At 53.0% G+C, this 230686-nt stretch carries 222 protein-coding genes and 7 pseudogenes (1 of these 229 running past the window's edge); 131 read left to right on the forward strand and 98 right to left on the reverse strand.

Annotated features, from left to right (window positions below):
• Positions 1 to 31 precede the first annotated feature (31 nt).
• Positions 32 to 997, forward strand: coding sequence for a helix-turn-helix transcriptional regulator (locus IMCC3135_RS15750; RefSeq protein WP_088918497.1), 966 nt, complete (start codon positions 32 to 34; stop codon positions 995 to 997).
• Between the two features lie 21 nt (positions 998 to 1018).
• Here IMCC3135_RS15750 and IMCC3135_RS15755 read toward each other — a convergent pair whose 3' ends face one another.
• Entirely contained in the window at positions 1019 to 2431 is a 1413-nt protein-coding gene (locus IMCC3135_RS15755; RefSeq protein WP_088918498.1) for an aldehyde dehydrogenase family protein, read from the reverse strand.
• A gap of 386 nt (positions 2432 to 2817) precedes the next feature.
• Between IMCC3135_RS15755 and IMCC3135_RS15760 the strand changes: the two genes are divergently transcribed.
• Positions 2818 to 3705 (forward strand): MipA/OmpV family protein, encoded by an 888-nt coding sequence (locus IMCC3135_RS15760; RefSeq protein ID WP_088918499.1) that lies wholly within the window; start codon positions 2818 to 2820, stop codon positions 3703 to 3705.
• Between the two features lie 109 nt (positions 3706 to 3814).
• Here IMCC3135_RS15760 and IMCC3135_RS15765 read toward each other — a convergent pair whose 3' ends face one another.
• Positions 3815 to 4306, reverse strand: a complete 492-nt coding sequence (locus IMCC3135_RS15765; protein ID WP_157736018.1) for a hypothetical protein — start codon at positions 4304 to 4306, stop codon at positions 3815 to 3817.
• Between the two features lie 213 nt (positions 4307 to 4519).
• Between IMCC3135_RS15765 and IMCC3135_RS34095 the strand changes: the two genes are divergently transcribed.
• The 6 genes from IMCC3135_RS34095 (at position 4520) to IMCC3135_RS35500 (ending at position 10378) form a co-directional block, all read left to right on the forward strand.
• Entirely contained in the window at positions 4520 to 4684 is a 165-nt protein-coding gene (locus tag IMCC3135_RS34095) for a hypothetical protein (RefSeq protein WP_157736019.1), read from the forward strand.
• A gap of 84 nt (positions 4685 to 4768) precedes the next feature.
• Positions 4769 to 5476, forward strand: a complete 708-nt coding sequence (locus tag IMCC3135_RS15770) for an ABC transporter ATP-binding protein (protein ID WP_088918501.1) — start codon at positions 4769 to 4771, stop codon at positions 5474 to 5476.
• 3 nt (positions 5477 to 5479) lie between these two features.
• Positions 5480 to 8059, forward strand: a complete 2580-nt coding sequence (locus tag IMCC3135_RS15775) for an FtsX-like permease family protein (RefSeq protein WP_088918502.1) — start codon at positions 5480 to 5482, stop codon at positions 8057 to 8059.
• Positions 8060 to 8073: 14 nt separating this feature from the next.
• Positions 8074 to 9240 carry a lipocalin-like domain-containing protein gene (locus tag IMCC3135_RS15780; RefSeq protein ID WP_157736020.1) on the forward strand — a complete coding sequence of 389 codons (1167 nt, stop codon included), beginning with the start codon at positions 8074 to 8076 and terminating at the stop codon, positions 9238 to 9240.
• Positions 9241 to 9632: 392 nt separating this feature from the next.
• The gene (locus IMCC3135_RS15785; protein WP_088918504.1) at positions 9633 to 10022 is read left to right on the forward strand and encodes a hypothetical protein; all 390 of its coding nucleotides are present in this window, start codon (positions 9633 to 9635) and stop codon (positions 10020 to 10022) included.
• Positions 10023 to 10057: 35 nt separating this feature from the next.
• Positions 10058 to 10378, forward strand: coding sequence for a KTSC domain-containing protein (locus IMCC3135_RS35500; RefSeq protein WP_418251442.1), 321 nt, complete (start codon positions 10058 to 10060; stop codon positions 10376 to 10378).
• An 85-nt stretch (positions 10379 to 10463) separates the two neighbouring features.
• Here IMCC3135_RS35500 and IMCC3135_RS15795 read toward each other — a convergent pair whose 3' ends face one another.
• Both IMCC3135_RS15795 and IMCC3135_RS15800 read right to left on the reverse strand, forming a co-directional pair.
• Positions 10464 to 11348, reverse strand: a complete 885-nt coding sequence (locus tag IMCC3135_RS15795; protein ID WP_157736022.1) for a hypothetical protein — start codon at positions 11346 to 11348, stop codon at positions 10464 to 10466.
• A 100-nt stretch (positions 11349 to 11448) separates the two neighbouring features.
• Positions 11449 to 12219, reverse strand: coding sequence for an IclR family transcriptional regulator (locus tag IMCC3135_RS15800; protein WP_205738068.1), 771 nt, complete (start codon positions 12217 to 12219; stop codon positions 11449 to 11451).
• A gap of 234 nt (positions 12220 to 12453) precedes the next feature.
• Here IMCC3135_RS15800 and IMCC3135_RS15805 point away from each other — a divergent pair, with 234 nt between their 5' ends.
• The 4 genes from IMCC3135_RS15805 (at position 12454) to IMCC3135_RS15820 (ending at position 17376) form a co-directional block, all read left to right on the forward strand.
• Positions 12454 to 13980, forward strand: a complete 1527-nt coding sequence (locus tag IMCC3135_RS15805; RefSeq protein ID WP_088918507.1) for a sugar ABC transporter ATP-binding protein — start codon at positions 12454 to 12456, stop codon at positions 13978 to 13980.
• Positions 13977 to 14984, forward strand: a complete 1008-nt coding sequence (locus IMCC3135_RS15810; protein WP_088918508.1) for an ABC transporter permease — start codon at positions 13977 to 13979, stop codon at positions 14982 to 14984. The genes IMCC3135_RS15805 and IMCC3135_RS15810 overlap by 4 nt, the downstream gene beginning before the upstream one ends.
• 107 nt (positions 14985 to 15091) lie before the next feature.
• The gene (locus tag IMCC3135_RS15815) at positions 15092 to 16036 is read left to right on the forward strand and encodes an ABC transporter substrate-binding protein (protein WP_088918509.1); all 945 of its coding nucleotides are present in this window, start codon (positions 15092 to 15094) and stop codon (positions 16034 to 16036) included.
• Between the two features lie 65 nt (positions 16037 to 16101).
• Positions 16102 to 17376 carry an L-fuconate dehydratase gene (locus IMCC3135_RS15820; RefSeq protein WP_088918510.1) on the forward strand — a complete coding sequence of 425 codons (1275 nt, stop codon included), beginning with the start codon at positions 16102 to 16104 and terminating at the stop codon, positions 17374 to 17376.
• A 24-nt stretch (positions 17377 to 17400) separates the two neighbouring features.
• Here the strand turns inward: IMCC3135_RS15820 and IMCC3135_RS15825 are convergent, their stop codons facing one another.
• The gene (locus tag IMCC3135_RS15825; RefSeq protein WP_088918511.1) at positions 17401 to 20652 is read right to left on the reverse strand and encodes a PAS domain S-box protein; all 3252 of its coding nucleotides are present in this window, start codon (positions 20650 to 20652) and stop codon (positions 17401 to 17403) included.
• A 146-nt stretch (positions 20653 to 20798) separates the two neighbouring features.
• A complete protein-coding gene (locus IMCC3135_RS15830; RefSeq protein ID WP_088918512.1) occupies positions 20799 to 21680 on the reverse strand; it encodes a LysR family transcriptional regulator in 882 nt (293 codons plus the stop codon).
• Between the two features lie 192 nt (positions 21681 to 21872).
• Here IMCC3135_RS15830 and IMCC3135_RS15835 point away from each other — a divergent pair, with 192 nt between their 5' ends.
• The 3 genes from IMCC3135_RS15835 (at position 21873) to IMCC3135_RS15845 (ending at position 25375) form a co-directional block, all read left to right on the forward strand.
• Positions 21873 to 24182, forward strand: coding sequence for a phage tail family protein (locus IMCC3135_RS15835; RefSeq protein WP_088918513.1), 2310 nt, complete (start codon positions 21873 to 21875; stop codon positions 24180 to 24182).
• 123 nt (positions 24183 to 24305) lie between these two features.
• Positions 24306 to 24977, forward strand: a complete 672-nt coding sequence (locus IMCC3135_RS15840; protein WP_157736023.1) for a hypothetical protein — start codon at positions 24306 to 24308, stop codon at positions 24975 to 24977.
• On the forward strand, positions 24974 to 25375 hold the full coding sequence (locus IMCC3135_RS15845; RefSeq protein WP_088918515.1) for a hypothetical protein: 402 nt from the start codon (positions 24974 to 24976) through the stop codon (positions 25373 to 25375). The genes IMCC3135_RS15840 and IMCC3135_RS15845 overlap by 4 nt, the downstream gene beginning before the upstream one ends.
• A 23-nt stretch (positions 25376 to 25398) precedes the next feature.
• Here the strand turns inward: IMCC3135_RS15845 and IMCC3135_RS15850 are convergent, their stop codons facing one another.
• Complete coding sequence (locus tag IMCC3135_RS15850; RefSeq protein WP_157736024.1) at positions 25399 to 26790, reverse strand: amidase family protein; 1392 nt, start codon at positions 26788 to 26790, stop codon at positions 25399 to 25401.
• Between the two features lie 34 nt (positions 26791 to 26824).
• Here IMCC3135_RS15850 and IMCC3135_RS15855 point away from each other — a divergent pair, with 34 nt between their 5' ends.
• Both IMCC3135_RS15855 and IMCC3135_RS15860 read left to right on the forward strand, forming a co-directional pair.
• Positions 26825 to 27175 (forward strand): hypothetical protein, encoded by a 351-nt coding sequence (locus tag IMCC3135_RS15855; protein WP_088918517.1) that lies wholly within the window; start codon positions 26825 to 26827, stop codon positions 27173 to 27175.
• Positions 27176 to 27340: 165 nt separating this feature from the next.
• The gene (locus IMCC3135_RS15860; protein WP_205738069.1) at positions 27341 to 28126 is read left to right on the forward strand and encodes a class I SAM-dependent methyltransferase; all 786 of its coding nucleotides are present in this window, start codon (positions 27341 to 27343) and stop codon (positions 28124 to 28126) included.
• Here the strand turns inward: IMCC3135_RS15860 and IMCC3135_RS35505 are convergent.
• A pseudogene (locus IMCC3135_RS35505) lies at positions 28007 to 28564 on the reverse strand (LysE family translocator); the annotation flags it as partial. The gene IMCC3135_RS15860 and the pseudogene IMCC3135_RS35505 sit on opposite strands and share 120 nt — an antisense overlap.
• Before the next feature lie 387 nt (positions 28565 to 28951).
• Entirely contained in the window at positions 28952 to 29314 is a 363-nt protein-coding gene (locus tag IMCC3135_RS15870) for a GNAT family N-acetyltransferase (RefSeq protein ID WP_205738070.1), read from the reverse strand.
• 35 nt (positions 29315 to 29349) lie between these two features.
• On the opposite strand from IMCC3135_RS15870, the gene IMCC3135_RS15875 reads away from it, so the two are divergent.
• A complete protein-coding gene (locus IMCC3135_RS15875; RefSeq protein ID WP_088918519.1) occupies positions 29350 to 30414 on the forward strand; it encodes an alpha/beta fold hydrolase in 1065 nt (354 codons plus the stop codon).
• Positions 30415 to 30459: 45 nt separating this feature from the next.
• On the opposite strand, the gene IMCC3135_RS15880 is transcribed toward IMCC3135_RS15875, so the two are convergent.
• Positions 30460 to 30921, reverse strand: coding sequence for a hypothetical protein (locus IMCC3135_RS15880; RefSeq protein WP_088918520.1), 462 nt, complete (start codon positions 30919 to 30921; stop codon positions 30460 to 30462).
• A gap of 162 nt (positions 30922 to 31083) precedes the next feature.
• Between IMCC3135_RS15880 and IMCC3135_RS15885 the strand changes: the two genes are divergently transcribed.
• Both IMCC3135_RS15885 and IMCC3135_RS15890 read left to right on the forward strand, forming a co-directional pair.
• Positions 31084 to 32154: an RNA-guided endonuclease InsQ/TnpB family protein gene (locus IMCC3135_RS15885; RefSeq protein WP_088918521.1), complete on the forward strand. Its 1071-nt coding sequence runs from the start codon at positions 31084 to 31086 to the stop codon at positions 32152 to 32154.
• Positions 32151 to 32414 carry an FKBP-type peptidyl-prolyl cis-trans isomerase gene (locus IMCC3135_RS15890; protein ID WP_205738071.1) on the forward strand — a complete coding sequence of 88 codons (264 nt, stop codon included), beginning with the start codon at positions 32151 to 32153 and terminating at the stop codon, positions 32412 to 32414. The genes IMCC3135_RS15885 and IMCC3135_RS15890 overlap by 4 nt, the downstream gene beginning before the upstream one ends.
• A gap of 29 nt (positions 32415 to 32443) precedes the next feature.
• Here the strand turns inward: IMCC3135_RS15890 and IMCC3135_RS15895 are convergent, their stop codons facing one another.
• Genes IMCC3135_RS15895 through IMCC3135_RS15905 form a run of 3 tightly spaced genes read right to left on the reverse strand, consistent with a single transcriptional unit; the run spans position 32444 to position 46916 of the window.
• Positions 32444 to 35800: a phospholipase D-like domain-containing protein gene (locus IMCC3135_RS15895; protein WP_088918523.1), complete on the reverse strand. Its 3357-nt coding sequence runs from the start codon at positions 35798 to 35800 to the stop codon at positions 32444 to 32446.
• Positions 35801 to 35812: 12 nt separating this feature from the next.
• Positions 35813 to 39022 (reverse strand): hypothetical protein, encoded by a 3210-nt coding sequence (locus tag IMCC3135_RS15900; RefSeq protein ID WP_088918524.1) that lies wholly within the window; start codon positions 39020 to 39022, stop codon positions 35813 to 35815.
• Position 39023: 1 nt separating this feature from the next.
• Positions 39024 to 46916: an OmpA family protein gene (locus IMCC3135_RS15905; protein WP_157736025.1), complete on the reverse strand. Its 7893-nt coding sequence runs from the start codon at positions 46914 to 46916 to the stop codon at positions 39024 to 39026.
• An 84-nt stretch (positions 46917 to 47000) separates the two neighbouring features.
• Between IMCC3135_RS15905 and IMCC3135_RS34100 the strand changes: the two genes are divergently transcribed.
• The 5 genes from IMCC3135_RS34100 to IMCC3135_RS15925 all read left to right on the forward strand — a co-directional run bounded on the left by IMCC3135_RS34100 (position 47001) and on the right by IMCC3135_RS15925 (position 49768).
• Entirely contained in the window at positions 47001 to 47306 is a 306-nt protein-coding gene (locus IMCC3135_RS34100; RefSeq protein WP_157736026.1) for a hypothetical protein, read from the forward strand.
• A 325-nt stretch (positions 47307 to 47631) separates the two neighbouring features.
• Entirely contained in the window at positions 47632 to 48063 is a 432-nt protein-coding gene (locus IMCC3135_RS15910; protein WP_088918526.1) for a GFA family protein, read from the forward strand.
• Positions 48064 to 48307: 244 nt separating this feature from the next.
• Positions 48308 to 48733 carry a DUF3010 family protein gene (locus IMCC3135_RS15915; protein ID WP_088918527.1) on the forward strand — a complete coding sequence of 142 codons (426 nt, stop codon included), beginning with the start codon at positions 48308 to 48310 and terminating at the stop codon, positions 48731 to 48733.
• A gap of 72 nt (positions 48734 to 48805) precedes the next feature.
• Positions 48806 to 49030, forward strand: a complete 225-nt coding sequence (locus IMCC3135_RS15920) for a hypothetical protein (RefSeq protein WP_088918528.1) — start codon at positions 48806 to 48808, stop codon at positions 49028 to 49030.
• 375 nt (positions 49031 to 49405) lie between these two features.
• Positions 49406 to 49768, forward strand: a complete 363-nt coding sequence (locus IMCC3135_RS15925; RefSeq protein WP_088918529.1) for a GFA family protein — start codon at positions 49406 to 49408, stop codon at positions 49766 to 49768.
• Between the two features lie 215 nt (positions 49769 to 49983).
• Here the strand turns inward: IMCC3135_RS15925 and IMCC3135_RS35510 are convergent, their stop codons facing one another.
• Together IMCC3135_RS35510 and IMCC3135_RS15935 are read right to left on the reverse strand one after the other, a co-directional pair.
• Positions 49984 to 50193, reverse strand: a complete 210-nt coding sequence (locus IMCC3135_RS35510; protein ID WP_418251426.1) for a DUF6552 family protein — start codon at positions 50191 to 50193, stop codon at positions 49984 to 49986.
• Complete coding sequence (locus IMCC3135_RS15935) at positions 50193 to 50894, reverse strand: SDR family oxidoreductase (RefSeq protein ID WP_088918530.1); 702 nt, start codon at positions 50892 to 50894, stop codon at positions 50193 to 50195. The genes IMCC3135_RS35510 and IMCC3135_RS15935 overlap by 1 nt, the downstream gene beginning before the upstream one ends.
• A gap of 104 nt (positions 50895 to 50998) precedes the next feature.
• Between IMCC3135_RS15935 and IMCC3135_RS15940 the strand changes: the two genes are divergently transcribed.
• Positions 50999 to 51940, forward strand: a complete 942-nt coding sequence (locus IMCC3135_RS15940; RefSeq protein WP_205738072.1) for a LysR substrate-binding domain-containing protein — start codon at positions 50999 to 51001, stop codon at positions 51938 to 51940.
• Here IMCC3135_RS15940 and IMCC3135_RS35705 read toward each other — a convergent pair.
• The 14 genes and pseudogenes from IMCC3135_RS35705 to IMCC3135_RS16010 form a co-directional block, all read right to left on the reverse strand.
• Positions 51941 to 52024, reverse strand: a pseudogene (locus tag IMCC3135_RS35705) (L-serine ammonia-lyase, iron-sulfur-dependent, subunit alpha); the annotation flags it as partial. It abuts the gene before it with no gap.
• Positions 52025 to 52383: 359 nt separating this feature from the next.
• The gene (gene tdh / locus IMCC3135_RS15950) at positions 52384 to 53433 is read right to left on the reverse strand and encodes an L-threonine 3-dehydrogenase (protein WP_236994791.1); all 1050 of its coding nucleotides are present in this window, start codon (positions 53431 to 53433) and stop codon (positions 52384 to 52386) included.
• On the reverse strand, positions 53430 to 54620 hold the full coding sequence (locus IMCC3135_RS15955) for a glycine C-acetyltransferase (RefSeq protein WP_088918532.1): 1191 nt from the start codon (positions 54618 to 54620) through the stop codon (positions 53430 to 53432). Before IMCC3135_RS15955 ends, tdh begins: the two co-directional genes overlap by 4 nt.
• Complete coding sequence (locus IMCC3135_RS15960) at positions 54617 to 54916, reverse strand: hypothetical protein (RefSeq protein ID WP_088918533.1); 300 nt, start codon at positions 54914 to 54916, stop codon at positions 54617 to 54619. Before IMCC3135_RS15960 ends, IMCC3135_RS15955 begins: the two co-directional genes overlap by 4 nt.
• 9 nt (positions 54917 to 54925) lie before the next feature.
• On the reverse strand, positions 54926 to 55744 hold the full coding sequence (locus IMCC3135_RS15965; RefSeq protein WP_205738073.1) for a sugar phosphate isomerase/epimerase family protein: 819 nt from the start codon (positions 55742 to 55744) through the stop codon (positions 54926 to 54928).
• Positions 55741 to 56910 carry a dihydrodipicolinate synthase family protein gene (locus tag IMCC3135_RS15970; RefSeq protein WP_088918534.1) on the reverse strand — a complete coding sequence of 390 codons (1170 nt, stop codon included), beginning with the start codon at positions 56908 to 56910 and terminating at the stop codon, positions 55741 to 55743. Before IMCC3135_RS15970 ends, IMCC3135_RS15965 begins: the two co-directional genes overlap by 4 nt.
• Before the next feature lie 3 nt (positions 56911 to 56913).
• Entirely contained in the window at positions 56914 to 58065 is a 1152-nt protein-coding gene (locus IMCC3135_RS15975; RefSeq protein WP_088918535.1) for a Gfo/Idh/MocA family protein, read from the reverse strand.
• A 127-nt stretch (positions 58066 to 58192) separates the two neighbouring features.
• Positions 58193 to 58882 carry a TetR/AcrR family transcriptional regulator gene (locus tag IMCC3135_RS15980; protein WP_088918536.1) on the reverse strand — a complete coding sequence of 230 codons (690 nt, stop codon included), beginning with the start codon at positions 58880 to 58882 and terminating at the stop codon, positions 58193 to 58195.
• Positions 58879 to 60423 carry a tripartite tricarboxylate transporter permease gene (locus tag IMCC3135_RS15985; protein WP_088918537.1) on the reverse strand — a complete coding sequence of 515 codons (1545 nt, stop codon included), beginning with the start codon at positions 60421 to 60423 and terminating at the stop codon, positions 58879 to 58881. Before IMCC3135_RS15985 ends, IMCC3135_RS15980 begins: the two co-directional genes overlap by 4 nt.
• Positions 60423 to 60944 (reverse strand): tripartite tricarboxylate transporter TctB family protein, encoded by a 522-nt coding sequence (locus tag IMCC3135_RS15990; RefSeq protein WP_088918538.1) that lies wholly within the window; start codon positions 60942 to 60944, stop codon positions 60423 to 60425. Before IMCC3135_RS15990 ends, IMCC3135_RS15985 begins: the two co-directional genes overlap by 1 nt.
• Before the next feature lie 112 nt (positions 60945 to 61056).
• Positions 61057 to 62067: a Bug family tripartite tricarboxylate transporter substrate binding protein gene (locus tag IMCC3135_RS15995; protein ID WP_205738074.1), complete on the reverse strand. Its 1011-nt coding sequence runs from the start codon at positions 62065 to 62067 to the stop codon at positions 61057 to 61059.
• Between the two features lie 167 nt (positions 62068 to 62234).
• Positions 62235 to 62882 (reverse strand): PEBP family protein, encoded by a 648-nt coding sequence (locus IMCC3135_RS16000; protein WP_088918539.1) that lies wholly within the window; start codon positions 62880 to 62882, stop codon positions 62235 to 62237.
• A gap of 56 nt (positions 62883 to 62938) precedes the next feature.
• The gene (locus IMCC3135_RS16005) at positions 62939 to 63508 is read right to left on the reverse strand and encodes a YbhB/YbcL family Raf kinase inhibitor-like protein (protein ID WP_157736029.1); all 570 of its coding nucleotides are present in this window, start codon (positions 63506 to 63508) and stop codon (positions 62939 to 62941) included.
• Entirely contained in the window at positions 63505 to 64506 is a 1002-nt protein-coding gene (locus IMCC3135_RS16010; RefSeq protein ID WP_205738075.1) for a YHYH protein, read from the reverse strand. Before IMCC3135_RS16010 ends, IMCC3135_RS16005 begins: the two co-directional genes overlap by 4 nt.
• Positions 64507 to 64999: 493 nt before the next feature.
• On the opposite strand from IMCC3135_RS16010, the gene IMCC3135_RS16020 reads away from it, so the two are divergent.
• Positions 65000 to 65326 (forward strand): YfaZ family outer membrane protein, encoded by a 327-nt coding sequence (locus tag IMCC3135_RS16020; RefSeq protein ID WP_157736030.1) that lies wholly within the window; start codon positions 65000 to 65002, stop codon positions 65324 to 65326.
• 464 nt (positions 65327 to 65790) lie between these two features.
• On the opposite strand, the gene IMCC3135_RS35240 is transcribed toward IMCC3135_RS16020, so the two are convergent.
• A complete protein-coding gene (locus IMCC3135_RS35240; RefSeq protein ID WP_418251427.1) occupies positions 65791 to 65967 on the reverse strand; it encodes a PLD nuclease N-terminal domain-containing protein in 177 nt (58 codons plus the stop codon).
• Positions 65968 to 66399: 432 nt separating this feature from the next.
• Here IMCC3135_RS35240 and IMCC3135_RS16035 point away from each other — a divergent pair, with 432 nt between their 5' ends.
• The 4 genes from IMCC3135_RS16035 (at position 66400) to IMCC3135_RS16050 (ending at position 68297) form a co-directional block, all read left to right on the forward strand.
• Positions 66400 to 67185, forward strand: a complete 786-nt coding sequence (locus tag IMCC3135_RS16035) for an aldolase (protein ID WP_088918545.1) — start codon at positions 66400 to 66402, stop codon at positions 67183 to 67185.
• 115 nt (positions 67186 to 67300) lie between these two features.
• Positions 67301 to 67786 carry a GNAT family N-acetyltransferase gene (locus IMCC3135_RS16040; protein ID WP_088918546.1) on the forward strand — a complete coding sequence of 162 codons (486 nt, stop codon included), beginning with the start codon at positions 67301 to 67303 and terminating at the stop codon, positions 67784 to 67786.
• Entirely contained in the window at positions 67783 to 68109 is a 327-nt protein-coding gene (locus IMCC3135_RS16045; protein ID WP_088918547.1) for a YrhK family protein, read from the forward strand. The genes IMCC3135_RS16040 and IMCC3135_RS16045 overlap by 4 nt, the downstream gene beginning before the upstream one ends.
• Positions 68106 to 68297, forward strand: a complete 192-nt coding sequence (locus IMCC3135_RS16050) for a metallophosphoesterase family protein (RefSeq protein WP_088918548.1) — start codon at positions 68106 to 68108, stop codon at positions 68295 to 68297. The genes IMCC3135_RS16045 and IMCC3135_RS16050 overlap by 4 nt, the downstream gene beginning before the upstream one ends.
• 341 nt (positions 68298 to 68638) lie before the next feature.
• Here IMCC3135_RS16050 and IMCC3135_RS34995 read toward each other — a convergent pair whose 3' ends face one another.
• Complete coding sequence (locus IMCC3135_RS34995; RefSeq protein ID WP_418251443.1) at positions 68639 to 69205, reverse strand: polysaccharide deacetylase family protein; 567 nt, start codon at positions 69203 to 69205, stop codon at positions 68639 to 68641.
• Here IMCC3135_RS34995 and IMCC3135_RS35520 point away from each other — a divergent pair.
• Both IMCC3135_RS35520 and speB read left to right on the forward strand, forming a co-directional pair.
• Complete coding sequence (locus IMCC3135_RS35520) at positions 69089 to 69364, forward strand: hypothetical protein (protein ID WP_418251428.1); 276 nt, start codon at positions 69089 to 69091, stop codon at positions 69362 to 69364. The genes IMCC3135_RS34995 and IMCC3135_RS35520 overlap by 117 nt on opposite strands.
• Positions 69365 to 69469: 105 nt before the next feature.
• Entirely contained in the window at positions 69470 to 70444 is a 975-nt protein-coding gene (speB, locus tag IMCC3135_RS16065) for an agmatinase (RefSeq protein ID WP_088921883.1), read from the forward strand.
• 131 nt (positions 70445 to 70575) lie between these two features.
• Here speB and IMCC3135_RS16070 read toward each other — a convergent pair whose 3' ends face one another.
• Positions 70576 to 71121 (reverse strand): DUF421 domain-containing protein, encoded by a 546-nt coding sequence (locus IMCC3135_RS16070; RefSeq protein WP_088921884.1) that lies wholly within the window; start codon positions 71119 to 71121, stop codon positions 70576 to 70578.
• 252 nt (positions 71122 to 71373) lie between these two features.
• Here IMCC3135_RS16070 and IMCC3135_RS16075 point away from each other — a divergent pair, with 252 nt between their 5' ends.
• From IMCC3135_RS16075 to IMCC3135_RS16090, 4 genes are all read left to right on the forward strand, one after another.
• The gene (locus tag IMCC3135_RS16075) at positions 71374 to 72273 is read left to right on the forward strand and encodes an ADP-ribosylglycohydrolase family protein (protein ID WP_088918549.1); all 900 of its coding nucleotides are present in this window, start codon (positions 71374 to 71376) and stop codon (positions 72271 to 72273) included.
• Between the two features lie 16 nt (positions 72274 to 72289).
• Positions 72290 to 73573, forward strand: a complete 1284-nt coding sequence (locus IMCC3135_RS16080) for an MFS transporter (protein WP_088918550.1) — start codon at positions 72290 to 72292, stop codon at positions 73571 to 73573.
• Positions 73574 to 73772: 199 nt separating this feature from the next.
• Complete coding sequence (locus tag IMCC3135_RS16085; RefSeq protein WP_157736031.1) at positions 73773 to 74555, forward strand: substrate-binding periplasmic protein; 783 nt, start codon at positions 73773 to 73775, stop codon at positions 74553 to 74555.
• A gap of 26 nt (positions 74556 to 74581) precedes the next feature.
• Entirely contained in the window at positions 74582 to 76807 is a 2226-nt protein-coding gene (locus IMCC3135_RS16090) for an ATP-binding protein (RefSeq protein ID WP_088918552.1), read from the forward strand.
• Positions 76808 to 76818: 11 nt separating this feature from the next.
• On the opposite strand, the gene IMCC3135_RS16095 is transcribed toward IMCC3135_RS16090, so the two are convergent.
• Complete coding sequence (locus IMCC3135_RS16095) at positions 76819 to 79173, reverse strand: methyl-accepting chemotaxis protein (protein WP_088918553.1); 2355 nt, start codon at positions 79171 to 79173, stop codon at positions 76819 to 76821.
• 403 nt (positions 79174 to 79576) lie between these two features.
• Here IMCC3135_RS16095 and IMCC3135_RS16100 point away from each other — a divergent pair, with 403 nt between their 5' ends.
• From IMCC3135_RS16100 to IMCC3135_RS35245, 3 genes are all read left to right on the forward strand, one after another.
• Positions 79577 to 80032, forward strand: coding sequence for a type 1 periplasmic-binding domain-containing protein (locus IMCC3135_RS16100; protein WP_088918554.1), 456 nt, complete (start codon positions 79577 to 79579; stop codon positions 80030 to 80032).
• Positions 80013 to 80495, forward strand: coding sequence for a methyl-accepting chemotaxis protein (locus IMCC3135_RS16105; protein WP_157736032.1), 483 nt, complete (start codon positions 80013 to 80015; stop codon positions 80493 to 80495). The genes IMCC3135_RS16100 and IMCC3135_RS16105 overlap by 20 nt, the downstream gene beginning before the upstream one ends.
• Positions 80496 to 80617: 122 nt before the next feature.
• Entirely contained in the window at positions 80618 to 80743 is a 126-nt protein-coding gene (locus IMCC3135_RS35245; protein WP_257790412.1) for a hypothetical protein, read from the forward strand.
• Positions 80744 to 80752: 9 nt separating this feature from the next.
• On the opposite strand, the gene IMCC3135_RS16110 is transcribed toward IMCC3135_RS35245, so the two are convergent.
• From IMCC3135_RS16110 to hpaR, 5 genes are all read right to left on the reverse strand, one after another.
• Complete coding sequence (locus IMCC3135_RS16110) at positions 80753 to 82159, reverse strand: HTTM domain-containing protein (RefSeq protein ID WP_205738078.1); 1407 nt, start codon at positions 82157 to 82159, stop codon at positions 80753 to 80755.
• A 64-nt stretch (positions 82160 to 82223) separates the two neighbouring features.
• Positions 82224 to 83474, reverse strand: coding sequence for an imelysin family protein (locus IMCC3135_RS16115; RefSeq protein ID WP_088918556.1), 1251 nt, complete (start codon positions 83472 to 83474; stop codon positions 82224 to 82226).
• A 102-nt stretch (positions 83475 to 83576) separates the two neighbouring features.
• Positions 83577 to 85097, reverse strand: coding sequence for a delta-60 repeat domain-containing protein (locus IMCC3135_RS16120; RefSeq protein WP_088918557.1), 1521 nt, complete (start codon positions 85095 to 85097; stop codon positions 83577 to 83579).
• Between the two features lie 158 nt (positions 85098 to 85255).
• Positions 85256 to 85630: an aminotransferase class III-fold pyridoxal phosphate-dependent enzyme gene (locus tag IMCC3135_RS34725; RefSeq protein ID WP_088918558.1), complete on the reverse strand. Its 375-nt coding sequence runs from the start codon at positions 85628 to 85630 to the stop codon at positions 85256 to 85258.
• Between the two features lie 186 nt (positions 85631 to 85816).
• Entirely contained in the window at positions 85817 to 86254 is a 438-nt protein-coding gene (gene hpaR, locus IMCC3135_RS16130) for a homoprotocatechuate degradation operon regulator HpaR (RefSeq protein ID WP_088918559.1), read from the reverse strand.
• Between the two features lie 120 nt (positions 86255 to 86374).
• Between hpaR and IMCC3135_RS16135 the strand changes: the two genes are divergently transcribed.
• The 10 genes from IMCC3135_RS16135 (at position 86375) to IMCC3135_RS16180 (ending at position 95048) form a co-directional block, all read left to right on the forward strand.
• Positions 86375 to 86758, forward strand: coding sequence for a 5-carboxymethyl-2-hydroxymuconate Delta-isomerase (locus tag IMCC3135_RS16135; RefSeq protein WP_088918560.1), 384 nt, complete (start codon positions 86375 to 86377; stop codon positions 86756 to 86758).
• Positions 86759 to 86761: 3 nt separating this feature from the next.
• Entirely contained in the window at positions 86762 to 88270 is a 1509-nt protein-coding gene (hpaE, locus tag IMCC3135_RS16140; protein ID WP_088918561.1) for a 5-carboxymethyl-2-hydroxymuconate semialdehyde dehydrogenase, read from the forward strand.
• A gap of 34 nt (positions 88271 to 88304) precedes the next feature.
• On the forward strand, positions 88305 to 89159 hold the full coding sequence (gene hpaD, locus IMCC3135_RS16145) for a 3,4-dihydroxyphenylacetate 2,3-dioxygenase (RefSeq protein ID WP_088918562.1): 855 nt from the start codon (positions 88305 to 88307) through the stop codon (positions 89157 to 89159).
• Between the two features lie 69 nt (positions 89160 to 89228).
• Positions 89229 to 90083: a fumarylacetoacetate hydrolase family protein gene (locus IMCC3135_RS16150; protein WP_088921886.1), complete on the forward strand. Its 855-nt coding sequence runs from the start codon at positions 89229 to 89231 to the stop codon at positions 90081 to 90083.
• Positions 90080 to 90880 (forward strand): 2-oxo-hept-4-ene-1,7-dioate hydratase, encoded by an 801-nt coding sequence (gene hpaH, locus IMCC3135_RS16155; RefSeq protein ID WP_088918563.1) that lies wholly within the window; start codon positions 90080 to 90082, stop codon positions 90878 to 90880. Before IMCC3135_RS16150 ends, hpaH begins: the two co-directional genes overlap by 4 nt.
• A 50-nt stretch (positions 90881 to 90930) precedes the next feature.
• A complete protein-coding gene (locus tag IMCC3135_RS16160; RefSeq protein ID WP_088918564.1) occupies positions 90931 to 91713 on the forward strand; it encodes an aldolase/citrate lyase family protein in 783 nt (260 codons plus the stop codon).
• Between the two features lie 398 nt (positions 91714 to 92111).
• Positions 92112 to 93365, forward strand: a complete 1254-nt coding sequence (locus IMCC3135_RS16170) for an alpha/beta hydrolase (protein ID WP_088918566.1) — start codon at positions 92112 to 92114, stop codon at positions 93363 to 93365.
• A gap of 238 nt (positions 93366 to 93603) precedes the next feature.
• Positions 93604 to 93759: a hypothetical protein gene (locus tag IMCC3135_RS34730; RefSeq protein WP_205738079.1), complete on the forward strand. Its 156-nt coding sequence runs from the start codon at positions 93604 to 93606 to the stop codon at positions 93757 to 93759.
• Positions 93760 to 93764: 5 nt separating this feature from the next.
• Positions 93765 to 94283 (forward strand): tetratricopeptide repeat protein, encoded by a 519-nt coding sequence (locus tag IMCC3135_RS34735; RefSeq protein WP_205738080.1) that lies wholly within the window; start codon positions 93765 to 93767, stop codon positions 94281 to 94283.
• A 15-nt stretch (positions 94284 to 94298) separates the two neighbouring features.
• Complete coding sequence (locus IMCC3135_RS16180; protein WP_088918567.1) at positions 94299 to 95048, forward strand: phosphate/phosphite/phosphonate ABC transporter substrate-binding protein; 750 nt, start codon at positions 94299 to 94301, stop codon at positions 95046 to 95048.
• Positions 95049 to 95094: 46 nt separating this feature from the next.
• Here IMCC3135_RS16180 and IMCC3135_RS16185 read toward each other — a convergent pair whose 3' ends face one another.
• The 15 genes from IMCC3135_RS16185 to IMCC3135_RS16265 all read right to left on the reverse strand — a co-directional run bounded on the left by IMCC3135_RS16185 (position 95095) and on the right by IMCC3135_RS16265 (position 111747).
• Positions 95095 to 95565, reverse strand: a complete 471-nt coding sequence (locus tag IMCC3135_RS16185; RefSeq protein WP_088918568.1) for a hypothetical protein — start codon at positions 95563 to 95565, stop codon at positions 95095 to 95097.
• 140 nt (positions 95566 to 95705) lie between these two features.
• Positions 95706 to 98108, reverse strand: a complete 2403-nt coding sequence (locus tag IMCC3135_RS16190; RefSeq protein WP_236994793.1) for a copper-transporting P-type ATPase — start codon at positions 98106 to 98108, stop codon at positions 95706 to 95708.
• Between the two features lie 492 nt (positions 98109 to 98600).
• Entirely contained in the window at positions 98601 to 101822 is a 3222-nt protein-coding gene (locus IMCC3135_RS16195) for an efflux RND transporter permease subunit (RefSeq protein WP_088918569.1), read from the reverse strand.
• Complete coding sequence (locus IMCC3135_RS16200) at positions 101819 to 103366, reverse strand: efflux RND transporter periplasmic adaptor subunit (RefSeq protein WP_088918570.1); 1548 nt, start codon at positions 103364 to 103366, stop codon at positions 101819 to 101821. Before IMCC3135_RS16200 ends, IMCC3135_RS16195 begins: the two co-directional genes overlap by 4 nt.
• Positions 103363 to 104574: a TolC family protein gene (locus tag IMCC3135_RS16205; RefSeq protein WP_157736033.1), complete on the reverse strand. Its 1212-nt coding sequence runs from the start codon at positions 104572 to 104574 to the stop codon at positions 103363 to 103365. The genes IMCC3135_RS16200 and IMCC3135_RS16205 overlap by 4 nt, the downstream gene beginning before the upstream one ends.
• A 168-nt stretch (positions 104575 to 104742) precedes the next feature.
• Positions 104743 to 104877, reverse strand: coding sequence for a twin-arginine translocation signal domain-containing protein (locus IMCC3135_RS35525; RefSeq protein ID WP_088918572.1), 135 nt, complete (start codon positions 104875 to 104877; stop codon positions 104743 to 104745).
• Positions 104878 to 105021: 144 nt separating this feature from the next.
• Entirely contained in the window at positions 105022 to 105447 is a 426-nt protein-coding gene (locus IMCC3135_RS16215; protein ID WP_157736035.1) for a hypothetical protein, read from the reverse strand.
• 497 nt (positions 105448 to 105944) lie between these two features.
• Positions 105945 to 106337 (reverse strand): cytochrome c biogenesis CcdA family protein, encoded by a 393-nt coding sequence (locus IMCC3135_RS16225; protein WP_088918574.1) that lies wholly within the window; start codon positions 106335 to 106337, stop codon positions 105945 to 105947.
• 1 nt (position 106338) lies between these two features.
• Positions 106339 to 106857: a hypothetical protein gene (locus IMCC3135_RS16230; protein WP_236994794.1), complete on the reverse strand. Its 519-nt coding sequence runs from the start codon at positions 106855 to 106857 to the stop codon at positions 106339 to 106341.
• Between the two features lie 314 nt (positions 106858 to 107171).
• Complete coding sequence (locus IMCC3135_RS16240) at positions 107172 to 107354, reverse strand: hypothetical protein (protein ID WP_157736037.1); 183 nt, start codon at positions 107352 to 107354, stop codon at positions 107172 to 107174.
• Between the two features lie 117 nt (positions 107355 to 107471).
• On the reverse strand, positions 107472 to 107918 hold the full coding sequence (locus IMCC3135_RS16245) for a DUF411 domain-containing protein (RefSeq protein WP_088918577.1): 447 nt from the start codon (positions 107916 to 107918) through the stop codon (positions 107472 to 107474).
• 55 nt (positions 107919 to 107973) lie between these two features.
• On the reverse strand, positions 107974 to 109386 hold the full coding sequence (locus IMCC3135_RS16250) for a multicopper oxidase family protein (protein WP_088918578.1): 1413 nt from the start codon (positions 109384 to 109386) through the stop codon (positions 107974 to 107976).
• Positions 109387 to 109570: 184 nt separating this feature from the next.
• Positions 109571 to 109996, reverse strand: a complete 426-nt coding sequence (locus IMCC3135_RS16255) for a hypothetical protein (protein ID WP_157736038.1) — start codon at positions 109994 to 109996, stop codon at positions 109571 to 109573.
• A gap of 374 nt (positions 109997 to 110370) precedes the next feature.
• The gene (locus IMCC3135_RS16260) at positions 110371 to 110997 is read right to left on the reverse strand and encodes a transmembrane anchor protein (RefSeq protein ID WP_088918580.1); all 627 of its coding nucleotides are present in this window, start codon (positions 110995 to 110997) and stop codon (positions 110371 to 110373) included.
• Between the two features lie 18 nt (positions 110998 to 111015).
• Positions 111016 to 111747, reverse strand: coding sequence for a HupE/UreJ family protein (locus IMCC3135_RS16265; protein ID WP_088918581.1), 732 nt, complete (start codon positions 111745 to 111747; stop codon positions 111016 to 111018).
• 255 nt (positions 111748 to 112002) lie between these two features.
• Between IMCC3135_RS16265 and IMCC3135_RS16270 the strand changes: the two genes are divergently transcribed.
• The gene (locus tag IMCC3135_RS16270; RefSeq protein ID WP_088918582.1) at positions 112003 to 112269 is read left to right on the forward strand and encodes a metal-sensing transcriptional repressor; all 267 of its coding nucleotides are present in this window, start codon (positions 112003 to 112005) and stop codon (positions 112267 to 112269) included.
• On the forward strand, positions 112253 to 113596 hold the full coding sequence (locus IMCC3135_RS16275) for an MFS transporter (protein ID WP_472343590.1): 1344 nt from the start codon (positions 112253 to 112255) through the stop codon (positions 113594 to 113596). Before IMCC3135_RS16270 ends, IMCC3135_RS16275 begins: the two co-directional genes overlap by 17 nt.
• A gap of 172 nt (positions 113597 to 113768) precedes the next feature.
• Here the strand turns inward: IMCC3135_RS16275 and IMCC3135_RS16280 are convergent, their stop codons facing one another.
• A complete protein-coding gene (locus IMCC3135_RS16280) occupies positions 113769 to 114041 on the reverse strand; it encodes a hypothetical protein (RefSeq protein WP_088918583.1) in 273 nt (90 codons plus the stop codon).
• A gap of 226 nt (positions 114042 to 114267) precedes the next feature.
• Here IMCC3135_RS16280 and IMCC3135_RS16285 point away from each other — a divergent pair, with 226 nt between their 5' ends.
• A complete protein-coding gene (locus tag IMCC3135_RS16285) occupies positions 114268 to 114852 on the forward strand; it encodes a tetratricopeptide repeat protein (protein WP_088918584.1) in 585 nt (194 codons plus the stop codon).
• Positions 114853 to 114963: 111 nt separating this feature from the next.
• Here IMCC3135_RS16285 and iolB read toward each other — a convergent pair whose 3' ends face one another.
• The 4 genes from iolB to iolG form a co-directional block, all read right to left on the reverse strand.
• Positions 114964 to 115770 carry a 5-deoxy-glucuronate isomerase gene (gene iolB, locus IMCC3135_RS16290; protein ID WP_088918585.1) on the reverse strand — a complete coding sequence of 269 codons (807 nt, stop codon included), beginning with the start codon at positions 115768 to 115770 and terminating at the stop codon, positions 114964 to 114966.
• Entirely contained in the window at positions 115770 to 116699 is a 930-nt protein-coding gene (gene iolE / locus IMCC3135_RS16295) for a myo-inosose-2 dehydratase (RefSeq protein WP_088918586.1), read from the reverse strand. Before iolE ends, iolB begins: the two co-directional genes overlap by 1 nt.
• Positions 116696 to 118588 carry a bifunctional 5-dehydro-2-deoxygluconokinase/5-dehydro-2-deoxyphosphogluconate aldolase gene (locus IMCC3135_RS16300; RefSeq protein ID WP_088918587.1) on the reverse strand — a complete coding sequence of 631 codons (1893 nt, stop codon included), beginning with the start codon at positions 118586 to 118588 and terminating at the stop codon, positions 116696 to 116698. The genes iolE and IMCC3135_RS16300 overlap by 4 nt, the downstream gene beginning before the upstream one ends.
• A gap of 124 nt (positions 118589 to 118712) precedes the next feature.
• Positions 118713 to 119723: an inositol 2-dehydrogenase gene (iolG, locus tag IMCC3135_RS16305; RefSeq protein WP_205738081.1), complete on the reverse strand. Its 1011-nt coding sequence runs from the start codon at positions 119721 to 119723 to the stop codon at positions 118713 to 118715.
• A gap of 94 nt (positions 119724 to 119817) precedes the next feature.
• On the opposite strand from iolG, the gene IMCC3135_RS16310 reads away from it, so the two are divergent.
• Positions 119818 to 120867: a LacI family DNA-binding transcriptional regulator gene (locus IMCC3135_RS16310; RefSeq protein WP_205738082.1), complete on the forward strand. Its 1050-nt coding sequence runs from the start codon at positions 119818 to 119820 to the stop codon at positions 120865 to 120867.
• Here the strand turns inward: IMCC3135_RS16310 and IMCC3135_RS34115 are convergent.
• The gene (locus tag IMCC3135_RS34115; RefSeq protein WP_157736039.1) at positions 120824 to 121297 is read right to left on the reverse strand and encodes a hypothetical protein; all 474 of its coding nucleotides are present in this window, start codon (positions 121295 to 121297) and stop codon (positions 120824 to 120826) included. The genes IMCC3135_RS16310 and IMCC3135_RS34115 overlap by 44 nt on opposite strands.
• A 24-nt stretch (positions 121298 to 121321) precedes the next feature.
• Between IMCC3135_RS34115 and IMCC3135_RS34120 the strand changes: the two genes are divergently transcribed.
• From IMCC3135_RS34120 to IMCC3135_RS16370, 11 genes are all read left to right on the forward strand, one after another.
• Positions 121322 to 121609 carry a hypothetical protein gene (locus IMCC3135_RS34120; protein WP_157736040.1) on the forward strand — a complete coding sequence of 96 codons (288 nt, stop codon included), beginning with the start codon at positions 121322 to 121324 and terminating at the stop codon, positions 121607 to 121609.
• A 170-nt stretch (positions 121610 to 121779) separates the two neighbouring features.
• Positions 121780 to 122103: a hypothetical protein gene (locus tag IMCC3135_RS34740; protein WP_236994795.1), complete on the forward strand. Its 324-nt coding sequence runs from the start codon at positions 121780 to 121782 to the stop codon at positions 122101 to 122103.
• A 284-nt stretch (positions 122104 to 122387) separates the two neighbouring features.
• Positions 122388 to 124514, forward strand: coding sequence for a clostripain-related cysteine peptidase (locus tag IMCC3135_RS16330; protein ID WP_157736041.1), 2127 nt, complete (start codon positions 122388 to 122390; stop codon positions 124512 to 124514).
• A 789-nt stretch (positions 124515 to 125303) separates the two neighbouring features.
• Complete coding sequence (locus tag IMCC3135_RS16335; protein ID WP_088918593.1) at positions 125304 to 126656, forward strand: ABC transporter substrate-binding protein; 1353 nt, start codon at positions 125304 to 125306, stop codon at positions 126654 to 126656.
• Positions 126657 to 126714: 58 nt separating this feature from the next.
• Positions 126715 to 128016 (forward strand): carbohydrate ABC transporter permease, encoded by a 1302-nt coding sequence (locus tag IMCC3135_RS16340; RefSeq protein ID WP_088918594.1) that lies wholly within the window; start codon positions 126715 to 126717, stop codon positions 128014 to 128016.
• 11 nt (positions 128017 to 128027) lie between these two features.
• A complete protein-coding gene (locus tag IMCC3135_RS16345) occupies positions 128028 to 128855 on the forward strand; it encodes a carbohydrate ABC transporter permease (protein ID WP_088918595.1) in 828 nt (275 codons plus the stop codon).
• A complete protein-coding gene (locus tag IMCC3135_RS16350) occupies positions 128855 to 129904 on the forward strand; it encodes an ABC transporter ATP-binding protein (RefSeq protein WP_088918596.1) in 1050 nt (349 codons plus the stop codon). The genes IMCC3135_RS16345 and IMCC3135_RS16350 overlap by 1 nt, the downstream gene beginning before the upstream one ends.
• A complete protein-coding gene (locus IMCC3135_RS16355) occupies positions 129901 to 131319 on the forward strand; it encodes a glycerophosphodiester phosphodiesterase family protein (RefSeq protein WP_088918597.1) in 1419 nt (472 codons plus the stop codon). Before IMCC3135_RS16350 ends, IMCC3135_RS16355 begins: the two co-directional genes overlap by 4 nt.
• Position 131320: 1 nt before the next feature.
• On the forward strand, positions 131321 to 132337 hold the full coding sequence (locus tag IMCC3135_RS16360; RefSeq protein WP_088918598.1) for a LacI family DNA-binding transcriptional regulator: 1017 nt from the start codon (positions 131321 to 131323) through the stop codon (positions 132335 to 132337).
• Positions 132334 to 133143 carry an inositol monophosphatase family protein gene (locus IMCC3135_RS16365; protein ID WP_088918599.1) on the forward strand — a complete coding sequence of 270 codons (810 nt, stop codon included), beginning with the start codon at positions 132334 to 132336 and terminating at the stop codon, positions 133141 to 133143. The genes IMCC3135_RS16360 and IMCC3135_RS16365 overlap by 4 nt, the downstream gene beginning before the upstream one ends.
• A 119-nt stretch (positions 133144 to 133262) precedes the next feature.
• Positions 133263 to 134918 (forward strand): Na/Pi cotransporter family protein, encoded by a 1656-nt coding sequence (locus IMCC3135_RS16370; RefSeq protein WP_205738083.1) that lies wholly within the window; start codon positions 133263 to 133265, stop codon positions 134916 to 134918.
• Between the two features lie 56 nt (positions 134919 to 134974).
• On the opposite strand, the gene iaaH is transcribed toward IMCC3135_RS16370, so the two are convergent.
• From iaaH to IMCC3135_RS16385, 3 genes are all read right to left on the reverse strand, one after another.
• Positions 134975 to 136363 (reverse strand): indoleacetamide hydrolase, encoded by a 1389-nt coding sequence (gene iaaH, locus IMCC3135_RS16375; RefSeq protein WP_088918601.1) that lies wholly within the window; start codon positions 136361 to 136363, stop codon positions 134975 to 134977.
• A 139-nt stretch (positions 136364 to 136502) separates the two neighbouring features.
• Positions 136503 to 137264: a helix-turn-helix transcriptional regulator gene (locus tag IMCC3135_RS16380; RefSeq protein ID WP_088918602.1), complete on the reverse strand. Its 762-nt coding sequence runs from the start codon at positions 137262 to 137264 to the stop codon at positions 136503 to 136505.
• 113 nt (positions 137265 to 137377) lie between these two features.
• Entirely contained in the window at positions 137378 to 137899 is a 522-nt protein-coding gene (locus IMCC3135_RS16385) for a LysR substrate-binding domain-containing protein (protein ID WP_088918603.1), read from the reverse strand.
• Between the two features lie 48 nt (positions 137900 to 137947).
• On the opposite strand from IMCC3135_RS16385, the gene IMCC3135_RS16390 reads away from it, so the two are divergent.
• Entirely contained in the window at positions 137948 to 138709 is a 762-nt protein-coding gene (locus IMCC3135_RS16390) for a M20/M25/M40 family metallo-hydrolase (protein WP_088918604.1), read from the forward strand.
• A 173-nt stretch (positions 138710 to 138882) separates the two neighbouring features.
• Here the strand turns inward: IMCC3135_RS16390 and tnpC are convergent, their stop codons facing one another.
• The 3 genes and pseudogenes from tnpC to IMCC3135_RS16400 form a co-directional block, all read right to left on the reverse strand.
• Positions 138883 to 140061: an IS66 family transposase gene (gene tnpC, locus IMCC3135_RS16395; protein WP_157736532.1), complete on the reverse strand. Its 1179-nt coding sequence runs from the start codon at positions 140059 to 140061 to the stop codon at positions 138883 to 138885.
• 11 nt (positions 140062 to 140072) lie between these two features.
• Positions 140073 to 140354 (reverse strand): annotated as a pseudogene (locus tag IMCC3135_RS35530) (DUF6444 domain-containing protein); the annotation flags it as partial.
• Positions 140355 to 140362: 8 nt separating this feature from the next.
• The gene (locus IMCC3135_RS16400; RefSeq protein WP_157736042.1) at positions 140363 to 140890 is read right to left on the reverse strand and encodes an NAD-binding protein; all 528 of its coding nucleotides are present in this window, start codon (positions 140888 to 140890) and stop codon (positions 140363 to 140365) included.
• 221 nt (positions 140891 to 141111) lie between these two features.
• On the opposite strand from IMCC3135_RS16400, the gene IMCC3135_RS16405 reads away from it, so the two are divergent.
• Positions 141112 to 141648, forward strand: coding sequence for a hypothetical protein (locus IMCC3135_RS16405; protein WP_157736043.1), 537 nt, complete (start codon positions 141112 to 141114; stop codon positions 141646 to 141648).
• On the opposite strand, the gene IMCC3135_RS16410 is transcribed toward IMCC3135_RS16405, so the two are convergent.
• The gene (locus IMCC3135_RS16410) at positions 141602 to 142483 is read right to left on the reverse strand and encodes an NAD(P)H-binding protein (RefSeq protein ID WP_205738084.1); all 882 of its coding nucleotides are present in this window, start codon (positions 142481 to 142483) and stop codon (positions 141602 to 141604) included. The two genes, IMCC3135_RS16405 and IMCC3135_RS16410, sit on opposite strands and share 47 nt — an antisense overlap.
• On the opposite strand from IMCC3135_RS16410, the gene IMCC3135_RS16415 reads away from it, so the two are divergent.
• Positions 142442 to 143653 carry a hypothetical protein gene (locus tag IMCC3135_RS16415; protein ID WP_169727382.1) on the forward strand — a complete coding sequence of 404 codons (1212 nt, stop codon included), beginning with the start codon at positions 142442 to 142444 and terminating at the stop codon, positions 143651 to 143653. The two genes, IMCC3135_RS16410 and IMCC3135_RS16415, sit on opposite strands and share 42 nt — an antisense overlap.
• A 93-nt stretch (positions 143654 to 143746) precedes the next feature.
• Here the strand turns inward: IMCC3135_RS16415 and IMCC3135_RS16420 are convergent, their stop codons facing one another.
• Entirely contained in the window at positions 143747 to 144985 is a 1239-nt protein-coding gene (locus IMCC3135_RS16420) for an RNA-guided endonuclease InsQ/TnpB family protein (RefSeq protein ID WP_088918609.1), read from the reverse strand.
• Between the two features lie 22 nt (positions 144986 to 145007).
• Between IMCC3135_RS16420 and tnpA (IMCC3135_RS16425) the strand changes: the two genes are divergently transcribed.
• From tnpA (IMCC3135_RS16425) to IMCC3135_RS16430, 3 genes are all read left to right on the forward strand, one after another.
• Complete coding sequence (gene tnpA / locus IMCC3135_RS16425) at positions 145008 to 145424, forward strand: IS200/IS605 family transposase (protein ID WP_088918610.1); 417 nt, start codon at positions 145008 to 145010, stop codon at positions 145422 to 145424.
• Between the two features lie 230 nt (positions 145425 to 145654).
• Positions 145655 to 145813, forward strand: coding sequence for a hypothetical protein (locus tag IMCC3135_RS34520; RefSeq protein WP_169727472.1), 159 nt, complete (start codon positions 145655 to 145657; stop codon positions 145811 to 145813).
• A gap of 1 nt (position 145814) precedes the next feature.
• Entirely contained in the window at positions 145815 to 147431 is a 1617-nt protein-coding gene (locus tag IMCC3135_RS16430) for an SNIPE associated domain-containing protein (protein WP_169727473.1), read from the forward strand.
• 816 nt (positions 147432 to 148247) lie between these two features.
• Here IMCC3135_RS16430 and IMCC3135_RS16435 read toward each other — a convergent pair.
• The 3 genes from IMCC3135_RS16435 to IMCC3135_RS16445 form a co-directional block, all read right to left on the reverse strand.
• Positions 148248 to 149000, reverse strand: a complete 753-nt coding sequence (locus IMCC3135_RS16435; RefSeq protein ID WP_088918612.1) for an SDR family NAD(P)-dependent oxidoreductase — start codon at positions 148998 to 149000, stop codon at positions 148248 to 148250.
• Positions 149001 to 149098: 98 nt separating this feature from the next.
• Complete coding sequence (eno, locus tag IMCC3135_RS16440) at positions 149099 to 150415, reverse strand: phosphopyruvate hydratase (protein WP_088918613.1); 1317 nt, start codon at positions 150413 to 150415, stop codon at positions 149099 to 149101.
• Positions 150412 to 151425 carry a phosphotransferase family protein gene (locus IMCC3135_RS16445; protein WP_088918614.1) on the reverse strand — a complete coding sequence of 338 codons (1014 nt, stop codon included), beginning with the start codon at positions 151423 to 151425 and terminating at the stop codon, positions 150412 to 150414. Before IMCC3135_RS16445 ends, eno begins: the two co-directional genes overlap by 4 nt.
• Before the next feature lie 108 nt (positions 151426 to 151533).
• On the opposite strand from IMCC3135_RS16445, the gene IMCC3135_RS16450 reads away from it, so the two are divergent.
• The 7 genes and pseudogenes from IMCC3135_RS16450 (at position 151534) to IMCC3135_RS35535 (ending at position 158671) form a co-directional block, all read left to right on the forward strand.
• On the forward strand, positions 151534 to 152538 hold the full coding sequence (locus IMCC3135_RS16450; protein ID WP_257790413.1) for a LacI family DNA-binding transcriptional regulator: 1005 nt from the start codon (positions 151534 to 151536) through the stop codon (positions 152536 to 152538).
• 426 nt (positions 152539 to 152964) lie between these two features.
• The gene (locus tag IMCC3135_RS16455) at positions 152965 to 154242 is read left to right on the forward strand and encodes an ABC transporter substrate-binding protein (protein ID WP_088918615.1); all 1278 of its coding nucleotides are present in this window, start codon (positions 152965 to 152967) and stop codon (positions 154240 to 154242) included.
• A gap of 64 nt (positions 154243 to 154306) precedes the next feature.
• Positions 154307 to 155227 (forward strand): carbohydrate ABC transporter permease, encoded by a 921-nt coding sequence (locus tag IMCC3135_RS16460; protein WP_088918616.1) that lies wholly within the window; start codon positions 154307 to 154309, stop codon positions 155225 to 155227.
• A complete protein-coding gene (locus IMCC3135_RS16465) occupies positions 155220 to 156122 on the forward strand; it encodes a carbohydrate ABC transporter permease (RefSeq protein WP_088918617.1) in 903 nt (300 codons plus the stop codon). Before IMCC3135_RS16460 ends, IMCC3135_RS16465 begins: the two co-directional genes overlap by 8 nt.
• Positions 156123 to 156132: 10 nt before the next feature.
• Positions 156133 to 157236 (forward strand): ABC transporter ATP-binding protein, encoded by a 1104-nt coding sequence (locus IMCC3135_RS16470; protein WP_088918618.1) that lies wholly within the window; start codon positions 156133 to 156135, stop codon positions 157234 to 157236.
• Positions 157233 to 157991 (forward strand): SDR family NAD(P)-dependent oxidoreductase, encoded by a 759-nt coding sequence (locus IMCC3135_RS16475; RefSeq protein WP_205738085.1) that lies wholly within the window; start codon positions 157233 to 157235, stop codon positions 157989 to 157991. Before IMCC3135_RS16470 ends, IMCC3135_RS16475 begins: the two co-directional genes overlap by 4 nt.
• An 82-nt stretch (positions 157992 to 158073) precedes the next feature.
• Positions 158074 to 158671 (forward strand): annotated as a pseudogene (locus IMCC3135_RS35535) (SDR family oxidoreductase).
• A 52-nt stretch (positions 158672 to 158723) separates the two neighbouring features.
• On the opposite strand, the gene IMCC3135_RS34130 reads toward IMCC3135_RS35535, so the two are convergent.
• The 4 genes from IMCC3135_RS34130 to IMCC3135_RS16495 form a co-directional block, all read right to left on the reverse strand.
• Positions 158724 to 158861, reverse strand: coding sequence for a hypothetical protein (locus IMCC3135_RS34130; RefSeq protein ID WP_157736045.1), 138 nt, complete (start codon positions 158859 to 158861; stop codon positions 158724 to 158726).
• A gap of 166 nt (positions 158862 to 159027) precedes the next feature.
• Positions 159028 to 159552 (reverse strand): adenylate/guanylate cyclase domain-containing protein, encoded by a 525-nt coding sequence (locus IMCC3135_RS16485; RefSeq protein ID WP_088918620.1) that lies wholly within the window; start codon positions 159550 to 159552, stop codon positions 159028 to 159030.
• 205 nt (positions 159553 to 159757) lie between these two features.
• Positions 159758 to 159994 (reverse strand): hypothetical protein, encoded by a 237-nt coding sequence (locus IMCC3135_RS16490; protein WP_088918621.1) that lies wholly within the window; start codon positions 159992 to 159994, stop codon positions 159758 to 159760.
• Between the two features lie 79 nt (positions 159995 to 160073).
• Positions 160074 to 160697 (reverse strand): YitT family protein, encoded by a 624-nt coding sequence (locus IMCC3135_RS16495; RefSeq protein WP_088918622.1) that lies wholly within the window; start codon positions 160695 to 160697, stop codon positions 160074 to 160076.
• Between the two features lie 412 nt (positions 160698 to 161109).
• Between IMCC3135_RS16495 and IMCC3135_RS16500 the strand changes: the two genes are divergently transcribed.
• Positions 161110 to 161418: a hypothetical protein gene (locus IMCC3135_RS16500; RefSeq protein ID WP_088918623.1), complete on the forward strand. Its 309-nt coding sequence runs from the start codon at positions 161110 to 161112 to the stop codon at positions 161416 to 161418.
• A 461-nt stretch (positions 161419 to 161879) separates the two neighbouring features.
• Here the strand turns inward: IMCC3135_RS16500 and IMCC3135_RS16505 are convergent, their stop codons facing one another.
• Positions 161880 to 162902 carry a site-specific integrase gene (locus IMCC3135_RS16505; RefSeq protein WP_088918624.1) on the reverse strand — a complete coding sequence of 341 codons (1023 nt, stop codon included), beginning with the start codon at positions 162900 to 162902 and terminating at the stop codon, positions 161880 to 161882.
• 411 nt (positions 162903 to 163313) lie between these two features.
• Between IMCC3135_RS16505 and IMCC3135_RS16510 the strand changes: the two genes are divergently transcribed.
• Together IMCC3135_RS16510 and IMCC3135_RS16515 are read left to right on the forward strand one after the other, a co-directional pair.
• Positions 163314 to 164282, forward strand: coding sequence for a DNA-binding protein (locus IMCC3135_RS16510; RefSeq protein WP_157736046.1), 969 nt, complete (start codon positions 163314 to 163316; stop codon positions 164280 to 164282).
• A 291-nt stretch (positions 164283 to 164573) separates the two neighbouring features.
• Entirely contained in the window at positions 164574 to 165710 is a 1137-nt protein-coding gene (locus tag IMCC3135_RS16515) for a PDDEXK nuclease domain-containing protein (protein ID WP_169727474.1), read from the forward strand.
• A 75-nt stretch (positions 165711 to 165785) separates the two neighbouring features.
• Here IMCC3135_RS16515 and IMCC3135_RS16520 read toward each other — a convergent pair whose 3' ends face one another.
• Together IMCC3135_RS16520 and IMCC3135_RS34135 are read right to left on the reverse strand one after the other, a co-directional pair.
• Positions 165786 to 166457: a hypothetical protein gene (locus IMCC3135_RS16520; RefSeq protein WP_088918626.1), complete on the reverse strand. Its 672-nt coding sequence runs from the start codon at positions 166455 to 166457 to the stop codon at positions 165786 to 165788.
• Positions 166454 to 166810 carry a hypothetical protein gene (locus IMCC3135_RS34135; protein WP_157736047.1) on the reverse strand — a complete coding sequence of 119 codons (357 nt, stop codon included), beginning with the start codon at positions 166808 to 166810 and terminating at the stop codon, positions 166454 to 166456. Before IMCC3135_RS34135 ends, IMCC3135_RS16520 begins: the two co-directional genes overlap by 4 nt.
• Before the next feature lie 602 nt (positions 166811 to 167412).
• Between IMCC3135_RS34135 and IMCC3135_RS16530 the strand changes: the two genes are divergently transcribed.
• From IMCC3135_RS16530 to IMCC3135_RS16540, 4 genes and pseudogenes are all read left to right on the forward strand, one after another.
• A complete protein-coding gene (locus IMCC3135_RS16530) occupies positions 167413 to 167637 on the forward strand; it encodes a hypothetical protein (protein WP_088918628.1) in 225 nt (74 codons plus the stop codon).
• Positions 167638 to 167791: 154 nt separating this feature from the next.
• Positions 167792 to 167962, forward strand: coding sequence for a hypothetical protein (locus IMCC3135_RS34140; protein ID WP_157736048.1), 171 nt, complete (start codon positions 167792 to 167794; stop codon positions 167960 to 167962).
• Entirely contained in the window at positions 167959 to 168162 is a 204-nt protein-coding gene (locus IMCC3135_RS35540) for a DUF1016 N-terminal domain-containing protein (protein WP_418251445.1), read from the forward strand. The genes IMCC3135_RS34140 and IMCC3135_RS35540 overlap by 4 nt, the downstream gene beginning before the upstream one ends.
• A gap of 34 nt (positions 168163 to 168196) precedes the next feature.
• Positions 168197 to 168700: pseudogene (locus tag IMCC3135_RS16540) on the forward strand (ISAzo13 family transposase); the annotation flags it as partial.
• Positions 168701 to 168982: 282 nt separating this feature from the next.
• Here the strand turns inward: IMCC3135_RS16540 and IMCC3135_RS16545 are convergent.
• On the reverse strand, positions 168983 to 169399 hold the full coding sequence (locus tag IMCC3135_RS16545; protein WP_157736049.1) for a GFA family protein: 417 nt from the start codon (positions 169397 to 169399) through the stop codon (positions 168983 to 168985).
• Between the two features lie 169 nt (positions 169400 to 169568).
• Entirely contained in the window at positions 169569 to 170393 is an 825-nt protein-coding gene (locus IMCC3135_RS16550) for an IclR family transcriptional regulator (RefSeq protein WP_088918631.1), read from the reverse strand.
• 180 nt (positions 170394 to 170573) lie between these two features.
• Here IMCC3135_RS16550 and IMCC3135_RS16555 point away from each other — a divergent pair, with 180 nt between their 5' ends.
• The 7 genes from IMCC3135_RS16555 to IMCC3135_RS16585 are packed head-to-tail and all read left to right on the forward strand — an operon-like array spanning position 170574 to position 178155.
• Positions 170574 to 171569, forward strand: coding sequence for an NAD(P)H-dependent flavin oxidoreductase (locus IMCC3135_RS16555; RefSeq protein ID WP_205738089.1), 996 nt, complete (start codon positions 170574 to 170576; stop codon positions 171567 to 171569).
• A complete protein-coding gene (locus tag IMCC3135_RS16560; RefSeq protein WP_205738090.1) occupies positions 171505 to 172749 on the forward strand; it encodes an acyl-CoA dehydrogenase family protein in 1245 nt (414 codons plus the stop codon). Before IMCC3135_RS16555 ends, IMCC3135_RS16560 begins: the two co-directional genes overlap by 65 nt.
• Positions 172750 to 172753: 4 nt before the next feature.
• Positions 172754 to 173602, forward strand: a complete 849-nt coding sequence (locus tag IMCC3135_RS16565; RefSeq protein ID WP_088918634.1) for an SDR family oxidoreductase — start codon at positions 172754 to 172756, stop codon at positions 173600 to 173602.
• Positions 173603 to 173619: 17 nt separating this feature from the next.
• Positions 173620 to 174003 carry a PaaI family thioesterase gene (locus IMCC3135_RS16570; RefSeq protein WP_157736050.1) on the forward strand — a complete coding sequence of 128 codons (384 nt, stop codon included), beginning with the start codon at positions 173620 to 173622 and terminating at the stop codon, positions 174001 to 174003.
• Positions 174000 to 175130 carry an NAD(P)-dependent alcohol dehydrogenase gene (locus tag IMCC3135_RS16575; protein ID WP_088918636.1) on the forward strand — a complete coding sequence of 377 codons (1131 nt, stop codon included), beginning with the start codon at positions 174000 to 174002 and terminating at the stop codon, positions 175128 to 175130. The genes IMCC3135_RS16570 and IMCC3135_RS16575 overlap by 4 nt, the downstream gene beginning before the upstream one ends.
• Positions 175131 to 175148: 18 nt before the next feature.
• A complete protein-coding gene (locus IMCC3135_RS16580; RefSeq protein WP_088918637.1) occupies positions 175149 to 176564 on the forward strand; it encodes an aldehyde dehydrogenase family protein in 1416 nt (471 codons plus the stop codon).
• 52 nt (positions 176565 to 176616) lie between these two features.
• A complete protein-coding gene (locus tag IMCC3135_RS16585; RefSeq protein WP_088918638.1) occupies positions 176617 to 178155 on the forward strand; it encodes a class I adenylate-forming enzyme family protein in 1539 nt (512 codons plus the stop codon).
• 10 nt (positions 178156 to 178165) lie between these two features.
• On the opposite strand, the gene IMCC3135_RS16590 is transcribed toward IMCC3135_RS16585, so the two are convergent.
• From IMCC3135_RS16590 to IMCC3135_RS16600, 3 genes are all read right to left on the reverse strand, one after another.
• Positions 178166 to 179044, reverse strand: coding sequence for a haloalkane dehalogenase (locus IMCC3135_RS16590; protein ID WP_088918639.1), 879 nt, complete (start codon positions 179042 to 179044; stop codon positions 178166 to 178168).
• Between the two features lie 72 nt (positions 179045 to 179116).
• Entirely contained in the window at positions 179117 to 180361 is a 1245-nt protein-coding gene (locus IMCC3135_RS16595) for an acetyl-CoA C-acetyltransferase (protein ID WP_236994799.1), read from the reverse strand.
• Entirely contained in the window at positions 180339 to 181856 is a 1518-nt protein-coding gene (locus IMCC3135_RS16600) for a 3-hydroxyacyl-CoA dehydrogenase (protein WP_088918641.1), read from the reverse strand. The genes IMCC3135_RS16595 and IMCC3135_RS16600 overlap by 23 nt, the downstream gene beginning before the upstream one ends.
• Positions 181857 to 181982: 126 nt before the next feature.
• Here IMCC3135_RS16600 and IMCC3135_RS16605 point away from each other — a divergent pair, with 126 nt between their 5' ends.
• The 4 genes from IMCC3135_RS16605 to IMCC3135_RS16620 are packed head-to-tail and all read left to right on the forward strand — an operon-like array spanning position 181983 to position 187260.
• Entirely contained in the window at positions 181983 to 184106 is a 2124-nt protein-coding gene (locus tag IMCC3135_RS16605) for a 3-hydroxyacyl-CoA dehydrogenase NAD-binding domain-containing protein (RefSeq protein ID WP_088918642.1), read from the forward strand.
• Positions 184107 to 184149: 43 nt separating this feature from the next.
• A complete protein-coding gene (locus IMCC3135_RS16610) occupies positions 184150 to 184830 on the forward strand; it encodes a nitroreductase (RefSeq protein WP_088918643.1) in 681 nt (226 codons plus the stop codon).
• Positions 184766 to 185617 (forward strand): enoyl-CoA hydratase-related protein, encoded by an 852-nt coding sequence (locus IMCC3135_RS16615; protein ID WP_236994800.1) that lies wholly within the window; start codon positions 184766 to 184768, stop codon positions 185615 to 185617. The genes IMCC3135_RS16610 and IMCC3135_RS16615 overlap by 65 nt, the downstream gene beginning before the upstream one ends.
• A gap of 35 nt (positions 185618 to 185652) precedes the next feature.
• A complete protein-coding gene (locus tag IMCC3135_RS16620) occupies positions 185653 to 187260 on the forward strand; it encodes a GMC family oxidoreductase (protein WP_088918645.1) in 1608 nt (535 codons plus the stop codon).
• A gap of 44 nt (positions 187261 to 187304) precedes the next feature.
• Here IMCC3135_RS16620 and IMCC3135_RS16625 read toward each other — a convergent pair whose 3' ends face one another.
• Positions 187305 to 188105: an enoyl-CoA hydratase/isomerase family protein gene (locus tag IMCC3135_RS16625; RefSeq protein ID WP_088918646.1), complete on the reverse strand. Its 801-nt coding sequence runs from the start codon at positions 188103 to 188105 to the stop codon at positions 187305 to 187307.
• A 12-nt stretch (positions 188106 to 188117) separates the two neighbouring features.
• Positions 188118 to 188849, reverse strand: coding sequence for an enoyl-CoA hydratase/isomerase family protein (locus IMCC3135_RS16630; RefSeq protein WP_088918647.1), 732 nt, complete (start codon positions 188847 to 188849; stop codon positions 188118 to 188120).
• Between the two features lie 113 nt (positions 188850 to 188962).
• Between IMCC3135_RS16630 and tnpA (IMCC3135_RS16635) the strand changes: the two genes are divergently transcribed.
• A complete protein-coding gene (tnpA, locus tag IMCC3135_RS16635; protein WP_088915928.1) occupies positions 188963 to 189397 on the forward strand; it encodes an IS200/IS605 family transposase in 435 nt (144 codons plus the stop codon).
• Between the two features lie 179 nt (positions 189398 to 189576).
• On the opposite strand, the gene IMCC3135_RS16640 is transcribed toward tnpA (IMCC3135_RS16635), so the two are convergent.
• Together IMCC3135_RS16640 and IMCC3135_RS16645 are read right to left on the reverse strand one after the other, a co-directional pair.
• A complete protein-coding gene (locus IMCC3135_RS16640; protein ID WP_088918648.1) occupies positions 189577 to 190782 on the reverse strand; it encodes an acetyl-CoA C-acetyltransferase in 1206 nt (401 codons plus the stop codon).
• A 64-nt stretch (positions 190783 to 190846) separates the two neighbouring features.
• The gene (locus IMCC3135_RS16645) at positions 190847 to 191737 is read right to left on the reverse strand and encodes an IclR family transcriptional regulator (RefSeq protein ID WP_088918649.1); all 891 of its coding nucleotides are present in this window, start codon (positions 191735 to 191737) and stop codon (positions 190847 to 190849) included.
• A gap of 320 nt (positions 191738 to 192057) precedes the next feature.
• Between IMCC3135_RS16645 and IMCC3135_RS34145 the strand changes: the two genes are divergently transcribed.
• The 9 genes from IMCC3135_RS34145 to IMCC3135_RS16685 all read left to right on the forward strand — a co-directional run bounded on the left by IMCC3135_RS34145 (position 192058) and on the right by IMCC3135_RS16685 (position 201486).
• On the forward strand, positions 192058 to 192213 hold the full coding sequence (locus tag IMCC3135_RS34145; protein WP_205738091.1) for a hypothetical protein: 156 nt from the start codon (positions 192058 to 192060) through the stop codon (positions 192211 to 192213).
• Entirely contained in the window at positions 192214 to 193077 is an 864-nt protein-coding gene (locus tag IMCC3135_RS16650) for an HTD2 family dehydratase (RefSeq protein ID WP_088918650.1), read from the forward strand.
• Positions 193077 to 193916, forward strand: coding sequence for an HpcH/HpaI aldolase/citrate lyase family protein (locus IMCC3135_RS16655; RefSeq protein WP_088918651.1), 840 nt, complete (start codon positions 193077 to 193079; stop codon positions 193914 to 193916). The genes IMCC3135_RS16650 and IMCC3135_RS16655 overlap by 1 nt, the downstream gene beginning before the upstream one ends.
• Entirely contained in the window at positions 193909 to 195135 is a 1227-nt protein-coding gene (locus IMCC3135_RS16660; RefSeq protein WP_088918652.1) for a CoA transferase, read from the forward strand. The genes IMCC3135_RS16655 and IMCC3135_RS16660 overlap by 8 nt, the downstream gene beginning before the upstream one ends.
• Before the next feature lie 11 nt (positions 195136 to 195146).
• Positions 195147 to 196805 (forward strand): acyl-CoA dehydrogenase family protein, encoded by a 1659-nt coding sequence (locus IMCC3135_RS16665; protein WP_205738093.1) that lies wholly within the window; start codon positions 195147 to 195149, stop codon positions 196803 to 196805.
• Positions 196798 to 198183, forward strand: coding sequence for a hypothetical protein (locus IMCC3135_RS16670; RefSeq protein ID WP_088918653.1), 1386 nt, complete (start codon positions 196798 to 196800; stop codon positions 198181 to 198183). Before IMCC3135_RS16665 ends, IMCC3135_RS16670 begins: the two co-directional genes overlap by 8 nt.
• Before the next feature lie 275 nt (positions 198184 to 198458).
• Positions 198459 to 199001, forward strand: a complete 543-nt coding sequence (locus IMCC3135_RS16675; protein ID WP_088918654.1) for a TRAP transporter small permease subunit — start codon at positions 198459 to 198461, stop codon at positions 198999 to 199001.
• A complete protein-coding gene (locus IMCC3135_RS16680; RefSeq protein WP_088918655.1) occupies positions 199001 to 200308 on the forward strand; it encodes a TRAP transporter large permease in 1308 nt (435 codons plus the stop codon). The genes IMCC3135_RS16675 and IMCC3135_RS16680 overlap by 1 nt, the downstream gene beginning before the upstream one ends.
• Before the next feature lie 53 nt (positions 200309 to 200361).
• Positions 200362 to 201486, forward strand: coding sequence for a C4-dicarboxylate TRAP transporter substrate-binding protein (locus IMCC3135_RS16685; protein WP_088918656.1), 1125 nt, complete (start codon positions 200362 to 200364; stop codon positions 201484 to 201486).
• A gap of 163 nt (positions 201487 to 201649) precedes the next feature.
• On the opposite strand, the gene IMCC3135_RS35545 is transcribed toward IMCC3135_RS16685, so the two are convergent.
• Positions 201650 to 201889, reverse strand: a complete 240-nt coding sequence (locus tag IMCC3135_RS35545) for a GFA family protein (RefSeq protein ID WP_472343592.1) — start codon at positions 201887 to 201889, stop codon at positions 201650 to 201652.
• Positions 201870 to 202061 carry a hypothetical protein gene (locus tag IMCC3135_RS35710; protein ID WP_205738142.1) on the reverse strand — a complete coding sequence of 64 codons (192 nt, stop codon included), beginning with the start codon at positions 202059 to 202061 and terminating at the stop codon, positions 201870 to 201872. The genes IMCC3135_RS35545 and IMCC3135_RS35710 overlap by 20 nt, the downstream gene beginning before the upstream one ends.
• A 46-nt stretch (positions 202062 to 202107) precedes the next feature.
• Here IMCC3135_RS35710 and IMCC3135_RS34150 point away from each other — a divergent pair.
• Positions 202108 to 202257, forward strand: a pseudogene (locus tag IMCC3135_RS34150) (IS4 family transposase); the annotation flags it as partial.
• Between the two features lie 292 nt (positions 202258 to 202549).
• Here the strand turns inward: IMCC3135_RS34150 and IMCC3135_RS16700 are convergent.
• The gene (locus tag IMCC3135_RS16700) at positions 202550 to 202885 is read right to left on the reverse strand and encodes a hypothetical protein (RefSeq protein WP_157736051.1); all 336 of its coding nucleotides are present in this window, start codon (positions 202883 to 202885) and stop codon (positions 202550 to 202552) included.
• A 207-nt stretch (positions 202886 to 203092) separates the two neighbouring features.
• Between IMCC3135_RS16700 and IMCC3135_RS16705 the strand changes: the two genes are divergently transcribed.
• The 3 genes from IMCC3135_RS16705 to IMCC3135_RS16715 all read left to right on the forward strand — a co-directional run bounded on the left by IMCC3135_RS16705 (position 203093) and on the right by IMCC3135_RS16715 (position 205081).
• A protein-coding gene (locus IMCC3135_RS16705; RefSeq protein WP_418251408.1) for an IS5 family transposase occupies positions 203093 to 203853 on the forward strand; the annotation gives its coding sequence in 2 pieces (ribosomal slippage) (positions 203093 to 203420 and positions 203420 to 203853; 762 coding nt in all).
• Positions 203854 to 203943: 90 nt separating this feature from the next.
• Positions 203944 to 204426, forward strand: coding sequence for a helix-turn-helix domain-containing protein (locus tag IMCC3135_RS16710; protein ID WP_088916797.1), 483 nt, complete (start codon positions 203944 to 203946; stop codon positions 204424 to 204426).
• A complete protein-coding gene (locus IMCC3135_RS16715) occupies positions 204407 to 205081 on the forward strand; it encodes an IS630 family transposase (RefSeq protein ID WP_088916798.1) in 675 nt (224 codons plus the stop codon). Before IMCC3135_RS16710 ends, IMCC3135_RS16715 begins: the two co-directional genes overlap by 20 nt.
• A 127-nt stretch (positions 205082 to 205208) precedes the next feature.
• Here IMCC3135_RS16715 and IMCC3135_RS16720 read toward each other — a convergent pair whose 3' ends face one another.
• Positions 205209 to 206132, reverse strand: coding sequence for a haloalkane dehalogenase (locus IMCC3135_RS16720; RefSeq protein ID WP_205738094.1), 924 nt, complete (start codon positions 206130 to 206132; stop codon positions 205209 to 205211).
• 18 nt (positions 206133 to 206150) lie between these two features.
• On the opposite strand from IMCC3135_RS16720, the gene IMCC3135_RS16725 reads away from it, so the two are divergent.
• Positions 206151 to 206759 (forward strand): TetR/AcrR family transcriptional regulator, encoded by a 609-nt coding sequence (locus IMCC3135_RS16725; protein WP_088921896.1) that lies wholly within the window; start codon positions 206151 to 206153, stop codon positions 206757 to 206759.
• A gap of 2 nt (positions 206760 to 206761) precedes the next feature.
• On the opposite strand, the gene IMCC3135_RS34155 is transcribed toward IMCC3135_RS16725, so the two are convergent.
• The gene (locus IMCC3135_RS34155; protein WP_157736052.1) at positions 206762 to 206941 is read right to left on the reverse strand and encodes a hypothetical protein; all 180 of its coding nucleotides are present in this window, start codon (positions 206939 to 206941) and stop codon (positions 206762 to 206764) included.
• Between the two features lie 241 nt (positions 206942 to 207182).
• Positions 207183 to 207791 (reverse strand): TetR/AcrR family transcriptional regulator, encoded by a 609-nt coding sequence (locus IMCC3135_RS16735; RefSeq protein ID WP_088918659.1) that lies wholly within the window; start codon positions 207789 to 207791, stop codon positions 207183 to 207185.
• Between the two features lie 139 nt (positions 207792 to 207930).
• Between IMCC3135_RS16735 and IMCC3135_RS16740 the strand changes: the two genes are divergently transcribed.
• From IMCC3135_RS16740 to IMCC3135_RS16750, 3 genes are all read left to right on the forward strand, one after another.
• On the forward strand, positions 207931 to 209064 hold the full coding sequence (locus IMCC3135_RS16740; protein WP_157736053.1) for an alpha/beta fold hydrolase: 1134 nt from the start codon (positions 207931 to 207933) through the stop codon (positions 209062 to 209064).
• Positions 209065 to 209240: 176 nt separating this feature from the next.
• The gene (locus tag IMCC3135_RS16745; protein WP_088918661.1) at positions 209241 to 209978 is read left to right on the forward strand and encodes an SDR family oxidoreductase; all 738 of its coding nucleotides are present in this window, start codon (positions 209241 to 209243) and stop codon (positions 209976 to 209978) included.
• 80 nt (positions 209979 to 210058) lie between these two features.
• The gene (locus tag IMCC3135_RS16750) at positions 210059 to 210328 is read left to right on the forward strand and encodes an NAD(P)H-binding protein (protein ID WP_088918662.1); all 270 of its coding nucleotides are present in this window, start codon (positions 210059 to 210061) and stop codon (positions 210326 to 210328) included.
• 22 nt (positions 210329 to 210350) lie between these two features.
• Here IMCC3135_RS16750 and IMCC3135_RS16755 read toward each other — a convergent pair whose 3' ends face one another.
• Positions 210351 to 211562, reverse strand: coding sequence for an ISAzo13 family transposase (locus tag IMCC3135_RS16755; RefSeq protein WP_088918663.1), 1212 nt, complete (start codon positions 211560 to 211562; stop codon positions 210351 to 210353).
• Between the two features lie 60 nt (positions 211563 to 211622).
• On the opposite strand from IMCC3135_RS16755, the gene IMCC3135_RS35555 reads away from it, so the two are divergent.
• The 8 genes from IMCC3135_RS35555 (at position 211623) to IMCC3135_RS16795 (ending at position 217804) form a co-directional block, all read left to right on the forward strand.
• On the forward strand, positions 211623 to 211862 hold the full coding sequence (locus IMCC3135_RS35555; protein WP_418251446.1) for an NAD(P)H-binding protein: 240 nt from the start codon (positions 211623 to 211625) through the stop codon (positions 211860 to 211862).
• A 108-nt stretch (positions 211863 to 211970) separates the two neighbouring features.
• Entirely contained in the window at positions 211971 to 212405 is a 435-nt protein-coding gene (gene tnpA, locus IMCC3135_RS16765; protein WP_088915928.1) for an IS200/IS605 family transposase, read from the forward strand.
• 325 nt (positions 212406 to 212730) lie between these two features.
• A complete protein-coding gene (locus tag IMCC3135_RS16770) occupies positions 212731 to 213174 on the forward strand; it encodes a nuclear transport factor 2 family protein (protein WP_157736054.1) in 444 nt (147 codons plus the stop codon).
• 124 nt (positions 213175 to 213298) lie between these two features.
• Positions 213299 to 214273 carry an SDR family NAD(P)-dependent oxidoreductase gene (locus IMCC3135_RS16775; protein WP_205738095.1) on the forward strand — a complete coding sequence of 325 codons (975 nt, stop codon included), beginning with the start codon at positions 213299 to 213301 and terminating at the stop codon, positions 214271 to 214273.
• Between the two features lie 52 nt (positions 214274 to 214325).
• Complete coding sequence (locus IMCC3135_RS16780; protein ID WP_088918667.1) at positions 214326 to 215024, forward strand: DNA alkylation repair protein; 699 nt, start codon at positions 214326 to 214328, stop codon at positions 215022 to 215024.
• Between the two features lie 20 nt (positions 215025 to 215044).
• The gene (locus tag IMCC3135_RS16785) at positions 215045 to 215944 is read left to right on the forward strand and encodes a haloalkane dehalogenase (protein ID WP_088918668.1); all 900 of its coding nucleotides are present in this window, start codon (positions 215045 to 215047) and stop codon (positions 215942 to 215944) included.
• Positions 215945 to 216031: 87 nt separating this feature from the next.
• Complete coding sequence (locus tag IMCC3135_RS16790) at positions 216032 to 217114, forward strand: IS630 family transposase (RefSeq protein ID WP_088918669.1); 1083 nt, start codon at positions 216032 to 216034, stop codon at positions 217112 to 217114.
• A gap of 294 nt (positions 217115 to 217408) precedes the next feature.
• The gene (locus tag IMCC3135_RS16795; protein ID WP_088918670.1) at positions 217409 to 217804 is read left to right on the forward strand and encodes a transposase family protein; all 396 of its coding nucleotides are present in this window, start codon (positions 217409 to 217411) and stop codon (positions 217802 to 217804) included.
• A 112-nt stretch (positions 217805 to 217916) separates the two neighbouring features.
• On the opposite strand, the gene IMCC3135_RS16800 is transcribed toward IMCC3135_RS16795, so the two are convergent.
• A complete protein-coding gene (locus tag IMCC3135_RS16800; protein WP_088918671.1) occupies positions 217917 to 219005 on the reverse strand; it encodes an integrase core domain-containing protein in 1089 nt (362 codons plus the stop codon).
• A 543-nt stretch (positions 219006 to 219548) separates the two neighbouring features.
• Here IMCC3135_RS16800 and IMCC3135_RS16805 point away from each other — a divergent pair.
• Positions 219549 to 220580 (forward strand): annotated as a pseudogene (locus tag IMCC3135_RS16805) (PDDEXK nuclease domain-containing protein).
• A gap of 469 nt (positions 220581 to 221049) precedes the next feature.
• On the opposite strand, the gene IMCC3135_RS35255 reads toward IMCC3135_RS16805, so the two are convergent.
• Positions 221050 to 221181 carry a hypothetical protein gene (locus IMCC3135_RS35255; RefSeq protein ID WP_257790415.1) on the reverse strand — a complete coding sequence of 44 codons (132 nt, stop codon included), beginning with the start codon at positions 221179 to 221181 and terminating at the stop codon, positions 221050 to 221052.
• A 31-nt stretch (positions 221182 to 221212) separates the two neighbouring features.
• Between IMCC3135_RS35255 and IMCC3135_RS16810 the strand changes: the two genes are divergently transcribed.
• Positions 221213 to 221650, forward strand: a complete 438-nt coding sequence (locus tag IMCC3135_RS16810; protein WP_088917056.1) for a hypothetical protein — start codon at positions 221213 to 221215, stop codon at positions 221648 to 221650.
• A gap of 58 nt (positions 221651 to 221708) precedes the next feature.
• Here IMCC3135_RS16810 and IMCC3135_RS16815 read toward each other — a convergent pair whose 3' ends face one another.
• The 3 genes from IMCC3135_RS16815 to IMCC3135_RS16825 are packed head-to-tail and all read right to left on the reverse strand — an operon-like array spanning position 221709 to position 224505.
• Complete coding sequence (locus IMCC3135_RS16815) at positions 221709 to 222707, reverse strand: tyrosine-type recombinase/integrase (protein WP_088917055.1); 999 nt, start codon at positions 222705 to 222707, stop codon at positions 221709 to 221711.
• Complete coding sequence (locus tag IMCC3135_RS16820; RefSeq protein ID WP_088917054.1) at positions 222704 to 223630, reverse strand: tyrosine-type recombinase/integrase; 927 nt, start codon at positions 223628 to 223630, stop codon at positions 222704 to 222706. The genes IMCC3135_RS16815 and IMCC3135_RS16820 overlap by 4 nt, the downstream gene beginning before the upstream one ends.
• The gene (locus IMCC3135_RS16825) at positions 223627 to 224505 is read right to left on the reverse strand and encodes a site-specific integrase (RefSeq protein ID WP_157735833.1); all 879 of its coding nucleotides are present in this window, start codon (positions 224503 to 224505) and stop codon (positions 223627 to 223629) included. Before IMCC3135_RS16825 ends, IMCC3135_RS16820 begins: the two co-directional genes overlap by 4 nt.
• A gap of 102 nt (positions 224506 to 224607) precedes the next feature.
• Between IMCC3135_RS16825 and IMCC3135_RS34160 the strand changes: the two genes are divergently transcribed.
• From IMCC3135_RS34160 to IMCC3135_RS16860, 7 genes are all read left to right on the forward strand, one after another.
• Positions 224608 to 224793 carry a hypothetical protein gene (locus IMCC3135_RS34160; RefSeq protein ID WP_157735832.1) on the forward strand — a complete coding sequence of 62 codons (186 nt, stop codon included), beginning with the start codon at positions 224608 to 224610 and terminating at the stop codon, positions 224791 to 224793.
• A 310-nt stretch (positions 224794 to 225103) separates the two neighbouring features.
• Positions 225104 to 226135 carry a Mu transposase domain-containing protein gene (locus tag IMCC3135_RS16830; RefSeq protein ID WP_236994613.1) on the forward strand — a complete coding sequence of 344 codons (1032 nt, stop codon included), beginning with the start codon at positions 225104 to 225106 and terminating at the stop codon, positions 226133 to 226135.
• Positions 226122 to 226931 (forward strand): IS21-like element helper ATPase IstB, encoded by an 810-nt coding sequence (istB, locus tag IMCC3135_RS16835; protein WP_088917052.1) that lies wholly within the window; start codon positions 226122 to 226124, stop codon positions 226929 to 226931. Before IMCC3135_RS16830 ends, istB begins: the two co-directional genes overlap by 14 nt.
• A complete protein-coding gene (locus tag IMCC3135_RS16840) occupies positions 226928 to 227152 on the forward strand; it encodes a hypothetical protein (RefSeq protein WP_088917051.1) in 225 nt (74 codons plus the stop codon). The genes istB and IMCC3135_RS16840 overlap by 4 nt, the downstream gene beginning before the upstream one ends.
• Before the next feature lie 991 nt (positions 227153 to 228143).
• Positions 228144 to 229223 carry a TRAP transporter substrate-binding protein gene (locus IMCC3135_RS16850; protein WP_157736055.1) on the forward strand — a complete coding sequence of 360 codons (1080 nt, stop codon included), beginning with the start codon at positions 228144 to 228146 and terminating at the stop codon, positions 229221 to 229223.
• A complete protein-coding gene (locus tag IMCC3135_RS16855; RefSeq protein ID WP_088918674.1) occupies positions 229220 to 229849 on the forward strand; it encodes a TRAP transporter small permease subunit in 630 nt (209 codons plus the stop codon). The genes IMCC3135_RS16850 and IMCC3135_RS16855 overlap by 4 nt, the downstream gene beginning before the upstream one ends.
• Before the next feature lie 36 nt (positions 229850 to 229885).
• Positions 229886 to 230686, forward strand: partial view of an ISAzo13 family transposase gene (locus tag IMCC3135_RS16860; protein ID WP_088917300.1) — the 5' portion only. The gene runs 432 nt beyond the window's last position; 801 of the gene's 1233 nt are visible here — the first part of the coding sequence; it begins with the start codon at positions 229886 to 229888; the stop codon falls past the right edge of the window.

A 230686-nucleotide genomic window follows, 5' to 3' on the forward strand; every position in this document is an offset into this window, starting at 1 on the left:
TGTCAGGTATGAAACCGATACCGGAATTACCATGCGTGCTGACCGTTTGATCAACATTCTGACGACGCTACAGGCGTGTGGACGGGCGACTGCTTCGGGCCTGGCTGCGGAAAATAACGTCTCCTTGCGCACTATCTATCGCGATATAGATGCGCTGACGAGCTCCGGAATACCGGTCTATGCAGAGCGTGGTTCGCAAGGTGGTTATCGCTTGCTCAACGGTTATAAAGTTCAACTCAACGGCATGAGTAGCGTGGAGGCGAGCGCGCTGTTTCTGAGTGGGCTGGGGGATACGGCGACGGGGCTGGGGCTGGATGCGGCTATACTCAGTGCCGAGAGAAAATTTGCCGCCGCTTTGCCGCAAGCCATGCGCAACGACATGAGTCAGCTGCGTAAACGCTTTCATCTGGATGCGCCGGGCTGGTTCAACGAAACTGAACAGCCCGTTTTCCTGCAGGCAACCTTTGAAGCTGTTTGGCACAAGCAACGGTTGCGTATACGTTATCGTAGTTGGCGCAGGGAGCAAACCATCGATCTTGCGCCGCTAGGCATTGTTCTCAAAGGGGGTGCCTGGTATCTGGTTGCCCAATCAGACAAGAACCCACGTACTTACAAGATCTCACGGATATTGTCATTGGAGGTGCCTGATGGCAGCTTCTCGGCATTGGCAGATTTCGATCTTGCCAAGTACTGGGAAGAGAACACCGAGCGCCTGGATGCTGATATGCACGCCGAAATCGCTCACGTACGAGTCTCGCCACTGGGCTTGCAGATACTGCCAGAGCTTTGCAGCAGCTATGCGCGGCGCAAGCTGACTTTGGTCGGGGAGCTCGATGCAGATGGCTGGCAGGAAATAACCATGCCAGTTGGCTCAACTCACTTGGCTGTCAGTGAGTTTTTGCGACTTGGCAATGAACTGGAAGTATTGTCACCAGAGAGTCTGCGCAAGGCTATGCGTACGACGGTTCAAGAGCTTGTCACACGGTATGCGAAGTGACTGCTTTTCTGGCAAATAGGCTTACCCCAGAGCCCGTTTGATGAACCCGATCAGGCTTTTTATCCTGTCCGTATAAGGCGGGAAAATCAGCGGTAGAGCTGAGAATCTATTCACCAGGATGGCGCGCTCGTGACTGAAAGCCCGAAACCCGTGATGCCCGTGTGATGCGCCTATGCCAGAGCTGTTCACGCCGCCAAATGGCAGGCCGGTGTGGCTGTATTGGATCACCGTCAAATTGACACCCACACTGCCTGAACTGGTGGCGGCGACGATACGATCGAGCTCAGCGCGCCGCTTGTCGAATACATACAGCGCTAGCGGTTTGGGTCGTGCATTGATCCGGTTGATGACCTCCTCAATATCACTGTAGACCATGATGGGCAGAATCGGCCCAAAGATCTCCTCCTTGTCGATGTCCATTTCCGGGGTGATGGCTTCGATCAGCGTCGGTGCCATGCGATTGCCCTCAGCTTCACCCCCCAGGATCACTTTGGCACCCTTGGTAACCGCATCGCCTAGCAGTCGTGACAGGCGCCTGGCGTGCTGCTCGTTGACGATGCCTGCCAGGTGCGCACTGTTGTGGCCGTCACCGTAGGCGTTGGCAATCTTGTCGCGTAGCGCGCTCAGAAAAGCCTGCTTGACTGAGTGGTGAACAAAAATGTGATCAGGTGCAATGCAAGTCTGGCCTGCGTTGGCGAACTTGCCGAAAGCGATCCATGCCGCTGCACGGTTCAGATCTGCATCCGGTCCGACAATGGTGGGCGATTTCCCGCCGAGTTCCAGTGTGACCGATGTGAGGTGTTTTGCGGCTGCTGCCATGACGATCTTGCCGACGGCAGGACTGCCGGTAAAGAAGATATGATCAAACGGCAGGGCTAACAGAGCCTGGGATGTCTCCACACCGCCTTCGATGGCCGTGACAAGAGTCGGTGAGAAAGTCTGCTCAATCAATCGTGTAAGCAACGCTGATGTGGCCGGTGTCATCTCTGAAGGTTTGATGATGACACTGTTGCCTGCTGCAAGTGCGCTCACCAGAGGCCCGAGAGCCAGACTGAACGGATAGTTCCAGGGGGCGATGATCAGGCAGACCCCGCGGGCTTCAGACCGAATACGTGCCGAGGTGCCAAGAACGGCGACTGTGGGTGCAATTCGTTGCGGGCGCATCCAGCGACGCAGATGGCGTAAGGTATGGCGGATTTCCTGCAGCACCGGCATGAGTTCGGTAAGAATCACCTCGGCCTCGGGCTTGCCAAAATCCTTGGCCAATGCGGTGACAAGAGCCTGTTCGTTCTCTTTGATGGCGGCGGCCAGCCTGACCAGTGCATCACGACGTTCGGCCAGTCCGAAGTCCTGCCGGCGAGCAACGATGCCTGCCCTCTGGTGAGCAAAGGCTGCGGCGATAGGCTCTGGGATGGATGAGGCCGGTTCAGTCATTGAGTCGTATTGCCTGTTCGAGTTGTCTGGTCTGACTGGCAAATAGTACACGTCAAACAATCGCTGAACTTTTTTGGTCCGTTCTAGCTGTGGCTTCTGGTACTCCTTATGGGAGATAAAAAGTTCAAGCTGTGTCACGATACGCCAGCGAGCGCAGAGGTCGGATGACGTTTTCCAACTAAAGCGCATGTACGGACCGTTCAGGTTCGGTTTCTTCGCGAAGGACTAGCGGAAGGCTGATGAAGTGGTGGTAATGGCTCGCCTCATTGAACAGGCGAAGAAGAATAGCCGAATGGAGGCCGCTTCTTGCCATCAGATCCAGCTTCTTGTCAGCACCCTCCAATAGATCTTCGGGGTTTCTATCGTAACGACTCTCTCGATACTCGATGACTACATTTGCCCGCTCAAAGCTTGCAGTGCTCTTTGCATTAGCGATAGCGTTTGGAATTCAATCTCACACTGTCTTGGCAGAAGAGGCGCCGAAGAACGAGCCCCTGGATGAGGCATCGCAGAGCAGACCCCTTTGGGAGGCGGGTCTGGCCGGGCTGGTAATCAAGCAGCTAGCCTATCCAGGCTCTAGTGTACAAACTGACAACCTGTTGTTGTTACCTTACGGAATCTACCGGGGGCCAGTTGTTCGGGCTGAGCGGGAAGGTTTTAGTGTGCGTACGATCAGGAATCCACGCTACGAAATAAACCTGGGTGTGGCCGCAGCCTTCGGGACCGACACTGCCGATATTTCAGTTCGCGAAGGAATGCCTGACTTGGGTTTTCTTGCCGAGGTTGGGCCGATGCTGATAGTCCGGTTAGGTCGCATTGACTCACTACCGTCGACTAGTAAACACAATTGGTCTTTGCAGCTGCCGGTTCGCACAGTCTGGGATTTCACCCATCTGCGTTACCGTGGCATCTCATTTGAACCGCGAGTCGTGTATCGCTCGAACCTGGCTGGCAAGCTCGATTTTCTGGCCACGGCGGGTGTGCTTTTGGGAACGCGCAGACTCAGCGAGCATTTCTACAGTGTTGATGATAAATTTGCCAATGATGATCGAGCGGCCTATGAGGCGTCATCAGGGCTGATTTCTTCGCGTATCAATCTGACACTTGGCTATCGGGTGCGGCCTGATTTGCGCCTGGTGACGTTCTGGAGGGGCGAATCAATCTCGGGAGCACAAAATGAGGATAGCCCATTGGCTGATGCCACAAACGGCTGGACGGCAGGCGTCGGTTTCTCATGGCAGGTGTTCAAATCCCTGGATGCCGGTAGCGAGTAAGTACCGGTAGCGGGCAAGTACAAGGGATGACAAAAAAAACGGCTGATCAAAGTGACCAGCCGAAAAGGGGTAATACTTTAGGGACTAAATTCTTGGGTAAGGGTGAGTTCTAGCGAATCTGCAGCTTGTACTGGAAGAACAGGACGGCGTTGTTCTTCTGATCACCGTAGTCAATGGCAGGTGAGCCACTGATGTTCAGTACAGCGAATTTGCTCATTTTGACTTCAAGAGCCGGGAAGGGCAGCACTTTGGTTTCTGGGTCGCCGTTCTTCTTGAACTGCTTGTGCACCACGTTCAGGCCTACCAGCAGGCGTACTCGATTGTAGAGAACAGCGCGTGTGGCGTAATTGATGCCGCCGTAGTAGGACTGGTAGCCAAAGCTGTCGGACAAGGTGCCTACGTTCCAACCGAGTTTGCGGCTGGGTGAGTACTCCCAACCGACGCCTGGAGTGAAGGCGTTGCGCTCGTCGAAGTTTTCGAAATGTAGAGCCAGTGTGCTCAATACAAAGAAGCCGTTATCGGCTTTGGCGGAGGCGCTGCCTGTCAACGATCCAAAGGCCAGAAGTACGACTGTAACGATTTTGAAAATCTGCGTTTTCATTGTTCTAATCCCGAGTTCTTCGCTGATCTGCGCCAGCTCTAAAGAGATGCTGTTGAGCTGTGTCAACAACATGCCGCGAACTTTACTGGGGAGCTAAGTGATTAGCAACTGAGTGGGGATGAGGTGGAAAAAGTAATTAAAACAATATGTTATGGTTTTATTGTCGGTGTCATGAAAATGACATGATACTGTAATCGCTTGTAAGTCGTTGTAATGAATAAAGTTTGCCTGATACCCGGGCTCATCGGCTCCTATACTCAAAGCGAGAACCTGCACAGGTTTTCAGTGGCAGGCTGGAAGGAGTTGTGGGGCGACTCTCAGAACCTGTTCGAGGAAGTCTTCACCGGGGGCGGCATTGGACGCTTGATGGAGGTGTGAACTTCATTGCGCTTGATTGCGTAAGCGACAATACTGTTCCGATTCATTTTGTTTTTGCCCAATCTGTGTGAGCGCGTTCTATCTATGAATGATCCTGTTTCAAATTCGCAGCCTGTGGTCAGTGGTCGCGATCTGGGCAAGTGCTTTGGTGAACGCTGGCTCGTCCGGCACAGCGCCATTGACATCATGCCGGGTGAATCAGTGGCATTGCTGGGAGAGTCGGGTGCGGGCAAGTCCACCTTGCTGAACCTGATTGCCGGGCTTGAGCCCTTTGATGAGGGGGAGCTGCAAGTGGCCGGCTACAAGCTGGCATCGGGAGAGGTTGATCCGGATGCAAGTGCTGAATTGCGTCGCACACAAATCGGCTTTGTCTTTCAGGCGTTTCATCTGCTGCCGCACCTGTCTGTCGAGCAAAACGTGGCATTGCCATTATTGCTGATGGGTACAAAACCGGAGGCCGCCTTGCCAGAAGCCTTGTCGTTTCTGGATCGCCTGGGTCTTGCGAACCTGGCGGCAAAACGACCCTCCACCTTATCCGGTGGTGAGCAACAGCGAGTCGCGCTTGCCCGCTCTTTGGTGCATCGTCCGGCACTGCTGCTGGCCGATGAGCCCACGGGGAACCTGGACCCTGAATCTGCCGAACGGGCATTGAGCCTGATGAAATCAGTGGTCGATGAATCGCGCTGTGCACTCATTCTTGTGACCCACTCGGATCATGCAGCGAGCATCTGCGATCGTCGATTGCGACTGGCTGATGGTCGACTGTCGATTGATAAGGCGGGAAGTTCATAGCTGATGAATGTTCCGCTGATTCGATGGCTGGCAATTTCGTGCTGGCGCCAACAGCCTGGCCCATTATTGGCCGCCGTCTTCGCCATTGCCATGGGCGTCTCGCTGGGGCTGGGTATCAACCTGGTCAATGCCTCTGCATTGAGTGAGTTCGATGACGCTATCAGCCTCATCAATGGTGATGCCCAGTATCAGCTGACAGGGGCACTGGATTCGATCGACGACGAGATTCTATCGGTGGTTGAGCAGGATCCGGATGTGGTGGCTGCCAGTCCCATCATTTCAATGAACCTGCCGTTGTCGCAGGCGCAGGGCGCTGAGAACTTGCCTGAGAGCATACCGTTAATCGCTCTGGATATTTTCAGGGCGGCCAAGGTTGCCCCCTCCTTGTTGCCTCGGGCTGATGAGTCACTCGAAGGTGGGGCAGGCAGTGCTGTGTTCAGTGACGAGGCAATATTTCTGTCAGCCGCGGCGCAGCGTGAATTTCAACGCAAGGTCGGGGAGAGTTTGCCAGTACTGGTAAACGGTCAGGTTGTTCAGCTCATTGTCAGTGGCGATGTTCCGGGTGTGGATGATCAGACATCGATTGCCATCATGGATATCGGTGCAGCGCAGTGGCGTCTAGGCTGGCTGGGGAAATTGTCGCGCATTGATCTGCGTCTGGCAGAGGGGGTGGATCCGCAGGCCTGGCTTGCGCGAGTGCAGGAGGACCCACTGCTTGCTACTGCCAATGTGCGTCTGGATCGTCCCGATAGCGGCAAGCAGCGTATGTCGAATCTGTCTCGCGCCTATCGGGTGAACCTGAACGTGCTGGCATTGGTGGCACTGCTGACAGGCGGGTTCATTGTGTTTGCGACGCTGGATCTGGCGGTGACGCGACTGATACCCACTCTGTCACTGGTCTCGGTGATGGGGGCAACGTCAGCCTTTCGTTTGCGCCTGGTGCTGATCTTGTCTGTGGTGCTGGGTGTGCTGGGAGCCCTTCTGGGCATCGGCTTGGGTATTGCGTTGGCCTGGGCGTTATTGGGGCTTGTTGGCGGTGATCTGGGTGGTGGCTTCTTTGCTGCCTCCAGGCCCTCGCTGTCACTACCTGTGAGCTCATTGACTCTGTTTTTCATGTTGGGTGTCATTGCCGCTGTGGCCGGAGGATTATCACCAGCGCTCAAGCTACGCCATCTATCGCCAGCGCAGGCACTCAAAGGCGGGCAATCATTGATACTGAGCGCTCGACTTTCACCGCTGTGGATCAGTTTGAGCCTGTTCGTTGTGGGGACGGGACTGTTGTTTCTGCCTGCGATCAATGGCCTGCCTATTGCAGCCTATCTGGCGATTGCCTGCTGGTTGTTTGCCGGTGTGCTGGTTGTCTCGCCATTGCTGGGTGTGGTGGCGAAGGCTTTGTCACAGTGGCGTCTGACGCAAAGGCGGCCCATGTTGATGATGGCTGTCATGCGTTTGAATAGTGCTCATCAGCGTGCGTTTCCGGCATTGGCAGGTGTGGTGGCAAGCTTTGCTCTGGTGTGCGCCATGGCAATGATGGTGTTCAGCTTTCGTGTCTCGGTAGATGAATGGCTGGAGGGTGTGCTGCCTGCCTCCTTGTATGTGCGTGTACCGACCACCGGGGCAAATGCGGCGTTCAGTGCCACGGACCGTGATTCCTTGTCGGCCATTGAGGGGATTTCAAAAATACAGTTCGCCCGCAATCTGGATCTGGTTATTGACCCGGAGAGACCCTCGGTGGAGCTGGTTGCCCGAACGATCAATACGAGTAATCCGGATGCTGATTTACCGATTACCGGCACCGTATTAGCACTTGCTGATAAAGACCCGGAATGCACTCTGATCTACGTTAGTGAGCCGGCCTCAGTTTTGTATCAGTGGGGTGTAGGTGATCATGTATCGTTGCCATTGTCATCAAATTCTGTGGGTGAGACTTGTTTTCAGGTAGGGGGCATCTGGCGTGACTACGCCAGCCAGAGTGGCGCTATCGCCATCAGTCGTGAAGACTATGTGCAATTGAGCGGTGATGAGAGCGTCAGTGGCGCATCAATCTGGTTGGATGACGGGGTGAACGCCTCGCAGGTGGTGAGTGCGATCAGAACACAGCTGGGCACCTTGTCCGAGCTACAGATTCGTAGTGCCGAGGATATCCGGGCCTTGTCGTTACACATTTTTGATCGTAGCTTCGCGGTGACCTACGTGCTGGAGGCCGTCGCTCTGTTAGTGAGCTTGTTTGGCGTGGCGACTACCTACTCGGGCGAAGCTCTGTCACGCACTCGAGAGTTCGGCATGCTGCGGCATCTGGGTGTTACGCGCAGACAGATATCGGCACTGTTCGTCTATGAGTCACTTTTCTGTATCTCATTGGGTGTACTTTGGGGTGCTTTGCTGGGCGCGGCTATTTCTCAGGTATTGATCCAGCGTGTGAACCCGCAATCATTCAACTGGACCATGCAGACGCATTGGCCGCTTGATCAGTTGTCAGGTGCGGCCATGATATTGGTGGTGCTGGGTGCGTTTACCGCCACGATCGCTGCCCGAAAAGCGGCAGGGCGCGGTCCCATTGAAGCGGTTCGCACAGACTGGTAATCACGGTGAAGCTGATGACAAATCGAATGAATTCGCGCCGGGTGTTTTTGAGAACATCCTCAAAGATACTGGGACTTGCCGCCGTGCCGGGAATGAGCCGCTGGGGAGATGCTGCCAGCGAACCTGTGGCCTATCCGAGCGTGTACCCGGGGGCGGAATTGTTGTTCCCGCAAGATCACGGTGCGCATCCGGACTATCGGACCGAGTGGTGGTATCTGACCGCCTCGCTGGACAGCCCGCAAGGGCCGATGGGTTTGCAGATCACCTTCTTTCGCTCACGCACACCATTTGGCCGAGAGAACCCGAGTCGCTTTGCTCCGGAGCAACTGGTATTGGCCCATGCAGCCCTGGCACTGCCTGAGAAGGGATCACTCTTGCATGACCAGCAGGCTTGGCGTCAGGATGATGCGGTTGCACAGTTCAGTGTCGATGATACGGATGTTGCCATTGGTCTGCCCAGCCGACGCTGGAGTATTGTGCGCACAGCGTCGGATCACTACCAGATCAGCGTCCGGGCTGAACAGTTTCAGTTTGATATTACGGCAGTACCACCATCGACTATTGAGACTCCGGTGCTGCAAGGCCGGCAAGGGTTTTCGCAAAAGGGACCCGACGAGCTGCAGGCCAGTTATTACTACAGCCGACCGCAGTTGCAGATAGAAGGTGAATATAAGACCGACGCTGCGCCCGTACCTGTCACTGGAACGGCCTGGCTTGATCATGAATGGTCCAGTGAGCTATTGGATAGCCAGGCCTCTGGCTGGGACTGGGTCGGTCTGAATTTTGATGATGGCTCTGCACTGATGGCCTTTCAGATGCGGGCCAAATCCGGCGAGCCACTGTACACGACAGCCCGGCATGTGACGGTTGAGGCGGGTGTGCGAAAGGAGACTGATCACAAGGCGACGTTCACAGCGCTGCGGTATTGGGAGTCGTCACGTACGGATGGTAGATATCCGGTGTCACTGAGGTTGCAGGCAGGCGGTCTGGATTTGACCATCGTGGCCTTGTTTGACGATCAGGAGCTGGATTCGAGAGGCAGTACGGGTGTCATTTACTGGGAAGGAATAGTGCAAGTATGGCAAAGTGAGGATGTCGATTCGGATGGCGTCAGTACAGGCGAGCCCGTAGCCAGTGGGTATCTTGAATTGACAGGTTATGCGGGGGAGGTGGTGATTTAGTCTTAATCCCTGTTGCAACTGAAGGGGCAATGGTTTTCCCCAAGCTTTGTGAGCCGACATTAGAGAGCAAGTGAGAGTCTATGATAAAATCTTTGTAAACCGGAGTGAATGAATTATGTTAAAGCAACGGATTTGCGCTGCACGGAAAGTAATCTGAGCATGTGTAAAGAGCCGCGACTCTTTGAGGTAAACAGCAATGAAGCAACTCGCCTGTTTCCGGCTTATCCTGCTTAGGGATCGTGAAACAATTAACTATCATTTTCAGTCGTCCCTGCATCCTGCCCTGCTGCGTTGTTCGGCGGTTGAATAGCCAGCTATTCGCCCTTCTCACGCCTTGCCGGACAGGCGCAGGACCAACTGAAAATTGATACTTAATTATTTCACGATCCCTTATGCCGATTCTACTGCTCTTGCCCGCATTGTTCATACCAGGAACGATGAATATCTTCCTGTTCCAACTTGCTGCATTGGCCATGATGGAGGCAGTGATCCCTTATGGGATATTCGTTATTGCAGCGCTGATATGGTCAAGAAATCGTCAGAATACTGAAATCGGAAAAGCTATCTGGCTTACCCCGCCTGTATTTTCATTACTCTACTTCGTGTTTTCGTTAATAAGACCAAATGAGTTGATGAGCAGTGCCGGTTCAGAGATCCTGTCGATTGTGTTCCTGTCATTGATCGCAATAGCTTATGGATATTTTTGCGTATTATTCTGCTTGGCAGTATCGTTGGTAATCAAAACTCCTGCTCTGATACGTAAATGGCCTGGTCATAAGTAATGGAAAATAGTGGCAATTCGATCTGTAGAAAAATCATGCGCTCAATAACAACCTTATGTTCAACACTATTGCTTGTGAGCATTCTGTTGACTTCCATTGGTGCTCATGCAAGAACGGTATCCGTCAAGTACGTCGGGCTCGTTGATTTGCAGGCGTATCAGTGTGAAAAAATAACGCAAAGCAGTTTCATTCGAGAGCTTTGCTTTGACAGTGGTCAGAATGATGTTTTTGTTCAATTGAATAACATCTGGTACCGCTACTGCGATATGAATGACACTATGGTCAATACATGGTTATCAGCTCATTCGATGGGTCGATATTATAATCGCCATGTGAAGGGGAAAAAGACTTGCTGACAACGTACAACCCCTTAACCAGTGGCTGGCTTTTTTGAGAAAGAGCTGGCATTGGCCAGCTCTTTTTAATACTTGGCTTTTCAAACTACTGAGGAGGTCCGCCACCGCCGCCACCGGCTTCATCACCGTTATCGTCATAGCCTTTTGCACCCATAAAGCAACCAATGATCTGGTTTGCCCCTGGGACGCTGGCATGGTAGTGATAGCCCTCATGAGGGTTTGCATGACCACCACAGTCGTCGAACACGCCCAGTGTCAGGCTGCTGACAATCAACTCCAGTGGGGCTGGTGGTCCAAGCAGGACACCGTTAAGAGCGATGCCGATATTGTCATTGCCGAAGTTGGCATCTGCTCCGCCTTCGAAAACGGGGGTAACGGGTATCAGCATGGTGCGTTCCACGCCACCGTCGATGAACTCAAGGTTGCATTCGAGGCAAAAGTTGTCTGTGCCGGTGTTGTTCTCCGGGTCGCCTGCTACTTCACAGCCATAGGCTCCGTCGATAACGGTGACAGCCCTGGTTTCATCGTCGTACATTTTCCAGCTATCGTCATTGAAGAAGGTTGACAGACCGACGATGAAATCGCCATCCACGTCATAGATCTCATTGTCTTTAATCCAAGTGCCGCCTTCCTCTGCTGTTGAATCGATTGTTGGCGGACAATAGGGACCAACTGCTGAACCATCGGCGGGATTACCGGCGATGGTTATGCGGTAACAAGTGGTCTGCGTGCCATTGCTTAGAGTGCAATCCTCAGTGGTAATATCTTCTGCCAAGGCACCATCGACAAACAGGCTGGGATCAACGCTAACGACAGATTCTGTAGTGTCGGGGGTGTCTGTTGCGTCGGTGGTATCAGTAACGTCAGTGGTGTCTGTAGGGTCAGTGCTGCCGCTATCTGAATTATCGTCTGAACATCCAGACAACGCTGTACAGACGAGGATCGCTGCCAGCGATAATTTTATAGGCATGGGTAAGGCCATGATATTGAGAACTGAAAATCGAGGGTAACAGTCAACATTGCAAATAATGTGTAGGTGAATAGCTTGTACTGTTGAGCCAGACTCTGGCTTAGATAGTAGAGGCCTGCTTTGCCGTTTCGCGTAGTAGTTGCAAGGTGTCCTCCATTTTCATGGGGTCTGCCTCATCCGGTGCTGTGCCGACGAGAGGCAAAAACGGGCAGGTAAGCACCGCAACAGTTACTCCGTAGGCTGATTGTACGGGTACCGAGATATCTGTGACACCGACAAGCTGCCGGCTGGCACCGAGGCGATAACCAGTTTTCCTGATGATCGCAAGCTCTTTGGCGATATCGGGCGGAATGTCACTGCCTGTTTCGGGTGCAGCACGCAGCATATATGCAGCTTGTTCCTCATCCTGAAAAGCAAGCAAGGTCTGACCAGAGCTGGTGTCCAGCAATCCGAGTAAGGCACCGATTCTGAGTCGGAACTCCCAGGCCGCGCGGCTCGACGAGCGAGCAACAATGAGCCCCTGACCCATATCGGCAACGACCAGATGGACCGCCTGCATGGATTGGCTCGTAAATTCATCCATTAGTGGTTGCACGTGTCCCACCAGTCGACGCATGGGAGGGTACAAGGCGCCCAGGTGGAACAACTTCATGGTCAGCGCATAACGGTCGCCTTCGATTGACCGACTGAGGTAGTTGCGCGCAACGAGTCGTTCGATCATCCGGTAAATTTCGCTGTGACTCTTGCCGAGTGCACTGACGATCTCAGCACGTGTCATGCCTCTGGGCTGGAGTGCTAAAAGTTCAATAATATCAAGGCCTTTGTCTAGGGCTGGTGCACGATAGCGCTTGTCTTCTGAGTCTGTTGTCACGTTTTTTCCATAAGAAATGCACACGAAATATTGATTGATGAAAGGTTCAGAGTCAATGGTTTTTAACTTTTGTTTGACTATATATGGACAATCTGTTTGTATATGAACACACAAATGCACAAAGCATGTTCAGTCAATGACGGGAAAAACAAACTTTTTAACTGCTGCCGGACAAGGTTCCGTCCGCGCCAGGGTGGTTGCTGACATGACGCCCTTCAACAAGGAGATTGTTGAATGAAAGAGCTGGTACGCATGGAGGGAATCGAGAAACGTTTTCCAGGCGTTCATGCACTCAAGAATGCAAGGTTCGATCTGCAATCTGGAGAAGTGCATGCGCTGATGGGAGAGAACGGGGCTGGTAAATCAACCATGATGAAGATCCTCTCAGGCGTCTATACGCGTGATGGTGGGACGATTGAGGTTGATGGGAGACCTGTGGGGTTTGACGGGCCAGGAGCGGCGCAGGATGCTGGTGTGGGCATCATCCATCAGGAGCTGAGTCTGATGAACGATCTGACTGCCGCGCAGAACATTTTTATCGGCCGCGAACCACGACGTCGCTTTGGGCGGCTGGATGAAGCTGCGTTGAATAGCCAGGCTGCCGACATATTTTCACAAATGAATCTGGATCTGGACCCGCGTACGCCGGTTCATCAGATGACCATCGCCAAGCAGCAAATGGTCGAGATCGCCAAGGCTTTGAGTTATCGCAGTCACATTCTGGTTATGGATGAGCCAACCGCTGCATTGAACGATGCCGAGATTGCTGACCTTTTCACGATCATTCGCACACTGCGTAGTGAAGGCGCCGGCATCATCTACATCAGCCACAAGATGGACGAGTTAAAGCAGATCGCTGATCGGGTGACGATCATGCGCGATGGTGAAACAGTCGGTACCGTGCCAGCTGCGGACACGCCGATTAACGAAATCATCCAGATGATGGTCGGTCGTTCATTGAGTGACAGCGCGCTTGAGCTGGCGGATTTTGAGCATGACAACGTCGCTCTGGAAGTGAACGGCTTGACGCGCGGTCACGAAATCAGGGATGTTTCCTTCAAAGTGCACAAAGGGGAGATTCTGGGATTTGCAGGTTTGATGGGAGCTGGTCGAACTGAGGTTGCCCGCGCCATTTTTGGTGCTGATCCGCGTGATAGCGGTACGCTCATGATTCACGGCAAACAGGTTGATATCAAAAGCCCGAGAGATGCCGTGGCGGCGGGTATTGGTTACCTTTCGGAGGATCGCAAACATTTTGGCCTGGCCACGGGGATGGATGTACGTGCCAATATAGTCATGACCAATCTCAAGCAATTCTCATCGTCTCTGGGCGTTCTTGACGAAGCTGCGATGCAGGCCACCGCACAGGATTATATCGAGCGTCTGGGGATTCGTACCCCCTCTGATCGGCAGGAAGTACGCCTGCTATCAGGTGGTAATCAGCAGAAGGTAGTCATCGCCAAGTGGTTGTTGAGAGATTGTGAAGTTCTGATTTTTGATGAGCCCACTCGAGGAATCGATGTGGGGGCAAAGGCTGAGATCTACAAACTGTTGATTGAACTGGCCGCGCAAGGTCGCGCGATCATCGTCATATCCTCCGAGCTTCCCGAAGTATTGCGGATAAGCCATCGAGTGGCTGTCATGTGTGAAGGCCGCTTGACCGGAATACTCGATCGCCAGGATGCCACCCAGGAAAGCATCATGAAACTTGCGACACTAACCATGCGCGAACCATCCACAAACAAGAGAGCCGCGCAATGACATCGGTAAATACAGAAGCTCGACCGGGGCTTTTCAGCAAGTTGGTAGCAAGTGGGGCACACCAGAAATTACTGGCTTTTGCCAGTCTGGTTATCCTGCTGGTGGGGTTTACTCTCGCCTCGCCAAACTTCATGCAGGTCTCGAACATCATCGCGATATTGCAGGCAACCTCTGTCAACGGCGTACTTGCCGTGGCTGCGACACTCGTGATTATCACGGGGGGGATTGACCTGTCTGTCGGTACGCTCATGACTTTTACTGCTGTCATGGCCGGAGTGGTGCTTACCAACCTGGGTTTGCCACTGCCGCTGGGTGTTATTGCCGCGATTGGGGCCGGTGCATTCTGCGGATTCTGTTCCGGTAGCTTTGTGGCCAAGATGAAGATTCCACCGTTTATTGCAACGCTGGGAATGATGCTGATACTCAAAGGCCTCAGCCTTGTCATCTCGGGAACACGCCCGATCTATTTTAACGACACTCCCGGTTTTGATCTGATCTCAAACGGCTCTCTGATCGGCATGCTCATTCCATCACTGCCAATTCCGAACGGTGTATTGATACTGTTCCTGGTTGCAGGGGCCACCGCCTATATTCTCAGTCGCACTGTACTGGGTCGTTACTGCTTTGCGTTGGGTAGCAACGAGGAATCTGTCCGACTCTCTGGTGTCAATACAGACTGGTGGAAGATTGCGATATACAGCCTGGCAGGTGCCATTGTCGGAATTGGTGGTCTGTTGATCGCATCGCGTCTCAACTCTGCTCAGCCAGCACTTGGGTTGGGGTACGAGCTTGAAGCGATTGCGGCTGTTGTCATTGGCGGGACTTCGCTCTCAGGTGGTCGCGGCACCATCCTGGGTACGCTGATTGGAGCGCTGATCATGGCGGTTCTCATCAATGGCTTGCGCATTCTGTCTGTTGCTCAGGAATGGCAGACGGTGGTGACAGGTGCAATCATTATTCTGGCTGTCTACGCCGACATGGTACGGCGTAAGAAATCGGCCTGATAGTTAATCCGAATCACTCAAGAGAAGCCCATATCAAGGGCTCGATAATCAGACAGAAGCGGTTGGTGTTTCTGTTCACACTAAAAAAACATAGAGGAATTAAAACCATGAAGAGACGTAATTTGTTGGGCGCACTTGTTGCCACCGCGCTATTGTCCGGTACAACACTGGCCCAGGCTCAGGATAAGCTCTACATTCCGATGATCTCCAAGGGCTTTCAGCACCAGTTCTGGCAAGCGGTGAAAGCAGGAGCTGATCAGGCTGCAGAAGAGTTTGGTGTTGAAGTGACCTTTGAAGGTCCGGATAGCGAAGCTCAGGTCGATCGTCAGATTGACATGTTGGCAGCTGCTTTGGCCAAATCACCTGATGCCATAGGATTTGCAGCACTCGATAGTCAGGCGGCAATTCCACTGCTGAGAAAGGCAAACGAGGCCGGTATCCCGATTGTGGCATTTGACAGTGGTGTTGCCAGTGATATTCCCGTATCCACGGCGACCACGGACAACAGTGCAGCTGCGGCACTGGCAGCTGACAAGATGGCTGAATTCATTGGCGGAGCAGGGCAAGTCGCTGTTATTGCGCACGACCAGACCAGCAGCACCGGTGTTGATCGTCGCGATGGTTTCGTTAACCGGATCGCTGATACTTACCCTGATATCGAAGTGGTCACCATTCAATACGGTGCTGGCGATCAGTTGCAATCGACTGAAATTGCCAAGTCCATCCTGACTGCCAATCCTGAGCTCAAGGGTATCTTCGGTACCAATGAAGGCTCTGCTATTGGTGTGGTCAATGGCGTACGTGAAAGCGGTGCGAAGGATATCGTGATCATCGGTTTTGACAGTGGAGCTGCTCAGAAAGAGGCCATTCGTTCCGGCTTGATGGTAGGTGCCATCACTCAGAACCCTGTTGGCATTGGCTATGAAACGGTCAAGGCAGCTGTCCTGACGATCAAGGGTGAGTCTGTCCCCGAGGTTATCGATACTGGCTTTTACTACTACGATGCCAACAATATCGACGACCCTGAGATAGCGGCTGTCCTTTACGATTGATTTTATCAGACAGGGTCCGGCTGTACGACTGGCCGGGCCCGCCCTAACTTCCTGGATACGGTTCGATGACTAAAATTACCACCCTGCGTACTGTCGATGTACGCTTTCCTACGTCGCAGTCGCTGGATGGCTCAGATGCGATGAATCCTGATCCAGACTACTCTGCGGCGTATGTCATTCTGGAGACCGATGGCGGACATGAGGGGCACGGTCTGACCTTCACTATCGGCCGCGGAAATGAAATTTGCACAGCAGCAATCGATGCGCTGCGTCCGCTGGTGGTTGGTCTTGACATGGACTGGGTCGAGGCTGATATGGGGCGATTCTGGCGGCACATCACATCGGATAGTCAATTACGCTGGATCGGACCCGATAAGGGTGCCATCCACCTGGCAACCGGTGCCGTAGTCAATGCCGTCTGGGATCTATGGGCCAAGCAGGAGGGCAAGCCGGTCTGGCAATTGGTAGCCGAGATGAGTCCTGAAGAGTTGGTGCGCTGCATTGATTTTCGATACCTGACTGACTGTATAACACCGGAATGGGCGATCGATTTTCTGACCAGACAGGCCGAAGGCAAGTCTGAGCGTATTGCTACGCTCAAGAACGAAGGCTATCCGTGCTACACAACATCTGCCGGATGGCTCGGCTATGACGATGAGAAGTTACGTCGACTCTGCCGTGATGCTATTGATGCCGGATTCAAGCACATCAAGATGAAAGTGGGCCATGACCTACAGGACGATATACGTCGTCTGACCATTGCTCGTGACGAGTGTGGTCCGGATGCCATCCTGATGATCGACGCCAATCAGGTGTGGGAAGTGGATCAGGCAATCGAATGGATTCAGGCACTATCCTTTGCAAAGCCGTGGTTTATCGAGGAGCCGACCAGTCCGGATGATATTGAAGGTCACCGCAAAATCCGCGAAGCTGTGGCTCCGGTTCAGGTTGCCACTGGTGAAATGTGTCAGAACCGGATCATATTCAAGCAGTTGATCATGCGTGGTGCTATTGATGTCGTACAGATCGATAGTTGTCGGATGGGTGGGCTTAACGAGGTATTGGCAGTCATGCTGATGGCAGCCAAATACGATCTCAAGGTCTGTCCGCATGCAGGCGGTGTGGGTCTGTGCGAGTATGTTCAGCACATGTCCATGATCGATTATCTGTGTATCGCAGGAACCCGAGAGGGTCGCGTCATCGAGTTTGTTGACCATCTGCACGAGCACTTTGTTGACCCGTGTGTAATTCGTGATGCGGCTTATATGCCACCGGAGCTGCCCGGGTTTTCTATCGAAATGAAACCTGATTCGATTGCTCAGTATACGTTCAAGGGCTGATGTTACATGGGCATGATGGCTGGACTATTTCGATAAGTTGTCTATGGCAATGACAATGTCTTGTATGCCAATGGGTTTTTTCAGGAAGCTATCGATACCAAACTCTGCGGCATTGTCTGCGTTGATCTGTTCGCTATGACCGGTGCATAGAATTACTTTCAAGTCGCCCAGGTGATTTTTCGCCTGGGTGGCTAACTCTGTACCCAGCATTCCGGGCATTGTCTGGTCGGTAATCAGAAGATCGAATTGTTGCTCTGGTTCGAGCAGAAGATCCAGTGCCTCTCGGCTGTCGTTCAGGGCTATGACTTGCAAGCCTTGTAATTCGAGTGTCTCTTTCAGAAATTCAGTCAGTGCCGGCTCATCATCCACCACCAGAACCCTGCCAGCTTTGAGAGAAGGCGTTTCTACCGGGGTGTGCATCGGTATGGATTTGAGTGCTTCATCGTCCAGAGGGCGGAATAACAGGCAAAATCGAGTGCCTTCTCCTGGCCGGCTGTCCAGCAGAATATGACCGCCGTTGTGCTCCATGATGCTGTGCACCAGCGACAGTCCCAGACCCGTACCTTTTCCCACCGCTTTAGTGGTATAGAACGGTTCAAAGATGCGTGAGAGTTGCTCTGGGAAAATGCCGGGGCCGTCGTCTGCAATACACAGCTCTACCCAATAACCTTCAATCAAGGTATGGCAGAGCTGACATTCCTGTTCGGTATGTCGCGTGTGTTGAAGAGTCACTTCAATTCGACCTTTCCCATCCATGGCATCACGGGCATTCACCAGCACGTTAGTCAGCATCTGCTGCAACTCACCGATATCAAGCTGTACGTCGGGCAGTTCAGGGTCCGGTCGGTAGTCGATTTCGATGCTGCTGGGCAGGCTACTTTGGCTCAGAGCTATGGCTTTGCGAACTCCGATTTCCAGGTTAATGCGTTTGGGTTGTTTCTCGTTGGGGCGGCTGAAGCTGAGTAGCTGTCGGACCAGTTCTTTTGCCCTGACCCCGGCTACGTCGATATGATCGAGCCAGATGTTAATGGAGGAATCGGTTGAGGGGTCCAGCTTGGCTTGCAATAAATCCTTATACCCCAAAATGATGGCCAACATATTGTTGAACTCGTGGGCTACGCCACCTGTGAGCTGGCCCAGAGCCTCCATTTTGCGCGATTGGTGCAATTCGCGCTCCATGCGTCGGCGCTCCTGTTCAGCATGTCGTGCGTGGGTAATTTCCCTGGCAACACCCAGCACCCCCAGCAGTTTTTGCTGGCCATTGAATATAGGTGTTTTGGTGGTTTCAAAAAGTCCCTGGTATCCGTTGGAGGCAAAGGTTAGTGTCTCCTCGTTAATGCGGGGTTTGCCCGCCTTGATGGCCAGGTGGTCGTTTTTTCGGAAGAACTCCGCCCACTCCTGATTGACAAATTCAATATCGGTCCTGCCCAGAATCTCGGATTCAGTGTGGCCATAGAGTGATTCAAACCGAGAGTTACAGGCCAGATAGGCGCCCTCAGGATCCTTGAGCCAGACCAGGTTCAGCTGTGAATTTATCAAGGTTCGCAGTAGCAGCCGCTCGTTGACCAGCGCTTCCTCCGCCGTTTTGCGAGCCGTGATATCCAGCAACTGGGAGATCATCACCTGACGGCCTTGAAGCTCGAGAAGAGCGGCGCTGAGCAGGCCGTAAACAATATCTCCTTGTTTGGTTCGCAACGGGAATTCGATATTATTCACCTGGCCCTGTTGCTGCAATTGCTCGATGATATGACCCCACAACTTCAGATCGCCGAACAGGTTCATGGCGGCCACATTTTTTCCAACAACCTCATGGGTGTCGTAACCTGTGACATGAAAGAAGGCTTCATTGACTTCCAGAAACGTTCCGTTCTGTACATCCGAAATAGCCATCGGCATTGGGCTGAGATGAAAGGCTTTGGAGAATTTTTCCTCCGAAGAGGTGATGTCAGACAGATCCCGGCAAACCATGAACAGGGCGGGAATGCCGTTCCATTGCCCAGCAACGACACGGGTTTCCATTGGAACCTGCTGCCCGAATCGGGTCTGCATCGGAATGGCGTGACAGTCAGTCTTGCCCTTGGCCATGTCCGCAACAATCTGGGCAGCCTCGGTATGGTTCTCGTCTGGATGTAGCTGCAACACAGGTTTTCCGTACAACTCCTCCATGGAAAAGCCCAGCCGCTGGGTTGCTTGCGTGTTGCACTGAACAATATCGCCCTGCTGGGAGAGAACGAAGAGCAGGTCCTGGGTTTGATCAAAAAAGGCGTGAAAGTTGGCCTCGTTGTTGGCCAGTTTTTGTTCGGCTATCAAACGTTCGCGATAGTTGGCTAGCGTTCTTGCAAACAGTTCCAGGACCTCCAGATCCTCTGGGGCATATTGACGTTTTGATCGCACCGAGTCGAAGCCAAGAAAGCCGATACAGCCCTCATTGCCCAGGATTGGCAGGCAAACCATGCTCTTTATGTCCTGCTGTTCCATAACCTCGCGCATCATGCCTGGCGGCAATAAATTGAAATCGTCAACGACCACGTTTTCAGAACGCTTGTGTTTGCAGACCCAGTCTGAAAGCTCTTGAATGGGAAGGACTTGCAAGTTATGGATCTGCGGGCTGATGCCCGATGCGCACCATTCATGGGTGTTGCAGGCGGTGTCAGTGTCGAAGTCATAGTGAAAGATGTAGGCCCGGTCGACCTGTACCAGTTCACCCATCTCCATCAGGGCATGGTTGACCACAGGATCGATATCATCCGCCGGCAAGTTGATCAAGGCGGCGGCGAACCGGCTTAACAGATCAGTCTGCCGCTTGAGAGTGTGAAGCTGCTTGTCTGCCTCCATGCGCTTAGAGGCGTGTTGTAACACCCAGTCCTTGTTTGCCTGCGTATCGTTTGTCAGGAAAGGGGTTATATATTGCAGTAATTCACTTTCGCCTATCAGGCCCAGTGGCATTCCCAGCTCATTGGTAATGACTAGCTCGGAGGCTGCATGCTGAAGCAAGTGGCTGCATGCGTCTGTGATAAACGTGTTCTGCTTGAGCGAACAATGAGCCGAATTCATCAGCTCACGCACAGGTGTGTTTGGAGGAGTCTGTTGATGAAAAGCCCTGAGCCGGTCTCTGGAGCCCAGTATGCCTAACAGGTTTTGGCCTTGCATGACCAGGGCCGTATCCAAGCCGTCGTTGTCCATCTGGCGGGCTGCCTCACTCAATAGGGTGTCTGGCGCGACCTGTAGGAATTTTCGAAGCGGTAGCTCTTTAAGAGAGACGGTGAGTTGGGTCATTGCTCGGACTTGTTTGTGGAATCCATAGACTCAGGAATATCGCATCAATACCCCAATTTAACATGTATACGCGCCCTGTCTCTATCCAGAGAGCTACACAGCTGGTAAGCAGCAGGAGAGGGAAGTCCAGGTTGTGTCCAGCTGCTTTAAAACTGATCAGCGGACTCTTTGACGGCCTGAGTCAGAAATTCCACAACGACCTGAACACGGCGACTGTTCTTCAGGCTCTCATGCCAGACCATCCAGTAGCTTCTGGAAAGTGTCGATTCATCTGGCAGGACGGGAATGAGGGAGCGTTGCCCACCTGCCATGAAGTCATGCAAGACGCCGATTCCGGCGCCCCCGCGTACGGCTTCGAACTGACCGATGACACCTGAGATTTCAATAGCCGATCGCCAGTTGCTGAAGATCTGTTTGTTGTATTCGAGCTCGGAGGAGAAAATCAAGTCCTCGACATAACCAACGAGGCGGTGGTCGCTCAGATCGCTGAGTTGCTGTGGCGTGCCCCACTGTTTGAGATAGTTTCGCGAGGCATACAATCTCAACGAGTAGTCTGTAAGTTTCCTGACACGCAATCGTCCTTTCTTTGGTCGCCCTATGGTAATGGCAATATCAGCTTCACGTTGAGACAGGGAAAAGACGCGTGGCATGGGGACCAGCTGTATCTGAAGTTGAGGGTGTTGTTCTGCGAGCCGATGCAGTTGTGGGGCGAGGAAGCTGATACCGAAACCATCGGGAGCCCCAATGCGCACTGTGCCAGAAAGTGTCTGCACATCATCCTTTAAATCGGCCGTAGTCTGAATCATCTCGTTCTCGATCCGTTCAGCATGTGCCAGCAGCACCTGGCCGGGCGGCAAAAGCATGCAGCCGGTGGTCGAGCGATCAAACAGCTTCTTGCCCAGATCCTGTTCCAGGTTACTGATCCGTCGGTTGAGAGTGGCTTGCGAGACATCGAGTTTTCTCGAAGCTCTCAGTATTTGCCCTTCGCGTGCAACTGCCAGAAAGTATTTCAGATCGTCCCAGTTCATTATCAGTTTATGGAGAATGGTGAATAATTTTCAAGTATATATCTGGATGACAAATATGGATAGTCATGCTTAATATCTATCGCACTAGACGTAGGTCTATTTGCCTATAATTCGTCTAGTTTGCTTTCACATCGGGCTGATCATATGAAGTGGGGTGCTAGTATTTTATTAACTCGTTAATGGAGTAGTACCATGCCAACGCTCATTTCCTCCAAGCAGTTTCAGGCAGTACTCGGAACAAAACCCAAGCTCAGTCTGTCCGCGGCATTAATAAAAAAGGCCGACAAGATTGATTACTCTTCCAAAGCCAAGGTGCGTGCCTCACTGGTGAAACAGCGTTTCAGCGCACAGTCGATGTCTGGTGTGATTACGCATGCATTCGATGAGTCGAGCAAGAAAGGTGAAACGCTCACTCAGGCGTTTATTGATACCTGGGACGATGATGCAAAGATTTTTCAGAATGCCAGCTTGCTCATGAATGTGGCGAGAGTGAGTGCCGCACCGCGTCGTCGTTCGGTTATGAAGTCCATGATCGCGAAGCGTCGATCCGAGTTTGTTGTGCATAACATTGGTGGCATGTCTCCCACTGATGCACGTGCTGTCATGCTCGACTTTTTCAAGGCTGGCGGTAAAGCAAGTGATGTTGCCAGCTGGATCGCTGAGGCATCGAAATTTCTGGATGAAAACGACACAGCCGTAGCAGGCCAGGATGGAATATTTGGCAAAATCGGAAAAGGCTTGAAGAAGGTTGGGAACTGGGTAAAAGGTGCGATCAAGACCGTTGGCGATGCGCTGGATGCCGCAGTGACAAAACTGGGTGATGCGATCAAGGAAGTAGCAAACTGGTCTTCCAGCAAGATACGCGATTTCGTCAATGGACTCATTCGAGCCGGTGTCTCCTTATCTCGTATTCTGGCTGAAGCCGCCAAGTTGGCACAGGCTTCATTAAATAAATACATACGCGCCCTTCTGGAGGTCGGTCGTCGAATAAAATCAATTGTTAGTTGGGCGGCCGGGCAAGCGAGCGCAGTGCTTCGTCGTACTTTAGCGGCGTTGGTAGCCGCTGGCAAAAGTGTACTGAATATTGTCGGGGACATTGCCGATCTGGCAGTCGCATCGCTGGCAAAAGCGCTAAATGCACTCATCGCTATCGGGCGACGGCTTGGTGAAATAATCAAAGCCGTTGCTGGCCTGGCTGACGCTAGTGTAAGGCGCCTGCTAGAGGCGCTCATGCAACTGGGCAAGTCGGTGGGGGCTATCCTGGCAGAAGCAGTCAAGGCTGCGACATCCGTTATTCGAAAGGTTGTTGGAGCACTTGTGGCACTGGGGAGGCGTCTCTCAGAAATTGTGGCCATCGTAGCTGGTATGGCACATGCCGCTGCGCTAAAGGTTGTGAATGAATTGTTGCGATTGGGCAAGCAGGTTGCAGATATTCTGGCGGCAGCCGTGCGGCTCTCTGCAGCAGCGGTTCGTCGGCTGACGCGAGCGATCGTTGCCGCCGGCCAGGCAATCAGTGCTGTGCTTGAATTTATCGGCAAAAAGGCGGCGAATATGATCCAGGCAGCAATGCGCGGCCTCATTGACGCTGGAAAAAAGGTATTGGCGATAGCCCGGCGTATTGCGGCATTCAAGACCGCCAAAATCAGGAAATTGATTGACGCCTTGTATAAGGTGACCAAAAAAATGGGTCAGATCATAAAGGGATTCGTTGTGCGAACGGTGTCGGCGGCAAGAACTTTGTTGGAAGCCTTATGGGCGGCCGGTGCGAATTTCACCAAATCAGTCATCGCCATCTTGAAAAACGTGGCAACGGGGAAGTACCGAAACTTTTTCGAGGCAATCAAGGCTCTGGGAAAAAGCCTGAAGAAGATAGCTGTCGAAGCGCTAAAGCTGGGTGGTGCGATTCTGGTTGCGGCATTCAGTGCAATATTGGAAGTCTTTGGTGGACATCGCAAGCTGACCAAGGCCGAGAGGCGAGAAGCGACCAAGGTGTTTGGTGTTTCGATCGATTTAAAACGTGTTCGTATCGCAGTGGCATCAATTCCGGCTGATATTATTCTGACATTCAATGGGGGGCGACCATTCACCACCATGTATATCATCAACTTCAAGAGTGGTGCGACCATTTCAACGAAGGTGCTCATTCACGAGTTGACACATGTCTGGCAGGCTCAGATGCGCGGGCCGATTTATGCGGTTGATGCATTGCATGCGCAGTTTACGCTCGGTAAGAATGCGTATCGGGTAACTGATCAGGAACTGATGTTGAAAAACGGTCAATTCTCCGCGTTTAATCCCGAGCAGCAAGCAACGATCGTCGATCGTTACTGGTCAGGTAAATTTGGTCCGGGAGTTGATACCAATCCAGTCAAACTGTTAGAGCCCTATGCGCGTCAGGTCTTCAAGCGTGGTCAACGCCTTAACCGGATAAGTCCGTTGATTCCCGTGGAACTTGCACGGGTCGATCCGGATTTGCTGGTAGTGGGTCCCATCGGAGGCTAAATGCTTGTGTTGGCTAATGTCGCGATAGTATCGAATGAGGAATGTGGGTCCCGGTCCAGGGGTAAGGCTGACGATTGCACAAGGGTGATCGTCGGCCGAAATCAGGCAGAGGTCAGGCGCCAAGTGAAGCGACCGGTTGAGCGGGGTGTGGCAGTGGCATTCTACATTCCGCGACAAACGCAGACCAGGACAGCTACGTTAGCGCTGCCAGTGCATGGCAATGTGGACCGACAGCGCATTTGCATTCTTGCGCAATGGGATGAGCCCTACACTGGCATAGCGCGTCGCTGGAAGCGTCGTGTAAAACCGATCGGCACAGTACATGATGTGTGTGCTGATCGTTGCATTCGAGATGAAGCTTTGGCAGTAGTCTCAGGCGCGGGGCTGGTTGCCTATTTCGGTCATGCCAGCGATATCGGTTTCGACGGGTATCATGGAATTGCGCTTGAGGACATGCGCCTGAATGAGCCGATAGGAGTTTTGGTCAGCTGGTCGTGCAATGCAATATTTGGCCAGAGTGCATTTGGGATCAGGCTCGTGCAGAGCGGTCTGGTGCGAGCGTTTATAGGCACAACAGACAGTGCCGCCAGAACGCGTGACAATACAGCGCTGGCTCAGATAGCAGCTGAATCCTTGGTCGTTGATCGACCGTCGTCGGTTGGGAACTGGATGCTTGCAATCGATAAGGTCGTCGCTAAACAGGATGATCGGAGTGTGAGCTTAGCCTGGCAGAAGTTTCGTGTGGTCGGTAATATTGACGAACCCTTACCATCGCTATCGAAAGAATTCCGGTGAGCCAATTTCATGTCAAAAAAGTATTGCGATATGTTGGATGGATCATCCTGCCAGGTGCAGCTGTTGTGCTTTCGGCATGTTCGTTCGCCTACCAGCTGCGAGTAACGGTAGTTCCGGGTGATCAGATTGGTATTGAGGCGATCGCTGACGTTAATATAATCATTGCGAAAACGCCGGTTCAGCAAAGCCAGTCAAGCAGCATGATGACGTTGCCGGTTGACGAGGAGGGTACCTTGGTCACCGAGATCTGCTGCTCACCGGATCCTGACATCTGGATTTATGCATTTGTTGATGCCAACAGGTCTGGCCGTTGGGACTCTGATGAGACTTTGGTGGCAGATAGCAATAACCCGCATCGCCTGAGCGATGATTACACCACGACATTGGTATTGCCGTAGTTGCTTGTTCAGGTCCGTGTCGGTCATGATTCCAGGTTTGCCAGCGGCGGCCAGCGTGCTGGCCAGTCAAGCTCGTCCTCGAGTTGCGCTGCGAGTGAGATCAGCAGCTCCTCCCGATTGGGTGGTACGACGAGCTGTACCGCCACAGGCAAACCCTCTGCTGTGTGGCCCGCCGGGATTGATGCTGCGGGCTGACCAAGGTAGTTCCAGGCAATCGTGTGTGGATAGGCCCGGCTCATGCCGGCTACGGTGCGAAGCGCTCCCTGGTTTGCCCAATGCCCGACTTTAACCGCTGGTATCGCAGTGACTGGGGTGAGCAGGACATCGCAGTGCTTGAAGATTGCGTTGATTCGCTCGGCATGTCCAGACTCTCGGGCTTGCGAGCGGCGCAGTAGTGGTGCGGGTATCAGGCGGGCAAGACGTTTGAAACCCCGGGTCCGTGGTTCGAGGCGTTCGGGGTGAGGTACCTGATCGTACTCGCTCTCAATGGCCTTCAGGTAGACGTTCATGCAGTCGTAACCGATCATTCCCCAGTCGGGGTCGCGTTGGCTGGTCCGGTGGCCCAGCCGGCCGAATGCTCGGACAACCCGTTCGAGGGCTGCCTCAATTAATGGATAGCGGAGCGGTGGTACAACTGCCCTGGGTGTGCTCAGGCTCCAGCAGATTCTCAGTTTGCCCGGATCGCGAGTGGCGGCCTCTGAGTAGGTGCCAGCAGGCGGGGGTGGTGAACAGGTGTACTCTGGTTCGGGGCCGTGGGCGATGTCCATCCACAGCGCTGTGTCGCGCACGCGACGGGTCAGACATCCGTTGACCGACAGACCAAGCCATTGTGAGCGATGCGGCGCAAGACTGATCCGATCACGCTGTGGTTTCAGACCGAAAAGAGCGTTGCAAGCGGCAGGTATTCGGATTGAGCCTGCACCGTCGGAGGCGGATGCCGCACCGATCAGGCCGGCGGCGACCGCAGCCCCTGAGCCGCCGCTTGAGCCACCTGGCGTGTAAGCTGTGTTCCAGGGATTACGGGTCGCACCCCAGGTCTGCGACTCGGTGAATCCGCATATTGCCAGCTCGGGCAGGGTTGTCTTGCCAAGCAGAATTGCGCCAGCTTCTCGCAGTCGACGCCAATGTGTTGCGTCAGCGCAAGCGTTTTCCGAGTAAGCGCAGGTTCCGTGCTGGGCGGTCAGTCCGCTGACTTCCATCTCATCCTTCAAGGCGATCGGAACACCGAGTAGCGGCATCCGCAAAGCGATGCTCTCAGGCGTTTCAGTGGCCAGTAGATGATCGGCATGGACAGCCGCTGTGCGGGCCTGCTCATCGAAGATGTTCGTGAAAGCGTTGAGCTGTGGATTGATCCGTTCGATTCTGGCCAGATAGAGTTCGACAAGCTGTTTTGAAGAGATCTGCCGTGCACGCAATAGCACCGCTCAGGAAAAACGTGCAATCAAGAGCTTGTCGCCCGAGAATATTGCCGAGCTGGAACGCGGTGGTCAGTGGGGTTTGGCCAAGGTGGCCGAGCTCAACGGATTGCCAGGCCCAGCGCATCTCCTGGAGCTTGAAAATGAAATCGAACTAACTGGCGATCAATTGAATGAAATTCAAATATTGCATGACGAGATGAGGGAACAGGCAATTGAGAATGGGAAGCGATTAATCATGCTTGAGGGAGAGCTTGAAGCACGTTTTCAGCATGATCTTCCGACCGAGACAGACTTGAAAACAATGCTGATAGCTATTGAAAAAAACGCTCTCAGTTGCGTTTCATTCATTTGTCTACACATCTCAAAACCCCTCACATATTGACCAGGCAACAAATTCAGATTTACAACAAAGTGCGGGGATACTCTTCAATAGATCCTTGTACTAATATACCCAAGGGTCACGATGTATCGATGTGGCGAAAGCACAATCAGTGTGAGTTTACATCCCCGCCCTGAAGGACCGGGCTTTTCACTCAATCTGGTAAAGATGAATTCAAAGGTAGTGAGTGGCACCGAGGGCTACGCAGAAGAGGCTGCTATATTGCTCGATCGCTATGAGAGGAATAGCTTCGAGGATGTTTATGCCGCTGTGCGGAGCTATTTTCCGGAAGTCTCCTCAACGATCGTCGATATCGGCTCTGGCACCGGTCGAGACGCCGCTTACCTGGCGCAAATTGGCCATCAGGTTGTTGCTGTCGAACCAACGGCTGAGCTCAGGGAACCTGCCAAGGAGTTGCATCCGTCTGAAAATATAGAGTGGATCGACGATAGCCTTCCTGAGCTTTCGCAGCTCTTGAGCTTGCAGTCCACTTTTGATGTCGTCATTCTCAATGCGGTATGGATGCATCTTGACAAAGGCCAACGCGAGATTGCCATGGAAAGCATCTCCAAGCTGACTCATGTCGGATCGAAGCTTTTCATCAGCTTGCGACATGGGCCGATCCCGAATTATCGACGAATGTTCGATGTGTCGTGTAATGAGACGATACAACTTGCAAGCAAGTACTCGATTGAACTGCTGTTTCAAACCCAGGGTGAGTCTGTTGCTGAACCCTACCTGGTCGAAACTGGTACTACAGCGGATCTAACGTTCTTGCAAAGCTACTCGGAATCCGAGTGCGCAGTAAATACTACCTACGAATTTACCCTGCCATTTTGCAATTGTCGGATTTCTGCGCAAATAGACTCCTATACGCCCGGCGCTTACAGCGACTACCATCGTAGTCAACAATCCTATTACAACGAAAAGAACACCAAGCTGAATCAGCTGTAGCCACACAGCACCATTCTGAGGTTTTACGAATTGAGGAAGAAACGCGAGGAAGAACATTGCTGACTTGGGGTTGAGTATTTCTGCGAATACCGCTTGACGAAATGCAAGCGTTGCACTCAACGTACGACTGCCACCGGAGTAGTCAGGTTCAACTCTGTCGAGAATTGCCCGTATTCCCAAGTAGACAAGATAGGCTGCCCCTAGATACTTCAGAACGGTGAAAAGGATTGCTGAAGCCATCACAACAGCAGATATTCCAACAACCGCTAGCACCGTGTGTGTCAGATCTCCCGCGGCGATGCCTAAACCAGTAGCAACGCCGACGCGAGTTCCAGAGGATGACGCCCGCGCAAGCGTCAGAAGCACCGCTGGTCCCGGGATGATCACGAATCCGAGCAAGATTGCCAGGTAGGTTATTAAAGTTGTTTGATCAATCATGGGTCAACTGTAAACCAGAACGAATGGTTTGTGGGCAACGGTTGTTTGTGGACTGATTGCGTCTTGCAGATGAAGCTGTGTGCAATCGTATTATCGCGTGCATTCTTCAGAGGACACCAGTATTCAACAGATTTTCAAGGTAATGGGCCACGCCATGGTCGGTATTGGACATGGTTACTGCATTTTCCACTGCCTGTTTCCCAGCCGAAGGCGACATCGACTACTCGCTGTATCACCTCACAGCTTCGTTGCGATACAGCTTCGTTGCGATGGGTAGCCATCGGCATCGAATAGCGTGCCGTCGCAATCCACAGCGATTAGCTTATGTCTTTGAGTTTCGGTCATTGTGTGTTCTATGCTCTGAAGGAGCTGCATCCTTGCAGTTGGCTAAGCCGTATCGTTGAGTGCTGGAGGCACTATGGGCTCACCATGACAGAAGAAATGGTCTATCAGTCCATCGCTTTGCAAGTCAGTGTAGCCAACGATCACACCCTCAATTTCTGCGACGAATGGCGATAGGCCATTCATGCGCTTTTGCCAATATTCTGAATCGAAGGAATCGACCGCCCAGGCCTCAACCTGTGATTGAGAATAGTCACGGCGGTTGATGTTACGAATTGTATTGAAAAATAGTTTCCACAATTCTTCGGCGTCACTTTCAATGTAGTCGCGAATTATTATCAATTTCAGCCACTTTGAATTCTTCATGCCCCGGCGAATTTTGACCCACTGTACCTGAACCATATTCATGGTAACTTCAATCCCCCTGGAAGGAGAAGTAATCGATGTTGAGAAAAACCAGTTCGATCGTCGCAGTAGCGGGATTGGCCCTGAGTACCTTTTGTGTGGCAGTTCAGGCTCAGGAACCGCAAGCTGGAAGCTACGTTCTTGATAGTCTGACACTCGAGAATGGTGAAGTGCTGGAGGAGGTCAAACTGGCCTACACAACTTACGGTAATCCAGAGGGAGAGCCGGTGCTGCTCATGCATGGTACCCATGGGAATGGGGGCAAAATGCTGCCGGACCAGTTCAAGGAAGTGTTGTTCGCCGCCGGCCGGGCATTAGATGCCGAGAAGTACTTCTTCATCGCTCCCGATGCGCTGGGTACTGGGGAGTCGAGCAAACCGTCAGACGGCCTGAAAGCTGATTTTCCGACATACAACTACCACGACATGGTCAATGCACAATATGAGCTGCTGACCAAGCATTTCGAAATTGATCATCTGCGCCTGGTTTTCGGTTATTCCATGGGCGGTATGATGGCGCTTGATTGGGCAATCATGTATCCCGATTTCATGGATGCCGTTGTGCCAATGGCCGCCTTCCCCGGACCGATGTCGGGCCGCAACTGGGCATTGCGCAAGCTGCTCGTTGATAGTATCCAGCGCGATCCGAGCTACAACGATGGTAATTACACAGAGCCACCGCGCAGCTTCGTCGAAGGGCGGATCTGGTTCAGCACGGCCAACTACCTGGGAGAGCGCAAGTTTTCGGCAATTGGTGATACCCGCGAAGCGGTCGATGCCATGATTGATAAACGCTATGAAGATACCAACGTACCCGACGCTAATGATGCGCTGTATCAGTGGGGAGCCAGTCGCGATTTTGATCCGGTTCCAGGGCTTGAAAGTATCGAGGCCCATGTTCTGATCATCAACTCTGATGATGATCCTCGCAATCCGCCAGTCCTCGATACCCTGACTTCAGGGCTTGCCAAAATCGCCCACGGTGAAAGTTTCATGATCAAAGGGACTGATGAGACTACCGGCCATGGCACAGTCATGAACTTCCCTGAGCTCTACGAAGGCAAGTTGGCCAAGTGGTTATCAGCTGTTCCGCATAGGGATTGAACCGAACAGCGTAGCCCTTTGCAAGTGTCTGTTTGATCAGTCTGGTTATTGACCTCGATATAGGCAAAAACTCTCTGCATCTTTTCCATCTATAGTTGGATCGTTCGCAAAGAAATTCTCAATACCGCTCTTTATGGTGTTGTTGAGTTCGCGTGTGTTGAGAATTTTTATTGTCTCTATAACCGGGTTGGCAGCAGAGTTTTCATACAAGAACATTTCACCTGAACTGCCGCTGCGATTGAACTTCTGCGATACATTCAGAATAGTTCTATCAAGATAGAAAATCGCTATTTTCCGATCGAACGAAGACTGATAAGATTCATATTTTCTAAACTCAGAACGCATATCCCCAAGCTCTGGTCTGTCCGGGTCTGACGAACATATGTTTTCAGAGACATTCCATTTTCCGTCAAGGTAACGCTTGGAGGGTCCTGCCGAACAAGCTGTTAGAAAAATGACTATTAGCAATACAGCCTTTGCGAAGTGGTTTTTGTATGTTGTGGCCATAATTTGATCAGACTGAGCGGCAAACCCCGTCGTTTAGCCGGGCCTGCGCTCAGGGCGGGGTCCTAGCGAATGTGAGAGCTGAAAACGATAATACTGTATATATTTATAGCTTTCTGGTGCAATAAACGGAATTAGCCTGTGTAACGCGGTTAAGATAGAGGCATGGATCAGGCATCTTCCAATCAGAAACAACTGCGCACGCTGAGACTGCGTGTCAAGGACAAACATGCCGCTGAGCTTTCCCGTCAGGCACGAGCCGTCAATTACGTCTGGAATTACATCAACGAGCTGTCAGAGCGCAGTATTCGCGAACTGGGCTGTTTTCTTTCGGTCTTCGATCTTCACTCATACACCACTGGCGCCAGTAAAGAGCTGGGTTTGCATAGCCATACGGTGCAGAAAGTAGCAGGCTCCTACGTTCAGGCAAGAATCCAGTTCAGGAAGCGCAAACTGGCGTGGCGCAGGTCCGGGGGAGTACGGCGCTCGTTGGGTTGGGTGCCATTCAATACCGGTCACGCCCGCTGGCGTAACGGTCAGGTGCATTTCAATGGTACAGCTTACGGTGTCTGGGATAGCTACGGACTGGCAGGTTACACGCTTCGCTCTGGATCATTCAGTGAGGATAGTCGGGGTCGGTGGTATTTCAACGTCGCTGTTGAGGTACCGATCAGGAAGTCAACGGGCAAGATCGCCATGGGTATTGACTTGGGGTGCAAGGATGCTGCGACCACCAGTGAGGCAGATGTATTGCATGGGCGCTGGTATCGAGCGGATGAGAAAGCGTTGGCCACGGCCCAGCGGGCAAGAAAGAAGCGTCAGACAAAGAAGATACACGCCAGAATAAAAAACCGTCGCAGTAACGGAATCCATCAGTTTTCTACAAGGATTGTAGAAAAGAGTGCGGCGGTGTTTGTCGGAAACGTCTCATCCAAAGCGATGGTAAAGACTACGATGGCCAAGTCAGCACTGGATGCTGGTTGGTCTAGCCTCAAGAGAGCCCTGGAATATAAATGCGCTAGCGCAGGGGTTATCTACCAAGAAGTGAACGAGGCATACTCCACCCGAACCTGTTCTGAGTGCGGTGCACTCAGCGGTCCGAAAGGACTGAAAGAGCTCGGAATAAGGCAATGGAGCTGTGTCGAGTGTGGAAGCTCGCACGATCGCGATATAAACGCGGCCCGCAACATTGCCGCTCTGGGAATTCAGAGCCTTGCAGAAGGAGCCTACGAATGAGCGAAGAGGAAAAGAATCCTCTTCTCTTCAGGGAGAGGAGAATTCAAAGCAGCTATTCGCGTGGTGAACCTAATACGTTCCCTCTGTCCGGCACCATATTGGGGTTTGCAGAGGGCGTTCAACTTATGAGCGTCGGGAGTCGGTATAGATTTGTGATGCCACCTGAGCTTGCATATGGGGATGGTGGCAATGGAACGCAGATTGGATCAGGCGCTGTATTGATTTTTGTTATTGAGTTGTTGGAAATCAATACGGCCTGAAGTTTGGCCTTTGAGGATCACAATCCTCGTTAACGGGGACGAGTGCCATTCTGGAATTGGGTTGCGATGTCGCCGCTAAGCAGCGCTATGAAGGCAGTCCAGTTCGTAGCGCTGCTTACGCTTGGGTTCCAGAGATCCTTGTCGGCGGTGGATGTCGGATCGGGGCCGGGAACGTAGGCGCTCGGATCGCTGCGTCCGAACCCGCCGCCGCTGGCCTGTGCTTTGAGTGCGGCGACAAGGTCAGGGCCGGTCAGGGGAACATAGGATGACTGGACGCCAAGCACGGCGCCGGCAGCATTGCGACGCGCATTGACTACCGCTTGAGGGCGGCCGAAGCTCAGACGCTCGTCGAAGAGCGCAGCGGTAAGCGCTGCATCAAATACCAATCCACGTCGACCAGTATGGGCAGCACCGGTGAAAAGGACCGCATCATCCACGATCATTGTTGTCGCCGCGCTATGAAAATCACGCCCCAAACCGCCGGTGGGTGAGACCCAGGCAACACGCTCCGCCGCCGCCGCTGCAAGGTCAGCCAATGCCTTTTGCAGACCGGATCGCCGCACTGCGTCCACTTTCAGATTGCGATCGGGCAGATGCATCTTGGGCAGGACCAGCACCAGGTGCAGGGCTGCGTTTGCAGTGAGTCGATCGGTCAACGCCTGCAGAATGCGAATGTCACCACTGGCATCGGTCCAGGCATCGGCGTCGAGTGCCGGAGTCTGTAGCCAGATCAGATCCTCGGCCCGGGCGATGGCGGCTAGCGCGGCGCGGGCAAAGCCCTGTGCCCCTTTTCTGTGTTTATCCAAGAGTCGATCGAATGCAGCCGAGGCGATATCATCATCGAAGCTGGTGCTGTCGATGATGCCATCGACAGTCTGTCCCCCCGAAAGGCTGGCCAGAACCGAATCAATTCGTTGTTTGATGCCTGGGTTGGCGGCATCGGCGCTATCCCAGACGGTGCCCGGATCGACCGTGTCCGGTATAAGCGACATCAGCAGATCGCCATGCGTGCCCTTTGCCGCCGTCTCCAGAACCGCACTCCAGGGGCCAGCGGTGGTTGGAGCCTCTGCGGCGGTGAAGGTTCGGCCCATGAGTGATACGAATTCTACGATGTCGCTCGGGCGTCTTTCTCGCATCAGAAGCCTTAATCGATCTGCCGCTGGACCTGCAAGGCCCAGGCCTTCTCCGTGTATTTCCGGTGCGGCGTTCACGCCTGGATGAGCTTGCGCGGCAGGAGGTGCCTCGTGCCATCTGCGCCGGCCTGCAACCGCAGCAATTACCCCGCGATTACCGGTGGAGTCGTAGGCGGCGAATTCGTAGATTTCCTGCCCTTGTGCGCCTGTATGAAAGCCTGTCTCGTGCAAGCGTTCGGGGCCTCCGGCAACTTGTGAATCAGGCAGGTCGCCCGGCGTTGTCTGAGTGAAGGCGGGTGCGTTGGTCATGATACGGTCGCTCCCATCGGCACTGTTGGGCAGGCTTGTGCTCAGATCGGTGGCACGCAGCGTGGTCATGTCGACGGCAGTGAAATCCTCTGCCGTGATAGCACCAGCCATGGCGATAAGACTGTGCCCCGGTGCGATAGTGCTCGCCGCAGCAAGAGGCGCGCCTGCCGTTTCCGGACTGTAGAGTGTCAGAGCGCCAAGGTTTCCCATATCAGCCGCTCCAGCGCTGGAATCGATTGCCGGACGGTCAGCGCGACGGTCGGTATAGAGGCGACTGCCCTCTGTTGTCGTTTGCAGAAGATCGTAGCTGAAAGGGGGCGAGTCCGTACCTCCACCCGCTTCGCCGTCGGGCAGTGGCAAGAGTATAAGTGCACTGCCTGCTGCGTCGGCCAGGGCTGCGCCGCCAGTCATTCGGAACCGACGTCCTGTCGTCGTATCGCGGCCTACAGGCCAGGCGCGCACCCACGCCCCTGGTACCAGGGTGGTATCGAAGCGAAGCACGATGCTCTGCCCCTGGGCTGTCGAGTCGCTCTGCTCTCCGGAGCCTTTGAGGCTGTGTGCCGTTGCGACCGGTTCATCGAAAGCGTTGTCGAAAACATCGCCGGCGGCCAGCACCGCGGATGGCTGTGGTCCATAATCACGATCCAGCTCAGGCGCTGTGAAATCAACGGTCGCACCGGAGTCGGCGAACCGTGCCATGACTTCGGTGGCGACAGAGTCGGCGGTGGGTAAGAACAGAGGATCGGCACTGTTCTGTCCGGGTGTTACGCGTCGGCGTGGATCGGCTTGCGCCGAGTCAGCGACGCGGCTGAGTCCAACCAGGTGACGCTCAACATCCATGATGGCGATACGCTGGAAATCACGCGCAAGAGCCGTCGTGGCGGCCCATCCTGCAAAAGGTGTGGCGGATTCGGGCGCGGCATAGGGACCGGCGGGCAAGGGGGCAATGCGCGGGATCGGGACGGTGTCGGTGTCGACAGATGCGGCGCTCGATAGTGCGATGGCAGGGGTCGCCGTGGTGTCGACTGTGAACAGAACGTCTGAGCCTTCGATCGGCAACAATCCGGTCATATTGCCGGTTATGCGGTTTTTCACAGCCTCTTCCAGCGGCCCTTGATGAGCGTTGACTAACAGGACGCTGCGCGTGTCCGTCACACGGGCTGTACGTTGCCGGGTGGTGTCCGATGCGGCCCAGAGATTGTCCCAGTCGTTCTCGGCAAGCCGAGCCCAGATCGCGGCCAGCGTGCCCGGGTCAAAGGCTCGGCCACCGCGGGTGAAGGTCCAGAGCTTGGCGTCAATCGGAGCTGTCGAGTTGTTCTCCAGCAAGCGCCGCTCGTCTGTCTCGGGACGACGGAGAATGGCCGCGGGTTTGTTCGCGTTGGCTAGTCCTCCTGACGTTGTGAGACCGACATAGGCTGCGCGTTCAGCATCGTCCGCCAGTGCGGCGGCCACGCTACGCAAGTCAGCGGCATCGAAAGCGGGCAAAATGTTCTGCAGGTTCGCCACACTCGCTACCGTGCCGGGAGACAGTTCAAGCGCAAGCTGCGTAATGACTGGTCGCGTACGTTGATCGTCGATCGGTGCCGTCGTTGCATCCGGACGTGGTACCGCCTGCGACAAAGCGCCCAACCGCTCTGCCACTTCGGGTAAAAGACGAAAGAGCAGGATCAGCGCATTGTCGGCAAATGCCGGGCTACCGTTTGCCTGTCGTAAACGCGCCAGAGCAGGAGGACGACTGGCCGTTGCAACCAGATACGACAGCGTCCCATTGGCCGGTGCATTCCAGATCGCGCCAGGTGTAAACCGGCGCGCAACTGACAAATCGGGAGACGGCACCGGGAGTTCGGGCAGATCACCAGGGTCGGCGGCCGAGGTCTCGAACATGGGGCCCAGGGCAGGCGAGAAGAGACCGAGACTGGATGGTGCAGGGACGAGAGATGGCATGTCGGTCCTCCTTCAGATGATGTGCTCGATGGCAGGACTTTCACGCCCTACAGGATCAATCAGACGTAAGCGGTAGCGGGTACCCGATGGCAGAACCTCACCTGCTGCACTCTCAACGACGAAGAGCGTGCCTGCCGATGCTGATTCCTCGCTGATGAGGGTGAGCCCCTGATCGGGCAAGGCGCGTTCGATGCGAATAAGCCAGGGGCCGGATGATCCGGGTGTCAAGTCGATCGGGTAGCTGAAGTTGATTCTGATATTACGCCGTCCGCCGATAGCGGGTGTGCTGCTGCCGCCCAGCAAGGTCGGTGCAACCGGTCCGTTTCTGGGTACGATGGTCAGCGTTGTGGGTGCGCTCGGCGGACCCCAGAGGCCCGGTACGGTGCCGGAGGCTGCGGCCATCGAACCCGGTTCTGGAGCGCCCTGTACCTCAGCGAGCCAGGCGTAGTTCACGAAGGCTGCCAATCGGGCTGCGGGGGCGACAAGTGCTGTGCCCACATCACGAAAGATTGCAGTCTGTAGTCCCGTCGCTGGATCCACGGCTTGCATTGAAATCGTGGCGATGATCGGATTGCGAATCGGATCGACCACTCCGGAGCGGGTACGTCGGATGCGGGCAACCGAACCTTCGCTCATGCCAGGACGCAGCGTAACGGTGACTTCGGCAACAAGCTCGGATTCGCCCGAGGTGGCTGGCACGAGACGGACTGTGATGCTCGGTCTGGCCGGTGGATCGCTGTTCGGTACGCCATAGAAGACCGTGTCGAGCGTCGTAAGATCGGGCCCGGCAGCGTTTGCAGCGGACTCAACGGCGATTTTGTAGGCACTCAGGATGCGCAAGGTGCCCGGCAGGCCGTGACGGAACCGCAGCGTCGGGCTAGTCTCGATCGCCTCTTCCAGCCGTTCAAACAGGCTCGCCGGAAAACGCTCCTGCGCTGTGCGCAATGCGCCCGCTCGTACCGCCGGATCAGGTTCGGCGACCAGGGTTGCCAGCAAGGCGGTGTCCGCGCTGTCAGCGGAATTGCGCAGATGATCTCGCAGCCGATTTTCGTCTGCATAGTAGATCGCATAGCGCTGCGCCGTGCTACCGGGAATGTCACGCTCCACCCACGCTGTGCCGGTTGCATCGGGTCGGGCGGCGTAATCCAGAACATCCGGGATCGGGATCTGTGTCGGCGGGTAAGGATCGACCATTGACAGACGTAGCGGCTCGGAAGGGGTCGAGATCTGCGCTGCGGTATCTACCCAGACGGCGATTATCTCGAGTTTGCGCGTCTGCGTGCGCGAGATTGCCGGACCGTCGAAGGTGATCCTCACACCTCGTTGATCTTCACCTGCCGGGACGTTTTGGCCAGGAATATTGGTGTTCGGGTGGATCGAGATAGCGCCAGCAACCGGCAGCAGCTGGACAGGCCCGAAAGCAGCCCCGTCGACGCGTACCGTCAGTTGGGCGCGCAGGAGAGAGAAAGCTCCCGGCGCCAGGGCCGCCTCTTCAGGCAGCGGCACGGTTGCCGTGATTCGCCCGAATGACAGATTTGTGGAGATGTCAGGTTGGCGATAGCTACCGAGCAATACAGGGCGCGGTGGTTTGGGTCTTGGTCCGGCCTTGCCGGTTGCAACATCGAAGTCGGAATAGCGACCGAAGCGATCCATATTGGCCGCATGGAGCGTGAAATCATCCGGCCCGGTGCGATTGTCGGTGATCAGCGCCTGGGCAGGCGTTGTAACAATCGGTGCTGGGGCCGATGGATTTTCGCTGGGTGGGGAAGGCAGGATCAGTGTCCGCCAGATGCCTTGACCAATATTCTTGTCCTTGTTGAGCGCACGCCACATACCGCTTGCGGGAGGCTGGCGCATCTGCAGTGTCAAGGCTCCGGCGACAGGTACGTCGTTTACGCCGGTCTCTGTCACTCGAATGGGTGTGCCGATCCGGGCCGGAAGCCAGTTGACATGCCGTGGTACGTCAAGGGAAGGTGGTGTCAGCGGATCGAGTGGGGCAAGGTAATCGGCAACGGCAAGTGCGCCCATGTCGAAGCCCGAGAAGGGCGAGAGAGCCGAGGTTGCTTCGATTCCACGTTCGCCCAGCCAGCCTTTGACAAGGTTGGTGAAATGGTTGAAAAGTTCGGTATGTGACGACAGTCCATGTGTTGCACGCGCCGCCGAGATCAGTAACGTGGTAAGCACTCCACCTTCGATCATGATCTGATCGGTCGGGTTCGGAAAGTAGGCGGTCAGACGATAGAGGCTCAGGCGATACTCCGAGTCGCCTGTATTGTCCTGATCCAGTGTCTTGTAGCCCATCCAGCTGCCGCTGCCCGGGTCAACCTGTCCTTGCAGAACCAGTCCCAGAGTCGGCACCCGGGCCTCGGCAGTGCCATCGGGCAAGACTGTCCCACCTGTCGCGTTCGTCAGCGTATGGCGTGTGACATGTTCATGTTGCGGCACCGGGCCGGTGATCAGCTCATCCAGTGGTTTGTTGAGACCGTCAAAGAGGGTCTGGACGCGTTTGAACTCTTGTGCGCTATTGTGCCCCGGTGCGCTGAAGCGTGGCAGGGCGCTGGATAGATCCTGCATCGGGCGACGCTGAGGGGTCTGGCTCTGCAGCCTGCTGGCGCAAAGTTGCTCCCAATTCGACAGGCTCACGTAACGAGAACCACCGGGATGCGGCAGGTTCAGGACGTCTATCACGCGCCACCCGAGCTTCTGCGGGCGCTCGGCATCGATCCAGCGAATTCCGACGACAGTGCCGTTGCCACGGATCACGAAACTGACCAGACCGGGGGCCGAGAAAGCGAAAGGGGGTTCCGAGCGGCTGCCCAGCGCGCTGAGGCCATCATTGGCGGAGCGGACGAAGGCTTTGACCTGCATGGCGGTGCGGAACGTGAGCGGCGATCCCGGGTCAGCAATGATTTCAGCCCAGAGCGCTGTGACTGTCGGCACGCTGGGCAGCGTTACTACAACCTCGTCACCCTGTGACATCGAGAACGGCGGCTGCAGGATATTCCCAGCCTTGCTACGCCATACGGCATCAGTGCGATGATTCAGTTGCTTGAAATCCCTGTCCCGCACATCCGCACGTTCCAACACGAAGGGAGCTGCGGGCAGGCCGAGTAAGGGGTGATGCGCAACGCGGACATGCACGCCTTCCCGGGCGTGGCTGTCACTCTTGTCGACATATAACGCCTGCAGATTCAGAAGGCCAGGGTTCGCAAATTCGGTCATCTCAGAAGCCCTCCAGATCGAGCATCAGCGGACGTGTGCGCATCTGGCGGCGTCCGGTCAGTGTGCCATCGCTGGTATCCAGTATCAGCTCGAAGCTGGCTGGATCGACGTTCGCCCGAATTGGCGTGACCGGCAGCAGAAGTACACGGGTGCTGTTGCGGTTGATCCGCGCGACCCGCAGCTCTACGCCACCGTAGCGGCCCTCGCGCAGGCGGCAGCGATCAACAATGACGACCTCGGAGCCACTGAGCACATGAGCCTTACGGTTCAAGGGCTCCAGCGCATCGATAAGGAAGCCAGCCGGGGTGATGGCACCGCTACTGCCTTGTTCCCAAAGCTGGAACAGGCGTGCTTGGCCATCGGGAAGACCCAGTGTGCCCAGACCCATCGCATTCATCGCCTCGTCGAACAGGCGATCTGACGGCGGCTCGGACCCGATTGGCGTGGCAGCTGCGGGCACTGAGGGCAGTACGGCACTTGTATCAAGGATCAGCTCAGCAGCCGGACTGGGCGCCACGTTGCCGTCGGTGTCGCAGCCCAGTGCCATGATCATCTCCTCGGGATCAACGTAACGTGAGGTACGGAAGTTGGCGGCGCTGATCATTATTCGATCGCCACTGTCCCCGGACTTCACGGCCCAAAGATTGGCGTCGTAGAAGACATCTGGCTCCAGAGGGTAGACACCGGCAAGCGAGGTGCCGCCGACCGGTCGTTCGCTGTCGATGCAAGGTGCTTCGCGTGCTGCATCGGTGATGCGCTGATCGGCCATCGTCATCAGTTCGAACGGGATATTGAAGAGGCCGATCAAGCCTGTCAGTGGTGTCGCGGCAGCATTCAAGAGCGTACCGCCCGATTGGGGCTCGGGGTCGGTGCGGCGTACCTCGATTTCCATACCGCGTCCATAGCGTTCAACCAGGTTGAAGACGTGGTTATGCAAGAAGTGGAAAACGACCGGATCGCCGGTGAAGTGGGCGATAGCACCGTTCGCAGGCGCACTTTCAGCAAGGTAGCGATCAAGATCGCGCGGATCGAAGAGATGCTCGTTCGGGCCATCCTGTCGGGTCGGGATCGTGGTTGTTTCGGAGGCGGTCCGGAAGCGGAAGAGCTGCATCGGACCGGGTTGCCAGTTTGCAGCAGGCGGCGTTGCCGGCGGTTGCTCATCTTCCTGTTCGCTTATCCAGCTCTGGAAAGCCCAGTCGATCTCGACTCGATAGGTCGTGTCGGGATCGAGCACAATGGGCCGTCCAGTGTCTGTCGGACTGGAGCCATCGCCGCCGCCCGTTGTTTCGCCGATCTGGGTACGGATGAGCTCGTCACGGGCGTGCCATTGGGCGGCTCGCTCGTCGATTGCGCAAAGGCCGATGAAGGTGACGCTCTGCCCGGGACTACGAGTCAGAACGCGTATTTCGTCGATGGATTGCGGGATGCCCGGCATCTGATAGCGCACAACGCGGCACAGGCTGCCATCTTTCTGCGGATGAGTAGAGATAACTTGTGGCGACCAGGCACGTCCGTCTCCGCCTTCGGCCCGTGTGCGACCGCGCACCTCGGGCAGCGTGCTCGCAACTGCAGTATTCTCCATATCTGCAATGCTGACCCCAAGACGGATCGGAATAGGGAGACGGTCGATTACACCGGTTTCCTTGATGCAGATCTCGGCCAAGGCGCCACCGCCCTTGCTGCGTATCTCAATCAGCGTGATGGCCTTATCCCTTAGTTTCATTGTCAGTTTCAGTCGAAGCTCATTGCCAGGCGCCTCGCCCCCTTCGCCGCCGACTTTGCGGCCCTCGGCATCGAAGGCGTCGAGTTGGTAGGAGCTACCCTTTGCGACGAGCAGATGCAGACTTAGTTCGGTGGCACTGCGAGGCAGTGCAATCTCCAGCCCCTCCTTGTCGTAAGCCAAGGCCCCGGGGTGCTGGTCGTTCGCGGGTACAGATTTGAGCACAGCCTCGGCGCGCGGATCGCGGAACACGAGGCCTTCGTGGCGTACCTCCGAGACGGTATCGCGTAACTTCAGTTTGCCAAGTGCAATGCAGCGGTTCGCCGGGCCCGTGGGCGTATCCAACTGGCAGCAAATGCGATAGAGGAAGGCCTCACCTGATCCTCCCTCGATCACAATCGACAGGATCGGCTCCTTGGCACTGAGCGTGAGCATCTGGCCTACACCCTGAACGGTGGTGGATTTTACGCTTGCCACCGCGTTACCGGCCGCGTTGAACCCGGTCACCTTGACGGCGCTGGCGCCGAGCATGACGGAGACTTCCAGCTGGCGACAGCCTTTTGCGAGTGTTACGCGCGCCCCGCTGGGTGGTAGCTGAATATCACCGATGCCGTCTTGTCCCCGCCGATCCGGATCGGGACGCATGTCCACCGCGTCACTGAGTGAGAATTTCTGAGAGGCATCGAGTGTCTGGAAGATCACGCCGCCATGTTCGAACTTCGATCGATTGACGATGTCCTTGGGCAGTTTGCGAAAATCGATGCAATCGCGTGAATTGTCCGGAGGCACTTGACCGGGCTTCTTGCAGCAAACGCGATAGAGGTGGAACTGTTTGAGCCCGTCGGTCAGCATCTCGACGCTGACGATGCCACTGGCCGATTGCAGCATGGCTTGTGCCGGACGTGCGGCGGGAGTGTCCATCACGACTTGAGTTGTACTGCCATCGGCATGATGGATGCGCAGTATCAACTTGCCGATACTGGGTTTGAAATAATGCAACTCAAGTGCATGGCAAGGTTGTTTAAGCTTGATCGTAGCCCCGGGATCGCTGATCAGAACGTCGGTCTTGTTGTCGGTTCCAAAAACCGGATTCAGCGCGTTCGACAGATCGATCCGGTCCGTTGCCTGCAGAGAGTTTCGTCGCTGTGCATTGGGACGTTGTATGGCCGAGATAGTGAAGGGGGGGAGATCGAAGGACTCGCCCTGCTTGCCGATGGCAAGGTCCTTGAACTCATAACAACCCTCGTTATCGGTACCGTCGTCAGTCTCGGCGCTGTCGCAGACCAGCAAAGTCAGCGTGCCGGTCTGAACGGCACGGTTCAGTTCGATTCTCCAGGGTAGACTTAAAGGTACAAGGGCGCTTTCGCTGGCGCGCAGAAGCCTGGGCAACTGATACCCTTCGCTGACGACTCCAGTCTCCAGACCGGTGGTGGGCACTGCACGATGCACGCCCGGTTCGAAGATTGCACCAAAGGAGCTGACAAGTGACACCAGCTCGCTGCCGATTGCCTCCTCGTCACCCACCGCGACAAAGGATCGGGACAGGCCCTGGAAGTTGCTGGGGTAGGGGCCCGGTGGTGATCCGACCCGGCGAAGCCGTGCGACACTGGGTGCAAGAATGCGCGCCGCGGCGCCTGTGAGGCAGCCCCTTCGCGGTGGCGGTACAGGGTCGCAGACACGGCGAATGATCTCTGCCGGGTCGCCCGGTTGGCCTTCTCCGCCGCCCGCTGTGCTCTGTGCCCAGGCGGAAGGTTCAAGGTTTAACAGCTGCAGGTGGGTGACTTCGGCTCCGGATGGTGGAGCGCCGCTGTTACCCGAGGTGTCGTCGGCGGCGCGCGATGGTGAATGGGTCCAGACTGATAACAGTGGAGCACCTGTCGGATCCGCAACCGGGGTATCGTCATCGTCTCTGACAAGTCGCACGTTGAGTAGCCGGTAGGCATAGCGCAGACGGTTGGAGCCGAACCAGGGTTCACCGCTCGGCTGGGTTCCGGGATCGAACTGTGCACCGTCCGGAATGGCATCTTGCGCAAAGTGGCGAAAATTAAGCACCAGCACCGTGTCGGGCCAGACCGTGTGGTTGTCCTCGGGCGGAACGCCCTGGTTCTGGGACTGTCCATCGATTTCAATGAAGTCGTAGATCGGCGCGCCCTGTGGTGTGCCGGTCGTCGCCTCTCCAGAGATGACATTCAGCCGGTCGGTCAGGCTAATCGAGGCGACGGGCGGCTCGGGGTCAGGCGCCTCGAAAGAGGCTGCGCTACCGAAGTCGAGCGTGATGCAACCCCTGACTGAGAAAAAGAAAAAATCGACCTCGGCGCAAAAACGTGCTTCTTCAAGGGCGACAATGGGGGCCGCGGGCCCAGGCGGGTCGTAGTAGCTGACCACGATGGCCGCATCAACCGAAGCCGAGATGATCACCAGATCGAGAGATCCTCTGAGATACAGACCGCCCTTGATGAACAAGGGATCGGTACCCATGCCGACGTAAATTGCACCGGACACCGACAGCTCAAATGGTCCGGCTTCCCATTCGAAGCCCGCGCCCGCACCGAAGCCGATGGAGAAGCCGTCGAAGTTCCAATCCTGGTTAGGTCCGAAGGCGGGTAGGCCACCACCTTCGACCATCAGGTAGGACCAAACGCTGATATCCAGAACGCCCGGCAAGAAGGTGATCGTCACCGGCTCTCCGGCTCGGCCCGGTCCGTTGTCGGAGCCGATCCGGACATAGGTGCCGGCACCGGAGCCCGGAAAATGGGCGCTGAACGGCACCTGGAGGCTGAGCAGGCCGGGAATGGTGTAGGAGGCTGACACGGCAACTGTCACCGCCTCTTCGTTAATGACAACAAGACCTGTGATCGAGGCGCTTTGGCCTTCCTTTTTGTCCTTTGCGCTCTTGTCGGGCACTGAAAGAATGTTGACCTCGACGCCGAATATCACCTCGATATCGGGAAAAGCGACAACGACCATACCGGTTACCGAGAACGAGAAGGAGGCGTCGGGCAGGGTGCCCACGACAACGCCCAGGCCGAAGGCATACTGACCCTTCTTCGGCTTGTACTTGTCTTCGGGGTCTTTGCGCCACCAGCCAATTTCGCGCGCAACCACATCCTCGGTTTCAGCGACATCGCGGGTACCGTTGATAACCACCTGGCCGATAAAGCCGTGGATCGCCAATGGCAGGGTTCCAAGCGGGATGCCACCCGGGAACTGGATGCGGGCATAGAGGCTGAGGAACAGTGATGGAGCAAAATCCGGTGGATCGTCGGGAATGCCGACTGCAAGGGCCACGGCACCACGGATCTGTAGCGGGATCAACGTGGCGTCTACACCGGCCTTCAAAATACCGTTGTCTTCGATCTTGATCCGGCCCTCGCCCTTGATGGTCCCGGGGATGTCCACTGCCGCCTTTAGCCCCCGAAGCGAAAATTCGGGACCACCGTCCAGATTACCGTTGGCATCAGTGTTGAAGGTGATACGGAACGAGGCCTCGCTTATCTCGACCACGCCGATATCGATGGCGACAGCCAGCGTCGGCTCGAACCACAGCGATCCGGTACCCATCTTGAATTCTGTGATCCTGAGAAGCCGTCCGAGCGGACCCGTAATTTTCCAGAGCCCGGAGTCCTCGATTGACATTGACGTCGAGCTTTGTGCCAGTCCGATCTTTTCGATAAACGGGGCATCGGGATCAGTATTGTCAAACTCGATTCCGACATCCGTGTACTTGATCTTCATCGGCTGATCGGGATCGGTTCGCAAGCCCAGAGCACCGGTGTTGACATGCACGGTGTTGGAATAGTCGGTGAGGATCTGGACCTTGTAGGATTGCAGCGGGTCTGCGATCGTTCGTGTCTGCGCCTTTGCCTGTAGTTTGGTAAAGGCAGATTTCGAGTCTGTCCCGATCAAGGGCCCACCACCTCCAAAATCGACACCGGCAAATCCGGTGATGGCCGCAATGGCGGCCAGCCTGACACCCGATTCCACTGCCGCTGTATCAAAATCAACGCCCGAGGCCAGCATGGGGCCGAAGGTCAGTGCCGCGACAATATTGCTTTGCTGGATATCGAAAAGCCCGTCAGGGTCGCCTTCGGATTCGATTCCGACAAGAAATTCGGTGAAGCCCGTCAGGTCGTCGTAAATCCACTTGCCGAAGACCGACAGAACCTCGCTCGTCGTGCTGACACCATCCGCGGACGAGGGCGTCCAGGCGTATTCGAATTCAGCAAGATTAGGGACGATGTCTTCCCAGCCAGAGAAGCGCGGCCGGTCCCAGCCAAGCTTCAAAAGTACTCGGTAATCGGCGTTGGCGTCATCGTTGTCAGCGGGCAGGACATCGCGGCCCGCGGCAGGAACCAATACTTGCCTGCGTGTCGGGGCAAGCGCACCGGTGGTTTCGACAATGGCGTCAGGTGTGGGGGTGCCGCCGACGGCGTAAATATCCACCCGGCGGTAATTGATTCGAATGTTTTCAAGTGACGGGTCTGGAGCTGCATTGTTGCGCAGACCGTTGCCGTCAGCATCTTTCGACCAGGTGCTGCGATCGACCACGTCCGGATCCTTGATCAGGCGTGCCGAGGCTTCCGCATCCACAGGCTCCACGAGGGCCTTCGTCGCCGCGTCGAGTCCGCCAAGGTTCTGCTCCTGGTGTCCCTCAACCGTTCCTGTTACAGCGACTTGCGAGCCTGCTGCGGTGCGCAGAAGATGGATTCCTGCATCTCGTCGCCGTCCGGCCAGCCTGACATTGTAGCCGTCCGAGCCGACATCGTCGCAGCGTCCGATCACGACGAACTTAGCGCCGGGGTAGTTTGCGGCCCAGACCAACAGGCTTTCATGAAGAACACTATTGATTTCATTCAGGGGCTTCGCAGGCCCCCAGTGTTGGGGGTCGCTCTCGTCGAAGTGGAAGAGCACCTGAACATGGCGATCATCATTGATGACACTTGCCGGCGTATCTCCTTCGACCGGCGTACCTCCTTCGATAAGCGCAACCTCGGCAATGGTGCCGGGCGGGATGTTCACCGTTGTTCCGGTGATGAATCCCATCGCATTGGCTCCATCGAGCCGTCCGTGTTCGTGGAAGGCTGCCAGATCGTAGACCCCGAGAACCAGCGTCGGAGCAAGTGGCACTACCGGGTTTGTCGCATCGAAGATGCCGTTTTCGCAACCAATCAGCAGGGCGCCGTCGTCCGGCTCGCGCAGGCGAAGTCGAATGCGGGTTTGCGACGTTTGTGCGCCGCCTGTCTGCTTCAGAAGTATATGGTGCACGCCCCGCGCCTCAGCCGGAACGCTGATCGGCAGGCTCGCTCCTGAGCGCTGAAATCCCAGCGTGGATGAGCTCCATTCGAAGGTTGCGGCAACATCGGGTGGTTGTGCGGCGGCCTCAAGTGTCAGGGTCGTGATCTGATCGATGGGCCCGGTCAGATCGACAACATCGCTCAGCGTTGATCCCATGATTTGCACAGACACACGTGGTGCCGTCCCGCTGGTGACCATTCGCACCGTGAAGGCAGGTTTACGCAGTCGCCGGGGGCTGGCTGCCGTGCCGAGTACCTCGATGGGCGTGATTCTGATGACATCGCCGTGCACAACCGATCCAGTGGCGCTGTCGCCGGTTTGTGGCGTGGATCCGGGAAAGTCAAACTCGGCCTCGTAGTCCAAGATGTCGCTGTCCGCGGGTGGTGCGGGGACTGCCAGATTGACCGTCAGCTCCACCGCCTCATCGGCAGCAGCCTGCAATTCCAGCGTGCCGTTATCAAAGTCAAAACCCGAGGTGATATTGCTGCCATTTTGCGTGAAGACAAAGGTGGCCGGATTAAGGGGTGATGAGCCAAACTGAACCTCGATCTGTGCCTGCAGTCCGGCTGGATCTCCGATCAAAAGATCGCGCACCGAGAGTGAGAATCCGCCTTTACCGACCGCGTTAGAAGGGCAATAGATCGCCACCTCCTCAATCGCCAGTCCGACCCAATCTGCCGATTGACCGTGCTCCAGAACGAAGGCGGGTGAAAACTCGGTTGAATAGTCGAAGAGCACGTTCTTGACCGTCAGGCCGAACTGAGACGAGCCGATCAGGACATGCGGCGGTGCGAGCGAGACGCTGGTGACAGCCCCCATCGGGGCGTCTGGCACAAAAGGATCACCACCACCGGTCGCATCAATAAAGCGTGTAACCACCGGAAGGTCGGAGCCTGCGCGTTCGAAGCGAAGCGCCGCGGCGCCGGTGATCGCGGCAGGCGGGTTGCCGGGCTTGGGCGCCAGATGGCGCGGCGTAGTGCCGCTCTCTGCGACAAAGTCAGCGCCGACCAGTTGCTCCAGTTCCAACTCGAACTCGCCCAACATGAGATCGAACTGCCAGGCTTGCGCACCGGGTTCCTGATCGTCACTCACCGCCGAGCGGCGGAACGCCAGACGGAACGGCACGCCGCTAGTGATCATCGGGATCTTCAACTTGCCGAACGGCAGATCAAAGGACTCGACATCTTGTCCGGCAATGGCGACATCAAGGGACTGGATGCGCCCGGTATGGATAAAGGCGCCATCGCTGGTACGACTCTCCAGCTCTAACGCAACAAAACGTTCGACAAAGCGCGACATGGGTGCAGGCAAGGCTTGGTTGACGCTATCAATTGCGTCGAAAAGCGATACCAACGGGACTCCGGCCACTTTCGGCATGGATCCACTCCTGATCGGGATTCGAAAATAAAGTTACGAATAAAAATCCAATCCTGAAAGTACACTCCACGCTGTTGAGCTGACAACTAGTCAATGGTCTATGAGCAGTGCGCATCAAGGCGTATGAAAATGACCAGCAGCCCTGATATGGCAACGATATCGCAACAGTTTGTGTATACACTGTCACGACACTATGAACACTTGAGGTAAATCAATCATGTCATCCAACCAACACACAGGCCAGTGTTTTTGCGGCGCAGTTGAAGTCACTGTAAGCGGTGCACCGTTTGCCATGGGCTACTGCCATTGTAAGGATTGTCGAGCGTGGAGCGCTGGTCCTGTCAATGCCTTTACGCTGTGGAAGCAGGATGAAGTCAAGGTTACAAAAGGCGCTGAGCAGTTGGCCAATTTTGCGTTAACCGACGCCAGTCAACGCAAGTATTGCAAGCAATGCGGCGGCCATGTGATGTCAGTACATCCGGGTGGAGATTTCACCGATGTCTATGCCGCCATATTGCCAACCCTGGAATTTGAACCCGGCATTCATGTCAATTACGAGTCTGCTGTTTTGCGAATAAAGGATGGCTTGCCCAAAATGAAGGACTTTCCAGCCGAGATGGGTGGTTCTGGAGAGACTTTGCCAGAGTAGATAGCTTATCTGGATAGGGCTGTCCATGTGGCTTTCTCGTAATTTCAATGAGTTAGTGGGAGTGAGGACGCCAAAAATCCCATTGTGACTATCCAGAATCAAAATGGGCTTCAGGTGGTCTCGGACCTTGGTAGTGCTTTTAAGTCTGGTGTCAGGTGTTATCGCGTCTCGACCTTCTAGTTGAACAACGTTATCCTTGTCGGGTCTATGAAGATGTATTGAAGGCTCCAAACAAAAGGTGAGTATGAGAATTTGTGGTGTTGATTTAACGGGTAGCGAAGCGGTTATCTGTTTGCTTGTAAAGGGCAATGGTGATTTTAATTTGCCCGAATGTCGGGTACGGAAACTGGTGCTGAAAAAGGGGCATACGCGTGAAGACTTACGCCAGTTCCAGTTGGATTTTGCGGGCCTCATGAGCGAGTACAGCGTCGATAAAGTCGTGATAAGAGAGCGCATGCCCAAGGGCAAATTTGCTGGTGGTGCTATCAGTTTCAAACTAGAGGCTGCTCTGCAACTCATACCAGATCTGGACGTCACACTGATGCAACCATCGCAGATCAATTCAGTTCTGGCAGAGAATCCTGCTGGGATCAAATTCTCTGAAACCGAACTAAAGATATTTCAGGAGGTTGCATTCAAAACAGCCTATGCGGCCTGTTTGACCATCTAATCTGTTTCTACAGTCAGATGCTTTCGACATGCCTCTCTGGCATGCCAATTCCACGACTTGAAGGGTAAACCAATGAACGATGATCGACTGCATGACTTACTCATCGAAGTGCTTACCGGCATCGTAAATATCAGCGACAACCAGTCTGACTATGATGACTGGAAATTTCTTATCGATAACGGATTGGTTGAACACAGTAAGCCTCGTGGTTCCGCAGGAAGCCGCATCAAGACCATTAATCTTAGTGGTCTGACTGACAGCGGCAAGCAACAACTTGAAAAGTTGCAGGCAACCTAGGTTGAATATTCGGCTGCCTACAGGTGCTTAAGGCCTGTAGCTTCTGAAAAGCAGCAGCTGATGGAGCTTCGCCGCATGTGTATCGGGCGTGGATCTGAGAAGCTGGGGTAGCCTTGAAGAAATGGGGTCATGTGGTGTTCAGCATGACTCCGTCTATCTTGAGTTCCGAATCATGTTGGGCTGCCAGTTGAAGCTTAGTCCTGGCGGCGATCCTCGATAGAGTTACTTGAGATGAGTCGCTGGCTACAAAGTGACTACACTTCTTTCACCACCGACGTTCTTGACCCGCTGGAATCTGGTCAATACCCGTCGCTCGGAATGTTGAAAAAAGCAGGTTATCTGGCTCCAAGCTCACTCATGAAAAATTGACGCACAATGAACAATCGATCAAGTAAGAAGTGCTCTGGTAGTTGCCACTGCGGCGCGGTTCAGTTTGAAATAACCAGTGATTTCGAGGAGCTTACGACTTGTGATTGTTCCATTTGTCGCCTCAAGAATGCGGTGATGGTCAAAGTACATGAAAGTGATTTCAAGCTTTTGACTGGTGAAGAGCAGCTTACCGAATATCAATTTCACACGATGACTGCTCGCCATTTTTTCTGCAATGTTTGTGGCATTTATACATTCCACAACAAGCGCGTTGCCCCTGACAGCTACGGAGTCAATATCTTCTGTTTGAAGGAATTTGATTATGAAGGCATCCCGGTTCGCCAGACGGTTGGGGCTGGGATGGAGTGAAACTAAAGACAGGCAATTCTATCGATGTGCTCAGAGAACAGAATATTTTTACAAGCTTGAAAAGAACGACGTTTCAAGGGTCGGCTAGTGAGATCTGCAGAGCTGGAGGGTCGTTAATATGCAAGTGTGATATGCCGCAATGATGCTATCAAGATACCACTCCATCTGGGCCCGCGACACTCGTCTCAATAAATTGCAGAAAGAGCGTGGTTTGATCATCGATTCAATAATCCTGCGAGCATGGCAATAAGGGCAATCGCGTGAATCAGCATCAGCGCTCGATCATTCCAAAGTACGCCGACAACGAACGACCTTGCAACACCTGCAAGAAACAGACAGGCGTTCCGCGGCGTCCAGTCAAACCGAAGCAACCCACTTGATGATGAACGCTGTGCGCCCTGATCGAGCCGCTGGTATCGCCACATCAGACTGCACGTGTCAGGCCTCCGTCGATACGCAGGTTTTGCCCGGTCATGTAGGCACCGTCATCAGAGGCAAGCCAGGAGATCAAGGATGACACTTCTTCAGTACGCCCGTAGCGTTTCATGGGTATCCGAGCACGTCGTTCTTCGGTTTCTGGCAGACTGTCAATGAAGCCTGGCAGGACATTGTTCATTCGCACACCCTCGGCTGCGTATTGATCGGCATAGAGCTTGGTGAAGCCTGCGAGACCGGCTCGGAAGATGCCTGATGTGGGGAAGAGTGGGTCAGGTTCGAATGCTGCGAATGTGGAGATATTAATGATCGAGCCGCCCTGGCTCTGCATATAGGGTGTAACCAACCTCGACGCTCGGATAACATTGAGCAGGTAGACTTCAAGCCCTTCGTGCCAGTCTTCGTCGCTCATCTGGAGCACAGTTCCGTTTGGACCGTGACCGGCAGAATTGACCAGTACATCAATCCGACCCCACCTTTCTATAGCGCCGTCGACTAGTCGTTTAAGCGACTCTACGGAACGATTGGAACCGGTGACGCCAAAACCACCCAACGACTCGCCCAGAGCCTCGCCTTTGCCCGAAGATGAAAGAATGCCGACGCGAAACCCGTCCGCACTCAGGCGGCGGGCCGCTGCCGCCCCCAAACCTGATCCACCTGCTGTCACTAGAGCTACTTTTTCTACAGTCATGATAATTACTCAAAAATAAATATTGTTGTTGTTGAGTGATAATTTACGATCTATTCTGATTGTTTACAATGAAGAAACTTTGCAAGCTGACAGGAGAAAAACTATTGTCTGGTTCAGATGATCTTCCACCAATGAATGCTTTGCGGGCTTTTGAAGCTGCCGGGCGGCACTTGAATTTTCGAGCGGCAGCAGATGAGTTGAATGTAACTCAGGGGGCTATTGCACAACAGGTGAGGGGGCTTGAGGCAGCACTGGGCGTGCGTTTATTTGAGCGAGGCGCCAGAGGGGTCTCGTTCACCTCGATGGGGCACGGTTATCATCAGGAGGTGAGTGAGGCGTTTGCCCGCCTGCGAGCAGCTACCCTGCTACTCAGGCCAGAAGAGGCGAGAGTCACTATCAGCGTCACGCCCACATTTGCCTCGCGCTGGTTGATTCCCAATTTATCGCAGTTTACCGCCTTGCATCCAGAGATCGATTTTCGGATTCTGTCGACCGAGCGGGTGCTCAGTTTTCATAGTGACGGTATCGATCTGGCTGTACGCCAAGGCAGAGCACCGTTTGGCGCACAACTGGATGTGGATCTGTTGTTCCGACAATCGATCGTTGCCGTTGCTTCCCCCGAGCTGGTTGCCAGCACATCACTACCCATTACCAAGAGCAATCTCGATCAACTATCGTTACTACACGACACACATAATCTCTGGCCGGATTTTTTGAAAAAAATGGGTGTCAAATCCAACGCCAAAATACGTCGTAACCTTCACTTCAGTCAAACCAGCTTGAGCGTGGAAGCAGCTCTAGCCGGGCAGGGTGTCGCCCTGGTGAGCCAGTTTCTGATTGCGCGTGATCTCAAGTCTGGACAACTGGTTCAAGTGGTTGATGGCGTGTACACAGGTGTGGAAGATTTCTACCTTCTGGCACGAAAAGCCGAGTCCCGACCACCAGCGGTAGATCTGGTTCGAAAATGGTTGATGTCGCTGGGAGATGCTTGTCTGGAGCTGTCTGGCAGTGCTCGAATGACTGCCGTCGCCTCTAAGGGTCAGTGAGGCTGCGGACACCTTGATGGCGCCAAGCGCGTTGCGTTCTATACACGGTATCTGAACGAGTCCACCGGCTGGATCACAGGTCATGCCCAGGTGGTGTTTCAGTGCAATCTCTGAGGCGTTCTCAATCTGTTCGTTAGATGGCTAGCCAGTCATTCTCGGAATGCGGTTGTACCAGGTTATATGACCACGCTCCACCAGCAACTGTTGGTGAATCGAATGTGCTCTGCGTTTGATGCCTAATCCACCGGGCAATACGCCTTCCATTGATTGGAAGGAAAGACTTTGGCAGACAGTCCGAGATCTGCCGCACCGATGGCATCAGCGACACCTTTCACGGCGGCAGCAGCGATTGTCAAGCAGGCGCCGACGACTGTCGCCAAACGCAAACTGCCGGCTATAGAGGCCGGCAGTCGTACAATTTACTACTGGTGTTGAGTGTGGAATCAGTCCCAGTCCATGACAACCTTACCAGCTTCACCCGAGAGCATGGCAGCGAAGCCTTTCTCGTAATCATCAATCGAAATGCGATGCGTGATCAGGCCTGTGAGATCAAGTCCCGATTGTACGAGTGCAATCATCTTGTACCAGGTCTCAAACATCTCACGACCATAGATGCCCTTGACGTTGAGCATCTTGAAGATGATCTTGTTCCAGTCGACTGCAAATTCAGTGGGAGCGATGCCAAGCAGTGCGATCTTTCCACCATTGTTCATCTTGTCAATCATATCGCGCATTGCAGGCGCAGCTCCCGACATTTCAAGGCCAACGTCAAAGCCTTCGGTCATGCCGAGTTCAATCATGACCTCTGCAAGGTTCTGCTCTGCGGCATTGACGACGTGCTGAACACCCAGGCGCTTTGCCAGTTCGATGCGGTAAGGACTGATGTCGGTAATGACAGTTTTGCGTGCACCGACCTTCTGCGCCACCAAGGCACCCATGATGCCGATGGGACCTGCTCCGGTGACCAGCACGTCTTCGCCCACCAGATCAAAACTCAGAGCTGTGTGCACGGCATTGCCGAAAGGGTCGAAAATGGCGGCGATTTCATCAGAGATATCATCCGGAATGGGTACCACGTTGCTTTCTGGAATACAGACGTATTCTGCGAATGAACCAGGCCGGTTTACACCGACGCCCTGTGTGTTGCGGCAAAGATGTCCACGACCTGCACGGCAGTTGCGACAGGCGCCACAGACGATATGACCTTCGCCTGAGACTCGCTGACCGACCTGGTATTTGAAAGCCGCTGCGCCGCAATCGACGATTTCGCCGCAGAATTCATGCCCCACCACCATGGGAACAGGCACAACCTTGGCCGACCATTCATCCCATTTCCAGATATGCACATCGGTGCCGCAGATCGCGGATTTCTTTACTTTGATCAGGACATCACGGGGGCCTACTTCCGGAATTGGTACCTGTTCCATCCAGATGCCTGCCTCCGGCTTGGATTTGACCAGTGCCTTCATCTGATTACTGGATCTACTGCTCATTCGATGATCTCCATTTGACGGCCTGTTTCGATGAATGCATCGATGGCACGATCAAGCTCTTCGCGGCTGTGTGCCGCAGACATTTGTGTACGGATCCGATCCTGGCCACGGGGCACAACAGGAAAGCTGAAAGGGGCAACATAAACGCCTTTTTCATCCAGCAGTGCGGCCATCTCCTGTGCCAGTTTGGGATCACGCAGCATCACCGGTATGATCGGATGCTCACCTGGCAGCAGATCGAATCCGGCCTCTGACATGCGAGTACGAAAGTGCGTGGCGTTCTCCATCAGCCGGTCACGACGGGCGGTACTGCTTTCCAGCATATCGAGCACTTTGATGGACGTTTGCGCGATCACGGGAGCCAGCGTATTCGAGAAAAGATACGGGCGTGAACGTTGACGCAACCAGTCAATGACTTCCTTTTTGCCACTGGTGTAGCCGCCTGATGCCCCACCGAGCGCTTTGCCCAGTGTGCCGGTGACAATGTCGACCCGACCCATGACGTTGCAATGTTCGATACTGCCGCGTCCGGTCTTGCCCATAAAGCCCACTGCGTGACTTTCATCGACCATCACCATCGCACCGTATTGTTCTGCCAGATCACAGATTTCACCCAGCTTCGCGATATAGCCATCCATCGAGAATACGCCGTCTGTGGCAATCAGTTTGAACCGGCAGTCTTTGGCCGCTTGTAATTGCGTTTCCAGATCGCTCATGTCAGAGTTGGCATAGCGAAGGCGCTTGGCCTTGCACAAGCGCACGCCATCGATGATCGAGGCATGGTTCAGTGCATCTGAAATGATCGCATCTTCAGGGCCCAGAATGGTTTCAAAGAGCCCGGTATTGGCATCGAAACAACTGGAATAGAGAATGGTGTCCTCGAAGCCCAGGAAAGATGACAGGCGCGATTCGAGCACCGTGTGCTCTTCCTGAGTACCGCAGATGAAGCGCACCGATGACATGCCATAGCCGTAACGAGCCAGTGCTTCGCGACCCGCCTCGATCAGCTCCGGATTATCGGAAAGCCCCAGGTAATTGTTGGCACACAGGTTGATAACCTGGCGTCCCGATTGCAGCGATACGGTCCCGGCTTGTTTACTGCTGATGATGCGCTCGGTCTTGTAAAGACCATCTTCCTTCAAGCCAGCCAGTTCGCCAGCAAGGTGTGCGATGAAATCATGGGTCATGGGTTCTCTCCGACAGATTGGGTAAGACCACTCAGCCACTCAACCAGAAAACGGGTACGACTGCGTTCAACACCGAGGATCCAGAGTGTGGAGGATTCACGCAAAATGATAGCGGGAATGCCTGCAAGCAGTGTACGCTTTGCCTGTTCCGGCGTCAGTTCGATCTGATCGAAGCTGACCTGATGAAGCAGGTTTTCTACCGCCCTGGTGATGTAGTAAGCGCCTATATTAACCTTGATGAGACAAAACGTAGCTGCCTTATGGCCCGACAAACAGTCGGGCCATGCCGTTGACATGAGGAACAATCAGCACTGCCGGGCGCGATTGATGATCTCTTGCAACACTTCATCAGGATCGCGTTTCCACCAGTTCTCTGCGGAAAAGATTTCAACCTCGTTGAGCCCGTCGAAACCCTGCGCCTCCACCAGACTGCGGTAGTGTGGAATATCGATGACGCCATCGCCCATCATACCTCTGTCACTCAGCATGTCAGTCGTTGGAACCAGCCAGTCACACAGATGAAAGGCCAGCAGGCGCTCTTTGCCCGCCCGTGCTATCTGCGTCTGGATATCAGGGTCCCACCAGATGTGATAGACATCCAGCGCGACACCGATGCCTGTACCCAGCTGGTCGCAGATGTCCAGAGCCTGGGCTGTCGTATTGACGCAGGCCCGGTCTGCTGCATACATGGGATGTAGTGGCTCGATGGCGATGGGCATGTTGACAGTTCGAGCATAATCAAGCGTCTTGCTCAGACCTTGCGTGACAATGTCGCGCGCAGAAACCAGGTCTTTGGAGTCAGGCCCCAGTCCACCGACCACCATGACCAGGCAGGCGGCACCGATGGCAACGGCTTCATCAACTGCGCGCTCGTTGTCTTCGATGACAGAAGGGGTCAGTGCCCCTTCCGCCGTATACCAGCCGCCCCGGCACAGACCGGATACCTGCAAACCAGAATCGCGGATCATGCGAGCTGCTGCATTGACACCTGCTTCATGCAATTTGTCACGCCACGGCGCAATGCCACCAATGCCGTGGCGCAGACAACCCTCCACTGCCTGTTCAAGGTTCCACTGCCGGCTGACGGTAGCCGTATTCAGCGATAATCTGTCAGGGGTGATCATGAGTTGATCTCCACGCCCCGAGCGGCGAACACGGCATGGGCGCGACGCGCGGTTGCTTCCGGGTCGGTAAACAGTTGCGCCTCATTGGCCAGACGCATCAGTTCAGCCAGATGTACGGTGGAGCGCGTACTTTCCTGTCCGCCAACCATGGTGAAATGGTCCTGGTGGCCGTTCAGATAGGCCATGAAGACCACACCAGTCTTGTAGAATCGGGTAGGGGCCTTGAAGATATGCCGTGACAGCGGCACTGTCGGTTCGAAGGCTGCCCGAAAGGCTGCGTTGTCGCCGGCACCCAGCGCCGATAGTGCCCGTGCAGCGGCACCGGCAATGGGGTCGAAGATACCCAGCAAGGCATGTGAAAAGCCTTGTTCATCCCCCTCTATCAGATCCGGATAGTTGAAGTCATCACCGGTATACATCTTGACGCCATCTGGCAGGTGGTTGCGCATATGGATTTCCTTCTCTGCCGATAACAGAGAGATCTTGATGCCATCGATGTTGGCGGCGTTGTCTTGCAGTACCTCCAGGCAAGTGGACATGGCGATCATATGATCGTCAGAGCCCCAATAGCCTTGCAGAGCCGGGTCGAACATTTCTCCCAGCCAGTGCAAAATGGCTGGCTGTTTCAAGCCTGCGAGCACCCGGGAATAGACCCTGGCATAGTCCTCGGGGCCTGATGCCACCGCGGCCAGTGCACGCGATGCCATCAGGATCACGCGACTGCCCGTGGCTTCGATTGCCTCGCACTGAAACTCGTAGGCAGCAATGACATCATCGATGGTGGTAGCCGGTGTGATCACGAGATGATCGGTGCCGGCACCGCTGGCAATCAGGTGCCCACCGGCTTTGGCAATCTCCATGCTGCGTTGTACCAGCTCCAGTGAAGTGTCCCAACTCAGACCCATGCCGCGCTGAGCGGTGTCCATGGCCTCGGCGACACCCAGGCCGATACTCCACAGGTATTCACGATAAGCCAACGTCCGATCCCAGTCCACGGCGGTATCGATCCAGGGGTCGATATCCGCCAATGGGTCGCAGACAACATGGGCAGCTGCGTAGCCGATTCGATTCCATTGACCGCTGGCAGCAACAGGCGCCGGGCCTGCTACCAGAGAGAGGGCCTGCAGACCACCCCCGGCAGTTGGAAGATTTATAGTGACAGACATGTATTAATCCTCCAGTGACGGGATATCGATCCAGCGACGCTCTTTCCAGCTCTGATGTCCCAGCTCTGCCAGCTGTACACCTTTGGCGCCTTCCATCAGCGTGTAGTTCCAGGGGCCATCTTCAACCACGTGACGCAGGAATTGCTCCCACTGCACCTTGAAGCCGTTGTCGAATTCATGGTTGTCTGGTACTTCTTCCCAGTCGTCGAAAAAATTCATGGTCTGTGGCTGATCAGGATTCCAGACTGGTTTGGGTGTATTGACGCGGTGCTGACTGCGGCAGCTGTGCAAACCGGCCACCGCTGATCCGAGGGTGCCATCGACCTGGAAGGTCACCAGATCATCGCGCCGTACCCGTACACACCAGCTGGAATTGATGTGGGCAATGATGCCGCCTTCCAGTTCGAACGTGGCGTAGGCAGCATCATCGGCGTCAGCCTTGTAGTGTTCGCCGTTTTCATCCCAGCGATCGGGAATGTGCACGGCTCCGATGCAGGAGACAGCCTTGACCGGTGCAAAGACGTTGTCCAGCACATAGCGCCAGTGGCACAGCATGTCAGAGATGATACCGCCGCCATCGGCAGCGCGATAATTCCAGCTGGGTCGTTGAGCCGGCATCCAGTCGCCTTCGAAGACCCAATAACCGAACTCGCCCCGCACCGAAAGAATCTTGCCAAAAAAACCACTGTCGCGCAGCCGCTTGAGCTTCATCAAGCCAGGCAGGTCGAGCTTGTCATGCACAATGCCGTTCTTGACGCCCTTGGACTTTGCGTAGTTGGCAATATCCAGAGCCTGATCCAGCTTTTCGGAAATGGGTTTCTCGCAATAGATATGTTTGCCGGCATCGATGGCCTGGCGCAGTAGTTCAGGACGCAACTGCGTGGAGGCTGCATCAAAGAAAATGGTGTCATCGGGGTTGGCAAGGGCGGCTGCCAGGTCGGTGGTGTAACGCTCGATGCCGTGCTTTTTGGCCAGCTCGGCAATGCGGTTTTCATTGCGTCCGACTATGATGGGGTCGGGCATCAGGCGGCTGCCATCGCGCAGCAGTAAGCCACCCTGGTCTCGAATGGCGAGTACCGATCGAATGAGGTGCTGGTTCATGCCCATGCGACCGGTTACTCCGTGCATGATGATACCGATGCGTTGCTGCGTCATAGTGTGATCCTCTAGTGGTAGTGCCAGTGCGCTGGCACCGCTTGTGTCAATACGCGTCGTTGTCGGGGAGAACGCGTTTATTATTAATAGGGTCAAGCTTTGATTAATGTTCGAGTCATCGACGGTGCTACTCGCTGGTATCTGGTCGCAGGAAACGGATGATCATTTCCTCGGCATCGAGGCGTCGTTGATTCAGCCAACCGTCTTCGTCGACAGGTTTTTTGAAAACCACGCGCAAGGTATGTGCATTGGATATCGGGAAATAGCAAAGCGAGGCAATCGTGATATAGAGATCGACCGGATCGATACCGCGGCGAAAGACACCTTCGATTTGTCCTCGCTCCAGGATTTTCTTGAGCTCCTGTAGCAGCATGGACTGGATTTCACTGACATCATGAATTTTGCGGATGGTGGAGCCGCCTCGCAAATTTTCGGTGTTCAGCATGGAAATGAACCATGGCTTTGACTTGAAATGACTGAGGGTGAAGCTCACCAGTGTGCGGATCGCCTCTTCAGGTGTCATGTCCTCCAGGTGCAGCTCGCGCTCACCGGCCCGAATCTGTATGTAGGCCTCTCGCAGAGCGGCGGCATACAGGTCATCCTTGTCGCCGTAGTAGTTGTAAATCATGGGCTTGGAGACACCCGCCTGAGTCGCAATGGTATCCACGCGGGCACCGGCAAATCCCTTCTCGGAGAACTCGACCAGCGCGGCATCGAGAATGAGTCGACGTGAGCGTTCGGCATCTCGCCTGGGAGCGGTAGCCTTGGTCTTGACAGCCTTGCGCAAGCTCGGATCTTTTTTTTCGGGCACGCTCATGATTGTTCTTCTGTGACTGAAGGCTTCACCGGACCGGGCAGGCCGGGGATGATACGAAAGAGGGCGCGGCGCACAGCAGGAATGCTTAATACGATGCTCAGGAATATGATCGCGGCGAATGAGGCGGAAATAGGTCGTGTGAAAAAGGGCGACAAGTCACCGTTGCTCAGTGTCAGACCACGGCGCAGACTCTTGTCGAGCAAAGTTCCCAGAATGATGCCCAGAACCAGCGGTGCCATGGGGTAGTCCATGCGTCGCAAGACGAACCCGATCAGACCGAAAAACAGCATGACCCAGATATCGAATACGCGTTGAGTCAGTGCGTAGGGGCCAATCACGCAGAGCGTGAAAACCACTGGCATCAAAAGCTCGCGAGGTACTTTCAGAATCTTTATGAACAGGCGCGTCAGTGACAGGCCGAAAACGGCGATGGCCAGGGTGGCCAGAACCAGCATGGCTGCGATCGAGTAGATGAAATCAGGTTGTTCGATCATGATCATGGGGCCGGGCCGGATGCCATGAATGAAAAGGGCTGCTATCAAGACAGCTGCGGGGGCGGAGCCGGGTACCGCCAGCGTCAAGGCGGGGATCAGAGCACCGGGAACCACCGCACTATTGCCGGTTTCTGCAGCCGTCAGCCCTTCGGTAGAACCCTTGCCATACAGTTCGGGGTGTTTGCTCAACTTTTTGGCCACCGCGTAGGAAGACCAGGCACCGATGTCCTCGCCCACGCCCGGGATGATGCCTACGATCGTGCCGATGATGCCCGAGCGTACGATAGTGAATTTGTATCGCCACAGGTCCAGCATTCGAGGCAGGGCACTTGTTGCGCTCTTTTTGGTATCCAGCAGCTCGCCTTTAGGGCGCCACATGACCGTCAGCACTTCTGCAAAGCCGAAAGCTCCGACCATGGCAGGAATCAGGGCAACTCCGCCGTTGAGATCGCGTAGACCCAGATTGAAACGGACATGGGCATGGATGCCTTCACTGCCAATCATGGCGACCATCAAACCCAGCAGGCCAGCTATATAGCCTTTGAGTGGCGAGCCACCACCGGTTAGCTGCCCGGAGATGACAATGCCGAACAGAGCGAGCCAGAAAAATTCGAATGAACCAAAATTCAAGGCCACTTCTGCCAGTGGTGGCGCTAACAGGACCAGCATAACGATGCCGACCAGGGTGCCCAGTGCCGAGCCTGCGGTGGCCAGAGCCATGGCATTGGCAGCCTCGCCCCGTTGAGCCAGTGGAAAGCCATCCAGGGCGGTTGCCGCGCTGGCAGGGGTGCCTGGAATATTGAGCAATATGGCGCTGCGGGAGCCCCCGTAGATGGCACCAACGTACATGCAGATAAGTACCAGTATTGCAGTATCTTTATCCAGAGTGTAGGTCAGGGTCGTGAGCAGGGCCACCCCCATGGTCGCAGTCAGCCCAGGTAGACTGCCGACGAATATTCCCAGTAAGGTTGCCCAGGCAACATGCAGCAGGGACATGGGTGTGCACAGGCTGATCAGGGCCTCCGCCAGGGATTGCAAAGCATGCATCAGGGCAACCTCACCAGAAAGCCGTACTGAAAGAGTGTGGAAATGCCGACGGCAAAGACCACGGCAAATAGCGCGATTAGCAAGAGTGGTTTGATTCGGGCGCGCACTGGAACAGACTTTTCAGGCCAGCTGAACACAGCGCTGAACATGAAAATGAATATGCCTGTGGCCACGGCGAATGGCATCTTGCCGAGCAAGCCACCAGCATAGGCAAGACACAGGACGATGGTGAGTGCAAGATTTTTGAAGGAGCCGGGCTGTGTTTTTTCAGAATCTTCAGAGACCGCGGAATCTTCAGGTAGTGATGTGTCTGTGGTGGATGCTGTCGAGACCAATAGCAAGACAGAACAGATGATCATCGCGAGCCCCAGGCCCATGGGAACCAGTCCGGGAATGCTGGCAGGGTGGATCTGCCGAATCTCCAGTCGATCCATGGTGTAGCCACCAGCGAGCATGGCGATGCCCAGCATGAGCAATACCATTCCGGTTAGTCGGTCTGCGGTGCGGGAGTCTACAAGCATGATCAAGTACGTGCCTCATTGATGAAAAACAGGCTGGAAAACAGGCGAGGAGGACGCCGGCTGTACAGGCAAATGCGGCTGCCTGCACAGCTGACGCTGCTTCTGTCGTGAATTACTCGGCCGGGCAGTCTATGCCGATGGTTGATGGATCAACGACGGCTTCGCCGCGAGTCACACGGGCACAGGCCTCTGCGATGACAACCGGCATGGCAACTTCCATCGCCTGTTCGCCAAAGCTGGGCGCGAATACGGCACCGCGCTCTGATGCGTAGCTCATCATTTCTTCGGAGTTCATGATGTTGTCCTGCCAGACCTGGGCAACCGTGTCGTAGACCTCTTGAGGAGCTCCCTTGGGGATGAAGACGCCAAAGTAATCAGCGGCGATCGGCATGTCGGGAAGCCAGTTTGTCACTGGTGGAATCGGGTCGATTCCCTCTACAACAAGGGGCTTGTCCGAGAGAACGGCCAGGGCTCGAAGTTTGCCGGCACGAATCATTTCTGTCTGTTCGGTTGCCAACTGGGTGGTGACTGCAACCTCGCCACTGGCAGCAGCCATGACCGCCGGGTTGCCTCCGTCATAGGTAACCATACGAGCCCCTACATCGCCTTCGACCTGTTCTTTGATGGCGGCCAGAGCCATGCCACCAGAGGAGTTGACGCCCGCTGTTCCCACTGTCACGTCGGAGCCTTTCATGGCTTCGAGTAGCTCGCCAAAATCCTTGTAGGGCGCATCAGCGTTGACACTGACAACCGGCACATTGGCGACATGCAGGTAGATTTCATAATCGTTGATGGAGGTATTTTCAACCAGCCCTGTGATGGCATAGGTGGCATTATTGGCAATGGCATTGGCTGTCCATGTATAGCCGTCGCGCGGTGCGTCCAGTGCGGCCTGAGTGCCCTGTGAACCTGAGGCTCCGGGCTGGTTGACTATGACGATCTTGGTGCCCAGGCCTTGTTCCAGCAAGGGTGCCACCACACGAGTGACCTGATCAGTCGAGCCGCCTGCAGACCAGGGAACTATGATGTTGATGGGGCGATCCGGCTTCCATTCAGCCAGTGCCGGTGTTGTTGAAGCCAGCAATGTCATGGTGGTGACCGAGGCTGCGATTAGGTGTTTCACGTACATCTCCTTCTCCTTCCTGTGGTTTATGTTACCAACTGGTAGGTAATATAAGGAGGCGTTTCAAAGCTGTCAAGAATTTAGTGAGTGCCCGGTGCCCCATTTCAGCATGCCGGGCTCCGTCACCTTGACAGCAGATCAAGGTATCAGGCAAGTGCTGTCCGTCATCAGCTTCCTGTTTGTACGCGGCACAATAGCGTGTTGTCCTGAACAAGGTCGTCGCTCCAGGTCAGCTTCGCACTATCATCCCACTGGATGCGGTCGTAGCCATCCTTTGGGCTGACATCACGTTCGGAATGTTCAACAGCATTTGGCCAGGCGCTATCGTCAAACTCAGGGGCTGTCCAGTCAGAGGGCACATCCGTTACGATGGAGGCGCAGGCGCCTTGTCCTTCCACAGGATTGCTTTCGTCAGCGCATGATGTATCAACGGGTGCACGGTGAACCACCAGGCACTTCATATCTTCATTGCTTACCGCAACAATTTCTCCAGACTCGGCATCCTTGATCTGGAAGATCATGCCACCATCCCCCATCTGTTGTCTGCGCGATCCGATGTACTCAAGTCCGGTGTCATTTTCCTTGAAGTCCTTGGCTTGTATTGCGATTACCGCCGGTAGCTCTGCCGTAAACGTTGCAGTTTCCGCGTTGAAAGATCTTTCTGTCGTGATGGATACGCTGTCCTCGATGACCTGTTCGCCATTGGCGTACATTTCGAACCAGTTATCGACCCAGACCTCTGCGGTGAGCTCGCGTGAATCGGCAAGAACCATATTGGAGGAGAATATCAACAGGAGTGGTAGGAATATCTTCATGTTAGTGCCTCGTGCAGGGAGTAGTGGTTGGGTGTTTGCCAGGGTAAGTGGCCGCGTCAATTCAGAAAGCTCAATGTCGAAGTTGCCAGGACTTTGCCTTCGATGGCATTCATCACGGCAGACCAGTCAGCATCAGGGGAGTCTTTGCTACCCAGCGCAACAGGGGCTGCATTCAGTGCATAGAGCGTAATCGTGTAGGAATGTGTGGCGGTGCCCGGGGAGCAAGGAGGTGTAAAGCCCACTCCTCGGTTGTCCTTATCGGCACCTTCATCACCTGTTGATTCCGGATTGCCTGATGGCAGGGAATGCACATCAGCAGGAATGTTCCATAGTGACCAGTAGTGGCTCGGAGCATCCCGACCTTCCACGCTACCTTTCGGGTAGTGTTGCATCATTACGACGAAGCTCTGTGTACCTTCGGGTGCGGTAGTCCAGTCAAGTGCGGGGGACAGGCCTTGACCGCCATCACGATGGCATTTGCTACTGAGAGACAAACGCCCCTGGTCCTGGAAATCGGGACTGGACAAGGTGAGCGATTCGTCTGCCAGCGAGAGCGAAATAGTGCCGTTGAACAGGCAAGCGCATAGTAGGGTTTGTTTCCATATCGATTGCATGGGGTTACTCACCGGCAGTACTCTCCGGATTTCACGACGCCGTTATTGGTAACGGTCTTGGTTTCCATGTCGTAGCAATTGGGCGTTTCGGTCGGTGTATACCGAATGTAATAGGCTACGCCCTTGTAGGAGTAATCCAGACTGCGGGTGCCCGAGTCGTTCTGGGCAAATACCATGTCGTCCACACCGCCGGCGGGTGGGCGACCGGGCTCCATGGGGCTGCTTCCTGCTGCTGGCCTCAGAGGCGCAATACGTGGCAAGCTGTCGAAGTCAGCAACTTCTCCCATCAGGCATTGAATGATATAGGGTGCCTCTTTTGAGGTGTGGTAGCGGTAACCATAGGTTTCGTCAGTCAGCCCATTACAGACATCCAATTCTTCACCCGAAATAGGCGTGCCATCGGGATTGTTATCTCCGAAGAGTGGAAAGCCGTCAAATGCCCAACCGAGGATTGCATCGTCGCCAGCATTTTTCATTGCATCAATCATGCAGGTGGGGGTCACGTGATAATGGTAATCATCACCGCGTCCAGAATGCCCGCCACACCCGTCTAACTGCTCGGTCAACAGGGTGTCGTGTTGCGTCTGGTGGTGATAAAGATCATCCTCACTCATCTCACCGCCTCCCGTATAGTCGAAAATAGGGACACCGTTGACGGCGACAGCCAATGCAGAATCACGAGTCTTGGGCTCAGTGCCAGGCGTAGCGGTTAGTGGGATCGGGGCAGAATAATCGGCTGCAGGGATAGGTACCTGCTCGTTCGAGCCGACAATGCCTGTCATCAACTCATGGTCGGGGTAGCTTGAAGAACTCAGGAACGCTTGTCCGTTCTCGCAAGTGACGCTCACCGTGTCTGAGAAGCCGGCATCCTCCACGGAGGCCTTTACCAGAGCACAATGATCAGCAGTCTCATGTGGCGTTTCACCGGTTTCATGTGCTTGCGAATATCCAGCGTGTAACATTAATCCGAGGCCTGTAAGAAGAGCAGCTGCGGTATGTGCGGGGTTCATTGAGTGAGTTCCTGTAGAAATACAATGACGGTTGCCACTCGGGTGAGTGACGGTTCGAAAGCAAAAATCATCGGTGGAAGATTTGTATGCAAAAGCTACGTACTACATCATTCGTGCTGACGGGGAGATGCTAACAAAGCAGACGGGGAGAGGTGTACCAAGGTGTATCAATCATCTTTCAGTCACTTAGCTGCCGTGGTGATGTCGAAATTCAGCTCATTACCTGGAGCGAAAATGGTCACAAGTGATGGAAGTGTCTGCTTCCAAATACGCAACTGATTTTTGCATGGATATTTTTCAATTCTCTCAATGAAAATGGCAAGAAGTGCAGAATCCCAGCTTTACTGGATTGGCTTGAATAGAGAAAAATATCGTATGAACAGTATTTTGAAAGCAGGAACGAGTTTGATCGTGTTTTTATCGATTGGTTGCGCGTATGCAGATGGTGCCTACTCTGTAGATACCAGTAGCGAAGCCAATACCGGGAGTAAGGTTGTCTTTTGGTAGTCGAGGATACGTCGCACTACTTGGTGTCGAAAACGCTGATGTTTTTGGACTTGCGTTGGGTGTGGAGGCTGAATTTACTGTTCCGGTGAAATCATTGCCATTACGCTTGTCAGCCAGTTATTTTTACGCACCTGATATTCTTGCGTTTGGCGATGCTGACCGAATATTTGATTGGGACGTTAACGTCGGATTGCAGATTCGCGATTCCATGATGGTTTATACAGGCGTGCGTTATCTGCAAATGGATACTCGTCCCGGAAAGCGTGAGGTTGATGACCGACTTCATGTTGGTGTGCGCTGGAATCTCGACTAGAAATTCGGAAGGTCCGAAACGCCATCGCACTTACATAGCCAGAACGAACTGAAGAGAGCACTGGACTGCAGTTTCTTCTACCGATGAATTTGAAGAACTCACCCAGGTCTTTTCCTTGCCACCGTCGCCACCAACCCAGATGGGACGGCGGCGATTCAGATCACTGAATTCAACGTGGAGATGGCAGTGAATCCAGAAAAGCTGAAAAGCGATCGAACTGATCTGAGGTTTTTCATGAGGAAAGCATACCTGGAAAACGAAACAACTTTGCAGGCTGACAATCTCCACGAATAGGCTACCTATGTAGACACATTCGGCTTTTTGTCACCGAAATACATCGACACGAACCTGCTTAGGCTCAAAAACAATTTTGAGACTCCAATATTGCCTTGGGGAAAGTGAGCGGCGCCGCTACAATTTCATTGGGTACCCAAATTGAGTACCCGCCAGGATGATCTAGCAGATCAAGATTTAGGGCCAGCGAAGTACCATATGATCACGCCAATGACAGGAAGGATCAGAACGACAAGTACCCACACAATTTTCATGATAGCGCTAGCTGAACTACCCAGTATCTTGATGATTGCGTAAATGTCAAGGATGAAGACTATAAGGCCCAGAAGGCCGCTACCCATTTCCATGTTTATTCTCTTTTGTTACGGACCGATATTGCCCTGATGTGAGTATGATGGACAATCGGGAGCCGAATGCAGCAGCTGAAGTTCTTACTCATACAGGGCATTCTTCTGCTTCGCCTGCCTTGTCTTAACTAGCACCGGCTTAAGGCAGTCAACAACGCCATGGTGTAAATATTTGGGCAGATAGGGCTTCAGATTGTAGAGCGCGAGCAGGCCGGAGATAGCCGTATTGCTTATGGCAAGCAGCAGCTACCATCCTTCAGCCATCTTTTACACAATAGGACTCATCGAGCTGGACACGAAGCTCAGGCTTATGGATCAGATTTTCCCCACAGGCGTTATACTGAAAGCGACGCAACCGCTAGATTCGAAGCCGAGGTCGTTTGCAGTTTCAATTCGACATTAGTAATTGATAACCAGGGTCATCAGTCTTCCATGCAACAACATGCCACCAGTGAAATATCTTCAAGTCTTGACAGTGTATCGAGCGTTCAAACTGATCGTGAACAGCTGAGCTATGCTTTTCGGCTGGCAGAGGCGTTCGGTTTTCATGAAGGTATCTGCAATCACTTTTCAGTCAAACTCGACGGTGATTCTGAGCGCTACCTGATCAATCCGTATGGCACCCATTGGTCAGAAATGACGCCGCAAGCCTTACTCATGATAGATGGGGACGGTACTGTGCTTGAAGGCGAGGGTATGGTAGAAGATTCGGCGAAATTCATTCACATCAGCGGACACAGGGCCAATCCGAGGCACAAGGCGTTGTTGCACACCCATATGCCCTATGCAACCGCGTTGACAATGATCGAAGGCGGTCGACTTGAATTTGCACACCAGACGGTTGCCCGATATTTCGGACGAATTGATTATTACGACAAGTTTGGTGGATTAGCCGTCAGTGCAGAAGAGGGCGCGCGTCTGGCCGAGACTGCGACACAAAAACAGAATATTGATGTCACGTTCCTGGCGAACCATGGGATCGTTGTCGGAGGCTCAACCGTCGCTGCAGCATTCGACGATCTCTATTACCTGGAACGTGCTTGCCGACAACAGCTCTTTGCCATGCAATCCGGCAAGCCCTTGAAGCTCATTCCAGAAGACGTTATCAAATTGACAGCAGAACAGATAGAGCGAGATCGTGAAATGTTCAGTATTGAACATTTCACAGCACTCTCGCGGGTGTTGGAAAACTCACCCCTTCATCGTTTTACGTTCTGATTTAACAGGTTTCCCAGAGACGCAGTGATCGAAAGTTGTAGTCGCTGCGGTGGGTAATTCACAGTGGCGACGACTGTAAGGCTGTTAATGCCTTCTGACGACAAAGGACAATATTGTGAATACACATGACAACCTCATCATTCGACCTGTGGAAGCGAAAGACCGTGACGCTTGGGACATTCTCTATCAGGGTTATGCAGAGCACTACAAAGTGACTCAAACCGCTGAGATGCGTGACTGCGTGTGGTCGTGGTTGCACGAACCGACGGCAGAGTCTGAAGGGTTGGTCGCCGAGGGGCGGGACAGCAAGATCATCGGCCTGGCACATTTTCGCCCATTTGCACGCCCGTTGTCTGCAACCACCGGAGGATTTCTGGATGATCTGTTTGTTTTGCCCGAGGCACGAGGATTGGGGGCTGCAGACGCTTTGATTGAGGGTGTGAAGAGTGTTGCTCTGGAACGGGGCTGGTCAGTGGTGCGCTGGATTACCGCTGAAGATAATTATCGCGGCCGCAGTGTCTATGATCGCGTGGCCGGCAAGACCAACTGGGTCACCTATGACATCAAGCTTCAAAGCATAGAGTCTGTGGTTTGGCCATGAAATTATTTGACCCCGGCAATCATCAGCGAAGCGCACGGCACCGACGAATCTATGCCTACACCGAACTGGCCTATACAGCCGTAGACTTCGTCGCAGCATTATTGTTTCTGGTTGGCAGCATTCTGTTCTTCAGCTCAGATACCACCTACGCAGGAACCTGGTTGTTCGTCGTCGGTTCGGTACTGTTCGGCATGCGGCCCACTATCAAGCTGGTGCGAGAGGTTGCCTATTTACGTATCGGTGATCTGGAAGATGTTGCTGATCCTCCTACAGTACCCGATACGTTTACCGAAAGATCCAACAAGGGTGGCGGCCGATCATGACCCGGGTTGGTATCATTTCAGACACTCACGGCTTGTTACGATCCGAGGCGCTCGAGGCTCTTCAGGGCAGTGATTATATTGTCCATGGAGGTGATATCGGCAAGGGTGAGATCGTGGAGACGCTGTCGCAGATTGCGCCAGTGACTGCTATTCACGGCAATATTGACAAGGGTGAGATACGCGCGTAGCCACTGTTTCGTCAGGTGACATAAAAAGGGTCATCCACGTATGGACGACCCTTCGAGTTCATGGGATGACTGCCGGTTAGGCATCTACCCAATCAAGAACCTCTACTTCTCCGGGCTGCCATTGAAGTCTCTGTACTTGACTGTCTCGACTGTCATACCAGTTATTACTCTAGACATGATCACCTCCGGTTTCCGCTAATGGGACTTAAAACATACTACGAAATGCACTGTTTTTGTCAAATTAGTTAACCTTACCGGTAGGTGGGGAGTGCACATGACGATTGGCAACAAGTGAGTCTGTGGGGTGCCTGGCAGGCGCGGCGCGACATAGTCGACATTTGCTACTCCTTTGTCCACCAGTCATCGGTTCCCCAGTGGGGTGGGATCTCAATGATTGAACCTTTGCTGGTAACAACCTCGTATGGAAGATCATCTGCCATCATGGAGCTGTCATAGAGAAAATCGTGTTCAATCAGGCGGTTCACGATAGCGGGCGTCAGGCTATAAACTGGCGCTCGATACCCACATGGCCTGCGACCAGTCATTCTCACATGTGTATCAAGGGCTCTGCCGAAAAGCTCGGCTTCCTTTTCATCTGAGTGCTCCATGGGGTCTTCATGAGCCCATGAGTGGTGGCCAATCTCATGTCCGCCTTCAAGAATTGCATCAACGGTTTTCGGGTAACGTTCCATCACCCAGCCAGGTATGAAAAATGTCTGAACAATCTCTAGGCGACGAGCTGCGCGCTGGCCGGATTGGGCGGTGCTTATATCGTTTTGTCTCAGGTTTTCGTGTTCACCGAGAACATGAGTGCTGGCAAAGGTTTTGTGGCTTTGGCTGCTCTGATTCTGGGAAGGTGGAATCCGATTGGGGCATTGGTCGCTGTCGTGTTTTTTGGATTCTGTGATGCCTTTCAATTGCGTTTGCAATTCTCCAGTCCCGATGTTCCGTACCAGTTCTTTGCAATGTTGCCGTATTTTGCCTCAATCCTGGCGCTCATTGTGTTTGCGGGAAAAGTGAAGCCTCCAGCCGCTCTAGGGCTAGATTTTATTCGAGGTGGCAAGTGATCGGCCGCTCAATGGTTGCCTTTTTGGCGGGTCCTGATAGTAAATTTATCACCGATCAATGCTTCGGCGTTAACGGTGCAGTGTCATGCAATAGTGGAGAATGAATTGAGCGATACCTTCTTTCAGCCTGTTTCCGGGTTTGACCTTCCGCGCTTTGCAGGCGTGGCAACTTTCATGCGTCTGCCGTATGTGGCGCTGGATGATCCAAAAGTCAGTGATGTACAGGTTGGCCTGATCGGCGTTCCCTGGGACAGTGGTACAACCAATCGACCTGGTCCACGCCATGGACCACGTCAATTGCGGGACATGTCGACGATGATGCGTGCTCAGAACGGAGCCACCGGTGTGCGTCCCTTTGAGCTGATCAATTGCGCTGACCTTGGGGATGTTGCCCCCAATCCTGCCGACCTTATGCAAACCATGTCGCGGGTGACATCCTTCTATGAGGAGGTGAAAGCCAAGGGCATTCGTCCGCTAACCGCTGGTGGAGATCATCTTACCTCGTTGCCAGTGCTGCGCGCCTTGGCCAAGGATGCACCCGTTTCGATGATTCACTTCGACAGTCATACCGATCTTTTCGACAGCTATTTTGGCGGTACCAAGTATACCCATGGCACCCCATTCCGACGTGCTGTCGAAGAAAACCTGCTTGACCCCAAAAAAGTAGTGCAAATAGGCATTCGCGGAACAACCTATGATAATGAAGATCGTGATTTTGCCGATGCTGTCGGTATTCGTGTTATTCCGATAGAGGAGTTTCATGCGCGTGGCGTTGACAGCGTCATGGAAGAGGCGTGCGAAATTGTAGGAGAAACGGATACCTATATTTCTTACGATATTGATTTCGTTGATCCTACCTTTGCACCAGGCACTGGCACCCCTGAAATTGGCGGTCCTAATTCTTATCAGGCTATTCAGGTTGTGAGGGCATTGGAAAAAGTGAACATCATAGGTGCGGACCTTGTTGAGGTTTCACCACCGTTTGATCAAAGTGGGAATACCGCATTCCTGGGCGCATCAATCATGTTCGAGTTGTTGTGTGTGATGGCCAGTGGTCCGAACGCACATTCATCAGATTGATATTTCTGCTCTTCTTGCAGGTGGTACACGTATCGGTGGTCCGGTGCCGATACGTGTGAAAGCACCTGATACAACTCAGGGCACAGCCCCACCTTGCGGCAGGGAACATAGGTGACAGATCAGTCTGTAGCTCATTTGGCAGACGCAGAGCTGACATGCTCGGCGTTTGCCACGCCCTCCAGAAGTCTTGCGTCAAGCGGCTTGCCATTACTACCATGCAATACTGAAATATCACCGGTCGATTCGAGTACGACGGCGTATACCTCTGATAAATCGATGACATTGGCTTCACGCAGCTTGCCTCGAATGTCGTCCCGAGTGACACGTGTACGCTGCAGTGCATCGTCGAGCATGTGTTCGCCGACCATCAGAACGATCGGTTGGTTGTCTATCAGAGCAGAGGCATTTGCATATACCCGAGCATAAGACACGACACGCTGGCTAAGCAATAGTGCCGCTACTCCGATAGCGCCATCGAGCAAAGAGGCTGAGTCTGAGATCAGTGTGGTGGCAACGATGCTACCGACAGCGACAGTGACCGCAAAATCGAAACTCGACATCTTTGACAGGCTGCGTAATCCGTTCAAACGAATCAGCAGAACGACTGCAGCAAGAATACCGGCTGCGCTGAGGGTGATGTGCCAAAAGTCGCTCCAGGTTGTCGTAAGCCAGTCCATGATTTTTTCTGATTCAATTGCTGATAGTGGGCTTGTCATGCTACTGACTTTGCAAAGGGAGAAGCATCGAGTCGGTTGCAGAGGTCATGATGTATGTAGTATGACGCTGGACAGGACAGCGACACTTCGAGCTGTAATTGTTACTGGCTTTCGCAAGATGTGTATGGCAGTTTTGCCATGGCTTTTTGCAACGCTCCGGCCACGCTAGTGGACTTGGTACACTGAGTACTTGATCACATCCATGGAGAACACATGAATCGTAACGATGCCCTCGCAGGGGCTCTGGTAGCGGATGCCGCTGCCATGGGCTTGCATTGGCTGTATGACCAGGAACAGATCAGTACGGTAGCGGCAAGCGGTGATTTGCTGTTTCGTCAGCCGGACTCTGCTGTCTATCAGGGCAAGAAAGGTTACTTTGCTCACGCTGCAAGACGTGCGGGCCAGTTATCACATTATGGTGAGTCCGCGCGAATCGTCGGGCAGCTGGCTTCAGAGGATGCGTACCAGGCAGACACGCACCGGCAGCGCTTTCTGGAAGCCTTTGGACCCTGTGGTCACTATGTGGGCTACGCAGATCGGCCGACCAAGACACTGGTGGCCCGCATGATCAATGAGGGCGCAGAGATCAGTGAGCCATCCGGGATGGATGACAACCAGATGCCAGCCGTGTGCGTGGTAGCCGGTATCTTCTCAGCCGCTCAATCGGCAGACACTGTCAGGACAGCTGCACAGGTGATTTCCACGAATGAGGAAGTGGTTGCGTCGGCGGCTGCCGTTTACCAGTGTCTGGAGCAGGTGTTGCAGGGCAAGTCACTCGCTGATGCCTTGAGCGCCTCGGCAGAGGCGATGACGGATACAGTCGGTGCTTTGATGCGAGATGCATTGGCGATAGAGGGCTACCAGCCACTGGAGACGGCCAGCCGTTTTGGTCTTGCCTGTTATGTCGAGCATTCAATGCCCGTTGTCTGGCATCTGCTCAAGCATGCCACCGATTTTGAATCTGCGGTGCGTGACAATATACGTTGCGGTGGTGATAGCTGTGGACGCTCAATGGCGTTGGGTGCTATTGCCGGTTTGGTGTTCGGAGTGCCTGATAGTCTTGTTGCCCGTATGGCTGATGCACGCGTGCCGATAACGGAGCGTTTTGTCTGATTTCAAACAGCCTGTCATGGACCAACCTCAGAATCAGACCTCCGCAACACCTGGCACTATTGACAGGCTGGAAGAATGTGTACCCCGGCGGGTGCATCGAGCCTGGACAGTGGCACTGGGGGCGGCCATTGCCATTTTCTGTGGCCTGGGTCTGGGGCGCTTAGCTTTTGGCATGCTGCTACCGTCCATGTCAGCCTCGCTGGGTCTGGATTATGGGCAGGGTGGTCTGTTGGGTTTCGCCAATCTGCTGGGCTATCTGATTGCCGTCTTGTTGATACCGTTCATTCTGCCGTTGTTGAAGACACGTGCCACCACGGTCGCCAGTCTGTTGCTGGTGTCTCTGTCGATGCTGGCAATCGCACTGACCAAGAGCTTTCTTATCCTGTGCCTGCTTTTTTGTTTCATGGGCATAGGTACTGGTGGGGTTGTGTTGCCGACGATGAGTGTGATGTCACAGTGGTTCTATCCATCGCATCGAGGACTGGCGGCAGGAATTGCCATGGCAGGTCCTGGCTTCGCTGTCATTCTGGTTGGCTTCGTTACCCCGCAATTGCAACCCTTTTCCGGGTTGGAGTCCTGGCAAGGTGGGTGGCTGCTGTTTGCCGTAATTACCGTCTTTGTAGCTCTCCTGGTTCACGCTCTGATTCGCAACCACCCGCAAGACACCGGGCATCGTCCTTATGGTCGAAAGCCCATTGTCAGCTCTACGACTCCTCAAGCCGTATTGTCACGATCAGCCAAGATTCGTTTGCTCGCTCATATGGGCCTGATTTTCGCCATCTATGGTGCGACCTATATGCTCTATGTCACCTTCATCGTCACGAGTATGGTGGACAGTTATGAATTGAGTGCCGCAACTGCCGGTGGTATCTGGGCCTGGTTCGGGTTGTTCAGTATCTTTTCCGGTGTATTGTTCGGCTCCATCTCCGATCGTCTCGGCCGGCGAGCCGGCATGGTGGTGTCCTTTGCGGTGCTGGCATCGGCCTATCTCCTGGTGGGGATGGGTGGCTCGATGCCTGGGCTCTATGCCTCGATTTTCCTGTTTGGGGTTGCAGCCTGGAGCGTGCCAGTCATCATGGCGGCATCTGCCGGGGACATTTTCGGCTCTGCCCATGCAGCCAATGCACTGGTTGCGCTTACCCTGACTTTTTCGACCGGGCAAGCCATGGGGCCGGTTCTGGGCGGCTTTCTTGCTCAGACGAGCGGAGACTTCAGTTCGGGCTATATGAGCTCCGGTGCTCTGGCGCTTCTGGCCATCGCTTTGGTAGCGTTGCTGAAATTGCCGACAGCTGCTGAATGATGATACTCACACGGTTCGACATAACAATAAGTGCGTAATGGTTCCTATCTCCTGCTCTATTGAGCGTTATAGTGCTATTTGCATTATGGTATTACCCCTTACATCATTGTCCGTAAACCAATACCATCTACCGTGTGTATTTACATCGGTGGCAAAACAGTGCGTGCTCGTGAGTTTGAATCGGGAAACAGGGGGGGATATGACTCAGTCGCGTCTATGCCCTGATGGGTTTTTTCGGGTATTTGTCCTGCTGGCATTGGTGTTTGTATTCGGCACTGCTTTCACGCATCAGGCCAGCGCAGCTGACCCGAACTCAGAACCACTGAAAATAGCCGTGACCAGCTTGCCGCCGGTCACCGCACCTGCGGGTGATGGCTATCTGGACAAAATTCTAAAAGAGCTGTTTGCACGATCCGGCATTGACTGCGAGCTGATACCGACCCCTCCCCGTCGTGGTTTGACTGATGCCGATGCCGGAATTCTGGATGCTGCTGTTATCCCTTTTAGAAGTCTGAAATTTCCAAGGAAGGGGCCAGACTTTTCCAATCTACGGGTCTTGCCAGAGCCGCTCCTGACGACGGAGCTGTCTGGGATGTACACGCGCAGCAACATGGTAGTGACTTCGGTGGAAGACTTCTTTGACTATCGTCTCGCCTTTATGCGCGGTTGGAGACAGGCAGAGGAACTTTTCAAGGAACATGAGCGTACGCAGAAGGTGTCCGACCCACGCTTGCTGATGGAAATGCTGGCAAGCGATCGAGTGGACATCGTGTTTTTCTCTACAGTTCCGGGGAAGTACATTGCCCGGCAAATCGGTCTGCAGAACCTGAAGGTGTCAGAGTTTTATATCAAGCGGCATCTGTATCTGCACCTCCACAAGCGTCATGCAAGCCTGTTGCCGCTTCTCGTCAAGCAACTGGTTGCGATGAAAGAGGACGGCACGATGAAGTCAATATTGGCTGGCTATAACGTGTCCCGCTGATAGGCCGCTCGGAGATTCAAGCTGACGTGAGTATTCAAAAAACCCTGAACAAGAGCCTGTTGCTGCCGATATTTTCGCTGGTACTGGTCGCCGTCGTGATGGTTGGTACGATCACCTATCACGCAGGCAACAATGCTCTTGAGCAACGAATACAGAGTCTTGCCGACAGCAGTGCTGTATTGATCGAAGAGCTGCTCTGGCAGCTTGACCACGAAACTCTTCAGGTTCTGCTCGACGAATACGTTTCTTTGGGGGTCGTCAGCGCCGTACACATTGACGCAGGGCCATACTTGAAGATCGAGGCGGGCCATGTCGATCCGGAGGAGTCAGTCTATGTGCATTCTCGTGATCTGATACATGAAGAGTCAAATTCAGTTCGACAAACCGGTGTGCTGACGCTGCAGGTGAGTCGTGAAAATATCTGGACCAAGGTCCGAAGCGGCATGTTTCAAACACTGTTTATTGCATCGTTGGCAGTCATGGCAACGACGTTTATCATCCAGCACCTGCTGACCACACGTTTGATTACACCCGTTCTGGAGATTGCGAATGGTCTGGACAAGTGGAATGGCAACTGGAGCGAGTTCAAAATAGAGCTGCAACGAGGGAAAAGGTACAAAAAGCATGAGGAGGACGAACTTGATCGTCTTGTTCACGCCATCCATGGCATGCGTGACCATATTCTGAACGCCGACAACATTATCGAATCGAAAGAGGATCGTCTACTCGGTGCTGCACAGATAGCCGGTATTGGTTATGCATCCTTTGATTTTGAATCGGGCAAAATCATTGAATGTGACGAAAATTTCGCAAGTATATTCGGCCAGAGCGTCGAGGATATGCTGCAGCTGTCAATTCGTGATGACATTCTTCGCACGCGGCTGCATGCCGAGGATTTTGATCAGGGGGTGCAGATACGCAAGCAGCTTTTGATGGGCAATGCAACCGAAGGCTTGTTCAGAATTGCCAGCGACTCAGGTGAGTACCGACACATCAGACAGTTATACGATGTCGCTCCAGGCAGGGAAGGTGATTCTTTTGTGGTGCGTACCGTTGCCCAGGATGTAACGGAACTCAACCGTCTGCAGAGCACGCTGGTGCATGCACAGAAGGTGAAGGCTATTGGTAATCTGACGGGTGGAGTGGCCCATGATTTCAATAACATACTGGCGGTGATCTCTGGCAATCTGGAACTGCTCGCTGAAACTATCACAGATGAATCTGCTCGACGATATGTCGATACTTCCCAGCATGCCGTACGGCTTGGTGCCGAACTGACCCACCAGTTGCTGGCATTTGCCCGCAAGCAGCCTCTGCGTCCGGAAGTGCTGGATCTATCCCGGTTGGTGCGTGAGTCGCTCTCGCTTTTACGAACTTCGGTGGGTGAGAGTGTGGATCTGGAAGTTGTCACCGACGGGGGGCTGTGGCGCACCGAGGTAGACAAGGCGCAGCTGGAGGCAGCGCTCCTTAACCTGGTGATCAATGCGCGTGATGCCATGCCGGATGGAGGAAAGCTCACCATAGATGTCAGTAATACAAGGCTGGATAGAGGCTACGCTGAATTACATGACGAAGTTAAGGCGGGGCAATACGTCTGTATCGCCATCACCGATTCCGGCTGCGGTATGAGCGCGGCTACGATCAATCAGGCGCTGGAACCATTTTTTACGACCAAGGATGTGGGCGAGGGTACCGGGTTGGGACTACCGATGGCATTCGGTTTTGTCAAACAGTCTGGCGGACACCTGAAGATCTATTCGGAACTTGATCGTGGAACAACCGTGAAGCTCTATTTACCGCGCGTCAATGCCCAGCAGGAAGTTGAGCGGCCGGAGTTTACGGGCCTCTCTGCCGCTCAGTTCAATGGTCTTCATGTATTTCTGGTGGAAGACAGCGAAGATCTTCGAAAGACCTTCACGATACAACTGGAACAGATGGGTTCTGTCGTACACAGCGCGGCTGACGGTAATTCAGTTTTCAAGATGATCGAAAATATTCCACGTATCGATCTGATTTTGTGTGATGTCATTCTTCCCTATGGCATGAAGGGGCCGCAAGTGGTGAAAGGCTTGCAGGCTATCTACCCGAATGCCGCGATCATCTATATGTCGGGGTATACGGAAAACGCCATCATTCACCAGGGTAGACTGGATGAGGGCGTCATCATGTTGCAGAAGCCTTTCTCGCGTAAAGAGCTGATCACAGCATTCGCCAGTGCGTCAGAGGCTGTTGGCCAGGTGGCTGACTCCTAGCGCCGCACAGATCAGGCAACCCTGGCCAACTGCAGATTGGCATTCTGTTCCTCGCTCTGGAATCGTGATATCAGTTGTTGAAGATGCGCAGCCATGTCTGAGAGCTCGTGAGCAGCCGCTTCCACATCATTCGATGCGTCCTGATTACCCTGAGCTTGAGTGGCCACATCCTTGATCAGCAGTGATATGGCCTCACTACCATTAGCGGAGCGCGATACCGATTGATTGATCTCCTGAGTCACGCCGGCCTGCTCATTGACCGATACCGATATGGCTGACTGAATGTCACTGATACGCTGGATGATGTGAAATATCGATTGTATGGCTGTGACAGCCGATTCCGTATCGGTGCGAATATCACTGATACGCGTCTCAATCTGCTCGGTTGCATTGGCTGTCTCCTTGGCCAATTCCTTGACTTCACCTGCTACAACGGCAAACCCCTTGCCTGCATCACCTGCCCGGGCAGCCTCTATTGTGGCGTTCAGTGCCAGCAAATTGGTTTGCTCAGCAATTGATGTAATTACCTTGATCACCGAGCTTATGCTTACGCTACTCTCTGCCAGCTTGCGTACTGTTGTATCAGTGGTTTGCACAAGACCAACGGCCTCTATCACGACAGATTCCGCCTCCACTGTATTACGGGCGATTGCCTTGATAGAGGCGCTGAGCTCTTCGGTTGCATTTGCAGCGCGGCTGATGCCGGCATCAACACTATCGGACACTTCCGAAGCTTTGAGACTGTTGTCTGCACTCGCTTTTGAAAGTCCACTCATATCCCCCGATAATGCGCTGAGTCGTTTGGATGCATTACTCAGTTGATGTGCATTTTTATTGATTCCCTGCATACTTAAACGCATCTCAGAGAACAAAGCATCAAGAGAACGAGCCATCTGTCCGGCAAGATCCTCACCCTTTGTGTCTATTGGGTGATTAAGGTCTCCATTTGCCGCAGCGCTAACCGCGGCAAGCAATCGGTCAACTCTTTCCTGCAGCTGCAATGCCTCTGAGCGTTGCCTGGCCGACTCAGCCTGTGCCTTTTCATGGAGTTCAATTTGTTCTGTATGCTTGAGTTGTTCCTCTTCAACTTGCTCGCGTTCTTTCAGTCGTAGATGCTTGGCTTGAAGCTGCTGCTCTTCTTGCAGCTGCTGTGCTTGTATAGCGTTTCGCTGAAAAACTTCAACTGTTCTTGCAAGATCCGTCAATTCGTCATTACCGCTGATAGAGACGGATACATCGTATTGCCCGCTGGCAAGCGATTTCAGGGCAGTAATGGTCTGCAGCAATCGCTTTAACAGGCTACGGGAGATCAACAGCCAGAAAACCAACACGGTAACAAGTACGCTCAAGATAGACACAGCAATCAGCTGGATTTCGCTTGCATTGATCAGGCTGTTGACTTTGCTTCCTTCGTTTGACACTTGCTCTCTATTTTTCAACGCGTAGTTTATCAAGCGCGTTACGACCGTTGATTGGAATTCATTCATCTTTTGTTCTGATTGCAGAATTGTTTGTTCTTCAACTAACCCCCGCACACGAGAATAGAACACACCACTACTATCATTGCCCAGGGCAAACAAGTCTTCAATTTTTCTGGTGACTTCAACCATTTCCTGACTGTTGTCTGTTTTGGTCAGACCTATTTCAATCAACTCCTGCGATAACTCGTATTGTTCTTTCAATTCTTCCAGGGCAGCCAAATCATTCACTTGCGAGACTTGAGCGAGAATGCCAGCCGCAGCATTTATTTCGGATCGAAGTTCAAGCAAAGCTGCCAGCTTTGCGATTCCATCACGCGTAAGCTCAGGAAGCAGGTCCTCAGCATTGTTCCTGAGCGCATCCGCTTCATGCGTCTGTTTACCGGAAGCAGAAAGCAACTGTGAATTAAGTTGACGTTGAATGATACGTATCTGGCGCATCAGATCATTGCTATTGTCCAAGGCGCTGATCTTTTCACCGACGGCTGTATCCAGTTGTTGGAGTTGATCCTGAACCCAGGTAATGGATTGCTTGCTTCTGTCGATTTGCTGGGCTGTGTAGTGCTGCAGCGTTCGCTTTGCAAGTTGCTCTACAATCCTGCTGCTTATATCATTCAGGTGTTCGTATCTGCTTTTTCTATCCTGTTGCGTGTGAGCAGAGGATAGGGCCTGAATTGCCATATTGAGTTCAACGGCCAGTTGCGTCATGGTCATGGAATCTGACATGAGGGGAACACTGACTTCGGTAATTTCACGAAGTGAGGAGGACAACGTTTTGTATGAATTCACGGCTATGCCGCTGGCAAGTAACGTCGTGCCTACGACCACCCCGAATGCGATAAGTAATTTGGATTTTATGCCCAGGTTCAAATTTTTCATAAACCACATGACAGCTTCGTTTCGTCGCGGCTCCAGATCATAATTGCGAACCTATTGCCTGCCAGAATGACAATGGGTGCTGCAAAGAAATACGATAGTGTGTGGAGCATTCTTGATCTCATCAAATACGCCACGAGAAGCGTTCTGTTGGGGGTAATCAACCCTACTAACGGCGTTGAAGTCTGGTACTGAATGCCACGACGATGGCGGGGTTGTTACATTTTCAAGCTGCTTGGCACTCAAAGGCTTCCTAATTTACTAACACCAACTCACTGAAGCTACTTACGCAAAGGCCGCTAAGGATCGGAATAGGGGAGGTCTGTAATTCCCTTCATTTCGATCATCACGCCATGGTATTTGTCGATGAAATTACCCCGTTCTATTCATATAGCTTCTCATCAGCGCCATTAGCGTGCTCGCCTGTCAGGTCTCGTTTGCACAAGACATCGGCGTTGCATGGATGGGACAATCGGGCATGGCAAACGCCGTGCTGGTAGGGGTTCAGGATCGGCTCAAGGAGATCGCTCCTTCCATCAGGCTGGATATTCACGGAGAACTGGGCTCGCTCGAAGAGATGGATGCCGTTGTCAATAAATTCGCCAGTGAGAAGAAGGCTGGACAGATCATTTTGCGCTCAAGTGGCTCGGTCTATCTGAAAGACTATCCGCCGAGCATTCCCTCTTTCATTGGCGGCAATAACCATCCCGTCAAGCTGGGAACGATTAAAAGCATGCAGAGCCCTGAGGGCCTGGTAACCGGCGTTACCTATTACGTTCCTATCGTCGATACCATAGAAAGCTTCATGTTGCTCCACCCCTATATGGATTCCATACTGCTGCTCAGTAGCCTTGAAGAAACGGGTCGATGAGTTACTCGCCACCGTCGATTCGGTAGCTCAAGGGAAGCTATTGTGCCCTGTGACTGTCAAGGGGGATGATGCCATCGGGTTGATAGGGCAAAGGCTGGAGAAGGTCTTCAAACAATTCGCAGAGAGCATGTCCAGTATCAGCCGCAGTGCCTCCACCTTGAGTAGCGTGTCAACGTCACTGTCCAACGCCAGTGAAAGCATTGCCACCAATGCACAGCACAATTCATCGCAATCGATTCAGGTATCCCAGTCTTCCGAGGACATCAGTTCAGGTGTTCGCAACGTTGCTGTAGCGATTCAGGAGATGAGCGAGACTGCCAACGATATTGCGGCAAATACACGTAACGCTACAAAAGTAGCACAAGAAGCGGCTGATGTTGCTCAGAGTACCAACAGGTCGCGGCCATTCAAAGCGATAGTGGTGGTGTTGCCGAATCAATTGCAAAAATACGCGCAACGGTAGATCGTATCTATACGATACAGTCCAATGTTGCCAAGGCGGTCGGTGAACAGGCAAGTGCGACCTCTGAAATCTCGCAGATCATATCCAACACGGCAGAAGGCAGTGAGACAATCTCCAGGAGTATGTCGGAGGTTGCCAGCGCGACCAAAGAGACTCTGACAGGGGTTAATCAGTTACGCCAGACCTCCACACAAATGGCAGCTGTTTCTCAGGATCTGGAGAAGCTGGTAAGCCAGTTCGATCTGTAGCACAAAGAGCTATTGTCCCCCAGCCAGTTTCAAGGTCTGTTGTAACGGCGGGGACTGCTGCGGTGCAAGGGTGATCCACGACCCAATGGCCATCCCATCTTCTACCTGAGCCAGGTCGGCATCGGGTTTGATCAGATTTGCAGCAGGGCGTGCATTCAATGAAACAGTGGCATCTGCGAAGACCTTGACCGGGCCAACACCGTCTGCGTTGAAATCGTCGCGTATCCGGTGTGCCAATTGTAGTATCAAGTCGGGCTGCCCGACCATCTCTCTGAACTGCAATTCGTTGAGGTATTCCCCGGGGGTGACGATGTGCGTGGTGCCATCACTGCGCACAACACGATATTGCAGAGCCCCGGATTTTTCTCGCAACATGACTCGCCAGGAAAAACGCATGCCTTGCTCATTCCACAAGACGGTACCGGGGTAATACCAGTGCCTGAGTGGCATCAGAAACTGAAACAGGCAGAAGGCCAGAATGGATAGCGTGGGCAGCGTTGAAAGGCGATAGGGTGAGGCGCCCCTGACAACCAGAGCCGTGCCGGGCACCGATGCCGCTCGACGGTGCCAGCTACTCAGATAGTTGATCCAGCGTCGTGGCCAGTCTGGATCAAAGAACAAGGAGGCTGCCAGTACCATGATCAAAGGAAACAGGCCAATATTGAAAAACAGATGGGTAAAGAGGTGGAAAACCAGTACCACCAAAAAGGCGTAAACCCGCGTTTTACGCATCAGCAAGAAGGCCACGATACTGGTGTCAAATACAAAGGCGAACCATGAAAAGGCAAAGTGCACCCAGGGAAGCTCGAGCAAGGGGCCCAGCACAGGCATGCCGCCCAGCGGTGGTAGCCAGATATTAAGAGGCTGGGCATGCAGTAGCCAGTCAGTTTCAAACTTGGCAAGCCCTGCGTAGAAGTACAGCAGAGCAACCTGAAAGCGTAGCCACCACAGTTGCCAGGCTGGCAGGTGTTTGCTGCGCAACGCAGGTTTGCGCCAGGCATCGAACGACCATGCCTTGTGCGGCGACAGAAAACACAGGATCAGGGCCAGCAGGCAGACAAAGTAGTAGTGATTGAGGTAGTAGGTGACATCCATCAATTCTGCATAGGCGAACAGGCAGAAGAAGACAATAATGGCCACACGATAGAATGCACCAATGGCGATCAGGGCAGCACTCAGAGCGATGCCGCTGTAGAGCAAGTACAGGCCCGTCTCGTTGGGCACCTGTACCCAGGCAAAGCCCCAGAACTTGAAATGAAAGTCTGGTTGGACATACAGAGTCTCCACCCAGCCATTGCTCATGAAACGTAAGGTGCCGCCGAACATCATGGCGCCAAAGAGCATGCGAAACACTGCCAGTGCCGCTATATCCACTGGCTGGGCAAGTTGCCCCAGAGCTTTTTTGAGGGTGTTCAAGAAATTATCTGCGCCGGGCTGAATGAGTCTGTCTATCTATCTGATCTTCGAGGTGATGGTGTGTCTAGTCGTTGTCACCAGCGGCACTGTTGGGTGCTGCCAGTGACAAGGAGGCGGCTATAGGGCCACGAAAGGTATCCATGGCAATCTTGAGGTAGCCATGCAATGCACAGGCGGCCGGAGCTTCAGGACCGGGGTTGGCGGTGCCATTGATGCAGGCGTCGGCATCGGTGATGGCTTCGACGGCCAGATCGAACTGAGGTTGCATTGTGTCCAGATGCTCTAGCACGGCATCAAGTTCGGCGGTGATCTCGTCAGCCAGATCGTCGCGGTCGATACCGCGCAGCAGATCATTCAAGCCACGACCGTTGTCGACGCCATTAAAGACATCGTAGAACACCTGCACATTGGCCTGGATGTTGTCACCGGATGAGCCGGACAAACGTGACTCGAGGCGTTCGGGGCAACTGATGGTGTCGCAGGCTGGCAAGTCGCTAGCACCAATGCCGGTTGGATTGGCAATCTTGACATCCTTGGTGGCCTTGTCAACATAGAACAGGGCAACGGAAAGTGCATTCAGGGCGTTTTGTGGCAGCGAATAGAATTCGCTGGTAAGTCCGGCGGTATTCCATTCACCCAGAAAGTTTCCACCATCGGGTTCCCAGCGCTGCAGCAGATCGTCGGCTACGTTGTGCACGCGCAGTGCTGCGCTGGCGGCATAGTTGGCACGCTGGGCCGCGGTGGCCGGTGTGCCCAGAGAGCAGGGGTCGCTCTGTTCGTTGAAGAGCAGGAATTCGAGTGCGCCAAGCCCTGTCGCATTGGCGGCAGAGCCTTCGCTCACACTGAGATCATTGCTGGCTAACTCCTCAATGGTGCAGGTGTTGAGCAGCGGAAATGAATAGATATCACTACGCAGATCGGCACCACCGCGTGTACCGTCAAGGCCTGTTGACAGACCTGCAGGGCCCAATTGCAAGGGCTCCAGGTATTGCCAGCTATGCATGGCTTCGCGCCAGGCCAATTGAGCAGCGTTTTTCAGCGTTGCATCTGTGGGCGATCCGGCATGTTCGGTAACGGCAAGATCCAGTGTCTGTGCCTTGGCCGAGAAGTCACGTAGAGCGGGCATGAAAATGTCATCACCGATGTCAGTCAGGATCAGGCGCCGAACATCGTCGCCAACCAAGTCCTCAACCGGTGTGTTGTTATTGCTGTCACTACCGCTGCACGCACTTAGCAGAATGCTGGAGATGACAAGCGTGGCAATTGTTGTGAATTGATGGCGCTTTTTTACAAGAACAGCGGATGAGGCAGGCATTGAATTCTCTGGAGAAAGATCGAATTGATTCAAGGTGGGGTCTTGCGAGTGGCGTATTGTTCAGATGAGCAATACGCCCCTTTCTATAGCCGCTCGAAAGCGTTATTGACTGACGTTGAGTACAACCAGTCGAGCACCGTTATCGTCGCCATTGGTGGTCACGGCGACATGAGAGCCGTCGGCAGATGCTGCGATGCCATAAAACTGCGACTCGATGGTGTCGTGGCCCAGTTCAATGATGCCGTCCTCGTCCACTTGTGTGTCCAGTTGTCCTTCGCTGGTAACAACATAGATAGCCGCTGTTCCACCATAACGACCCACTTGTACCGTGCGATCGTCTCCCAGAATGGCCATATGTCGACCACGGTCTTCGTTGGTTTCACGGTCCTGACCTTCACTTTGAAAAGCCTGGTTGCCGTTGTTTCCCCATGATGTGTCAAGTGCAGTTCCCGCAACCCGGAAGGAGACCACATCCTGTTCTATAGACGTCTGGAAGCCAAGTGTGGATGGTGTTTCTTCAGCTGTTGCGCGACCATAACCGGTGGTCACGTAGCTGCCGTCGCTTTGACGTGCCGCTGAATACGCTTCAGCAAATCCACCGTCGACGCGGAAAGGGTTGAAAACAGCAACGCCAGGTTGTGGCTCAAAGCCCAGCTCGGTGCCAGTGCTCTCAGGTACGATGAAGTTACCGAAATTACTGTCAAGTGTGCCGTCTGCATTCAGTTTGAACAGAATCACGTGATTGGCATAACCCTCGCCCAGATTGGTGTAGCCGATGCTCATGATAGAGCCGTCAGATTCAACCAGTCCGCGTCGTCCGTTATCGTTGAAGTCGCTGGTGCTGTGATAGGCGAATGCGTTGCCTGCGTTGAAAGCGGTATCCGGAGTGCCATCAGTTGCATTGAGTCGAACAACATAGCGGTCACGATCGATACGCCCTGAGTCCTGGGTGGCCGCACCATAACCGAACAGTACGACACGTTCGCCGCCACCCGAGTTGTCAAGCTTCATGTCGAACGCTGTATCTTCGGGAGCATCTTCACCACCGTAGGCTGCATTGTCAGTATTTGACCAACCGTAGATAACTTCCACCTTGCCTTCTGTATCGCCCCAGGCGGGTGATACTGCTTGTGCACCGACGTTATCAAAGCGCAGTAGATAGACTGACTGGCCGCCATCTTCATCAACGGCATTGACTGATACCAGAACGTCACCATTGGCTAGTTCAACAATGCCCAGTGATTGCTCTTCGCGGCCAACCGCGACATCGACTTCCACGATACCGGCATCACCAAATGTGGTGTCCAGCGAGCCGTCGACATTAAAGCGGGCGACAACCGTCTTGAGTAGCGCATCATCGCTGCCAGAGTAGCCAGAGGCGTAGATCTTGCCATCGGCTGCGAAGCTCAGGCCACGAAGGTCGTTGGCGCGATCGGTTGAGATATCAGCGAGTGTTTGCAGCCCACCCGTGTCCGCGGTTGGCTCATCAGGTACTGCGGGGACTGAAGGTTCGGTGGTGTCATCCTCAGGCAGTACATCATTATCGTCATCATCGGAGCTACAAGCCGCTAACTGCATGCCGCTTAGCAACATAACCAGAAGAGTTAATCGCTGAATTTTCATGTCTTTGAATTTCCTTGATTCGTGGAGGGGTGTAAGTCCTGGGGCCGTTCGACGTGCATTTCGGCATCAAGTACGATGACGGAGTGTATACGAATACGAAACGTAATGATATTCGTTCTCATTACTATTTGCGATTTGACTCGAAGTTTGTCGTGGCTTCAGCGACTCAGACTCATTCGCCGACCTCGTCGATCTTGAGTGCCAGCGATGCGTAGACTTTTTCCAGATCTGGATGATTCATTGAGTCGCTCCTGCCCGGAATGTAACCGAGCGGTATCCGTCGATGATGTTCTCTGAAGTTGCTCTGTACCAGCGTCCAGCGATATGCATGTCTGGACGCGCCAGGTAGGCTGAGGCGCCTGAGGCTGCAAACTTTTCGGAGACCCCATATCGGGCTTGATGCCCCACAGGCGTGCACCGGACCAGGCGCCGGTACGGCCAAAGGCGGTGATGACTTCGTCAGTAATCAGCAAAATGCCGTAACGATCGCATATCTTGGGTGGGGTTGTTTGACTGTCTTCTGGTGATGTCATGGGATGCCAGAAGTGGCGTGCATTGTTTTCTTAGAGGAAGTTTGGACCTTTCATGCGTGTGCTCCTTGAGACAGCTCTATATGACAAGTACTACCCGAGATCCGGCAATGGATTTGATTACATCAGGCATGGCTTGGCAAATAAAGATTAACAAGGCAAATAAATATTGAAAAATCTCTATCGCTGCTAATTGTCCCTATTTGGATCAAGCATGGCCAACAGGTCGAGTAGCTGTTCGTAATTCTTCTTGCCCAATGTCTCCTTGAATCCTTCCACGATCAGCGCTGCTTGTTCAGTGTTGTCGTCAATGATCTTCTGTCCAGTTCCGGTGATGCTGATTATCTGACGTCGTCTGTCAGTCTCATCCCTGCAAACACTGATCAGACCTTTCTTGTTCATGGTTTGCGCTATTCGGGTCAGGCTTGGGAACAGCAGGCAGGCACGATCCGCCAGGGTCGAGGTGTCTTGAGATCCATATTCAGCCAGAACCCGAAGCACCCGCCACTGCTGTTCGGTTATCCCTGTCTCTGCCAGCATTTCACGAATTGGTGGCATGACACCCTCTCGCGCACGGATCAGCGCAATGGGTAGGGATCTGGAGGGCGAGGGTAGCTTGTTCTTCATTGGGTCCGTTCGATTGCTTGCTGGCTCGATTTTATAGGTAAAAAAAACTGGAGGGTTGTCGATTGACAAATTCAAAATAAATACTTAACATAACAATTATTAACATATTAAACAAATCTCATGCCTCATTTTCAAATTGATTACTCGGGCAACCTGGAAGCCGTTGTGGATATCGGTGGCTTGTGCGAACACATCAGAGCCCAGGCGGCCAAGATAGACACGTTTCCGCTTGCGGGTATACGAGTACGGGCCATTCGTGTAGATCATTACGCAATTGCCGACGGTAATGACAAGCATGGGTTTGTTGATATTTCCATACGCATGCGGGGTGGGCGAGTTGCCAGCGTCAAGCAGGATGCAGCACAGAGAGTGTTCGAAGCAGCACGTGTTTATCTGGAAAGTGCGATGCAAACGCAATCCATTGCCTTGTCTCTGGAGCTGCGTGATATCGACCCTGATCTTTCTCCCAAAATCGGCACCATCAGAGAACACTTGGAGACATAATTCATGAACGTACTTGAACAGAATGTCGAGAAACTGACCGGCTATCTGGCTCGCTACAAAGCCAGCGGAATCCTGAATCGAATCGATGGAGTCGATCGTCAGGGCTCGGCTGGCGTTTTTCAATTGAAATCACCGGTGGACAAAAGCATCATCTGTGATGTGGCCCGAGGTGCGGAAGCTGATATAGACGATGCGGCAACAGCTGCTGCCACCGCTTTTCCCGCTTGGCGTGACATGCCGGCTACCGAACGACGCAGAATCCTGTTGAATGTGGCAGATGCCATTGAGGCGCGTGCCGAGGAAATTGCTTTATGTGAGTGCTGGGACACTGGCCAGACCATACGTTTCATGTCCAAAGCGGCTCTGCGTGGCGCTGAGAATTTTCGCTATTTCGCTGATCAGATCGTGCAGGCCAGAGACGGCAAGCACCTGAAGTCACCCACACTCATGAATGTCACTACACGCGTGCCGTTGGGCCCCGTGGGTGTTATCACGCCGTGGAACACCCCTTTCATGCTCTCGACATGGAAGATAGCCCCGGCACTGGCCTCCGGTTGCACCGTGGTGCACAAACCAGCAGAAGATTCTCCTCTGACGGCGCGGCTTCTGGTGGAGATCGCTGAAGAGGCAGGATTGCCCAAGGGGGTTCTCAATACCGTGAACGGATATGGTCATGACGCGGGTAAGCGTTTGACCGAACACCCGGCCATCAAGGCCATTGCCTTCGTCGGTGAGAGTCGTACCGGTTCAATGATTACCAAACAGGGCGCCGATACGCTGAAGCGAATGCATCTGGAGCTGGGTGGGAAAAATCCGGTCATCGTGTTTGCCGATGCTGATCTGGAGCGTGCTCTGGATGCCGTGATTTTCATGATTTATTCGGTCAATGGCGAACGATGCACCTCTTCGTCCCGACTACTGGTGCAGGACACAATTCGTGAGGAGTTTGAAGCGAAGTTGATCGAACGGGTCAATAACATCAAGGTGGGTCATCCGCTGGATCCGGCTACTGAAATAGGTCCGCTGGTATCAGAAGAGCATTACAACAAGGTTGTCTCCTACTTCGATATTGCTCGGCAGGGTGGTGCAACGGTGGCCGCTGGTGGCGAGACGGTCGGCGAGCAGGGCTATTTCATTCGCCCCACGCTGTTTACCGGAGCCAACAACCAGATGCGTATTGCCCAGGAGGAGATTTTTGGTCCGGTGCTGACATCGATTCCATTCTCCACCGAGGAAGAAGCGCTGAGCATAGCCAACGATACGCAGTACGGCCTGACCGGTTACGTCTGGACCAACGATTTGACGCGTGCCCTGCGATTCACCGACAAGCTGGAAGCGGGGATGATCTGGGTGAATTCAGAGAACGTTCGCCATCTGCACACGCCCTTTGGTGGCGTCAAGGCCAGTGGTATCGGTCGTGATGGTGGCGACTGGAGTTTCGAGTTCTATATGGAGCAGAAACATATCGGGTTTGCCATCGGTCAGCATTCGATGATGCGTCTCGGCGCTTGATTCCACACTAATCAACTGTAGAAGGAATAAGGTCATGGGAGAAATAGTACTTGCCGCCAAGGTAACTCACGTACCCACATTGCTGATGTCTGAGCAAGAGGGGCGTATCAAGGGAACACGACAACCGGCGATTGACGGGCATCGTGAAATTGCGCGGCGTGCCAAAGCGCTGGGAGTGGATACTGTCGTGATCTGCGACACCCACTGGATGATTAACGCCGGTTTTCATATCAATGCCTATAAGCATTTCAAGGGGCTGTTCACCTCCAATGAGTTTCCGCAATTCATTCAGGATCTGGACTATGACTATCAAGGCAATCCTGAGCTGGGCGATGCGATAGCCAGCATTGCCACCGACAAGGGCGCCTATACCCTGGTGCACCATCTGGAGAGCCTGGAGTTGGAGTATGGCAGCCTGGTTCCAATGCGCTTCATGAGTCGTGAGCATGACATGAAGGTCGTCTCGGTAGCCGCCTGGGCGAGTACTCATGCTCATGATGAAAGCCGCCTGATGGGAGAAGCTATTCGTGAGGCGGTCGAAGCCTCGGACAGCAAAGTGCTGTTGTTGGCTAGTGGTTCACTGTCACACAAGATGTGGGCTAACAAGGAGTACGCCGACAACAACGGCACCTTCACCATCAGTTCCGAATTCAATCGTCAGATGGATCTGCGTGTACTGGAGATGTGGAAGAACGGCGAACACGACACCTTCCTCAAGATGCTGGGTGATTACGCACAGTTGTGTTATGGCGAAGGCGGTATGCACGACACAGCCATGCTCTACGGTGCTCTGGGTTGGGATAGCTATACGGCCAACTGTGAAGTGATTACCGAGTACTTCCCTTCCTCTGGCACCGGGCAGACTAACGTCATTTTTCCGGTTCAGTAATACACTCGCAGTCATGCAACTGAAGTACTTTTACTTTGGTGGAATCGAAAACAACGACGGAGAATGACAGTGCGCTATGCAACCTATTCTGTAAACGGTGACACCTTCTATGGTGCTGTTACCGACACAGGGATGATCGATCTGAGTGCCTTGTTCCCCCGGTGGCCGACGCTGCTCAGTGTCATACAGGCAGGCGCTCTGGATCAACTGGAGGCTGCGGCCAGCTCAGCCAGCGTCACCCATCATGACTATCAATTCGAAATGGTGCTGCCCGATACGCCGCGCATCCTGTGTGTCGGTGTTAATTTCCCTGACCGCAATGCAGAATACAAGGATGGCAGTACGCAGCCGAAACACATGTCTCTGTTCCCGCGGTTTGCGTCCGGATTTACAGGCCATGAACAGAATCTGATACGTCCGCCGGAAAACCACACACTGGATTACGAAGGTGAGGTAGCCATTGTCATCGGTAAGCAGGGGCGGCGTATTTCACAAGTCGACGCCTACGATCATATTGCAGCCTTGACACTGTGCAACGAAGGTACGATTCGTGACTGGGTGCGCCATGCCAAGTTCAACGTCACCCAAGGCAAGAACTGGGATCGTTCCGGTGCCATCGGCCCCTGGTTGGTGCCGTTCAAGAATGCCAGTCAGCTGGATGATGCCCGCATTATTACAAGAGTCAATGGCCAGGTTCGTCAGGATGACGTCTTGTCGCGAATGATGTTTCCGATCAGGGAGGAGATTGCCTATATATCTACATTCATGACTCTAAAGCCGGGCGATATCATCGTCACGGGTACCCCGACAGGTGCTGGCGCACGCTTCGATCCACCGCGGTACCTGGTTCCCGGTGATGTAATCGAAGTTGAAGTAGGGGGCATTGGCACATTGCGCAATGGCGTCGAGGATGAGCAGCCATGACGCCCGACGAGCATGTTCGTGCAGCCCAAGATCTACTCAAGGCCGAACAAACGGGCGCACAGATCGGACTGTTGACATTACGCCATCCCGAGATGGGGATGGATGATGCCTATGAGATTCAGAAAGCTATCAGTACGGCCAAGCTGGCACAAGGTCGAAAGGTGATTGGCTGGAAAATCGGCTTGACCTCGAAGGCCATGCAATACGCGCTGAATATTGATACGCCCGACAGCGGCATTCTGTTTGACGACATGTTGTTCAATACCGGCGATACGGTAGAGAAGGGCCGCTTCATTCAACCGCGGATAGAGGCAGAAATCGCCTTCGTCATGAAGTCGGCACTAGGAGGCTCGGATGTGACCCGCGCCGATGTGATCGCGGCAACCGACTATGTTTCGCCGGCTATCGAAATTCTCGATACACGTATACAACGCACCGATACTGACACTGGGCGTGCGCGCACGGTGTTCGACACCATCAGTGACAATGCCGCCAATGCCGGTATCGTCATGGGGCGAGAGAAACATGAGGTGGAAACCGTCGATCTTCGTTGGGTGGGGGTCATGGCTTTTCGCAATGGTGATATCGAGGAGACCGGCCTGGGTGCTGGTGTTCTGAACGATCCGATCGAGAGCGTGGTCTGGTTGTCACGCCGCATGGCCCAGTACGGACAGAGTATCGAACCGGGTCAGGTCATTTTGTCAGGTAGTTTCATCCGCCCTGTGGAGTGTCCCGAGAATACTCAGATCCATGCAGACTTTGGAGCCTTTGGTTTCGTGGATGTTCAGTTCGACTGAGCCGTTCGATATCTTCCTGTTAAAAATTCATTCTGAAAATAGAGGGATCAATGCCCGCACCACACAATTCGTTCAAGGCAGCGCTGCAAGAGGGAAATTTGCAAATTGGTTGTTGGCTGGGTCTGGCAGAACCGTATGTGGCAGAAATCAGTGCAAGTGCCGGTTTCGACTGGTTGTTGATCGACGCTGAACACGCACCCAATGATCTGCGCTCAATCATTCGCCACCTGCAGATTATTGCCGCGTCTGATAGCCAGGCTGTTGTTCGTCCTCCCATTGGAGAGACCTGGATCATCAAACAATTGCTGGATGCCGGCGCCCAGACTCTGCTTATCCCTATGGTTGACACGGCAGAACAGGCGCAGAAACTGGTCGATGCCGTCACGTACCCGCCTCATGGCGTTCGCGGCGTAGGTTCTGCTCTGGCGCGTGCATCCAATTTCGCCGCCATTCCGGATTATCTGCAGAGCGCCGGTGATGAAATTTGCTTGCTAGTACAAGTAGAAAGCTGCAAGGGCCTGGCCGCTCTGGATGAAATTCTTGCGGTTGAGGGCATCGATGGCGTCTTCATCGGCCCCTCTGATCTGGCCGCTGATATGGGGTTCATCGGGCAGGCTGGAGCCAGCGAGGTGAAGAAAGCCGTGCTGAGCGCCATAGGTCGTATTGTGACGGCCGGTAAAGCGGCGGGCATTCTTACATTGGATCGCGACCTGCAGTCCAGTTGCCGAGACTTGGGCGCCACATTCATTGCCACCGAGATCGACGTTACGCTCTTTGCCAGATCCATCCGGCAGGCGGCGCAGTCAGCCTCTACTCACTTGCGTCCAGCGTAATCGCACCGAGAGAATGCCGACCTGCTGCTGAATACGCTTGATTCGGTTCTGGAGGATTGTGGGCCTGCGCTCAGCTGATCAAGTACGCGGATGCAGGCCTTGGCGCTCAGTTGAATTCTGCTCTTGAGGACGTTGCGTTCGACACTGATTTCACCAGCTTCCTGAACCATTGATGTCGGCTTGAGTCGGTATGTCGAGCATGCCAGGTCTGCACGATCTTGAATACACCCAATTCCACTTGATGATATTTCAGCGGCGCGGGATTTTATTGCCGAGGACTACATTTGACAATGCTATATTCGGCTATGTTGAGGAATAGGATTGATACGTAGATGATAATGGTCTGGGTGGTCGTTCCTCAGTGCTATCCGGATCTTTTTTGAACAGAAAAATCAATTATGCCTTCGTGCAAAAGACGTACATCTCTACTATTTGCAGCCACTGTCAGTCTGGCAACGCTGATCGGATGTGCAACGCAAAAGGGTAACCTTGCCCCCGCAGAGAGTCTTGAGCCTGCTGGCTGGCTTGATGTTGATACCTCACTGCTCGGTGATCACTACTCCGATTATGTAGCTGATGTCCGGCAGCGACTCGAATCACATCGCTTGCTGCATGACCCGTCTCAGGCCGAGCTGGAGATAGAGCGTGCCGCTCCTCGTGAATACCCTGCGGCGGATCACTGTGGCGCAAAGGTAGCTGGCATTGCCATTCTGGTGCACGGTTTGTCGGATACCGCATTCGCGATGCGCGATCTTGCGCAGTCACTGAGTAAGCAGTGCTACATCGCTCGCACGGCATTGCTGCCAGGCCATGGCACGCGTGCTGGTGATCTGTTGGCAGTGACCCATGAAGACTGGACCAATACCGTGCGTTACCTGACCGAGCAGGCGGCTCGCGAGCACGATCGGGTCGTTCTGGTTGGCTACTCGCTCGGGGCAATAGCGACAATGACGGTCGCTCTGGATGAGAACAGTCCGGTTGATGCACTGCTGGCCATATCGCCTGCCTATAACATTTCGACGATGTCCTCTGCGCGCTTTGCGCCGTGGTTGTATTGGGTATACCCGTGGATCGACAAGGGCAACTCGGATGACTCGCAACGCTATGAGTCCATGCCGACACGGGCCGTGGCCGAGTTGGTCGGTGGGTTGAAAGTAATGAACGCGTTGATTGAACAACGCAAGGGCTATGATCAGCCCTGGATGTTGATTCAGAGCCGGGACGACAGCAGTACCGTGCCTGTCGACAATCAGGCGTTTGTGCTGGAGTACGCCAGCGATCCGCGCTCACGCGTTATCAACTTCTATTCGGATCAAAGCCCGGAGGCACCGCAACCTGATGTGCAATGGATTCCGGGGACCAACCTTGAATACCGCGTTACGGGGCTGACTCATCTGGCTGTGCATATAGCCCCTGACAATCCACATTACGGAGCCGACGGCGATTATCGAGGCTGTGGTGCTACTGATGGACGCGATCTTGGCGATGCGAAGCGGTGCAGCGATGCTGAAAAGGTCTGGTACGCCGACTGGAGCAAGTTGCCAGAAGTCGGTGCTGAACCACCGACAGCCATTTCCACATTCAACCCGGAATATGCGCAAATGGAAACGGCTATCAGTGCGTTTTTGAGCGAGCTCGATAACGGTCTTTGAGTTTTACTTAGAGATACCTCGACACCTTCCTGAAACAGTACCCGACGCGATGCTGTACGCTTTGCATTTTTTCCGGCAAGACTGATGAATCGATTTGATCTGGGAAATCACACAAAACTGATTTCAACTGCTTCTGCTGAATCTCAGCGCTGGTTCAATGTTGGGCTGAATTGGTGTTATGGGTTTAATCATGAGGAAGGTGTGAAATGCTTTCTCAAAGCAATGGCAGCTATGGGATGTGAAGCACGGCGTGCCGGCTGCTCGTGCTGACACCTTCGAAGCGTTGTCTGTGATTGAACGCTCTATCGCGATGAAAGAGGCGGCCGGTGAACAGCAGCATCCGGCCATTCTGCATTTGCATATCTATGCCAGGGTGTTGCGCATGCCGCATTGAAGAACTTGTCTATCGCAGAGGCAGAACGGGTTAAGTTTCATGCGGCTGTGAAGCGTATTCCAGAGGACAGGAAATTTTTCAATAACACCGCGCAGTCTATTCTTGCGGTGGCAGAAGAGATGCTGGACGGTGAGTTGGAGTATCACAAAGGCAACCATGAGATTGCTTTTAAGCATTTGCGTGAAAGCGTTTATCGGGATGATAACCTTGGGTACACCGAGCCATGGGCGTGGATGCACCCACCGCGTCATGCTCTGGCAGCTTTGTTGGCCGAGCAAGGGCAACACGAGGAGGCGGAAGAGGTCTATCGTACGGACCTGGGGGTGAACGGCAAGCTACAACGCTGTGCACAACATCCGGACAATGTATGGGCTCTGCACGGATTGGTGGAATGTCTGCGTGCCAGAGGCGACACTGAAGAGTTGCCATTTTTTGAGGCAAAACTTGTGTATGCACTGACAAAAACGGATGTTCCCGTCACCTCATCCTGCCTGTGCAGAGCTGCAGTTTGCTGTAATTCCTGAAGGAGAACGTATTCCATGATCGCCAGTTTAGCCATGTACCAACGTCCACAACTTGTTGAAGCGCATAGTCGCCTGTGGGGATTGATCCGCAAGAATTTGCATGATGCAGGCTTGGACGCTCCAGCGCAATTGTCGCAGGATACCGACGAAAATATTGTGTGGGAGCATCCTGAGCTCGTGCTTAGCCAGACCTGCGGCATGCCTTATCGAACGTGGTTGCATGAGAATGTGGAGCTGGTCGGTACGCCGGACTATGGCCTGATGGATTGCCCGCCCGGGTTCTACCGTAGCGCCCTGGTTGTCAGACATGACGACCCACGCCATGAGTTACCCGAGTTTCGTAGCTCCACATTTGCCTACAACCAGAGCTTTTCTCAATCCGGTTATGCGGCGCCATTCTGGCATCTTGAACCGCACGGATTCTGGTTCGAGAATCGCTTGCACACAGAGCAGCACCTGGAGAGCGCCCGAGCGGTGGCTCAGGGGCAAGCAGATATCGCATCGCTGGATGCGGTGTCCTGGCGGCTTATGTCAAAGTACGAGCCTTTCGCCGCCAACTTGCGTGTTCTGGAGTGGACGGCACCGACGCCAGGGTTGCCGCTGATTACGGCAAAAGGCAATGATCCTGTGGTTATTTTCACAGCCGTTGAACGGGCATTCGCTCAGTTGCAAGACGAAGACAAAGATCTGCTGGGAATCCTCGGACTGGTATCCATTCCCAAAGAGGACTACCTGGCGTTGCAGAATCCGACACCGGGTTCGTGATTCGGGACTTTGTATCCAGCTGATCCTGGTCACTTCTCGTCATTCTTTAAGACTTGTTCGAACTTGCGGCCATGTGGTCCGTCATCATCTGCATCATGGATTGCATCATCTGCATGCGCTTTTCCATTATCTTGTGGTGATTGCCCATGTCACCATGCATCGGGTCCTTGTCCTGCATGTCGGGCTTGTCTTTCATGTCACCCTTGTCCATCATGTCGCCAGAGCCCATTTCACCCATCATGGTCATGCTGTTCTGCATGACCTTCTTATGCTCCGCCATCATGGCGCTTCGCTCCTCCGGTGTCCTGGCCTCCATCATCTTGTCGTGCATTGCCTGCATGACCGTCATCTGCTCGTCCATGCGAGCCAACTGCGCGTCGGAACCGTCCATTGACATCTTTTTCGTGGATGCGGCATCTGGACGTTGGGTGTCGTGCCCGACGGGCATCTGTGCACATCCGGTAAGGCCGAAAGTAGTCAGGGCGGTTGCAATTGCAACAGTACGAAGTAAATACATGGGGAATGCTCCAGTAGTTGACAGGAAGAGTGAGCTTGTCTGTGCGGTAAAGCATCCAGCCGCTCATTGAACAAGTTATCAGAGAGCTGGTTATTTCGGATTGATCGACATCAGTTTCCGGCGTGTTTCATCTCGGAATTTCAGAACTTCAGCCGCCGCAGCCGTAGGGCGTTCAGAACCACCGTTAACGATGATGCGCTCATCGCGAAGGCTGCAAACATTGGGCCGATCAGAATGCCGAGGAACGGGTAAAGAACACCGGCTGCGATCGGTACGCCCACGGCGTTGTAGATCAATGCGAAGAACAGATTTTGACGAATATTGCGCATGGTCGCATGGGACAGCTTGCGAGCTCGTACGATGCCATCAAGATCGCCCTTGACCAGCGTGAACCCGGCGCTTTCGATTGCCACATCGGCGCCTGTGCCCATCGCGATGCCGACGTCGGCCTGTGCCAGGGCAGGGGCGTCGTTGACCCCATCGCCTGCCATGGCGACTTTCTTGCCCTGTTCCTGCAACTCCCGGATGATGCGGGCCTTGTCTTCGGGCAGCACGTCGGCGCGAATCTCATCGATGCCCAGACGTTTGGCCACCGACCTGGCGGTGCGCTCATTGTCACCGGTGGCCATGATGATGCGAAACCCCAATTCGTGCAGCGCTTTCAGGGCGGCGGGTGTTGTCTCCTTGATCGTGTCTGCTACGCTGACAAGGCCAGCGATAGCACCGTCCAGCACAATGAACATCACCGTCTCGCCCTCATCGCGCCGCGCATTGGCGGTGTCGACCAACGCGTCGTTGTCCAATCCCATGTCACGGATCAGTGCAGCATTGCCCAAGGCAACGGCTTTGCCATCCACGCGGCCCTTGACGCCCTTGCCGGTCACCGCCTCGAACTCCTCGGCCTTGGCCAACTCGACACCGCGCTCTTCGGCGCCGCGCACAATGGCTTCGGCCAGCGGGTGTTCTGAGCCGCGTTCCAGAGAGGCCGCCAGCCGCAGTACTTCGACCTCGTCATGCCCGACTTCTGGCAAAACCGCGACTAGCCTGGGCTTGCCTTCAGTCAGCGTGCCGGTCTTGTCCACGATCAGCGTATCGATCTTCTCGAATCGTTCCAGCGCTTCGGCGTTTTTTATCAGCACGCCCATCTGCGCCCCCGTGCCCGTTGCCGTCATGATCGATATGGGTGTGGCCAGACCCAGCGCACAGGGACAGGCAATGATCATTACCGCTACCGCCGAGACCAGCCCATAGGCCATGGCCGGCGCGGGGCCCCAGATTGACCAGACGATAAACGATACGACGGCAACGGCTATGACTGCTGGCACAAACAGGCCCGCCACCTGATCAGCGTATTTCTGGATCGGCGCACGACTTCGTTGTGCGTTGGCGACCATCTGTACGATCTGGGAAAGCATGGTATCAGCCCCAATGCGGGTGGCCTCGATCACCAGACTGCCGGTGCCATTGATCGTGGCTCCCGTGACAGGCTCGCCCGCGATTTTTTCCACCGGCATAGGTTCGCCTGAAATCATTGATTCATCCACTGACGACCGGCCTTCGAGAACCACACCATCAACGGGCACCTTGTCGCCGGGGCGCACACGCACGTGATCGCCCAGCTGCACCTGTTCAAGCTCGATCTCTTCTTCGGTGCCGTCGGGGCGGATCACCAGCGCGGTCTTGGCGGCCATATTCAGCAGTGCCCGGATGGCCTTGCCAGTGCCCTCGCGGGCACGTAGCTCCATCAGCTGGCCCAACAGCACTAATGTCACGATCACAGCCGCGGCCTCGAAATACACACCCACCTGGCCGTTCGCGTCTCGAAAGCCTGCGGGAAATATCTGCGGTGCGACGACGGCAACGATACTGAACAGAAAGGCTGCGCCAACCCCCATCGAGATCAGGCTGAACATGTTCAGGTTCATCGTGCGGAACGACTGATAGCCGCGCACGAAGAATGGCCAACCCGACCACAGAATCACAGGGGTTGCCAGTACGAATTCCAGCCAGAGCGATGTGCGTTCGCCCAACAAGTCAATGAAGTAGGTGAAGCCCACCATCGGCCCCATGGCCAGAATCAGCAAGGGAACGGTCAGAGCCGCTCCGAGCCAGAACCGATGGGTAAAATCGACCAGTTCGGGGTTTGGGCCTTCCTCCTCCAGGCTGACGGTTTCTGGCTCCAGACCCATGCCGCAGATCGGACACGAACCGGGCCCGGGATGGTGTACTTGTGAGTGCATCGGGCAGGTATAGATCGTGCCGTTGTAGTTCTCTGGCACCGTATCGTATTCGCCTTCCTTCACACCCACGCTAGTTGCATCATGCGCAGGGGAATGACCGGAGTGGTCGTGTTGCCGGTGTTCCGCCACTTCGCCCTCAGGTACCAGGAACATGCCGCATTTTGGGCAGGATCCTTCTTCGGTACTGCGCACCTCGGGGTGCATGGAACATGTGTAGATCGTACCGGAATACCCATCCGGCACAGTATCGAGGGATGGCTCCTCGGGGGCGGTTTTGTCGAAGTGGCCTTTGGTGACGTTCATCTTATTGTCCTTTTTTGTTGCCGACCGTGCATGGAGTGCCAATTGGTAACTGAGTTATCTACCAATAATTGCGGACTCCGGTTGCATCATGGATGTTCCAGTAACTGGAACGTCAAGGCCTTAATCAGATATTTCGAGATAATATGTAAAAATGACGATGCCAATACCGGTAATCTCGACCGACACGCTACTGTGCGCATGATCAAGGCGTGAACTGTATGATCGGGAAGCAGGGTGGGGGTTCAGACTGGAGTGTCTGACTTGCACTGATGTCTGTCTTCATCATTGATCTCCAGGAAATTGCACTACGCAAGGTAGCGTTCTCGCAGGGCTAGTCAGCATCATTGTGTGATCCCGGCATTTGTTCCGCAGTTTGTTTGCTCTGAAGACATACTTCATAAATCCGCTAATCATAACTGCACTCAGGATTGTCTAGTGCACTAGACAATCCTGCGATCAAGCCGAGTACTCTTTAATTCGAGTGTAGGGATTTCATGGTGTCTCCGTTGGTTGTGGTTTGGTTAGAAGCGGTAAGCCGAGGGTGTTTCCAGGCGGCGCTGAATCCAGTACAACATCGATGTGTGTGAGAGGAAGACGTTTGATCTCACGGCGTTTCCATAGAAAATAGACCGCAGGGATCACCAACAACGCCAACACGGTCGCGCTGAGCATGCCGCCGACCATGGGGGCGGCAATGCGCTGCATGACCTCAGAACCCGTACCGGTGCCGATCATGATCGGAACGAGGCCAGCGACAATGGTGGCGACCGTCATGATCACGGGACGTACCCGCCGGCCTGCTCCCTTCAGCACGGCGGACTTGAGCTCGTCTACCGTCGGGCGACGCGCCTGGGCCTGTGTTTCCGACACCAGCCGAACATAGGCCTGATTGAGATAGACCAGCATGATGATCCCGATCTCCACGGCAACGCCTGCCAGGGCAATGAAGCCGACGCCCACGGCAATCGAGAAGTTGTATCCCAGGGCCATCATGAGCCAGACTCCCCCCAGCGCGGCAACGGGCAGGGTGGCCAGAATGATCAATACTTCCGTAAAGCTTCTGAAGTTCAGATAGAGCAACAGCACAATGATCACCAGCGTCAACGGGATCACATAGCTCAGACGCTCCTGTGCCCTGAGCATGTACTCATACTGCCCGGACCACTGCACCGAATAGCCACCTGGCAGCTTCAGGTTGTCTGCCACGGCGGCTTGAGCCGTTTTGACATAGGAGCCCAGATCCACGCCTGCAATATCCACCAGCGTCCAGCCATTGAGCCGGGCATTCTCACTTTTGATGCCCGGGGGACCCTCCTCGATACGCACACTCGCCACATTGGCCAGTGAAATCCGGTGACCGCCCGGAGTTACCAGCGGCAGCATCTCGAGTTGTTCCGGAGAATCACGAAAACTCTGCGGATAGCGCATGTTGACCGGGTATCGTTCCAGTCCCTCAACCGTCTGGGTCACCTGCATGCCCCCTACCGCGGTTGCAATTATCTGCTGTACATCGGCAATGTTCAAGCCGTAGCGGGCGGATTTCTCACGGTCAATGTCAATCTTGATGTAGCGTCCGCCGGCGACCCGCTCACTGTAGACCGACGCGGTGCCTGGCACTTTTTCCAGAATCGTTTCCAGATCCCGACCGATGGATTCGATCACCTTCAGATCCGGCCCCGCGATCTTGATGCCCACGGGTGTCTTGATACCGGTCGCCAGCATATCGATACGGGTCTTGATCGGCATAACCCAGGCGTTTGTCAGACCGGGTATCTGGACCAGCGAGTCGAGCTCGGCCCGCAGACTCTCAGACGTGACTCCAGGTCGCCATTGTGATTTGGGATGGAACTGCACCACCGTTTCAATCATCGTCAAAGGTGCTGGATCGGTCGCACTCTCGGCCCGGCCCATCTTGCCGAACACCGTCTTGACCTCAGGCACGGTGCTGATCAGCTTATCGGTTTGCTGCAGGATCTCACGGGCCTTGCCAATTGAGATGCCCGGATAGGTGGTCGGCATGTACATCAGATCGCCTTCATCCAGCGGTGGGATGAACTCGCTGCCGATATTGCGTGCCGGCAACAGGCCGATGCTGGTTATGGCCAACGCCACGATCAGCACGATAACTGGTATCCGCAAAACGGTACGCAGCACCGGCAAGTAGAGCGCCATCAGAAGCCGGTTGATCGGGTTGGCCGATTCGTGCCGCACCTTGCCTCGGACGAAATAGCCCATCAGTATCGGTACCAGTGTGATCGCCAGCAAGGCTGAGGCGGCCATCGCATAGGTTTTGGTGAACGCCAGCGGGGAGAACATGCGTCCCTCTTGCGCTTCAAGCGTAAACACCGGCAAGAAGCTCATGGTGATGATCATCAAAGAGAAAAACAGGGCAGGGCCCACCTCACTGGCCGCGCGGGCAACGACCTGCCAGCGGTTGTCATCCGTCAGCGGTGTCTCCTCCATGTGCTTGTGCATGTTCTCGATCATCACGATGGCTCCATCGACCATCGCACCGATCGCGATCGCTATACCGCCCAATGACATGATGTTCGCGTTGATGCCTTGCTGATGCATGATGATGTAGGCGATGAGAATACCAACGGGCAGGGAGAATACGGCCACCAGGGCCGAGCGCACGTGGAACAGGAACACCGCACACACCAGTGCGACCACGAAGAACTCCTCGATAAGCTTCATATAGAGGTTCTCCACGGCTGAATCGATCAGCTCCGATCGGTCATAGACGGTCACGAGCTCCACGCCATCGGGCAGACCGGCTTTCAACACCTCCAGGCGCGACTTGACCCCATCGATGACGCTGCGGGCATTTTCACCAAAGCGCATGACGATTACCCCACCGACAACTTCTCCTTCGCCATTGAGTTCGGCAATACCACGACGAATCTTCGGCCCGATATTGATCGTGGCGACATCGCGCAGCAGCAAGGGAATACCATTGGCATCCTGACCCAGCGGCACGGTTTCAAGCGCGTCTCGCCCATCCAGATACCCGGATGCCCGCACCATGTATTCGGCCTCGGCCATTTCGATCACCGAGGCACCAACCTCCTGATTCGCACGCTGTATCGCCGTCTGTACATGGCTCAACGGCATATTGTAGGCACGCAGTTTGTCAGGGTCGACGGTGACCTGGTATTGCTTCACCATGCCACCGATTGTCGCCACTTCCGAGACACCAGAAACACTTTGCAGCTCGTACTTCAGAAACCAGTCCTGCAGGCTGCGCAGCTCGCTGAGATCATGTTGTCCGGTGCGATCGACCAGTGCGTACATATAGGCCCAACCGACACCGGTCGCATCGGGTCCCAGCTGAGGGCGAGCGGTGTCGGGCAGGTTGGGCGTCACCTGACTCAGATATTCAAGCACCCGCGAACGTGCCCAATACAGATCAGTATCATCATCGAAAATGACATACACAAACGAATCACCGAAGAACGAGTAGCCCCGCACATTCACCGCCCCGGGAACCGACAGCATTGCAGTGGTCAGGGGGTAGGTCACCTGATCTTCGACCACTTGCGGAGCCTGTCCCGGAAAGCTGGTCTTGATGATGACCTGAACGTCAGACAGGTCGGGCAGGGCATCAATCGGTGTCTGTTTTACCGACCACAAGCCCCAGGCTACTAGCATCAGGGTCATCAGTAGAACAAAAATCCGATTGCGAATCGAGTAATTGATGATTGATTCAATCATTGGAAGGCCTCGCCCGTGTCAGCGGCTTCGATGGCGTTGATCTGGTAGTCGCCGGCGTCGGTCTCGAACACGCGAAAGCGTATGGAGTCGCCATCCTTCAGCGGCTCTATATCCACCGCGTCGTCGAGTGAAAACTTCATCGACATGGCTGGCCATTCCCATTCGGGAATGGGTTCATGCGAGATTGATGCGATACCTTCTTTTTCATTGATCGCCTCAAGCACGCCGATCGCCCAGACCGCCTCGGAGGTTTTTTCCGGCCCAGACCGGTTGCCCGACAGCGACTCGTCAAGCTCGCTCATGCGCATGAAGTCGGAAGCGATGCTCGATTCCGAATCGATCAGAAATTGGGCGGAGATAACCACCTCGTCACCCTCTTCAAGTCCTTCCAGAATCTGTACCTGCCCACGCGAGCGTCGGCCTATGGTCACGGCCACGGACTTGAAGTGACCTTCGCCGGTAGCCAGTACCACCCGTTCCATGGTTCCGGTCCGAATGAGCGCCTCACGCGCAACGAGCAGAGCCGGTTCAGGGGCATCGGCGGCGATGCTCAGACGTGTGAACATATTCGGCAGCAAGGCACCATCCGGGTTCTCGAGTACGATGCGCAGCTTGGCGGTGCGCGTGACGCTGTTCAGCACAGGGTAGATATAATCAACCTGACCTTGCCAGCGTCGACCAGGAACAGCATCGGTCTGAATCTCTACCGCCGCCCCCACACGAAGCTTGGCCAGCTGGCTTTCGAAAACCTCGCCTTCAATCCAGACAGGATCCATCGAGGCGATGCGCAGCAACCTTTGTCCAGGGGTCACGTAGGCGCCCTGACCGACCGACAATGAATCAACAACTCCTGCCTGCGGTGCGTAGACGCGGATCTGCTGGATAACCGTGCGGTTCTGGCGAATGCGATCGATCGTGCCGCTGCTGACACCCAGATTCGCAAGCTTGTCTTGCGAGGCATCGATCAGCACGGTATCGCCGGAATCCAGAGCAATCAGATATTCCTCCTGTGCCGAGATCAGCTCCGGAGAATAGATGTCGTACAGCCGGCCAAACTTTTCAATCGGATCGCCGTCACTTCTGACGTGCAGGCGGCGCAACCACCCGGCAACCCGCGCATGAACCTCCTGGAGCTGGCGCTCATCGAACCCGACATAACCGACCGTCTCGATGGCATCGGCCAGAATGGCATGCTCGACTTTGGCGGTGCGCACGCCCAGATTATTGATCACCGCAGGAGATATCTCTACCGTACCGGCCGGTAGCGCTTCACCAGACTGCTTGAAGACAGGTACCAGATCCATCCCCATCGGCGATTTGCCGGGCTGATCTCGCCGATAGTTTGGATCCATGGGAGCGACCCAGTACAGTGGCTCGTTACTATCAGACTCTTCACCCGAGGCCTCGGTAGCCGAGGCCGGGCTGGACAGCTTGGTCAGAATTTGCGATGAGAATTCAGGCCCCCAGGACATACCCAGGCCAATGCTCAGCCCGGCAACAATGACCAGGGCAACGAGGCCGAAAATCCGGAACAGACCTTTCATGAACGCTCTCCAGAAGCAGGTGTAGCGCTTGAGACATACTCGATCGCTGACTTTGTTTTCATGAGTTCGGCATCGAGTGCCAGGGTCTCAAGCTCGGCATTCAGCCTATCGATCAGTACCAATTGCACTTCAACAAAGCCCGCCTCGCCACTGGCAAAGGCGCGGCGCGTGGCCTCGGCTTGCTGATGGTACTCAGGCAGGAGCTCATCGCGTAACAGGGTTTGCCTGGCTTCCAGACGGATCGCCTGTGCCTGCAGCTGGCGATAATCGCGAGACAGTCGATCACGTATGAGTTCGGCCTTTTTGTCTGCCTGATCCACCTTGGCGGTGGCGGCTGACCGGCGTGCTGTATTGGCACCACCGCGCAACGAGGCAAGATCCATGGTGAAACCCAAGGAGAGAAAATCAGCGCGCTCAACATCGTTCGAGGGATCCTCACGATAACCGTAGCTCACACTGAGCCCCCGGCTGCCTTTGCCCAGCTCGGTGGCCAGGCGCTGTTCCGCCTCAGCAGCCTTACGTTCAGCGTCAGCCAGCACGAAGGAGGGATGGGTCGAGGGGTCGAATGTTACCGATGAGCTCATCGGGTCTGAGTTGTATTGCGTGAAGTCAAGTCGCTCAATCTCAGCCGCGCTCAGCCATTCGCCGAACAGTTCACGGCTGTTGTCGACGAGCATCGAAAATCGCTCGATACGTTCATCGACTCGGGTCAATGCCGCCCGGGCGCTAAGCACCTCCCGTTGGCGTGCCTGACGAAGGCCGGCCCCGTAGTTGGCGCGCGTGATATCCAATGCCTGCTCGAACACGGTACGATTCGATTGCAAGGCTGCCACGGAGGCCTGTGCCATCCATCCTTCTGACCAGGCGGTCTGCAACTGCTGGCGCAACAGGGCCCTGCGCAGTTCGCTCTGGATTACGGCGGCTTGGGCAAGATGCTGCTGAGCGGTCGATTGCCAGTGGCGCGAATCGCCTGGCGGAAACATCTGGCTCAGGCTTATCTGCAGTTGCGTCATGGGCTCCTGATCGATCGCGAAGGTATCCAGGGGAAAGTTCGCGGCCGACAATTTAAGCGTAGGCGGTGGCAGCGCGGCCGATACCCGTGCCGTGTCACGCAGCATCGATTCACGATCCATGCTTTGACCAATTTCCAGATCTCTCTCGACGACGAGCTTGATCACATTGTCGAGCGACAGGGTATCAGCGTGCACAGCAGGCAGGGGTAAGCATACGGCTACGATCAGTGTTCGAGCCAGATGGCGATACAACAAAGGAACAAGAAATGCGTTTTTCGTAAGCACAGGCAGTAATAATCTCAATGAATGGAGGATGAAAGGCGAGCGACTGATCAATGTTGTGATCCCTTGCTGTGTGAGATCTCATGCATTTCTGATAACGAATGCCAGGCGGTCAGGCGTTGCCATCAATAAAGCAGTCGCACCGGATCCCACGAGAAATCCACGACGTGACATAAGCGCTCGTTGAGGTAGAGAGCTAAAGGGCTGACAGGACATATCGATCTGGTCAGGGTCAAATCAGGGGAAGACCATCCGCGCACAGGTAGTCGATCAGCGATCCACGAGAAGCGGAGTCGGCAGATCAACAATCAAGCGAAGGGAGGAGGTGCGAGGTGCGCGAGTTACGCGACAGCAAGCACGTCAGACGATAGGAGGGCGGAACAACAAGGTAACCACGGGGGAGACGAATCCCTTGTTATCAACGACTGAGGCGATGTTGGCACCGCTCGACAAATCTCGGAACAAGGGGCTCTCCAACACCGCCACCTGAGGCGCAGGGCAACTTGAGACACAAGGCAGTGAGCAATCCTGAGAGTCACTACAGTCGACTTCAAGACAACAATCACCGGATTCTGAGCCATGTTTCTCAAAACCGACCGTGAGAAGATCCGAACCCACGCTGCTGACTTGCGCAGCCGGCAGGGAGAACTGACTCACCGGTGATTGCAGTAACAGGGAGCTGGCAACGATCCAGAAGCCCAACAATGCCACACACAGGCGCACGGCATTCGTCCGGAGACCCGAAGGTTCCGGCGAGCGGTACGACTGAGGAGGGTTCATTGTCATGCGTTGAATTTTAATCGTTTTAGTGAGCTGTCACACTCACGCTGTTTGTTGCCGGGTGGGTCAGTAGTCACGCTTGGTCATATGACCTGCCATGTACTGGCAAAGTTCCCGACAGCTTGATTATACGCTCTCTCCAACCGATTGAGATTAGATTGAACATGAGTTGTAGTATTTTGATGCAAATGAATCAGCTATCCGGTTCGACTGTAATAATGTTATCTCAGTCGTGTTCGTTAAAAACAAGGCCGACACGTTGTTACTTATTCGGCTGTCGGGTCATGCGCAGATAGGGCTTGAGTTCGTTCCAACCGGCTGGAAAAATTTTTTCAGCTTCTTCGTTGGATAATGCTGGCGATACGATGACGTCGTCGTTGTCTACCAGTCATTGCAGACTCCGGTTGTATCATGGGTATTCCAGTGGCTGGAACGTCAAGGCTTGATCAGATATTTCGAGATAATTTGTAAAAATGAATATTGAGCCTTCCCTCATTCAGAGATCAATGGCACTTGGTCGGGTAGTTGTGCGTAGAAAGAGCCGTAATCAGAAACGGCACGCCCAGTCCGGCTGAATAGATCGATAACAACCAGATAATGGCCCCACCGACCAGACTGAGCTCATTGCGCCAGCTCAACAGCACACGCCCCAGTACACCAACTCCGGCACCGAGTACGACGAAGCTGTCGAAAAGCCCAGCACAAAAACACAGGCTCAGACCCCCCGCACGCAGCCGGGCCCTGAATTCGGCCTGCTGTTCGGGTGCCTGATCCGTCTGGCCAGCGATAAACGAGACGTAGCCTGGAACCAGCGGCAGCACGCAGGGGGAAAGAAAGGAGATGGCACCCGCCAGAAAGGCGGCGACGATGCCAATACCAGCAATCTCGGTCGACACGCTACTTTGCGCGTGGCTGTCGAAATGGACGCAGCGCCCAGGCGAATGCCAGCCCTGGAATCACGATCCACTGCAACAAGGGAGACAGCCCGGCATCAATCACCGGCACGATGGGCATCAGCTCCGAATAGGCCCACGCCTCACGCACGACAATATTAAGCCACTCGCTGAACACGGTATAGCCGACGCCAATCACCATCGTGAACCCAACCACACGATAGACGGCAGAACGCGTCAGTGGCCATCCTGCGCCAAACATCAGCAACGACAACATCAGGGCGCTCATGGCGATCAGGACATCACCGCCGGTGCAATGGACGGCGGCAAACACGATCTCCCCTGTAGTACCGGTATTCCAGAGGGTGTACAGCGGCATGTGCGCAAACTCCCAGACCAGATTACCTCCTGCGATGACTGAAAAATAGCGTCGTAACGTCGACACGAATGACGCACCCATTGGCACGGTATCGATGGGAGTACGGTGCGAGGAGAGGGTCGCAATATCCTGTGGTTGATTCACGTCTGATTTGTCCCCTTTTTGCTGCAACAGATGCCAACTGTACACATCAGCGCGCAGGGCGCCAGCGACAGAATGATTGGCGCGGCTCCCATGGCTGTCAGCCAGTCCCAGTTCAACGCCATGCCTGTACCCACGACAACCATGCCCGCGACCAGTAACAGACTTCGCCCCCGTAGTCTCTCCTTAAGGCGTGAACTGTATGATCGGAAAGCAGGGTGGGGCTGTTCAGACTGAAGTGTCTGAGTTGCACTGATGTCTGTCTTCATCATTGATCTCCAAAAAATTGTACTACGCAAGGCAGCGTTCCCACAGGGCTAGTCAGCATCATTGCGGGATCCCGACGTTTTGTTCCGCGTTTTATTTCCCATGAAGACATACTTCACCAGAGCCGTAATCGCCAGGACCAGCAGAACAATCACCAGGAGCCAGATCAGCCCCATGGCCCACATCATTCCGCCACTCATCATTTCACCGTTCATCATTCCATCATTCATCATCAGATATATTCCTGTTATTGGCATTACATGCCATGAGGTTCAAGGTCCCGTCGCAACGCGACGGAGATTGCATCAAGCTATTCAAGATCGTCACCCACTGTCGCTTGCTGATCATGCTTATTGGGTAGAAAAGAGCGTCGAATTGCCATCATCAATGGCGAATATCTTCCATGGCTCACTCTTGTTGCCGCCCATACCCGGTGAGCCCAGAGGCATGCCAGGCAAGGTAATACCATCGATGTCGGGCCGCTCGGAGAGCAATTTGTCAATTACGGTGACAGGCACATGACCGCTGACAAAGTATCCGTCGATCAGCGCCAGATGGCAGCCTTGGTACTCGTCGGATAGACCGCGATCGCGACTTATCGCGGACAGCTCATGCGTGGGTTTGACTGTGACCTCATAATCGTTGGCCCGCAGATAGTCTGCGTAATTTTCACAGCAGCCGCACTGAGGGTTTTTGTAGATGAGCGCTTCGGTTGCGTGTACCGCGCCGGTCGCCAACGACACGATCATGGTGAGTGGCAGGCTGATAGCTGCAGCGGTTCTTGTGTAGAGTCTCATGATGTTTCCTGTGGTTTGTGCTTGAGAGATACGAGGTGCCAGACAAAAGATTTCATTAGGTGCTGACTCGAATGATTCCCATCATGCCGGCGGCCTGATGTTCGAGAATGTGGCAATGGAACATCCAGTCTCCCGGGTTGTCTGCCACCAGTGTGATTTCAACCTGTTCCTCGGGAGCCATGAGCACGGTGTCCTGCCATTCCTGATGTGGCGTTGGCTTGCCGTTGCGGCTCACCACTCGGAATGAGTGCCCGTGCAGATGGATGGGGTGATGCCAGGCGGTATCGTTGATCAATTCGATCAGATAGCTTTGATCACGCTCCAGTGTCAGCAGAGGATCCATTACATGGCCGGATGCCGCGACGCCATTGATGAACCACATTTTTCCTTCACGCATCATGGCCATCATGTTATTGCCGTCACCCATCATCATCTGCCCCATCATTCCGCCGTTAAAACGAATCTGATGCCGCGTAATGCCTGCCATGAGGGGTTCTGGAAGGGTATTGGCTGGTAGTGCAATCGGCGAATCCAGTGCGTTTGATCGAAGCGATTCCGGTCCATAAACCACGTCGATCAGCTCGTACTCCAGCCCTGAGTAGAAAGTGTCAGTGATGGTGAACCGGGTGTCGGGATCCCCCGTCAGGTCGAGCACCAGATCAACCCGCATTGCAGGGCCGAGCACGACAGTGCGGTTGGCTGGCTCATGTGGTGTGACAGGTTGACCATCCAGCGCAATGATCTGCGGTTGATGGTCTTGAAAGTTCAAGGCGAAAATCCGCGCGTTGGCTGCATTGATCAGGCGCAGTCGGATCCGCTCGCCTTGTCTGACGCGAAAGTTGCCGGGAGCCAGTCCATTTATCGTGACGGTATTGCCGATGCGTCCGTTGTGACTCATGTCATGTCGATTGGCAAAGTCATCACTGATACGCGCATCGCTCTTGAGCCGCCAGTCGTCGAGTATCCAGGTGACGTCACGATCGACAGTGATCGGCTCCCTTTCCTCAATGATCAGTGGGCCATAGAGGCCGCGTCCCACCTGCTCGGCGCTGCGTTGATGCGGGTGATACCAATAGGTCCCGGCATCGGGCACATCAAACTCGTAGACGAAGTGCTTGTTTGATCCGATAGGAGTCTGTGTGAGATGTGGTACTCCGTCCATGGCATGCGGCACACGCAATCCATGCCAGTGCACAGTCGTCTCTTCGTCCAGTGCATTTTCCACGGCGATTCGCACACGATCACCCTGAATGAGGCGAATCTGGGGGCCCGGCACGCTCTGATTGTAGGCCCACACGGGAGTCATCGGGTATTTTCCGGGGGCCAGCTGTGTGCTCGCCTTTCCGGGACGTAGAGAAAAGTGTCGCATCGGCTGCGGTTCAGCAACTGCTGCCTGAGTCACGAAACCAGGCAGTGTCGTCAATAGGGCCGTTGCGCCGGATCCGACAAGAAATTCGCGACGTGACATGAGCGCCCGCGGGCGCTTTGCTCTGAAGTGTTGATAGGACATATCGATCTGGTCATGGTCGAAATACGGGGGAGACCATCCACGCGCCAGTTGTCAATCATGCGATCCACAAGACGTGGAACCGGCTGATCAGCAATCAAGCGGAGGGACTATGCGATGCGCGAGCCGCGCAACAACAAGGACGTCAGACGATAGGGGGGCGGAACAGCGGGGTAGCCAAGGGCGGAACAAAGCCGTTGTTATCAACATCAGAGGTAATGTTGGCGCCGCTCGATAGATCACGATAAAAAAGACTTTCAAGCACGGCAACCTGAGGCGCAGGACAACTTGAGGTGCATGACAGTGAGCACGCCTCAGAGTCATTACAACCGACTTCAGGACAACAGTCACTGGATTTCTGATCGTGAACCTCGGCACCGACCGCCAGGAGCGGTGAATCGACATTGCTGATGTCTGCAACTGGTAAAGAGAACGGACTCACCGGTGATTGCAACAACAGAGAACTGGCAACGATCCAGAAGCCCAACAATGCCACACACAGGCGTACGGCATTCGTCCGGATACCCGAAGGTTCCGGCGAGCGGTACGACTGAGGAGGGTTCATTGTCATGCGTTGAATCTGTAAGTTTCCAGTAAGCCGCCACGCATCACCAAGTCTTTTGACGAGGCGTGTCAGTAGTCATGTCGGTTATGTGACCAGCTGAATATCGGTAAAGTTCCCGATTATTTGATCATACGCTTTTTTCCAATAGATCAAGTCAGCGAAGACTGAATATGCAGTATTCACAAAAAGGATAGTGTCACCGAACCTGTCAACGCCCCCGATAGAGATCTACGCCAACGCCTGTCCCAGCCGAGCACGGGTCAGTGGTTTGCTCAGATATAGTCGTCGAAGCCGGCCGCCTTTAATCGCTTACGTGAAATTAACCGTGAGTCAGGTGCGTAGAGTCCCCGCCCATGGGCAGGGACGCTGGTATCACCGTTCTAATCAGCTCGCTTCAGTTCTTGGTAGTCGCCACGCACTGAGAGTGTGATTGACACCTCCTGGCTGTCACGGTTTCGCCAGAACCAGCCATGGTTTCCCGCAAATTCCGCTTTCAACGTGCCCTGGTCACCGGGAGCCCCACGACCTTTTTCGTAGCTGATGTTCTGGCCGTCGCCATCCCCATGCAGGTCGTAGTTGACCACTCCGCCTTCGGCAGCCCAGAGAAAATCGACCTGGGCACCTTCGTCCATGGCGAGCTTGTACTCAGTGCTCTCACCCGGGGCTAGCGTAAAAGACACTTCCTCGTCCCATGAGTCTGCAGCCTCTTGTGCATGGGCCGTGCTCACGAACAAGCCCAGAAGGCCTTCGATAAGCCTGGACTGCCCCTTGTCTGCCTGTGACGTCTTGCGGTCCATCTCAGCCTCTTCGGCAAGCTGTGACTTGATCTCACCCATCTGGGTGAGACCAAGCACGCTACCAGATCCTGTCGGATCAATGCCGTATTCCGCAGGGAGAACGACAGTCACGAGAATTACCCCCGCGGCCGCGGCCGCAATCGCTGTGGATTTCAGCAGTCGGGCCGAGCTGGGTAGATCATCTATATCAGGTTTTTGTGTGTTGTACATTGCAAAAGTCTCTTGGGTTCAGGTAACAACAAAGAAGTAACCGGTGAGCTGGTAGCCCACCAGAATGAAGCCTGCTGACATCATCACGACATTCGCCGTGTAGGCGTGTTTCCAGAAGCCAGCCGTGCGCCGCCAGTAGCCCATGCCGATCAGAATCACCGACAGCGCCAGCAGTTGGCCAATCTCAACACCCACATTGAAAGCGAGCAGGTTGGGAAGTAGTCCGTCCTGAGCGATCTCATAATCAATGATCTTGGTCGCCAGACCCAGCCCGTGGAACAAGCCGAAAATCAGCGTAGCCGCTTTGGTGTTGGGCTGAACCCCAAACCAGCGCTGATAGGCACCCAGGTTGTCGAGCGCCTTGTAGACAACCGATAACCCGATGATCGCATCGATCAGGTAGGCGTTCACACTCCAGCCGAAGTACACCCCGGCCAGCATGGTCGTCGAGTGACCGATTGCGAACAGGGTGACGTAGAGCGCGACATGCTGCAGTCTGTAGAGGAAGAACACGACACCAAACAGGAACAGGATGTGATCGTATCCGGTAATCATGTGTTTTGCGCCAAGGTAGGAGAAGGGGATGAGGTGCACCCCCCATATCTCCATGATGTAGCCCTTGTCGCCTTCGGTGACTGCATGGGCCAGGACCGGGCTGACATTCACGGCGAACGCCAGACCGATCAAAAGAGAGAGAAACAGCGGCGTTCCAATCGAACGCACTATCCCGCCGGGATGAACAAATTTCATTCGCGAATATTCCGTAGGTAATTGAGGAGGTAAAAACCGAAAAAAGCTGCCCGAAAGGCAGCAGTTCCTCAAACCCGCGGTGGGCTCTCGACGTCAAAGATCGGAGCGCAGTAGACCGGTGGCCCGGCATCTGCAAGATCGATGCAAGCGAGCTATTTTGAGTAATTCAAAGATGGGGGCTACCCTGTTTGCTGGCTGTTTGCATCATCAATTCCGTTGCTTGATTTATCCCCCCTGGGGGGATAAGCTAAGAGTATGACAGATAAGCACACTCATGCAACACACCCGAAGGTCATTTCACGTCTCAAACGTGCGAATGGGCATTTGCGCAGCGTCATCGACATGATCGAGCAGGGTAAGCCTTGCCTTGAGATTGCCCAGCAGTTGCATGCCGTGGAAAAGGCGGTGATCAACGCAAAACGTGTACTCATTCATGATCATATCGATCATTGCCTCGATGATGACGCTGAGGGGCACAGTGCCGATATGGCTGAGTTCCGGGAGATTGCCCGTTACCTCTAAGACATCCCTGTGGGGCGTTCTGGCTGATCGTACCTACCGCCATCTGTTTCTGGCTCAGGTGGTCGCACTGCTGGGTACAGGGCTTGCCACCGTTGCTTTGGGTCTCCTGGCGTACGATCTGGCTGGTGGGCAAGCCGGACTCGTTCTGGGTGCAATCTTTACGATCAAGATGGTGGCGTATGTTGTTGTAGCTCCCATTGCCGCAGCCTTTATCGATCGTCTTCCACGGCGTACAGTGCTGGTTTGCCTGGATATCGTTCGTGCGGTGGTTGCATTCATGCTCCCCTTTGTCACCCAGATCTGGCAGATCTATGTATTGATTTTTGTGCTGCAGTCGGCCTCGGCAGCCTTCACGCCGGCGTTCCAGGCCACCATTCCGGATGTCTTGCCTGATGAGGAGCGTTACACACGAGCCTTGTCGCTCTCGCGCCTGGCCTATGATCTTGAAAACATCGTCAGTCCGATTCTGGCCGCTTTGCTACTGATGGTCGTGTCGTCCAATGTGTTGTTTTTCGGGACTCTGGGTGGCTTTGCGGCTTCTGCGGCTCTGGTCCTTTCGGTGGTATTGCCTAGCCCGCAGCCCTCTGCAAAACGCGGGATTTACGAGCGAACCACGCGCGGAATCCGCATCTATTTAAAGACGCCACGCCTCAGAGGACTCCTGGCATTGAACCTTGCCGCCGCGGCAGCCGGTGCCATGGTTATTGTGAATACTGTCGTGCTGATACGCGCAAATCTTGGGCTTGGGGAGAGCGAAGTTGCCATCACACTGGGGCTCTTCGGTGCCGGCTCGATGCTGGCCGCCTTTGCCTTGCCAACACTGCTTGATCGGTTTTCTGACCGTTCGCTCATGCTGTTGGGTGCAATGCTCATGACAACCACCTTGATCGCTTTCGCACTCGGCATACGTATCCTGGAACTGAGCTGGGCAGGCGTGCTGCTTGCCTGGTTGATGACAGGTATCGGTTACTCAGCCGTTTTGACCCCCTCAGGTCGGCTGCTGCGCCGATCGGCCCATGCCCAGAACCGACCTGCGCTATTCGCTGCACAGTTTGCCCTGTCACATGCCTGCTGGCTGGTCACCTATCCGCTGGCAGGCTGGGTAATGACACAAGCCGGGCTTGTGCCTGCACTGTTGGTTTTGGGTGGGCTTTCGGTAGTGGGAATAGTGGTCGCACTTTTCATCTGGCCAAAGAGCGATTCGGATATTGTGGAACACCGGCATGACAGCCTTCCGGAGGATCATCCCCATGTGAAGGATGGACGAACACATGCGCATCCTTTTGTCATTGACGACGAGCACATCCGCTGGTCGAGGCATCTGTAACCGGGGACTGACTCCCTTCCTCTAAGGATACGTCTACATTCCCGGGTATTAGCGTGGGTGCCTGTTTTGTATTACGAGGCCCGCCAAAAGACACGCAAAAGCCCCTTAGGCATCATTGCGCCGCATTTGGTTCCCACTGCCGATCCAGCATGACGCCGCAGACGGGTGTGCTTCAATCGACCGGCGGCCAGTTCCCGTCTGTCTTTTCTTCGGCGTCGTGCGCGTGCAACGCAGCATTCCTGATAGTGTCCGCTAGTTTGTCAAACGCAAGGATAACCTTGCCGTCGTGCACAGCTGATATCTCATCGGCGGTGATACGCTGGTCGCCAAATCCCTCTATATACACAATGATATGGTCTGCGGACACCTCACGGACGGCTCCAATCCCGACTGTCCCTTCATTGATAAAAACGGCATCGTCACGTTGAATTTTGTTAAACACCATGGGTGTACCTCTTATTATCTTTCTGCTCGAGAGTGATTCAGTTTCTGTCAATCGCCGTTGATCTTGGTTTCAGAATGGAAATCTAGCACGAAGGGGCTTTGACGAATACAGGTACGTTCAGAAATCTGTCTGTCTGTTTTTCCAGTTTACCGGGCACTGGTATGCACCGATGGTCTTCGGCATGCGTATACAGTGTTACATGCACTGACTCCCTGAGGATTCGATCATGCTCCGTTGGTTGAGAAGTACCGAATTGCGTTCTGTTGCGTGCACCATTGGCTTGGTGCTTGTTACGGGCGGCGTTTTCAGTGGAGTTGCGCTGGGCGATCAGACCGCCCCGGAATTACCGGGTCTGTTTGAGCAATTGCTTGATGCAAGGGATGACCCGGAGGTGCAGGCTCTCGAAAACGAAATATGGCGCCACTGGCTGGTGGCACCCGATCCGATATCCGAGTTGCTGATGTCACGGATTAGCCGCGCCATGGCGGTTGAGGAGCTGGATGTGGCATTAAGGTTGTGCAACCAGCTTGTTGAAAGTGCGCCCGACTTTGCCGAAGGGTGGAACAGGCGGGCGACCCTGCATTACCTGATGGGAGATTTCAATTCCTCGGTTGCCGATATAGGAGAAACGCTGATTCGCGAACCCAGACACTTTGGCGCTATTTCCGGTCTTGGCCTGATATTCATGCGTCAGAACAAGCTCGAAGCGGCACTGGAGGTGTTTGAACAAGTGCTGATCATCAGTCCCGGTTCTGTCAGCGCCAGCAGGAATGCTGAACGTATTCTCAAGGCCTTAAGCACGGAAATCTGAAATATACCACCATTGCATTCAAGCTGGTGCCGAAGGCGAGAATATCAGCATCTGCGCAAGTGCACTCGTCACCACGCGCAAGGGAGGTTCGTTTGAATCAACATCAAGACTCTAGGCATCACGCTCCAGGATCCACTCGACTTCCGGTGCCGGAACAAAACGCCACTTGCGCAGTGGGCCGGCCATCACGTTCAGGTAGTACATCTCAAATCCGTGTGGCGCGCCACAAGGGTGATGCCCACGCGGGACCAGCACGACGTCGCCATCGGCCACGGCCATGGTCTCATCCAGAGACCCATCATCGGTGTACACCCGTTGTATGCCGAATCCGTTTGCCGGATTCAGGCGATGATAGTACGTTTCTTCCAGATAGGTGATGCGTGGAAAGTCATCCTCATCATGACGATGGCTGGGGTAGGAGGACCAATTGCCAGCGGGGGTGAAGACTTCCGTGACCAGCAGGGAATCGCAGAAATCTTCATTTTCCATGGCGATATTGTTGATATAGCGCTTGTTGGAGCCTTTGCCACGTTCGGTCAGGGTAATGCCATCAGGTCCGATTCTGCGTGCCTCATGGCCGCCCTTACCGGGAGCTGAGCACACGGCGATGACGCAGTCGGTCTCGGCTTTCGCATCCCACTGTGTATCGTTGGGAAGATACAGGCAATGGGGGGCTGTGCGTTCAAATACACTTGCACGGTTCCCCAGTACGCCCCATTGCTGATCTGCGCCATTGATCTTGGCCTTGCCTTCCACCATGACGAGAATCACTTCTCTGTCGCCCGTGGCTTCGCTGGCCGTCTCACCCGCCCTCAGTCGATACAATGAAAATCCGACATAGCGCCAGCCGGCGCTGCTGGCTGTTATCTCATGGACTTTTCCATGATTACCGAAGGGTTTTTTCAACAATACTGACATCAGATTGACTCCAGGCCTTGCTTGTTGGTGTTGATCATGAGCCCCGACTGCTGGCAGATCTTGACAATATGATCATAGCCCATGCTGGCGTATTCATACGGTGGCGCCTTGGCAGGATCCTGCTCGGCTTCCACGACAATCCAGCCCGCATAATCCTGTTTTTGCAACGCGTCGGTAACCCCCTGAAAGTCGATGCAACCCTGAGGATCTCCGGGTACGGTGAATACACCGGCAATCACGGCATCAAGAAAACTCATGTTTTCGCGACGCGCCCGCTGCATGACGTCCTCACGCACATCCTTGAAATGCACATGGCGTACACGATGGCCCCAGGTGTCCAGTGTTCTGAGCACATCAGCTCCGCCAAAATGCAGGTGGCCTGTATCAAAGAGCAGTGTGACATCATCCGAGCTGTCTTCCATCAGCCAGTCCACATCATCCTGATCCTCGATCATCGAGCCCATGTGATGGTGGTAAGCCAAGACCAGCCCCTGGCTTGCCGTCCAGCTAGCCAGTTCGGACAGCTTGGCGGCATACCGAGTGATGTCGTCTCGCGTCAGCTTGGGGCGATCATTGACCGCAACCGACTGATTGCCCTGAACGGTGTTAGAGCATTCTGCGTACACAATGCAAGGAGAGCCTAGCGCTACAAACTGCTCGACTTGCTGAGAGATCAGCTGCTTTTCTTCAGCAACCGATGAATTCATGAGATTGCCGGAACACCAGCCTCCACACAATGCCAGCTGGTTATTAGCCAGGTAGGTGCGCAGGCCTTCGGTATCCTGTGGCATGCGTCGACCGCGCTCGACCCCGGTGTAGCCGATCTTGCGTGCTTCCTGCAGTGCCTGTTCCATGGTGTAGGCGGCGGTCAGCTCTGGCAGGTCGTCGTTTTGCCAGGAGATAGGAGAAATACCGATTTGTATGCTCATTGTTTTTGTGCGTTGTCCCAGAGCGTGCAAAGTCGTCGGTAGTTATCCGTCATGGTGGTAATCGCATCCTCATCGGACAGTTCGCCTCGCATCCAGCGGCTGGCACTTTCAGCAAAGATGGTTCGTCCTACGGCAAATCCTTTGACCAATGGATAGCGGGCGGCAATATTGAAGCTCTCAGCCAGTTTCTCTTCGGTTTCACCCAGGCCCAGTACCACAATGCCGCGAGTATTCTGATCATGGCGTTCGATCGCATCAATGGTCTGTTGCCAGGCTTGTTGCGTGATCATGGGTTCCAGCTTCCACCAGTCGGGATAAACCCCGGCGGCGTAGAATCGATCGATGACCTGGGCTGTCGTGCTGTCGTTCACGGCTGCCACCTTCGAGGGAATCACTTCCAGCAGAAACTCCAGTCGATTGCGACGACAGGCTTGATAGAGCCGCACGATGGTCGCTTCATGATCGGCCCAGGTTGCCTCGTCATCATCCGGATGGCAGAAGCACAATACTTTCACCACCTGATCCCGCGGCCATTGCGACAATCCGCCAAAATCCAGACCGATGCTCGGTTCAAGTGTCAGCGGACGTGAGCCGGGCCATTCAACCGGACGGCCGATCCACAAAGGGGTATCAACGGCACGATAGAGTGCATCACGGCCGAGTCGACCATCGCACAGCAGTCCATAGCCGGGCTGACCGGCGGCGACCCTGTTGGCAGCCTCCAGGCACAGCAATTTGAACTGGCCAATCTTCTCGTTGGTGGCACCTTCCAGCTCTTCGAGCTGTATACGATGGTCGAATGCAAAAATTCTGACCACAGGCCAATCCAGATGGCGATTACTGGCCCAGTGGACCTGCTCAAGCTCCACATCATTACGCAGATCCGGTTGCTTGATGCCACGCTCGAAGAAATACTGCAGCTCTTGCCAGCTGGGGTAGGCCGGTGTGCAACCGTGCCGGCTCACAGCGAATGCACCACAGGCGTTTGCATACTTCAGTGTGGTTGGCCAGTCTTCGCCATCCAGCCAACCCTTGAGCAAACCAGACATGAAGCCGTCTCCGGCTCCCAATACGTTGAATACTTCAATGGCAAAGCCCGGACCACTTTCACCATCGTCAAGCGTGTCAGGAATATCGCTGGTAAATGCAACAGCACCAGCGGCTCCACGTTTGCAGATCAAAGCGGCATTCGAGACGGCTCGCACCGCCTTGAGCGCTGCTATCGTATCTGTGGTGCCGCCTGCGATATGAAATTCTTCCTCGGTGCCCACTATCAAGTCGAACAGATGCAGAGTCGACTGCAGCTTGGCTGTTACCTGATCGGAGGCCACGAAGCGACTCTCCCCCTCACCATGGCCGGCAACTCCCCACAGGTTGGGGCGATAGTCGATATCCAGCGCAGTCTGCATTCCCTCCTGGCGGGCAATGTTCAGTGCCTTGAGTGTCGCAGCTTCCACTTGTGGGTGACTCAGGTGGGTGCCGGTGGCCACCACTGCACGAGCCTCGCGGATAAGCGCCGGATCAATGTCATCGACCGTCAGACCCATGTCAGCACATTGCTCACGATAGAAAATCAAGGGGAATTGTTCCTGGTCACGTATGCCCAGCAATACAAGGGCTGTCAGACGCTCCGAATCGACCTTGACACCGCGCGTGTCAACACCTTCACGCTCCAGCTCTTCACGAATGAAGCGCCCCATGTGCTCATCACCGACACCGGTGATCACCGCTGACTTCAGTCCGAGTCGCGCCGTACCACAAGCGATATTGGTGGGACTGCCACCGATGTACTTGTCGAACGAGCGCATGTCCTCGAGACGGCCGCCAACCTGGGCGCCATAGAGGTCTACTGAAGAACGCCCAATAGTAATAAGATCAAGTTTTTTCACATCCGTTCTCGGCTGGTATTCAAGTAAGGTTGGTATTCGTACTCGCTCAAGTTGCTGATCGACTGCAGGCAGCTTGATGCGTTACCCGCCCGGGCTGGTCTTGAATAGTCCGGACGGGTGACAATCAAACGTCTGCCAGTTTTACCGGCAGACCCGTCTGCATTGATTTTGTCGCAGCTTCGGCCATTGCCAGAGCTGCAACGCCATCTTCCAGAGTGATTGGAAGTGCCTTGTTGTTGATGACAGAGTCGACGAAAGCGGCCCATTCAGCTTCATAGGCCGGCATGTAGCGCTCCAGGAAGAAGTAGGTAGGCTTGGCGTTGTTGACACCGGCATTCGTGGATTTGACAAGCGAGTTCTCAGGCACGTTCAGTACCTGAAGATGGCCATCGGAGCCCAGAAGCTCCAGGCGCTGATCGTAACCGTAGGCGGCTCGTCGAGAATTCTTGATAACGGCAATACGACCATCGGCATAGCGCAGAGTCGCAACGGCGGTATCCACATCGCCAGCCTCACCGATGGCAGGGTCGACAAGGGATGAGCCGATTGCCGTAATGGATTCTGGCAGATCTCCCATGATGAAATTGGCCATGTCAAAGTCATGGATCATCATGTCCCGGAACAATCCGCCGGACACCTTGACGTAGCTTACGGGAGGTGGAGAAGGGTCGAATGAGGTGATGGACAGCAATTCACTCTTGCCGATTTCACCGGCGACAGAGGCGGCCTTGAGAGCTGCGAAGCTGGGGTCGAAGCGTCGGTTGAAGCCGACCATTACAGGCTTTCCATTGGCGCTGGATACTTTCAGGCAGGCTCTGGCACGTTCAAGGCTCAGGTCGACCGGTTTTTCGCACAACACCGCCTTGCCAGCCGAGGTGGCTGCTTCGATCAGTTCAGAATGCGTATCGGTGGAGGTGGCGATGAGAACGGCATCGATCTCAGGATCAGCGATGATCTGCTCCACGCTACGGGCTACCGCGCCATGCAGTGCGGCCAGTTTTTCGGCACTTTCCGGTGCCACATCGGCAACGGCAACCAGTGTGCTACCACGGTGAGCGGTAATGGTTTGTGCATGTACGGTACCGATGCGGCCGGCACCCAGAAGACCTACTCTCAACATATTCCCCTCGTTCATCTCATTGAAACCCTAGTTGTGCGAGCGATAATGCCCCGCTTTGCACTCGCGTGCAAGTAGATCTTGCTCGCGTGTGCAAAAGTTGTAATAATTGATGAGAATGCACAGCGATACCGTAGCAAGAACACCCATGAAACCGGACAAACTCCGCGAATCGATTACCGCAAACGACGTTGCAGAGCTGGCTGGTGTCTCACGCTGGACGGTCAACAGAGCGTTCAAGACGGATGCATCCATCTCGTCAGAGAGTCGCAGAAAGGTTCTGGAGGCAGCAAACCAGCTGGGCTATACGCCAGACTTGATTGCCGCCAGTCTTGCCTCTGACAGAAGCAATCTGGTCTCGCTACTGATCGATGATTTTTCGAACCCGCACAAGCTGGTGATGATGGAACGGCTCACGCGTATCCTGCGCCACAGTGGGTGGGGGACTCTGTTGGTCAATACACTGGACGCGGACGATGCTGCTCTTGCGCTGGTGAACGCACGACAGCATCGTGTCGATGCCGCCGTGTTGATAGGTAGTCAGTTCAGTGAATCCATCCTTGCCGCCGCGGGTGGGGCGCGACAGGTGAAGAAGCTGATTCTCTTTGCCCGCTACTCGGCAGATCCTGGAACCATTTCAGTGTGTTGTGACGACGAGGCGGCGATGGAGAGCATTGCAGACCATGTCATCAGCCGCGGTTATTGCCGCCCTGTGTTCGTTGCCGGACCACAGACGCAAAGCGCCCATGTGATGCGCAAGGAAACATTCCTGAAGCGGTGGCAGGAGGCCAGGGGAGAGCAAGTGGCTTTTACGGTGGTCGAAACCTACGACCCGCAGATTGCCTATCGGCAAGTCACCCGGTATCTGTCTGGCCTGAACCGCTCTGAGTGGCCGGATATTCTTGTTTGCGAAAATGATGCTCTGGCCATGGGGGCCGTTGATGCCATACGCTACGAGTTCGGATTGCACGTGCCCGATGATATCGCTGTAACCGGCTTTGACGACACACCTGTGGCTGCAAATCCGAACTACCGCTTGACCACCTATCGCCAGCCAATTACCGCGATGGCAGAAGGTCTGGTTGGCGTGTTGAAGGGGGAGTATGACGCGGATTCGCTCAGCCATTTTGTCGGGCGGTTGGTGGTTCGCGAAAGCGCCTGACAAGCTTTTTCGCCAGTTGCCTGCATTCTCTGCCGATATTGCGTATCAGGGCAAGGCGCCTGTGCCTGCTCTCTACTGATCGCCGAGGAAGCCGCCGGTAGCAATACCCGGCAATGGCAATACGTTGTCGTTGCCCACCTGATAGTTTCACACCACATTCGCCCACGAATGCCATCCACAGCAATGCCGTGGAATGTGTTTCGAGAAAGGCCGAGGGCTCTGTGCTCCCCATCCAGTCGAGAATACGGCCCAGATAGATATACACATACAGCTCGCTGAGAGCCGCCACACCGGAAATTACAAGTGTGGCCAGCAGAACATGGCGTACGGGGTGCAGAAAGAAACGGAAGAACGCCAGCGTTGCCTCAGGCGGGCGCGATGCCTCGCGGGCCTGCATCGGATCGACCAGAGATTCAAAGAAACGGAACACGACGTCGATTCTGTAGAGACTTGGGTGAAGCCTTCCGTACGATTTCTCTGGTTAACCGCTTTTCAGGCAGCCGGAGCCGTGATAGCCGTGACCTGTATTACAAAAGCTTACCGAATCGGCATCCCTGCTTACGTCGCCGTATTCGAATACTCGTTCCTGATCTTCGCAAGCCTTTGGGCCTTCATGCTCTGGGGCTTACCCAGCAACAAGTTGGCGATGCTGGGGATCGCCATCATCCTCGCCTCTGGCATTGCTCTCACACTCAGTACATCACGAACCCGCACAGTCGGGTTACAAGGGGAAGGCGAATGATCAGCATTGAACCGTGTCAGGGTGGCAAGGGCTCGATATCATGATCGCGCTGGATGCGCAAACCACTCAAGCAGTCTTGCCCTGGCCAGAACTGATCACGACCCTGCGCCAGTCCGCCGGCATCGCATCATCTGCTTGTCGGCACCGGTGGGCTTTCTCGCTCCCTGGCAATGGCAACCTCTACGGTGCGACCGATCACCACGGTATCCGTCTGGGGCAGATCGCTACGCAAGGCAGGTGAGATGGCCGATGAACTTCGACACAACGGTCTGAACGCTGTAGCCGTTGATGATCTGGAAAAGGCGGTGCGCATGTTCATCCAGAAAATCCATCGAGCCAATCTGATCGATTTTGGCCGTGAGCTTGATGGTGAAGAAGATGTGCATTGTCTTGATGCTCATGATGCTGCCTTGAAAGCAATGGAGTATCTTCAAACCGGTGTGGTACGAAGTCTGGATGAAGTGCTGGAAGCCATGAAGAGCAGTGCGCTATAAAGGCCAACCAACCTACGCAATGAACGCCACGCGCCTGGCTGATCAGGCGCTGATTCCAATCGCTTTAATGACGCAGCCATGACCGGTTGCACGGGCTAACACAGAGTTGCGGCGGATGAGCGAATTACGGTCTATCTTGCACAGCCTTGCTATGGCATTAAGAGTGCTGTTGCAGGCCTCTGTTTATTTCATTGCACGAATCCACGGAAGATTGCCCGATGTCAGAATTTAGAAAGATTTCAACCCTTAAGGTTTTAGGCAGTTGCGCGATAGCATCTGCAATTTTGCTCGTAGCCTGTTCCGATTCGGACAATGACCAGGACCCGGATGACTCGACCTTCGTTGGCAGTCGTGCGGGGCGCGCTGGTGTCAATAACCACCCGGGGGTGCTGACGGCGTTGCCGACAGCAGGTGAGAAAGTCAATGGAGAGGGAGTTCGCAAGCTGCTCATGCTCTACATGGTCGGATCCGACCTGGAAAGCGGAAGTGATGCCGGTACGACTGATCTGCTGGAGGTGCAAACGGCGCTGAATGCCATGTCCGATGCGCAGCTGGCCAACTTTGACATCGTCGTGGCGTTTGGTGGCTCAGAGAAGGAAGGTTGGAAAGGCATGCGCATTGCCGATACTGATCTGTTGTTCGACGATGCCGAAGATGGTATCTACGGCAACCTGCCCGCAGAGAGCTATAGATACCTGGCCACTGGTGCGAATATGGGTGACCAGAGTTCTCTGGAGTTGTTTTTTCGCTATATCAACCAAACTTACGAAAACTACGATGACACCGCTTTGGTCATGTGGGATCACGGTTCGGCCTATGGGCCCTTCGGAAATGATGATAACTTCAATTCAGATGCCTTGAGCTTGTCTGAAATCAACGGAGCACTGGCGGCAGCATCGCCAGGCGAGCCTGTCAATAATGGCAAGCTTGGCATGATCGGATTTGATGCCTGCCTGAACGGCAACCTGGAGATCGCATCGGTGACCCAGCCGTATGCCGAATACCATGTCGGTTCCGAGGAGCTGGAGCCAGGGCATGGCTGGAACTACACCTTTGTCGTGAATGAGTTTGGCAAAGGCACAGGTATTCGGCAATTCGCCACAGGTCTTGTCGACAACTATGTAAATCACGGCTCGCATCCGTACAAGAGCGACGGCAAGACTTTATCGGTCTATGACCAGACCCAATTTGCGCCTGTGCGCTCGGCAGTTGATGCCTTGTACGCGGACTTGAGCAGCAACTACAACCTTGAGGCTGACATCGCCAATGCAGTCATCGATGCAACCGAAGGCTCGTTCGGTTTTGGCAAGTCCAGCCGTGAAGATGAGTCAATCAGTATCGATCTAAGGGAGTTCATCACTATCCTCAAGAGCAAGCTGGATGTAGTTGGTTACGCCGACACTCATGCCAAAATGAGTGCCGTTGAAACGGCATTGGACGCGTACATCATCAAGACGGCACAAGACGGTACTCGGGCAAAGGCAGGCGGTATCACGATTGCTCCGCCAAGCGTCAGTCCCGGTAGCTACGCATCGGTCAAGTTCTCGAATGGCGTCGAAAGCCTGGTCAAGACCTATGCGGCTGATGTTTCCAGTGACGACACGGCACCGGTCGAAGCGCTGGCCCTGGCTACCAGAAATGCGGAAGGCGATAGTGTCAATGAAATTCGGGCACGATTCATTGACGACAATCTGGCAAGTGTCCATGTGATATACGGCTTTCAGGATACCGATACCATCGACGGTAGTGACGAGCCCGTTGATTATTTTCTGCCGATTATCACGTTCCCGGCTGATTATGACGAACAGAACGATGAATATGTGGGTACCACCTGGGAGGGTAAAGGCTTTTTTCTGAATTATGGTGAAGCTGAAGAGGACAGCGTTTTTATTCCGGTCGAGTTCAATCAACGATATGAAAACGAAGAAGGCAGCTTCGAGGTATACACGACTGAGGTTGATTTTGTACCGGCATCAGTGACGAGTGATGTTGAGCCAGGAAGTGATGATGAGCTCATCGAAACCGCCGTTCTCCAGCTGGTTGCGAGGGTCAATGATGATGACAGTCTGACGGTTGTCGACCATCATTTTCGAACCTATGTACAGATCTTCGACAATGATGTGGATGACCATTCAACGCTTCTGTTCGATCGAAATGATCGACGGCTGGCGATTGGTGACCGAGTGGTATTCTACTCTCAGGCTCTGGCTATGGATGAAGGTGAAGAAGATGAATTTATCACCACCAGTGATAGTTTTGTGCAATTGACTCAGACTGCCAACTTCTCGTTCGAGGGTGTCGAGCATACCGACAGCAGCGGTCAGGTGGCGGTGCCGGAAGCGGCACTGGCAGCTTTCGATATCGCTGGAAACTTCACTCTGACTGCGCCTCGAGAGATTGTGGTCGAATAAGTATTCAGTTATTCGATGCGCAGCGCCATGCAAATTATTCGATGAAACAGGGTATTGAGTTCGGAGCTTTGCACTGGTGTTTACCGATAACCTCGGTTGCGAGTGCAGAGCTCTGATTGCACGGATTTTATCCGTGCAGGATTACAATGAAACTGTACGCAGATCGCGCGAGTTGCCTGAAAGATCGATGGTGGATCCTGCCCCAACGGACCAGCTTAGGGATCGTGAAACAATTAACTATCATTTTCAGTCGTCCCTGCATCCTGCCCTGCGGCGTTGTTCGGCGGTTGAATAGCAAGCTATTCGCCCTTCTCACGCCTTGCCGGGCAGGCGCTGGAACACCTGAAAATTGATACTTAATTATTTCACGATCCCTTAGTCGCCGTCCACATTGATGGTGAGCACTATCCGGGCGGAAGACTGGTCGATCTGAACCAGTAATTGGCACTGGATAGCCAACTGACTAAGGACAGACAATGAGCTGCTCGATGCTGTTGTCAATGAATCCTGTTAACGACCACCGGCTTTAGCAGATAGTCGTTAACAGTTGAAAGAAGTCAGCAATGCCGAGGCTGAATGATTCGTTTGCAATTCAAATAAAATTTCAATAGAGTGCACACGTGTGCACTAATAAAAACAAATAGAGATAGTAATTATATTGCTAATACGCTTGTATGAAAGCGTTGTTTCATAAAGGTTGTAGGCGTTGATTGATTCCGTATCTTCAAAAATGCACACGAGGGCAGTCTATTTGAGAACTGTTTTCATAAACAATAGAGAGGATAATTCATGCTGTTTTCACGAACGAAAGGCCTGTTTACTGGGGTAGTACTCTCAGTATTTACACTGCCTGCTTTAGCGCAGGATATGACGATCACCGTGTGGGCTGGTGGATCAAACGACAATGACGCCTATAGAATCGATGCCATTTCCATGGCTGCAGACTTGCTTATGCGAGAAGCTGCAATAGAAGGAAGAGACTTGAATATCATTGTTGAGGGAAAGCGGGATTTTGGTGGTTGGGAAGAATTCAAGCAAGGTGTGACGCTGGCAGCAGAGGCAGGAAAAGCACCCAATATTGTTGTTACTTCGCATCTCGATATCGCTCCGTGGAGTCAGGCTGGCTACATCGTTGCGGTTGAAGATTACCTGGATTTCGACTCATGGCCTCTCAACGATATCTATCCAAACCTATTGGAAATCGCTGCCTATAACGGCACTCAGTGGGGAATACCTCAGGATGCAGAGAGTCGTCCATTCTTTTTCTGGAAAGAGACCATGCGCGGCATTGGTTACTCGGATGATGACATAGCGGCATTACCAGATCGTGTGGCCTCTGGGGAGTACACCCTCACAAATGTGTTTGAGGATGCCAAAAAAGCGGTTGATATGGGACTCGTTGAAAAAGGCTATGGCTTCTATCCCAGGCCTTCAAACGGTCCTGACTGGGGGCAGTTCTACCAATCATTCGGTGGTGTGCTTCAAGATCCTGAGACCAACAAACTGGTGCTCGACAAATCTGCAATGCAGGACTTCTATCAATTTTTCGTCGATGCAGTAGAAGCTGGAATCACGCGAAAAAATCATATCGGTACAGATTACGGGCAGTGGTACAGCGAAGTTGCCAATGGCAAGGCTGCGCTTTGGCACGGCGGCACCTGGCACTACGCACGCTACACAGGACCAGAAGGAAATGATGATTTCTTCGGAACCATTGAATTTTCGCTTATCCCCTCTGGCAACGAAAATGGAAAGCCCAACACCATTACGCAGCCGCTTGTCTATCTGGTTACGGACCAAGTCGACGACGACATCGAAGAGGTTGCAGCACAGCTGATAAAAATCGCCAGTGAGCCGCGAATCAACTCTTTGCATGCGATTAAATCAGCGCATCTTGCCATTGGCAAGCAGCAGTCGAACATAGAGCTTTACTCGAACGATCGTTGGGCGTCTGAAGCGACTGATCGCCTGCTTGGCAGTGCCAATGCTCAACCCAATCATTTGGACTATGGTGTCTATTCGGAAGCTATGTGGGCAGGGCTGGAGTCCGCGTGGACGGGTGTGAAGACTCCCGCTGACGCGGTGGCAGAACTCGAGGCTGAGTTGACTGCAAAACTCGGAGACGAGCTAATCGTACGCTGAGCCTTACGCCAGAGGTGGGCACCACCACCTCTGGCAACACGTTCTATGAGGTATCTAAATGTTTCAACGATATTCACTCGGATTCGCCTTTCTGGCACCCGCTATTGTCATAGTGGTTTTGTTTTTTTTGGCGCCCGTAGTCTTAACCGTTTTTTTCGCTTTTACCAATATGTCCACCTCGACGGGAATTCGAGGCGGTGAATATCTGCTGACTCAATCCAGCTTGCATGAATTGAGCGCACAGGGAGTCTCAGAGCAGACACTCACCGCACTCAAGGACTCCAGTTACAACGTCGACGAAGTCGGACTGTCTCGCTTTGCCGAGGCGCAAGGCCAAGCAACGGCAAACGAATTCAAAAAACTTCATGATGGCGCAGTGTTTGGAAACAAGCGAGAAATTGATAGAGCGCTGAAGGAGTTGAGCGTTAACAAGATTCGCTCAACACGCGATAGAAAGGCTGCTGCTGATTTTTTCAAGGTCAGTGTCATGGATGAACGGATAGACACCGAAGAAGAGTTTCGTGCAGTACTGATAAGTTCGAATATTGCCGCTGAGGAACACGATTCCCTGACTGCTGAGGCCTACACGGGGTGGACCTGGACTATCCAGAACATGAAGCTGTTGTTCTCATTGGATTCATCCTATCGCTATGCCATCAACACCGTTTTCTATGTCATCTTGACGCTGGGTTTTAATATTGGTTTTGGTCTGTTCCTGGCTATTTCCACGTTTTATCTTCCCGGGAAAATAGCGTCGACGTTTCGCACCGTCTGGTTTTTACCCCGAATCCTTCCGCCCGTTCTCTACGTTCTTATGTGGAAGTGGTTTACCTGGGACACCGGGTTTATCGCAACGGTAACTTCCTACTTTGGCATTGCACCGCGAAACTGGATGCTGGACACGGCGGCTAACGCCTGGGTTTCTGTCGTGTTGATTAACGGCTTTGTTGGTGCGTCTCTGGGAATGATCCTGTTTTCATCGGCTATCAAGGCGATTCCAAGTTCGATGCTATATGCCTCTGAGGTCGATGGGGCTAACCGGTGGCAACAAATTAGGTACATCATCATTCCTCAGCTTAGCTGGCCAATACTATTTACAACCTCTTATCAAACACTCTCACTCTTGACCTCTTTTGAATACATTCTGCTGGCTACAGAAGGGGGGCCAGGCAGAGCGACCGAGGTTTGGGCATTGGCTGCCTACCACACGGCTTTGAACAACTATGGGGGGAATCTCCAGTACGGCTTCGGTGCAGCCTACGCACTGGTCCTTGTCGTCATCGGTATCGCTGCAAGCCTTCTCTACTTGAAATTCTTCAATTTCAAGGAGCTTGTAACAAAACCGCGAATTGAACAGTAGGGGAAGCAATCGTGCACTCAAATTTTAAATCATGGCCTGTAATAGTCATTCTTACAGTGGTGTCTTTGCCACTGCTGATCATGTTTGTTTTCCAGATTGTAGATACCTTTACAAACCCCTACCCGGGAAGTATCTGGCCACAGACATTTACCCTGGAGCATTGGCGATTCCTTTGGGAAAAACCAGACACGGGGCGAGCCAATATATGGGCGGTAACCTGGAATACATTTGTGTTCGCAGGCGCCACCGCAATCGCTGTCACGTCAATCTCATTAACAGCTGCGTATGCCTTGTCTCGATTGAACTTTCCAGCAAGACGTTTTTTTCTGGCAGGTCTGATTGTATTGCACGCATTTCCAACGATCACTCTTATCATTGCGATATTTCTGATTCTCCAGTATCTGGGACTCTATGATTCATTGATTGGCGTGATCCTGGTCAAGTCAGCATTGGAGCTGCCATTTGGTATCTGGATAATGAAAGGATTCTACGATACCGTGCCGTGGGAAATAGAAATGGCGGGTGTACAGGACGGTGCAAGTAGATTGACGGTCTGGTGGAAGCTTGTATTGCCACAGGTTCAACCTGGATTGTCAGCACTTCTGATCTTCTCGTTTCTATCCGGGTGGAGCGAATTCATATTGCCACTCGTGCTTGCACCAGGAAACGAGGCACAGGTACTTTCAACTTACTTGTCAGCGTTGATACTTGATGATACCAAGCCCGATTTTAACCTGTTCAAATCGGTGGGTATGTTCTATGCGATACCCGTTATCGTCATTTACCTCATATTTCAAAACAAGCTAATGAATATTTACGGTGGAGGTTCAAAAGGCTGATGCAAATAAAACTAACAAATTTCACAAAATCATTTGGCGATATAACCGTCATTGACAAGCTGAATCTGACTGTCAATAGTGGTGAAATGTTGGCACTGCTGGGCTCATCAGGTTGCGGTAAATCCACCACCTTGTTCACGATCTGCGGTATTCACAGGATGAACGGCGGAACCTTGCATTTCGGGGATCGCGATGTGTCGAATGTTCCTTCTCAGAAACGGAATGTCGGTGTTGTTTTTCAGAACTATGCACTCTATCCGCATATGAGTATTCGTGAAAACATAGCTTTCCCACTTAAAGTACAAAAGCAGGACAATGCAACGATACTTCGGAAAGTGGACGAGATAGCCGAGCTTGTGCATATCTCCGAGCTACTGGATCGAAAACCTGCGCAACTATCAGGTGGACAGCAACAACGTGTTGCATTGTCCAGGGCACTTGTACGTAAGCCTGATGTTCTACTTCTCGATGAGCCGCTCGCGAATCTGGATGCCAAGTTAAGACTTGAAATGCGTTCGGAAATTCGGCGTATTCAACTCGAGACCGGTATAACCGCCGTTCTGGTCACACATGATCAAGTGGAAGCGATGTCGATGTGCGATCGAATTGCCTTGATGAAAGATGGAAAGATACTGCAATTGTCCGAGCCTGATCAGATGTATAACGATCCGGCCAATAAATTTGTAGCAGGTTTTCTCGGCAATCCACCTATCTCGTTTATCGATTCCACTGTTGGTGATGGCCATTTTGTTTTCGGTGAAAACAAAATAAGGATATCGGAGGCTCTGAAAGTAAAAGTCAAAAATCGGGTTGACCTTGGCTTGCGTCCTGAGTTCTTTGGCCCACAATTTGGTGAGGGTGTGCGAGGTAAAGTGAGCTTCGTTGAAACGCAAGGTCGTGAAGATCTGTACAACGTCACCCTGACAGATGGAACGGTATTGCGATCCATCCAGCCTGCTGGAAACCGCGTTCAACTTGGGGCGGATGTCAACTGGGGAGTCGCCACGGAAAATGTCATGGCGTTTTCAGAGCAGGGTTTACGATTGTGAATCAATCGCTGCCGTATTCCCGACCATTGTCGATAGCACATCGCGGTGCTAGTGCTTATGCGCCAGCGAATTCAATACAGGCATTTCTTTTCGCTGCACAATTGGGTGCAGACATGTGGGAGGTGGACTTACGCCTGTCAGCAGACAAGCAAATACTGGCGTTTCACGACGATAATTTGCCTGATGGTCGCAAGATAGGTGAGTTGAGCTATGCGGAGATACAAAAGGCTGTTCCAATTGATACGCCGCCATTGTTCAAGGACATATTGAATCTTGCACAACAGCACAAGTGCGGCATCTATGCTGACATCAAAGATCGAGAGGCTGCCATTCCAATATCCAACATGCTGACTGAGCAAAAGATTGAGTTAGCGATTCTAGGCTCGTTTGATCAGGCGACCATCACTCTGCTGATTGAGCACGAGACTCCCTATCCACTGGCTGGTTTGATACCTGTTGGCGCCGACCCTTTCAGCTTCCCGCTTGATATTGATGTCATTCATCTGTGCTGGGAGCGATTGGATAGACCGCAGGATCTATTGGATGAAGCGTTCTTTGCCAGGTGTCGAAAAGAGGGGCGGAAGGTTGTACTGTGGCATGAAGAGGGGCCTGCTCGTATGAGTGAGCTTCGGGGCCTGCCGGTTTTTGGTATCTGCTCTGATCAGCCCGAGCTGGTCCATCCATTTGTGCCACCTGAGGACTGGCCGGTTCAAATTGTTTGCCACCGTGGTGCCAATCATATAGCTCCGGAAAATACATTAAAGGGGGCAGTGGCTTGTTTTGCAGCAGGTTTCAGTCATGTTGAGCTTGACGTTCAGGTAACCGCTGACAATAAGCTTGTTGCCATGCATGACTCATCCCTTGAACGAACATCCAACGGTACAGGCCCGGTCTGTGAGAAGACGCTAAAGGAGCTAGGCAACCTGAGTGCTGGTGCATGGTTTTCAGATCACTATGCTGATGAAAAGATACCCACACTTGAGGCCTATTTGCGTCTTGCAAAATCCTGGGGCAGACAGCTCTATGTTGAGTTGAAAAATGCACCTGCAGAGCTTGTGTGGCAGTCAGTGGTGTCGAATGAAATGGTCGATAGCTGCTTCTTCTGGTCTTTCAATCATGATTTGCTGGTCGATATGCGGGCGATTGCACCCACTGCTCATATAATGTTGCGACGACAGGATTTTGATACGCTCAATGAAACACTCGAAAGTCTGTCTCCTGCGCTTGTTGAATATACCGTGAATGATGAGCTACATGATATTGAAACTCTGCGTGATAAAAACGTTCTTTCCATGCTCGCGTACAACGGTAAGGATTTAGAGGTATTCCAATCTATCGTTGCTTTGAAACCGGATCTTGTGAACCTCGGATATCCATTCGAGTTTGCAGCGTTCATTTCTGATAAACGAGAATAGCGTGTCCAAAAAGCACAATAAGTCTGTGACCTCATTTGATGTTGCTCAACAAGCAGGTGTTTCGCGATCAATGGTATCTCGCGCCTATACAGACGGTGCAAAAATATCGAACGAGTCCCGCAAGAAGGTATACGAGGCAGCTGAAAAATTAGGGTATCGGGTTAATTATCTGGCAAGAGGGCTGCAGACGCGCCAATCCAATCTTGTTGGCATCGTAGCTTCTGCTCTTGATACGCCATTTCGTGCGCGACAGGTAAAGATGGCGGCACGTGAGTTCATAAGGCAGGGGTATCGTCCCATGTTGATGGTGGCGGAAACGCCAGATGAAGTCGAACAATTGATATCACTTCTCTTTAGCTACAATGTTGCGGGCATGCTGATTACCTCTGCCACCCCTTCCTCAGAGATCATTGTTGAGAGTAATAATTTATCCGTTCCGGTTGTGCTGATTAACAGGGAGACTGAGATAGTCGGTCCTGATAAAGTTCAAATAGATATACAGCAGGCTGGAAAGCTGGCTTTTGATATGTTGATTCGTTCGGGGGCAAAAAACCTGGCTGTTGTACGGCCTGTATCGCCCTCATTCTCAGTGACCGGGCGCTCTGACGCATTTGTACAGCACTGTTCTGAGAATGGGTACAGCGCACAAGTGTTCAATGCTGCTTCACAAAGCTATGACTCTGGCTTCGAGGTTGCAGGTAAAATAGGTCTGGCCCTCGACAGGATAGATGGACTTTTCTGCACAACTGACTTACTGGCTATTGGCGTCATGGATCGACTACGGGCGGATTGGAATGTTGACATACCCAATGGGCTGCAAATTGTCGGATTTGATGACATAGAGCAAGCGAAGTGGGGTAGCTATCAGCTATCTACGATACGGCAAGATGCCAAGGAACAAGCCTGCGCGGCAGTTGATCTCATGCTGGACAGAATAGAGAATCCTGATCGAGATCCTAAAATCTACCTTCAAACCGTGGTTCCGATATTCAGAAATACAACGCAGAAATCGCAATGATTGATCGAATTGACGAAAGACTTGAATTGGCTAAAAGAATTGCGGTGGAGGCCGGTGATCTGGCTTCTGGCATGCGGTCCAACAGGGGAGACCTGGTTGGTAACGTGAAATCGCATCAGGATTTCGTAACAGCTGCTGATCTAGCCGCTGAACGACTCATCCGTGATCGAATTTCCGAACACTTCTCTGACGATTCTGTATTGGGTGAGGAGCAGGGAACTTCGGGCGATGGCAAGGCTCTATGGGTTGTTGATCCGATCGACGGTACGACCAATTTTATGCACGGTCTTGCCGATTGGTGCGTATCAATCGCATTTTGCTACGACGGTGTCATTGTTTGTGGCGCAATCTACGTCCCTGACAGCGCCACACTTGCGTGGGCAAGTCTGGGTAATGGCGCATTCATGAATGGCGAACGTATGGCTGTGTCTTCGTGTGTGGACCCCAAGCGTGCCTTGGTATTGCTTGGTCGATCCGGCAGGACCAGTAATGCTGACTACCTGAGCCTTATCAAGAGCGTATTCGAACAAGGAATGGAGTATCGTCGCAACGGTTCTGCTGCAGTGAGTTTGCTAACCGTCGCATGCGGTCGTGTTGAAGGGTTCTATGAGTCTCATCTGAATGCCTGGGATGTTTTTGCAGGAATTCTTCTCATACAAGAAGCAGGGGGGAAGGTTGATTGTCCTTCCATCACAGAGTTCATTACCAATGGTGGCTACCTGATGGCCAGTAACACTTGTTTACATGACGATATGTCAGTTATCTCAAGAGCTCATGACGCCGACATTGCCTTAGCGGCTGAATAGAGGATGTTCTACCAGTGCTGGTTTCAGGTGAGTGCAAGGGTGTTTCGCACCGCTGCCATTGTATGATAGGTTATTGAATGGAAATATTGAGTTTCGTAGTAAACCTGACTGGCGCCACAATGCTCCTGCTCTTTTCTGTACGTTTGGTACGGACAGGAATAGAGCGTGCACATGGAGCCGCATTTCAGAAACACCTGGTCAAGCAGACAAATTTGATCAGTGCCAGTTTGTCTGGGGTTGGTCTGGCCGTAATACTGCAAAGCTCTGCAGCTGTTGCATTGTTGGCATCCGGCTTTTTCATGTCGGGCTATCTGAGCTTTTCTACTGGCCTTGCAATTGTATTGGGCGGAGATTTAGGCTCTGCGTTGGTAATACGTATATTGTCTTATTCTGTGGATTGGATAATTGCACCCTTGCTGGCGGTTGGCGGCTGGTGTGTGATCAAGTCGGAAAGCAAAACACTGCGTCAATATGGCCGTGTCATTATGGGCATCGCACTCATATTGATATCGTTAGGCTATCTTCGTCAAGCAATCGAACCATTTCGGGAGAGTGCTCTCCTGCCTACTATTGCGGCTTACCTGGAGCAGGATTACGTATCCGCATTTATTGTAGGTGCAATACTTACATTTGGAATGCACTCCAGTGTTGCTGCAATACTGGTAGTCATCACCTTCGTTGAAATTGATGCGGTCACGTTTGAAGCGGGCCTGTCGTTGCTGGTCGGGGCCAATTTTGGTAGTGGATTCATACCAGTCTGGTTAACCAAAGGCATGCCGGGTGAGGCACGCAGACTGGTTTTTGCAAATCTGTTTGCTCGTGGAATATTGTCACTGTTTGTGCTGAGTATCTTACCCATCCTTCATTCCTATTTTGTTGGAAAGCCGGAGCCTGGCTCTCACATGCTGATGGTTGGGCATATGGTTTTCAACGCCACTTTGGTTCTGTTGACTCTTCCCTTCTGCCGGCATATCGAAGGCATCATGAAGAAAATGTACCCAGGCAGACAGTCCGTTAAAAGTGTGAAGCGGGCTCTGATACAACCTGTCTCCGTACTGGAAAAAGGCACGATCAACACGCCTAAACTGGCATTTACCAGTTTGAAACAAGAACTTCTCAGAATGCTGGGCCTGGTTGAATCAATGTTTCATCCTGTCATGCAAATCTATTTGGACAGCAATGATGATCAGGTTCAAGCGATCAGACAGAAAGACAAAGAAGTGAACGCTTGTCTTTTCGGAATTCGCTCTTTTGTTGCAAGCATTCCAACAGAGCTCTATAACAAGGCTGAGTCCAGAGTGGCGAGTGATTTGCTCGAATACGCTATACGGCTTGAATCCGCAGGGGATGTTGTTGCAAGGCAGATTACAGAGCTGGCCGTAGACTTTCGTATCAATGGATACAAGTTCAGCGGTGAAGGACAGGCAGAGCTGACAAAAATGCATGAAGAAATTCTTTCAAATTTCAAACTTGCGGCTAATGTCCTTATTTCAAATGATCCTGAGAATGCCAGGCTCTTGAGCCTTGAGAAAACAGAGATCAAGCGGGTTGAACGACAAAGTCGAAAACGACATTTGAAGCGTTTGCAGAATGGCCTGACAGAGAGTTTCGAGACCAGCGACATACATTTGGAAACACTCAGAGCATTCAGAGAGTTCAACGGTCATGTCGCTGCGATAGCCTATCCAGTTCTGTATGAAACTGGACAGTTACTTGAAACACGATTAATTACCACTCTTCCCGTGAGTTCGGATTCTGTGAAAAAGCAGGCATAGGCCTGCTTGTCAAGCTGATCCTAAACATCCGTCATCCGAATTCATCGTCGAGTTTGTCAATGAGAGAGGACCTCTTCAACAGTAAGAGCCAGTTCGAGAAGGTCCTGGTCCCTGCCCATAACTCCATCAAATTCGATGCCGATCGGCAAACCGTTGACGTTCTGGCAGGGCAGGGAGATACCGGGCACACCCAGATTTGATCCCAGATCGGTATTCCGAATGAAGGTAGGGAAGGTAGGTACCTGTTCACCGTTCAGGCTAACGGTCTCATCTGAACCGATGTCGGTTGCCCGCAATGGTGATGTTGGAAACGCAAGGGCTGTCAGGTTGTGCTGAGCAAATGCCTCGGCATAGATTGCGCGCATGGCCGGACGATGTTCATTGATGGCAGCCTGATAGGCAGTTTCAGGCATGGCACCACCACCAAGTTGACTCTTGAATGCACCGGCGACATCGGGTGACCCAATTTGTTCGATAAGCTTCTCGAAGCTGACTTCAGGAGCATGCTCTTTCAAATAGGCCGGTAAGTCGCGCATGACCTCGTACAAGACAACAGGAAAACTGAATTCCTCATTGTGACTCCAGATGTCGGAGATATTGACTTCCACCAGCCTGGCTCCCGCGGACTCGAGTGTCTTGAGTTGCTCCTGAATAGCTTTCTCGACTTCAGGCTCCAGATTCTCAAACAGAACCTCTCTGCAGATACCCAGTACCACCTGGTTGATGTCTTTCTTCCTGGCAGCTGTCGACGAACCGGAGAGCACAGAGTCAAGCAAGACGATATCCTCAACCTTATTCCCAAAGGTGCCAGCGGTATCACGAGTATGGCTGATAGGGACGATGCCATTGCTTGCATAGCGCCCGACAGTTGGGCGGAAGCCAACAATGCCGCAAAGCGCTGCAGGCAGCCTGACAGAGGCACCTGTGTCTGTACCAAGGCCCGCTGGGAATATACCCGCTGCAACAGCAGCTGCGGTACCGCCAGAGGATCCGCCTGGTATCTTGCTTTGGTCATGCGGGTTTCGTATAGCACCAGTCACTGAGTTATTCGATGTGACGCCGAATGCCAGTTCGTGCATGCCTGATTTTGCCGCAATGATAGCGCCTTGGCCCTCAAGCGCGACGATGACGCCGGCATCCGTTGCAGGCGTATGGTTCTGCAGCGCGGTAGTACCAGCGGTCGTTGGAAAGGCCACGGTATTGATGTTGTCTTTGACGATCAGTGGTATTCCGCAAAGAGGCTCTGCATTACCCGACTGACGTCTCTGGTCAGCACGCTTTGCGTTCTCCATCAATAGATTGGGATCGAAGCTTGAAATTGCATTCAGACTCGTATTCTGCTTCTCACGCAGAATGACATCTGCGGCGAATTCTGCAGCAGAAATGTCTTTCTTTTCTAGTCTGCGTTTTAGCTCCGCAGCGCCAATTAGTTCTGAAGTTGCCATACTTTCTCTCCTTTTCTACGCTGTAGGGTACCTCGGAGGGAAGGTAGAAAATATCATCACAAATGATGATATTCCTGAATCAGGGCTTTGCCTGGCCATCTACGAAGTACCCGTTCAGGCGAGTGCTGAGAATTGAAACTCAGTGAAGAAGATTCACTTGATCTGCCAGAAACTGGCTTAGCTGAGTTCGTCGGTTGAGATCAGATTTTCGGAAAATTGAGCCAATATGTGTTCTGAGTGTCGACTTTGAGAAGCAGAGCTTTTGGCAAATCTCATTATCCGTAAATCCGACCACCAACATATCGGCAATTTCAACTTCACGATTTGTGAGTTGAAGTTGCGCACTGATCTGGCTAAATCTTAGCGCAGGCAAAGTCTCATCAAGCTTGTGCGCTCTGATAAGCGCATTGACAAAACTTGGTCCAATGGCATCAATGATCATGGCATCGCGGGCCGAGAAATCTTCTGCTGATTTACCTCGCCAAACTCTGACATCCCCAATATTTGTACCTCTGTCATAGGCAAAATAGTTGATGCCATAACATAAGCCATCTTGTTTGAGGAAGTCATTGAAGAACTCGGTCTTAACCAATCGCTTGTGACTCAGAACCTGGCTAACAGGCGTGGCTTTTCGTCGCCTTTGAAGCATGGGCGTGATGGGGTCGTGAAATTGATAATATGCTTCATATCTGGAAAGGTTGTCTAGACACATATTGATTTGTACGCAGGACAAGAATTTGTTCGCATCCTGGTCCCAGACAAAAGAGGCAAAATATTCTGCATTCAGTAATTCAAGTAAACGGCTCCCAACACGTTGACGAACCTGCGCATGATCAAAGTCGCCACTTAGATCGCGCATGATCGAAAAAACAAGATCAGTCTCATGAGTGTTCAGGTTCACTGTTGTACCCCCAATGTATTGAGTCCAAGGAAAAACGATATCACAACACCAAAGGCGCGATTATGTCGGGGACTCGTCATTGCGCTTTTGGGTATAAGCAGACCAAATCGGCATCAGAGAACCTCTTTCAGCTTTTCCGCAAGCACTCTTACGATGACTGGGGGATCGATGATGGCCATTTCGATTGCAACGCTGAACTCCGGCAGTTTGGGCAAGCGGTGATGTTCCCGGATCAGCGTCAAGTCGGTACAGTCCTCGACTGGAATCACGCCGACTCCCATGCCTGAACAGACACCTGCCCGCACGCCCTCCAGTGTGCTGCATGAATACACCGAGCGCCAGTGATCACCGGCAGCCTCGATGGTCGTGGTGGCAGCCCGAAAGTATTGGCAGGGACCACTGATATGTGCCAGCGAAATACTGAGCTCGTTGTCGAGATCAAGGCCCGCATCCGCGATCCAGACCAGCTGGTTCTTTGCAAGCACTTTACCGGTTTCTATGCCAAGGGGTTGTCGCATGATGGCCAGATCGAGGAAACCATCGCGAAGGCTCTTTCGATGATGTTCCGAGAGGCTTGCGTCGATTCGCACTGATACCTTTGGCCTCGACACCGCAAACTCACGAATCACTTTCATTACCTTCGGAAAAAGATAGTAGTCCTCAATGATTTATCGCATATCGCGATGGATAGGGCAACAAATGTCGTTTATCAACGGATGAATGAGCCTGTATGCTCGCTCGCAAAGCAACTTTTGGAAAGTTCCATGCAAGATTCCATTACCTTTGATCCAGTTGATTTCACAGCAAAGCTGGTACGCATCCCCAGTTGCGATCCACCGGGTGGTGAGCTCGCAGTGGCGCAAGTGGTGGCACAACAACTGACGGCACTTGGCATCGAATGCGAGCTGGACGAATTCCAGCCGGGGCGGACGAACGTGATTGGTCGCGTGCGCGGTACAGGGACGAAGCGCCCGATGGTTTTTTCTGCCCATCTGGATACGGTTCCAGTTGGTGATCAGGAATGGGACTTTCCACCGTTTGCTGGCACGGTGAAAGAAGGCCAGCTGCAGGGCCGTGGATCGTCCGACATGAAATCGGCAGTAGCCACGTTCATCGCAGCGGCGGACCGGCTGAACTATGCGGATGAATTGGGTCTGGATCGTGACATCGTTTATCAAATGTTAAGTGGTGGTGCAGGGCAGTCGCGTATGTCTGATCTGCGGATGCCACTCATGATTTCGGGGGCTTATGATCCACCTACGGCTAGCCTCAAGATGTTTGAAAAAGACCTAAGCATCATTGGCAATGACATCGCTGAAAAGGGTGTGCAGACGCCGTTATTTGACGCCTGCCAGGTGCTGTACGGTGCCGCTTTCGCAGAGTTGCCAGAAGGGTTGGATACCGCTGCGATATTTGAAATCTATCGCAACGGTCGCAAGGATTAAGGCTTGACGTCAGTTTGGCCAAATACGCCAAACAATGACGTATCAAGCTCAGACCAACCGCCCGCTGCCGCATCTTCGGCACGGGTGCGAGCAGCGCTGACCACGGGCGAGGGCGCGCCCACGTAACCGTTCACGGCCCCGCATGCGGGGTGTAGGAACCGCAGCTGATTCTTTCAGCTAGTCGCTAACCGAGGCGTATCAAACGGAAAGCGCACTTTCACCTCGCCCTCAATCATCGACTGGTGACACGCGATGCGGATAAACTGATAGCTTGAGATCCCTATCCGTTGTGCAGTGCCCACGATGCTCAGTATCAAGGGACGAAACTGATCGCCTTGATACGATTGGGTGGCAAAGCTCAACTTGCGCCAGATCACATAGGGCCGAAGCGCACGCTCAGCGCTATTGTTGTCTAGCGGGATTCTGTGATCTTTGAGAAAGGTCCAACACATCGATTCTCGCTTGAGAAGATGTTGGCATTGACGTTTGGTTCGCCCATCGATTCGTAGCCGGGCACCTCGCTCCAGCGTCTGGTGAAAGCTGCGGCGTAGTCGCTGCATTCGCCGGTAATAAACGGCCTCGTCGATGAGTTGATCTTGCCATCGATGTCGGGTGCGGATAACCGCGTGGGCAAGTAATAAAAGTCGGCGTCCGATCTTGCCGCCATTGCTTACCCGTCCAGCAATATCGATGAATTTTCGAATCAGGTGCGGCCAACACAGTTGACGACGACTTTGCGGTACACGGTTATAACCCACGTAGTCATCAGTGACCAAATACCCTGTGAATTCGCCTAACAGCCTATCGGCAGCCTCTTTGCCGCGCGAGGCCTGTGTCAGGAAATAGCAAGCTTGCACACACACTAACGACCACAGCCAACGGCACTCATTGCCGCGAAAATGCCGTGTTTCATCGGCATGCGCCACGGGTTGTTGGCGAACAAAATCGCCAATCTGTCGGTACGGGTCGCCTAATGCGCTCGTCGCTTTTGCCTGAGCCTGAGAGAGGGCACCGAGACTGAAATGCAACTGCCAGTGCTCAACCAGATAATCCTGAATATTACGAATCGACAAATGATAACGCCCGGACAGATGAGCGATAAGTGCCACCAGATTGGGGCCCATCTGCCCCGAAGGCACGCTATCGGGAGTCTGGGCGCAATGATGTTTACCACACCCGTTGCACTGCCCACCGAACAGTTGATGCTCAATCACTGAAAAACGCACCACCGGGATATCAAACACCTGGTGACGACAGCGCGGCTCGGGATCGACAAAGATAGAGCCACCACAGCCACAGGCCGCGGTCGGAAAATAGCGCTGAATCTGATCGACATCACTTTCGGGTACCAGCGGGCGTGCTTTTCATGACCCGGCTGCGCACCCTTTCGTTTTGTAGATCTGGGTTTCTTTTTTCGGTTGGCTCGTTGCGAGGTGGAGTCTGAAGAGGGTGGACGGGAGGAGTTACGCGAGCTTTTGCCCATGCGTTCGTTCAGCTCTCGAACCTGTTCAACAAGCTCCTCATTCTGCGCTTTAAGATCTGAGGCTATCGATTCTAACTGACCAACCACATCCCACAATTGCTCGATCTGAGTGCGAGCCTCATCAAGCGTTTGGGGTGGATTTGATAGATGAGGATCGGGCACGATGATGGCTAATAAACTCGCGGGGCCTTTTCTTCAGAATAGCCTACATAGTCAGAAAACGCTATTGCAACGCCGTGAACGCTTACCGCGCCCACCAGGCTGAGTGCTGCTTCCATCAGTTTCATATCCTTGATGCCGTTCTGCAGGTTCAGACTTGTTGCACCGGGGTTTCCTGTGGTCAGAAAGTCATGGATTGGCGGTACACGCTTTTTGGCTGCACCAATAGCACCGGAACTGTCTACCAGAATATCTGTGGCCAACGCCGGGTCAACACCGTTGCCAACCGCAAGGGCGATGGCTTCTCCGACTGCCCCCCAATAAACCATCAACGGCAGGTTAATGGCCAGTTTCATGGCAGCCCCGCGTCCAACCGGACCGAGGTGTTCCAACCGGCGAGTAAGATCCCGCATCACAGGTTCAGCAGCTGCAAATGCCACATCTGTTCCTGCCGCCAATCCGAGCAGTAGTCCCGCCTTGGCAGGGCCAATGGTGCCTCCTATATGAGGGCCTGCCTTGGCATTCCGACTATAATCCAAGCAAATATATACCACCATTGCATTCGATCTGAAGAAATCGCAATATCAAACATACAGAACCTGCCGGATTTTTAAAAGACAAAGTCACCAAAGGGTAGGAGCTAGCGCTGACCTTGGCCGGCATTGGATAACTCAAGGATGATCTGAGCGCTTTGTCACTGTAGGGCAAACTGCAATATGATGGGTAACAACTGGATCGAATGACGAGTATTAAAACAAGCGTGGCGACTGACAAATCGAAGAGGATTGAATATGTATCTGATGACAGACAAAGTGATCTATCTCAGCAATTTTCAAATTTAATAGAAGTTCATCATATTGAAGATGATGAATCTTACAAAACATTAGCTATTTCGGTATTCGATCATTGGCTAAATGATTCTGAAGCAAGAGACCTGCTAGCCATTGACAAGTCAGAGTCAAGCGATGAGCCACGTCGTAATAGTGCTCTTAACGGCTTACGTTCAATCATGGCTCAATCAACAGAATGCCTTAGCTATGAAATAGTCGAACGAAACGGACACGAGTATCCAATGTTTTACAGGTTCAATACATCGCAGGATCTATGTAAGTATTTCAGCCAGAGTCCTTATGGTGTGAGTGCAAAGTTTCATTTCAAAATAGTTCTCCCAAAGCTCTCAGCGTTGTACTTCGAGGGCCATGATTTTACGAATTATCTCTACTACAAAGATGATAATCATATTCGGAGAATTAGAAGCTGGATCGCTGATGCAGGGCTACATGTGTTAGAAAGCTAGCTACGTGAGCTGAAGTACGCATCCCAGCTTTGGTGCGACCGTGCGACCGTCCGGTCACCGCATCGAAATCACTGGCATTGTCGTAGGCACCAAGACGTATTCCGTCGTAGATCCCTGCGATGATCTCGCCGAAAAACGGGCCAAGTTCGGCCGTGCGATCCTCGGTATACTCGGCCGCGGTCATGGTGCGGTAGGTAAGCTGTGTTCCGAATGCGCTGTTCATATAATTAACCAACTGCGCTTGCGTGATCGGAGTACCGTTGATATTGACGATCTGGTTGTCGTGATCCGAATTCAACAGAAGCTGTGCGTAGGCGTGGGCAAGCTCCGCTCGGGTCGTGTAACCGCATTTCCCGTCGCCAGCGCTATTCGCAATTTCTCCACGTGATCGGTAGCTGTCGATATAGTCCACGTCCGGTTCAATATAAATACCATTACGGCCGATGACCCATGTCAGCCCGCTGGCTCGAATGTCGGCCTCGGTTTGGCGACTGCTCTGTACCACGGGCGAAAAGCGGGTTCCCTGTTCCGGTCCCTGAATGCCGGTGTAGACAATTTTGCCTACACCGGCGATTTGGGCAGCCTCGATCACGTTACGGTGCTGCTGAATGCGTTCCTCCGGCGGGTCAATGCCTGACACCAATAGCAATGTGTCTATACCCGTCAGCGATGCCTGGAGTTGCATTGGTTCGGAGTAATCTCCGGGACGTATTTTCATGTCAAGACCCTGAGCCTTCTGCGGGGTCCGTGCAAGACCGACGACCGGTGTGCCGCCCGGCGTATCCAGAAGTGCTTGCGCTATCTCGAGCTCTTCTGGGATCGTGTCGAGGGACAAGCCTACCAGTACGATGTTGAGATCAATGGCGAGGCAGTCGGCAGCACCGATGGCACCAGCTTCTTCATAGGTGACGAGACGACCTATCGCGATGGATCGGGCCAGTTGCAGATCATGCTGGTTGCGCGCAATGCAGCGGGTGCGAGTTCGGCACAAAGTGCGTTGGCGCTGACGGCGGGCGATGGTGTACCGGATGATGGTGGGGACAATCCGCCCGAGCCAATTGATGATGCCTTGTTATCGCTCGAACGTGCTGGCAGTCTTCTTCAGGAGCTCACTAGCCTGATGCGCAGTAATGGACTGACCGAGCATCAGGGTACCTTGCGCTCCCTTAACAGAATCGACGCAGACAACTACACCTCGGAAGAGGTGCTTGCAAGCAGTAGTGAGTCCTCTTACTCATCAGATACGCTGTACCGACGCAACTGTGTCAACGGCGGCAACGTTGAGCATCGTGTTGAGTTCAGTTATCACGGCTTTTACAGACACGGCTTCGATGCGTTTGATTGTATGTTTCCGGGTTACCGACTTGTTTCAGGGTTTGGTACCTACACAAATCAATACGATGGTTTCGACTATGCCGGTAATACCTGGACCGGTTATCGCGGGGCGTTCGATGCACTGGTTGTCGAACAGGGCGATGCCCGCGAGACGATGACGGCATCCTCTATCCAGGACAACACGTCGCGAGGTCAGATCAATTCGAGCGAGCGCTATCGCATACGTCGCTATTTGCGCATCGAAAACGGGGAATACGATTACGAGAAGGGCGATGTCGAAGTGGCGGTGCGTAACTGGAATCATCGCTTCAACCGGTTCGACCCAAACACGGGGCAGCATGCCTTCAATCGCCTGAACTCCACTTTCACAGTGAGCGCGAGCTGGACTGATAGACAGACGCTCGACATCGACGCGGTGTTTGATGGTCGGGGCGAAGCAGCACCTTGGTTCGACAACGGTCGCCTGCGCATTGTCAGCGATACGGGCGACTCGCTCGAAGTATTAGCCGGCACGGGCGATCCGGAGACCTATCAGCTGGTTTCCACCGTGAATGGCGTGACGATATCGGAGATACGTCGCTGGGATGTCAATGGCTGTGAGCTCGTCAACACTTTTTGGCAGCAGAGCCTTGACCGGGAACAGTGTGTGCTGATGCCACCGCTTGGGTGATGGGATTCTGGCGTATGGTCCGCTCTGTGTTGCTGAACCTTCAGGTATTTGACATCCTCCTCTCCCCTTGAAGGAAGAGGATTCCTACGGCGTTCAGGCTATTGCCCAAATCGCTTCAGCGGGTTCCTGTTTCACTGGGGCCGCCTGAATGACATGCTCTCGTAATTCAGGTCTGACATCCCCTCCACAGGCCAACACGGCGTGTCCCGCCGCTTCTATATTTTTTGCTGCATTGGTATCAGCGTTGTCCGAATACCCACAGCTCTGGCAGCAGAAACCTGCCTGGCTCTGTCGGTTTTCCTTCGCTATGTGCCCACAGCAAGAGCATTGCTGACTCGTGTACTGAGCCGGGACGACAATCAGCTCTCCTCCTGCCCAACCAAGCTTGTAGCCTAACTGACGTCGGAATTCGCCCCACCCCTGGTCCAGAATGGCACGGTTGAGACCGGACTTGGCCTTCACGTTCTTGCCCGGCAATGCCTGACTACCCGACGCCGAACGAGACATATTGGCCACTTTCAGATCTTCGATACACACGACTGCGTGGTTATTGCTGATGGTGTGTGTCTTCTTGTGCAAATAGTCGGCTCGGGCATTGGCAATACGTCGGTATAGTCGGGCAACCCTGTCTTTCTGCTTTCTCCAGTTGTTGGAAAATTTCTTTTTACGCGCCAGTGAGCGTTGCTCCCGGGCAAGCTTTCTTTGATACGTTGCAAAGCTGTTGAGCGGCAGATGATTCTCTCCGTCACTCTGTGCAGCGAATACCTTGATGCCCATATCAATACCCACCAAACTCGTGGAGGGGTGTTGTGACGCTTCCACCTCGCGTACTGTCTGCACAGAAAAAAACCACTTGCCACAACGCTCACTGATCGTGATATTGCGTAACGTACCCAGCACCTTTCGACTGTTGCGGTAGCGAATCCAGCCTAGTTTGGGCAGAAACACACGATTGTTGGCTTGATCCAGTTTGAATTGTTTGGGTTCAGGGTATCGAAAACTGTCGCCGTCGCCTTTTTTCTTGAACCGGGGAAATCCTGCCCGCCCGGCAAAGAAATTCTGAAACGCACGATCAAGATCCCGCAGTGACTGCTGTAACGGGTGGGCCGACGCATTCTTGAGCCAGCAGCTGCCTTCTTCCTTTCGCCACTTCGGCAGGCGATTGGCCATGGGCACATAGCCTATATACTTCAATCCGGCCTTGTGGTTCTCCTGCTGCAAACCCAGTGCCCTGTTATAGACAAATCGGCAACTACCGGCAAACTGTCGCAACTTACCCAGTTGTTCGCCGTTGGTACGTAGTTCGAATTTGTAGGCTTGAAGGCGTTCCATGCATTTATTATACTATTGGCCTATGAGCAAAGATACGACTATTCGCACAGGAAGACACTGTGTATTTATTATGCATGTCCACTTGGTCTTCGTCACAAAGTATCGTCGTGATGTCTTCACCAAGAAAATTCTCGATGACTTGAAGATCACCTTCACCAAGGTATGTGAAGACTTTGAAGCCACTCTGGTGGAGTTTAATGGTGAAGACGATCATGTCCATCTTCTGGTTAACTACCCACCCAAGGTGCCAGTATCTGGCCTGGTCAACAGTCTGAAGGGGGTATCTAGTCGCCGAGTAAGAAAAGCAGATTATCCGAGCATCAAAAACAAACTGTGGGGTAATGCACTATGGTCTCCTTCGTACTTTGCCAGCAGTTGTGGTGGAGCTCCGATTGGCCTGATCAGACAATACATCGAACAGCAACGAACACCGCGCTAACACAACAGAGAGGCTTCGCCTCTCGCGCTATCCATCCCCGCCCTGAAGGACGAGGTTTTTCGCGCAGATGGATAAAGAGGAAAAGAGGAGATGACACGGGTGGACCTTGATGATACCTGTCTGATATATTGCAGCTTAGACAGGTGAACGTCTTTGGTTTGAGATAAGCCCAACTGACTGGCGCGGTGGTTCGCTGATCATATCTATCATTGAATTTGTAGGACGCGACCATGGCACGAAGTTTTGGTCGCCTTGTTATCAAGGCGCTAAAGGAAGTCGATAAGGCTGCACGCCAAGCTGTTATTGATGCAGGTAAGAAGGCACTCGAACGACGGGTGCAGGCTCGCGACAAGTTGTGTAAACGGTATATCGATTCAGTGGTTGAATAGTATGGAACAGCTACTGAATGAATCGTCCCGGTGGGCGTTGATAGATGGGTATCTTCAATTGCCCATTACCGATCTTTTGGCCACGGTTGCTGGTCTGATCACCTTTTTACTTGTTTGCTATTTCGTTACTCGATACAGGATTCGCCGGTTTCGTCATCGCTATAACCGAGTGTACCGGTCGCTGGAAGAGCTCAATAGCGAGTTTGTGGAACAGCAATTTCAGCTCGTAGAGTGGCAGGATGAGACGGCACGCCAGAGGCACCGGGCAAAGAATGATCTGCAGCAATTGACCGCAGAGGTCAGTACGGTATCGCAGAGAGCTGCCGAGATGCGACCTGTCTACGAAGCGCTGCAACGGCGGCAGGCTGACCTACAGGACAACGTTGTACAGTTGGAGGCTCGGCATTCAGATATCGTGAGTGTTCTGGATAATACCGGACCACTGCACGAACACTTTGCGAACCTGAATTGGAAAGTAGTTGAGAAATCAGATGAGCTGGTGCGTGTAGAGCGGCAGTTGCAGAATCTAAGGTTAGAGCTTGATCTGTACGATCGCCAGAATAACCTGGTTGCTTACGCGCATTACGCAGAACCGGAATACCTGCATCAGAGTAGTGATCGCTTCAAGATAGAGGTCAAGCGCGAGCGAGATTTTCAAAAAGCGCTTATCAGCGAGAAGAAAGAACTGACGGGATTGGATGCATTGAAGGATGCATCCGAACGCACGCAGGCGTCTCGGCACGGAAAATTGTTGATAAGAGCATTCAACCTAGAGTGTGACAAGTTGTTTGCTACCGTACGGCATTCAAACTATGCAAAAACTGTTGAACGCGTCGGCAAGCTGGCTCATGATCTTGAGAAGTTGATGAATGATCAGCGCTTCGGAGTATCACTGGAATACGTGGAATCCAAGCTGCGTGAGTGCACGCTCATTTATCAGGACAAGTACAAGGCTAAGGAAGAGGCTGATGAGCAGCGACAGCAACGAGAGCAGTTGAGAGAGGAGCGTAAGGCTCAGCGTGAATACAAAGCCGCCCTGAAAAAAGCACAGGATGAAGAGAAGGCCTATCAGCAGATGCTGGAGAAAGCGCGAAGGGAAATCTCGGAGGCCACGGGCGGGCAGACTCTGGAGCAACAGGAAAGATTCCGGTATCTGGAGGAAATGCTGGAAGGCGCACGTCAGAATGAACAGCGCGCCATGAGTATGGCGCAGCAGACACGTTGCGGATTCATTTACGTAATCAGCAATGAAGGTTCATTCGGCAAGGGTATTTACAAGATCGGTCTGACACGCAGACTGGAACCGATGGACCGTGTAAAGGAGTTGGGGGATGCGAGTGTGCCATTCTCATTCGACGTGCACGGCATCATTTACTCGGAAGACGCGCCCAAGCTGGAGAATGAGCTGCACCGGCATTTTGATGGTAAGCGCGTGAATGTAGTCAATAACCGAAAGGAGTTCTTCCGAGTTGAGTTGAATCAGATTGAAGTGGCTATCAATGAACTGATGGGTGAGCCTGTTGCTTTGAAGCGCGAAGGATTTGAGGATGATGATTATTCGGAGGCAATGCGGCTGCGCAATAGTGTGATTGAAGGGGTGGTTGAGACAGTGGTTTGAAGAGGCCTTTGATTCTCAGTCAGATGACGATTGTCAGTTGCCACACGACGCAACCAATAAAATAGTCCCATCAAGTGCCATCGCAGCCCTTGTGGTGTGGTTCTTTGGCGTATACAGGAACTTGTATACCGGTGTCTAACGGGGTCAGCATCGCCTAGAAAAGTATCACGTTGCGCCAGCATGAGATGCCCCTCATTCAGATAAGCACAATTGGTCCCGCAACATTTACATCAATAGGCAAAGCCTTTCCCGGTGTCGGTCGATCGAGGTAACCATGGAAGCGCGGACGTGGCGATCGTCGATTTCAGGCCGAGGCTCGACATGCTGAACTGATGGAGCAGGTAGCCCATCGAGGTAGCAAGACTGCCCAGCGCTATGCCCAGCAACGCTTACTCGGCACCGCGCTATGATCCGCCAAGACGTACTGGCGTGGTGGGGCTGACAATCGCTTTTCAGGCGCCGAAAAAATGCACACCACTACGCCACTATCCGGTCATTCTCTTATATAGGGGACGATAGAGGATGCGGATCGGATAGGCAGCGACTATCACCAGCCCCCGTCATTACAGCGAAGCATTCGCTTTTTCCAACCTCTCACATCAGACTGTCCTGCCGAGGCAGCGGCAATACGGGGTTTCCACGTTCCGCTAAAACGAGCATGTTGAGTTAGGTGCCAGCTATCGACCAGGAAGCTTGTGGACCACGAGTGCATATTTCGTAACCACACTCCCGCTTCCATTACCATTTTGGTCAAGCGTTAAACAACCACTTTCACTGAAGGCTCCTCGTGTTGGCAAATCCTGCATCATTGGCAGTTTAGTAGGTAGCCCGTCCACCTGACAGGTCGAACACCGCGCCGGTGGTGTAGGAACATTCCTCGCTGCACATCCAACCCACCATGGCAGAAATCTCTTCCACTGAACCCATGCGTCCCATTGGTATCTTGGACAACATATAGCTTATTTGCGCTTCGGAGACGTCGTCCAGCATTTCGGTCTTTATCACGGCAGGGCAGATTACGTTGACTCGTATTCCCGTGTTGGCCAGTTCTTTGCCCAGGCTTTTTGTCAGGCAAATCACACCCGCCTTTGACACTGAATAGGCAGACGCGTTGGGGTTGCCGTCTTTACCCGCCATGGAGGCGATATTGACGATGCGCCCATAGTCGCCCTTGAGCATGTAAGGCACAATTGCTCGGCTGGTGTGAAAGCTGCCATTGAGGTTGATGTTTATCACCGAGTTCCAGGTGTCCAAGGGGTAGTCCACCAAGGGTGTATTGACCCCGGCAATACCGGCGGCGTTGACCAGCAGGTCGATCCCGCCTAATTCCTGCGCAACGGCGGCTGCGCCGGCTTCGACGCTGGCGTAGTCACCCACGTCCACTCGCTGAGTGATTACCTTGCCCAAGGAGGATAGCTGCTTATGCGCATTTGCGAGGGTATCCTCGCTGATATCCCACAGCGCTACAGAAGCACCACTTTGAAGAAAGCGCTGGGCGATGCCAAAGCCCATGCCACGTCCGCCGCCAGTGATAACTGCCTTGCGCCCTTTAAGGTCCAATGTATTCATGAATCTAGTCCTGTTTGAAATTGTTCAAGCTACAAATAAGTGGTTATCGCGCGACAAGATTTTTTGCGCGATTCGCTGATTCAGCGCGGGCTTGCCGATCACCACACCCCTTTTGATCCTTGTTGTTTGCCCCACCAGGTACGTCGCAGCGATGCGCCGCCGACAAAAGAACCTGCACCAAGCTGCTCTTGAATGCGCAGGCATTCGTTCCATTTGGCCATGCGCTCGGAACGTTGGAAAGAGCCTACTTTGAGTTGCCCAGCACCCAGACCGGTTGCCAGATGGCTGATCGATGTGTCTTCAGATTCGCCAGAGCGAGCTGACACCACTGCACCCCAGCCAGCTTTTTGAGCTGCCAGGTAGGTGTCGATGGATTCACTGACCGTTCCCGCCTGATTGACTTTTATCAGTACCGCGTTGCAAGCTCCGGCTGCCGCTGCCTCTTCGACAAGGGTGGCGTTGGTGACAAGGTAATCGTCGCCGATAATTTGCACCTGATCGCCGAAACGGCGAGTAAACTCGGCCATACCCTCTGGATCGTCTTCGCTCACCGGATCTTCAATGGAGACGATAGGGTAGTCATTCAGCCAGCCACCAAGCATTTCGATCAGTGCGCTGGAGTCCATTTCCCGATCCTCAAGTGCAAGCCTGTACCGACCCTTTTTTGCAAACTCGGAGGCGGCGATGTCCAGTGAAATCACGACGCGATCTCCAGGTTTTTCACCGGCTTTTTCAATGGCCAGGACCAGCGTCTCCAACGCCTCCTCATTGGAATCAAACATCGGCCACCAACCTCCTTCGTCGGCGACGCCAGCGGCTTTGCCCCGCGAAGCCAGAATATCTCCAGCGGCGAAGTAGATCTCGCTGGTTACTTCCATCACTTCGTCGAATGAGCTGGCGCCAGGAACCATGATCATGAAATCCTGAATGTCGACCCGTCGCCCCGCGTGGGCGCCACCGCCAAATATTTGAATTTCTGGCAATGGAATCGAGGGCGTGCAGTTGTAGAGATCGGCAACATGGCGCCACAGCGGTTTACCCGTGTCGGCGGCGGCTGCGTGTAGTACTGCCAGGGAGGTGGCGACGGTTGCGTTGCCACCGAGCACTTCCTTGAAAGACGAGCTGTCCAGCGCCAGCAGGGCGTTATCGATAGCTTGTTGATCTTGTACCTCCATGCCACGCATTGCTGCAGCGATAGGGCCGTTGACACTGTCAAGCGCCTGCATCACGTTTTTTCCTCGCAACGCGACGCCGCCATCGCGAAGATCTATCGCCTCGCGGCTGCCACGCGAGGCACCTGCAGGGGCTATGGCTCGGCCGACGAGTCCGTTGTCCAGAGTCACGTCAACTTCAACAGTGGGGTTGCCCCGCGAGTCCCAGACTCGGCGGCCATAGATGGACTTGATCGTTGTCACGCGTAATGCTCCTTCAATGCTGTGGAAATATGTTCGAGTGCCTGGTCTAGCTCAGAAACGGGATGGCGTATCAAGTGGATCGCCAGTTTTCGAACAAGGCGGCGTTTATCGTCATCCAGATACTCTACTGGAGATTTCCCGTCGATCCGGGCCAACATCAACGCGGGCAACAGGCTGCATATCCGTGTTTGTACTTGTTCAGCAGGTTCCCAACTGATATGAGCCGCATAGGCGCGCCATAAGTCGGCAGCGTTCGCCAGCAGGCGAGCGCGCGAATCAGGTAGCAGGGCAGCTTTCAGCACCAGGTGATTCAGACAAAACGAGGGATCGAAGCTGGCGTCTCCCATGGTTGCGCACTCGGCGTCCAGCATTACCGGTCCGCCGGTGCGAAACAAGATGTTTTTCGGGCTGACGTCTCCGTGTACAAGCACTTGCTCAGACTGGTACAACATGCACGCCAAGGCATCAAGGTGTGTTGCCAGTTCCGAATGCTGCAAAGCGGTGAAGCTCAAATAAGGTTCGATGCGCAGTGCGCGAAAATCATCGCGATTGTGAAACTGTGAGGTGTCAAACTCTGCGAGCGAGGATGCTGCGTGAATGCGACCGAGAATATCGCCAACCGCTGTGGCTTCGCCGTGATCAGGCGCTTCCGCCAACAGAGCGGATTTCCACAGATAGACATCGTCGCCGCTGATGAACTCCATGGCAAAGCCGTGAAGCTTTTCGGAGCGGCCCAGCAGTTGTACGGCGCCGCTGGGCAGAATGTCGGCGGCGGTTTGCAGCCACCTGTACTCTGCCGCGTTGCGGTGTACTGGCGCATGCCAATCTTCGGCGACTTTCAATTTGGGAATGGCAAATTTAATGCAAATTTGCCGGGAGTCGAGAACGACTCGGGCAATATCAGATGACACACCTCCGGTCAGAGGATGAACACTCTGGACTTCTGCTGCCTCGCCCAGTCCCAATTCCGAGATTAGTTCTCTGCAACGCGCTTCTAATTGGACAGACAAGACAACACCTGGCTATGTTCACGTGAACATACATCTTTACCCAGAATCAGAACAGTGTCAAGATGATCTATCAACTACTTGTCACTTTTTTCCAGGAGTAAAGTTCCATTGGGCCGCGTCACGATAAAATCAATCGGTAAAGATCTCGGCATTTCGCACATGACCGTTTCAAGGGCTCTGTCGGGTCACCCCAATGTTCAGAAGGCTACCCGCGAAGCGGTGCTGAAGCGGGCGCAGGAGTTAGGCTATGTAAAAAGCGCCGCAGCCAACACCATGCGTGGAGACAAGACCGACATCGTCGGCCTGTTGTTGCCCAATATAATCAACGAGTTCTACGCTCGATTTGCCAACACTTTGTCACAGTGCTGCCGCGAGCGCTCTCTGCATTTGATCATCCACCTGACCGGTGACGATACAGAGCTTGAGCGAAAGTCTCTGGAACGCCTGTGTGAAGTGCAGGCAAGGGCTGTTGTCATGGTGCCGGCTCCAGGTGAGTCAAAAGACCTTGAGACTTTATTGAAGTCCATGCGGGTTATTCAGCTGATACGACAGCGGCCCATGAGTACGCCAAGTTTTGCGCTCCTTGTTGATGATCACAGCGCGCTGCATGACGCGGTTGTGGAGCTGGCCAGGCGAGGGCATCAATCGATCGGGTATATTGGTGCGGATGCAGGCTTATCGTCGGGTCGTGAGCGACTTCAGGCATTCAAACACGGACTCAAGAGCGCGAAGCTTAAATGGACCAAACGGTTTGTTCTCACCGGAGCACCATCGTTCGAGATGGGGCGCTATAACACAGTGAAGCTACTTGACGCCGGTGAGGTCACCGCCATGGTGTGCGGTGGATTTGAAATTTCCAATGGTGCTCTGAGCGTTCTGATGGAGCGCGAGATCCACCCGTCTCGTGATATCGGTTTTGTTGGCTATGGCGATCCTTCCTTCTATGCTCGTGTAAACGGCGGGGTTTCCACCATCGAAGTTCCTGTCGACGAACTGGCCTTACGAGCAAGTGAATTGCTGGCGGAGGACTCGTCGGCACAAACCGAAGCTTCGCCAGAAACCGTGGAGCTGGGTGCCAGGCTTTTACTTCGCGGCAATTTGCGCATAACATAAGTAGGCGATTTCGTGAGCCCTTCGTTGGGCTCATAGTGCAGGGCGGCTAAATTACTTTCGTGCAACTGACAAACGTGCGGCTGGCAAATACCGCTGCCTATTGATGTCAGTGCAGTCGTATTTCACCCATGACTCGTGCGCTTTAATGCCACCGTGCAATCTCATTCACCGGTGCGCACTGCGTAGTCTTGAAAGTGAATAGCGATTGTTACGACTTTGCGTGTGCCGAAAGCCCGCAAACCCTATCAGTGCTGCGTACGGATTTTAATACAGAAAAAATTCGATATATTAAGTTGATAATATTTGTTCACGTGAACAATAACTGTATATACTGATGCCATTGCCGGGCTCACCACCGGGTTAATGCTTGGAGTAAACGCCTTGAGAGTCGTATTTTTCAACAGACCATCAACACAAGGAAATTAGATGAAAACCAACATAGCCATCAACTTTTGCAAAGCAACAGCTTTTACCGCAGCCGTTGGGTTGGGTATTTCCACAGCGCACGCCGAGCCCAAAACCAATATGTTGCACCAATGGGCCCAAGGCTCAGAAGCCGCAGCAATCGCCAAGCTAGGCGAGATGTTTGAGGAAAGGGGGGGAACATGGGAACAGACAGCAATCTCAGGCCATACTTCGAATACGCTTGCCAAGCTGCGTTCGGATGTTGTATCGGGTAATGCACCGGCCGCAGTCCAGCTCAAAGGCCCGGAAATAGCCGAGTGGAACAAGACCGGGCGCACTGCCAACCTTGACGATGTAGCTGAGGCTCAGGGCTGGGATGCTGTGGTTGCCCCAGAGCTGACTGCTGTCATGAAGCCAACTGGAAACTGGGTAGCGGCACCGATGAATATTCATCGCGTCAACTGGCTCTATTCCTCAAAGAAGATTATGGATGATCTTGATATCGAGATTCCCAAAACCTGGGAGGATTTCAATACCGCTTGCGAAAAAGTTATCGCCGCAGGCAAGATCTGCATTGCACACGGAGCAGCTGACTGGTCAGACACCACCACATTTGACAGTGTTGTTTATGGCATGGATATCGATCTTTATCGCAAGGCATTTCAGGAAGCGGATACCGACGCTATGCGCAGCCAGGGCATGATCGACGCCTTCGCACAGCTACGGAAGATGGTCGGTTATATGGACGATGGAATCAACGGCCGCTCCTGGGAGCAGTCCATGGCGATGACCATGGATGCCAAGGCCGCCTTCTTTCTGATGGGAGATTGGACCGTCGCATCAGCCAATGCAGCAGGCTACAAGGAAGATGTGGACTACGTGTGCACCCAAACACCAGTGGACTGGGGCGGCAATGGATTCATTCTGATTGCAGATTCGGTTGTCTTCTTCGAGCAAAAGGATCAGGACTATATTGATGGCCAGAAGCTATTGGCTGAAACCATCATGTCGCCTGAGTTTCAGGTGACCTTCAATGTGGCCAAAGGCTCGATTCCGGCGCGCACAGATATCGATCTGTCAAAAGGCGGTTTCACCCAGTGCCAGCAAAAAGGCTTGGCTGATCTGAAAGCGTCTGTCGCTGAAGGCACGCTGGTGCGTTCGTTAGCGCACAACATGACGGTACTGCAAAAATTCCGCGGTGCAATGATGGAAGTCATCACTGAGTATGTCGCGGATTCATCCATCAGTCCCGAAGAGGCTGCCAACCAGCTTGCGGATGCTGTAGAGATCCAACAGTAAATTCAGCACCAGTCGACGCCGCGTCGGACGAGGCGGCGCCGCTTTAACGATCGGAGAATACTGAATGCCGGACAGTAATACAAACAAGCGATCTGTAACTCAACTGATTCAGGATTACCTGCCCCAAATCGTACTGGTGCCCACAGTAGTGGCGATGGCGATGTATGTCGTTGTTTTCTCCCTGTGGACACTGTGGCTCTCTGTATCAACATCGACGTTGCTCCCCGATCCATCATTCGGCGGATTCGGTGAGTACGTCGCACTCTGGAAAAGCAAGCGCTGGACTGTTGCTTATCAGAATCTGTTTATCTTTGGGTCACTGTATGTACTAGGTGCCTTGTTTATAGGCACATTGCTGGCGATTCTGATTGATCAGCGCGTCCGGTTCGAAGCTGTGTGGCGAACGATATTTCTTTACCCCCTGGCTATATCGTTCATCGTGACAGGTACAGTCTGGCGTTGGATTTTTCACCCGCAAACCGGTGTGGAACTGGCACTGCACGATATGGGCTGGCTTAGCGCTCAGTTCAACTGGATTACCGATCGAGATCTAGCCTTGTACGTCGTTGTCATAACCGGCATCTGGCATGCCTCCGGCTTTGCAATGGCACTGATTCTTGCAGGTCTGAGGGCAGTAGATGGTGACACTATAAAAGCGGCACAAATAGATGGTGCCTCCATGGCACGCACCTATCGTCGTGTCATCCTCCCATCTATCTGGCCTATTTTTCTTGCTGTCGCCGTGGTGCTACTGCAGTTCGCCATCAAAACCTATGATCTGGTGGTGGCATTGACACAAGGTGGGCCTGGCGTTTCAACAACAGTTCCGGCAATAGTGGTCTATGACCTGATGTTTCAACGCGGCCAGATTGCGCAAGGGTCGGCGGCAGCCGTCATGATCCTGGTTGCCTTGGCCGTTGTGTTGATCCCGTATGCGCTTTATATGAGTTACCGCCGTCGCGGTGAGGAAAACACCCATGGCTGAAGTAGACACTCATATCGAATTCGATCCTTTGTCCACTGGCAGTCTAAGGAGGCGCATTACCTCGAAAGCCATCATTTATGGGCTGCTTGTCCTGTTCTCGATCTACTACCTGGCACCGTTGGCGATCCTGCTGATGAATTCCATGCGGCCACTCGAAGATATTGTCCGAACTGGCTTTATTGATATTCCGAGTAGCTTGTCGTCGCAATATTGGGTAGAAGCATGGGGAACATTCTGTATCGGTGGCACGTGCGAAGGTGTGTCTCGTTTCTTCATGAATTCACTGTTGATGGCTGTTCCTGCGACGATCATCTCAACCGTATTGGGGTTGATCAACGGTTATGCGCTTTCAAAATGGCGATTCAAGGGAGCGGACATTCTTTTTGGATTGATCACTCTGGGTGTTTTTCTTCCAGCGCAAATGACCTTGTTACCCTGGGCATTTGTTCTGGGTTCCATCGGACTGTCCAATACGATTAGCGGATTGGTTCTGATTCACACCATCCAGGGGCTATCGTTCACGACTTTATTCTGTCGGAACTATTTTTTAGCTGTTCCGGATGATCTCATCAAAGCCGCGCGCATCGACGGCGCCGGATTCTGGCGGATATTCCGACGTATCATTCTGCCACTCTCGCCACCGATAATCATCGTCACAGTCATCTGGCAATTTACTGGCATCTGGAATGAATTCCTGTTCGGTACGGTATTTACCTCCGGTGCCAATCAGCCGATCACATCCGCACTGGTTGCCTTCTCAGGCTCAGGTACCGGTGTCCGCGCGTACAACGTAGAAGCTGCTGCCGTGATCATGTCAGCTCTGCCACCCCTCGTCATTTATGTAGTTGGCGGAAAATATTTCGTTCGTGGCCTCACACAAGGCGCAGTCAAATAGGAGATTCGTTATGTCCTCACTGTTAATCAGCGAGTTGCGCAAAAGCTACGGGAGTGTGGAAGTCCTGACCGATATAAATCTTGAGGCGAAACCTGGCGAGTTCGTTGCGCTGGTTGGACCGTCAGGTTGTGGAAAATCCACGCTGCTTTCGCTAATAGCGGGTCTTGAGGACATAACGTTCGGTGAGATTCGTATTGAGGATCGAGTGGTGAACAACGAGGCACCCAAAGATCGCGACATTGCCATGGTGTTTCAAAGCTACGCTCTTTATCCAACCATGACCGTGCGAGAGAACATGACCTTTGGCATGGAAAGTCGGCGAGTGCCTAAAGCCGAACAGAATCGGGAAGTGGCGCGTGTGGCTGCATTATTGCAGATTGAACCTCTATTGAAGCGCAAACCGAGTCAGTTGTCAGGCGGGCAGCGTCAGCGTGTTGCCATGGGCAGGGCACTTGTTCGGAATCCAAAATTGTTTTTATTCGACGAACCACTTTCCAATCTGGATGCCAAGCTTCGGATCGAGATGCGCACCGAGATCAAGAAGCTCCATCAGAATGTCGGCAAGACAACCGTCTATGTGACCCATGATCAGATAGAAGCAATGACCTTGGCAAGCCGCATAGCGGTGATGCACAAAGGGCTGTTGCAACAATACGATACGCCAAAGGTGATCTACGAACAGCCGGTGAATCGTTTTGTTGCAGGCTTCATGGGATCACCCACTATGAATTTTCTGGACGCGACGGTAGTAAAAGAGGGCAAGGGGCTGATTCTGGCTGGCAGTAGTGGCGAAGTACTGCCGTTGCCTGAAGGGAAATTCACAGCACTTCAACAAGGACAGAAAGTTTGTTTCGGTGTCCGTCCTGAACATTTCAGTCCTGCCTCTCAGAATCGTGCGGAGCGAGTGGGCGGCATCTCGGTTCTGGTTGAGGCGCATGTGGACATGGTCGAACCGACCGGCTCCGAAACAATCCTAATGACAACAATCTCTGGTCAGACAGCCATCGTAAGTTGTGAGCCAGATGACACTCCTGAACAGGGCGAGCGGATGGAACTTGCCATCGATATGAGAAAAATATGTTTGTTTGATCCAATTACGGAGAACAGATTGTGACAAGCACTCATGCGATTTATCCTGATCTTGCCGGTAAGGTCGTCGCCGTTACGGGAGGTGCCAGTGGCATTGGTGCGGCGATTGTCACCGCGTTTCATAATCAAGGCGCGCACGTTGTATTTTTTGACAAAGACGAGCTTGCTGGTGCAGCGCTTGCTGAGAGCCTGGGAAACAGAGTTCATTTCCGGGCTCTCGATTTGACCGATATCGAAGCGCTCACCAACCGGTTTGCTGAAACCGCTGCAATGGTCGGAGATTTTGACGTGCTGGTCAACAATGCCGCGCGGGATGACCGACATGAAATTGCATCGGTGACCCCTGCTTATTGGCGCGAACAATTGGCAGTTAACCTTGACCACCAGTTTTTTTCAACACAAGCAGTGATTCCGGGCATGCGAAAAAAAGGTGCCGGCGCTATCGTGAATATGAGCTCCATTGCATGGCGGGTCGGACTTGAAAGCGCTCCAGCCTACGTTGCTTCGAAAGCGGCTATCGAAGGATTGACTCACTCGCTTGCACGCGAACTGGGTCCAGCGGGAATACGGGTGAACTGCCTGTTACCGGGTTTCGTCCGTACTCAACGACAAGTGGATAATTGGTTGACCCCCGAGTTTGAACAGAGAATTAAAAGCAGCCAATGTTTAACGAGTTTTATCGAACCGGAAGACATTGCTGAAATGGTTATCATGCTGACTTCAGATGCGTCACGTGCAGTGACAAATCAAACGCTGGTAGTTGATGCAGGCTGGACATGATCCGCCTGTCCTGTCGCTTTGGGCATCGAGGGCCTGGGCGAGCAATCTCAGGTCACACACCCCGTCTCCAGGAGGACAATTAATGGATCTGACTCAACGTTTGAAAGGCAAGACTGCTGTAGTGACCGCCGCTGCACAGGGGATTGGCCGGGCAGTTGCAGAACGATTGCGCTCCGAAGGAGCCTTGGTACATGCCAGCGATCTGAACGGTGATCTGCTTATGAGTCTGGCCGGCGTGGAGAGCGCTGTTCTTGACGCAACCGACGATGCTGCGGTGCAAACTTATTTTGACAAATTCGACCGTATTGATATCTTGGTTCATGCCGTCGGATATGTCCATCAGGGAACAATTGAGGAATGTAGTTACGATGATTGGCGCAGATCCTGCGCGATCACGTTGGACAGTGCCTTTTTCGTTAGACTATATCGGCAATGGCATTCGTTGCAATTCGGTTTGCCCCGGTACTGTTGATAGTCCAAGCCTGCAGGATCGGATCAATGATCTGGCTGACACAATGAAGAACCGTGACGAAGCCGTTAAGTTCTTCATCGACCGCCAGCCAGCTGGTCGTTTCGGCACACCTGAGGAGATTGCCGGTCTTTGCGCATTTCTAGCCTCAGACGACGGGGCGTTCATGAATGGGCAGGCAATCAACATAGACGGGGGCATCACGATCTGACATGCAAGCGTCAAACCGTCTCATAAGAACACTGTGTCAGCTTTACAGCCTATCAATCAGGCTCGATTCTCGTGGCTTTCCCCGAAATTTTTTTACTCGCATTCAATTTATTGCGGGCAAATAATTTCACTTGCTCCCAGTTTCGACCCGCTAACCAGCCAAGCGCAAATACGAAGATTGTCCAGAACATGTCACTACCTCTTGATGCAGAATCAGGTTGTAAGGGTTGTTAAAGCATTGAAGCCAGAAAATGCCCTCCATGTCCTTGATACTTTATCAGCTCCAATAGTTTGACAGCAAGTGAACTAATGGGTCCGGAGCCACCTGAAGGATAGCTGAGTGATGAAGACTAATCTTTAGCGAAGAACCAATATCGGCACTTCACCGCTGCGTCCACGTAGTTGAATGGGGTCATGAGCGTCCAGTTGATCTCGATACGAGGCGATTTCGGCCAGGTTTTCCGTTGTCGAGGCATCAACCAGTTCCTGGATTATCAAGTATTTGCATCCCAAATCTCTGGTGGCAGATTCCAGTCGACTCGCCACGTTGACAGCGTCTCCAAGTACCGCGAATTCAAGCCTCTCCTGGCTGCCGATATCACCGATGACGACCGTGCCATAGTGGACACCAACAGCCAGCTTCAGTTGCTCACCGTTTGAAATGAAGCGTCGCGTCTGCCAGGATTCAAACGCGTTGGACATTTCGATCGCTGCCATCAGTGCATTTGAAGCGTCGTTCGAGCTGGGTTCAGGTGTGCCGAAGGTCGCCATCAGACCATCGCCAATATATTTATCCAAGGTGCCATCATGACGAAAAATAACCTCTGCCAGGATTCCGTGTACTTCACGAAGTAGCTCGATAGTCTGCGTGGGCGTGTGCATCTCAACGCCAGTAGCCCTGCTGCGATTAGTAGAACGACAACTTCCTGAACTCGTACTACAAGATCAACGTAAGTGGGTTGCGCGTAGATATTGAGCGCCGCGTCCAAGCTTATATCGCCAGAAGATAAAAACACTGTATCAGGCAACTGCAGCAACCAGGCAACTCCAATTGTCCAGCTAACAGCAGCAGATAACCCGCCCCACATCACCAGACTTGGCCGATAGAAATAAGCCAAGCGCCATAGCCCAGCAATGCAAATACCAGTAGGAGCAGGTACAAATAAAGCGGCCCAGGCCATGGCACCATAATGGTCACCAAAAGTGCAATGAGCAGCAACGCCACCGCCCGTCCCCAAACGGCAGTATGTTGAGCAGAAACCTGCTCATCTCTCAGTGAAAAAATGGCTGCTCGCTTCCTTGTTCTGAAGTCACTTTTAGGCATGTCTGTTATCCAATTGGTCGCGCAGGTCTGGGCATCGAAAAAAGTAGCTGAATAACACTGCAATGCCTGAGCGATGGTCTTAGTCTGCGATATAGCGGTCGCCGCGATGATTGAAGGCGATGACAGCACTGAGGATCAGTGCACCGAGCAATGAGTACCACACGCGCGAAGGCTCGAACAGCGTGAAGGCAACGGCGAACAGGACTGCATCGAAGGCCAGTTGCACCAACCCGGCGCGCACCCCGAAATGCTCCTGTGCATACAGCGCAATGACGCCGAGACCGCCGAGGCTGCCTTTGTGCCTGAAGGTGCCAAGTAGGCCATATCCCGTCAGGATGCCAAAGGTGATGATGCCAAAGAGCGGGTTGATGTAGTCGAAGCTCAGCCAGTTCGGAATCTGTGCCATTAGCAAGCTGAGTATCGTTACGCAGGCTACCGACTTCAGCGTGAATTCCCGACCCATTCGCGTCCAGGCAAGCGCATAGAAAGGCAGATTGATCAACCAGAAGACCCAGGAAAACGACCAGCCCGTCAGGTAGGAAATGACAAGCGCCAGGCCCGCCGTTTGCCCCGTGATGAACCCCAGTTGCGCGATGATCGACAAGCCGATGGCGGTAGTGATCAGGGAGATCGCAAAACCTTGTACATCCTCAATCGGGCTGTGTTTCGGCTGCGGCTGATTCAGGACAATGGGTGTAGGCATGGGTTCAATTCGAGGAGGGCACGCTGGAGGAGGACACGCCGAGGGGCAAGCAGTAAAAAAGATGCGGAAGATACAAACTGCATACCTGTACAAGCAAGATAAGGTGGATTACTCGTGGTGACTTTGCTGTTCTGCTGATGAACTTCGCGGCCTCAGGATGTGTCAAGAATACCGATGAAGTACAACGTTGCTGTCGCTACAACCCCGGACAAGTCTTGTGACGGTACTCAAACCCCATCGCCACGTGGTATAGCCGACGATCGGGTGATACAGCGTTGAGTGCGATGTCATCAGGCGAACAGATCATGGCGCGATTTTTCCACCAAGGAGAACGTCTTGGAGTTTGATATGGTTGACGCGGCTTATAGCTCTGTATGAGACTGAATCCCTTTCGAGCCGGAGTGATTAACCAATGGAACCGATGTCCGAGAAAGACTGGCGCGCCTTCAAGGCGCTGAAAGCCGACGCGCTGGAGCGTTACTGTGCGTCGATACTGGCAGAATCAGCAGCGTTGAGTGCGGACATGGCACGCACTGCCCATGAGCGGTATCTCGCGGTGTATGCGTTGATCGATAAGCGCAATCGCTCGATGGCAAAAGCCTTCGATGGGCATAGCCGATCCAAGGCTCTGTATCAATTGCGCGTAATGCATACAATGGGATTGATCGCCGATGAGGATCTGCAGCGCTTTGGCCTGCAGTGCTTTGACCTGGACGACTAAGGGGTCGTGAAACAATAAACTATACTTTTCAGTCGCCCCTGCATCCTGCCCTTCTGCGTTGTTTGTCGGTTGAATAGCCCGCTATTCGCCCTCCTCACGCCTTGCCGGGCAGGCGCAGGACCAACCGAAAAGTATAGTTAATTATTTCACGACCCCTAAGTTAAAATCGTAATGCTGCAAGACAGCTATCCTGCATGAGCAACTGCAGCATCCGGATGCTGTTTTCTTGGTCACTGATATGTCAACAGCTTTAACAGATTGAGTGAAAAGCCCGCTCTTTCAGGGCGGGGTTGTCAACATAAAACACATCACGCACAACAATACAATGGCGGCACCTTCGGTGTGATAGCAATAGTATCTGGCCGAATGCCTGCCTCCTCCAGCTCCTATGTATGGAGAATTGCTAAATAGCGCGAAAAATCGTCATGATTTGCAACTCTCCATGCTCTCGCGCAGATGCGTCATTGAAACATCTTCAGCCCTGGGTGATTATCGAAACGCGTCTCTGCGTCCACATATTCCCGTACGGTGTCTAATGACCGGTGCCGCGACTGGGCGGCGATCGCAAAGACATCCGCGCGATTCCTGGCGGCGGTGGTGATAAATCCGCGTCGCAGACTGTGTCCAGCGAACATTGACACGTTCTCATGGCCAGCGTTTTTGGCGCATTGTTTGATGAGTTTGGCCACGGTGCTGTCGGACAGTCGATCCTGGCCTACGCGCGGGCCGCGTCGCAACCGCCGGAACACAGCCCCTTCAGTGAGTCCTGCAACCGCAAGCCAGGCCTTCAACGCAGCCACCGGGCAGTAATCCGATAGGGGAATGGCCGGTACCGCAATCTGGGCCCCCTTACCGGCTTGATCGGTCTTTGAGAACGGAATCATGAGTGTCAGTCCTTCTGGACGGAATGCCAGGTGCTCTACATCGATGCCAACCAGCTCCGAGCGTCGCAGGGCGGCGGCGAAGCCGATCAACAGCAGTGCCCGATCTCGTGCGCCTGCCAGCGTGGTCGTATCCATTGTGTCGACCAGTAAGGTCAGGTCGGTATCGATCAGCGGCGCTTTTTTCGGCGAAGGCCGACCCTTTTGCCGGTTGCGAATACCACGCATCACCTCGCGCACAGCTGGCGCATCGTGGGCCGACGTCTGCTGATTACCCTGATGCACGACTCGAATGGCCGCCAGTCGGCGGTCGAGGGTAGCGGCGGCCAATCCTGCGTCTGCCTCTGTGGCCAAAAACGCGCAGATCGTGCTGGCACTGGCAGGTAGGGCTGATTGACCGACGGACTCGCACCAGCTGGCAAACCGCTGCCAGTCGTGTGCATACGCGCGCCAAGTGGCATCACTTCGACTGGCGGTGGCGTAATCGCGGGCTGAGTCCAGCGCGGTGGTGAGGGCGGGCGAGGGACGACCTTCTACCGTCCAGATTTCGGATTCTGGAGCATCGATCTCGCCCGTGAGTGTCACTTTGTCGGAAATCGTCATACGCTAACTCTCGGTTGAACTCCCTTATATCTCTCCAAGCACCGGATATATAAGGTTTTTTAGCGATGTATTTGGTTTTAACCCTGAAATCTCGGGCTTTTACTTCCAAATCGTCCTGAGTTTCACGAGGAAGAACATCAGGCTGGGTCTCGGGCATTCTCGTTATTGCGTTTTCAGTCGATCGGAATTCACTATCAATATAACACCTGAGAAGGGAAACTTCTCGTGCATTAGTCGTAGCAGTATCGATACATGTAGCGTATATGCTACATTAGACATAGTTGGAATATTCGCCTTAACGTCCGTAAGACATCCGTTATCAGCGCTGGGCGGTGCGCGCGCCACCGGCAGCGACCGCTACTTCGAGGGCTCTTCCGCATGGTCGACACACCGCTCATCACCCGCGACTCGGTGGCCAGCGCCCGGCAGGCGCTACTCGCGCAGGGGCGCAAAGCGTCCCAGCGCGCCGTGATCAAGCATCTGGGCGGCGGCAGCTTTTCACAGGTGGGGCCGCTGCTGCGTGAACTGGAGAGCGACGCCGGGGAGGTGCCGGGCAGTGCGCTGACCGAGCCGCTCGCAGCAAGCGTGACCGAGGCGATCGAGACACTGTGGCGTGCCTTGGGCCTCGAAGCCGATAGGGTGGTCAACGACGCCCGGCAACAGTTCGAGCGGGATCTCAAAGCAGAGCAGGCGGCAAGGGCCCAGGCAGAGGCGGCGACGGTGCGCACGCAGGAGCATCTGCAGGCGGCACAAACCACACTGATCGGTTTGGAAAAAGCCCTGGCCAGTGAGCAGAGCGCTCGCGAGCAAACCACCGCGGCTCTGGAGCAGGAACGCCTGGCGCATGCCCGAACGGACACCCAGCGAGAGGCAGCCCAGGCATTGGCCGCTGAACGTCAGCAGTTACGCGATGAAGCACTGGCCGAGCGTGACGGATTGCGGGTCGAACTGGACAGCGTCCGTCGTCAAACCGATGAATTGACCCAGGCACTGCGTCGGGAGATCGGTGAGCAACGCTCAGCCCATGAAAAACGAGTGGATGCACTCAATGAAGCCGCGACTGCAGCGCGAACGAGCCTGGCTGAACAGCGCAGTCAGCTGGATGCCCTACAGCGGGAGAACACCAATCTGACCACCCTCAACAGCGGCCTGTCAGTACGGATCGACAACACACAGTCGTCGCTGGCAAGTACCGAAGCTCAGTTGTCGGTACTCAACGCGCAGCGCACGGCCGAACAACGGGAAAGGGAGACGCTTCAGAGCATGATGACGTCGCGACTCGCCGACAAGGACGAGCTGATTGCCAGCCTCCAACAACAGATTGCCGAACCACCCAACGATCCGGATGCACCCGTTGAGAACGATACCGGTGGCGTCTGATTGGCGGGTTCGCAGGTTGGGTGGTGTCGCTTTTTCGTAATTGAAAAGTTGCCGAGAGCGGTCACCCCGAGTTATCCACAGTTTGTCGGGATAACTCTGTGTATAAGGGTGGAAAGTGGTTGAGCGCACACACGTTTTTGGATTGGTTAAAAATTAGACATTGCAGGGCGAAGAAGCTGGCCGCCCTGAGGGTTCCGAGCAGTCCGAGTATGTGGACAATCAACGGTTGTTCGACGATCATGCCGCTGAGGCGTCAACACTCGAGGACATCAACATAGTGACTACCGAACGGTGAGCGACAAACTGGACAACGAGGCGCTGACAAAGCGACTCGTCAGCATTGTCGAGCAGGCACGTGAGCACGTATCCCGTTCGGTCAACACCGCCATGGTGCATGCGTACTGGCTCATGGGGCGTGAAATCGTTGAGTCCGACCAGGCTGGCCGGACCCGTGCAGACTATGGCGAGGTGTTGATGCGCGCTGTTGCCAAGAATCTGCAGAGTCAGTTCGGGCGTGGATTCAGTTACTCCAACGTCAAACGCATGCGTCAGTTTTACTTGACCTACCCGGAAGGCTCGCCAGCGATTGCTGATGGAAAAGGCGCGACGGCGTCGAGCCTTTTGCCTCCCGTTCAGAAAGGCGCGACACTGTCGCGCCTTTTCACTAGCGAATCAACACGGTTTCCAAGTGCAATGAGCTGGAGCCACTACTGTCTGCTAATGCGTATCGATTCGAAGCCGGCGCGCAGCTTCTACGAAATCGAGGCGGTGCAGGGCGCCTGGTCAGTGCGCGAACTGGAGCGCCAGATCGGCTCGATGCTGTATGAACGACTGACCAAAAGCCGGGACGAGGCTGCGGTCAAAGCCTTGTCGAGCCAAGGGCTGATTATTGAGAAGCCCGCTGATGCCATCAAGGATCCCATGGTACTGGAGTTCCTTGGTCTCGAGGAGCGCACGCACTGGCACGAGCGCGACTTGGAACAGGCGATCATCGATCGGCTGGAGACGTTTCTACTCGAGCTCGGCAAGGGCTTCTGTTTCGTCGGACGACAAAAGCGATTGACGGTCGATGGCGATCATTTTTACGTCGACCTGGTGTTTTACAATCGATTACTTCGTTGTTTCATTTTGATCGACTTGAAGCTAGGGAAGCTGACACACCAGGACCTTGGACAAATGCAGATGTATGTCAACTACTTTGATCAATTCGAACGCGAAGAATCAGATGCACCGACTGCCGGTATCGTCTTGTGCTCGGACAAGAATGACGCGATGGTGAAAATCACCTTGCCTGAATCCGATCCGGCCGTCCATGCGGCTCGTTACCAGTTGTATCTACCGACCGAATCTGAACTGAAAAAGGAATTAACCAAAGAGCGTGCCGCTGCTGAGGTCGCATTGCAAACAGCATCAGACGATTCTGCATAAGCCAGAGAAGAACATGGAAAGAAGCTGTGATGGCGAGCCACGCTATCTGGATCGAGAGTGTTCAAATGCTGGGGGTCATGCGGCTAGCGGCAGAGTGGTGATTTCAAGTTTCTGGAGCTGATCAGTGGTATTTCGGTTTTCGAAATCACCGTTGATCAGAGCCATCCTCACTCGCAGCACGCTCTGGATTCCACTCTCGGTCCAACGCATTTGTCGTTGCTTGTTCATGCGTTGATTCACCAGACTGTTGACGGCTGACTCGACCAATGACGTCGATACACGTTGTCCTGCGTGGTGTCGACGATGATAGTTGGGGATGAGCACTTCGTTGCTACAGACATACGCTTTTAGTTCGAGCAGCATCGCCCATAGCGTTCGATACCCTTGTGGATCCTTCCGGTGCGGTTTGTTATGAAATCGGAATCGACGGATGGCCGAAGATAGTTTTTGTTGAAATTGTTCGACACTCGAAACTCGACCGTGCCAGAGGCGCCAACGCAGTTTCTCCAACTCGTCCTGGATAATCATCTTTGCTTCTCGATGGGTGGGCACCCGCGTACTGAGTCCGCGGGCCTTTTGTCGCATGTGCTGTAGCCGCATAGCGATATGGAACCAGTCCAGGATGGGTGTGATAGGCGCGTCGACGGCACTGCGTGCAAGATTTCTCAAACCCTTCGCACCATCTGTCAGTACCGTCAGATCGGTGCTCTGATGGTAGCCCGACACATTGAGCTGAGATCGGATCATGGTGGTAGCTTGCGTCGAGCCGTAAAATACCGGCGCGTCTCTTGGTGCTCAACGCAGCCCACGAGCACGCCATGATGGCGAGCGATAGCAGGTGTCGTCGATCGAACGAAACCTGTATCCAAGCCCAGTATCAGCTCTGTGGCTTTTGAACTATTACTACTCACACACGATAATGCATCTTTGCGTTCCAATTCCGCTGCAACCTGCGCAGTCCTGTTCCGGATGGTAGTGTGCGTGACTCCCGAATCCGCCGGTAGCAAGGTGGTCAGCACATTGCTGGCCACTCGAAAAGGCAAATAGGCTGCCAGTTTAGCCCGTATCTCATCAAACTCGGTGGTTGAACGCTCAAGCATTGGCAAAGCAGCCAAACCGCACAGCGAGCAGGTAAATCGCGGACAGCGCGCAGTGATACGCCCATACAGAGTGTTTATATTCCGAGACCGATAGTCTTTTATCGTCTGAGGTTTACCACAACCCCGACACGTTGAGCGGTGCTGGGCGTCCCGCTTGAATTGGGAGGTTGCAACGGCTTGTTGGATTGCTGAAAGCAGCCGTTTGGCGTCGTGGCTGCGGAGTCCAATGTCATCGACAGTGTCGATCGATGAAGGCTGTTCAATGGTCATAACATTCTGACGACGAATGATTTTTCCATCACATACTTCTTCCAATTTGAGTACCCAGGTCATAGAGGGATCCCTTTAACGATTGGCCGATCCTCAGTCTACTCCAAAGGACCGGACCCCCAGGAATTGAACACTTTCGCCAAGGGTTTTTAACCTGTTGAATTTGTTCGCTTTGCTTAGCGGGACTTTCAGCACGTTTTGCACGCCCTAGCCTGGATGCGCTCAATGAAGCTGCGGCGACGGCACGAACGAGCCTTGCTGAACAGCGCAGTCAGCTTGGCGCTCTGCAGCGTGAGAAAACCAATCTGACCACCCTCAACAGTGGCCTGTCCGTGCGGATCGACAACACACAGTCGTCGCTGGCGAGTACCGAAGCCCAGTTGCTGACTCTCAACGCGCAGCGCACGGCCGAGCAACGGGAAGGGGAGACGCTTCAGAGCATGATGACGGCGCGGCTTGCTGATAAGGATGAGCTGATTGCCAGCCTGCAACGACAGATGGCTAAACCACCCAAGGACCCGGAAGGGGCCGCTGATAAAGACATCGGTGACGCGTGATGGGAGGGTTCGCGGGTTGGGTGGTGTCGCTTTTTCGTGATTGAGAACTTGCAGAAGACGGCCGCCACGAGTTATCCACAGTTTGCGGGGATAACTCTGTGAGTAACGATATAAAGTAGTTGATCACACACACGTTTTTTGGTTTGGTCAAAAAATGGAAATGGGCTGGAGCGAAGAAGCTGGTCGCTCTGACAGTTCCGAGCAGTCCGAGCCTGTGGACAATAAACGTTTGTTCGACGATCATGCCGCTGAGGCGACAACCGGATCAGCACTATTGATCAACAAGCCAGGCGCGGTACCGTACGCGCGGTCAATGTTGGCCTGACACTTCGTAATTGGGCGATTGGATTGTACATCGACCACTATGAGCTCAACGGAGAAGATCGGGCTCAATACGGTGACCAATTGTTTGACAATCTCGCAAACCGTCTTCGCAAACTCCAGGTGAGAAGCTGTGACCGGCGGCAATTGTATCGATATCGTGATTTTTTCACCTGCTATCCGGTACAGGGGAGGATCAAATGACCGAATACACGTCATATATTTGTAATTCGCCATGCACACCGGTTTCGTCAATATCGGTACCGACCATGACACCGGCGAATTTGCGGTCGCCTCGATCCGGGGTTGGTGGGAGCAGGAAGGCCGGCATCTCTACCCGAAGGCAGACCGGCTGCAGATCACCGCCGACGGAGGCGGAAGCAATGGTTGGCGATTGCGCCTTTGGAAACTCGAGCTGCAGCAATTGGCAGATCAAACCGGCTTGAGTGTTTCGGTTTGCCATTTTCCTCCAGGCACGAGTAAATGGAACAAGATCGAGCATCGGCTATTTTCCTTTATTTCATCGAACTGGCGTGGAGAGCCGTTGTGTGACTACGAGACCATTGTTAATCTCATCGCGAACACAAAAACAGCAAAGGGATTGACCGTCACCTGCCGGGTAGATCGATCCAAATACCCCAAGGGGCGCAAGATCAGCGACGAACAAATGAAAGAGATTAAAATAAAGCGCAACAGATTCCACGGGGAATGGAACTACGTGATTACGCCAAGAGCAGGATAATATACTTGCTACCTTTATTTATTTACACTGCCTAACAGCATTCCACACAACCTTCTTGGCTGATCTGCCTGCAAGCGCGATGGAAAAACGCTCAATTGCTGACCCTTCGGATATGGTCAACGCGGAAATCTTCAGCAAGCTGGACGAAAACACCTACGGCCTCAACTAGGTCGACTGGTCAAGTATCGATCCTCCCATTTATGAAACGGGCCGCGAGTAGTGGCCCTTTTTCTTTTGATCCGCTGGACCTGTAACGCCTTGACGTGAAAGAGGCCGATGCGCTTACGTGCGCGCCTTTGGAAACTGGGGCAAATGGCTTGGAACATGGTGCCATTCAGGCGCAGAACTTGTCCACACGGCGCTGCCAGGTTCAAGTTTTGGGTCCTGATCCCAGACCCCAGATTTCACCGCATATAAACTGGGATAAAATTCAAGTTCTGAATACAAAGGCGTGCCGCAGTTTTCGCAGAAACAACGCGTGACCGATTTTGTACTGTCTGCGTCCTTGGAGTAGCGTTTGAGCGATCCTTTGACGATATTGAGGTTGGATTTGGGGATCATGACAACCAAAACTGTGCCGCCGCCAGTCGACTTTTGGCAGTCGGTGCAGTGGCACTGCGTAACAGCGACTGGATCACCGTCAATTTGCAGTCTGACAGAGCCACAAAGGCATCCGGCATTTCCTGTTTCGCTCGCCATGGGGCTCCTCATCGTTGAGTTCATACTATTATATTACTGTGAAAACCCCTTTTTGGTAAACCTAAGGTTGAGCTTATCAGTCCATTGAGTTAGCAAAGCAAAAGACCCAACACCAGAAACACAGGACTTTTATTTGTATTGTGGCTTATGCGAACTTCACGCCAGCGGCCTAAAGCAAATTTAACTTCTGAATACCGGCTTTGATGAGGGCCTCACGAGTTTGCATAAGTTTCTCGCCGACTTCACCGTATAGGCTTTCCTCGGATAACCAAAACGCAGGGCCACCAATGTTCATGGACAGAACGCCTTGGCCGTCATCCAGTTTGAATGCGGTGGCTGCTCCGTTGATATCCGGTTCCCAAAAACCGGCCACGACGCAATAGCCGTTCGTTCGAAGCTCCTCACCGGTTCGTTCATGAAGCTCAAGAAAACGTGCCTTTTGATCGCCCATCATTTCGGCAAGCTTTGCAACCTTTGCGGCACGGATTTCGTCAGGTTGCGCATGTAGATACGCATGCCCCACTGCAGTGGTCGCCATCGGCATACGGCTGCCGGTGCTTTGTCGAAGCATGATGCGGGAAACAGACCTGCGCATTGCGATGTAGACGATGTCGTCCAGATCGGCCTGACCGATCGCGGTGGTTCCTCTGGTTTCATCGGCCAGTCGCTGCAACGGGCCGTTCGCGATTTCCGCGATGCCGGTGCCTGAGCTGAAGGCTTGGGCGAGCCCCAAAACGCCAGGACCGAGGCGATAGTTTTCTTTCTCAGACGAATACACCAAATACCCCAGCTCGGCGAGCGTATAAGTGATGCGGCTAACTGTAGGCTTTGGCAGGCCAGTTCTTGAAGATATCTCCTGATTGCCAAGGCGACTACCGTGTGGAATGAAGGCTTGTAATACCTCAAACCCACGCGAAAGGGACTTAACAAATTGACGAGAAGACCTCGCGAATTCTGGGTTGTCTTGGGATGTCGTTTTGCGGGGTCTTGCCATGCTGCCTCTCGATTTATCATTCTAACTGTCAGATGTTCGCCGAGTTCTCAAGCGGTTTAGAGTTGGGAAGAATACCGCTTGTGGGCAAATTTAAAATGCAAAATAATATTTTGCAGAGCGAAATATATGTGTTTTAATAGGAAATATGAGTCGTAACCCGCAATCAAAGTGAGTGCTTCCGTGCTGAAGACCCGCCTTACCGAGAAACTTGGCATTGAGAAGCCGATCCTTTGTGGAGGGCTCATGTGGCTTGGAACGGCGGAATATGTCGCTGGCGTCGTCAATGGCGGCGCGATGGGATACATAACGCCACGCTCTTATCCAAACGAGGCCGACTTTGTGGATGCGCTTCGGCGGTGCCGTCGATTGACGGGCGGCCGACCATTCGGGGTAAATCTGTACATCTCGGCGCGACCGGAAGAAAACGTCCGTCTCACACGTTGGATCGAAATTTTGGCACAAGAGGGCGTTCAGCATGTGGAAACAGCGGGCTATAGCCCTGCGAAATTCCTTCCGTCTTTGAAGGCTGCAAATAGCATCGTTGTGCACAAAGCAACAAGTGTGCGTCATGCCGTTGCAGCTGCCAAAGCGGGTGTGGATGTTGTCGTTTTGTTGGGCGCGGAATGTGGTGGACACCCGGGGCAAGCTGATATTTCCTCGATGATTTTGGCCGCACGTGCGTTGGATCAGGTCGATATTCCTGTTGTTGTAGGCGGTGGTATTGGCAGCGGGGCGCAATTGGCAGCGGCACTGACGCTTGGCGTGGACGGCGTGTTGATCGGCTCCAGAATGCTGGTCGCCGACGAAATCTGGGCACACGCAGACTATAAGGATCACATCTTAAAGCTGGACGAAACTTGTTCGACGACAGTTCTGAGCGCGCTGAAAAACACCTATCGCTGTCTAGCCAATGACACTGCGGCTGAAGTTAGAGCGCTCGAGGCGTCGGGCGTGCGCGATTATGAAACACTTGGACCGCTGGTTGGTGGACAGGGCCAATTGCCGGCTTACAAGACAGGCGATCGGACCAAGGGCATTTTGTCTTTGGGTCCGGCAGCCTCTTGGTGTGACCGTCGCGAACCGGCGGCAGCAATTCTGACACGCTTGGCTGATGATGCTGAAAAGGCGTTGGCGGCTGCGTCTGCGCGCTTTGTTCAGCACGCCGTGCCCGCATGAAAATTTAGAGGATAAAGTGACTATGGGACTTGATAACGATACATTTCAGCAAGTGCTCAACAGCATTGATCGTTTTGTCGACCGACGGCTGATCCCTGCCGAAGACATTGTTGAAGCTGAAAACGATATTCCGGCAGATATTGTGCAAGATATGCGTGAGATGGGATTGTCCGGTTTTTCGATACCCGAGGAGTTTGGGGGTTTGGGGGTTAGCCTCGTCCAAGAAGTGAAGATCATGCAAAGTATTGGGCGGACGTCAGCGGCGTTCCGGTCGCTGTTTGGCACCAATATCGGCATTGGATCGCAGGGTATCGTCATGGACGGGACCGAAACGCAAAAACAGGAATACCTTCCGCGTTTGGCGACAGGTGAAATCACTGCGTCTTTCGCCCTGACGGAACCGGACGCTGGCTCGGATGCGGCAGCAATCCGAATGACAGCGCGGGCTGATGGCGACGATTATGTGATCAATGGCACCAAGCGCTATATCACCAACGCATCCCGCGCGAGTATTTTCACTTTGATGGCGCGCACCAATCCGGATGAAAAGGGCGCAGCCGGAATATCTGCGTTCATTGTCCCAACTGACTTGTCCGGTATCACGGTGATGCCCGCGGATCGCAAGATGGGCCAACGTGGCACCAAAACGCACGACGTGGTGTTTGAAGATGTGCGGGTACCAGCAAGCGCAATCATCGGCGGAACGCCCGGCGTGGGTTTTAAGACTGCTATGAAGGTACTTGATCGTGGTCGCTTGAACATTGCCGCATCCTCCGTCGGCGCGGCGGCACGGTTGATCCAAGAGGCGCTGAGTTACGCCCATGATCGTAAAGCATTCGGGAAACCGATCGCAGAATTCCAACTCGTTCAAGCGATGTTGGCTGACAGTCAAACAGAATATTATGCGGCCAAAACAATGGTCGAACACGCAGCGTCCGTTTTTGATGAAAAAGGCAAAGCCATCGAGGAAGCAGCCTGTGCCAAAATGTTCTGTACTGAAATGGTTGGCCGAGTCGCTGACCGTGCGGTTCAGATACTAGGTGGTGCAGGTTATATGGCTGAATATCCGGTCGAGCGGTTTTACCGCGATGTACGCCTCAGCCGTATCTACGAAGGCACTACACAAATTCAACAACTGATAATCGCGCGCCAGATGAGCCGCAAATTCAAAGAAGGGTAAACACATGTTTAAGTCTGGTCTTTACGATGGGCGTTGCGCCCTGATTACTGGTGGCGGTACAGGCCTTGGTCGCACAATGGCGAACCGATTGGCGGAACTTGGTGCCGAAATTATTATCTTGGGGCGTCGCGAAGATGTGCTCAAGCAAGCGGCAGAGGAAATGGAAGCGGCCTATGGGAAGCGAGTACGTTATGCCTCGGTCGATATCCGCGATGCTGCAGCAATCGATGTCGCTTTGGACAGCTTCTGGGACGACACGCCGCCCGATATTTTGGTGAATAATGCGGCCGGAAACTTTACTGCCAAATTCGAAGAACTGTCGCCACGGGCTGTCGACGCCGTTCTGAACATCGTGGTGCATGGCACAGCTTATATGACGCTGGCCTGTGGTAAACGTTGGATTGCTGCGGGAACGAAAGCGACGGTTTTGTCGATCACTGTAACTGCAGCATTTACTGGTGCGCCGTACATGGTGCCGTCCGCAATGGCTAAGGCGAGCGTTTTGGCCATGACTCGCTCGCTGGCGGTGGAATGGGGATCCAAAGGCATTCGGTTCGTCGCAGTTGCCCCCGGCCCATTCCCAACACCCGGTGCGTGGAAAAATCTATTTCCGCGTCCGGGTTTGGGTGAGCACATGGAAAACCGCCCTCCAGTCGGCCGCCCTGGTCGCCATGATGAATTTGCGGATCTCATTGCTTATCTTCTTAGCGATCAGGCAGGTTTTATTCACGGTGAACAGATTGTTATCGATGGTGGTAATTGGCTTAAGCGCGCATCGGCATTTTCCGACCTGGATGTCCTTACAGACGAAGATTGGGCAGAGATGAAGGCAAGACCTGCCGCCAAGAAATGACAAATAGCTGGGGGAAAATGAGCAGATTTACGGAGCTGTTGGGGATCGAGGTTGAAGAATCCGGTCTTGGATACGCCATCCTGACCTGTGCTTGGAAACCGGAATTCGCGAACGATTCAAATGTAACGCATGGTGGCGTCATTGCTACGATCATGGATACCGCTTGTGGCGTCGCACTTGTCTCTGACGAAAATGGCAAGCGCGCGAGCCGCGTTGTGACTGTATCTTTTTCCCTCAGCTATATTGCGCCTTTCAGAGAGGGTGATCGTGTCAGATGCACGGCGCGCTTGGCTGGCGGGGGACGTAAATTGAAGACGGTGAAGGTTGAGTTAGAAAGTGCTGTAACTTCGGACTTGATTGCCTCGGGGTTTGGAACGTTTAGACAGATAGCGAATCGATGAATAAGGGACAAAGTATGCACGCCATTGCCGCCATCCTGCATGAGCCAAACACTGATTTCAGTATTGAACCGATTGAATTGGACGCACCGACATCCGGTCAAGTCATGGTCAAGATTTCCGCTGTTGGCGTCTGTCACACAGACCTCATATTCGCGACTGGAAAGATGGGCACTCCGTTTCCCGTAATTTTGGGACATGAGGGGGCGGGGCGCATTGCGAGTGTAGGCCCTGACGTCGAAGGGTTAAGTGTTGGCGATAAGGTTCTGTTGACGTTTGAAAACTGCGGGGATTGTCCAAATTGCGCAAGCCACGACCCAGCGTATTGCCACAATTACAGGCCACTGAACTTTTCTTGCCTGGATGCGCAAGGCTGCACACCTGCCCATAGCGAAGGGGGTACAGACATTGCCGCGCGCTTCTTTGGCCAAAGCTCCTTTGCGTCTCATGCCAATGTGAACGCGCGCAATGTGATTAAGCTGCCCGCTGACGCGGACGAAGCGTTGCTCTCACCCTTGGGGTGTGGAGTGCAAACTGGTGCCGGCGCAGTGATGCGTTCGCTCAGGGCGAAGGCAGGCAGTTCTATCACCGTGATCGGCGGCGGTGCCGTTGGGTTAAGCGCTGTCATGGCTGCAAAGATCGTGGGCTGTTCGCCGATCATATTGGTTGAGCCGAACAAAGTGCGCCGCGACTTGGCCAAGGAGCTTGGTGCGACCCATGCAATTGATCCAATGGCGAGCGATGCAGCAGAAGACATTCACAAGATCAGCCCTGGCGGGGTTCAATATGTGCTCGATACTTCTGGTAATCTGGGCGCGATTGAGAGTGGGGTTAAAATGATGGCCCCCAAGGCAATGTTCGGATTCATTGGTATCCCTACAGACAGGCTATCGCCACTGCCCGTATCAATCGGGCCAATGATCGGGGCGGGATACACCTTTAAAGGGATCATGGCAGGCGACAGTGACCCACAAACGTTTTTGCCCGAACTTGTTTATCTGGTCACGAGCGGGAAAATGCCGCTTGAGAAGCTGGTGACATACTACCCTTTTGATCAGATCAATGATGCGATCAAGGACAGCCATTCTGGGGGCTGCATCAAAGCGGTCCTTCGTTTTGATACCAAATAAAACGGGACTGAAAACAAAATGATTCATGAATACCACATGACCATCGGTGGGCGTGATGCAAGTGCCAAGGCTTTTCTTGACGTGATAAACCCTGCGACAGAAGATGTCATCGGTCGCGCGCCTGATGCCGGAAATGCGGAACTGGACGCGGCGGTTGAGGCTGCGCAGCGCGCGTTTCCTAGTTGGGCCGCAACGCCTTGGGCGGACCGTCAGGCTGCATTGGTACACGCGGCGGAAGTCATCAACGAGAATAAAGAAGAGCTGGCGCAGTTGCTCACGCTAGAACACGGCAAACCATTGGCCGAAGCGCGGCGCGAAATGGATACGTCGAGGCGATGGTGCACGTCCTTGGCGACGTTGGAACTTCCGGTAGAAGTCGTGTCGGACGAGAACGGGCGCAGGGTAGAAGTGCGTCACGAGCCAATTGGCGTGGTGGCGGGTATATCGCCTTGGAACGTTCCGGTGTCCTCGGCGATTTGGAAAATTCTGCCAGCCGTTCTGACGGGCAATACAATTGTGGTGAAGCCTGCACCGACGGCACCTCTGACTGTACTGAAAATTGGCGAACTCCTGCGGGATGTTTTTCCTGCGGGTGTTATCAATGTTATAACTGGGGGTGACGCTCTTGGACCGTTGATTACGGCGCATCCGGGATTTGGCAAGATTTCTTTTACTGGTTCTACCGCTACGGGGCGTGCCGTGATGGCCAGCGCATCGGCTGGGGTGAAACGGCTCACGCTTGAACTAGGTGGTAACGACCCGGCGCTTGTTTTTGCTGATATTGATATACCCGACACGGCGGCGAAGCTGTTCCGGTCTGCGTTTTTCAACAATGGGCAAGTTTGTGTCGCGACCAAGCGGTGCTACGTGCACGAAGATATATACGACGCCTTTCTGGCCGAAATGACAAGGCTAGTTGCAGGGTCGTTGGTGGCGACGGGGACCACAGATGGCGTCGCTTTAGGCCCAATCCATAACAAAGCGCAATTTGAAAGCCTGACTGGCATGCTTGACACAGCAAAAGCAGAGGGCCTCGTGCTTATTCAACCTAGCGAGATTCCAAGTGGCAAGGGTTACTTCTTGGCTCCCACATTGGTCGATAATCCGCCCGAAGATAGCCAGATCATGCAAGAAGAGCAGTTCGGTCCGATCCTTCCGTTGGTGAAGTTCAAAGACACCGATGACGTGATCGAACGGGCAAATGCTAGCCAATACGGTCTAGCGGCCACGGTTTGGACCAAAAATAGGGACTTGGCTTTGGATGTTGCTGCACGCCTCGACACCGGCAATGTTTGGGTCAATGAACCTTTGGCGTTTTCTCCGTTCGCTGTGTTTGGCGGGAGAAAACAATCAGGCCTTGGTGTCGAACATGGGCTGCGCGGTCTTGAAGAATTCACGAACTCCAAAGCGGTCACGCTGAACTTCGAAAGCTGAGGCGAGATCGTTCCGCAAAAAGTTAAAGTAAAATGTTCTCAGGAGAATAAAAATGAACCAACCTCACGTATCTTCTCCGCTCTCGGACGCCAAAAGCTATTTGGAAGGTTCCCCATTAAAGTTTCATGAAGCCGCGATGAAATGGATGCGTGAAACACCTGATCATGTCGCCCTGACCGACGATACGCGACAGTTGACCTACGGCGAGCTTGGAAAGGCGATCACCGACGCTTCTGACTGGTTGGTCGGGCAAGGCGTGCGACCGGGTGACCGGGTGGCAGTTGTCAATGAAAACTGTATTACGACTGCCGTGTTCATTTTTGCGGTCAGCGCGGCTGGCGGCATCGTCGCACCCGTGAACGCCCGAATTTCCCAACGCGAAATGGAGGTTGTCTTAGATCGCTTCGCCCCCCGTTGTGTCCTTTATACAACCGACAGCCCCGCCGCTGCCGAGTATGCGCAAAGTGTGAATGCCACGCCCATGAACATTGAAGGTGTTGGTCAATTTAGCGGTATTTTTGATGAAACGGCCGAACCAGAAACCGGTGATTTGCCCGGCGTCGTTGTGTTTACGTCAGGCACGACAGGTAACCCAAAAGCCGTCATGCAAAGCCATCCGTCACTGCTTTATCAGGGCGCAAGCCAAGTTATCAGTCGCCGGTTAACGAGTGCGGACTCCGTCTATGTCGTCGCGCCGCTGAGCGTTTCGATTGGTTTAGGTTCAAATTTGATGGGCGCAGTCGTTGCTGGCGCTGAGGCGATCCTGGTTTTACGATTTACGCCTGCAGGGCTGGCAAAAGCGATAGTGAATGACTTGGTAACTTTCGTTGTGGCTGTCCCTCAGGTCTACGCCAAACTTCTGGATTACGCTGACGCAGAAGGAATGGATCTCGGGAGCAGCTCTCGTCTTCGGGTAGTGGGATCTGGCGGAGCATCCATCGATCCAGCCCTTAGTCGTCGGATTAAATCGGTCTTCGGCTTACCGTGCAGCAACGGGTACGGTTGTACCGAAATGACACCAATTGCCCGAACGCCGGACGGTATGGAAGCCTCGGGAGATATAATCGGTGTGCCCTCCCCGGGTATCGAAATAAAGCTGATGGACAAAGACGGGAACGAGGTTCCCAAGGGCGAGATTGGCGAGCTTTGGGCCCGCGGACCTTCACGTATGATGGGGTACTACAAAAACCCCGAAGCATCGGCCGAAGTCATGGTTGGCGACGGCTGGGTGCGCACCGGCGATCTTGTGCGTCAGGGCGACACCGGTGCCTACCATATTTGTGGCCGCAGCAAAGAGCTGATCATTCGGTCAGGATTCAATGTTTATCCGATCGAGGTCGAAAGCGTGTTGAATTCTTTTCCGGGTGTTATGCAATCCGCCGTGGTCGGGCGGAAAATTGAAGGTGACGAGGAAATCGTCGGTTTTGTACAGGGTATCGCGGGCACCACTTTAAATCTTGAGGAACTGCGCGGGTATTGCCGCAAAAACCTGGCGGGATACAAAGTTCCATCTGAGATTTTTCAAGAAGAACTGCCGATTGGGCCATCGGGGAAAATTCTTAAGGCGGACCTGGCAAAGAAGATCGCTTAAGCAGGTTTACTTACAAACCGGAAAGCCAACTGCGGATCGCTTGGCCAATGTCATCGGGCGAGTCTTCCTGAATGAAGTGCAGGCCCGTCACGGTCACTTCGGTCAGATTTTCCCAACTCCTCACGAAATCGCGGACCCGACCTGTGATGAGAACCCCCGGATCTGCGTTGATAAATAATTTCGGCAGCGGGTCCTTAAGGAGCCATTGGCTATAGTCAGACACAAGGTCGTGGACGTCTTCTGGAAAGCCCTCCACGGGAACCTGACGTGGGAAGGTCAACGTTGGCCTGCGGTCTTCGCCCGGATTGACAAAGGGGCGTTTGTATTCGTCCATTTCTTCGTCGCTTAGAGTCCGCATCACAGAACCGGGCAACATCTTTTCAACGAACATGTTATTCCGCAGAATCATTTCCTCGCCAGCAGCAGTGCGCATCGCTTTGAACCCTGCACGGGCTTTTTCAGGAAAATAGTCCCATGTGGGCAGAGGCATGACGCGCCCTTCCATGAACGCGATGCCTTTGACGGCCGCTTTGTTATTAAACGCCCAATGACAACTGAGCGCGACGCCCCAATCGTGACAGACGAGCGTGACATTATCTTTGACGTCGAGCTGTGACAACAGTTCGGCGACATATCGGCTATGTTCTTTGATTGTATAGCTGTCCGGGCCGCTGTTATCGAGCTTATCAGAATCGCCCATGCCGATGAGATCAATCGCGATCAACCGTCCCATCCCTGATAGATGCGGCATGATGTTACGCCACAGAAACGACGACGTCGGATTTCCATGTACGAATACAATGGGATCGCCGGTGCCTTCATCGATATAGGCCATTCGTTTTCCAAGAACGGTGGCAAATTTTTTCCTGTCTTTAAACGTCGAGCTCATAGCGTGGTCACTTTTCACTATTAGAAAACGAAACGCCGCCTACGGTTTTCCTTAAGCGGCGTTAAAGGGAATTTACTGAGACACGTTTTCGAAAACAGCAGTTAAGCCTTGTCCACCACCGATACACATCGTCTCAATACCGTATTTCGCGTCGCGACGATCCATTTCGCGCAACAACCCGGCAAGAATGCGCCCACCCGTCGCGCCGACGGGGTGACCCAACGAGATGCCCGAGCCATTGACGTTCATGCGATTGAAATCGTCAGCCCCGAATTTCCACACGCGCGTACACGCCAGAACTTGCGCAGCGAAGGCCTCGTTGAGTTCGATCAGGTCGATATCTTTCAAAGCCAATCCCGCACGGTCCAAGGCCTTGGCAGTGGACGGAACTGGCCCAATTCCCATCACATTGGGCGCAACGCCTGCCACGGCCCAGCTGACTAAACGTCCATAGGCCTTGAGACCCAATTCGTCAGCCTTGGCTTTGGTCGTTACGATACAAGCAGCGCCGCCGTCGTTTTGGCCACTGGCATTGCCTGCTGTCACAGTTGATTTGGGATCAATAGATTGACGGAGCGCCTTGAGCTTGCCCAAGGATTCAACCGTTGCCTCGGGGCGGGGGTGTTCGTCTTTGGTAATCGTTTCTTCGCTTTTTCGCGTCTTAACAACGATTGGAATTATCTCTTCGTCGAACGTTCCATTCTTCTGCGCATTAATTGCACGGCGATGGGATTCAACAGAGAACACATCCTGCTCTTCACGCGAAATATCATATTCTTCGCGCAGATTTTCAGCCGTCTCTAGCATTCCGCCTTCGACGGGAAAGTTGATGCCGCCCGCAGTTATCCGTCCGCGAGCGAGCGAGTCTTCGAAGGACGCGCTCGCACCACGTATGCCCCAACGGTTCTGGGTCGAATAGAACGGTGCATTTGACATGGATTCTGCACCACCAGCAATGACTAGATCAGAACCACCCGTAGCGACCTGCATCACCGCGTTAATCACAGTCTGAAGACCGGAACCGCAGCGACGGTCCAGCTGCAAACCGCCAATACCAATAGGCAGTCCCGCATCCAAACCTACGACGCGACCAAGGGCTGGAGCGTCCATTGATGGGTAACACTGGGCGAACAGCACATCGTCAACTTCATCGACCGGCAGGTTTGTGCGCTCAATCAACCCCTTCAGTACGGCAGCACCGAGCTCGTGTGCATGCAAAGACTTGTATTGCCCACCATATCGACCCACAGCGGTGCGAACGGGTTCACATATTACGACGTCAGTTAACATTTGGTTATTCCTTTTCATTCTTTTCATTGATGTGCATTAGAGAAAGACCAAGTTTTGCGCGCCTGATAAGCCACATGCTTGGACGATAGCGGGGATCTCCTGTAGCGATTTGGAGATTCTCCAGTATTTCAAGAACCCGTAGCGGTCCAATTTGATCACCAAGCGCGAGTGGGCCAAGGGGATATCCCAATCCACCAGTCACACCAGCGTTGATATCAAGTGGTGTTGCAATACCCATTTGTGCAATTTCGCATGCGGTGTTGACGATATTTGCGGCGACACGTTGCGCAACAAATCCTGGAGAGTCTTGAATGACTGTTATGGATTGGCCTGCGCGCGACAGGCAGGCAACAAGTGCATCCACCCGCGCGGAGTCGGTGGCCGGAGTGGTCATGACAGTTTGGCGACCGCCTTGTTTTAGCGCCGTTGGGAACAGCAGATCGATGGCCAATGTCCGCGCAGGATCATGCCCAGCGTCGATGCATGTAGTGGTCGCATCCCGACCAATCGGGGCTACAATAATCGTGGCAGCAGTTTTTGCAGGTGCCAAGGTCCCGCCGCCCGCGATCAGCAAAGTAGCTAGCGTTTCGGCTTCGGGGCCGCTTGCATCAATGAAATAGCTGCCAGCATTGGCATTTGAAGCGTGGGGTTCTGTCGGTTCAACACGCTTGTTATCGACATAAGTATAGAACCCGGCACCGGTCTTTCGACCCAAGAGGCCAGCAGCAATGCGTCGGCGCACAAGGGGAGCCGGTCGATAACGGGGCTCTTGATAAAAGGCGTCGTAAATTTCGTGCAGAACCCGCCCAGACACATCCAAACCCGTGAGGTCGAAAAGTTCGAATGGCCCCATGGGAAGTCCCAAAGACCCCCGTATGATCCGATCCACATCGACCGGTTCGGCGACCGTTTCCTGAACGATGCGCAGGCCTTCGGTATAAAGTCCGCGACCCGCGTGATTCACGACAAACCCCGGATTATCCGAGCAAATCACGGGGTGATGCTGGGTGCGCTTAACGATGTCCAAAAGAATCTGAACAACCTTTGGATCGGTGCGTTCACCGCTGATCACTTCAACAACGCGCATCAACGGAACAGGATTGAAGAAATGCAGTCCAGCAACGCGATCAGGATGTTCGCACCCAAAGGCAATTGAGGTCACTGATAAAGAAGACGTATTGGTGCACAGCAGGGTGTCACGGCCAACAACGGCTTCCAGTTCTTTGAACAGGGCCCGCTTGATATCTAGATCTTCGAGGATTGCTTCGATGACAACGTCTGCCGAAGCCAAATCGCTCAGGTCGCTCACGGGTTTGATACGGCTCACTCGATCGTCTTTGACATCTTGAGAAATTCGATTTTTCGTGACCGCCCGATCCAACAAACCAACGACAAAGCTGATTGCCTTGTCAGCCGCTCCATCTGCTTGATCATAGGCAAGCACAGTCGCTCCGCTTTCGGCGGCCCATTGGATGATTCCGCGACCCATGGCACCGGTGCCGATGACAGCAATAGTCGTCATAGTATTTCCTTTTGATGTTTCAGCGAAATGAAAGAGAGATTCGATATCGCAATTGTGTTTTACTTAATGGTATTGATATATCATTATTGAAGTCATTGCAAGTGAGTTTGAATTTTGCGGGAGCATATGATGCTGGAATACAATGTAGACACTAACGGAATTGCGACGCTCAGTTGGAATATGACTGATCGAGCGGTAAACGTGATGTCCCCGGATGCGCGTATCGCATTGATCTCACGGATCGACGAAGTCATTGCCGATGAAGATGTGCGCGGTGTCATCATCACGTCTGTGCGCAACGAATTTATCGCGGGCGCAGACCTGACATTTTTGACATCGATGCGGGGTGGGGATCCTGCCGAAGTCATGAAAACTATGAGTCCAATGCGTGATGCGCTGCGGCGGTTGGAGAAATCTGGCAAGCCAAGCGTTGCAGCGATCAATGGAACTGCATTAGGGGCAGGCCTAGAAATTTGCCTCGCGTGTACACACCGGATTGCTGCAGACCGTCCAGAGGCCCAGCTAGGACTCCCCGAGGCTACATTGGGACTTTTGCCAGGCGCTGGTGGGACGCAGCGACTTTCCCGCCTGATTGGCGTTGAGAAGGCGCTGGATTTGATATTGAGTGGCAAGCGCGTTTCACCAGCCGAGGCCCACAAACTTGGCTTTGTGAATGACCTTGTTGAACGCGATGAACTTTTAACAGCTGCCAGAACTTGGATTTTGGCACAAGATGGCCCGTGCCTGCAGCCTTGGGACCAAAGAGGATTCGTTCTGCCGGGACATGCGGCGGATAGTATGGCGCTGCACCGTTACTTTGTCGCCAAGGGTGCCGAAGTCGAAAAGGCGACCAAGAACCTTAGCCCCGCTCCGCAAGCGATATTGTCTTCAGTCTTTGAAGGCGTTCGCGTCCCGTTTGATGCTGGTCTGGCCATCGAGTTTACGCGGTTTATCGGTTTGCTGATTGGCGAGGTCGCACAAAATACCATCCGCACAATGTTCTTTGGCGTCAATGAGGTGCGCAAGCTTTCGACACGTCCAGATGGTTTTGATCGCTTCAAACCCGCGAAAATTGGTGTGCTTGGAGCTGGCCTAATGGGATCAGGTATCGCTGAAATTGCCAGCTTGGCTGGGATCGAGGTGGTCTTGCTTGATCGCGATGAGGCGTCTTCAACCGCCGGGCGTAACCGCGTGAAAGCGACATTCGACAAGCAGGTTGCGCGCGGCTGGATGTCAGAAAAGGTCGCTGTTGATGCATTAAGCATGATCACGGCAACACCAGATTTCGCGAAATTGGCTGGTGCGGAAGCTGTTATCGAAGCCGTGTTTGAGGACAAGGCGGTCAAGGCCGATATCACGCGCAAAACGTTGGAAGTGACAGGGGCGGATATTTTGTTCGCGTCTAATACGTCCAAAATTCTGATCTCGTCACTGGCCGAAAGCTCTCCACGACCTGACCGCTTTATCGGCATGCACTTTTTCTCCCCGGTGGGTCGAATGCCGTTACTTGAACTTATTCGCGGCAAAGAGACTTCGGAAGAAACGCTTGCTCAGGCAATGGATATCGGCAAACTGTTCAAAAAAATGCCAATTGTCGTGAACGACGGCCCGGGTTTCTTTACGAGCCGTTGCGTCAGCAGTTATATGAACGAAGGTTTGATCATGCTGTCCACAGGGGTTCCAGCAGCGTTGATCGAAAATTGTGGCCGCTTGTCTGGCATGCCAGTTGGTCCGCTGACATTGGCGGATGAGATTGGTATGGATTTGATGTTGCAGGTCAGACGCCAAGAACAGCAGGATTATGGAAAAGCCCCTGGTGGAGAATTTGAAACCCTGAAAGAAATGGCCGAAGGCAAAAAACGCACAGGCCGCAAAGGCGGCGGCGGGTTTTATGACTACCCAACAGGAGATGCCAAGACCCTTTGGGCGGGTGTTGCGGAAGCCTTTGGCGGAGCGACGAAGGCCGACCCCGAAGATATTACAAAACGCTTACTACATGTCCAAGCACTGGAAGCTGCGCGCTGCTTTGATGAAGGTATTATTGACAGCCCGCGAGATGCGGACGTCGGGTCCGTGTTCGGTTGGAGCTTTGCCAAGCATACGGGCGGCGTCATTTCCTATATAGATTCCTATGGTTTAGAGGCGTTTGTCGCCGATTGCGATCGTTGGAAACAGGAACACGGTGAACGCTTCGCAGTTCCAATCCTCCTACGTGAGATGGCCGAAACGAACAAAAGTTTCCACGCCTGATCCGGCCCTATTAAATTCACAAATTTTCAGAAAAGGACTAAACATGTCGACACAAACTCAGGCTGAACTTTTCGATCAAATCCTGTCCGAACGCTACAGCTGCCGCGCGTATCTTGATAAAGCGGTGCCAAAGGACGTCATCGAGAAAATATTCGCCACCGCGCAAAAAACCGCGTCTTGGAGCAACATGCAGCCTTGGGAAGTCACAATTGTCTCTGGCGACGCGCTCAGAAAGTTCGGGGCCGCTTTGCAAGGGGACGTTGCCGGAAATGAAGCCTCGCCGGATTTTCCATTCCCAACCTCCTATGATGGTGTGTATCAAGATCGCCGTCGCGCCTGTGGTTTACAACTTTATAAAAGTGTCGGCATCGGCCGCGAAGACAAGGCGCAGGCCAAGGCCCAGATGATGGCGAACTTCGACGGTTTTGGTGCGCCGCACATGGCGATCATCACTTCGGTCGCTGATTTTGGCACTTATGGTGCGATTGATTGCGGTGGATATGTGTCGTCGGTTTTGGGTGTTGCACGCAGTCACGGCGTCGCATCAATTGCGCAGGCGGCGATAGCGCGGAATTCAGGGTTCGTAAAGGACCACTTGGGCATTGATCCCGGGCGCAACGTCGTGTGCGGCATTTCGTTTGGCTATGAAGATCCCGATCATGTCGCCAACAAATTTCGCACACCGCGTGCGGCTTTGGACGACGTTATTACATGGGTCGAATAAGGATTTAGGTCGCGAAATGCCTGCCAATATCAAGATTTCACGTCATGATCGGGTGGTTCTTATCACCTTGGACCGCCCCAAACAGCTCAACGCGCTCAGTGAAGGCTTGGCGCAGGATGTCGTTGATGCGCTGACTGCACTGGATGCCGACCCGTCAGTGGGTTGTTTTGTCATCACTGGCAACGAACGGGCCTTTGCGGCAGGTGCCGAAATAAGGGGTCGGTCCGGCACGACGGAGAACGCAGTCAGTCCGTTTGCGACTTGGAGTGCATTTGCCGCTTTCAAGACACCAAAGATTGCCGCTGTCCAAGGATATGCCCTTGGCGGTGGCTGCGAACTTGCGATGATGTGCGACTATATATTGGCTGGCGCGTCCGCCAAATTTGGCCAGCCCGAGATTAAGCTGGGTGTGATCGCCGGTATGGGTGGGACGCAACGCTTGACTCGCCTGATTGGCCGGACGAAATCGATGCGAATGCATTTGACTGCAAGAATGATGAACGCTGAAGAAGCAGAGGCTTGTGGTTTGGTTGCGGCAGTTTTCCCGGATGATGAGCTTATCGATGCTGTGCTAAAAGAAGCGGCGACAATTGCCGGTTTTGACAAATCCACCGTCGAACTCGCCCGTGAGGCCGTCAATAAGGTCGATGAAATGAACCAATCCGACGGATTGGCTTGGGAAGAGGGCGCTTTCTTGTCAACTCTTGGCACCCCGGCACACACCGAAGGCGTGGCTGCGTTTCGCGAAAAGCGAACCCCCAAATTTAACGTTCCTGACAACACTTGAAATGAGTCGCCATTAATCAGAATTGAGGTTTAAAGGTGAGAAAACAGACGTATGAGCATATCATCATTGGTGGCGGAACAGCCGGCTGCGCTGCTGCTGCGGGCTTGGTCAAGAAAGGAGCTCGCGTCTTGGTCCTTGAGGCGGGCACGACCCATCGACACCCATTGCTGGACATGCCCCCTGGTGTTTTCAAGCTGCTTCAGGGCCGTTCAAAACAGATGAAATTTTACAAATCGGTTACCCAAGATCAGCTTGGTGGCCGCGAGATTGATCTTGTGCAGGGCAATGTTCTGGGCGGTGGGTCGACGGTGAATGTTCAGGCCTACATTCGTGGGCGGGCAGATGACTACAACGCATGGAACGATGTGCTGCGCGGCAACACCGACCCGCTTGGCTGGGGGTGGGACGACCTTTTACCTGTTTTCAAGCGGCTTGAAGGCAACAAGCGTTTCGACAACGCGCTTCATGGCAGGGACGGACCTGTCACGGTTTCAGATCCCGGTCATGTGAATGAAATGTCACGGGACTTTGTGAAGGCGATGCAGGCGCAAGGCCAGCCTTTCAATGATGATTTCAATGGCGACCGACAAACGGGTGTCGGATATTTCCAGTTCACTTACGATAAAGGGCAACGGGTTTCGACAGCGTCCGCGTTCCTGGACCCGTTGAGAGGAAACCCAAACCTAGAGGTTGTCTTGGGCGCAATTGTGCGCAAGATCATCATCGAAAACGGTCGCGCAGTTGGTGTGATTTATCGCGACAGTTCGGGCGAGCACGAGGTGCGATCAGACGGCGATGTTGTGCTGTCCGCAGGCACCTTTATCACTCCTAAGCTGCTGATGTTGTCAGGTATTGGCCCTGCGCAACACCTGCATTCTCATGGGATTGAAGTTGTGGCCGATCTTCCCGGTGTTGGTCAAAACCTTGTGGATCATCCTATTGTGTCAACGATTGCCACGTTGAACGGGCGGTATAGTTATTCGGGCCAAGACCGCGGGTGGCGTATGATCCGTAACGGGCTGCAATTCAAACTGTTTAAGTCAGGCGTTGTTATGACCTCTGGGCTCGAAGCGGGGGCGTTTATCAATCCGACAGATCCGAATGGGCTTGCCACCCACGAGGTCTATTGTCTGCCCGCGATTGCCGATCCTGCAGCGGCAAAGTTGGCGGGCGCTCAAGCGGGGGTGACGCTTTCGATTCTATTGCTGAATCCCAAGTCCCGCGGCAACGTGACACTAGCCTCTGGCGATCCCGATGCCCCACCTGTTATTTCGCCAAAATTTATGGACGACCCCCGAGACATCGAGGCGATGGTCGACGGGGTGGCGTATCTTCGTGAAACACTGGGCACTTCGCCGCTCTCTAACAAGATCCAAGACATTTTGGCCCCTACGTCAGGGTGTGTTTCGCGTACAGATCAAGCCGCATTTTGCAGATCTACGGTAAAGTCGAACTATCACCCTGTCGGGACAGCCAAAATGGGCGCAGACGATGATCCAATGTCTGTTCTGGATGCCCATTTACGGGTCCGTCAGATTGACGGATTGCGGGTGTGCGATGTGTCTGCGGCTCCTACGATCCCATCGGGAAACACGGCAGCGATCGCTATGGTACTGGGCGATCGCTGCGCATCTTTGATATAGCGACGCCGAAACGCGCAGGCACGGATTAGTGCCGCGCAGTCGAATCACCGGCCCTTAAAATCAGGTGTCCGCTTTTCGAAAAATGCAGCAGCGCCTTCTTTGAGGTCTTCGCTGGAAAAAAGGATCGCTTGGCTGTCGTTTTCAGCGGACAGAAATTCCGAAAAACTGAGCGGTAACCGCGCAAGGAGCTGTTTGGTATAGGCGTTGGACAAGGGCGCGGCTTGGGCAATTTCGTTGGCCAACGCAACGGCATGCGACGTTGCTGCGCCGTCTTCCGCTACTTCGTCAACAAGGCCCCATTCCGCCGCGCATTCCGCATCAATCCTACGCCGCGTGAACGCGAGAAGTTTGGTTTTTCCCATGCCGATCCGCGCAGGCAATGTGAACAACGAGCCGAGATCGGGCATGAGTCCCAAGTTTCCAAACGGAGCCGAGAACTTCGCCTGCCGTCCGGCCACAACAATATCGCACCCTGCCGCAAGCCCGAGACCCGCGCCAACGGCCCATCCTTCAACTGCAGCTATCACAGGTTTTGGCGAATTTACGATCAGTTGCATCAATTCGGCCGCTGCTTGCATGCGCACACGGCCAGCTGGGGCTGTGACACCTTTCATCGTCGAAATATCGCCACCTGCGCAGAAACTTCCACCTGCCCCTGCGATGACAATCGCGCCGACAGTGTCGTCTGCAATCGCGTGGCGTAATTCCACTTTCAATAGCTCTCGAACTTCGGCCGTGAGCGCGTTGCGCAACTTTGGTTGGTTTATCCAGATCAATCGGGCCTTGTTGTAAGATACCGAAGAGCAAATGGGATCGTTCTCGTTGGGTTCCTGAACGTGAACCATGGACTGTGCTCCTTATGCTGGATCGGTGAAATTTGGGGCTCTTTTTTCCAGAAACGCAGCTTTGCCTTCCTGAAAGTCAATTGAATTGAAACATATTTCTTGAGACGCCAGCTCGAATGCCAGCGCATCCTCTAATTCACTTGGACTGTGTTGAAACGCAGCCTTGGTGTAACAAAGAGCGGTGGCCGAAGCTGCGGCGAACTTCGCGGCTTGGGATTGCGCAACGCTTAGGGCTGTTCCGTTTGCGACCACTTTTTCAACTAGACCAAGATGCGCAGCCTCGGCCGCCGAAAGGACATTGCCCGTCATCAAAAAGTACCGCGCCGCGCCGACCCCCATGCGCGCGCGCAAGAACCAAACAGCGCCCATGTCCGGAATAAGACCTATCTTGGTGGCTGCCCCACTAAATTTTGCATCTTCCGCCGCAATAACTACATCGCACGCCGCTGCGATCGACATGCCACCTCCCGCAGCGTTACCCTCGACAGCGGCAATCATCGGTTTTTTCGCTGTAGCGATAAGGCGAACAATGTGCTGAAGGTCAGTTAACCGTTCTACGGATTTCGTAATATTTGAGTCTTTCATGCCCTTCACGTCACCGCCCGCACTGAACGTACTTTCTGCGCCAGTGATAACGATGGCCCTGCATTTGGGGTCTAGGGTCGTCTTTTCCAGATGTGCAATTAGGTCTGACTTGACGCCTGGGGCCAAAGCATTTCGCCCGGACGGGTAATTTAGTCGTATCGTAGAAACCCACGTCCTCCGGACGTGGTCAGAGGGCTGAGGCTTTGCCGATAGTCCGACTCAATGGTAAACCTCTCGTGAGCTATCCCCATAGCCTCATTCGAGGAATACCAATGAGTCGTTTTAAGAAGCTATCACACACGATATGGCACTGCCAATATCATGTGGTTTGGACACCCAAGTATCGGTACCGGGTTCTTGCCGGTTCGGTGAAACAAGAAGTATCCAGTTGTATTAGGGCTTTTTCGGAGCAGAAGAAGTGCGAAGTGGTGGAGTTGAACGTGCAGATCGACCACGTTCACTTGATCGTGTCGATACCGCCGAAGCTGTCGGTATCGGATTATGTCGGAATGGTGAAGGGGAGGACGGCAATACGAGTTCTCCAGCGTTTCAAAGAGTTACGGACAAAGCCGTATTGGGGCAATCACTTCTGGACAAAGGGGTACTGCGTTGACACGGTGGGTTTGGATCTGGAAAAGATCCAGGCTTATGTTCGGTATCAAGATAAGAAGGATCAACAAATAGAGCAGCGCCAGCTCGGGCTGTAGTTATGTAAATGCTGGGGGGTTGGCTTCCTGGTCGTCTCTGACGGCCAGGCATACCGGGCCCCTATGGGGCCGACTCAAGCCCCTGCGCTCCGCGTAGGGATCTTTTAGTATTATTGTTGCAACGCCGTTGCGAAGTTCGAGATCCGCGCGTTCTATGGAAGAGAGCATCCCAATCAACCTTAAACGCGTTCAATAATAGTGGCGACACCCATGCCACCTGCCACGCAAAGAGTCACCAATGCGGTGTTCAGGTCGCGGCGCTCCAATTCCTCGAGGGCAGTGCTGAGAAGAATCGCGCCGGAGGCGCCCAATGGATGGCCCATTGCAATTGCACCGCCGTTTACGTTTACTTTGTCGGGGTCCAGATCAAAGTGGTCGATGCACATGAGCGCGACCGAAGCAAAAGCTTCGTTAATCTCAAACAGATCTATGTCAGCAATCGTCATGCCCGCTTTTTCAAGAACAAGCTCGGTCGCACTGATCGGGCCCGTTAACATCGTGGTCGTTTCGACACCCGTGCTGCTGCACGCCTTGATGCGCGCGCGCGCGGTCAAGCCATGCTTTTTGCCGGCGGCAGCACTTCCCATTAAAATTGCGGCGGCACCGTCAACAATGGCGCTGGAATTTCCCGCGGTGTGAATGTGCGAAATGCTGGCGAGCTCAGGATGCGCGGCAAAAGCGCGTTCGGTAAAGTCAATTGCTCCGTTCGCAGGGGCAAAGGCGGCGCGCAGTTTGCCAAGTGCGTCCGTGTTGGAATTAGGGCGGATGTTGTCATCTTGAGAAAGAACTGAAACTCCGTTCAAATCATTTACGGGAACAATCGAACGCTCAAAATGTCCGTTTTCACGGGCGACGGTTGCGCGTTTGTGGCTTTCGGCGGCGAAGGAATCAACGCGGCTTCGGTCGTGGCCCAGAAGCGACGCAATCATGTCAGCGGCAAAACCCTGCGAAACGTAATGTTCGGGGAACGTCAGCAATGGGTCCGATACCCATGATCCGCGATCCGCACCCATTGACACGCGCGACATGCTCTCAACACCTCCTGCTATAACAAGTTCATTCTGGCCCGATTTGATCATTGCCGACGATAAATTCACCGCATCTAATCCAGACGAACAGAAGCGGTTTATCTGTAATCCGGGAACTTTTTCGGAATAGCCAGCGAGCAGCGCAGCCGACCGTGGGATGTCCCCACCTTGTTCGCCAACAGGTAAAACGCAGCCCAATACGACGTCCTCGACGCTGCTTACGTCGAAATCATTGCGCTCCTTTAAGGCCCGCAATGGGGTTGCAGCCAGTTGAACTGGGCTGATCGACTGCAATTTGCTGTCCCTTATCTTTCCGCGTGGCGTGCGAACTGAATCGTAAATGAGCGAGTCGAACATAAGAATACTCCCATTATTGGTTCGCCTATTTTACACAGTGAAATTGCTTATGCAAGTTGTGTCCTTAAGTTGAGACCAAAGAAGCGACGTTCTTGCTGAGATGGACAAGCCGAGGCCCCACAATGGTTTCCAAAGTTTCAAGGCTGGCAGCAAACTGTGGGCCTGCTGCATTAAAGGCCATAACTGTAGCCCCGTCACTGGAAACCAAAGGGACCCCCACGGCACGAATATCACGCTGCCATTCACCGTCGACGATACAGAAACCACGCTTTTCAATTTGCGCAAAGCTCTTCTTGATAGAAGCCTTCAGTTTTGGCCATTTGGTTCCGTGCCGCTTTTCAAGCAAGCTGAAAACGTAATCCTGTTCACCTTCAGAGATGCCCCACATGAACGCCCGACCCAGCGCCGTTGTTGCCATGTCCACGCGGCTTCCGATATCTAGGTGCATCGTCATCATCGTGGAAGGTTGGCACGCGTCCACATAGATCATGCTTAACCGGTCACGTGCGGCTAGCGCCACTGGCAGATTGACTTCTTCGGCGAGCTTTTGAAGATGCTCGCGCGCAACCACTCGAGCCTTCATACTGGTAAGAACCGGATACCCAAGCGCAAGGATAGCAGGCGCTGGTTCAAATTTCCCGAGGCGCTGGTTGTAGCTCAAGTAGCCCAATTCTGTGAGCGTGTGGGTCAATCTGGTGACGGTCGCTTTTGGAACCTGTGTGATTTCAGAAAGCTCGCTATTTCCAAGTGGCGAGGGCCGAACACTGAAGGCCCGCAGCATTTCCAAGCCGCGTGCGAGCGACCAGTTGAACTTCCGATCCTTACTCAGGCGCTCGCTGATATCATCGTTGTCATAGATCAGGCTGACTGCGGACCGGGACGCCTTTGGCGCGGTGCCAGGCTCAGCCTTGCTCGGACTCGATGGTGTTTTGCCACTGCTTTTCTTTTTAGTCATTCGTTATTATCCAATGAAGCGCATTGCGATGTCCGGCGCGATAAGGGCACAGGCTGGGCACTTTGGGTGCCCGTCCACGTTGTGATTTTGCCATAGATGCATATTGCAGTTTCATTAGTTAAAACACACAGCAATAATTTGGCTTACCGACTAGGCGATTTCGTCTCAGACTACGCCCAGAGATCACAGAATGACGCTCAGTATTTGTAATTTGAGGGTGATCGTGTTTTACTCTGCGAAAATCAGTTTCATTTACGAAGCTTTCACATAGTATCGATCGCCATGCTGAAATCAACGGATGCAAAGGTGGAAAACAGATAATGAACGCCAATTCGAACACCCTAACAGACACAACTCTTTGTTTTAGAGCCGTAGCGATCAACAAAGATGAAGAGGCACCGATTTTTCAGGCCGCTGACTTTGGACTGGTTGCCGACCACTTCGATGATGTTCTCGAATTGACGGGAAAGCTGTAGATGTCTGCTGTCGCAAATGAAAAGAAGCCGGACGCAGATACGCTACGCGAGGCCATTGGCCGCGAAACGCGATCATCGGATGTAGTAAATCTGGCCCGCTGCCAGCAATTGGAAGCGACCTTGGATCGAGGTGTCGATAAAGTGGCCGTGGGCGATCCTGCTCCGCTTGGCATTCATTGGTGCGTGAACCTTGCGTGCGCACCAATGGCGCAGATTGACACCGACGGGCATCCTAAACGTGGTCAGTTTTTGCCAGATGTGCCGTTGCCGCGTCGCATGTGGGCGGGTGGTCAATTGCGCCTGCTTGATCCCATTTTGGTCGGTGACCGCGTTGATCAGACATCCATCATTACGGACGTCAGGGTGAAAGAGGGGCGCAGTGGGACGCTGTGCTTTATCACCGTTGAACACACCATATCGACCGAACGCGGTGTTGCGATAAGAGAAAAGCAAGACATCGTTTATCGGGGCCAAACCAGCACGCCGAAACCAGCCAGTATTTCGGAAGAGGTCGCGAAGTCGGCTACGATCAGAAAGGCGGTGACGGCCAATCCGGTCCTGTTGTTTCGATATTCTGCGCTGACATTTAATGCACATCGCATTCACTATGATCGTGATTACGCGCAGCTCGAAGAGGGGTACCCCGGCCTCGTGGTGCACGGACCGCTTCAGGCGACACAGCTGTTGAATTTGGCTGCGTCCTACAAATGCATGCCGAAAACGTTTCATTTTCGTGGTGTAAGCCCGTTGTTTGATGGCAGCGAATATACGCTCAATGCTGAACCAACCGACGCAGGGCTGGACCTTTGGACATCGTCGGCAGCAGGGCACGACGCGATGTTGGCCAAGGCGGAGTGGTCGTGATGTATGACATCAGTTCCATCGTGACCCCCCTGTTTGTTCCGGCGACAAAGCTAGATCGGCTGGCCAAGGCCGCGGCGTCAGGGGCTGACGCGATTATTCTGGATTTGGAAGACGCGGTAGAGCCAAAAGATAAAGTTCGTGCGCGTGAAGAATTGCTGCAATCCCAGTTGCCCGACCTACCGATTATATTACGGATCAACGCAAGCGATACAGAATGGTTTGTTGATGATGCCAAGGCTGCGATCGATCTGAATCTAAGTGCGGTAATGCTGCCTAAGGCTGAAGAGATTGCCCAGCTATCCCAGCTTGATGGGATCCTGGGTGGGGCACTCAACATCATCGCATTGGTCGAAACTGTGCGCGGTATCGCCAACTTGAACAAAATTTGCGCAACCGCCGCCGTAACGAGATTAGCGTTTGGATCGGTGGATTTCGCGGCTGATCTTGGATGTGCTCACGTTCGAGACAGTCTGAGTTTTGCGCGGGCGCAAATCGTGTTCGCATCGCGTTTGGCCGCATTGGCCGCACCGCTGGACGGGGTCACATTGTCTGTAAGTGACGCAGATGCTGCACAAGATGACGCCCGCTACGCTTCGGATCTTGGGTTTTCCGGCAAGCTCTGTATTCACCCAAATCAGATAGTGCCCGTAAAAATGGGCTTTTCCCCATCCGAAGCTGATCTCGCATGGGCGAACAAAATTTTGGAGAGCGACGGTGACGGCGCGACCAAAGTGGATGGCATGATGGTCGATGCACCGGTCCGCCGTCGGGCGGAACAAATTGTCCGTCGCGCGGTGCCAGCTATAACCCAAACCAAAGGGATCGACCGAAATGTATGATTTATTAAAGGGAACCAGGATTGTCGAAGGTGCGTCTTTTATCGCGGGGCCGATCTGTTGCCAGCACCTTGTTCAATTCGGGGCTGAGGTCATTCGGTTCGACATGATCGGCGGTGGGCCTGACTACAACCGTTGGCCGATCTCGCCTGAAGGCGACAGTCTGTATTGGGAAGGCCTTAATAAGGGCAAAAAATCTGTCGCTATTAATCTTTCCAGCACCGAAGGACGCGCCCTTGCTATTGAGATCGCGACTGCTCCGGGTGATGACGGAGGAATGTTTGTGACTAACTATCCTGTGAACGGGTTTCTGTCGCACGAAAAGTTGGCTGAAGTGCGTCCTGATCTCATCACGGTGCGCGTCATGGGGTGGGCCGACGGGCGCAATTCGGTAGATTATACGCTGAACGCCGTTACTGGATTTCCGATGATGACAGGTCCCGCTGAATTGCCTGTGGATCGGCCAGTAAATCATGTTTTGCCCGCGTGGGATCTGATCACCGGGTCCTATGCCGCGTTTTCATTGGTTGCGGCGGAAAGACAACGACGCCTTACAGGGCAGGGCGGGGAAATTCGTATCCCGCTAAGCGATATCGCGGCGACAACCATCGCCAACCTCGGGCAACTCGCAGAAGTCAGCGTCAGTGGGCAAGATCGCCCTCGGTCGGGAAATGATTTGTTTGGTGCGCTGGGACGGGATTTTGTCACAAAGGACAACAAGCGGTTGATTGCCGTAGCCATTACATTTCGCCAATGGGCCACTTTGGTCAAAGCGCTCAACCTCAAGGACGACGAAGCCCGTCTCGAACAAGAATTGGGAGTGTCCTTTGAGGGCGAAAGCGAACGCTTCACCCATCGAAGCCGTATTTTTGACATCGTGCAAGCCAAGATCGAGCAGATGACACATGCAGAAGTCGCGACCTGCTTCGATGATGCGGGTGTTTTGTGGAATACGTATCGTACGCTAACGGAATCTATTTCCGAAGAACGCGGGTTCGTGCGCGATAACCCCATTTTCACACAACACAAACATCCGTCCGGCTACAGCTACCCCACACCAAGCGCCGCCGCGACAATTCCAAAAAAGGAACGCGCAATGCCCGGATTTGCACCGCGGTTAGGCGAGCACACCGATCAAGTGCTGCAAGAGTTGCTTGGGTTTTCGACACGAAAAATTAACGAATTGCATGACCGCGGCATCGTTTCGCGGCCATCCAAATAGAGGCTTATGACATGATTTCGGATAACATGACCCAAGTATTGGCGAACGCGGACCAAGCCGTTTCGCATGCACGTGCTTTTTTTGAATCGGCGAGACACGCAGTGCGTGACCGCGTTGCGGTATCCGGAAAATTTGACGCTGCATTGGCTGAAAAAGAACAACGCGCGCTGCATGCAATGGCATGGATGGCGACAGTCGTAGAGGCATTGGCACAAACCGGGATCTGGGCCCATCGGCTTAACGATGCAGGCACGTTCAATGCGCCGGAGCAGCTTGTTCTCAAGATTGGCTTTGGCGAGTACCTGACCCAATTGGTTGGCGGAATTCCCATGGGCCCCAACGAAATGGCGCGTCCTGTCGATTTTGGGCTCACGAAAGAGGCTCAGGCCTTCGCGAGCCACGACGTAGTCGCCACATTTATCACCCACGGAAATTCGCCCGAAAACAGAGCAGAACTTGCAACGCTGATTTCGCAGGGGTCCGAAATTTCGGACGATCTGTTTGACGAAGAACTGATGATGGTGCGTGATATGTATCGCCGCTTTACAAACGAACGCATCCAACCGCAGGCCCATAAATGGCACTTGAACAACGACCTGATCCCTGACGGTATTGTTTCGGAAATGGCCGAGCTTGGCACGTTTGGCGTCTGCATTGACGAAGATTTTGGCGGTTTGGGCCTTGGCAAACTGGCTATGTGTGTTGTTACCGAAGAGCTGAGCAGAGGGTGGATCGCTGCTGGGTCGCTCGGCACACGGTCGGAGATTGCGGGCGAGCTGATCTCGACCGGCGGCACATTCAGTCAGAAGGAAAAGTGGCTGCCCAAAATCGCGTCGGGAGAAGTGCTTCCGACTGCGGTGTTTACAGAACCCGACACCGGTTCGGATTTGGGAAGTCTGCGCACACGAGCGACAAAGGCGGATACCGGCTGGACGCTTAAAGGTAACAAAACATGGATTACGCACGCGTCACGCAGTGATCTGATGACGGTATTGGCACGCACTGAGGCTGACAGCAAAGGCTATAGCGGGTTGAGTATGATGCTTGCGCCAAAACCGCGCGGCTCCGAAAACGACCTATTCCCTGCTGAAGGGATGAGCGGCGGCGAAATTGAAGTGCTTGGATATCGCGGCATGCGCGAATACGAACTGTCCTTTGACAGTTTCCAAATGCCAGAGGACGCTGTGCTCGGTGACGAGGTTGGCAAAGGTTTCAAGCAACTTATGCAAACGTTTGAAGGCGCGCGGATTCAGACTGCAGCCCGCGCTGTCGGGGTTGCGCGCAACGCCTTTGAGTTGGGGTTGAGCTATGCGTTGGATCGCAAGCAGTTTGGCAAATCAATTGTCAAGTTCCCACGCATTGCCGACAAGATTGCGATGATGGCTGTCGAGGTCGTGTTGTCCAGAGAGTTGACGTATTTCGCGGCTCGCGAGAAAGACAAAGAAAAGCGCTGCGATATAGAAGCGGGCATGGCCAAACTTTTGGCGGCGCGTGTCGCGTGGACGAACGCGGATGCCGCGCTTCAAATCCACGGCGGAAACGGGTATTCAATGGAGTTCGAAATCAGCCGCGTTCTCTGCGATGCACGAATTCTGAATATTTTTGAGGGAGCCGCAGAAATCCAGGCTCATGTCGTCGGGCGGGGGCTTGTCTCGCCCAGGAATGGATAAACCTTCGTTTCCTATCTGGATATTGTTGTGCGGTTTCGTGGCGTATTCTCTTACGAAAAGTCCCATCGCACTTTCAATAGCTTGTTTTGCCGCCCTTTACGTAGGGGTCTTCTCCATTGGAACCCTCTCTCGAGCCGCCAAATTGTTGATCGCGTTGTGCGTTGTCGCAACAATCGCAGGATTTTGGCTCGAACGGTTAAGTTGGGCGCAACTGCTAGTCTCGATCGAGCGGGGACTGCTTCTTGCTGTCTTCATTCTTTCCCTTGGGATGTTGGTCTTCGCAGCCAGCCGATCCGACATCGTGGCTAAGGTCGGCGCAAACCTGGCCCGACAACCGCCCGGAAAACGATATTGGGCTCTTTGCGTCGGTAGTGGATTGCTTGGGCCAATGCTAAGTGTGAGCGTCGTTAGCCTTTTAAATGCCGCTGTCCAGACTGACCTTCGAAAATCTGGGCATAAGCCCGGCGACAAGGCGTACACGATCATCACTCGCCGAACGGCGACGGCCATTATGCGCGGGATGAGCATCGTTCCACTTTGGTCACCGATTTCCATCACAATTATTCTAGTCGAAACGCGGATTCCTGACCTTCGTTGGATGGATTACCTGCCGCTTGGCCTGTTTACAGCTATTCTAATGATTGTCATGGGCTGGGGCCTCGATAAGCTGACGTTTTCGGCACTTAAGGCAAATTTTGCCTACCAGCATGAATTCGACTGGCGCCCGATCGGATGGCTTGTCTTAATACTGTCCTTTGTTCCGCTTTGTGCAGGGGCTTTAAGCGATCTAACGGCTATTTCGTTTACCGAAGGGCTTATCTTTGCCTTTGTGGTTATCAGTTTATTCTGGGTCGGTTGTCAGGAAATAGTGACTTCGGACATGCTCGGTTCGTTGAAACGCTATAGTGCTTCATTGACTGCGATGAATGATCGGCTATCCAGAGCGACGAATGAAGCGACGTTGCTGTTCGCGGCTGGCGCTCTGTCTGGCATTCTATATCCGTTAGTGGATGTTGACGAGATCTCGGTCGCAATCGAAAACAGCAATGTCCCCGCGGAAATGTTACTGGTGGCTGCCGTGGTCATAATGATCCTGCTCGTCAATTTAGGGATCAGCAGCGTCGTGTCTGCGGCGATTGTTCTGGATCTGTTTTTGAACACGCCAAGCTTACAGGTCGAGCAATCGTTGTTGGTGCTTTCTGTCACATTGGCGTTTGGAATCGGTGCGATAAGTTCGCCAATTGGTGTCGGAGTCCTTCTCACAGTGCGCGAGATTGGTGTCAGTGCAAATAGAGTCGCATATGTTTGGAACGCGAATTACGCGCTCACCGCGGTTGGGATTTTTACGATGATCGCATTTTTTCAACTGTACACATAAAGGTTAACCACTTCCGCTTCGATGTTACTAGAAATTTTATTCTAATTTATTAGCAAATTTCTACATAGATTTTCGCAAAACTCACTTGTGTTTCACCTAGCGGTACTGTTATGTTGTAGAGCGAGAGAAATTGGGTACAAACTTCTGTGAGGAGAGATCATGAAGAATTATTACGCCCCTTTTGTGCAAGAGGGTTTAGACAGAATCACGCAGAGTGGTTGCTGTCAGCGCTTGACCGATCCGGCCTTTCCCTCACCAACTATGGAGCTGTCTTCATGAAGTGGGCCGTAACTCGTATTTCGAACACGATGGAGTATGCTGCAGCGGCGGTACTCATGTTAATGATGCTGCACATTGTCATTGATGTGATCGCTAAATATCTATTCTCCACATCGATACCCGGCACCTTGGACGTTGTTGCTAACTATTACATGGTTGCCACAGTTTACCTGCCAGTGGCCTTTGTCGAACTGCGCGGACGGTCGATATCCGTTGATCTGTTTTACCAGTGGTTTCCTGATCCGATGAAATATCTGGCCCGTGTATTCGGCACGGCTGTATCAATCCTGTTTTTCTCACTGTTGGCGTATCAAACCTCGATTGATGCGGTGCAGTCGTTTGCGAAGGGCGAATTCGTCGACGGTGCATATATCGTCATTACTTGGCCAGCCAGGTTTGTTCTGCCGATCAGCTTCGGATTGGTTGTTATCGTGCTGCTCGTTCGCATCGTACACGAGCTTCGGTCAATCGAAGATACGCCACTGGTTCCCGTCGATCACGACATTGAAACTGAATCCCTTTATGAAGGAGTCGAGTGATGGATCGGATTGAAATTGGAATGGCGGGTGTCGCCATTACTCTACTGTTGCTGGCTGTTCGGACTCCCATTGGCGTAACTCTCGGGATCGTGGCATTTGTAGGGATATGGATCCTAACCAGTCTGAGCGCGGCCTGGAGCATCGTCACAGCGATCCCCTTCGACTTCATTACCAATTGGAACCTTAGCGCTGTTCCGACGTTCCTGTTGATGGGTTACGTTGCTTCTGCGACGGGCCTTACCAAGGGGCTATTCGCGTCGATCAGAATGTTCTTTGGCCGCGTGCCGGGCGGTTTGGCGTCCTCAACGGTCCTTGCGTCCGCGATGTTCGCGTCAGCGTCTGGGTCAAGCGTCGCGACGGCTGCTGCATTTTCGCGGATTGCCGTGCCGGAGATGTTGAAATCGAAATACGACCCGGGACTTGCCACAGGGGCCGTCGCCGCATCGGGAACTTTGGGATCGTTGATCCCGCCAAGCATCCTGATGATCTTGTTCGGTATTTTTACGGACACGTCTGTGGGCGCGTTGTTTTTAGCAGGTGTCATTCCGGGTATAATTTCTGCGGGTATCTACATCGGGATGATCACCGTGCGCAGCTCGCTGAACCCGTCGCTTGCACCGCCCCACAACGAAACTTACACCCGTGCAGAAAAAATTCAGGGTCTCAAAGAGATTTGGCCGCTTCCAACGCTGATCGTATTTGTCTTGGGTGGAATTTTCGTTGGTGTCTTTTCCCCAACCGAAGCCGGCGCTGTTGGTGCATTCTTGGCGATGGTGATTGCAGGGTTCCGCGGAACCTTGAACTGGCCCGTAATGAAAAAGGCGTTGGTCGAAACGGCCGAGGGAACAAGCACCACGTTTATCATAGCCTTGGGTGCGGTGATGTTTGTGCGGTTCCTTGGACTGAGCACGTTGCCTGAGTTTGTCGCGGAGGTGTTGCTGCCTGTTACTGATAGCCCAGTTTATCTGATTGCAATGATCGCGGTTCTATATGTCGTGCTAGGCATGTTTGTGGACCCGATGTCTTTGATGTTGCTGACTTTACCGATTGTTTTGCCGCTAACGACGTCGCTCGGAATCGACATGGTTTGGTTCGGAATTATTGTTATCAAACTGCTTGAGATCGGGCTGATAACGCCGCCCGTGGGATTATGCGTCTATGTTATGAAAACATCACTCGGCGACCAGGTATCACTTTCGGTGATGTTCAAGGGTGTCTTTTGGTTCCTCGCAATGGATGTCCTGACGCTCACTATTCTAGTGGCCTTTCCGATCCTAAGCCTGTGGCTGCCAAGTTTGGCCCAATAAGTACGGCACGATCAAATCAGAAAATTACAACTAAACCTAATAGGGTGAAAATCATGAAACGGAATACTATCATTATGGGTGCGGCGATAGTGCTGGCGGGACTGTCCGCGCCTGCTTTTGCCGAAAATTTCGCTGCGAGCACCTGGCTGCCGCAACAAGCCTCGGTGCCGACAGGTTATGTAACGTTTGCAGAACGCGTGGCCGAAGCCACAAATGGCGACATCAACTTCGAGATCTTCGTGGGCGGCGCGCTGTTGCCACCTCGCGAGACGCTTCAGGGTGTTGGACGCGGTGTTGCGATGATGGGCCAGATTACCGCAGTTTACACGCCCGCCGATCTTCCGCTTAATAACGTAGTCAACGATTTGGGTTTCCTGACACTGAGCGATGCAGTCGGTTCGCTTGCTGCGACAGACGTTCGTTTCAACAACGCTGATTTGCAGAGCGAGTGGAGTGATCACAATATCATCTATTCCGGCTCGTTCAGCACGCCGACGTACTATATCCAATGTACGTCCCCCATTCGGACACTCGCGGACGCAGCGGGCAAAAATATCCGTGCTACGGTTGGCGCGCAGGTGGACTTCTTAACCAGCATTGGTGCTGTGCCGGTCAGTGTCCCAGGTTCGGATGTTTATAGTGGCCTCGAGCGTGGCTCGATCGACTGTACGCTTCTCGCGAGTGATGCCTTGCTAAGCCTGAAAACAATCGAAGTCGTGACCCACGTAACAGAACTTCCGCTGGGCGTGTTCTTGGGTGGCGCTACTTGGGGCTTTAATAAGGATTTCTGGGCTGACCAAACACCCGAAAACCGCCGCATCTTGCTCGATCAGACGGCTATCGCGCTCGTTGAGAACATCATCTTTACCACGAATCTTTTGGCCAAAGCGAATGCTGCAGCGGTAGATAAGGGCCTTGAAATCATCGCGCCAGATGCTGGCCTTCAAGATGCTTTAACAGCATTCAACGCAACCTTCTTGGCCGATCTACCTGCAAGCGAGATGGAAAAACGCTCCATTGCTGACCCTTCGGATATGGTCAACGAGTATGTGGCAGCGCAAGAAAAATGGACTGCTCTTCTGGCTGATGTTGATCTGACAGACCACGCCGCACTGCTTAAACTGGTCAACGCGGAAATCTTCAGCAAGCTGGACGAAAACACCTACGGCCTCAACTAGGTCGACTGAATCAAGTATCGATCCTCCCATTTATGAAGCGGGCCGCGAGTAGCGGCCCGTTTTCTTTTGATCCGCTGGACCTGTAATGGCCTTGACGTGGAAGAGGCCGATGCGCTTACGTGCGCGCCTTTGGAAACTGGGGCAAATGGCTTGGAACATGGTGTCATTCAGGCGCAGAACTTGTCCACACGGCGCTGCCAGGTTCAAGTTTTGGGTCCTGATCCCAGACCCCAGATTTCACCGCATATAAACTGGGATATAATTCAAGTTCTGAATACAAAGGCGTGCCGCAGTTTTCGCAGAAACAACGCGTGACCGATTTTGTACTGTCTGCGTCCTTGGAGTAGCGTTTGAGCGATCCTTTGACGATATTGAGGTTGGATTTAGGGATCATGACAACCAAAACTGTGCCGCCGCCAGTCGACTTTTGGCAGTCGGTGCAGTGGCATTGCGCAACAGCGTTGTGCCTGCAGTAAATTAGCGGGCAGGGTGGCTGTGCGATAGCCATCGTAGTAGCACAGTGCGGATGCTAAGGCTGGCACGGGAATGCCTGCCAATAACGCGACAATCCAGATTTGAAACTCGTGGAAAGATACTGGCGTAGACTACGACGCAGTTGTGTTGTTTGAACTGATCGCACAAAGACGGGTTGGAAATCGTCCAACTCGGGTCGAACCACGAGCAATGAAACGAAGACCAAATGCATTCCCTTGGCTCTTCATTCCTCGAGCCCAGGCGCAGTCAAAGATACGTCTGCACGGACATCCCTAGCGTTAAGTCAGTGCCATTCGACCATAGGCATGTTTGAACAGCGCGATGAAACTGGCACGTATGCGCTGTTGTTCCGTTCGGCTTGCGTTCAATTCCGATTGACACATTGTTCGGTTTTCACTGATAAATAGATAGATCGTGAAGTTCGATAGTCTCAGAAAAAATAAATTCCAATACAATTGGAGGTGAATCTTGATAAACAAAACAGCCGGTATCGTAGGCGTTTTAGTGACCATTGCGATTCCGGATTATCCGACAGCTCGGGTTTTTCGCTTGACTACCGATATGTTGATTACTGCTCTTCAGTACGGGACCGGCCCAACATCAGAGACCAGAAAGATAGCCCAGACACATTGATACTGCCAAAGATATAGATCGTTGCTGTGACAAGATCCATTGCCGCTATCGCTACAAATATCTTCGGTGCAAACCCCAGTAGCCCGGCATAGGCTACGGCGACGAAACCCGCGTACCTCACTAGTCCGCCCCAGACAACAACGGGAGCACGATTTCTGATGTCAGAAACAGCCCAGAGTAATGCGACCCCTGTGAAAATCATGAAAGCACCTAATACAACTGTAATGACAAATGTATCCGGTTCAGGAGCGTTGATTGCCGGAAACATCATTACCAGTGCTATTGGAAAATTCAGTAGCGCAGTTATTTGTACGAATTTCTTGAACATTGAAAAATCAGTTGCCTTGTGGAATCAGATAGGGTGTTACATGAATTGCGCTGCCTAGGGCATGTCATCAATTAAAAGATAGATATTTTGACTTGTCGACCCGTTATAGTTGACGCCTACAGAGAACAGGCGTCGATGGGGCTCCAAACCATGGTTGGACGATACGGGCTTTCCGACAGACAATGGCAGCAACTTGGCCCGTTGTTACCTGGTCGTGCTGACACGGTCGGTGTCACAGCCAAGGACAACCGACTATTTGTCGATGCCGTACTTTATCGCTACCGTGCCGGTATTCCCTGGCGGGATCTGCCAGCTCGTTTTGGTGACTTTCGTGTCATTCATACTCGCCATTGTCGGTGGTCGAAAAAAGGGATATGGGAGCTTGTTTTCAAGGTATTAAGCGAAGACGTAGACAATGAATACGTGATGCTTGACAGTACGATTGTAAGAGCACATCAGCACAGCGCTGGCGCGGCTGGGAGCGAAAAAAAATAGAGTGCCTTGGGTTGTCGCGAGGGGGAATAAGTACCAAAATTCATGCACTGTGCGATGCATTGGGAAATCCGATCAGCTTCAAGCTCACACCCGGACAAGCATCGGATCTAGAGGGCGCTGACGCACTGCTGCCAGGACTCACGGCCGGTGCGCTGCTGGCCGATCGAGCTTATGATGTCGAGCAACGCGTGCGTAAGCGATTGCGAGAGGCGAACACTGAGGCCGTTATTCCCAGTAAGAAGTCTCGCCTTGTAAAGATCGAACATGACCGTGATTTGTACAAAGCTCGACATCTGATCGAAAATTTCTTCGCTAAAATCAAGCAGTACCGTGCGATTGCGACGCGCTACGACAAGCGAGCATGCAATTTTCTGGGAGCGATTCACTTGGTTGCCGCCATTGAATGGCTTAATTGATGACAGGCCCTAGTGGTGTAACCGCTTGATAAATTCCAGTTATAGTCTAACTTCATAATAGTACTTTGCAACCTGTTGAAGTGATTGAGAATGCCTAAGCGTCATGTGGTTAAGTTGTCCGAAGAAGAGCGCCATGCTCTGGAGCAGATCTGTAAAACGGGACGCATAGCGGCGCAGAAGCGACGACATGCACAGATTTTGTTACTGGTTGATCAAGGAGAGCATGGTCCTTCGATGACCGATGCCGAGGTTGCTGAGCGAATGGAACTGACCACCCGTTGCATCGCAAAGACACGCCAGCGATGTGTGGAAGAAGGATTGGAACTGGCGCTGCAGCGTAAGAGACGCAGTCGAGAGCGAACGGCAAGATTGGATGGCGATGCGGAGGCCAGGCTAGTAAGCCTGGCTTGCAGTGATGCGCCAGAAGGCCAGGTGCGTTGGACGTTGAAGCTGTTGAGCGAGCGTCTGATTGAGCTGGAAATTGTCGAAAGCGTGGCTTATGAAACGGTGCGTCAAGTTTTAAAAAAACATCATAAAACCTTGGCAGAAACGCATGTGGTGCATAGCGCCTAAAGAGGACGCGGGGTTTGTCTGCCAGATGGAGGCTGTACTGGATGTGTATAAAAGACCTTTTGATGCAGAGTATCCTGTGGTTTGTATGGACGAGACAACCAAACAATGCACGCGTGAGGTACAAAAACCGATCCCGGCATCGCCTGGCCAAAGTGAGCGCTACGACGGAGAGTACGAGCGCAATGGAGTTGCCCACCTGATGGTGTTCTATACGCCATTGGAGAGTCGACGCACGGTGCGTATTGCCGACAATCATGCGTCGGGCGAATGGGCCGAAGGCGTCCGTGACCTGGTGGAGAATCAATACCCCCACGCGAAAAAGATCACGCTGGTTATGGACAACCTGAGCACTCATAGCGGAGCCTCCCTATACAGAACGTTCGAACCCGCCGTGGCACATGCGCTTATGCAGAAGCTTGAGTTTGTCTTTACACCCAAGCATGGCAGTTGGTTGAATATGGCTGAATGTGAGTTCAGCGTTCTGGCCAGGCAATGTTTGGATCGACGCATTGCCGACGTGCCTACGCTGACCAAGGAGATAGCCGCATGGCAGACCCATCGCAACGAGAACGCCAAGCCTGCCGACTGGCGCTTTACAACCGACGATGCTCGTATCAAACTCAAAAGGCTTTACCCGAAAGTATCATGCAGTTAACCTACTAGTGGGTCGGTCGGAAAACAAGGTGAGTATTACCTTATTCCCCGATCGACCCACTAGTTCGTACAATTCGATGATCCATGAATTATCCGGGCTGGTGAGACATGATCCTTTAGCCCTGCATCTAGTGCTTTTTTATCCAACCTGCTATTGCCACACCAATCTCATCAGGTGAATCCTCCTGCATAAAATGAAGGCCGGGTACCGTCACTTCTGTCAGATTTTTCCATGTCCGAACGAAGTCCTCCACGGAACCGGAAATCATCACCCCGGGATCGGCATTGATCCAGAGTTTGGGGACTGGGGTTTCCACCAGCCATTGGGAGTAGGCGGCAACCCATTGGAATACATCAGCGGGCTCTCCCTCGATAGGGATTTGTCGAGGAAAGGTCAGCGTTGGGCGACGATCTTCACCGGCATTGAGAAACGGTCTGCGATACTCAGCCATTTCTTCGTCACTCAGGTCTCTCAGAATGGAGCCTGGCAGAATTTTCTCAACAAACAGATTGTTGTCGAGAACCATCTGCTCTCCAGCCGGCGAACGCATCGCCTGGAAGCCTGCGCGAGCTCCTTCTGGAAAATTGTCCCAGCTGGGTATCGGGGCGACAATGGCTTCCATGAAAGCGATTCTCCGGACCGCTTCGGAGTGTGTATGAGCCCAATGGAAGCCTAGTCCGGACCCCCAGTCGTGCAAAACCAATGTCACGTTTTCCTTGACACCCAGCTGTTCCAGAAGCTCAAACAGATAGTCGCGCTGTTCTGCAAAGGTGTAGCTATCAGGCCCGCTGTTATCAAGTTTTTCAGAGTCGCCCATACCGATCAGGTCTGGTGCGATCAATCGGCCAAGTCCACTCAGGTGCGGCATGACGTTGCGCCATAGGTAGGACGACGTTGGGTTGCCATGCAAAAATACAATCGGGTCGCCTTCACCCTCTTCGATGTAGGCCATTTGCTTGCCACGAACAGTGGCGAATTTCTTTCGATCGATAAAACCTGCCATGACTCTGGTCTCGTTTTGTGATGAGATGGATTGTAGCGGAACGTTCATTCTATTACAATGGTCAGTATGCCAAGAGAAAAATCAGCATCCAGAACAGATCTGCTTGACACTGCCATGAAAGCCTTTTGGGAAATCGGTTTTCATGTGGTGTCAATGAGTGATCTGGTACGAGAGACCGGTGTGAGTCGCGCCGGTATTTACAGCGACTTTGCGAACAAGCGAGAGCTGTTCCATGCCTGTCTTGATCGTTATCAGGAAGTCGTGGTGGCTCCGCACTTTGCCCCGGTTGAGGCCGATGGCGCAGGAATCGATAGCATTGAGACCTACCTGAACAATCTACTGATGCGCTTCGAAGATGCGGGCGGGTTTGGCAAGGGATGTCTTGTTGGAAACACGCTTACTCAGATCCCCGAAGAAGCGCTGGAAACCCGACAAAAGCTGTGCGCCCATTGCGACCGTCTGACGAGTGGCTTCCATCAGGTGATCGCAAATGAAAATGGTGCTCACGGACCGCTTACCCAAGCCGAAATCACTGATCTTGCGCGCTACTCCATGATCTCGGTGCAGGGCATTTGGTCCTATTCTCGGCTGACCGAAGATGTTTCCGAACTGCGCGCGGCTTCTGACACCCTCGTTTCGGTTCTGAAGGCACGGTTGCGCGGGTCGACTCAATAACCTCACCTCTGCCGGATGGGGATTTCCAGTTCATCGCACTGCATGTCGAAACCGCATAGAGTGACAGCGCGAGCACCTGCCAGATCGGAATCGCCTGTGTCGGGAATGATGAAATCACCCGCACGTGGTCGACATATGTCGACCCGCAAATGCCATTCGCGCCGTTTAAAATTGATTCGCACGAGATCGGGTCCGTATTCCGTGAGAAACGCGCGAATGCCTGTTGGTGCGACGGGTGGGGTTACCGGTATGACGCTCGTGGCGCAGAGTGTGGTTTAGAGGTGACAAGTGAGATCTGGTGGCAGATAAAGTGGTTTCATTCGCACGCAAAGTGGTTTGAGCAGCGCCGATAGTGTCACGTAAAGTGATCGGGAAATCGCGATAAGTGCAGTTCGGGCGCTCGATAAGTGCGAGCCGTTACACCTATGGGTCGATCTGAGACGGACGCCAGGAATCAATCGTATAGAGCGCCATGTTGATCAGGCCTGTCGACGCGGTAACGTCCCCTGCGTCCCGGCTGATGATCGCTGCTGCCATGAAAACACCTTTCACGAACTCCGCAGCGCCCGTCGAGTCCACATCTGAGCGGACTGTGCCTTTTGCCTTGGCGCGATCTACCAGCCCCGTCACTGCGTTCAACAGATCACTGAAATAGGCATCGGTCAGTTCTCGGATGTCGTTGTTTTGCAGCGCTGCATTCTCGACCGTGGTGTTCAGAAACAAACAACCGAATTTACCGTTGACATCCGATTCGGGATCAAGACCAGCGGACATGAGATTCGACAACACATCAAGATTATCGGCCTGCTCAATGGGTTGAATGACGGCTTGGTGAATGTCCTGTCCATAGAGCTTCATCGCCTCAATGAACAGGCCCTCCTTGCCACCGAATTCCGTGCGAATGGCAAAGCGCCCGATGCCGACGATATCTTCGATGGCGCGTATGCCTAGGGTCTGAAACCCATTTTCGCGAAACGCATCGCGCGCCCGCGCCACAGCTTCTTGCCGGTCATAGCTTTTTTGTCTAGCCATAATTTTCTTCAAACGTCACGGTTGCGTGTCATGCCAAATTTTTAAGATGTCTGCTTGACAATATATCACTTCGAGTGTAGTGTAACAATCACTTCGTTCGTAGTGATAAATTAAATGTCTCGCCAACATGTTTGGTTGGATGAAGATTCTCGCAGTGAAACAGACGAAGAACAGACACGATTCACAGGCTGACGCGGATGTTCCACGCCACCTGGCGATGCCCCATTCAACCCCTTCCGATCAGAAATCAATCATGACCAGAAATACGTTCACTCGGTACATCGTGGCCGGGCTGGTGGCGCTTGCGCCGCTGACCACGCCAGTCCTGGCCGATGCCATCATCTATGAGCAAAGCGCCGACCCGGTTGCTTTCAACGCCGACCCCACGGACGAACGACTCCGACCGTTCGTCGTCGACAAAGAGGAATACCCGTTCAAGAGCCACTGGTTCGAACGCAATGGTGTGGCGATGCACTACATAGACGAGGGAGAAGGTTTCCCCATCGTTCTGACTCACGGCAATCCTGACTGGTCTTTCCTGAACCGCAACATCATCAAGGACATGGCAAGTGAGGCACGCGTGATTGCCTATGACCTGCCAGGGTTTGGTTTTTCAGAATCACCTGAAGGGTTCAACTGGACGCCACAAGAACATGCCGAGTGGATCAGTGCGCTGGTGAACGAGCATCTCGGGCTGGAAAAATTCATCCTGGTTGTTCAGGACTGGGGCGGGCCCACCGGATTATCCGTAGCCACGGATAATCCTGAAAAAATTGCAGGTCTTGTTGTCAGTAACACATGGGCTTGGCGACCCGCAGCTGCACTGGCCGATTTCTCCAAGCAGATGGCGACCCCGGAAATGCAGCGAAAACTGATCGACGAGAACTTCTTTACTGCGGAGATGATGCCGGCCGGAATAAACCCGGTTTCCGCCGCGAATACAGCTGTGACGGATGCCTACCGGATGCCGTTCCCGACACCTGAATCCCGCGAAGGTGCGGCATATTTCCCGGTTGCGATCATCGATCAACAGGAATGGGTTTCGCAGATTGAAGAACAATTGCACCTCCTGGCTGACAAGCCAGCAGAGCTGATTTTCGGTGAATTGGACGAACTTTTGGGCCAGAGCGACACCGTCGCCCGATGGAGGGGGCATTTCCCTGATGCGCCAGTGCAATTGCTACCACACGCGAACCACTTCACTCAGGAAGACAGTCCCGAAAGCTTCGGCCTGTCCTTGCGCCGCCTGCTGAGCCAGATCGAAAGCGAATAGGCCCTACGACTCTTACGGCCCCAAATCGCATACCACACGACTGTTCGCCCAAACATCACTGCATGGTACGAGCGTTTGTTCGAACGTCCAGCCGGTCTGACTGTACGCAATCTCAAGGTTGCAGGGAATCTGCAACCTTGACCCCGTAAAAACCCCAACTTCAGAGAAATACGAAAATGAACAACATTGCAAACAAAGTCGTCGTCATCACTGGCGCCAGCAGCGGTCTGGGCGAAGCCACCGCCCGGCATCTGGCCTCTCTCGGTGCGATGGTCATGCTCGGCGCGCGCCGCCAGGATCGCCTGGAGGCGATTGCCAACGACATTCGCACCGCCGGTGGCAAAGCCGAGGTACTGGCTACCGACGTCGCACAGGCCGATCAGGTTCAGATGCTTGTCGACAAGGCGATTGAGACCTTTGGACGCTTAGATGTAATGATCAACAATGCCGGCTTGATGTCAGTTGCTCCGATTGCTGAGGTTAAGGTTGATGAATGGGATCGCATGATCGACATTAATATCAAAGGGGTACTTTACGGTATCGCCGCTGCACTTCCAGTGTTTACAAAACAAAATAGTGGTCACTTTATTAATCTCGCTTCCGTTGCTGCACATAAAGTTTCACCGGGAACGGCTGTCTATAGCGGTACAAAATTTGCGGTTAAAGCGATAACGGAAGGATTGAGAGCGGAAGTAGGTGGCAATATACGTACAACGCTATTATCACCCGGCTTAATTGATTCTGAATTAAAATTCGGCAGTTCGGATGAAGCCACCTCTCAATTTGTTCAAAATATTTATAAAGACGCCATTCCAGCGTTATCTATTGCCAAAGCTGTCGCCTATGCGATTGAACAACCAGATGATGTCGATATTAACGAAATTATTATCAGACCAACAATTCAAGACTTCTAATCTAATGTGAGTTGATCCTGCCTTTTTTGTATTTTGTTTGGCAGGTCAACGTGAAACAGTTGCTTTAAAAGGTATAAAAAATGAAAAAAACACTCGTTATTGGCGCTAATGGCCAGATTGGTAAAATAGTGGTTGAGTTGCTTCACAATCAGGATCGCCCAGTGCTCGCAATGGTTCGTAGCAAACAACAAGCTGAGAAGTTAGAAAATATGGGTGTAGAGGCTGTTGTTGGCGATCTTGAAACTGATTTTGAACACGCTTTTAAGGGCTGCGATAAAGTAGTATTTAGTGCAGGTTCTGGCGGTAATACAGGCGACGATAAAACACTTTTAGGGCTTGTGAATAAATAAACTATATATTTATATTGTTTGTTTATTCTCGTGGTCTTATCGTGTAATTCCACTCACCATGAAACCGATCAGGGTATAAGTTGATCGATTCCATTTGCTCGTCAGTAACCTTTTTTCCCTTTTCATAGGGATTCTGGTCAAGCTCACAATGCACCTCGAGTCCTTCCCGAGTTTTTGTCGCTCCGATCAGCTCGACGACTGTTCGATAGTCCTCCAGTGGCTTGCCGCGCCAGTTCAACGTGATGAAGCTGAATAAACGGTGCTCAATCCGATTCCATTTGCTGGTTCCTGGAGGGAAATGACTGACGCTAATGGCAATGCCCAACTCATCGCTGAGCTTCTGCAGCTCCAGCTTCCAGAGCCTGCTGCGGTAACCGTTGCTGCCGCCACAGTCGGCTGTGACGAAAATTTCGCGCGTGGTGCCGTAGTAGCGTTTCTGACCCAGCTCTTGCCACCAGCGACGCAGGCTGTGCACAGCGAACTCGGCGGTGTCGGCACTGATGCCGACACTCACCCATGCCTCGTTGTCACCGATATCGTAAACCCCATAGGGGCTTACCCGACCCAGTTCGCCCTTGAAATCGTGAGTCTTCACCGGCTCCGGTTTACCCTTCGGGCGGTACTCCTTGCCGCCGTTTTTATAGGACCCTACCAGTTCCTTTTTCTTGGTGTCCACTGACAGGACGGGCTCTCCTGCCTTGATCCGCCGCTTGCTCTGGCGAGCAATATGACGAAACTGTGCATCACGATCCTCATGCTGGGCACCTTCGAGCTTCTTGGCGTTGCCTTGCAGCGAATAACCCAGCTTCTTGAGCAGATGACCCACCGTGCGATAGCTCACCGTGTGACCAAGCTGGCTCAACTCGCCAGCGAGCACCCGTAGACTCTTGAGCGTCCAGCGTAGCGGCGACTGCGGGTCCCCGCGCGTGACCGGCTCCACCAGTGATTCCAGTGCACCGAGCAGCTTGGGATCCTCAGACACTTTTGTTGGTCGGCCAGCGCCGGGCTGGCGAACCCGCCTTGCCAACTGAGGCTGAGCATCGCCTCGTTCTCGCAATTCTTTAATACCACGAGTGATGGTGATACGCGACAGGTCGGTGGCTCGATGAACAATCGCTATGCCACCATAGCCCAGAGTCATTGCTTCCGAGGCGGCCCACTCACGTCGTCCACGCTCATCAAGTGAGGAGAGAATCTGAGAATATTGTTGCCGAATTTGCTTTTCGCTTTTCATTATCGAATAAGCTTAGCAGATATAATCAAAATGTATATATAATATATTCACAAGCCCTTAATAGATTTATGGGCAGCAAAAAAAGCAGTTGATTATTCTTTAAAGGAAGGTATACAACATTTTGTAATGGTAAGTGGTTTAGGCGCACAAGACCCTGACGAATTTGAATCAGAAATAAAACCCTATTTGGTGGCAAAGTATTTTTCCGATTATTATTTAATAGAAAGTAGTTTAGATTATACGATTTTACGCCCCGGTAGTTTAACCAATGAAAATGGAACGGGTTTAGTCGTATCGTAGAAACCCACGTCCTCCGGACGTGGTCAGAGGGCTGAGGCTTTGCCGATAGTCCGACTCAATGGTAAACCTCTCGTGAGCTATCCCCATAGCCTCATTCGAGGAATACCAATGAGTCGTTTTAAGAAGCTATCACACACGATATGGCACTGCCAATATCATGTGGTTTGGACACCCAAGTATCGGTACCGGGTTCTTGCCGGTTCGGTGAAACAAGAAGTATCCAGTTGTATTAGGGCTTTTTCGGAGCAGAAGAAGTGCGAAGTGGTGGAGTTGAACGTGCAGATCGACCACGTTCACTTGATCGTGTCGATACCGCCGAAGCTGTCGGTATCGGATTATGTCGGAATGGTGAAGGGGAGGACGGCAATACGAGTTCTCCAGCGTTTCAAAGAGTTACGGACAAAGCCGTATTGGGGCAATCACTTCTGGACAAAGGGGTACTGCGTTGACACGGTGGGTTTGGATCTGGAAAAGATCCAGGCTTATGTTCGGTATCAAGATAAGAAGGATCAACAAATAGAGCAGCGCCAGCTCGGGCTGTAGTTATGTAAATGCTGGGGGGTTGGCTTCCTGGTCGTCTCTGACGGCCAGGCATACCGGGCCCCTATGGGGCCGACTCAAGCCCCTGCGCTCCGCGTAGGGATCTTTTAGTTAGAACGACAAGAGCTGAAAGTTTTAAAGAGTTAATCATTCCACGAGAAGATGTAGCAGCGACAATTACGTATTGTTTAAACGCCGATAATACTAAAGGAAAAACGTTTGAGCTATATAGTGGGAAAGAATCCATTCGTGAATCTTTAAAATAAGCTAATCATTCTGTTCTACAAAACAAAAACTTAACACCAATATAATGATTAAAGAGAAAAAGATGAAAAATACATTAGAACAAAGAATTCAAAAATTAGAAGATTTAGAAGCTATAAGAACACTCCAAGCTACATATGGTCATTATGTAGATAAAGGTTGGAATGAGAAAGAGATGGATATTAAAAAGCTCACTGAAATATTTACCGAAGATGCTTTATGGGAAGCGCCAGCAGCTGGAGTATTAGCTAATGGACACAAAGAAATAATCGAATCTTTTAAATCTTTTGATGCAAAGAATAAATTCTTTATTCATAGTTTTACTAACCCCATTATTGAAATTAATGAAGATAAAGCGACAGCAAAATGGATTCTTTTTTCTCCTGCTATTGATGGCGAAAAAGTAATTTGTATGCTTGCCAGTTATGATAATGATTATGTTAGAACGACAAATGGTTGGCGTATTAAAAGTTTAAGACTCAACATGGCTAATGTACTTGGCGCTTAATAATAGTCATTCAAGCATTAACATTGGGCTAATCGAATTAGAAGGTCGTTTAAAATCCTCCCAGGTAAATGTGTTGAATTCATTTTTCACTCAGAAGTATTATGTAACAAACTAAGGAATAATCATGACTCAAAATAAAACAATCTATCTTAATAAAGTACTTGAAGAACATTCTCAAGATATGACAAGTAAAGTAGTTGCCATTACAGGTACTACAAGTGGTACGGGATTTGTATTCGCAAGAGAAGTTGCTAAGAAAGGGGCTACAGTCCTACTGCTTAATCGTACAAGTGCAAGATCAGAAAATGCCTATAAGCAGTTAACCGAAGCAGTTCCAAGTGGAAAATTTGAAGCAATAGCGTGCGATTTGCAAGATTTTGAAAGTGTAAAACAAGCAGCTGAACAAATTAAATCGGAATATAGTGTTCTTGATGTTTTAGTCAATAATGCTGGTATTATGGCTGTAAAAGATGAAGCGACTAAAGATGGTTATGATGTTCAAATGCAAACAAATGCCATATCTCACTTTCTTTTAACCAAAGAATTGTATCCTTTACTTAAAAACAGTTGTGAAGCTAGAGTCATAAACCAAACGTCGTTAGCTAGATTAGGTGGACCATTAGAATCTGCCTATTTTGAGAAAAATGGAGGTAACTTAGGAGGTAATGGCACACTTGAAGAAACCGCAAATTTTCAAGGCGCTAGATGGGAGCGTTATCACCAAACTAAATTGGCAAATGCCACTTTTACCTATGGTTTAAAAAAGAAACTTTTAGAGGCTAACGTTAAAAATATTATTTCATTATTGGCGCATCCTGGCGTAGCCATAACCAACCTTCAAGCAACTTCAGCTGAAACAGGTGGAATGGATGTTAACGGAGGCGTTATGAGCCAAGCACAGTCTGCTGAAGATGGCGCCGCTGGAATTATTAGAGCTGCTATGGATAAAGAGGCGAAATCTGGTGATTTTTATGGACCAACTGAAGGGATAAGTGGCTTTCCAAATTTGTTAGAACCAGAAGAACTACTTTTTGACGAATCTAATGTCGCTATCAATTGGAATGGGTGTGAAAAAGCTGTTGGTGAATTTAAAATATAAAATCACAAACGGTTGGTAATTTCTTTAAATCGGCATTAGAGTTTTAAATAATATGCAAAACTACCTTCAAGAAATAGAAACAATCACTTCTAAAGCAGGTGAAACCGTTCCTTTGCAAAGAAAAGCTTTTGAAGGAGGTTTTTCTTTTAAGCAATTGCCTTTTGATAAACAACTAGCGATATGGAGTTATATCTGGACGAACACCAAAGTGTATAGAGCAGAAATGTTTTGTTTGTATTTCTTGGAGAAGCATATTAAAAACAAAGATGAAATGCTGGCCGCTTGGCCAACGATTAAATTATGGCAAGACAAAATTAATCGATGGGAAACAAGCGATGGCATTTCAAAAATATATGCTCAATTAGTAGAATATGATGCAGCATTAATTTTGCCAACGTATAAAAAATGGAATACGTCTACAAACCCATGGCATAGAAGACAAAGCATAGTGGGTTTACTTTATTACAGCGCTCATAGAAAACACTATTTACCTTTTCAAGTACTTATAGATTTGGTAGCACTTTTAATTTCTGACCACGCTTATTATGTTGAAAAAGGAGTGGGTTGGACACTTAGAGAAATAGGAAATATATACCCTAAAGAGCAGGAAGGATTTCTATTTGAAAACGCAACTAAAATTTGTGCTTACGGATATAGCGCGGGTACAGAAAAGTGGGATAAAAAAAAACGAGAAAAACTGAAGCAAATTAGAAAAGCAGCAAGAGGTTTAAATCGCAAAAATTCAATTTAAACATTTAAAAAGGAATAAATATGTCAAACAACAAACCAATATCAGCAGCGTTTACTTTTGAATCTAAATTTCAAGTAGTATTAGATTCTAAAATGCATTATGTAGATGAAGGAGACAAAAATTCTAAAGATACTTTTTTACTCATACACGGAAACCCTACATCAAGTTATTTATGGCGAAACATCATTCCGTATGTAAGTGCCTTAGGTCGTGTGGTTGTTCCTGATCTTATTGGAATGGGTAAGTCTGACAAGCCCGATATAGATTATACATTTGAAGACCATATTACCTATTTAGATGCGTTTATTGAAAAGTTAGCCTTAAAAAATATCATTATAGTCATTCAAGATTGGGGTTCTGCTTTGGGTTTTAACTATGCCAATCAGCATAGAGAAAATATAAAAGGGATTGTTTTTTTTGAAGCTATGTCTCAAGTTTCTTATTGGAAAAATACGACTAAAGAGACAGAAACATTATTTAAAAAATTTCGTGACCCTGCAGAAGGGCATGAAATGATTGTTAAAAACAACTTCTTTATTGAGGCTATGCTACCCATGATGGCGGGCAGAGAATTAACTCAAGAAGAAATGGACCATTACCGAGCGCCTTATTTGGAAGAAAAGAGCCGTAAACCACTGCTTATGTGGCCTGGTCAAATTTCGTTTGATGGCGTCCCAAAATTTACCACTGACATTGTTAATTCATATAATGAATACCACAAAAATTCAGATGTGCCTAAGTTGTTATTTTATGCAGAGCCAGGACTAATCATTAATCGAGAATTAGGTGAGCATATCGCTGAAACGTGGAAAAATATTACTGCAGTAGATTTAGGTGAAGGAAAGCATTATCTACAAGAGTCGCATCCACACGAAATTGGTGAAGGTATTGTCGATTGGTATAAAAAAGTTATTAAATAAACACTAATTATAGGGCTAGTGTACTGAAACATTCAAAACACTCCAATAGTATATAATTAATAAGTGTCTCTGGTTGAATGAAATTGCATGCCTGCCCCGATATTCATTGAAATTACCGAAGTGGAACGCGAGGAGTTTCATCGGCTTTGCCGCAGTGGTAAAACACCGGTACGCCTGAAAGAGCGTTTATCCATCGTTTTGCTAGCTGATGAAGGGTTGACGAACACGGAGATCGCAGAGCATGTGCCACTCAGTGCACATGCGATAGGTCGATGGAGGAAGCGATTCAGTGAAAACGGCATCGAGGGTATCGAGAAAAACCTGCCCCGTGGCCTCACAAGAAACGGTAGCAAGAACGCCAGTTATGCCAAGCTACGTCAACAGATCATTGATATCACTACCCGGGAAAAGCCGGAGGGCCAGACTCATTGGAGCACTCGTACACTGGCAGCAAAACTGGGTATCAACCAAATGTTTGTGTCACGTGTATGGCGTGAAAATGGTCTGAAGCCACATTTGATTAAATCGTTCAAAGTAAGCAATGATCCTCACTTTGAGGAGAAGTTGAAAGATGTGGTGGGGCTATATATGAATCCACCTGAGAACGCGGCCGTATTCTGTGTTGATGAGAAGAGTTCGATTCAGGCACTGGATCGCACCCAACCGGGTCTTCCGCTGAAGAAAGGTCGTGCAGGGACGATGACACATGACTACAAGAGAAACGGCACCAGTACCTTGTTTGCTGCACTCAATGTGTTTAGTGGTGAGGTTATTGGTGAGTGCAAACAGCGCCACCGACATCAGGAGTTCTTGTCGTTTCTTAAAACGGTGGAGAAACAAACGCCAAAGGAGTTGGGCCTGCATGTCATCGTGGACAATTACTCCACGCACAAGCATAAGAAAGTAAAAAACTGGTTGAAGAGAAACAAGCGAGTCACCCTTCACTTTATACCAACAAGCTCATCGTGGCTGAATTTGGTTGAGAGATTCTTCGGTCTGATTACTGACAAAGCCATCCGACGCGGCGTATTCACCTCAGTAAAAGACTTGGAAGATAAACTGATGAGCTTCATTAATATTCACAATATTAATCCAAAGCCATTCGTGTGGACAAAGTCAGTTGGAATAATTCTTGAGAAAGTATCACGAGCGAGAGACTCGCTCATTTGAATTCTTTGTATGTTTCACTACACTAGTGGTCAAATAGAAAAAATGCTTAAGCGTTATATTGGGTAGACTACGGAACCATGAGCGGATTTATTTGATCGCTATAATTTGACCACGACAAAGGAAGTACCGATGGCAGCTAAATTATCCAAGTTTGAAGCAGTCGATGGCTCTGCTACATTATATACCGCCACCAAAAATAGCCTTAGATGCACGGCTATTAAACTGAGAACAGGTGGCGTTTGTTTATATAGTCGGGTCTTCCGGTTTCCGTGTGGGTAAGTTAGCCTTGATGGCATGAATGATAAAGATCTGTACCAGCAAATTCTGGGAATTCCGAAGCCATGGAGCGTCACTGACGTCGGCCTGAAGCTGGACGGTGGCAAGATTGAAGTTCGTGTCAGTGCTCCATCATCAGCTGACATGCATTGCCCGGTGTGCCAGAAGGTCTGCCCACGCCATGACAAGCGAGAGCGTCGATGGCGTCATCTGGACACGTGTCAGTACCAGACGGTTCTGGTTGCGCAAGTGCCTCGTGTGAAATGCGAGGAGCATGGTATCAAGCAGATCAATGTCCCTTGGGCAGAGGAGCGTTCTCGATTCACGGCTTTGTTCGAGATTCTGGTTATTGACTGGCTCAAGGAGGCCTCTGTCAGCGCTGTTGCCAGACAGCTGGACATACGCTGGGAGTAAGCGCCAAGATATAAGGGTGTAGACAAGCCTTTTTCCTCGCGCGAAGCTGAGCTTCTTTATAACAGGAGCTCATCATGCCAACCCAATCACCTGTGCATGGCGAATTCCTACTTCATGCAGCGATTGGAGTCTGGAAGAGCCCATTGCAGTGTGAATGCCATGAATAGTGATCGAGCAGTGCGCATCGAGATTGAACTTCACTGCTGACAGATTCAGGAGTTTTGCCATTAAGTGACTGATGGGCTCGATTCTGATTATAGTATTGAGCAAAATCAGCGAGTTTTCGCTCCAAGTCTTGCATATTCCAGAAAAACAACTGATCAAGGTACTCACGCCGAATCGTTCCAATTAGTCGTTCAATGAACGGATGCGACGTCGGCGAATAGGGCACACTCTTGATTTCCTCTATGTCGAGAATTCGTAGATTGGCTTGCCATTGGTGATGCCGAAATAGGGGATCGTTATCAGAACTCAATCGCTGTGGGATGCCTTTGCCCGATATGACTTTGTTGAACATGCAGCATAGCGAAATACCGTCCACCGCGCCGGCTTGTATTCCAAAGCCGATGATGCGCCGAGTAAACTGATCCATGACAACGAGCACCCAGTGGCTCTTGAGAAGAATGGATTCACACTGAAACAGATCCACACTCCAGAGACTGTCCTTGGTATGGCCCAAGAAGGTCAACCAGGATGGACCGTCGCCACCCGAATCACGCGGGTAGTGTGCAGCCAAGACTCGCCTGACGACATCCTTATCAATATTGGTGCCGAACGCAAGGTTGATTTGTTGCGCGATGCGTGGGCAACCAAAGGTGGGATTGCGTCGTTTTATGTCGATAATGGCATTAATGAGTTCCTTTGACGGGCCCTTTGGGCCAGGTTTGCAAGTGCCACAGGAAGAATAAAGAAGACGATATTTGCGCTGTTTGAGCAATTGGTGAAATTTCAACAGCGTCGAGGGCCGGACAATCACGGCCGCTCTTAGAATATGGCGATGCAGAAGGAAAAGAGAGCAGAAACCCATCAGGAAGCGATCCAGTGCCGTCAGTTTTGGCGAACGGCGCCGGGTGCGATTGATGATCAGAAGCTGCTGTTTCGTTAGCAGGCTATCGGCAACAATGGCTCTCGCGCCGCCAGGTCCCAGAAGTTTGGCGATCGTGGTCAACAGATGCGCAAGGAGTAAAAAGAGGTCCTTCATGGCAGAGCAGAATAGGGCAGACAGCCGGCAAGAACAAGTCTATCCAAAGTGCTGCATTTCGGCGATAATTTGGAATTCGCCATGGACAGGAGGCGCTTCAGAGCATGATGACGTCACGGCTCGCCGACAAGGATGAGCTGATTGCCAGCCTCCTACGACAGATTACCGAGCCACCCAAAGACTCGGATATGGGCTTGGAAAGCGACACCGGTGACGCCTGATGGGCGGGTTCGAAAGTTGGGTGTGTCGTTTTTTCCGTGATTGAAAAGTTACCGAAAGCGACCACCCCGAGTTATCCACAGTTTGCGGGGATAACTCGGTGAGTAAGGACATGAAGTGGTTGATCGCACACACGTTTTTAACTTGGTCATAAATTGAACACGGTGTCGCGGACAGATGGGCAAGGTTCAGGTCTGGAGCATTTGGATAAGCCCACCACGATCCGGTGTTCCAAAACCAAAGAGAGTGGCAGACTCTCAGCCCCAGAGCCCGGTGCGCACGCTATCATCAGTTACTACTTTGAACATAACTTGTGCAAGGAGCATGAACAACTCACCCGAATCAGATCAGGGCTATCAGCAGATTCACGAAAGTATTGCTGGTGTCGTAGAGGCAGCACGTTCGGCTGCGGCGCGCAGCGTCAATCGTTTGATGACGGCGACATACTGGGAGATTGGTCGACATATCGTATTGACCGAGCAGGGGGGTCATGATCGCGCTGGGTATGGAGATTCCTTGGTGGAGCGGCTGGCGGCTGATCTGACTGAGCGTTTTGGACGTGGCTTCAGTCGTCAGAATTTGTGGCAGATGAGGGCCTTTCATTTAGGCTGGCCGGAAGAGCGAATTCTCCAGACACTGTCTGGAGAATCGGTACCAGCAAAACAACTCCGGGTGTTGACGGACAATTCAACCGATCTTGCCTTGCTTTCGCAGGCATTCCCGCTGCCCTGGTCGGCCTACGTCCGTCTACTCGGCGTCAAGAACGAGCAAGCTCGAGCCTTCTATGAGGCAGAGGCATTTCGTGCCGGATGGTCGGTTCGGCAGCTCGACCGGCAAGTCAATAGCCAATTCTATGAGCGTGCTGCTCTCTCTCGAGACAAGGCCGCGATGCTCAGGCAAGCGGAGACCGATACCGACAAGCAACCACTAACAGCGGCTGATGCGATCAAGGATCCTTTTGTTCTCGAATTTCTAAATCTGAAAGACCAGTATTCCGAGTCCGATCTTGAGGAGTCGCTAATCCAGCACCTGACCGATTTCCTGCTCGAGTTGGGCGATGATTTTGCATTCGTTGGCCGTCAGCGATGACTGAGGCTCGATGATCGTTGGTTCCGGGTAGACTTATTGTTCTTCCATCGCCGACTGCGGTGTTTGCTGATCATCGACCTGAAAGTCGGGCGATTTAGTCATGCCGACGCCGGTCAGATGCATATGTATTTAAACTATGCACGTGAACACTGGACGTTGCCAGGTGTTATTGCCAGCCTAATACCGCGGCTATTTGCCGCGGACCCCGAGCGGATGATGTCAGCTGAAGTGCCGTTTCGACGACTCGGAAATATTTTGCAGGGGTGACAAGGCAGGCACTCTCCGGTATCACAGGTAAGCCGAAGAGAAAGACACAGCGCCAGCCAAAGATGTAGGAGTCCAAACTGACGCCGTGCCCCGAACCGTGCGTTAGCACAGCCCGTTTAGTGTCTCACTGGACCGGGTATAAATCCAGCACTCATCGGCTTGAGAGCACCGATGAAGCCTTCCGGCCGGTTATTCAATTGCGCTCGCTGCCACGCGCAGTGTCTGATCTGCCAAAGCTGTGATCGAGGCCAACGTTATTGCCCTTCAATTTGTGCGGCTGCAGCCCGTCGTGAATCGCTCAAACGAGCAACTCGTCGCTATCAGAATACCCGCCGTGGCCGACACGCCAATGCCGCTCGTCAACGTCGCTATCGGGAGCGTCAGAGGCAGAAAGTAACGCATCAGGGTTCCCCCAACGCCATTGCTTTACTGCCTCTCAGAGCTGAGAACGTTGATGATGCATCGCCACTCAGTCACAGGTCTCGGCAACCAGCCTTGCATTGTCACTTTTGTGCTCGGCCATGCGACCCATTTCTGCGACGTGACTTTCTCCGCTCTCCATCACGACGCCCTCATTGGCGTCGTTCGACACGTGAGCCATGAGGGCTCGACCGTATAGGAGGCCGAAGAGCATGAGCATCGACAAAGAAATGGAGGCGAAGATTCTGCGCTACCACTTCGTTGAACACTGGGGTGTCAACACCATCGCGGTGCAGCTGGGCGTTCATCACACCACCGTTGATCGGGTGCTGTGTCAGGCCGGGCTGCCGAAGCTGGAACGGGCACGCAAAGCCTCAATCGTTGATCCCTATTATCCAATGATTCTGGAGGAGCTGGCGAAGTATCCCAAGTTGAGCGCCACACGGCTGTTCGTCATGGCACGCTCACGTGGGTATCCAGGTAGTTCGAGCCAGTTCCGAGCGCATGTGTCGCAGCTGAGACCGAGAAAGACACCGGAGGCTTACCTTCGGCTGAAGACCTTACCAGGAGAACAAGGTCAGGTCGACTGGGGTTTATGCCGAGCTCGGCATAAACCCCACTATCCCGAGCATCAAACTATGCCGAGTTGACTCTGAGAAGCATGACAGCTGTAGGCTGCACTCCTAATCACTCGGCATAGTATTGCTCTCACAATGATTTCAAGAATTCGAGTAATGCGTCATCGGCCTTGAACCCTGCGGTCTGTGCCTGATGCGGTGTAGTTTTCGCTAGGGCACACCGTTTCATTTCCAGGTCTGCCTCGAGGTAGATCCGTGTGGTGTCGAGAGACTCGTGACCAAGCCAGAGCGCGATTACAGTCACATCAACACCTGCCTTCAAAAGCTCCATGGCAGCCGTATGTCTCAGCTGATGAGGTGATACTCGCTTGTCTTGTAACGAAGGGCACAGCGTTGCAGCCTTCCTGCAATGCTTGGACAGGAGATACTGGATGCCATCATTGCTCATGGATTTTCCACGCAAGCTGGGAAAGAGAACACCTTCTGTCGAAGTATCCGATTCCGTCATCCAGGACTTCAACGCTGTTACCGTCTCTCGTGTTAACGGCGTGTACCGCTCCTTACGGCCCTTGCCAACCACGTACACGTAGGCTCCGGTGCCTAACTCGATGTCCTTACGTTTGAGACTCGTCAATTCTGAGACGCGAAGTCCAGTCTGTACGGCGGTGATCAACCAAGCGTGATCACGCCTACCAGCCCACGTCTCCTGGTCGGGCACGGCAAGCAGGGCATCTACCTCTGTACGCGACAGGTAGCCGATCTGTCTTCGCAACGTGCGCTTGGGCGGGATAGCAAGGATACGTTGGACGAGCGCCATCCGCTCAGGTAACTCAAATGAAGAAAATCGAAAAAAGGATCGGATCGCGCTCAAGCGGAGATTGCGAGTTTTGGGACTAATACCATTCTGCTGTTCCTGCTGATCAAGAAACGCACAGATCAACGGCGCATCAATATCTTCCCATGCCAGCGCTGAAGGATCTTTGCCCAGTTCACTGCAAGCAAATCGTAGGAGTAGACGAAACGTATCTCTGTACGAGCTAATGGTGTGCGGACTCACACGCTTTTGCTGTATCAGCCGCTGACTGAAAAACTTGGTTAAAAGCGTGGGAAAAGTCGATTCAACGCTCATGATCTGCCCTCCCAGCGAGACTCTAGTCGTCGCCGCGCAGCATCCATGAGCTCGGGACATGCGCTGATGTACCAGTACGTATCCCGCACTTCGACATGTCCCAAGTACGTAGAGAGTACCGGCAGCCAACTTTGAACATCAGTGCCATCGTGGTACCAGTTCAGTAATGTCTTTACTGCGAACCGATGCCGGAGATCATGCAATCGAGGACGCCGGCGCCCCGGCTGATCGGGAAAGTCATTCGATAAGCGACGGAACCGTCGGTATATGTTGTCATAGCATGGTCTCTGTGCCTTCGCGTTGCGAAATAAGGCAACCGGCTTAAATACAGTTGTCATGCTTGTAGCGGATGAAAGGTAGTCCATCAACAGAGCTACCACCGACGGGTGCAAGGGAATCAATCGTGACTTGCCAAACTTGCTAACACGCACGTACAAAACCCCCTGCTCGGCATCGAAGTCAGCAACATCTAGTCGAAGGGCTTCGCTGATACGCAGGCCGGTTGTACAAAGGAGGCTGAGAATGCAATGAGTAGTTTTGCCTGATACTCCAGCACTATCGTCTTGTACCAGACTTCGTTGCAGCAGTTGCTTAACGTCAGCGTCACTGAAAAAGTAGGGGCTTGATCGTTGTTGGCACGCGGGGAGTAGCTGAGACGGAGGAACCTCAGAGCACTGATCAAAGGCGCGGCAATATTTTGCAAATCCGCGCACAAACCCTAAGCGGCGTGACCAGTGATTGGCCTTGACATTCTTTGGTGAGGTTGCCCACGAAATTGCTAGCTCGTTGGTGATGTGTATTGCATCGTTGAGTTCCATGAACTCGACAAACGACAAAAGGGCGGTTCCGTCTGATTGCAGTTTGAAGCCGAGACCGCGACGCATGACCAGATAGTCTTCCAACCGATCGGACAGCAGGCTCATTGGTCTTCACCTGGTAGGGGCAGGCACAACATTCGCAAAGAGTTGATATCAACCTTTGCGTAGAGCCTCGTTGTTTTAGCTTTGCGATGTCTCAGCACGGAGCCAATCTCATCCAAAGTGGCTCCACCGTTCATCATGGAGCTGGCCAACGCGTGTCGAAACTGATGAGAGCCATAGCTCGTGGTTTGTATTCCAGCACGTCTGATAGCTGCGCAAACAATAGTGCCTACTGTTGTTGGTGACCCAAGCCCTTGCATCGGTGCCAACCCACGCAGAAACAGTGCACGGCTATCGCAATGGGGCCTAGCGTGCTTTAGATAGTCTGCCAGCGCTTCTCCTACGTCGGATGTCATGGGCAACTCCGCTGGTTGGCTACCTTTACCGACAAAGGACAAGGAGCTGTTACCCCAGTCAATACTGTCCAACGTAAGGGATACAACCTCACTGGACCGAAGTCCGAGTCGAGCAAGCATCAGCAGGATCGCGTAGTCACGCAGGCCAATAGCGGTGTGTCTGGGGCAATTATCAAGCACTTGTCGAGCATGATCTGCGGAGATCGAACGAGGAATTTCACTCAACGACCAGTTCGGTACAGTAGGTACCGCACCAACCAGATCAGACTTGATATGTCCCATGTAGTTCAGATACTTGAGATAAGAGCGAATGGCAGTTGCTGCAGACTTTGCCTGTGAAATACTTACCACCGATGCTAGTTTGGTGAAGTAGCACATCACATCGGCGGCTCCTATATCGCAGCAAAAAGGTGAAACACCATCGGTATTCTTGAGCAAGAAGTCTTTTACAAATGGGCAGTACTTGGTGATAGACAGCTCAGTGATACCGACTTTGTGACGAAGGTACTGGGCATACTGCATAACAGCGATATCGACTGGAGAGTAGCTTTTAACTTGCGGTTGACATACAGGTATAACCTCAAGATTGCGCAAATGATCTAACAATCGACCAACTGATTTAACATGGCCCTGACGACTAGAGTGTTGCCACGGTTGGCAGCTGAAGAACGTTTGTTGATGCTCTGGGGTGATATCGCTCGCCAAGACATTCTGGCGTTGCAGCCAATTGCTAAACCTGGCAACAACACGAAGCTGGCAATGGATAGAGCGTTGGCTAAATCCCTGCTTCTCAAGACTGAGAATAAGTGACTGGCGAAACTGCGAGATCGGACCTTCGATCTCATGTAAAAGATAAGCACGTTGAGCTGATGCTGTAGTCATGACGGTCCTCCATCCGCGAATGCGGAAGTGAACGAGGAAAATACTATGCCGAGTGATCTGTAGTACAAACTGCAGCTGCCATGCTTCTCAGAGTCAACTCGGCATAGTTTGATGCTCGGGATAGTGGGGTAGCTTCGGACATCTGCAGGTCGGCCGTGCTCGTCGCCCATTGATGGCCTTTGTTGTGGTGCTGAGTTGGAGTCGTCGGATCTTTTTGCGCTTTTATCTCAATCAACGCATGGATAATTTCCTGCGAGGGCACGTGGCGGCCTTCACGCAATGGAACGCACTTCCCCGGATCCTGTTGTACGACAACCTGAAGTCGGCGGTGCTCGAGCGTCAGGGCGACACCATCCGTTTTCATCCGACGCTGCTCGAGTTATCAGCACACTACCGCTTCGAACCAAGGCCATGCGCGCCATATCGAGGAAATGAGAAAGGACGCGTCGAGCGTGCCATTCGCTATATCCGCGACAACTTTTTTGCCGGTCGTCAGTGGACGGATCTGGACGTTCTGAACGCCGAGGCAAAATTGTGGTGCGAGACAACGGCCTCTGAGCGACGGTGTCCTGAAGACCCGGATATGAGTGTCGCAGAGGCCTTCGAACAGGAGCGCCCTGCGCTGATCGGACTGCCCGACAATCCATTCCCCACGCATGAACGTGTTGAAGCACGCATTGGCAAGACACCCTATGTTCGCTTCGATTTAAATGATTACTCGGTTCCGCACACCGCCGTACGTCGCGGCGCTACCGTGACCGCCACGCTCAAGACGGTTGCCGTGTTGCAAGACGGTCTCGAGATCGCCCGCCACCAACGTACCTTTGGCAAGGGGGAGCAGATTGAGAATCCGGAACATGTAGCTGCCCTGATCGAACGAAAAAGACAAGCCCGTCACCACCGCGGCCAGGACCGATTGGCCAAGGCGGCCCCCTCGAGTGTGGCGTTCCTGTCAAAGGCCATTGAACGAGGTCATCGCCTGGGCTCAACCATCACAGAGCTTGAAAATTTGCTGGATCAATACCACGCCAGCGAACTGGAAGCGGCTCTGGCCGAAGTGCTCGATCACGATGCCGCACACCCGCAGAGTGTGCAACAAGTGCTTGAGCGGCGCCGCGAGACGCGCAACGAGCCGCCACCGCTGGCAATGCCGTTGACGCGGCACGAGCAGCTGCGACAGCTATCGATGCGTCCAGCATCGTTGGCCGGCTACGCCCACTTCACGGACACGAGTGCCGATAAAGAGGAACAAAACGATGACAACTCCTGAGATACCACTAGATCATGCGGTACTGAACAGCCGCGTTGCAGCTCTTCAATGGCCGGGATTACTAGCCCACTGGGATGAGCTTGATGAAGCCCAATTGAACTGGATTGCCACGATGGTCGGATGGGAGGAAATTGAACGGCGCCGTCGAGGGCTTGAGCGCCGGTTGCGGCATGCGCATCTGGGGCGGTTCAAAATGCTGGCCGACTTCGACTGGACATGGCCTGAGCGCTGTGATCAGACGGCCGTTGCCGAGATGATGAAGTTGGACTTCATTAAGGAGTCCACCAATCTACTGCTGGTCGGCAACAACGGTGTTGGCAAATCCACCATCGCACAAAATATTGCACACCAGGCTGTCTTGCAGGGGCACAGCGCTTTATTTATCAACGCCGCTCAGATGCTGGGAGATCTGGCTGGACGAGACAGTGACAGTGCGCTGCACCGACGGCTCAAACACTACGCCCGTCCGGACGTCCTGGTCATCGATGAAGTGGGCTACCTCAGCTACGCCAATCGCCATGCCGATCTGTTGTTCGAGATCGTTAATCGACGCTACGAACTCAAGCCAACCATTGTTACAACCAACAAACCATTCAGTGACTGGGGCGAGGTCTTCCCTAACGCTGCCTGTGTTGTGTCGATCGTTGATCGCCTCGTTCATCACTCACAGGTTCTGCTCATTGAGGGCGAATCCTATCGCATGCACGAAGCCAAACAAAGGGCTGACAAGCAGAAACGCACCCGAGCAGCCAAGAAAAAAACGAAACCCATTACACCAAGAGGGATCGACTCATGAACATAAAGGCACTCGATGTTGCGTACTACTGGTCGCCCAGAGAAGCCGCCGCCATCCTCGACTATCTGGACCGACTGCGCGATCTGGTATGGGATCTCTACGGCGAGGAGATCATTGAACTGCGACAGGTTGAGGATGAAAGTGGCGAGGAGCCAATTGAAGAGGCAGGCAGTGATCATGTGCCTGACTCTCAGCAACCGTTCAACTTTGACAACTATTGAAATTGTGCCGGAACCGGTCCGCGGCAAATAGCCGCGGGTCTACGTCGGCACTAACACCGCAATGTTAATTGCGGCGAAACGTTGATATTCCTTTATCTGCCCCGGCATTGACCGTATCTTTTTCTTCACTCAAGTAAACATTTTTCTGTTCTCGGCCTCAGCGCACAACGATGCTGGCTCTCTCGCCCAAGCTAAATGTAATGTTTCGATTCTGAAGCTCGCAAGGGAGAGTAGCGGTTGTGAGGGCAGGCCGAACTGGTAGTTGAGCGAATGAGCGAACTCGTGGACGATCTGATCCGCACCACGCCACGTAGTGTCGTTCTTCCGACTCTCAACCCCTTTGTCACGGATCATCTCCTCAGTTTTGGACAAGGCCCGAGTAAGCGTACACGGGGCTTAGCTGGTCGAAATTCTGGATAGGTTCAACTGGGACGAATATCGAGCAACTTCAGCGGTAAATATCGATTACCGAATGAGATGTTGAGGGCGCCTGGAAGCCTCGGTTTCAGTGACATTTCACTTGCTTAACGTACGATAATTTTCGTTTCCTGTGTCGACCCCTTATAGCGTGAAAAACAGACAACATTTGTGTGTTTTTTAGTGAATAAAATCAGACGCTTGATCTAAATAAGTGTCTGATTTATCACGAATGGTGGCCGTACCTCGGCACTTTGTCGACTGAGAGGCTATGTGCTTGCGAACGAGAAGGAGTCCATATACGTGTGAAATGGACTATTGCTGAGCGTAGCGTGGCCAGCGCCTGTATTCCCAACATTCAATAAACGATTCCAGTCCCGTGAGGCGAGAGGGTTGACAGAATGGTTTTGTCACGCTAATATTATTCCATTAATCCGATCCGATCGGATATATTATGTGTCGTACATCAAGTGAAAGGATTTGCGGTTGGTACAAATATACTAAAAACCCACTGCGCGACACGGGACGTTCTGCTCGGGCAGATTCATCTAGCTGGAATTGGAAGAGGAATACCATGTTTAAAAGCAAGCATCGAGTGAGGTCTGTTGGTGGATTTTTTGGGGTGGCAAGTATTGCCTGCTCCGCCATTTTTGCAACACCGTTAGTTGCTCAAGATAAAGTGACGAAACTGGACATCGCAAGCGTCTTTGGAACCAGTAATTATCTAGGCCAGAAGGCTGAAAAAATCGCTGAAGATATTAAGGCTATCAGTGGCGGCACATTGGATATGCGAGTACACAATCCGGGCGATCTGGTACCAGCACTAGAAGTATTCAACTCTGTTTCATCAGGTGCTGTCCCTGTAGGCTTTGATTGGCTAGGTTACTGGGGAGGTACTATTCCTGTCACTGGCCTGTTCGGTGGATTGCCTTTTGGTCCAAATGCTGAAGTGTTTAACTCATGGGTATTTGATGGCGGTGGTGTAGAAATACTGCAGCGAGCATATGATCCCTACGGCGTTCATGTGGTTCCTTGCATGATTTCTCCTCCTGAAACTGGCGGATGGTATTCCAAGGAAATCACAGGGCCAGAAGACTTTGATGGCCTGACTATTCGAATTGCTGGTTACGGTGCTAAGGTTCTAAGCAAGCTGGGCGCATCGACTCAGCTTATTCCTGGCGGCGAAATCTACCTTGCACTAGAGCGTGGTCGTATCCAGGCTGCAGAATTTGCCACTCCGATGATTGATATCGCGATGGGGTTCGACGAGGTTGTCGATCACTATCACTTTCCGGGCTGGCACCAGCGCTCTAACTGGGATTCGTTGATTTTCAATCAAGAAGTTTGGGATGAATTAAGCTCAACCCATCAGTTACAAGTAGAGCTTGCATGCCGAGCCAATATTCAGCGCGCATTATCAGATCATATGCCGCTGCAGGCTGCTGCTATGGATACATTCAAGGGGAAGGGTGTGCAATTTCACCGTTTTTCGGATGAAACGATGGAAGCGTTAAGCAATGCATGGGACGAGGTGCGTACCGAAGAGTTTGCTAAAGATGAGTTGCTTCAAGAGGCATACGACTCGTTGATGAAGCATGCGGCCATGTTTGCAGAGTGGGACAAGCTTCAAGATCTGAGTTTCGCGCCAGAGTGAGAAAGGCTACCGATGCTGCACGCAGCGCGGTCCTCTGCGATAAGCTGGCCCGACCATTGATCCGATTGGGAGTGGTGGTTGGTCAGCTGAGCAGTTGGCTTGTCCTTTTCGTTATGTTGTCAGTTCTGGCAACCGTTGTGCTGAACACGCTTGGTCTTAACGAGATCATACGCTGGGAGGGCGATGTACTTCTACTCGGCGATGCGATCACTATCAATTCGATGACTGAGTTGCAATGGCATTTTTTTGGAGTTCTGACATTGTTGGGGGCCACCTACGCCCTGCATCGTGACTCGCATGTCAGGGTAGATCTTGTCTATCACAATTTAAGTCCTCGGGCTCGTGCAATTGTTGATGTAATCGGACATGTTGTTTGCTTGATTCCATTCTGTTTGATCATTGCTTGGCTGTCGATGCACTCTGTGCGCATGGCCTATATATCCGGCGAAATGTCGAATTATGGTGGCCTGTCAGACAGGTATTTGATCAAGGCGATGCTGCCTATTGGCTTGGTATTTCTAGCAATCGGTGCAGTAGGGCAGTTGCTTGCCAAGTTCGCCATCATCATTGATCCGATCAATTTTGGACACGCTTCCACACTAACTAAGGGTCTGTGCAAATATTAATATTCAAATTATAAGAATATCTGCTACGCTCAGCACATGAGCAGAGAAGAATTGTCGCGCAAGCGTCTCGTAGATAAAATTGGTTTGAAATATTCGCAAATCCTTCCCTCACTCGACGAACGAGGCCGGCGCGAATGGGCTGCCACCGAGGCGATGGCATTGGGTCACGGCGGCATCACGATCGTTCACGAAGCAAGTGCCCTATCGATGCCTACTATACGTAGCGGCATCGCCGAGCTGATGGAGCGCAACGGCGGCGCGATTGAGTCTCCGCGTCGAGTTCGTCGTCCGGGTGCCGGACGCCCCTCGAAACTTGCCGAAGACCCCGAACTGCTCGGTGCTCTGGAGTCGCTTGTGGAGCCGGGCACACGCGGCGATCCACAGTCGCCGCTGCGTTGGACGACCAAGAGCGTGCGGGTGCTCGCAAACGAGCTTGGCGCGGCAGGGCATTCAGTGAGTTTCCGGAGCGTGTCGACGCTGCTCAAACAGTTGGGCTACTCTTTGCAAGGCAACGCAAAAACGATCGAAGGAGCTCAGCATCCAGACCGCAACGCGCAATTTCTATATATCGCCAAACAGAGCAAGCGACACATAAAGGCTGCACAGCCTGCGCTGTCGGTAGACACGAAAAAGAAGGAGCTTGTCGGAGCCTTCAAGAACAGCGGCCAAGAATATCGCCCCAAAGGTGAGCCGGAGAAGGTCAAGACCCACGATTTCAAGGGTGAGCTTGGCAGGGTGGCTCCGTACGGCGTTTACGACATCGCGGACAACGACGCCTGGGTGAACGTCGGGATCAGTGCGGACACGGCCGAGTTTGCGGTGCAAAGCATCCGCCGC

Origin of the sequence: Granulosicoccus antarcticus IMCC3135 (genome assembly GCF_002215215.1) — a bacterium.
Classification (GTDB): Bacteria; Pseudomonadota; Gammaproteobacteria; order Granulosicoccales; family Granulosicoccaceae; genus Granulosicoccus; species Granulosicoccus antarcticus.

What these genes read in the sequence shown, in the direction of transcription:
- IMCC3135_RS15750 (WP_088918497.1), top strand. Translation starts at nt 32, where the DNA reads ATGCGTGCTGACCGTTTGATCAACATTCTGACGACGCTACAGGCGTGT.
- IMCC3135_RS15755 (WP_088918498.1), bottom strand. Translation starts at nt 2,431, where the DNA reads ATGACTGAACCGGCCTCATCCATCCCAGAGCCTATCGCCGCAGCCTTT.
- IMCC3135_RS15760 (WP_088918499.1), top strand. Translation starts at nt 2,818, where the DNA reads ATGACTACATTTGCCCGCTCAAAGCTTGCAGTGCTCTTTGCATTAGCG.
- IMCC3135_RS15765 (WP_157736018.1), bottom strand. Translation starts at nt 4,306, where the DNA reads ATGAAAACGCAGATTTTCAAAATCGTTACAGTCGTACTTCTGGCCTTT.
- IMCC3135_RS34095 (WP_157736019.1), top strand. Translation starts at nt 4,520, where the DNA reads ATGAATAAAGTTTGCCTGATACCCGGGCTCATCGGCTCCTATACTCAA.
- IMCC3135_RS15770 (WP_088918501.1), top strand. Translation starts at nt 4,769, where the DNA reads ATGAATGATCCTGTTTCAAATTCGCAGCCTGTGGTCAGTGGTCGCGAT.
- IMCC3135_RS15775 (WP_088918502.1), top strand. Translation starts at nt 5,480, where the DNA reads ATGAATGTTCCGCTGATTCGATGGCTGGCAATTTCGTGCTGGCGCCAA.
- IMCC3135_RS15780 (WP_157736020.1), top strand. Translation starts at nt 8,074, where the DNA reads ATGACAAATCGAATGAATTCGCGCCGGGTGTTTTTGAGAACATCCTCA.
- IMCC3135_RS15785 (WP_088918504.1), top strand. Translation starts at nt 9,633, where the DNA reads ATGCCGATTCTACTGCTCTTGCCCGCATTGTTCATACCAGGAACGATG.
- IMCC3135_RS35500 (WP_418251442.1), top strand. Translation starts at nt 10,058, where the DNA reads ATGCGCTCAATAACAACCTTATGTTCAACACTATTGCTTGTGAGCATT.
- IMCC3135_RS15795 (WP_157736022.1), bottom strand. Translation starts at nt 11,348, where the DNA reads ATGCCTATAAAATTATCGCTGGCAGCGATCCTCGTCTGTACAGCGTTG.
- IMCC3135_RS15805 (WP_088918507.1), top strand. Translation starts at nt 12,454, where the DNA reads ATGAAAGAGCTGGTACGCATGGAGGGAATCGAGAAACGTTTTCCAGGC.
- IMCC3135_RS15810 (WP_088918508.1), top strand. Translation starts at nt 13,977, where the DNA reads ATGACATCGGTAAATACAGAAGCTCGACCGGGGCTTTTCAGCAAGTTG.
- IMCC3135_RS15815 (WP_088918509.1), top strand. Translation starts at nt 15,092, where the DNA reads ATGAAGAGACGTAATTTGTTGGGCGCACTTGTTGCCACCGCGCTATTG.
- IMCC3135_RS15820 (WP_088918510.1), top strand. Translation starts at nt 16,102, where the DNA reads ATGACTAAAATTACCACCCTGCGTACTGTCGATGTACGCTTTCCTACG.
- IMCC3135_RS15825 (WP_088918511.1), bottom strand. Translation starts at nt 20,652, where the DNA reads ATGACCCAACTCACCGTCTCTCTTAAAGAGCTACCGCTTCGAAAATTC.
- IMCC3135_RS15830 (WP_088918512.1), bottom strand. Translation starts at nt 21,680, where the DNA reads ATGAACTGGGACGATCTGAAATACTTTCTGGCAGTTGCACGCGAAGGG.
- IMCC3135_RS15835 (WP_088918513.1), top strand. Translation starts at nt 21,873, where the DNA reads ATGCCAACGCTCATTTCCTCCAAGCAGTTTCAGGCAGTACTCGGAACA.
- IMCC3135_RS15860 (WP_205738069.1), top strand. Translation starts at nt 27,341, where the DNA reads ATGAATTCAAAGGTAGTGAGTGGCACCGAGGGCTACGCAGAAGAGGCT.
- IMCC3135_RS15870 (WP_205738070.1), bottom strand. Translation starts at nt 29,314, where the DNA reads ATGAATATGGTTCAGGTACAGTGGGTCAAAATTCGCCGGGGCATGAAG.
- IMCC3135_RS15875 (WP_088918519.1), top strand. Translation starts at nt 29,350, where the DNA reads ATGTTGAGAAAAACCAGTTCGATCGTCGCAGTAGCGGGATTGGCCCTG.
- IMCC3135_RS15880 (WP_088918520.1), bottom strand. Translation starts at nt 30,921, where the DNA reads ATGGCCACAACATACAAAAACCACTTCGCAAAGGCTGTATTGCTAATA.
- IMCC3135_RS15885 (WP_088918521.1), top strand. Translation starts at nt 31,084, where the DNA reads ATGGATCAGGCATCTTCCAATCAGAAACAACTGCGCACGCTGAGACTG.
- IMCC3135_RS15890 (WP_205738071.1), top strand. Translation starts at nt 32,151, where the DNA reads ATGAGCGAAGAGGAAAAGAATCCTCTTCTCTTCAGGGAGAGGAGAATT.
- IMCC3135_RS15895 (WP_088918523.1), bottom strand. Translation starts at nt 35,800, where the DNA reads ATGCCATCTCTCGTCCCTGCACCATCCAGTCTCGGTCTCTTCTCGCCT.
- IMCC3135_RS15900 (WP_088918524.1), bottom strand. Translation starts at nt 39,022, where the DNA reads ATGACCGAATTTGCGAACCCTGGCCTTCTGAATCTGCAGGCGTTATAT.
- IMCC3135_RS34100 (WP_157736026.1), top strand. Translation starts at nt 47,001, where the DNA reads ATGGCGCGGCGTAGTGCCGCTCTCTGCGACAAAGTCAGCGCCGACCAG.
- IMCC3135_RS15910 (WP_088918526.1), top strand. Translation starts at nt 47,632, where the DNA reads ATGTCATCCAACCAACACACAGGCCAGTGTTTTTGCGGCGCAGTTGAA.
- IMCC3135_RS15915 (WP_088918527.1), top strand. Translation starts at nt 48,308, where the DNA reads ATGAGAATTTGTGGTGTTGATTTAACGGGTAGCGAAGCGGTTATCTGT.
- IMCC3135_RS15920 (WP_088918528.1), top strand. Translation starts at nt 48,806, where the DNA reads ATGAACGATGATCGACTGCATGACTTACTCATCGAAGTGCTTACCGGC.
- IMCC3135_RS15925 (WP_088918529.1), top strand. Translation starts at nt 49,406, where the DNA reads ATGAACAATCGATCAAGTAAGAAGTGCTCTGGTAGTTGCCACTGCGGC.
- IMCC3135_RS35510 (WP_418251426.1), bottom strand. Translation starts at nt 50,193, where the DNA reads ATGTGGCGATACCAGCGGCTCGATCAGGGCGCACAGCGTTCATCATCA.
- IMCC3135_RS15935 (WP_088918530.1), bottom strand. Translation starts at nt 50,894, where the DNA reads ATGACTGTAGAAAAAGTAGCTCTAGTGACAGCAGGTGGATCAGGTTTG.
- tdh (WP_236994791.1), bottom strand. Translation starts at nt 53,433, where the DNA reads ATGAGCAGTAGATCCAGTAATCAGATGAAGGCACTGGTCAAATCCAAG.
- IMCC3135_RS15955 (WP_088918532.1), bottom strand. Translation starts at nt 54,620, where the DNA reads ATGACCCATGATTTCATCGCACACCTTGCTGGCGAACTGGCTGGCTTG.
- IMCC3135_RS15960 (WP_088918533.1), bottom strand. Translation starts at nt 54,916, where the DNA reads ATGTCAACGGCATGGCCCGACTGTTTGTCGGGCCATAAGGCAGCTACG.
- IMCC3135_RS15965 (WP_205738073.1), bottom strand. Translation starts at nt 55,744, where the DNA reads ATGATCACCCCTGACAGATTATCGCTGAATACGGCTACCGTCAGCCGG.
- IMCC3135_RS15970 (WP_088918534.1), bottom strand. Translation starts at nt 56,910, where the DNA reads ATGTCTGTCACTATAAATCTTCCAACTGCCGGGGGTGGTCTGCAGGCC.
- IMCC3135_RS15975 (WP_088918535.1), bottom strand. Translation starts at nt 58,065, where the DNA reads ATGACGCAGCAACGCATCGGTATCATCATGCACGGAGTAACCGGTCGC.
- IMCC3135_RS15980 (WP_088918536.1), bottom strand. Translation starts at nt 58,882, where the DNA reads ATGAGCGTGCCCGAAAAAAAAGATCCGAGCTTGCGCAAGGCTGTCAAG.
- IMCC3135_RS15985 (WP_088918537.1), bottom strand. Translation starts at nt 60,423, where the DNA reads ATGCATGCTTTGCAATCCCTGGCGGAGGCCCTGATCAGCCTGTGCACA.
- IMCC3135_RS15990 (WP_088918538.1), bottom strand. Translation starts at nt 60,944, where the DNA reads ATGCTTGTAGACTCCCGCACCGCAGACCGACTAACCGGAATGGTATTG.
- IMCC3135_RS16000 (WP_088918539.1), bottom strand. Translation starts at nt 62,882, where the DNA reads ATGAAGATATTCCTACCACTCCTGTTGATATTCTCCTCCAATATGGTT.
- IMCC3135_RS16010 (WP_205738075.1), bottom strand. Translation starts at nt 64,506, where the DNA reads ATGAACCCCGCACATACCGCAGCTGCTCTTCTTACAGGCCTCGGATTA.
- IMCC3135_RS35240 (WP_418251427.1), bottom strand. Translation starts at nt 65,967, where the DNA reads ATGGAAATGGGTAGCGGCCTTCTGGGCCTTATAGTCTTCATCCTTGAC.
- IMCC3135_RS16035 (WP_088918545.1), top strand. Translation starts at nt 66,400, where the DNA reads ATGCAACAACATGCCACCAGTGAAATATCTTCAAGTCTTGACAGTGTA.
- IMCC3135_RS16045 (WP_088918547.1), top strand. Translation starts at nt 67,783, where the DNA reads ATGAAATTATTTGACCCCGGCAATCATCAGCGAAGCGCACGGCACCGA.
- IMCC3135_RS16050 (WP_088918548.1), top strand. Translation starts at nt 68,106, where the DNA reads ATGACCCGGGTTGGTATCATTTCAGACACTCACGGCTTGTTACGATCC.
- IMCC3135_RS16070 (WP_088921884.1), bottom strand. Translation starts at nt 71,121, where the DNA reads ATGGACTGGCTTACGACAACCTGGAGCGACTTTTGGCACATCACCCTC.
- IMCC3135_RS16075 (WP_088918549.1), top strand. Translation starts at nt 71,374, where the DNA reads ATGAATCGTAACGATGCCCTCGCAGGGGCTCTGGTAGCGGATGCCGCT.
- IMCC3135_RS16080 (WP_088918550.1), top strand. Translation starts at nt 72,290, where the DNA reads ATGGACCAACCTCAGAATCAGACCTCCGCAACACCTGGCACTATTGAC.
- IMCC3135_RS16085 (WP_157736031.1), top strand. Translation starts at nt 73,773, where the DNA reads ATGACTCAGTCGCGTCTATGCCCTGATGGGTTTTTTCGGGTATTTGTC.
- IMCC3135_RS16095 (WP_088918553.1), bottom strand. Translation starts at nt 79,173, where the DNA reads ATGTGGTTTATGAAAAATTTGAACCTGGGCATAAAATCCAAATTACTT.
- IMCC3135_RS35245 (WP_257790412.1), top strand. Translation starts at nt 80,618, where the DNA reads ATGTCGGAGGTTGCCAGCGCGACCAAAGAGACTCTGACAGGGGTTAAT.
- IMCC3135_RS16115 (WP_088918556.1), bottom strand. Translation starts at nt 83,474, where the DNA reads ATGCCTGCCTCATCCGCTGTTCTTGTAAAAAAGCGCCATCAATTCACA.
- IMCC3135_RS16120 (WP_088918557.1), bottom strand. Translation starts at nt 85,097, where the DNA reads ATGAAAATTCAGCGATTAACTCTTCTGGTTATGTTGCTAAGCGGCATG.
- IMCC3135_RS34725 (WP_088918558.1), bottom strand. Translation starts at nt 85,630, where the DNA reads ATGACATCACCAGAAGACAGTCAAACAACCCCACCCAAGATATGCGAT.
- hpaR (WP_088918559.1), bottom strand. Translation starts at nt 86,254, where the DNA reads ATGAAGAACAAGCTACCCTCGCCCTCCAGATCCCTACCCATTGCGCTG.
- IMCC3135_RS16135 (WP_088918560.1), top strand. Translation starts at nt 86,375, where the DNA reads ATGCCTCATTTTCAAATTGATTACTCGGGCAACCTGGAAGCCGTTGTG.
- hpaE (WP_088918561.1), top strand. Translation starts at nt 86,762, where the DNA reads ATGAACGTACTTGAACAGAATGTCGAGAAACTGACCGGCTATCTGGCT.
- hpaD (WP_088918562.1), top strand. Translation starts at nt 88,305, where the DNA reads ATGGGAGAAATAGTACTTGCCGCCAAGGTAACTCACGTACCCACATTG.
- hpaH (WP_088918563.1), top strand. Translation starts at nt 90,080, where the DNA reads ATGACGCCCGACGAGCATGTTCGTGCAGCCCAAGATCTACTCAAGGCC.
- IMCC3135_RS16160 (WP_088918564.1), top strand. Translation starts at nt 90,931, where the DNA reads ATGCCCGCACCACACAATTCGTTCAAGGCAGCGCTGCAAGAGGGAAAT.
- IMCC3135_RS16170 (WP_088918566.1), top strand. Translation starts at nt 92,112, where the DNA reads ATGCCTTCGTGCAAAAGACGTACATCTCTACTATTTGCAGCCACTGTC.
- IMCC3135_RS16180 (WP_088918567.1), top strand. Translation starts at nt 94,299, where the DNA reads ATGATCGCCAGTTTAGCCATGTACCAACGTCCACAACTTGTTGAAGCG.
- IMCC3135_RS16185 (WP_088918568.1), bottom strand. Translation starts at nt 95,565, where the DNA reads ATGTATTTACTTCGTACTGTTGCAATTGCAACCGCCCTGACTACTTTC.
- IMCC3135_RS16190 (WP_236994793.1), bottom strand. Translation starts at nt 98,108, where the DNA reads ATGAACGTCACCAAAGGCCACTTCGACAAAACCGCCCCCGAGGAGCCA.
- IMCC3135_RS16195 (WP_088918569.1), bottom strand. Translation starts at nt 101,822, where the DNA reads ATGATTGAATCAATCATCAATTACTCGATTCGCAATCGGATTTTTGTT.
- IMCC3135_RS16200 (WP_088918570.1), bottom strand. Translation starts at nt 103,366, where the DNA reads ATGAAAGGTCTGTTCCGGATTTTCGGCCTCGTTGCCCTGGTCATTGTT.
- IMCC3135_RS35525 (WP_088918572.1), bottom strand. Translation starts at nt 104,877, where the DNA reads ATGTCCTGTCAGCCCTTTAGCTCTCTACCTCAACGAGCGCTTATGTCA.
- IMCC3135_RS16215 (WP_157736035.1), bottom strand. Translation starts at nt 105,447, where the DNA reads ATGACAATGAACCCTCCTCAGTCGTACCGCTCGCCGGAACCTTCGGGT.
- IMCC3135_RS16240 (WP_157736037.1), bottom strand. Translation starts at nt 107,354, where the DNA reads ATGATGAATGATGGAATGATGAACGGTGAAATGATGAGTGGCGGAATG.
- IMCC3135_RS16245 (WP_088918577.1), bottom strand. Translation starts at nt 107,918, where the DNA reads ATGAGACTCTACACAAGAACCGCTGCAGCTATCAGCCTGCCACTCACC.
- IMCC3135_RS16250 (WP_088918578.1), bottom strand. Translation starts at nt 109,386, where the DNA reads ATGTCACGTCGCGAATTTCTTGTCGGATCCGGCGCAACGGCCCTATTG.
- IMCC3135_RS16255 (WP_157736038.1), bottom strand. Translation starts at nt 109,996, where the DNA reads ATGACAATGAACCCTCCTCAGTCGTACCGCTCGCCGGAACCTTCGGGT.
- IMCC3135_RS16260 (WP_088918580.1), bottom strand. Translation starts at nt 110,997, where the DNA reads ATGTACAACACACAAAAACCTGATATAGATGATCTACCCAGCTCGGCC.
- IMCC3135_RS16265 (WP_088918581.1), bottom strand. Translation starts at nt 111,747, where the DNA reads ATGAAATTTGTTCATCCCGGCGGGATAGTGCGTTCGATTGGAACGCCG.
- IMCC3135_RS16270 (WP_088918582.1), top strand. Translation starts at nt 112,003, where the DNA reads ATGACAGATAAGCACACTCATGCAACACACCCGAAGGTCATTTCACGT.
- IMCC3135_RS16280 (WP_088918583.1), bottom strand. Translation starts at nt 114,041, where the DNA reads ATGGTGTTTAACAAAATTCAACGTGACGATGCCGTTTTTATCAATGAA.
- IMCC3135_RS16285 (WP_088918584.1), top strand. Translation starts at nt 114,268, where the DNA reads ATGCTCCGTTGGTTGAGAAGTACCGAATTGCGTTCTGTTGCGTGCACC.
- iolB (WP_088918585.1), bottom strand. Translation starts at nt 115,770, where the DNA reads ATGTCAGTATTGTTGAAAAAACCCTTCGGTAATCATGGAAAAGTCCAT.
- iolE (WP_088918586.1), bottom strand. Translation starts at nt 116,699, where the DNA reads ATGAGCATACAAATCGGTATTTCTCCTATCTCCTGGCAAAACGACGAC.
- iolG (WP_205738081.1), bottom strand. Translation starts at nt 119,723, where the DNA reads ATGAACGAGGGGAATATGTTGAGAGTAGGTCTTCTGGGTGCCGGCCGC.
- IMCC3135_RS16310 (WP_205738082.1), top strand. Translation starts at nt 119,818, where the DNA reads ATGAGAATGCACAGCGATACCGTAGCAAGAACACCCATGAAACCGGAC.
- IMCC3135_RS34740 (WP_236994795.1), top strand. Translation starts at nt 121,780, where the DNA reads ATGGCAACCTCTACGGTGCGACCGATCACCACGGTATCCGTCTGGGGC.
- IMCC3135_RS16335 (WP_088918593.1), top strand. Translation starts at nt 125,304, where the DNA reads ATGCTGTTTTCACGAACGAAAGGCCTGTTTACTGGGGTAGTACTCTCA.
- IMCC3135_RS16340 (WP_088918594.1), top strand. Translation starts at nt 126,715, where the DNA reads ATGTTTCAACGATATTCACTCGGATTCGCCTTTCTGGCACCCGCTATT.
- IMCC3135_RS16350 (WP_088918596.1), top strand. Translation starts at nt 128,855, where the DNA reads ATGCAAATAAAACTAACAAATTTCACAAAATCATTTGGCGATATAACC.
- IMCC3135_RS16365 (WP_088918599.1), top strand. Translation starts at nt 132,334, where the DNA reads ATGATTGATCGAATTGACGAAAGACTTGAATTGGCTAAAAGAATTGCG.
- IMCC3135_RS16370 (WP_205738083.1), top strand. Translation starts at nt 133,263, where the DNA reads ATGCTCCTGCTCTTTTCTGTACGTTTGGTACGGACAGGAATAGAGCGT.
- iaaH (WP_088918601.1), bottom strand. Translation starts at nt 136,363, where the DNA reads ATGGCAACTTCAGAACTAATTGGCGCTGCGGAGCTAAAACGCAGACTA.
- IMCC3135_RS16385 (WP_088918603.1), bottom strand. Translation starts at nt 137,899, where the DNA reads ATGAAAGTGATTCGTGAGTTTGCGGTGTCGAGGCCAAAGGTATCAGTG.
- IMCC3135_RS16390 (WP_088918604.1), top strand. Translation starts at nt 137,948, where the DNA reads ATGGATAGGGCAACAAATGTCGTTTATCAACGGATGAATGAGCCTGTA.
- IMCC3135_RS16420 (WP_088918609.1), bottom strand. Translation starts at nt 144,985, where the DNA reads ATGGAACGCCTTCAAGCCTACAAATTCGAACTACGTACCAACGGCGAA.
- tnpA (WP_088918610.1), top strand. Translation starts at nt 145,008, where the DNA reads ATGAGCAAAGATACGACTATTCGCACAGGAAGACACTGTGTATTTATT.
- IMCC3135_RS34520 (WP_169727472.1), top strand. Translation starts at nt 145,655, where the DNA reads ATGGCACGAAGTTTTGGTCGCCTTGTTATCAAGGCGCTAAAGGAAGTC.
- IMCC3135_RS16430 (WP_169727473.1), top strand. Translation starts at nt 145,815, where the DNA reads ATGGAACAGCTACTGAATGAATCGTCCCGGTGGGCGTTGATAGATGGG.
- IMCC3135_RS16435 (WP_088918612.1), bottom strand. Translation starts at nt 149,000, where the DNA reads ATGAATACATTGGACCTTAAAGGGCGCAAGGCAGTTATCACTGGCGGC.
- IMCC3135_RS16455 (WP_088918615.1), top strand. Translation starts at nt 152,965, where the DNA reads ATGAAAACCAACATAGCCATCAACTTTTGCAAAGCAACAGCTTTTACC.
- IMCC3135_RS16460 (WP_088918616.1), top strand. Translation starts at nt 154,307, where the DNA reads ATGCCGGACAGTAATACAAACAAGCGATCTGTAACTCAACTGATTCAG.
- IMCC3135_RS16465 (WP_088918617.1), top strand. Translation starts at nt 155,220, where the DNA reads ATGGCTGAAGTAGACACTCATATCGAATTCGATCCTTTGTCCACTGGC.
- IMCC3135_RS16470 (WP_088918618.1), top strand. Translation starts at nt 156,133, where the DNA reads ATGTCCTCACTGTTAATCAGCGAGTTGCGCAAAAGCTACGGGAGTGTG.
- IMCC3135_RS34130 (WP_157736045.1), bottom strand. Translation starts at nt 158,861, where the DNA reads ATGTTCTGGACAATCTTCGTATTTGCGCTTGGCTGGTTAGCGGGTCGA.
- IMCC3135_RS16485 (WP_088918620.1), bottom strand. Translation starts at nt 159,552, where the DNA reads ATGCACACGCCCACGCAGACTATCGAGCTACTTCGTGAAGTACACGGA.
- IMCC3135_RS16490 (WP_088918621.1), bottom strand. Translation starts at nt 159,994, where the DNA reads ATGCCTAAAAGTGACTTCAGAACAAGGAAGCGAGCAGCCATTTTTTCA.
- IMCC3135_RS16495 (WP_088918622.1), bottom strand. Translation starts at nt 160,697, where the DNA reads ATGCCTACACCCATTGTCCTGAATCAGCCGCAGCCGAAACACAGCCCG.
- IMCC3135_RS16500 (WP_088918623.1), top strand. Translation starts at nt 161,110, where the DNA reads ATGGAACCGATGTCCGAGAAAGACTGGCGCGCCTTCAAGGCGCTGAAA.
- IMCC3135_RS16505 (WP_088918624.1), bottom strand. Translation starts at nt 162,902, where the DNA reads ATGACGATTTCCGACAAAGTGACACTCACGGGCGAGATCGATGCTCCA.
- IMCC3135_RS16520 (WP_088918626.1), bottom strand. Translation starts at nt 166,457, where the DNA reads ATGATCCGATCTCAGCTCAATGTGTCGGGCTACCATCAGAGCACCGAT.
- IMCC3135_RS34135 (WP_157736047.1), bottom strand. Translation starts at nt 166,810, where the DNA reads ATGCTTGAGCGTTCAACCACCGAGTTTGATGAGATACGGGCTAAACTG.
- IMCC3135_RS34140 (WP_157736048.1), top strand. Translation starts at nt 167,792, where the DNA reads ATGGAAATGGGCTGGAGCGAAGAAGCTGGTCGCTCTGACAGTTCCGAG.
- IMCC3135_RS16545 (WP_157736049.1), bottom strand. Translation starts at nt 169,399, where the DNA reads ATGGCGAGCGAAACAGGAAATGCCGGATGCCTTTGTGGCTCTGTCAGA.
- IMCC3135_RS16550 (WP_088918631.1), bottom strand. Translation starts at nt 170,393, where the DNA reads ATGGCAAGACCCCGCAAAACGACATCCCAAGACAACCCAGAATTCGCG.
- IMCC3135_RS16560 (WP_205738090.1), top strand. Translation starts at nt 171,505, where the DNA reads ATGATGCTGAAAAGGCGTTGGCGGCTGCGTCTGCGCGCTTTGTTCAGC.
- IMCC3135_RS16565 (WP_088918634.1), top strand. Translation starts at nt 172,754, where the DNA reads ATGTTTAAGTCTGGTCTTTACGATGGGCGTTGCGCCCTGATTACTGGT.
- IMCC3135_RS16570 (WP_157736050.1), top strand. Translation starts at nt 173,620, where the DNA reads ATGAGCAGATTTACGGAGCTGTTGGGGATCGAGGTTGAAGAATCCGGT.
- IMCC3135_RS16575 (WP_088918636.1), top strand. Translation starts at nt 174,000, where the DNA reads ATGAATAAGGGACAAAGTATGCACGCCATTGCCGCCATCCTGCATGAG.
- IMCC3135_RS16580 (WP_088918637.1), top strand. Translation starts at nt 175,149, where the DNA reads ATGATTCATGAATACCACATGACCATCGGTGGGCGTGATGCAAGTGCC.
- IMCC3135_RS16585 (WP_088918638.1), top strand. Translation starts at nt 176,617, where the DNA reads ATGAACCAACCTCACGTATCTTCTCCGCTCTCGGACGCCAAAAGCTAT.
- IMCC3135_RS16590 (WP_088918639.1), bottom strand. Translation starts at nt 179,044, where the DNA reads ATGAGCTCGACGTTTAAAGACAGGAAAAAATTTGCCACCGTTCTTGGA.
- IMCC3135_RS16595 (WP_236994799.1), bottom strand. Translation starts at nt 180,361, where the DNA reads ATGAAAAGAATGAAAAGGAATAACCAAATGTTAACTGACGTCGTAATA.
- IMCC3135_RS16600 (WP_088918641.1), bottom strand. Translation starts at nt 181,856, where the DNA reads ATGACGACTATTGCTGTCATCGGCACCGGTGCCATGGGTCGCGGAATC.
- IMCC3135_RS16605 (WP_088918642.1), top strand. Translation starts at nt 181,983, where the DNA reads ATGATGCTGGAATACAATGTAGACACTAACGGAATTGCGACGCTCAGT.
- IMCC3135_RS16610 (WP_088918643.1), top strand. Translation starts at nt 184,150, where the DNA reads ATGTCGACACAAACTCAGGCTGAACTTTTCGATCAAATCCTGTCCGAA.
- IMCC3135_RS16615 (WP_236994800.1), top strand. Translation starts at nt 184,766, where the DNA reads ATGTCGCCAACAAATTTCGCACACCGCGTGCGGCTTTGGACGACGTTA.
- IMCC3135_RS16625 (WP_088918646.1), bottom strand. Translation starts at nt 188,105, where the DNA reads ATGGTTCACGTTCAGGAACCCAACGAGAACGATCCCATTTGCTCTTCG.
- tnpA (WP_088915928.1), top strand. Translation starts at nt 188,963, where the DNA reads ATGAGTCGTTTTAAGAAGCTATCACACACGATATGGCACTGCCAATAT.
- IMCC3135_RS16640 (WP_088918648.1), bottom strand. Translation starts at nt 190,782, where the DNA reads ATGTTCGACTCGCTCATTTACGATTCAGTTCGCACGCCACGCGGAAAG.
- IMCC3135_RS16645 (WP_088918649.1), bottom strand. Translation starts at nt 191,737, where the DNA reads ATGACTAAAAAGAAAAGCAGTGGCAAAACACCATCGAGTCCGAGCAAG.
- IMCC3135_RS34145 (WP_205738091.1), top strand. Translation starts at nt 192,058, where the DNA reads ATGAACGCCAATTCGAACACCCTAACAGACACAACTCTTTGTTTTAGA.
- IMCC3135_RS16650 (WP_088918650.1), top strand. Translation starts at nt 192,214, where the DNA reads ATGTCTGCTGTCGCAAATGAAAAGAAGCCGGACGCAGATACGCTACGC.
- IMCC3135_RS16655 (WP_088918651.1), top strand. Translation starts at nt 193,077, where the DNA reads ATGTATGACATCAGTTCCATCGTGACCCCCCTGTTTGTTCCGGCGACA.
- IMCC3135_RS16660 (WP_088918652.1), top strand. Translation starts at nt 193,909, where the DNA reads ATGTATGATTTATTAAAGGGAACCAGGATTGTCGAAGGTGCGTCTTTT.
- IMCC3135_RS16665 (WP_205738093.1), top strand. Translation starts at nt 195,147, where the DNA reads ATGATTTCGGATAACATGACCCAAGTATTGGCGAACGCGGACCAAGCC.
- IMCC3135_RS16670 (WP_088918653.1), top strand. Translation starts at nt 196,798, where the DNA reads ATGGATAAACCTTCGTTTCCTATCTGGATATTGTTGTGCGGTTTCGTG.
- IMCC3135_RS16675 (WP_088918654.1), top strand. Translation starts at nt 198,459, where the DNA reads ATGAAGTGGGCCGTAACTCGTATTTCGAACACGATGGAGTATGCTGCA.
- IMCC3135_RS16680 (WP_088918655.1), top strand. Translation starts at nt 199,001, where the DNA reads ATGGATCGGATTGAAATTGGAATGGCGGGTGTCGCCATTACTCTACTG.
- IMCC3135_RS16685 (WP_088918656.1), top strand. Translation starts at nt 200,362, where the DNA reads ATGAAACGGAATACTATCATTATGGGTGCGGCGATAGTGCTGGCGGGA.
- IMCC3135_RS16700 (WP_157736051.1), bottom strand. Translation starts at nt 202,885, where the DNA reads ATGATGTTTCCGGCAATCAACGCTCCTGAACCGGATACATTTGTCATT.
- IMCC3135_RS16710 (WP_088916797.1), top strand. Translation starts at nt 203,944, where the DNA reads ATGCCTAAGCGTCATGTGGTTAAGTTGTCCGAAGAAGAGCGCCATGCT.
- IMCC3135_RS16715 (WP_088916798.1), top strand. Translation starts at nt 204,407, where the DNA reads ATGTGGTGCATAGCGCCTAAAGAGGACGCGGGGTTTGTCTGCCAGATG.
- IMCC3135_RS16720 (WP_205738094.1), bottom strand. Translation starts at nt 206,132, where the DNA reads ATGAACGTTCCGCTACAATCCATCTCATCACAAAACGAGACCAGAGTC.
- IMCC3135_RS16725 (WP_088921896.1), top strand. Translation starts at nt 206,151, where the DNA reads ATGCCAAGAGAAAAATCAGCATCCAGAACAGATCTGCTTGACACTGCC.
- IMCC3135_RS16735 (WP_088918659.1), bottom strand. Translation starts at nt 207,791, where the DNA reads ATGGCTAGACAAAAAAGCTATGACCGGCAAGAAGCTGTGGCGCGGGCG.
- IMCC3135_RS16740 (WP_157736053.1), top strand. Translation starts at nt 207,931, where the DNA reads ATGAAGATTCTCGCAGTGAAACAGACGAAGAACAGACACGATTCACAG.
- IMCC3135_RS16745 (WP_088918661.1), top strand. Translation starts at nt 209,241, where the DNA reads ATGAACAACATTGCAAACAAAGTCGTCGTCATCACTGGCGCCAGCAGC.
- IMCC3135_RS16750 (WP_088918662.1), top strand. Translation starts at nt 210,059, where the DNA reads ATGAAAAAAACACTCGTTATTGGCGCTAATGGCCAGATTGGTAAAATA.
- IMCC3135_RS16755 (WP_088918663.1), bottom strand. Translation starts at nt 211,562, where the DNA reads ATGAAAAGCGAAAAGCAAATTCGGCAACAATATTCTCAGATTCTCTCC.
- tnpA (WP_088915928.1), top strand. Translation starts at nt 211,971, where the DNA reads ATGAGTCGTTTTAAGAAGCTATCACACACGATATGGCACTGCCAATAT.
- IMCC3135_RS16770 (WP_157736054.1), top strand. Translation starts at nt 212,731, where the DNA reads ATGAAAAATACATTAGAACAAAGAATTCAAAAATTAGAAGATTTAGAA.
- IMCC3135_RS16775 (WP_205738095.1), top strand. Translation starts at nt 213,299, where the DNA reads ATGACTCAAAATAAAACAATCTATCTTAATAAAGTACTTGAAGAACAT.
- IMCC3135_RS16780 (WP_088918667.1), top strand. Translation starts at nt 214,326, where the DNA reads ATGCAAAACTACCTTCAAGAAATAGAAACAATCACTTCTAAAGCAGGT.
- IMCC3135_RS16785 (WP_088918668.1), top strand. Translation starts at nt 215,045, where the DNA reads ATGTCAAACAACAAACCAATATCAGCAGCGTTTACTTTTGAATCTAAA.
- IMCC3135_RS16790 (WP_088918669.1), top strand. Translation starts at nt 216,032, where the DNA reads ATGCCTGCCCCGATATTCATTGAAATTACCGAAGTGGAACGCGAGGAG.
- IMCC3135_RS16795 (WP_088918670.1), top strand. Translation starts at nt 217,409, where the DNA reads ATGAATGATAAAGATCTGTACCAGCAAATTCTGGGAATTCCGAAGCCA.
- IMCC3135_RS16800 (WP_088918671.1), bottom strand. Translation starts at nt 219,005, where the DNA reads ATGAAGGACCTCTTTTTACTCCTTGCGCATCTGTTGACCACGATCGCC.
- IMCC3135_RS35255 (WP_257790415.1), bottom strand. Translation starts at nt 221,181, where the DNA reads ATGGCTCACGTGTCGAACGACGCCAATGAGGGCGTCGTGATGGAGAGC.
- IMCC3135_RS16810 (WP_088917056.1), top strand. Translation starts at nt 221,213, where the DNA reads ATGAGCATCGACAAAGAAATGGAGGCGAAGATTCTGCGCTACCACTTC.
- IMCC3135_RS16815 (WP_088917055.1), bottom strand. Translation starts at nt 222,707, where the DNA reads ATGAGCGTTGAATCGACTTTTCCCACGCTTTTAACCAAGTTTTTCAGT.
- IMCC3135_RS16820 (WP_088917054.1), bottom strand. Translation starts at nt 223,630, where the DNA reads ATGAGCCTGCTGTCCGATCGGTTGGAAGACTATCTGGTCATGCGTCGC.
- IMCC3135_RS16825 (WP_157735833.1), bottom strand. Translation starts at nt 224,505, where the DNA reads ATGCAGTATGCCCAGTACCTTCGTCACAAAGTCGGTATCACTGAGCTG.
- IMCC3135_RS34160 (WP_157735832.1), top strand. Translation starts at nt 224,608, where the DNA reads ATGGCCCTGACGACTAGAGTGTTGCCACGGTTGGCAGCTGAAGAACGT.
- IMCC3135_RS16830 (WP_236994613.1), top strand. Translation starts at nt 225,104, where the DNA reads ATGGATAATTTCCTGCGAGGGCACGTGGCGGCCTTCACGCAATGGAAC.
- istB (WP_088917052.1), top strand. Translation starts at nt 226,122, where the DNA reads ATGACAACTCCTGAGATACCACTAGATCATGCGGTACTGAACAGCCGC.
- IMCC3135_RS16840 (WP_088917051.1), top strand. Translation starts at nt 226,928, where the DNA reads ATGAACATAAAGGCACTCGATGTTGCGTACTACTGGTCGCCCAGAGAA.
- IMCC3135_RS16850 (WP_157736055.1), top strand. Translation starts at nt 228,144, where the DNA reads ATGTTTAAAAGCAAGCATCGAGTGAGGTCTGTTGGTGGATTTTTTGGG.